The 227,307-nt window shown below is 70.7% G+C and carries 210 protein-coding genes, 4 tRNA genes, 2 pseudogenes and 1 riboswitch (2 of these 217 running past the window's edge); of the genes and pseudogenes, 62 read left to right on the top strand and 154 right to left on the bottom strand.

Translation table 11 applies throughout. The features are described 5' to 3' along the window. From ACFY3I_RS28610 to ACFY3I_RS28575, 8 genes are all read right to left on the bottom strand, one after another. On the bottom strand, positions 1-859 hold the 5' portion of the coding sequence (locus ACFY3I_RS28610) for a glycine betaine/L-proline ABC transporter ATP-binding protein (RefSeq protein WP_390863781.1). Its footprint begins 440 nt before the window's first position; the window shows 859 of its 1,299 coding nt (coding positions 1-859); the start codon lies at positions 857-859; its stop codon lies off the left edge, out of view. Next, on the bottom strand, positions 859-2,385 hold the full coding sequence (locus ACFY3I_RS28605) for a GMC family oxidoreductase (RefSeq protein ID WP_390863779.1): 1,527 nt from the start codon (positions 2,383-2,385) through the stop codon (positions 859-861). Before ACFY3I_RS28605 ends, ACFY3I_RS28610 begins: the two co-directional genes overlap by 1 nt. A 67-nt stretch (positions 2,386-2,452) precedes the next feature. After that, positions 2,453-3,964, bottom strand: a complete 1,512-nt coding sequence (locus ACFY3I_RS28600; protein ID WP_390863777.1) for an aldehyde dehydrogenase family protein — start codon at positions 3,962-3,964, stop codon at positions 2,453-2,455. A 164-nt stretch (positions 3,965-4,128) separates the two neighbouring features. Next, complete coding sequence (locus ACFY3I_RS28595) at positions 4,129-4,893, bottom strand: DUF2637 domain-containing protein (protein WP_365283930.1); 765 nt, start codon at positions 4,891-4,893, stop codon at positions 4,129-4,131. A gap of 23 nt (positions 4,894-4,916) precedes the next feature. After that, complete coding sequence (locus ACFY3I_RS28590) at positions 4,917-5,081, bottom strand: hypothetical protein (RefSeq protein WP_365283928.1); 165 nt, start codon at positions 5,079-5,081, stop codon at positions 4,917-4,919. Positions 5,082-5,243: 162 nt separating this feature from the next. Then, positions 5,244-6,104 (bottom strand): hypothetical protein, encoded by an 861-nt coding sequence (locus tag ACFY3I_RS28585; RefSeq protein WP_390863775.1) that lies wholly within the window; start codon positions 6,102-6,104, stop codon positions 5,244-5,246. A 533-nt stretch (positions 6,105-6,637) separates the two neighbouring features. Continuing rightward, positions 6,638-6,988, bottom strand: a complete 351-nt coding sequence (locus tag ACFY3I_RS28580; RefSeq protein ID WP_390863773.1) for a hypothetical protein — start codon at positions 6,986-6,988, stop codon at positions 6,638-6,640. Then, positions 6,978-8,735: a hypothetical protein gene (locus tag ACFY3I_RS28575; protein ID WP_390863848.1), complete on the bottom strand. Its 1,758-nt coding sequence runs from the start codon at positions 8,733-8,735 to the stop codon at positions 6,978-6,980. The genes ACFY3I_RS28580 and ACFY3I_RS28575 overlap by 11 nt, the downstream gene beginning before the upstream one ends. Before the next feature lie 299 nt (positions 8,736-9,034). On the opposite strand from ACFY3I_RS28575, the gene ACFY3I_RS28570 reads away from it, so the two are divergent. Continuing rightward, complete coding sequence (locus ACFY3I_RS28570; RefSeq protein ID WP_390863772.1) at positions 9,035-9,721, top strand: siderophore-interacting protein; 687 nt, start codon at positions 9,035-9,037, stop codon at positions 9,719-9,721. 9 nt (positions 9,722-9,730) lie between these two features. Here the strand turns inward: ACFY3I_RS28570 and ACFY3I_RS28565 are convergent, their stop codons facing one another. The 6 genes from ACFY3I_RS28565 to ACFY3I_RS28540 all read right to left on the bottom strand — a co-directional run bounded on the left by ACFY3I_RS28565 (position 9,731) and on the right by ACFY3I_RS28540 (position 15,656). Further along, the gene (locus tag ACFY3I_RS28565; RefSeq protein ID WP_390863770.1) at positions 9,731-10,570 is read right to left on the bottom strand and encodes a hypothetical protein; all 840 of its coding nucleotides are present in this window, start codon (positions 10,568-10,570) and stop codon (positions 9,731-9,733) included. Positions 10,571-11,030: 460 nt separating this feature from the next. After that, on the bottom strand, positions 11,031-12,020 hold the full coding sequence (locus ACFY3I_RS28560; RefSeq protein ID WP_365283916.1) for a malate dehydrogenase: 990 nt from the start codon (positions 12,018-12,020) through the stop codon (positions 11,031-11,033). A 344-nt stretch (positions 12,021-12,364) separates the two neighbouring features. After that, positions 12,365-13,417, bottom strand: coding sequence for a helix-turn-helix domain-containing protein (locus tag ACFY3I_RS28555; RefSeq protein WP_390863768.1), 1,053 nt, complete (start codon positions 13,415-13,417; stop codon positions 12,365-12,367). A 216-nt stretch (positions 13,418-13,633) separates the two neighbouring features. Continuing rightward, positions 13,634-14,095, bottom strand: coding sequence for a helix-turn-helix domain-containing protein (locus ACFY3I_RS28550; RefSeq protein ID WP_390863766.1), 462 nt, complete (start codon positions 14,093-14,095; stop codon positions 13,634-13,636). Positions 14,096-14,383: 288 nt separating this feature from the next. Then, positions 14,384-14,812 carry a DUF3017 domain-containing protein gene (locus tag ACFY3I_RS28545; RefSeq protein ID WP_365283910.1) on the bottom strand — a complete coding sequence of 143 codons (429 nt, stop codon included), beginning with the start codon at positions 14,810-14,812 and terminating at the stop codon, positions 14,384-14,386. Next, the gene (locus ACFY3I_RS28540; RefSeq protein WP_390863765.1) at positions 14,802-15,656 is read right to left on the bottom strand and encodes a bifunctional methylenetetrahydrofolate dehydrogenase/methenyltetrahydrofolate cyclohydrolase; all 855 of its coding nucleotides are present in this window, start codon (positions 15,654-15,656) and stop codon (positions 14,802-14,804) included. The genes ACFY3I_RS28545 and ACFY3I_RS28540 overlap by 11 nt, the downstream gene beginning before the upstream one ends. A 230-nt stretch (positions 15,657-15,886) precedes the next feature. Here ACFY3I_RS28540 and ACFY3I_RS28535 point away from each other — a divergent pair, with 230 nt between their 5' ends. Continuing rightward, the gene (locus ACFY3I_RS28535) at positions 15,887-16,489 is read left to right on the top strand and encodes an RDD family protein (RefSeq protein ID WP_390863763.1); all 603 of its coding nucleotides are present in this window, start codon (positions 15,887-15,889) and stop codon (positions 16,487-16,489) included. A gap of 103 nt (positions 16,490-16,592) precedes the next feature. On the opposite strand, the gene purH is transcribed toward ACFY3I_RS28535, so the two are convergent. Continuing rightward, positions 16,593-18,158, bottom strand: coding sequence for a bifunctional phosphoribosylaminoimidazolecarboxamide formyltransferase/IMP cyclohydrolase (purH, locus tag ACFY3I_RS28530; RefSeq protein WP_390863761.1), 1,566 nt, complete (start codon positions 18,156-18,158; stop codon positions 16,593-16,595). Further along, the gene (gene purN / locus ACFY3I_RS28525) at positions 18,155-18,784 is read right to left on the bottom strand and encodes a phosphoribosylglycinamide formyltransferase (protein ID WP_365283901.1); all 630 of its coding nucleotides are present in this window, start codon (positions 18,782-18,784) and stop codon (positions 18,155-18,157) included. Before purN ends, purH begins: the two co-directional genes overlap by 4 nt. A gap of 359 nt (positions 18,785-19,143) precedes the next feature. Here purN and ACFY3I_RS28520 point away from each other — a divergent pair, with 359 nt between their 5' ends. Then, positions 19,144-19,953 carry a hypothetical protein gene (locus ACFY3I_RS28520; protein ID WP_390863759.1) on the top strand — a complete coding sequence of 270 codons (810 nt, stop codon included), beginning with the start codon at positions 19,144-19,146 and terminating at the stop codon, positions 19,951-19,953. Positions 19,954-19,968: 15 nt separating this feature from the next. On the opposite strand, the gene ACFY3I_RS28515 is transcribed toward ACFY3I_RS28520, so the two are convergent. After that, on the bottom strand, positions 19,969-21,753 hold the full coding sequence (locus tag ACFY3I_RS28515) for a DUF6350 family protein (RefSeq protein ID WP_390863757.1): 1,785 nt from the start codon (positions 21,751-21,753) through the stop codon (positions 19,969-19,971). On the opposite strand from ACFY3I_RS28515, the gene ACFY3I_RS28510 reads away from it, so the two are divergent. Further along, the gene (locus ACFY3I_RS28510; protein ID WP_390863755.1) at positions 21,724-22,692 is read left to right on the top strand and encodes an RNA polymerase sigma factor; all 969 of its coding nucleotides are present in this window, start codon (positions 21,724-21,726) and stop codon (positions 22,690-22,692) included. The two genes, ACFY3I_RS28515 and ACFY3I_RS28510, sit on opposite strands and share 30 nt — an antisense overlap. A 209-nt stretch (positions 22,693-22,901) precedes the next feature. On the opposite strand, the gene sucD is transcribed toward ACFY3I_RS28510, so the two are convergent. The 7 genes from sucD to ACFY3I_RS28475 form a co-directional block, all read right to left on the bottom strand. Continuing rightward, complete coding sequence (sucD, locus tag ACFY3I_RS28505) at positions 22,902-23,786, bottom strand: succinate--CoA ligase subunit alpha (protein WP_365283893.1); 885 nt, start codon at positions 23,784-23,786, stop codon at positions 22,902-22,904. A 27-nt stretch (positions 23,787-23,813) separates the two neighbouring features. Continuing rightward, a complete protein-coding gene (gene sucC, locus ACFY3I_RS28500) occupies positions 23,814-24,992 on the bottom strand; it encodes an ADP-forming succinate--CoA ligase subunit beta (protein WP_351693433.1) in 1,179 nt (392 codons plus the stop codon). Between the two features lie 623 nt (positions 24,993-25,615). Further along, positions 25,616-25,900: a hypothetical protein gene (locus ACFY3I_RS28495; protein ID WP_390863753.1), complete on the bottom strand. Its 285-nt coding sequence runs from the start codon at positions 25,898-25,900 to the stop codon at positions 25,616-25,618. 184 nt (positions 25,901-26,084) lie between these two features. Beyond that, on the bottom strand, positions 26,085-27,353 hold the full coding sequence (locus ACFY3I_RS28490) for a hypothetical protein (protein WP_390863752.1): 1,269 nt from the start codon (positions 27,351-27,353) through the stop codon (positions 26,085-26,087). 188 nt (positions 27,354-27,541) lie between these two features. After that, the gene (locus ACFY3I_RS28485; RefSeq protein WP_390863751.1) at positions 27,542-28,726 is read right to left on the bottom strand and encodes a VWA domain-containing protein; all 1,185 of its coding nucleotides are present in this window, start codon (positions 28,724-28,726) and stop codon (positions 27,542-27,544) included. Beyond that, complete coding sequence (locus ACFY3I_RS28480; RefSeq protein ID WP_390863750.1) at positions 28,723-31,140, bottom strand: DUF5682 family protein; 2,418 nt, start codon at positions 31,138-31,140, stop codon at positions 28,723-28,725. Before ACFY3I_RS28480 ends, ACFY3I_RS28485 begins: the two co-directional genes overlap by 4 nt. Beyond that, positions 31,137-32,255, bottom strand: a complete 1,119-nt coding sequence (locus ACFY3I_RS28475; RefSeq protein ID WP_390863748.1) for an AAA family ATPase — start codon at positions 32,253-32,255, stop codon at positions 31,137-31,139. The genes ACFY3I_RS28480 and ACFY3I_RS28475 overlap by 4 nt, the downstream gene beginning before the upstream one ends. A 132-nt stretch (positions 32,256-32,387) precedes the next feature. On the opposite strand from ACFY3I_RS28475, the gene ACFY3I_RS28470 reads away from it, so the two are divergent. Together ACFY3I_RS28470 and ACFY3I_RS28465 are read left to right on the top strand one after the other, a co-directional pair. Then, positions 32,388-33,743 (top strand): SWIM zinc finger family protein, encoded by a 1,356-nt coding sequence (locus tag ACFY3I_RS28470; protein WP_390863746.1) that lies wholly within the window; start codon positions 32,388-32,390, stop codon positions 33,741-33,743. Positions 33,744-34,098: 355 nt separating this feature from the next. Beyond that, positions 34,099-35,691: a DUF5691 domain-containing protein gene (locus ACFY3I_RS28465; protein WP_390863744.1), complete on the top strand. Its 1,593-nt coding sequence runs from the start codon at positions 34,099-34,101 to the stop codon at positions 35,689-35,691. A gap of 186 nt (positions 35,692-35,877) precedes the next feature. Here ACFY3I_RS28465 and ACFY3I_RS28460 read toward each other — a convergent pair whose 3' ends face one another. Further along, the gene (locus ACFY3I_RS28460) at positions 35,878-36,294 is read right to left on the bottom strand and encodes a cobalamin B12-binding domain-containing protein (protein WP_362722276.1); all 417 of its coding nucleotides are present in this window, start codon (positions 36,292-36,294) and stop codon (positions 35,878-35,880) included. A 316-nt stretch (positions 36,295-36,610) separates the two neighbouring features. Here ACFY3I_RS28460 and ACFY3I_RS28455 point away from each other — a divergent pair, with 316 nt between their 5' ends. Beyond that, positions 36,611-37,465 (top strand): esterase/lipase family protein, encoded by an 855-nt coding sequence (locus ACFY3I_RS28455; protein ID WP_390863742.1) that lies wholly within the window; start codon positions 36,611-36,613, stop codon positions 37,463-37,465. A 359-nt stretch (positions 37,466-37,824) separates the two neighbouring features. Next, positions 37,825-39,396 (top strand): M23 family metallopeptidase, encoded by a 1,572-nt coding sequence (locus tag ACFY3I_RS28450; protein ID WP_390863740.1) that lies wholly within the window; start codon positions 37,825-37,827, stop codon positions 39,394-39,396. A gap of 66 nt (positions 39,397-39,462) precedes the next feature. Here the strand turns inward: ACFY3I_RS28450 and pcrA are convergent, their stop codons facing one another. Next, a complete protein-coding gene (pcrA, locus tag ACFY3I_RS28445) occupies positions 39,463-41,949 on the bottom strand; it encodes a DNA helicase PcrA (protein ID WP_365283871.1) in 2,487 nt (828 codons plus the stop codon). Positions 41,950-42,270: 321 nt separating this feature from the next. Continuing rightward, positions 42,271-42,440: riboswitch (cyclic di-AMP (ydaO/yuaA leader) on the top strand. Between the two features lie 8 nt (positions 42,441-42,448). On the opposite strand from pcrA, the gene ACFY3I_RS28440 reads away from it, so the two are divergent. Next, a complete protein-coding gene (locus ACFY3I_RS28440; protein ID WP_390863738.1) occupies positions 42,449-43,594 on the top strand; it encodes an NlpC/P60 family protein in 1,146 nt (381 codons plus the stop codon). A 230-nt stretch (positions 43,595-43,824) separates the two neighbouring features. Here ACFY3I_RS28440 and ACFY3I_RS28435 read toward each other — a convergent pair whose 3' ends face one another. Beyond that, on the bottom strand, positions 43,825-44,178 hold the full coding sequence (locus ACFY3I_RS28435; RefSeq protein ID WP_390863736.1) for a hypothetical protein: 354 nt from the start codon (positions 44,176-44,178) through the stop codon (positions 43,825-43,827). 447 nt (positions 44,179-44,625) lie between these two features. Here ACFY3I_RS28435 and ACFY3I_RS28430 point away from each other — a divergent pair, with 447 nt between their 5' ends. Next, entirely contained in the window at positions 44,626-45,684 is a 1,059-nt protein-coding gene (locus ACFY3I_RS28430) for an NlpC/P60 family protein (protein ID WP_390863734.1), read from the top strand. 105 nt (positions 45,685-45,789) lie between these two features. On the opposite strand, the gene ACFY3I_RS28425 is transcribed toward ACFY3I_RS28430, so the two are convergent. Together ACFY3I_RS28425 and ACFY3I_RS28420 are read right to left on the bottom strand one after the other, a co-directional pair. Then, positions 45,790-46,503 carry a response regulator transcription factor gene (locus ACFY3I_RS28425; RefSeq protein ID WP_351318292.1) on the bottom strand — a complete coding sequence of 238 codons (714 nt, stop codon included), beginning with the start codon at positions 46,501-46,503 and terminating at the stop codon, positions 45,790-45,792. Beyond that, complete coding sequence (locus tag ACFY3I_RS28420) at positions 46,500-47,792, bottom strand: PspC domain-containing protein (protein ID WP_365283861.1); 1,293 nt, start codon at positions 47,790-47,792, stop codon at positions 46,500-46,502. Before ACFY3I_RS28420 ends, ACFY3I_RS28425 begins: the two co-directional genes overlap by 4 nt. Positions 47,793-47,995: 203 nt before the next feature. On the opposite strand from ACFY3I_RS28420, the gene ACFY3I_RS28415 reads away from it, so the two are divergent. Further along, entirely contained in the window at positions 47,996-49,390 is a 1,395-nt protein-coding gene (locus ACFY3I_RS28415) for a PspC domain-containing protein (RefSeq protein WP_390863732.1), read from the top strand. Next, positions 49,377-49,586, top strand: a complete 210-nt coding sequence (locus ACFY3I_RS28410) for a hypothetical protein (protein WP_365283857.1) — start codon at positions 49,377-49,379, stop codon at positions 49,584-49,586. The genes ACFY3I_RS28415 and ACFY3I_RS28410 overlap by 14 nt, the downstream gene beginning before the upstream one ends. A gap of 90 nt (positions 49,587-49,676) precedes the next feature. Here the strand turns inward: ACFY3I_RS28410 and ACFY3I_RS28405 are convergent, their stop codons facing one another. Both ACFY3I_RS28405 and ACFY3I_RS28400 read right to left on the bottom strand, forming a co-directional pair. Next, positions 49,677-50,207 (bottom strand): DoxX family protein, encoded by a 531-nt coding sequence (locus ACFY3I_RS28405; RefSeq protein WP_365283855.1) that lies wholly within the window; start codon positions 50,205-50,207, stop codon positions 49,677-49,679. Positions 50,208-50,377: 170 nt separating this feature from the next. Next, on the bottom strand, positions 50,378-51,655 hold the full coding sequence (locus ACFY3I_RS28400; protein WP_390863730.1) for a hypothetical protein: 1,278 nt from the start codon (positions 51,653-51,655) through the stop codon (positions 50,378-50,380). Between the two features lie 188 nt (positions 51,656-51,843). Here ACFY3I_RS28400 and ACFY3I_RS28395 point away from each other — a divergent pair, with 188 nt between their 5' ends. After that, positions 51,844-52,731 (top strand): DUF4429 domain-containing protein, encoded by an 888-nt coding sequence (locus tag ACFY3I_RS28395; RefSeq protein WP_390863729.1) that lies wholly within the window; start codon positions 51,844-51,846, stop codon positions 52,729-52,731. Between the two features lie 180 nt (positions 52,732-52,911). Here ACFY3I_RS28395 and ACFY3I_RS28390 read toward each other — a convergent pair whose 3' ends face one another. Continuing rightward, positions 52,912-53,706, bottom strand: coding sequence for a class II aldolase/adducin family protein (locus ACFY3I_RS28390; RefSeq protein WP_365283849.1), 795 nt, complete (start codon positions 53,704-53,706; stop codon positions 52,912-52,914). Positions 53,707-53,845: 139 nt separating this feature from the next. On the opposite strand from ACFY3I_RS28390, the gene ACFY3I_RS28385 reads away from it, so the two are divergent. After that, positions 53,846-54,352: a pyridoxamine 5'-phosphate oxidase family protein gene (locus ACFY3I_RS28385; RefSeq protein WP_365283847.1), complete on the top strand. Its 507-nt coding sequence runs from the start codon at positions 53,846-53,848 to the stop codon at positions 54,350-54,352. Positions 54,353-54,358: 6 nt separating this feature from the next. Here ACFY3I_RS28385 and guaA read toward each other — a convergent pair whose 3' ends face one another. Continuing rightward, entirely contained in the window at positions 54,359-55,939 is a 1,581-nt protein-coding gene (gene guaA / locus ACFY3I_RS28380; protein WP_365283845.1) for a glutamine-hydrolyzing GMP synthase, read from the bottom strand. A 320-nt stretch (positions 55,940-56,259) separates the two neighbouring features. On the opposite strand from guaA, the gene ACFY3I_RS28375 reads away from it, so the two are divergent. Further along, on the top strand, positions 56,260-56,592 hold the full coding sequence (locus tag ACFY3I_RS28375; RefSeq protein WP_390863726.1) for a chorismate mutase: 333 nt from the start codon (positions 56,260-56,262) through the stop codon (positions 56,590-56,592). A 633-nt stretch (positions 56,593-57,225) separates the two neighbouring features. Here ACFY3I_RS28375 and ACFY3I_RS28370 read toward each other — a convergent pair. Next, positions 57,226-58,374 (bottom strand): hypothetical protein, encoded by a 1,149-nt coding sequence (locus tag ACFY3I_RS28370; RefSeq protein ID WP_390863724.1) that lies wholly within the window; start codon positions 58,372-58,374, stop codon positions 57,226-57,228. 229 nt (positions 58,375-58,603) lie between these two features. Here ACFY3I_RS28370 and ACFY3I_RS28365 point away from each other — a divergent pair, with 229 nt between their 5' ends. Next, a complete protein-coding gene (locus tag ACFY3I_RS28365; protein ID WP_390863722.1) occupies positions 58,604-59,629 on the top strand; it encodes an LAETG motif-containing sortase-dependent surface protein in 1,026 nt (341 codons plus the stop codon). A 239-nt stretch (positions 59,630-59,868) separates the two neighbouring features. Here ACFY3I_RS28365 and ACFY3I_RS28360 read toward each other — a convergent pair whose 3' ends face one another. The 4 genes from ACFY3I_RS28360 to ACFY3I_RS28345 form a co-directional block, all read right to left on the bottom strand. Next, positions 59,869-61,644 (bottom strand): GMC family oxidoreductase N-terminal domain-containing protein, encoded by a 1,776-nt coding sequence (locus ACFY3I_RS28360; protein WP_390863720.1) that lies wholly within the window; start codon positions 61,642-61,644, stop codon positions 59,869-59,871. An 85-nt stretch (positions 61,645-61,729) separates the two neighbouring features. Then, positions 61,730-63,355: a succinic semialdehyde dehydrogenase gene (locus ACFY3I_RS28355; RefSeq protein WP_365283835.1), complete on the bottom strand. Its 1,626-nt coding sequence runs from the start codon at positions 63,353-63,355 to the stop codon at positions 61,730-61,732. Positions 63,356-63,490: 135 nt separating this feature from the next. Then, positions 63,491-64,453: a serine/threonine-protein kinase gene (locus tag ACFY3I_RS28350; protein WP_390863718.1), complete on the bottom strand. Its 963-nt coding sequence runs from the start codon at positions 64,451-64,453 to the stop codon at positions 63,491-63,493. A gap of 211 nt (positions 64,454-64,664) precedes the next feature. Further along, the gene (locus ACFY3I_RS28345) at positions 64,665-66,269 is read right to left on the bottom strand and encodes a serine/threonine-protein kinase (protein ID WP_390863716.1); all 1,605 of its coding nucleotides are present in this window, start codon (positions 66,267-66,269) and stop codon (positions 64,665-64,667) included. A gap of 159 nt (positions 66,270-66,428) precedes the next feature. Here ACFY3I_RS28345 and ACFY3I_RS28340 point away from each other — a divergent pair, with 159 nt between their 5' ends. Continuing rightward, positions 66,429-66,905: a hypothetical protein gene (locus ACFY3I_RS28340; protein ID WP_390863714.1), complete on the top strand. Its 477-nt coding sequence runs from the start codon at positions 66,429-66,431 to the stop codon at positions 66,903-66,905. 16 nt (positions 66,906-66,921) lie between these two features. On the opposite strand, the gene ACFY3I_RS28335 is transcribed toward ACFY3I_RS28340, so the two are convergent. The 3 genes from ACFY3I_RS28335 to ACFY3I_RS28325 form a co-directional block, all read right to left on the bottom strand. Further along, positions 66,922-68,631 carry a serine/threonine-protein kinase gene (locus tag ACFY3I_RS28335; RefSeq protein ID WP_390863712.1) on the bottom strand — a complete coding sequence of 570 codons (1,710 nt, stop codon included), beginning with the start codon at positions 68,629-68,631 and terminating at the stop codon, positions 66,922-66,924. 178 nt (positions 68,632-68,809) lie between these two features. Then, complete coding sequence (locus ACFY3I_RS28330) at positions 68,810-71,521, bottom strand: protein kinase (protein WP_390863710.1); 2,712 nt, start codon at positions 71,519-71,521, stop codon at positions 68,810-68,812. A gap of 136 nt (positions 71,522-71,657) precedes the next feature. Beyond that, on the bottom strand, positions 71,658-73,769 hold the full coding sequence (locus ACFY3I_RS28325; protein ID WP_390863846.1) for a serine/threonine-protein kinase: 2,112 nt from the start codon (positions 73,767-73,769) through the stop codon (positions 71,658-71,660). Between the two features lie 170 nt (positions 73,770-73,939). On the opposite strand from ACFY3I_RS28325, the gene ACFY3I_RS28320 reads away from it, so the two are divergent. After that, on the top strand, positions 73,940-74,983 hold the full coding sequence (locus ACFY3I_RS28320; RefSeq protein ID WP_390863708.1) for a serine hydrolase domain-containing protein: 1,044 nt from the start codon (positions 73,940-73,942) through the stop codon (positions 74,981-74,983). 37 nt (positions 74,984-75,020) lie between these two features. On the opposite strand, the gene ACFY3I_RS28315 is transcribed toward ACFY3I_RS28320, so the two are convergent. Continuing rightward, a complete protein-coding gene (locus ACFY3I_RS28315) occupies positions 75,021-76,727 on the bottom strand; it encodes a glycerol-3-phosphate dehydrogenase/oxidase (RefSeq protein WP_390863706.1) in 1,707 nt (568 codons plus the stop codon). Positions 76,728-77,019: 292 nt separating this feature from the next. On the opposite strand from ACFY3I_RS28315, the gene ACFY3I_RS28310 reads away from it, so the two are divergent. Further along, entirely contained in the window at positions 77,020-78,228 is a 1,209-nt protein-coding gene (locus ACFY3I_RS28310) for a nucleotide sugar dehydrogenase (protein ID WP_365283819.1), read from the top strand. A gap of 87 nt (positions 78,229-78,315) precedes the next feature. On the opposite strand, the gene ACFY3I_RS28305 is transcribed toward ACFY3I_RS28310, so the two are convergent. From ACFY3I_RS28305 to ACFY3I_RS28285, 5 genes are all read right to left on the bottom strand, one after another. Continuing rightward, entirely contained in the window at positions 78,316-78,756 is a 441-nt protein-coding gene (locus ACFY3I_RS28305) for a hypothetical protein (RefSeq protein ID WP_390863704.1), read from the bottom strand. 259 nt (positions 78,757-79,015) lie between these two features. Next, positions 79,016-80,140, bottom strand: coding sequence for a GuaB3 family IMP dehydrogenase-related protein (locus ACFY3I_RS28300; RefSeq protein WP_365283815.1), 1,125 nt, complete (start codon positions 80,138-80,140; stop codon positions 79,016-79,018). 106 nt (positions 80,141-80,246) lie between these two features. After that, positions 80,247-81,749 carry an IMP dehydrogenase gene (guaB, locus tag ACFY3I_RS28295; protein WP_365283813.1) on the bottom strand — a complete coding sequence of 501 codons (1,503 nt, stop codon included), beginning with the start codon at positions 81,747-81,749 and terminating at the stop codon, positions 80,247-80,249. 222 nt (positions 81,750-81,971) lie between these two features. Beyond that, complete coding sequence (locus ACFY3I_RS28290; RefSeq protein WP_384029419.1) at positions 81,972-82,559, bottom strand: sigma-70 family RNA polymerase sigma factor; 588 nt, start codon at positions 82,557-82,559, stop codon at positions 81,972-81,974. A 277-nt stretch (positions 82,560-82,836) separates the two neighbouring features. After that, positions 82,837-83,448 (bottom strand): response regulator transcription factor, encoded by a 612-nt coding sequence (locus ACFY3I_RS28285; protein ID WP_003948568.1) that lies wholly within the window; start codon positions 83,446-83,448, stop codon positions 82,837-82,839. 381 nt (positions 83,449-83,829) lie between these two features. Here ACFY3I_RS28285 and ACFY3I_RS28280 point away from each other — a divergent pair, with 381 nt between their 5' ends. After that, complete coding sequence (locus ACFY3I_RS28280) at positions 83,830-84,159, top strand: WhiB family transcriptional regulator (RefSeq protein WP_351693561.1); 330 nt, start codon at positions 83,830-83,832, stop codon at positions 84,157-84,159. A gap of 86 nt (positions 84,160-84,245) precedes the next feature. On the opposite strand, the gene ACFY3I_RS28275 is transcribed toward ACFY3I_RS28280, so the two are convergent. Continuing rightward, positions 84,246-85,145, bottom strand: a complete 900-nt coding sequence (locus ACFY3I_RS28275) for a LysR substrate-binding domain-containing protein (protein WP_365283810.1) — start codon at positions 85,143-85,145, stop codon at positions 84,246-84,248. Between the two features lie 79 nt (positions 85,146-85,224). Between ACFY3I_RS28275 and ACFY3I_RS28270 the strand changes: the two genes are divergently transcribed. The 3 genes from ACFY3I_RS28270 (at position 85,225) to ACFY3I_RS28260 (ending at position 87,559) form a co-directional block, all read left to right on the top strand. Then, positions 85,225-85,893: an MOSC domain-containing protein gene (locus ACFY3I_RS28270; protein ID WP_365283808.1), complete on the top strand. Its 669-nt coding sequence runs from the start codon at positions 85,225-85,227 to the stop codon at positions 85,891-85,893. Positions 85,894-85,990: 97 nt separating this feature from the next. Further along, positions 85,991-86,764 (top strand): SDR family NAD(P)-dependent oxidoreductase, encoded by a 774-nt coding sequence (locus ACFY3I_RS28265; RefSeq protein ID WP_390863701.1) that lies wholly within the window; start codon positions 85,991-85,993, stop codon positions 86,762-86,764. A gap of 87 nt (positions 86,765-86,851) precedes the next feature. Beyond that, entirely contained in the window at positions 86,852-87,559 is a 708-nt protein-coding gene (locus ACFY3I_RS28260; RefSeq protein ID WP_390863699.1) for an ester cyclase, read from the top strand. 291 nt (positions 87,560-87,850) lie between these two features. Here ACFY3I_RS28260 and ACFY3I_RS28255 read toward each other — a convergent pair whose 3' ends face one another. From ACFY3I_RS28255 to ACFY3I_RS28230, 6 genes are all read right to left on the bottom strand, one after another. Further along, positions 87,851-88,108, bottom strand: a complete 258-nt coding sequence (locus ACFY3I_RS28255) for a Txe/YoeB family addiction module toxin (RefSeq protein WP_390863697.1) — start codon at positions 88,106-88,108, stop codon at positions 87,851-87,853. Then, complete coding sequence (locus ACFY3I_RS28250; protein WP_390863695.1) at positions 88,105-88,383, bottom strand: type II toxin-antitoxin system Phd/YefM family antitoxin; 279 nt, start codon at positions 88,381-88,383, stop codon at positions 88,105-88,107. Before ACFY3I_RS28250 ends, ACFY3I_RS28255 begins: the two co-directional genes overlap by 4 nt. A gap of 194 nt (positions 88,384-88,577) precedes the next feature. Beyond that, positions 88,578-90,203 (bottom strand): chaperonin GroEL, encoded by a 1,626-nt coding sequence (gene groL, locus ACFY3I_RS28245; RefSeq protein WP_365283798.1) that lies wholly within the window; start codon positions 90,201-90,203, stop codon positions 88,578-88,580. Positions 90,204-90,321: 118 nt separating this feature from the next. After that, on the bottom strand, positions 90,322-90,630 hold the full coding sequence (gene groES, locus ACFY3I_RS28240) for a co-chaperone GroES (protein ID WP_066995800.1): 309 nt from the start codon (positions 90,628-90,630) through the stop codon (positions 90,322-90,324). 210 nt (positions 90,631-90,840) lie between these two features. Continuing rightward, positions 90,841-91,644, bottom strand: a complete 804-nt coding sequence (locus ACFY3I_RS28235; protein ID WP_390863693.1) for a polysaccharide deacetylase family protein — start codon at positions 91,642-91,644, stop codon at positions 90,841-90,843. Beyond that, complete coding sequence (locus ACFY3I_RS28230) at positions 91,641-92,531, bottom strand: polysaccharide deacetylase family protein (protein WP_390863691.1); 891 nt, start codon at positions 92,529-92,531, stop codon at positions 91,641-91,643. The genes ACFY3I_RS28235 and ACFY3I_RS28230 overlap by 4 nt, the downstream gene beginning before the upstream one ends. 90 nt (positions 92,532-92,621) lie before the next feature. Between ACFY3I_RS28230 and ACFY3I_RS28225 the strand changes: the two genes are divergently transcribed. Further along, positions 92,622-93,812: a methyltransferase domain-containing protein gene (locus tag ACFY3I_RS28225; protein ID WP_390863689.1), complete on the top strand. Its 1,191-nt coding sequence runs from the start codon at positions 92,622-92,624 to the stop codon at positions 93,810-93,812. On the opposite strand, the gene ACFY3I_RS28220 is transcribed toward ACFY3I_RS28225, so the two are convergent. The 9 genes from ACFY3I_RS28220 to tsaB all read right to left on the bottom strand — a co-directional run bounded on the left by ACFY3I_RS28220 (position 93,790) and on the right by tsaB (position 102,722). Beyond that, the gene (locus ACFY3I_RS28220; RefSeq protein ID WP_390863687.1) at positions 93,790-95,832 is read right to left on the bottom strand and encodes a cell wall-binding repeat-containing protein; all 2,043 of its coding nucleotides are present in this window, start codon (positions 95,830-95,832) and stop codon (positions 93,790-93,792) included. The genes ACFY3I_RS28225 and ACFY3I_RS28220 overlap by 23 nt on opposite strands. 119 nt (positions 95,833-95,951) lie before the next feature. Continuing rightward, the gene (locus tag ACFY3I_RS28215) at positions 95,952-97,220 is read right to left on the bottom strand and encodes an RNA polymerase sigma factor (protein WP_390863685.1); all 1,269 of its coding nucleotides are present in this window, start codon (positions 97,218-97,220) and stop codon (positions 95,952-95,954) included. A gap of 43 nt (positions 97,221-97,263) precedes the next feature. Further along, positions 97,264-97,620: a YciI family protein gene (locus ACFY3I_RS28210; protein ID WP_365283786.1), complete on the bottom strand. Its 357-nt coding sequence runs from the start codon at positions 97,618-97,620 to the stop codon at positions 97,264-97,266. 184 nt (positions 97,621-97,804) lie between these two features. Beyond that, positions 97,805-98,860, bottom strand: coding sequence for an LCP family protein (locus tag ACFY3I_RS28205; protein ID WP_365283784.1), 1,056 nt, complete (start codon positions 98,858-98,860; stop codon positions 97,805-97,807). A gap of 144 nt (positions 98,861-99,004) precedes the next feature. Next, entirely contained in the window at positions 99,005-100,057 is a 1,053-nt protein-coding gene (locus ACFY3I_RS28200; protein ID WP_390863683.1) for a LacI family DNA-binding transcriptional regulator, read from the bottom strand. A 146-nt stretch (positions 100,058-100,203) separates the two neighbouring features. Continuing rightward, positions 100,204-100,470, bottom strand: coding sequence for a hypothetical protein (locus tag ACFY3I_RS28195; RefSeq protein ID WP_390863682.1), 267 nt, complete (start codon positions 100,468-100,470; stop codon positions 100,204-100,206). After that, complete coding sequence (gene tsaD, locus ACFY3I_RS28190) at positions 100,467-101,558, bottom strand: tRNA (adenosine(37)-N6)-threonylcarbamoyltransferase complex transferase subunit TsaD (protein WP_390863680.1); 1,092 nt, start codon at positions 101,556-101,558, stop codon at positions 100,467-100,469. Before tsaD ends, ACFY3I_RS28195 begins: the two co-directional genes overlap by 4 nt. After that, positions 101,551-102,057: a ribosomal protein S18-alanine N-acetyltransferase gene (gene rimI, locus ACFY3I_RS28185; RefSeq protein ID WP_390863844.1), complete on the bottom strand. Its 507-nt coding sequence runs from the start codon at positions 102,055-102,057 to the stop codon at positions 101,551-101,553. The genes tsaD and rimI overlap by 8 nt, the downstream gene beginning before the upstream one ends. Before the next feature lie 8 nt (positions 102,058-102,065). Beyond that, on the bottom strand, positions 102,066-102,722 hold the full coding sequence (gene tsaB / locus ACFY3I_RS28180; protein WP_365283776.1) for a tRNA (adenosine(37)-N6)-threonylcarbamoyltransferase complex dimerization subunit type 1 TsaB: 657 nt from the start codon (positions 102,720-102,722) through the stop codon (positions 102,066-102,068). Positions 102,723-102,834: 112 nt separating this feature from the next. On the opposite strand from tsaB, the gene ACFY3I_RS28175 reads away from it, so the two are divergent. Then, complete coding sequence (locus tag ACFY3I_RS28175; RefSeq protein WP_390863678.1) at positions 102,835-103,398, top strand: hypothetical protein; 564 nt, start codon at positions 102,835-102,837, stop codon at positions 103,396-103,398. 70 nt (positions 103,399-103,468) lie between these two features. Beyond that, the gene (locus ACFY3I_RS28170) at positions 103,469-103,711 is read left to right on the top strand and encodes a hypothetical protein (protein WP_390863676.1); all 243 of its coding nucleotides are present in this window, start codon (positions 103,469-103,471) and stop codon (positions 103,709-103,711) included. Between the two features lie 128 nt (positions 103,712-103,839). On the opposite strand, the gene tsaE is transcribed toward ACFY3I_RS28170, so the two are convergent. The 7 genes from tsaE to glmS form a co-directional block, all read right to left on the bottom strand. Continuing rightward, positions 103,840-104,352, bottom strand: coding sequence for a tRNA (adenosine(37)-N6)-threonylcarbamoyltransferase complex ATPase subunit type 1 TsaE (gene tsaE / locus ACFY3I_RS28165; protein WP_390863674.1), 513 nt, complete (start codon positions 104,350-104,352; stop codon positions 103,840-103,842). Further along, entirely contained in the window at positions 104,318-105,571 is a 1,254-nt protein-coding gene (locus ACFY3I_RS28160) for an alpha/beta fold hydrolase (RefSeq protein ID WP_390863672.1), read from the bottom strand. The genes tsaE and ACFY3I_RS28160 overlap by 35 nt, the downstream gene beginning before the upstream one ends. 129 nt (positions 105,572-105,700) lie before the next feature. Further along, positions 105,701-106,906, bottom strand: a complete 1,206-nt coding sequence (gene alr, locus ACFY3I_RS28155; protein WP_390863670.1) for an alanine racemase — start codon at positions 106,904-106,906, stop codon at positions 105,701-105,703. Between the two features lie 104 nt (positions 106,907-107,010). Continuing rightward, entirely contained in the window at positions 107,011-107,934 is a 924-nt protein-coding gene (locus ACFY3I_RS28150) for a L,D-transpeptidase family protein (RefSeq protein ID WP_390863668.1), read from the bottom strand. Between the two features lie 365 nt (positions 107,935-108,299). Then, complete coding sequence (locus tag ACFY3I_RS28145; protein ID WP_390863666.1) at positions 108,300-109,751, bottom strand: NAD(P)H-hydrate dehydratase; 1,452 nt, start codon at positions 109,749-109,751, stop codon at positions 108,300-108,302. Positions 109,752-109,812: 61 nt separating this feature from the next. After that, the gene (locus ACFY3I_RS28140; protein WP_365283762.1) at positions 109,813-110,184 is read right to left on the bottom strand and encodes a holo-ACP synthase; all 372 of its coding nucleotides are present in this window, start codon (positions 110,182-110,184) and stop codon (positions 109,813-109,815) included. 53 nt (positions 110,185-110,237) lie between these two features. Next, positions 110,238-112,085, bottom strand: coding sequence for a glutamine--fructose-6-phosphate transaminase (isomerizing) (gene glmS, locus ACFY3I_RS28135; RefSeq protein ID WP_390863664.1), 1,848 nt, complete (start codon positions 112,083-112,085; stop codon positions 110,238-110,240). A gap of 198 nt (positions 112,086-112,283) precedes the next feature. Here glmS and coaA point away from each other — a divergent pair, with 198 nt between their 5' ends. Together coaA and ACFY3I_RS28125 are read left to right on the top strand one after the other, a co-directional pair. Further along, positions 112,284-113,252, top strand: a complete 969-nt coding sequence (gene coaA / locus ACFY3I_RS28130) for a type I pantothenate kinase (protein WP_365283758.1) — start codon at positions 112,284-112,286, stop codon at positions 113,250-113,252. A gap of 36 nt (positions 113,253-113,288) precedes the next feature. Then, positions 113,289-114,227 carry a DUF389 domain-containing protein gene (locus ACFY3I_RS28125; protein ID WP_390863662.1) on the top strand — a complete coding sequence of 313 codons (939 nt, stop codon included), beginning with the start codon at positions 113,289-113,291 and terminating at the stop codon, positions 114,225-114,227. 83 nt (positions 114,228-114,310) lie between these two features. Here the strand turns inward: ACFY3I_RS28125 and glmM are convergent, their stop codons facing one another. The 3 genes from glmM to rplM all read right to left on the bottom strand — a co-directional run bounded on the left by glmM (position 114,311) and on the right by rplM (position 116,850). Next, the gene (gene glmM, locus ACFY3I_RS28120; RefSeq protein WP_390863660.1) at positions 114,311-115,669 is read right to left on the bottom strand and encodes a phosphoglucosamine mutase; all 1,359 of its coding nucleotides are present in this window, start codon (positions 115,667-115,669) and stop codon (positions 114,311-114,313) included. A 182-nt stretch (positions 115,670-115,851) separates the two neighbouring features. Next, a complete protein-coding gene (gene rpsI, locus ACFY3I_RS28115) occupies positions 115,852-116,364 on the bottom strand; it encodes a 30S ribosomal protein S9 (RefSeq protein WP_365283752.1) in 513 nt (170 codons plus the stop codon). Positions 116,365-116,406: 42 nt separating this feature from the next. After that, entirely contained in the window at positions 116,407-116,850 is a 444-nt protein-coding gene (gene rplM / locus ACFY3I_RS28110) for a 50S ribosomal protein L13 (protein WP_351933140.1), read from the bottom strand. Positions 116,851-117,219: 369 nt separating this feature from the next. Between rplM and ACFY3I_RS28105 the strand changes: the two genes are divergently transcribed. Continuing rightward, positions 117,220-118,098 carry a hypothetical protein gene (locus tag ACFY3I_RS28105; RefSeq protein WP_365283750.1) on the top strand — a complete coding sequence of 293 codons (879 nt, stop codon included), beginning with the start codon at positions 117,220-117,222 and terminating at the stop codon, positions 118,096-118,098. 80 nt (positions 118,099-118,178) lie between these two features. On the opposite strand, the gene ACFY3I_RS28100 is transcribed toward ACFY3I_RS28105, so the two are convergent. After that, positions 118,179-119,603: a cellulose binding domain-containing protein gene (locus ACFY3I_RS28100; protein WP_390863659.1), complete on the bottom strand. Its 1,425-nt coding sequence runs from the start codon at positions 119,601-119,603 to the stop codon at positions 118,179-118,181. 214 nt (positions 119,604-119,817) lie between these two features. On the opposite strand from ACFY3I_RS28100, the gene ACFY3I_RS28095 reads away from it, so the two are divergent. After that, positions 119,818-121,089, top strand: coding sequence for a nucleotide sugar dehydrogenase (locus ACFY3I_RS28095; protein ID WP_390863658.1), 1,272 nt, complete (start codon positions 119,818-119,820; stop codon positions 121,087-121,089). Continuing rightward, the gene (locus tag ACFY3I_RS28090; protein WP_390863656.1) at positions 121,086-123,002 is read left to right on the top strand and encodes a glycosyltransferase; all 1,917 of its coding nucleotides are present in this window, start codon (positions 121,086-121,088) and stop codon (positions 123,000-123,002) included. Before ACFY3I_RS28095 ends, ACFY3I_RS28090 begins: the two co-directional genes overlap by 4 nt. 3 nt (positions 123,003-123,005) lie before the next feature. On the opposite strand, the gene ACFY3I_RS28085 is transcribed toward ACFY3I_RS28090, so the two are convergent. The 35 genes from ACFY3I_RS28085 to ACFY3I_RS27915 form a co-directional block, all read right to left on the bottom strand. Then, positions 123,006-124,376 carry a polysaccharide deacetylase family protein gene (locus ACFY3I_RS28085; protein ID WP_390863654.1) on the bottom strand — a complete coding sequence of 457 codons (1,371 nt, stop codon included), beginning with the start codon at positions 124,374-124,376 and terminating at the stop codon, positions 123,006-123,008. A gap of 232 nt (positions 124,377-124,608) precedes the next feature. Continuing rightward, positions 124,609-125,454, bottom strand: coding sequence for a tRNA pseudouridine(38-40) synthase TruA (gene truA, locus ACFY3I_RS28080; protein ID WP_390863652.1), 846 nt, complete (start codon positions 125,452-125,454; stop codon positions 124,609-124,611). Between the two features lie 127 nt (positions 125,455-125,581). Continuing rightward, on the bottom strand, positions 125,582-126,088 hold the full coding sequence (rplQ, locus tag ACFY3I_RS28075; protein ID WP_365283738.1) for a 50S ribosomal protein L17: 507 nt from the start codon (positions 126,086-126,088) through the stop codon (positions 125,582-125,584). Between the two features lie 86 nt (positions 126,089-126,174). Continuing rightward, entirely contained in the window at positions 126,175-127,197 is a 1,023-nt protein-coding gene (locus tag ACFY3I_RS28070) for a DNA-directed RNA polymerase subunit alpha (protein ID WP_003966937.1), read from the bottom strand. 124 nt (positions 127,198-127,321) lie between these two features. Continuing rightward, positions 127,322-127,726, bottom strand: coding sequence for a 30S ribosomal protein S11 (gene rpsK / locus ACFY3I_RS28065; protein WP_003956432.1), 405 nt, complete (start codon positions 127,724-127,726; stop codon positions 127,322-127,324). Positions 127,727-127,796: 70 nt separating this feature from the next. Next, complete coding sequence (gene rpsM / locus ACFY3I_RS28060; RefSeq protein WP_360487433.1) at positions 127,797-128,177, bottom strand: 30S ribosomal protein S13; 381 nt, start codon at positions 128,175-128,177, stop codon at positions 127,797-127,799. A 191-nt stretch (positions 128,178-128,368) separates the two neighbouring features. Then, on the bottom strand, positions 128,369-128,482 hold the full coding sequence (gene rpmJ, locus ACFY3I_RS28055; protein WP_003998809.1) for a 50S ribosomal protein L36: 114 nt from the start codon (positions 128,480-128,482) through the stop codon (positions 128,369-128,371). A 61-nt stretch (positions 128,483-128,543) separates the two neighbouring features. Further along, complete coding sequence (gene infA, locus ACFY3I_RS28050; protein WP_003948620.1) at positions 128,544-128,765, bottom strand: translation initiation factor IF-1; 222 nt, start codon at positions 128,763-128,765, stop codon at positions 128,544-128,546. A gap of 235 nt (positions 128,766-129,000) precedes the next feature. Then, a complete protein-coding gene (map, locus tag ACFY3I_RS28045) occupies positions 129,001-129,837 on the bottom strand; it encodes a type I methionyl aminopeptidase (RefSeq protein ID WP_365283735.1) in 837 nt (278 codons plus the stop codon). A 104-nt stretch (positions 129,838-129,941) separates the two neighbouring features. Next, complete coding sequence (locus tag ACFY3I_RS28040; RefSeq protein WP_365283733.1) at positions 129,942-130,607, bottom strand: adenylate kinase; 666 nt, start codon at positions 130,605-130,607, stop codon at positions 129,942-129,944. After that, positions 130,607-131,920, bottom strand: coding sequence for a preprotein translocase subunit SecY (gene secY, locus ACFY3I_RS28035; RefSeq protein ID WP_365283731.1), 1,314 nt, complete (start codon positions 131,918-131,920; stop codon positions 130,607-130,609). Before secY ends, ACFY3I_RS28040 begins: the two co-directional genes overlap by 1 nt. A gap of 350 nt (positions 131,921-132,270) precedes the next feature. Continuing rightward, positions 132,271-132,726 carry a 50S ribosomal protein L15 gene (rplO, locus tag ACFY3I_RS28030; protein ID WP_365283730.1) on the bottom strand — a complete coding sequence of 152 codons (456 nt, stop codon included), beginning with the start codon at positions 132,724-132,726 and terminating at the stop codon, positions 132,271-132,273. Between the two features lie 2 nt (positions 132,727-132,728). Beyond that, positions 132,729-132,911 carry a 50S ribosomal protein L30 gene (gene rpmD, locus ACFY3I_RS28025; RefSeq protein WP_003974250.1) on the bottom strand — a complete coding sequence of 61 codons (183 nt, stop codon included), beginning with the start codon at positions 132,909-132,911 and terminating at the stop codon, positions 132,729-132,731. A 2-nt stretch (positions 132,912-132,913) separates the two neighbouring features. Next, entirely contained in the window at positions 132,914-133,519 is a 606-nt protein-coding gene (gene rpsE / locus ACFY3I_RS28020) for a 30S ribosomal protein S5 (RefSeq protein WP_009190144.1), read from the bottom strand. A gap of 36 nt (positions 133,520-133,555) precedes the next feature. Further along, positions 133,556-133,939: a 50S ribosomal protein L18 gene (gene rplR, locus ACFY3I_RS28015; protein WP_089099426.1), complete on the bottom strand. Its 384-nt coding sequence runs from the start codon at positions 133,937-133,939 to the stop codon at positions 133,556-133,558. A 3-nt stretch (positions 133,940-133,942) separates the two neighbouring features. Next, positions 133,943-134,482 carry a 50S ribosomal protein L6 gene (gene rplF, locus ACFY3I_RS28010; RefSeq protein WP_365283727.1) on the bottom strand — a complete coding sequence of 180 codons (540 nt, stop codon included), beginning with the start codon at positions 134,480-134,482 and terminating at the stop codon, positions 133,943-133,945. A 24-nt stretch (positions 134,483-134,506) separates the two neighbouring features. Continuing rightward, entirely contained in the window at positions 134,507-134,905 is a 399-nt protein-coding gene (gene rpsH / locus ACFY3I_RS28005) for a 30S ribosomal protein S8 (RefSeq protein ID WP_089099428.1), read from the bottom strand. 210 nt (positions 134,906-135,115) lie between these two features. Further along, on the bottom strand, positions 135,116-135,301 hold the full coding sequence (locus ACFY3I_RS28000; protein ID WP_003948630.1) for a type Z 30S ribosomal protein S14: 186 nt from the start codon (positions 135,299-135,301) through the stop codon (positions 135,116-135,118). A gap of 5 nt (positions 135,302-135,306) precedes the next feature. After that, positions 135,307-135,864 (bottom strand): 50S ribosomal protein L5, encoded by a 558-nt coding sequence (gene rplE, locus ACFY3I_RS27995; RefSeq protein ID WP_365283725.1) that lies wholly within the window; start codon positions 135,862-135,864, stop codon positions 135,307-135,309. After that, positions 135,864-136,187 (bottom strand): 50S ribosomal protein L24, encoded by a 324-nt coding sequence (gene rplX / locus ACFY3I_RS27990; protein ID WP_052839850.1) that lies wholly within the window; start codon positions 136,185-136,187, stop codon positions 135,864-135,866. The genes rplE and rplX overlap by 1 nt, the downstream gene beginning before the upstream one ends. A 2-nt stretch (positions 136,188-136,189) precedes the next feature. After that, positions 136,190-136,558 (bottom strand): 50S ribosomal protein L14, encoded by a 369-nt coding sequence (gene rplN / locus ACFY3I_RS27985; RefSeq protein WP_003992364.1) that lies wholly within the window; start codon positions 136,556-136,558, stop codon positions 136,190-136,192. 129 nt (positions 136,559-136,687) lie between these two features. Beyond that, on the bottom strand, positions 136,688-136,975 hold the full coding sequence (gene rpsQ / locus ACFY3I_RS27980; RefSeq protein ID WP_390863649.1) for a 30S ribosomal protein S17: 288 nt from the start codon (positions 136,973-136,975) through the stop codon (positions 136,688-136,690). Continuing rightward, a complete protein-coding gene (rpmC, locus tag ACFY3I_RS27975) occupies positions 136,975-137,199 on the bottom strand; it encodes a 50S ribosomal protein L29 (protein ID WP_010036720.1) in 225 nt (74 codons plus the stop codon). The genes rpsQ and rpmC overlap by 1 nt, the downstream gene beginning before the upstream one ends. Further along, on the bottom strand, positions 137,199-137,618 hold the full coding sequence (rplP, locus tag ACFY3I_RS27970; RefSeq protein ID WP_030788270.1) for a 50S ribosomal protein L16: 420 nt from the start codon (positions 137,616-137,618) through the stop codon (positions 137,199-137,201). The genes rpmC and rplP overlap by 1 nt, the downstream gene beginning before the upstream one ends. A 5-nt stretch (positions 137,619-137,623) precedes the next feature. Then, positions 137,624-138,451, bottom strand: a complete 828-nt coding sequence (gene rpsC, locus ACFY3I_RS27965) for a 30S ribosomal protein S3 (protein WP_093499641.1) — start codon at positions 138,449-138,451, stop codon at positions 137,624-137,626. Beyond that, on the bottom strand, positions 138,451-138,798 hold the full coding sequence (rplV, locus tag ACFY3I_RS27960; protein ID WP_003974262.1) for a 50S ribosomal protein L22: 348 nt from the start codon (positions 138,796-138,798) through the stop codon (positions 138,451-138,453). The genes rpsC and rplV overlap by 1 nt, the downstream gene beginning before the upstream one ends. 44 nt (positions 138,799-138,842) lie before the next feature. Next, complete coding sequence (rpsS, locus tag ACFY3I_RS27955) at positions 138,843-139,124, bottom strand: 30S ribosomal protein S19 (protein WP_003992359.1); 282 nt, start codon at positions 139,122-139,124, stop codon at positions 138,843-138,845. A 12-nt stretch (positions 139,125-139,136) separates the two neighbouring features. Next, complete coding sequence (gene rplB / locus ACFY3I_RS27950) at positions 139,137-139,973, bottom strand: 50S ribosomal protein L2 (RefSeq protein WP_041665436.1); 837 nt, start codon at positions 139,971-139,973, stop codon at positions 139,137-139,139. A gap of 38 nt (positions 139,974-140,011) precedes the next feature. Continuing rightward, on the bottom strand, positions 140,012-140,431 hold the full coding sequence (rplW, locus tag ACFY3I_RS27945) for a 50S ribosomal protein L23 (protein ID WP_365283722.1): 420 nt from the start codon (positions 140,429-140,431) through the stop codon (positions 140,012-140,014). Beyond that, entirely contained in the window at positions 140,431-141,087 is a 657-nt protein-coding gene (rplD, locus tag ACFY3I_RS27940) for a 50S ribosomal protein L4 (protein ID WP_123974799.1), read from the bottom strand. The genes rplW and rplD overlap by 1 nt, the downstream gene beginning before the upstream one ends. 8 nt (positions 141,088-141,095) lie before the next feature. Then, positions 141,096-141,740: a 50S ribosomal protein L3 gene (gene rplC / locus ACFY3I_RS27935; RefSeq protein ID WP_046732368.1), complete on the bottom strand. Its 645-nt coding sequence runs from the start codon at positions 141,738-141,740 to the stop codon at positions 141,096-141,098. Between the two features lie 17 nt (positions 141,741-141,757). After that, positions 141,758-142,066 carry a 30S ribosomal protein S10 gene (gene rpsJ / locus ACFY3I_RS27930; protein WP_003948644.1) on the bottom strand — a complete coding sequence of 103 codons (309 nt, stop codon included), beginning with the start codon at positions 142,064-142,066 and terminating at the stop codon, positions 141,758-141,760. Between the two features lie 479 nt (positions 142,067-142,545). Next, entirely contained in the window at positions 142,546-143,151 is a 606-nt protein-coding gene (locus ACFY3I_RS27925; RefSeq protein ID WP_390863646.1) for a hypothetical protein, read from the bottom strand. A gap of 10 nt (positions 143,152-143,161) precedes the next feature. Further along, complete coding sequence (locus tag ACFY3I_RS27920) at positions 143,162-147,700, bottom strand: DUF6531 domain-containing protein (RefSeq protein WP_390863644.1); 4,539 nt, start codon at positions 147,698-147,700, stop codon at positions 143,162-143,164. A gap of 159 nt (positions 147,701-147,859) precedes the next feature. Then, a complete protein-coding gene (locus tag ACFY3I_RS27915; protein ID WP_390863642.1) occupies positions 147,860-148,507 on the bottom strand; it encodes a hypothetical protein in 648 nt (215 codons plus the stop codon). A 78-nt stretch (positions 148,508-148,585) separates the two neighbouring features. On the opposite strand from ACFY3I_RS27915, the gene ACFY3I_RS27910 reads away from it, so the two are divergent. Continuing rightward, positions 148,586-148,933: a hypothetical protein gene (locus ACFY3I_RS27910; protein ID WP_362640463.1), complete on the top strand. Its 348-nt coding sequence runs from the start codon at positions 148,586-148,588 to the stop codon at positions 148,931-148,933. Here ACFY3I_RS27910 and ACFY3I_RS27905 read toward each other — a convergent pair. Then, positions 148,899-149,312, bottom strand: a pseudogene (locus tag ACFY3I_RS27905) (helix-turn-helix domain-containing protein); the annotation flags it as partial. The gene ACFY3I_RS27910 and the pseudogene ACFY3I_RS27905 overlap by 35 nt on opposite strands. 263 nt (positions 149,313-149,575) lie before the next feature. Between ACFY3I_RS27905 and ACFY3I_RS27900 the strand changes: the two are divergent. Beyond that, the gene (locus ACFY3I_RS27900; protein ID WP_390863640.1) at positions 149,576-150,418 is read left to right on the top strand and encodes an FkbM family methyltransferase; all 843 of its coding nucleotides are present in this window, start codon (positions 149,576-149,578) and stop codon (positions 150,416-150,418) included. A gap of 98 nt (positions 150,419-150,516) precedes the next feature. Here ACFY3I_RS27900 and tuf read toward each other — a convergent pair whose 3' ends face one another. The 14 genes from tuf to ACFY3I_RS27830 all read right to left on the bottom strand — a co-directional run bounded on the left by tuf (position 150,517) and on the right by ACFY3I_RS27830 (position 168,856). Next, a complete protein-coding gene (tuf, locus tag ACFY3I_RS27895) occupies positions 150,517-151,710 on the bottom strand; it encodes an elongation factor Tu (protein WP_351693772.1) in 1,194 nt (397 codons plus the stop codon). A 154-nt stretch (positions 151,711-151,864) separates the two neighbouring features. Then, complete coding sequence (gene fusA / locus ACFY3I_RS27890; protein WP_390863638.1) at positions 151,865-153,994, bottom strand: elongation factor G; 2,130 nt, start codon at positions 153,992-153,994, stop codon at positions 151,865-151,867. A gap of 39 nt (positions 153,995-154,033) precedes the next feature. Then, entirely contained in the window at positions 154,034-154,504 is a 471-nt protein-coding gene (gene rpsG, locus ACFY3I_RS27885; RefSeq protein WP_007384059.1) for a 30S ribosomal protein S7, read from the bottom strand. A 2-nt stretch (positions 154,505-154,506) separates the two neighbouring features. Continuing rightward, the gene (rpsL, locus tag ACFY3I_RS27880; protein WP_003948652.1) at positions 154,507-154,878 is read right to left on the bottom strand and encodes a 30S ribosomal protein S12; all 372 of its coding nucleotides are present in this window, start codon (positions 154,876-154,878) and stop codon (positions 154,507-154,509) included. Positions 154,879-155,520: 642 nt separating this feature from the next. Further along, entirely contained in the window at positions 155,521-159,420 is a 3,900-nt protein-coding gene (locus tag ACFY3I_RS27875) for a DNA-directed RNA polymerase subunit beta' (protein ID WP_365296354.1), read from the bottom strand. A 96-nt stretch (positions 159,421-159,516) separates the two neighbouring features. Further along, positions 159,517-163,002, bottom strand: a complete 3,486-nt coding sequence (gene rpoB, locus ACFY3I_RS27870; RefSeq protein ID WP_365296352.1) for a DNA-directed RNA polymerase subunit beta — start codon at positions 163,000-163,002, stop codon at positions 159,517-159,519. A gap of 557 nt (positions 163,003-163,559) precedes the next feature. Then, entirely contained in the window at positions 163,560-163,943 is a 384-nt protein-coding gene (gene rplL, locus ACFY3I_RS27865) for a 50S ribosomal protein L7/L12 (protein ID WP_365296366.1), read from the bottom strand. Between the two features lie 136 nt (positions 163,944-164,079). After that, positions 164,080-164,610 carry a 50S ribosomal protein L10 gene (rplJ, locus tag ACFY3I_RS27860; protein ID WP_351318133.1) on the bottom strand — a complete coding sequence of 177 codons (531 nt, stop codon included), beginning with the start codon at positions 164,608-164,610 and terminating at the stop codon, positions 164,080-164,082. Between the two features lie 298 nt (positions 164,611-164,908). After that, positions 164,909-165,778, bottom strand: coding sequence for a hypothetical protein (locus ACFY3I_RS27855; RefSeq protein ID WP_390863636.1), 870 nt, complete (start codon positions 165,776-165,778; stop codon positions 164,909-164,911). 208 nt (positions 165,779-165,986) lie between these two features. Beyond that, positions 165,987-166,712, bottom strand: a complete 726-nt coding sequence (rplA, locus tag ACFY3I_RS27850; RefSeq protein ID WP_365296349.1) for a 50S ribosomal protein L1 — start codon at positions 166,710-166,712, stop codon at positions 165,987-165,989. A gap of 81 nt (positions 166,713-166,793) precedes the next feature. Next, positions 166,794-167,228 (bottom strand): 50S ribosomal protein L11, encoded by a 435-nt coding sequence (gene rplK / locus ACFY3I_RS27845; protein WP_005481290.1) that lies wholly within the window; start codon positions 167,226-167,228, stop codon positions 166,794-166,796. 185 nt (positions 167,229-167,413) lie between these two features. After that, positions 167,414-168,313, bottom strand: coding sequence for a transcription termination/antitermination protein NusG (gene nusG, locus ACFY3I_RS27840; protein ID WP_390863634.1), 900 nt, complete (start codon positions 168,311-168,313; stop codon positions 167,414-167,416). An 80-nt stretch (positions 168,314-168,393) separates the two neighbouring features. Continuing rightward, on the bottom strand, positions 168,394-168,675 hold the full coding sequence (gene secE / locus ACFY3I_RS27835; protein WP_365296345.1) for a preprotein translocase subunit SecE: 282 nt from the start codon (positions 168,673-168,675) through the stop codon (positions 168,394-168,396). A 108-nt stretch (positions 168,676-168,783) separates the two neighbouring features. Continuing rightward, positions 168,784-168,856 (bottom strand) — tRNA-Trp (locus tag ACFY3I_RS27830). Between the two features lie 262 nt (positions 168,857-169,118). Between ACFY3I_RS27830 and ACFY3I_RS27825 the strand changes: the two genes are divergently transcribed. After that, positions 169,119-170,345: a pyridoxal phosphate-dependent aminotransferase gene (locus tag ACFY3I_RS27825; RefSeq protein ID WP_390863632.1), complete on the top strand. Its 1,227-nt coding sequence runs from the start codon at positions 169,119-169,121 to the stop codon at positions 170,343-170,345. A 143-nt stretch (positions 170,346-170,488) separates the two neighbouring features. Beyond that, positions 170,489-171,529, top strand: coding sequence for an adenosine deaminase (locus ACFY3I_RS27820; RefSeq protein ID WP_390863630.1), 1,041 nt, complete (start codon positions 170,489-170,491; stop codon positions 171,527-171,529). A 170-nt stretch (positions 171,530-171,699) separates the two neighbouring features. Here ACFY3I_RS27820 and ACFY3I_RS27815 read toward each other — a convergent pair whose 3' ends face one another. From ACFY3I_RS27815 to ACFY3I_RS27780, 8 genes are all read right to left on the bottom strand, one after another. Continuing rightward, positions 171,700-172,755, bottom strand: a complete 1,056-nt coding sequence (locus ACFY3I_RS27815) for a UDP-N-acetylmuramate dehydrogenase (protein ID WP_390863628.1) — start codon at positions 172,753-172,755, stop codon at positions 171,700-171,702. Positions 172,756-172,858: 103 nt separating this feature from the next. Further along, positions 172,859-174,304 (bottom strand): DHA2 family efflux MFS transporter permease subunit, encoded by a 1,446-nt coding sequence (locus ACFY3I_RS27810; RefSeq protein WP_390863626.1) that lies wholly within the window; start codon positions 174,302-174,304, stop codon positions 172,859-172,861. 151 nt (positions 174,305-174,455) lie between these two features. Beyond that, positions 174,456-175,037 (bottom strand): TetR/AcrR family transcriptional regulator, encoded by a 582-nt coding sequence (locus tag ACFY3I_RS27805; RefSeq protein WP_390863625.1) that lies wholly within the window; start codon positions 175,035-175,037, stop codon positions 174,456-174,458. A 590-nt stretch (positions 175,038-175,627) separates the two neighbouring features. Next, positions 175,628-176,056: a MaoC family dehydratase gene (locus tag ACFY3I_RS27800; protein WP_390863623.1), complete on the bottom strand. Its 429-nt coding sequence runs from the start codon at positions 176,054-176,056 to the stop codon at positions 175,628-175,630. An 8-nt stretch (positions 176,057-176,064) separates the two neighbouring features. After that, the gene (locus ACFY3I_RS27795) at positions 176,065-176,529 is read right to left on the bottom strand and encodes a MaoC family dehydratase N-terminal domain-containing protein (RefSeq protein WP_390863621.1); all 465 of its coding nucleotides are present in this window, start codon (positions 176,527-176,529) and stop codon (positions 176,065-176,067) included. 117 nt (positions 176,530-176,646) lie between these two features. Then, a complete protein-coding gene (rpmG, locus tag ACFY3I_RS27790; RefSeq protein WP_003948671.1) occupies positions 176,647-176,811 on the bottom strand; it encodes a 50S ribosomal protein L33 in 165 nt (54 codons plus the stop codon). Between the two features lie 89 nt (positions 176,812-176,900). Beyond that, positions 176,901-176,973, bottom strand: a tRNA-Met gene (locus ACFY3I_RS27785). A gap of 44 nt (positions 176,974-177,017) precedes the next feature. Further along, positions 177,018-177,090: transfer RNA gene (locus ACFY3I_RS27780), tRNA-Thr, on the bottom strand. A 278-nt stretch (positions 177,091-177,368) separates the two neighbouring features. Between ACFY3I_RS27780 and ACFY3I_RS27775 the strand changes: the two genes are divergently transcribed. Beyond that, positions 177,369-178,637 carry an amidohydrolase family protein gene (locus ACFY3I_RS27775; RefSeq protein WP_390863619.1) on the top strand — a complete coding sequence of 423 codons (1,269 nt, stop codon included), beginning with the start codon at positions 177,369-177,371 and terminating at the stop codon, positions 178,635-178,637. 237 nt (positions 178,638-178,874) lie between these two features. Continuing rightward, a complete protein-coding gene (locus ACFY3I_RS27770; RefSeq protein WP_365296331.1) occupies positions 178,875-179,531 on the top strand; it encodes an SDR family oxidoreductase in 657 nt (218 codons plus the stop codon). Positions 179,532-179,559: 28 nt separating this feature from the next. Here the strand turns inward: ACFY3I_RS27770 and ACFY3I_RS27765 are convergent. Beyond that, positions 179,560-179,771, bottom strand: a pseudogene (locus ACFY3I_RS27765) (hypothetical protein). A gap of 678 nt (positions 179,772-180,449) precedes the next feature. Here ACFY3I_RS27765 and ACFY3I_RS27760 point away from each other — a divergent pair. Next, a complete protein-coding gene (locus tag ACFY3I_RS27760) occupies positions 180,450-180,779 on the top strand; it encodes a trypco2 family protein (protein WP_390863617.1) in 330 nt (109 codons plus the stop codon). A gap of 45 nt (positions 180,780-180,824) precedes the next feature. Further along, complete coding sequence (locus ACFY3I_RS27755) at positions 180,825-184,679, top strand: tetratricopeptide repeat protein (RefSeq protein ID WP_390863616.1); 3,855 nt, start codon at positions 180,825-180,827, stop codon at positions 184,677-184,679. Positions 184,680-186,376: 1,697 nt separating this feature from the next. On the opposite strand, the gene ACFY3I_RS27750 is transcribed toward ACFY3I_RS27755, so the two are convergent. From ACFY3I_RS27750 to ACFY3I_RS27730, 5 genes are all read right to left on the bottom strand, one after another. Continuing rightward, a complete protein-coding gene (locus ACFY3I_RS27750; protein WP_390863614.1) occupies positions 186,377-187,300 on the bottom strand; it encodes a hypothetical protein in 924 nt (307 codons plus the stop codon). A gap of 298 nt (positions 187,301-187,598) precedes the next feature. Continuing rightward, positions 187,599-188,789, bottom strand: coding sequence for an XRE family transcriptional regulator (locus ACFY3I_RS27745; RefSeq protein ID WP_351934295.1), 1,191 nt, complete (start codon positions 188,787-188,789; stop codon positions 187,599-187,601). Then, a complete protein-coding gene (locus ACFY3I_RS27740) occupies positions 188,752-189,393 on the bottom strand; it encodes a hypothetical protein (RefSeq protein WP_390863612.1) in 642 nt (213 codons plus the stop codon). The genes ACFY3I_RS27745 and ACFY3I_RS27740 overlap by 38 nt, the downstream gene beginning before the upstream one ends. A gap of 153 nt (positions 189,394-189,546) precedes the next feature. After that, positions 189,547-190,059: a GNAT family N-acetyltransferase gene (locus tag ACFY3I_RS27735; RefSeq protein WP_390863610.1), complete on the bottom strand. Its 513-nt coding sequence runs from the start codon at positions 190,057-190,059 to the stop codon at positions 189,547-189,549. Then, the gene (locus ACFY3I_RS27730) at positions 190,056-190,838 is read right to left on the bottom strand and encodes a GntR family transcriptional regulator (RefSeq protein ID WP_390863609.1); all 783 of its coding nucleotides are present in this window, start codon (positions 190,836-190,838) and stop codon (positions 190,056-190,058) included. Before ACFY3I_RS27730 ends, ACFY3I_RS27735 begins: the two co-directional genes overlap by 4 nt. A 458-nt stretch (positions 190,839-191,296) precedes the next feature. Here ACFY3I_RS27730 and ACFY3I_RS27725 point away from each other — a divergent pair, with 458 nt between their 5' ends. From ACFY3I_RS27725 to ACFY3I_RS27660, 14 genes are all read left to right on the top strand, one after another. After that, complete coding sequence (locus ACFY3I_RS27725) at positions 191,297-191,566, top strand: DUF6284 family protein (protein ID WP_390863607.1); 270 nt, start codon at positions 191,297-191,299, stop codon at positions 191,564-191,566. Positions 191,567-191,574: 8 nt separating this feature from the next. Further along, entirely contained in the window at positions 191,575-192,228 is a 654-nt protein-coding gene (locus ACFY3I_RS27720; protein ID WP_390863605.1) for a GGDEF domain-containing protein, read from the top strand. Beyond that, positions 192,225-193,130, top strand: a complete 906-nt coding sequence (locus ACFY3I_RS27715; RefSeq protein WP_390863603.1) for a protein spdB — start codon at positions 192,225-192,227, stop codon at positions 193,128-193,130. The genes ACFY3I_RS27720 and ACFY3I_RS27715 overlap by 4 nt, the downstream gene beginning before the upstream one ends. Beyond that, complete coding sequence (locus tag ACFY3I_RS27710) at positions 193,130-193,462, top strand: RRQRL motif-containing zinc-binding protein (RefSeq protein WP_390863602.1); 333 nt, start codon at positions 193,130-193,132, stop codon at positions 193,460-193,462. The genes ACFY3I_RS27715 and ACFY3I_RS27710 overlap by 1 nt, the downstream gene beginning before the upstream one ends. A gap of 1 nt (position 193,463) precedes the next feature. Continuing rightward, complete coding sequence (locus tag ACFY3I_RS27705) at positions 193,464-193,781, top strand: hypothetical protein (protein WP_390863600.1); 318 nt, start codon at positions 193,464-193,466, stop codon at positions 193,779-193,781. Positions 193,782-193,885: 104 nt separating this feature from the next. Beyond that, the gene (locus tag ACFY3I_RS27700; protein WP_390863598.1) at positions 193,886-196,012 is read left to right on the top strand and encodes an ATP-binding protein; all 2,127 of its coding nucleotides are present in this window, start codon (positions 193,886-193,888) and stop codon (positions 196,010-196,012) included. A 203-nt stretch (positions 196,013-196,215) separates the two neighbouring features. Then, positions 196,216-196,719 carry a hypothetical protein gene (locus tag ACFY3I_RS27695; RefSeq protein ID WP_390863596.1) on the top strand — a complete coding sequence of 168 codons (504 nt, stop codon included), beginning with the start codon at positions 196,216-196,218 and terminating at the stop codon, positions 196,717-196,719. A gap of 12 nt (positions 196,720-196,731) precedes the next feature. Next, positions 196,732-197,052, top strand: a complete 321-nt coding sequence (locus ACFY3I_RS27690; protein WP_390863594.1) for a MazG-like family protein — start codon at positions 196,732-196,734, stop codon at positions 197,050-197,052. Positions 197,053-197,141: 89 nt separating this feature from the next. Then, positions 197,142-197,876 (top strand): SAM-dependent methyltransferase, encoded by a 735-nt coding sequence (locus ACFY3I_RS27685; protein ID WP_390863592.1) that lies wholly within the window; start codon positions 197,142-197,144, stop codon positions 197,874-197,876. Next, a complete protein-coding gene (locus ACFY3I_RS27680; protein ID WP_390863591.1) occupies positions 197,873-198,523 on the top strand; it encodes a DNA cytosine methyltransferase in 651 nt (216 codons plus the stop codon). Before ACFY3I_RS27685 ends, ACFY3I_RS27680 begins: the two co-directional genes overlap by 4 nt. After that, complete coding sequence (locus ACFY3I_RS27675) at positions 198,520-199,359, top strand: bifunctional DNA primase/polymerase (protein ID WP_390863589.1); 840 nt, start codon at positions 198,520-198,522, stop codon at positions 199,357-199,359. The genes ACFY3I_RS27680 and ACFY3I_RS27675 overlap by 4 nt, the downstream gene beginning before the upstream one ends. 2 nt (positions 199,360-199,361) lie before the next feature. Beyond that, positions 199,362-200,837 (top strand): ATP-binding protein, encoded by a 1,476-nt coding sequence (locus ACFY3I_RS27670; RefSeq protein ID WP_390863842.1) that lies wholly within the window; start codon positions 199,362-199,364, stop codon positions 200,835-200,837. A 457-nt stretch (positions 200,838-201,294) separates the two neighbouring features. After that, a complete protein-coding gene (locus ACFY3I_RS27665) occupies positions 201,295-201,483 on the top strand; it encodes a helix-turn-helix transcriptional regulator (protein WP_390863588.1) in 189 nt (62 codons plus the stop codon). A 61-nt stretch (positions 201,484-201,544) separates the two neighbouring features. Then, positions 201,545-202,924 carry a tyrosine-type recombinase/integrase gene (locus ACFY3I_RS27660; protein ID WP_390863586.1) on the top strand — a complete coding sequence of 460 codons (1,380 nt, stop codon included), beginning with the start codon at positions 201,545-201,547 and terminating at the stop codon, positions 202,922-202,924. A gap of 174 nt (positions 202,925-203,098) precedes the next feature. Here the strand turns inward: ACFY3I_RS27660 and ACFY3I_RS27655 are convergent. Beyond that, positions 203,099-203,180: transfer RNA gene (locus ACFY3I_RS27655), tRNA-Tyr, on the bottom strand. Between the two features lie 223 nt (positions 203,181-203,403). Here ACFY3I_RS27655 and ACFY3I_RS27650 point away from each other — a divergent pair. Further along, positions 203,404-203,892 carry a YajQ family cyclic di-GMP-binding protein gene (locus tag ACFY3I_RS27650; RefSeq protein WP_390863584.1) on the top strand — a complete coding sequence of 163 codons (489 nt, stop codon included), beginning with the start codon at positions 203,404-203,406 and terminating at the stop codon, positions 203,890-203,892. Between the two features lie 80 nt (positions 203,893-203,972). Here ACFY3I_RS27650 and ACFY3I_RS27645 read toward each other — a convergent pair whose 3' ends face one another. Continuing rightward, on the bottom strand, positions 203,973-204,239 hold the full coding sequence (locus ACFY3I_RS27645) for a GlsB/YeaQ/YmgE family stress response membrane protein (RefSeq protein ID WP_365289135.1): 267 nt from the start codon (positions 204,237-204,239) through the stop codon (positions 203,973-203,975). Between the two features lie 188 nt (positions 204,240-204,427). Between ACFY3I_RS27645 and ACFY3I_RS27640 the strand changes: the two genes are divergently transcribed. Then, a complete protein-coding gene (locus ACFY3I_RS27640; protein ID WP_390863581.1) occupies positions 204,428-205,675 on the top strand; it encodes an APC family permease in 1,248 nt (415 codons plus the stop codon). A gap of 31 nt (positions 205,676-205,706) precedes the next feature. Here the strand turns inward: ACFY3I_RS27640 and ACFY3I_RS27635 are convergent, their stop codons facing one another. From ACFY3I_RS27635 to ACFY3I_RS27575, 13 genes are all read right to left on the bottom strand, one after another. Then, positions 205,707-206,294 carry an SMI1/KNR4 family protein gene (locus ACFY3I_RS27635; protein WP_390863579.1) on the bottom strand — a complete coding sequence of 196 codons (588 nt, stop codon included), beginning with the start codon at positions 206,292-206,294 and terminating at the stop codon, positions 205,707-205,709. A 111-nt stretch (positions 206,295-206,405) separates the two neighbouring features. Further along, positions 206,406-206,798, bottom strand: coding sequence for a YccF domain-containing protein (locus ACFY3I_RS27630; protein ID WP_365289132.1), 393 nt, complete (start codon positions 206,796-206,798; stop codon positions 206,406-206,408). After that, positions 206,795-207,658, bottom strand: coding sequence for a zinc metalloprotease HtpX (gene htpX / locus ACFY3I_RS27625; protein WP_365289131.1), 864 nt, complete (start codon positions 207,656-207,658; stop codon positions 206,795-206,797). The genes ACFY3I_RS27630 and htpX overlap by 4 nt, the downstream gene beginning before the upstream one ends. Before the next feature lie 226 nt (positions 207,659-207,884). Beyond that, positions 207,885-209,408: an NADH-quinone oxidoreductase subunit N gene (locus ACFY3I_RS27620; RefSeq protein WP_390863577.1), complete on the bottom strand. Its 1,524-nt coding sequence runs from the start codon at positions 209,406-209,408 to the stop codon at positions 207,885-207,887. Continuing rightward, complete coding sequence (locus tag ACFY3I_RS27615) at positions 209,405-210,979, bottom strand: NADH-quinone oxidoreductase subunit M (protein WP_390863575.1); 1,575 nt, start codon at positions 210,977-210,979, stop codon at positions 209,405-209,407. The genes ACFY3I_RS27620 and ACFY3I_RS27615 overlap by 4 nt, the downstream gene beginning before the upstream one ends. Positions 210,980-210,985: 6 nt before the next feature. Next, entirely contained in the window at positions 210,986-212,980 is a 1,995-nt protein-coding gene (locus tag ACFY3I_RS27610) for an NADH-quinone oxidoreductase subunit L (protein WP_390863573.1), read from the bottom strand. Next, positions 212,977-213,354 (bottom strand): NADH-quinone oxidoreductase subunit NuoK, encoded by a 378-nt coding sequence (gene nuoK, locus ACFY3I_RS27605; RefSeq protein WP_390863571.1) that lies wholly within the window; start codon positions 213,352-213,354, stop codon positions 212,977-212,979. The genes ACFY3I_RS27610 and nuoK overlap by 4 nt, the downstream gene beginning before the upstream one ends. Continuing rightward, positions 213,354-214,115 carry an NADH-quinone oxidoreductase subunit J gene (locus tag ACFY3I_RS27600; protein ID WP_390863569.1) on the bottom strand — a complete coding sequence of 254 codons (762 nt, stop codon included), beginning with the start codon at positions 214,113-214,115 and terminating at the stop codon, positions 213,354-213,356. The genes nuoK and ACFY3I_RS27600 overlap by 1 nt, the downstream gene beginning before the upstream one ends. Beyond that, a complete protein-coding gene (locus tag ACFY3I_RS27595; RefSeq protein WP_365289125.1) occupies positions 214,112-214,663 on the bottom strand; it encodes an NADH-quinone oxidoreductase subunit I in 552 nt (183 codons plus the stop codon). The genes ACFY3I_RS27600 and ACFY3I_RS27595 overlap by 4 nt, the downstream gene beginning before the upstream one ends. A gap of 2 nt (positions 214,664-214,665) precedes the next feature. Continuing rightward, positions 214,666-215,634, bottom strand: coding sequence for an NADH-quinone oxidoreductase subunit H (locus tag ACFY3I_RS27590; RefSeq protein WP_390863567.1), 969 nt, complete (start codon positions 215,632-215,634; stop codon positions 214,666-214,668). Beyond that, positions 215,631-217,235: an NADH-quinone oxidoreductase subunit C gene (locus ACFY3I_RS27585; protein ID WP_390863565.1), complete on the bottom strand. Its 1,605-nt coding sequence runs from the start codon at positions 217,233-217,235 to the stop codon at positions 215,631-215,633. The genes ACFY3I_RS27590 and ACFY3I_RS27585 overlap by 4 nt, the downstream gene beginning before the upstream one ends. Beyond that, positions 217,232-217,879 (bottom strand): NADH-quinone oxidoreductase subunit B family protein, encoded by a 648-nt coding sequence (locus tag ACFY3I_RS27580; protein ID WP_365289122.1) that lies wholly within the window; start codon positions 217,877-217,879, stop codon positions 217,232-217,234. Before ACFY3I_RS27580 ends, ACFY3I_RS27585 begins: the two co-directional genes overlap by 4 nt. After that, a complete protein-coding gene (locus tag ACFY3I_RS27575) occupies positions 217,870-218,280 on the bottom strand; it encodes an NADH-quinone oxidoreductase subunit A (protein WP_390863563.1) in 411 nt (136 codons plus the stop codon). Before ACFY3I_RS27575 ends, ACFY3I_RS27580 begins: the two co-directional genes overlap by 10 nt. Positions 218,281-218,518: 238 nt before the next feature. Between ACFY3I_RS27575 and ACFY3I_RS27570 the strand changes: the two genes are divergently transcribed. The 5 genes from ACFY3I_RS27570 to ACFY3I_RS27550 all read left to right on the top strand — a co-directional run bounded on the left by ACFY3I_RS27570 (position 218,519) and on the right by ACFY3I_RS27550 (position 225,562). Continuing rightward, entirely contained in the window at positions 218,519-219,721 is a 1,203-nt protein-coding gene (locus tag ACFY3I_RS27570; RefSeq protein WP_390863561.1) for a sensor histidine kinase, read from the top strand. Positions 219,722-219,853: 132 nt separating this feature from the next. Beyond that, positions 219,854-221,239 carry a sensor histidine kinase gene (locus ACFY3I_RS27565; protein WP_390863559.1) on the top strand — a complete coding sequence of 462 codons (1,386 nt, stop codon included), beginning with the start codon at positions 219,854-219,856 and terminating at the stop codon, positions 221,237-221,239. 429 nt (positions 221,240-221,668) lie between these two features. Continuing rightward, positions 221,669-222,376 (top strand): LuxR C-terminal-related transcriptional regulator, encoded by a 708-nt coding sequence (locus tag ACFY3I_RS27560; RefSeq protein WP_390863557.1) that lies wholly within the window; start codon positions 221,669-221,671, stop codon positions 222,374-222,376. Between the two features lie 200 nt (positions 222,377-222,576). Beyond that, complete coding sequence (locus ACFY3I_RS27555) at positions 222,577-224,505, top strand: 2-oxoacid:acceptor oxidoreductase subunit alpha (RefSeq protein WP_390863555.1); 1,929 nt, start codon at positions 222,577-222,579, stop codon at positions 224,503-224,505. Beyond that, on the top strand, positions 224,498-225,562 hold the full coding sequence (locus tag ACFY3I_RS27550; protein WP_365289116.1) for a 2-oxoacid:ferredoxin oxidoreductase subunit beta: 1,065 nt from the start codon (positions 224,498-224,500) through the stop codon (positions 225,560-225,562). Before ACFY3I_RS27555 ends, ACFY3I_RS27550 begins: the two co-directional genes overlap by 8 nt. A 58-nt stretch (positions 225,563-225,620) precedes the next feature. Here the strand turns inward: ACFY3I_RS27550 and ACFY3I_RS27545 are convergent, their stop codons facing one another. Continuing rightward, a complete protein-coding gene (locus ACFY3I_RS27545; protein WP_390863553.1) occupies positions 225,621-226,040 on the bottom strand; it encodes a winged helix-turn-helix transcriptional regulator in 420 nt (139 codons plus the stop codon). A 92-nt stretch (positions 226,041-226,132) separates the two neighbouring features. Here ACFY3I_RS27545 and ACFY3I_RS27540 point away from each other — a divergent pair, with 92 nt between their 5' ends. After that, complete coding sequence (locus ACFY3I_RS27540; protein ID WP_390863552.1) at positions 226,133-226,984, top strand: NAD(P)H-binding protein; 852 nt, start codon at positions 226,133-226,135, stop codon at positions 226,982-226,984. Positions 226,985-227,153: 169 nt separating this feature from the next. Further along, positions 227,154-227,307: the 5' portion of an EamA family transporter RarD gene (rarD, locus tag ACFY3I_RS27535; protein WP_390863550.1), read on the top strand. The gene runs 812 nt beyond the window's last position; 154 of the gene's 966 nt are visible here — the first part of the coding sequence; its start codon is at positions 227,154-227,156; the stop codon falls past the right edge of the window.

Below are 227,307 nucleotides of genomic sequence, written 5' to 3'. Positions count from 1 at the left end.
CCTGCTCGCGCGGTACGTCCCGGACGAACTCGCGGACGTAGTCGTCGGCCGGGGAGCCGACTATCTCCTCCGGGGTACCCAGCTGCACCACCCGTCCGTCGCGCATCAGGGCGATGCGGTCGCCGAGCTTCAGGGCCTCCGAGAGGTCGTGGGTGATGAAGACCATCGTGCGGCCCTCCTCATGGTGCAGGCGGACCACCTCCTCCTGCATGTCCCGCCGGATCAGCGGATCGAGCGCGCTGAACGGCTCGTCGAAGAGGAGGACCTCCGGGTCCACGGCCAGCGCGCGGGCCAGCCCGACGCGTTGGCGCTGCCCGCCGGAGAGCTGGCTGGGCCGGCGCTGCTCCATGCCGTCGAGGCCGACCTTGGCCACGACCTCCGCGGCCCGCTCGCGGCGCTCGGACCGGCGCACGCCCTGGATCTCCAGGCCGTAGGCGACGTTGTCGAGGACGGAGCGGTGCGGCAGGAGCCCGAAGTGCTGGAAGACCATCGCGGCGCGGTGCCGGCGCAGTTCGCGCAGCCGGCCCTTGTCCATCGCGCGGACGTCCTCGCCGTCGATGGCGATCGTGCCGGCGGTCGGCTCGATGAGCCGGGTCAGGCAGCGCACCAGGGTCGACTTGCCGGAGCCGGACAGGCCCATCACCACGAAGACCTCGCCCTTGCGCACGTCGAAGGAGACGTCGCGGACGGCGGCCGTACAGCCGGTGCGCTCGCGGAGTTCGGCGGGCGGCAGGGCCGCCAGTGCGGGGTCGCCCGGGACGCGGTCGGCCTTGGGGCCGAACACCTTCCACAGACCGTCGACGGAGAAGACAGGGGTCGTACCACTACTGCTACTGCTACTGCTACTGCTACTGCTCATCACGCACCGCCCTTCAGCAGGTCCACGGCCCTCTCGCCGACCATCAGCACTCCGATCATCGGGTTCACGGCCGGCATGGTCGGGAAGACGGAGGCGTCGGCGATCCGGATGCCGTCCAGGCCGCGGATCCGCAGCTCCGGGTCGACGACGGCCTGTCCGTCGTCCGCCGCGCCCATCCGGCAGGTGCCCGCCGGGTGGTACACGGTGTGCGCCACCTTGCGGGCGTACTCGCCGAGTTCGGCGTCGCCGAGGATCTCCGGCCCCGGGCACACCTCGCGCTTGAGCCAGCCGGCCAGCGGCTCGGTCTTCGCGATCTCGCGCGCGATGCGGATGCCGTCGACGAGGGTGCGGCCGTCGTAGTCGTCCTCGTCGGTGAAGTAACGGAAGTCCAGCGCGGGCTTCACCGAAGGGTCGGCGCTGGTGAGGTACAGCCGGCCGCGGCTGCGCGGCTTGGGGATGTTCGGGGTCATCGAGACGCCGAACTCCGGCCGCTCGTAGCCCAGTCGCTCCGGGTTGTCGGTGAACGGGATCTGGTAGAAGTGGAACATCAGGTCCGGGCCCGCGTGTTCGGGGTCGCGGCGCACGAACAGACCCGCGTCGGAGTCCATCGCGGAGTTCTCGGGGATCGGTCCGTCCGTCTCCCAGACGATCACCGACTCCGGGTGGTCGAGGAGGTTCTCGCCGACGCCCGGCAGGTCGAGCACGGCCGGTATGCCGAGGGCTTGAAGGTCCTCGGCCGGGCCGATGCCCGAGTGCAGGAGCAGCCGCGGGCTGTCGACGGCGCCCGCGCACAGCACGACCTCGTTGCGGGCCCGTATCAGCAGTTCCTCGCCGTCCTTGGTGCGTACGTGCACGCCCTCGGCGCGGGTGCCGTCCAGCTGGAGCCGGTACGCCCAGGTCTCCAGCAGGATCGTCAGGTTGGGCCGCTCGTCCATCACGGGGTGGAGGTAGGCCACCGAGGCGCTGGAGCGCTTGTTGTCCTCGGGGTGGTAGGCGAGGTCGAAGAAGCCGACGCCCTCGGTGAACGGCTTCTGGTTGAAGCCCTCCACGCGCGGGACGCCCAGCGCCTCCTGTGCCGCGTCGACGAAGTCGCGGGCGATGGCGTTCCGGTCCTTCTCGTCGACCGGGACGATGTTGTTGAGGAGGCGGGCGTAGTACGCCTCCATCGGGACCGCGCCCCAGCCCTCGGCGCCGGCCTCCTCCCACTCGTCCCAGTCGGAGGGCAGCGGCTTGAAGGCGATGAGCGTGTTGTGCGACGAGCAGCCGCCGAGGACGCGGGCCCGGCTGTGCCGGATGTGCGAGTTGCCGCGCGGCTGCTCGGTGGTCGGGTAGTCGTAGTCCAGCTCGCCGCCGAGCAGGCCCATCCAGCGGCGCAGGGTGAGGACGTCGTCGCGGCCGACGTCGCTGGGGCCGCCCTCGATCACGGCGACCGTGACGTCGGGGTTCTCGGTGAGGCGGGAGGCTATGACGGAACCTGCGGTTCCGCCGCCTATGACGACGTAGTCGTAGGTGTGGGACTGGGACATCGGGGGTGCTCCAAGGGCTTCGGGGGACCTCGGTGAGGCTTTTCGCGTACGGCGGCGGGGTGGGGGGTCAGCCGGCGAACCAGCGCACCGGGCGCGGCGCGAGGTTCTGGTAGACGTGCTTGGTCTCGCGGTACTCGGCGAGTCCGGCGGGCCCCAGCTCGCGGCCGGTGCCGCTCTTTCCGAAGCCGCCCCACTCCGCCTGCGGGAGGTAGGGGTGGAAGTCGTTGATCCAGACGGTGCCGTGCCGCAGCCGCCCCGCGACCCGGCGGGCACGGCCGGCGTCGGCGGTCCAGACGGCGCCGGCCAGGCCGTACTCGGTGTCGTTGGCGAGGGCGACGGCCTCGTCCTCGGTGCGGAAGGTCTCCACGGTGAGGACCGGTCCGAAGACCTCCTCGCGTACGACCCGCATCTCCCGGTGGCACTGGTCGAGGACCGTCGGCTCGTAGAAGTACCCCGTCTCGGGGCGGTCGGCGGACGGTTCGGGGCGCTTGCCGCCGGAGCGCAGCACCGCGCCCTCCGCCAGTGCCGACGCCACGTACTCCTCGGTCCTGGCGCGCTGCCGCTCGGAGACGAGCGGGCCGCACTCGACGCCGTCGGCCGTGCCGCGGCCGAGGCGGATCCGGGCGGCCCGGCGGGCGAGTTCGGCGACGAACCGTTCCCTGACCGGCTCCTCGACGATCAGCCGTGCGCCGGCCGAGCAGACCTGGCCGCTGTGGATGAAGGCGGCGTTGAGGGCCTGGTCGACCGCGGTGTCGAAGCCTTCCTCGGTCGCGCAGGCGTCGGCGAAGACCACGTTGGGGTTCTTGCCGCCGAGTTCGAGGGCGACCTTCTTGACCGACACGGCGGCCGCCTGGGCGACCTTGACCCCGCTGACCAGCCCACCGGTGAAGGAGACCAGGTCGACGTCGGGGTGCTCGGCGAGGCGGGCGCCCACGCTGTGCCCGGGGCCGGTGACGAGGTTGGCGACTCCGGCCGGCAGCCCGGCCTCCGTGAGCAGCTCGATCAGCGCGACGGTGGTCAGCGGGGTGATCTCGCTCGGCTTGATCACGAAGGTGTTGCCCGCCGCCAGTGCCGGAGCGACCTTCCAGCTCGCCTGGAGCAGGGGGTAGTTCCACGGCGTGATCAGGGCGCAGACACCGACGGGCTCGTGGACGACGACGCTGTGGACGTCGGGCGAGCCCGCGTCGACCACCCGGCCCGCGCCCTCGGCCGCCACCAGGTCGGCGAAGTACCGGAAGGCGTCGGCGACGCAGTCGATGTCGACCCGGCCCTCCTCGACGGTCTTGCCCGCGTCCCGGCTCTCCAGGAGCCCGAGCTCCTCGCGGTCGCGCACGAGCAGGTCGGCGACCCGGCGCAGCAGCGCGGCGCGCTCGGCGACCGGGGTGCGGGGCCAGTCGCCGGTGTCGAAGGCGCGCCGGGCGGCGGCCACCGCCGCCTCCGCGTCCTTCTCGTCACCCTCGGCGACCACGGCGAAGGGCCGGCCGTCCGCGGGGTCGATGATCTCGCGGGTCGCGCCGGAGACGGCTTCGAGCCACTCGCCTCCGACCTGGATGGTCGCTTGTGCCGTTCGGTCCGCCATGATCGGTGTTGCCTTCCGTTCCTGTTCGATGCCCTTGCGTGAACGAGGAGTCACACTCGGGGACCGTCAGCGCATGCCCTCGGACCCGGATTGCATGCGCAATCGGCGGTCGAAAGTGCGCTGCTTCACGGAACAGTCGGACGGAACAGGACAAAAAGGCACACTCAGGGTGCGGAACTCGCCGGCTCGTCGTTCGTGGCGTGCCGGGGCCTGCTCTTGACCGAGATCTGGCCGACGAGTTCCCAGAAGCACACCAGGGCAGTCACCGGCGGAATCCCGAAAATGACTAACGACAACAACGCGTGTGACGAGTGGCTGACACAGAGCACCACGGCCACCACGGAGGCCGCCAGCACCACGCACCAGGACCGCCGGGCGCTCCGCCGCTGCGCGGTGGCCCGCAGGACGGAGAGCGCCGCCACGAACCACGGGCCGTACACCGTCAGCGGCCAGTACTGGGCCAGTCCCGCGGGCAGCATCGACGAGGCGATGCCGCGCAGCTGTCCGTAGGAGTAGCAGACGGACCAGGTCAGCATGCACACCGCGCACAGCGAGACCGCCGCGATCAGGAACGTGATGTGGGTGACGCTGCGGCCGCCGTCGAGCAGGTGCGAGTCCTGGCGGACCCGCCGGCGGCTGCTCCTGCGCTGCCTCGGCACGTCCAGCAGGGTCGGGGCCGTGCTCGAGCTCACGCCGGTCGGCGTGGACAGCATCTGCGCGAGTTCCTCGACCGGATCCCAGTCGTTCGCCGCGACGGTCGGCTCCTGGGCGTTCCAGGCGTGGTCCTGGGTGCCCCAGGCGTGGTCGTAGAGGCCCGGATGGTCGTAGAGGCCAGGGTGCTCGTAGCGGCCGGGATGGTCGTGAAGACCTGGATGGTCATAGAGACCGGGGTGGTCGTAGAGACCCGTATCGCGCTGAATCCCGTCCATCGATAAAACCTCCGCACCCTGCTTCAGAACGCCGCGTACAGATCGGCCAACGTCCGCCGATAATCATTTTCCAGCACTTTGATTCTCGTCAGGAAATCATCGAGGAGGTCCGAGCATGAGGTGATATCCATACTGCCGGGCCAGCGGAGCGCGGTGGTCGGGTGGTCTTCGGCGGTGATCCAGTCCAATCGCGTCACAGTCACCTTAACGACCGTCACACGGGGCGGGGCTTGAGGCGTTCGGGGGAATTGGGTCACCCGGAAGAGGATCTATGAATTACAGGCAGGCAATTACATTCCGCGAATACTGGAATGAGATGAACGAGGATCCCGACCGGGCGCGGCGGGCCCTCAGTCCACGGCGGGGTCCGCGTCGCACACCGTGTTCGGCGGGCAGAACCAGTCCACCGCCGTCGTGAGGTGGGCCAGTTCGTCGGCTCGGCCGTCGGAGTCGGGACCGTAGGAGGCGACGGCGTAGATGTTGCCGTCCGGCGCGACGAACCGCTCGTCGACGGCGTGCCAGGTGCCGACGTCCGGCTCGCCCCTGATCGTGGCGGCCAGGTACTCCAGGCGGGAACCGGTGAACCGGCCGTCGTCGAGGTCGGTCAGGCCGAGTTCCTCGAAGCCGTCCGGCTTGGGGGTCTGGTCGGAGAGGTAGAGCTCGAAGGACGCCTTCGGGGACTCCTCGGCCACCTGGTACACCTGCAGCCGGTGCTCGCGGTCGGGACTGCGGTAGCTGACGACCGCGATGCCGTACGAGGAGTCGACGGTGGACCGCGACCAGCCCTCGGGTACGGCGATCCGGAAGCCCTCGCTGTCGTCGCGCAGTTCGTATCCGGCGGGCGGGGCCGAGGCGGACGGCGACGGGGAGGACGACGGGGAGCCGGTGTCCGTGGGGGACTCGGACGCCTTCGTGGGCGAGGGCGAGTGGGTCGGGCCGGCCGAGGCGGCGGACCTGCGGTGGCCGTCGTCCTTGCCGACCACCAGGGTGAACACCAGGCTCACGGCCACACCGACGACGGCGGCTCCCACGACCACGGACCAGACGAGCCTGCGCCCGGGCCGCCGGGCCGGCTCCGGTGCCGGGAACTGCCCGGTGGAATCCCAGCCGGGGGCGGACGGCCAGGCGGGACTCCCGCCCAGCGGCGGCACCGGCACCGTGGGCGCCGCCGCGGTCGAGGACGCACGTGGCGGCCACACCGACTCCGGCACTCCGGGATCCCGGACCGGCACCGGCCCCTCGGGCGACGGCGTCGGCGCGAGCGGCTCGGGCGAACGGGGCGGGGGCGGTGCGGACGCCTCGGGCGGCGCGGGAGCCCCGGGGTGCGTCGCGGGCGCGCCGGACGGCTGTGCCGGCGCAGGCAGGCCGGGCGAACGGGTCGGGGTCGGTGCGGGCGCTTCGGGCAGGCCTGTCGATGCCGGCGCCGGACCCTCGGGCGACCTTGCCGGTGCGGGCCGTTCGGGCGGACGGGCCGGGGTCGGTGTTCCGGGCGGCCAGGCCGTGGGCGGGGTGCTCGGCGGCTGCGGCGGCGTCGGGGGGCTCGGCGGCCGCCGCGGCGTCGGCGGCTTCGGGGACGGTTCCGTCGTCGGGGACGGTTCCGTCGTCAGAGGCGGTTCGAGGTGGGTGGCCGCCGTCCAGCCGTGGCCGCCGTCCGACCACCACTCCACCTCGGCGCCGTCCTCCCACCGCTGCGTCTCCTCGTTCCAGTACCGTGCTCCGCCGCCCCCGTCGGTCATCGGCTCGTTCACCTACCCAGCAGGCCGGCCAGGGCGCCCGCCGAGGCCACCAGATTGACGAGGCTCTGGGAGTCGGTGAGGAGGTCACGCAGGCGTTCGCGGCGGGTGGGGCCCGCCTGGCCGGTGCGGGTGATCTCCTCCTCGGTGTCCGCGAGCGCGGTGTCCAGCGCCGTGGTCTGCTCGGTGGCCGTCAGCCGCCCGAGGTCCTTGCGCAACTCCTGGACCGCGGCCAGGAGTTCCTGGTCGACCGAGGAGGCGGCGGCGCCGTGGTGGTGGCTCTCGGCGTGCGCGTGGCTGCCGATGGCGAACGTGCTCCCGGAGATGTTGCCCAGGTTGACCTGCGGCTCGTCACTGGCCATTGCTGTCGGGCCCCTTCTGCGTCGTGTTGCTGACGGCGGTGGCGTGGCTGCCGAGGGCGAAGGTGGAACCCTCGACCCGGTCGATGCTCACGTTGGTGCTGTTGTTGACGATCTTCTGGACGAACTCGCCGGTCTCGTAACCGGCTTCGGCGAGCGCGGCCCGTACGCCGTTCGTCACCCGGTCCTGGATGCTGCGCAGGTACCGGACGACGTCCATCTCCTGGAAGTGGGAGCCGACCTCCACCGCGCCCAGTTCGCGCACCGACAGCGCGGGCCCCTCCGGCAGCGCGCCGGCGTGGCCGCCGGTCAGCAGTCGCCAGAGGTACAGCCCGCCCCGGCCCAGCTGACCGAGCGAGCGGCCCACCGAGCCCGGGATCAGGGCGGCCGCGGCGGCCGCCTTGCCGGCCCAGTTGTTGTTGCGGAACCGGTGCGCGGTGCGGTCGGCGCCCTTGAAGTCCGCGCGGACCGGGGTCAGGACGTGCGGGGCGATCTCCAGCACGAGCATCCGGCCCTGGGTGTGGATGCGCACGAACACCGTGACGACGACCTCCTCCTCCCATCCGCCGACGCGGATCCGCAGGAAGTGCCGGCGCTTCTCGGCGCCCTCCTCGACCGCCCGCGCCCGGTGTTCCTCGAAGGCCTGCGGGAGGTAGGGCGCCTGGTCCCGGGTGAGCAGCCCCTCGGTGGGCAGGAACACGCACTCGTCGATCTCCAGCTGGCGCAGCCGGTCCCGGTTGCCGGGGCCCGCGAACTCGGCGGGCAGCCGGAGCTGTTCGAGCAGCGGGCGGATCCGCTCCAGGATCGCCCGGTTGCTGAGCGGCTGCCGCTCCTTCTTGAGCTCGTCCGGCCGGAGTTCGACGGCGAGCACCCAGGTGTCGTAGGCGGAGCCCGCCCCGCAGAACGGGTCGGCCTCGTTGTACATGATCAGCGGCGCGTGCTGTTCGATCCTGATGCGCTGCTTGAGCCGCTGGAACCGCGGGTTCTCGGCCTTCTCGGCGGGGTCGCTCGCCGCGTCCGGGAAGCGCTGCGCGGAGAGTTCACCGGCCAGCGCCCGGGTGAACTGGGTGCGCTGGGCGTGCGCGCACACCGCGATGCCGGCGAACACGGCGAGCGTGAGCCAGGCGTGCCAGGCCGCCGTCAGACCGCCGATGTCGCCGAGGCCCGGGGTGAGCAGGTCGCCGAAGCTCGTGGAGTCGGAGTAGCTGGAGCCGTAGTACCCGTCGGAGCCGTACGAGTCGTACGAGGAACTGCTGTCGGAGCCGCCGCCGAACGCGACGACGAGGGTCACGATCAGGGCCGCCGCGTAGAAGAACCGGCCCCACCAGCGGACCAGGAAGGCGGCGACCAGCCGGTACAGCGGGGGCTGGGCGGCGCGGCCCCTGATCCAGGGCGCGACGGCGAGCGCGATGCCCGGCACCAGGAAGAACACGAGCAGGCCGCCGCTGAGCGGCAGCCCCACCACCCACAGGCCGAGGATCGCCGCGGCCCACAGCAGTTCGTGGCGGCGGGCGCGCAGGGCGTGGGCCAGGACCCGGGCGGCGTCGAAGCCGAGCGAGGGCGCCGCGATCCGCTGTTCGTTGAGGTGGAGTTCCTCGATGACCCGGTCCCGGTATCCGGAATCCAGGTAGGTGCCCGCGCACAGCAGCCGGGTGGCCTCGCTGGCGTAGGGCGGTGTGGGCGGCAGCGCCTGCGGGGCTCCCGCGGGCGCTCCCGGCTGTGGCTGTTGCGGCACGTAGGCAGTGCTCACGACCATCCCCCGAAGCGTGTGACGTGCGATGCCGGATGTGCTTTGCCGGACGTTGAGTTGACAGGGCAGCAGCATAGAGCGGCGGCCGTGACCGGTGGCACGGAATTGCCCGAAGTCGCCGCAGGTCAGAAGTCGGCCGGCAGCCGGTCCTCGCGGTGACGGTGCCGGTGCGGTGGCGGTCGGACACCGGGAGAGCCACCCGACACGTACTATCGCGTCCACCCGGGAACGCGTACTATCGCGTTCATCCGGTGCCTGAGCAACTCCCCTCACCATACGGCCCGTTGAGGAGCCCCTCCATGCCCGCTCTGCTGAACCCCGTCCTCGACCTGCTGACCCTGCGCGGCACCGTCACCGAGGCCGAACAGATCACCGCGCGCATCCGCCGGCTGCGCGTCGACGGCGACCAGCTCGCCGGTCTCGACGTCCGGCCCGGTCAGCAGGTGCGGGTCCTGGTCTCCGGCCTGACCCTGCGTACGTATTCCGTGTGGCACTACGACCCGTCCGGCGTGGTCGAGTTGTGCGTGCTGGACCACCCCGAGGGCGGCCCGGGTGCCCGGTGGGGGCGCACGGCCGGCGTCGGCGACCAGGTGCGGCTGCGCGGGCCGGAGGGGACGTTCACGCTGCGCCCCGAGGCCCCCCACCACGTCTTCGTCGGGGACGAGACGGCCTCGGTCGCGTTCGGCCCGATGCTCGCGGCGCTGCCCGAGGAGGCCGCCGTCTCCGGCTGCGTGGAGACGGCGACCGAGGCCGACCGGCTGCCCGTCGCGCACGCGGACAGCCTCGACTGGGTGCTCCGCGGCGAGACGACGCTGCCGGAGGCGGTCCGCCGGCTCGCCCCCGAACCCGGCGGCATCGCGTACGTCGCCGGCGAGGCGCGGGACGTGCAGGCGGTGCGCAAGGTGCTGGTCCAGGAGGCGGGTTGGGACCGGCGGGCGGTGCTCACCAAGCCGTTCTGGACGCCGGGCAGGAAGGGGATGGAGTGAGCCCGGCGCTCAGGAGCACGGGGCGCCGGCCGGGCAGAAGGAGTCGAGCGCCGTGGTGAGCGGCTCCCGCACCAGGCCGGCGGGCAGATCTCCGGGACCGCTGGAACGGATCGCGTACAGGGTGCCGTCGGCGGCCCGGAAGCGGTGGTCGACGACCTGGCGGGCACCCTTGTCCCGGTCGTCGTAGCGGTACGAGAGCTCCGCCCAGGTGTCGCCGGAGGCGCGGGTGCCGGGCCGGTAGCCGGGTTGCCCGGCGAATCCGTAACCCGGGTCGTGCTCGGCGAGGTCCAGGGACTCGGCCGGGGTGGCCTCGGAGAGCGCGAAGATCTGCAACTGGCGTCCGTCGGACGGGGAGTCGTAGTACACCACCGGCGCCTTCTCCCCCTGCTGCTGCCGCCGGGTCCACCCCTGCGGCACGTCGAGGGTGTACCCGACGGGATCGTGCGCGACGCGGTACCCGGTGACGACGGAGGAGGTGGGGCTGGGAGTGTGGCCGTGGCTGCGAGTGGGACCGTGGCTGGGGGTGGTCGCCGTGTCGGTGGACCGGGCTCCCGACGACGACGTGGTCCTGTCGCTCACCCGCACGGACGGGCCCGGGCCGGCGCCGGTGTGCTCGTCGCCGGCCCGGCCGAAGTACCAGACGCCCAGCCCGGAGAGGCCGGCGACGAGAACCAGCCCCAGGACGGCGGCGAGCGCACGGCCGGCCCGCCGGCGTGGGACGTACCCGGCCGGCGGAGGCGTCGCCGCGAGCGGCTGCCCGGGCGAGGTCGGAGCGGCCGACCAGGGGGGCGGCACCGAGCCCCACGGCGCCTGCTCCGGCGGCACGGCGGGATGACGGCCACCGTCCACCGTCGGTTCCGCCGCCGCGGAACCCGGCACGGTCGGGGACGGCCCCCGGAACGCTGGCGGGACCGGGGGCAGACCCGGGGGCGGTGTCGGGGGCCAGGCCGGTCGCCATGGCTCTCCGGGTGCCGCCGGACCGCGGGGTCGTGGCGGATCCTGCCCGGGCGGTGGCGGGGCGGGCTCGCCGGTGCGCTCCGTCTGCCACGGGCTCTCCGGGACGCCCGTGTGCCACGGGTTCACCGTCGGCCACCTCTGTGTGCTCGGTTCCTCCGACTCCGGTGGATCCGGCTGCCGTCGCCCCTCCGGCCGCTCGCTCCCCCGGCCGTTCCCGGACCGGCCGTCTCCGTCGCTCATCGCGAACCCCCCGATTCACCGCGCCGCCCGCCTCTCTCGACGGTAGCGGCGAAAACGGGAACGGGCCCCGTTCCGGACGAAACCGGAGCGGGGCCCGTTGGGCGCGGGGGGCTCAGATGAGGCCGAGGGCGCGGACCGCGTCGCGCTCCTCCGCCAGCTCCTGCACCGAGGCGTCGATGCGGGCGCGGGAGAACTCGCTGATCTCCAGGCCCTGCACGATCTCGTACACGCCGTCCTTGGTGGTGACCGGGAAGGAGGAGATCAGGCCCTCCGGGACGCCGTAGGAGCCGTCGGACGGGATGCCCATCGAGGTCCAGTTGCCGTCGGCCGTGCCGTTGACCCAGGTGTGGACGTGGTCGATGGCGGCGTTCGCGGCGGAGGCCGCCGAGGACGCGCCACGGGCCTCGATGATGGCCGCGCCGCGCTTGGCGACGGTCGGGATGAACTCCTCGGCCAGCCACTTCTCGTCGTTCACGACCTCCGCGGCGTTCTTGCCGGCGACCGTGGCGTGGAAGATGTCCGGGTACTGGGTGGCGGAGTGGTTGCCCCAGATGGTCAGGCGCTTGATGTCGGCGACCGTGGAGCCGGTCTTCTTCGCCAGCTGGGTCAGCGCGCGGTTGTGGTCGAGGCGGGTCATCGCGGTGAACCGCTCGGCCGGTACGTCCGGCGCGGCGGCCTGCGCGATCAGCGCGTTCGTGTTGGCCGGGTTGCCGACGACCAGGACCTTGATGTCGTCCGCCGCGTGGTCGTTGATGGCCTTGCCCTGCGGCTTGAAGATGCCGCCGTTGGCCTCGAGGAGGTCACCGCGCTCCATGCCCTTGGTGCGCGGGCGGGCGCCGACCAGGAGGGCGACGTTGGCGCCGTCGAAGGCCACGTTCGGGTCGTCGGTGATGTCGATGCCCGACAGGAGCGGGAAGGCGCAGTCGTCGAGCTCCATGGCGGTGCCCTCGGCGGCCTTGAGCGCGGGCGTGATCTCCAGGAGGCGGAGGCGGACCGGCACGTCCGCGCCGAGCAGCTGGCCGGAGGCGATGCGGAAGAGCAGGGCGTAACCGATCTGGCCGGCCGCGCCGGTGACGGTGACGTTCACGGGAGTGCGGGTCATGGCGTTCTCCGTATGACAGCTGGCGGTGGGCGTCCTTGCCCTGGGTGCCCTGGGGTGCGGACGTACAAATGATCGATCTCTCGGCATCAAGAGATCCACCGGTCAGGCTATCGCGCATTCCGGATGCCGGACGTGGAGGGGTGGGTGTGGCCCACCCCACAGAGACGGTCCGTGAACCGCCGGCGGCCGCCGGCCCGGCGGACCCGGAAAGAGGCGGCCGGCCCGTCCGGGAGAGGGAGAGACGGGACGGCCGCCATCCGGGGGTACCGGAATCCGGACTCCCGTGGGGGGTACGGTTTCGCGTGCCCAGGAATCACCGCGGCATGCCCGGACGTACGGATTTTCTACGAGGTGCACCCCGTCCGCCCCGACGCCAGCGTCGCGCAGGCCTTCGCCTGCTCCGCGTCCCGCACCGCGACCATCGGCGTGTACGCGATGGTGTCACCGGCGGCCGTGATGTCGCCGCGCTTCGTGACGGCGCCCGCCGTGACCCGCACCGAGTCGCCCCGGGCGGCGCCGGTGATCCGGCCCCAGGCGGCCCCGCAGGTGCGGCTGTAGCGCACCTCCAGGGTGGTCGCGCCGAGCGTGACCGTACCGGCGGTGGTCACGAGGTCGCCGCTGCACCCCATGGCCTCCGCGTCCTTGCCGGTGCAGCCGGCGCCCGCGCACCGCACGCCGGCGGGCAGGGCGGCCCCGGTGCCGGCGGACGGGGCGGACGAGACGGCGACGCTGCGCTTCTTCTTCCCGTGGCCGCCGTGGTGCCCGGCGAGGGAGAGGACGGCGGCGATCACCACGGCGACGCCGACGACCCCCGCGAGGAACATGGTCAGCCGGCGGCGACCGCCGCCGGCCGGGGCCGCGGGCCGCTCGGGCGCGGCGGGCCCCCGTGACCCCGTACCCTCCCGGCGGTTCGCGTCGGGTGCCGTCGGCTGCGGCGGGATGGTGGGCGAGACGCCCGCCGGACCGGCCACCCCCGGCGTCGCGACCGCGCCGCCGGTCCGTCGCGGCGCCCCGGACCCGGCGGTGGCGGTGGACGCGGAGGGGACCGGCGGCTCCCCGAACTCCCCCAGCGCGGCGCGCGCCTGGGAGATCCGGATCGCCTCCATCGTCCTGTCGTGCCGCTGCTCCGACCGGCTCCAGGCCCGTTCGGCCAGTTCCCACATGGTGGTGAGATGGACCGGATCGGTGCCGGTGACCTCGGCGAGCGCGACGACGGCACCCTTGGGTGCCAGCAGGCGTCCGCCCAGGTACCGCTCCCAGGACGTCCTGCTGTAGCCGGTGCGGTCGGACAGGGCCGCGACACCCAGCCCGGCGCGGTCCACGAGCCGTCGCAGCTGTGTCGCGAACTCCTTCACCTGCGGATCGAGTTCATCCGGCAGGGCCTTCCAACGAGGCATGGTTCCCCCTCTTCCCCCCGCGTTCCCCTGGCGCGTGGCGCCGCCCGCGCGCACGGTCGCACGCCGACCGCGAAGCGGTCCAACGGGCCTTCGAATCGCCCCGGTTGGACACGTTAGCCCGCTTGCGAGTCGGCTTCGTCACCTATCCGTGAACTTGTCGGCACATCGGCACACCGGTCGTCCGGCCGCCGCCTCCCGGGTCACGGCGGACCCGGTTCACCCGAGGACCACGGCGCCGACGACCGCCATGAGCAGCAGGACGAGCAGGATCAGGAGGGCGGCGGGCAGCAGCCGGCCGTGGAAGCGGGGCGCCCGCTCCGGTTCCGGGCGGTCCCACCAGGGGAGCGTGGGGTCGTCCTCGTAGCCGCCGGCGCCGGGCGGCGGTTCCGGCTCGTTCGCCGGACGCGGCCAGGCCTGGACGGCCAGTTCCCAGCGCACGGTGTGCCGTTCGGCGTCGGCGCCGGTGAGGCCGGCCACCCGGCACAGGGCGGCGACCGCCTGCCGCGGCGGCGGCTGCACGGCGTTGAGGTACCGCTGCCAGGACGACTTGCTGTACGCGGTACGGGCGCCGAGGGCGACCAGGCTGAGTCCGGTGTCGTCCTTGAGGAGCCGTAACTGCTCCACGAAGTGCCGCACCTCCGCCGGAAGCCCTTCCGGCAGCGGCTGCCAGCCGCCCATCACGCACCTCCACGGCGTCCCGCGTTGCCAGTTCGTTGCCAGTTCAGACCGGGTGACGACGGGCGGCCGCCGGACGGTTCCCGCAGGCTGTGGCAGTGCGGACGGTCCGTAGCGGAACTGTCACCTCTGTGCCACAGCCCGCGGACAGCCGTTGAACAGCCGCCGTGCGATGGGAAGGCTGAAACCCGACGGCGGTCCGTCCTCCTCGGGGGAGGGGACGGGCCGCCTCTCGCCCGCCCGGAGGCGGACGGCGGGTCCTTCGGCTCTTCATCGTGAAGTGCGGGTCCTTCAGCTCTTCATCGTGAAGTGCAGCGTGTCCTTCAGGTAGGGGATCACCAGCCAGGGCTTCGGCTGCGCCATCAACGCCAGCAGCACGATCGCCAGGCCCAGCACCCCGTACGTGACGATGTCCGTGAACCGGGAGCGCACCGCCAGCATCCCCACGCCGGGCAGGACCCACCGCATCACCGCCCCGGCGAGCAGCGCCGCGCCGATCAGCAGCGCGCCCACCCGGAACTGGTCGAGCGAGGTCAGCAGCAGCCCCACCGCGGCGGTCGCCAGCACCACCAGCAGCGGCCACTGACGGGCCGGCGCCGGCAGGTCTCCGGACGCGGCCCTGCCGCCCCCCTCGGGGCGCGCGGTGTCGCGCGTGAACAGCGGGAACCGCCGGGTCGTCCGGCGTCCCGCATCCTGTCCGTGCCCGCGGTCAGCCGACACTGCGCTCCGCCGCCTCGACCACGTTGACGAGCAGCTGGGCCCGGGTCATCGGACCGACACCGCCGGGGTTCGGGGAGAGCCAGCCGGCGACCCCGGCGACGTCGGGGTGCACATCGCCGACGATCTTGCCGTCCGCGTTGCGGGAGACGCCGATGTCGAGGACGGCCGCGCCCGGCTTGACGTCCTCGGCGCGGATAAGGTGCGGCGAGCCGGCCGCGGCGACGATGATGTCGGCGCGCCGGAGGTGGGCGGAGAGGTCACGGGTGCCGGTGTGGCACTGGGTGACCGTCGCGTTCTCGCTGCGCCGGGTGAGCAGCAGCGGCATCGGGCGGCCGATGGTCACGCCACGGCCGACGACCACGACCTCCGCGCCCTTGATCTCGACGCCGTGGCGGCGCAGCAGGGTCAGCACGCCGTTGGGGGTGCAGGGCAGCGGGGCGGGCTCGCCGAGCACCAGGCGGCCCAGGTTCATCGGGTGCAGGCCGTCCGCGTCCTTGTGCGGGTCCATCAGCTCCAGGATGCGGTTCTCGTCGATGCCCCTGGGCAGCGGAAGCTGGACAATGTAGCCGGTGCACGCGGGGTCGTCGTTCAGTTCGCGGACGACGGCCTCGATCTCCTCCTGGGTGGCGGTGGCGGGCAGCTCACGCTGGATGGAGGCGATGCCGACCTGGGCGCAGTCGCGGTGCTTGCCGGCGACGTACTTTTGACTGCCGGGGTCGTCCCCGACCAGGATCGTGCCGAGGCCGGGCGTGACGCCCTTCTCCTTCAGCACCGCCACGCGGGCGGTCAGATCGGACTTGATCGCGGCTGCGGTGGCCTTGCCATCGAGAATCTGGGCGGTCATGGCTCCATCCTCGCGGATGCCGGTCTCCCGTTGCCAATCGGGTGTGCGGTCATGATCAATGATGTTGCACTTGCACAACACCTCGCGAATCGGGCTGGACAACAACTCGCCATTACTAAACGATGAGCGGCGCAGTAGCGCGGTCCGGTTGGGGGGCAAACCGCTCAGAACATGACGTACCTCCGTGCCTTTCCGCGACGTCCCCGCAGGTCCAACGGAGGAAAACGGCCATGAGTTTCGGCGCGCCCAACAACCCCTACGGTCAGCCGCAGAACCCGCAGCAGGGCCAGCCCGGTTACGGCTACCCGCAGCAGGGGCAGCCGGGCTACCAGCAGGCCCCGCAGGGCGTGCCGCCGCAGCAGGGTTACGGCTACCCGCAGCAGCCCGGTTACCCGCAGCAGGGCGGCTACGGCTACCCGCAGCAGGGTTACGGCGCGATGCCGCCGTACGCGAACTGGGGCTGGCGCTTCCTGAGCAGGCTGATCGACACGATCGTGTTGGGCATTCCGTACATCCTCGTGGTCGTGGGCGGCGCCAAGAGCGTCCCGGCACTGATGATCGTCGGCCTCCTCGTCCTGATCGGTCTGTTCATCTACCAGATCGTCCAGGAGGGGCGTACCGGTCAGACCATCGGCAAGAAGGTGGTCGGTACCCGCACGCTCAAGGAGGACACCGGCCAGCCGATCGGTGCGGGCATGGCCTTCGTGCGCCAGCTGGCCCACTTCCTGGACAGCCTGCCCTGCTACCTCGGCTACCTGTGGCCGGCGTGGGACGCCAAGCGCCAGACGTTCGCCGACAAGGTGTGCGGCACGATCGTGATCCGCAGCAACTGATCGTCCGCCGTCACGTACCCCAAGGGCCGTGCCCCCCGGTGGGGGGCACGGCCCTGGCGTTCCCGGTCCCGGCGCGGCCGCTCCGCGGAGCCGGTACGGCCGCTCAGTGGAAGAAGTGCCGCGTCCCCGTGAAGTACATCGTCACGCCCGCCTTCTTCGCGGCCTCCACGACCAGTTCGTCACGCATCGAACCGCCCGGCTGGGCCACCGCCCGCACGCCGGCCGCGGTGAGGATCTCCAGGCCGTCGGGGAACGGGAAGAAGGCGTCGGAGGCGGCGTAGGAGCCGCGTGCCCGCTCCTCCCCCGCCCGCTCGACGGCGAGCTTCGCGGAGTCGACGCGGTTGACCTGGCCCATGCCGACGCCGACCGAGGCACCGTCCTTGGCGAGCAGGATGGCGTTGGACTTCACGGCCCGGCAGGCCTTCCAGGCGAAGGCGAGCTCGCGCAGCTCCTCCGGGCTCAGCGCCTCGCCGGTGGCCAGGGTCCAGTTGGCCGGGTCGTCGCCGTCGGCCTGCAGCCGGTCGGTGACCTGGAGCAGCACCCCGCCGTCGACGGGCTTGACCTCGACCGGGTTGGCGGGGGCGCCCGCCGCCTTCAGCACCCGGATGTTCTTCTTCTTGGCGAGGGCCTCCAGGGCCCCCTCCTCGTAGTCGGGCGCCACGATGACCTCGGTGAAGATCTCCGCGACCTGCTCGGCCATCTCCTTGCTGACCGGCCGGTTCACGGCGATGACCCCGCCGAACGCCGACAGCGGGTCGCAGGCGTGCGCCTTGCGGTGCGCCTCGGCGACGTCCGACCCGATCGCGATGCCGCACGGGTTGGCGTGCTTGATGATCGCGACGCACGGCTCGTCGTGGTCGTACGCGGCACGGCGGGCGGCGTCCGTGTCCGTGTAGTTGTTGTACGACATCTCCTTGCCGTGCAGCTGCTCGGCCCTGGCGAGGCCGCCGCCGCTCCCGTCGACGTAGAGCGCGGCCGGCTGGTGCGGGTTCTCGCCGTAGCGGAGGGTGTTCTCGCGCTCCCAGGTGGCGCCGAGGAAGTCGGGGAACCGCGACTCGTCGACCGGGGCGTACTCGGAGGCGAACCAGGAGGCGACCGCCACGTCGTAGGACGCCGTGTGCTGGAAGGCCTCGGCGGCCAGCCGCTTGCGGGTGGCGAGGTCGAAGCCGCCCGCGGCGACGGCGGCGAGCACGTCGGCGTACCGCTCGGGGCTGGTGACCACGGCGACCGAGGGGTGGTTCTTGGCGGCGGCGCGGACCATCGAGGGGCCGCCGATGTCGATCTGCTCGACGCACTCGTCCGGCGAGGCACCCGAGGCGACCGTCTCGCGGAACGGGTAGAGGTTGACGACGACGAGGTCGAAGGGGGCCACGCCGAGCTCGTCGAGCTGCTTGCGGTGGCTCTCCAGACGCAGGTCGGCGAGGATGCCGGCGTGCACCTTGGGGTGCAGGGTCTTGACCCGGCCGTCCAGGCACTCCGGGAAGCCGGTGAGCTCCTCCACCTTGGTCACGGGGACCCCGGCGGCGGCGATGCGGGAGGCGGTGGAGCCGGTGGAGACGAGTTCGACGCCCGCCTCGTGCAGCCCGCGCGCGAGGTCTTCGAGCCCCGTCTTGTCGTAGACGCTGACGAGCGCCCGTCGGATGGGCCGCTTGTTGCTCTCGGCGGTCACTGGATAAACACCTTTCGTCCCTCGATGCGATGGCCGTTGCGGGCGATCCGCCCCACGACCTCGACGAGCAGGCTTCGCTCGACTTCCTTGATGCGCTCGTGCAGAGCGCCCTCGTCGTCCCCGTCCCTGACCTCCACCACCCCCTGGGCGATGATCGGCCCGGTGTCGACGCCGTCGTCGACGAAGTGGACGGTGCAGCCGGTCACCTTCGCCCCGTACGCGAGCGCGTCCCGCACACCGTGGGCCCCGGGGAAACTGGGCAGCAGGGCGGGGTGCGTGTTCACGGTCCGCCCGCCGAACCGCGCCAGGAACTCCTTCCCGAGGATCTTCATGAACCCGGCGGAGACGACGAGGTCGGGCCGGTGGGCGGCGACGGCCTCGGCCAGCGCCCGGTCCCACTCCTGCCGCGTCCCGAAGTCCTTCACCCTGGTCACGAAGGTCGCGATCCCGGCGCGCTCGGCGCGCGCGAGCCCCTCGATGCCGTCGCGGTCGGCCCCTACGGCGACGACCTCGGCGCCGTAGGCCTCGGCGCCGGTCGCCGCGATCGCGTCGAGGAGCGCCTGGAGGTTGGTGCCGGATCCGGAGACCAGCACGACGAGGCGCTTGGCCACGGGCTTGGCGGCCACGGCGGGGCCCTTTCTCGGGGGAGCGTCGGTACGGCGGCCGGCCCCGCACCCGCTTTGTACATTCATACGAGTGCTTCGCGCCCCGGGATACGGGGAAGTCTACGAAGCGGCCGACCGTCAGCAACGATACCGGCACACCGGACGGCCCCCACGGGACGGGGGCGTGGCCGGAAGGTAGCGTCTGGGAGGTACCCGAGGCGGGAACGCGCGCGGGATACGACGCGTTCAGGAAGTAACCAGCCGTTTCGTCCGCGGTAGCGATCAGCCGGAGCCATCGGCTGGAGCCGCGCAGTCGTATCCGCAAGCCAGCCTCAGCCATCAGCTCTGTTCATCTTGATCTAGGGGAAGACGCTCACTTGATGCCGGACCGCAGCCTGGGACTTCGTACCCTGCCCCCGCAGTCGGTGCAGGGAGGGACGCGTTTCGCCGTGCTGTTGCGGGAGCGGCCGACCTCGCCGCCGCAGGCGCCCTCGGACCGGCCGAAGGGCGACCAGCAGGCCGACAACCCCTTCGCCCCGCCGCCGGAGGGCACACCGGACCAGCCCTGGCAGCCGCGCCGCCCGGCCGGTGACCGGGACCGCGACGGCGGCGATGGCGGTGGCGGTGGCGGTGGCGGTGGCGAGTCACCGTGGGGCAGCCGGTGGAGCGACCGCCAGCCCGGCCGGCAGTCCGGCGGCTTCGGCAGGCGTCCCGACGAGAGCGGTCCCGGGGGCGGCGGCCAGGGCGGCCCCGGTGTCCCCGGGATGCGCTGGGACCCGACGGATCCGGCCCAGCGCCGGGCCCGGTACGCGCTGCTGAGCGGTATGTGGGCCTTCCTCTTCGCCCTCTTCGGCTGGCCCTACGTGGCCCTGCTGCTGGGTGCCCTGGGGATCTACTGGGGCGTCAGCGCGCTCCGCGCCAAGCCGCGCAGCCCCGAGGAGGCGGCGGCCGAGGCGAACGCCGCCAACACCGCGACCACCGTCGGCCGGCCGCAGACGACGGCCGCGATCAGCGGTCTGGTCACGGCCTCGCTGGCGCTGGCCCTGGTGGCGGCCACCTTCACGGCCCAGATGGTCTACCGGGACTACTACACCTGCGTCTCCGACTCCCTGACCAACCAGGCCAAGCAGTCCTGCGACCACCTGCTCCCGAAGGAGCTCCGCACCGTCCTGGGCACCACGAACAGCTGAGGTCCGGACCCCGGATCAGGTTCCGTCCGAACCGCCCCGGCCGTCCGAACCGTCCGAACCGCCCCGGCCGTCCGAACCGTCCGAACCGCCCCGGCCGTCCGGGCCGTCCGACGGCTCGGACGCCTCGCGCAGCGCCGCCCACCGGGCCTCGCGGGCCGTGTCGTCCTGCCGGGCTCCGGAGGCGGGCGGCGGCGGGGCGGCCCGCCGCATCTCGTACGGCTCGGCGGGCAGCGCCTCGTAAGCGTCACCGTCGCCCTGGTCGGGCAGCAGCACGATCACCGGGGGCGGGGCCGGCGTCCCCTCCTTCTTCTCCGGCGTCGGCTCCTGTCCCGCCTGCCGCCCCTGCTGCCGCACCGACCGCTCCACCGGCTGCTGCACCGACTGCTGCTTGCCGAAGCCCAGCCAGGCCGCGAGCGAGACCGGGCCCAGTCCCCGCCAGGCCCGCAGCACCAGGGCCACCGGTACGCCGACCCCGAGCAGCCAGGCTCCGGTCGCCGCGCCCGTCTGCCACCAGACCGGACCGAAGCGGGCCAGCGCGGCGACGCCCAGGGGGCCGCCGGACAGCTCGGCCAGGGCCGCGAGCAGCAGTGCGCACAGCAGGGCCGCCAGCACCGTCACCCCGGCCGTGCGCCCGGCCGCCCAGCGCCGTCGGACCGCCCGGCTCACCACGAACCAGGCCGTCGTCACGGCCGCCGCCGCCGGCACCACCCCGGCCAGCCAGTTCAGCGGCATGCCGGGCCCGTGCGCCGGGACGGCCGCGAGCAGCGGAAACGGCGGCAGCAGCGGTGCCGGGTCGGCGGCCAGGGGGTTGACGACGTGGCCGGCACCGAGCACGAAACCGGGGCCGACGGCGTACGACGCCGCCCACACCGCCGCGTTCGGGATCAGCGAGACACAGAGCAGCAGAACCGCGAACCGGCCCGTCCACCCCTCCGTCAGCTGCAGGAACGACGTCCGGGCCGGGACACCGTGCAGCACCAGCGAGACCGCGAGCAGCAGCGTCCCGCCGCCGAAGAACACGGCGACCCCGGCCAGGGCGGCGCGGACCGCGGTGCCCCACCGCACCCGGGTGTCGCGGCCCAGCAGCAGCCGCCGTACCGGGGCCGGGAGCTCCGCGACCAGGCTCAGCAGCGGCTCACGCGGACGGCCGTACGCCGTCCACACCCCGGCGCCCGCCGCCACCGCCGCGAGCAGCGGCAGACACACCGCCACCCATCCCCACACGGGCCGCAGTTCGCCGCCGGAGGCGTACAACGCGGCGCAGCCGCCGACACCGAGGTAGCCGGCCACCACTCCGGTCCACGCCGTGCGCGCCCGGATCGGCGGCGGTGCGTCGAGGCGGTCCCCGTCGCCGTACCCGTCGTCGTACCCGTCGCCGCGCCCGTCGCCGCCGTCACCCGAGGCGTCCACCGCCTCCCGTGCCCCCCGGTAGACCAGCAGCAGCGGCAGCAACGGCAGCAACAGCGGTGTCACCCCGACCGGGGCCGGCATCCCGGACAGGGTGTCGGTGCGCACCAGTTCGGTCCCGTGGGCGAGCAGCCACAGGGCCGCCGCGAGATGCAGTGCGCCGCCCGGTCCGCTGTCGGGATAGGGCGAGCTGACCCACAGCGCCATCACCAGCACGGCGGAGCAGGCGAGTCCGAGCCCGGCCGCGATCGCTCCGCCCAGGAGGCTCGCGCCCAGTCCGGGGGAACGGTCGAGCAACCGGCTGAGCAGGAGCGACAGGAACGGCGGGCGCGACGGGCGCGGCGGAGGTGCCGACGGCGGTCGGTGGGCGGGCATCCGGATCACGACGGCCATGCTCCCAACGACACGCGCTTTTCCGGCGTAACGGGCGAACCACCGAAGTGTCGCCCAATATATGTTTATGTGTTTTTTCGAAGGAAGGTGCGCCCGGTGACGCAGAGCCCTGTCCCCGCCGACGAGGCCGTACCGTCCACTGCCCTGACGCCCACTCAGGCCTTCGACGCCCTCTACGCGTTCTGCGCCCCGGCCCTGGTACGGCAGACCTATCTGCTCACCGGGCGCCGCGAGCTGGCACGTGAGGCCGTCGAGCGGGCCTTCCAACTCGCCTGGCAGAACTGGCCCCAGGTGGCCCGCGACCGGGACCCGGCCGGCTGGGTGCGGGCGGTGGCGCACGAGTGCGCGCTCTCGCCCTGGCACCGGTTCCGGCTGCGCTACCGGCAGCCCGAGGCCCCGCCGGCCGGCGCCGCGGACCGCGCGCTGCTGGAGACGCTCCTGCAGCTCCCGCCGTCGTACCGCCGCACCCTCCTGCTGTACGACGGTGTCGGCCTCGACCTGCCGGAGACCGCGGCGGAGACGGAGGCGAGCACTCCGGCGGCGGCGCGGCGGCTCACCCACGCCCGGCAGGCGGTCGCCGACCAGCTCCCCGAGCTGGCGGACCCGGCCGCGCTGAACCGCCGGATGGCCGAACTGGCCTCGGCCGAGACCCTGCGGTCGGCCCAGCCGCCCGCCGTGCGGACCTGCGCCGAACGGCAGACCCGCTTCTGGACCCGGTCCGCGCTCGCCTTCACGGCGACGATCATCGCGGCGACGACGCTCACGCTACGGACGGCGCCGACGCACTACGAGGCGCCGATCGGCCCGGCGCAGGCGATCAGCGGGGTACCGGCGGAGGTGGGGCTGGGGCCGCTGTCGGCGGGTGAGCGGGCGCTGCAGGCGAAACTGCGGAAGGCGGCCGAGAACGGGCCGGAGAGATTGGCGCCGGTGGCGCGGTAGCGAGGGGGCCGGGCGCGGTCGCGAGCGGTGGACGCGGGCGGGGGCGCGAGTGCGGGCGCGGGCGGGGGCGCGAGTGCGGGCGCGGGCGCGCTGGGGGGCTCGCGCAGTTCCCCGCGCCCCTGACGGGGCGTCGGCCCGGGTGGGTGAAACGCCGGTAGGCCCGTCCCCGATGCGGGGACGGGCCTACCGGCGTTCAGTCACGCAGCTGGTCAGCCGGCGAGGAGCTCGCGGGCCAGCTTCGCCGTCTCGGTCGGGGTCTTGCCGACCTTGACGCCCGCGGCCTCCAGGGCCTCCTTCTTCGCCTGGGCGGTGCCCGACGAACCGGAGACGATGGCGCCGGCGTGGCCCATGGTCTTGCCCTCGGGCGCGGTGAAGCCCGCGACGTAGCCGACGACCGGCTTGGTCACGTTCTCCTTGATGAACGCGGCCGCCCGCTCCTCGGCGTCGCCGCCGATCTCACCGATCATGACGATCAGGTCGGTGTCGGGGTCGTCCTGGAACGCGGCGAGCGCGTCGATGTGCGTGGTGCCGATGATCGGGTCGCCACCGATGCCGACGGCGGTGGAGAAGCCGATGTCACGGAGCTCGTACATCATCTGGTACGTCAGCGTGCCGGACTTCGAGACCAGGCCGATACGGCCCGGCTTGGTGATGTCGCCCGGGATGATGCCGACGTTGGACTGGCCCGGGGTGATGATGCCGGGGCAGTTCGGGCCGATGATCCGGGTCTTGTTGCCCTTCTTGCCGGCGTACGCCCAGAAGGCCGCCGAGTCGTGCACGGCGATGCCCTCGGTGATCACGACGGCCAGCGGGATCTCGGCGTCGATGGCCTCGTCGACCGCGGCCTTCGTGAACTTCTCCGGCACGAAGATGACGGAGACGTTGGCGCCGGTGGCCTCGATGGCCTCCTTGACGGTGCCGAAGACCGGTACCTCGGTGCCGTCGAAGTCGACCTTCTGACCGGCCTTGCGCGGGTTGACGCCGCCCACGACGTTGGTGCCGTCACTCAGCATGAGCTTGGTGTGCTTCATGCCCGTGGCGCCGGTCATGCCCTGGACGATGACCTTGCTGTCCTTGTTGAGCCAGATAGCCATGGTGTGTTCTGTCCTCGTCCTGAGTGCTTACTTGGCGGCGTGGGCCAGCTCGGCGGCCTTGTCGGCCGCGCCGTCCATGGTGTCGACGCGCTGCACCAGCGGGTGGTTGGCGTCGGTGAGGATCTTGCGACCCAGTTCGGCGTTGTTGCCGTCGAGACGGACGACCAGCGGCTTGGAGACGTTCTCGCCGCGGTCCTCCAGGAGCTTCAGGGCCTGCACGATGCCGTTGGCGACCTCGTCGCAGGCGGTGATGCCACCGAAGACGTTCACGAACACGGAGCGGACGTCCGGGTCGCCGAGGATGATCTCCAGGCCGTTCGCCATCACCTGGGCGGAGGCGCCGCCGCCGATGTCGAGGAAGTTGGCGGGCTTGACGCCACCGTGCTTCTCACCGGCGTACGCGACGACGTCGAGGGTGCTCATGACGAGACCCGCGCCGTTGCCGATGATGCCGACCTCGCCGTCGAGCTTGACGTAGTTGAGGTTCTTCTCCTTGGCGGCGGCCTCCAGCGGGTTGGCCGCGGCCTTGTCGTGCAGCTCGTCCCAGTCGTGCCGGAACTCGGCGTTGTCGTCGAGCGACACCTTGCCGTCCAGGGCCAGGACCTCGCCGGAGACGACCTTCGCGAGCGGGTTGACCTCGACGAGCAGGGCGTCCGACTTGATGAAGGTGTCCCACAGCTTGACCAGGATGTCGGCGACCTGGTCGGCGACGTCGGCCGGGAACTTCGCCGCGGCGACGATCTCCTTGGCCTTGGCCAGGTCCACACCGTCGATCGCGTTGATCGGGGTCTGGGCCACGGCCTCCGGACGGGTGGCCGCCACCTCCTCGATCTCCATGCCGCCCTCGACGGAGGCGATGGAGAGGAAGGTGCGGTTCGCACGGTCGAGGAGGAAGGAGACGTAGTACTCCTCGACGATCTCCGGGGCGGTCTCGGCGATCATCACCTTGTGGACCGTGTGGCCCTTGATGTCCATACCGAGAATGTCCGTCGCACGGGCGACGGCCTCGTCCGCGGAGGCGGCCAGCTTGACGCCACCGGCCTTGCCACGACCACCGACCTTCACCTGCGCCTTGACGACGGACTTGCCGCCCAGACGCTCGGTGATCTCGCGCGCCGCCTCAGGCGTGTCGATGACTTCACCGGCCAGCACCGGTACATCGTGCTTGGCGAAGAGGTCCCTCGCCTGGTACTCGAACAGGTCCACGCGCTTCCGTCCCTATCAGTGATCTCGCGGTTCGTTGGATGCGTGGGCGTGCCGCGAAGGGCAACGTGACGTCCGCAATGTGTCACAAGGGGGGCGCACACGGTGTCCGAGCGCGCGGCATGTCCGTCTCGCAGATTATCGCCGCTCGCGGAGGGTCTCTAAATCAGGGGTCACACCTGAGCGGTGATACCTGTCACATGATGCCGGGTATCCGGGGTTTCGGTGGCACGGCGTGCCGTCCCGGGAACGATGCGCGAGGTGTGCGGGAGGCCGGTGCGGGGGCCCTTGCGGGACCCGCGCGAGGCCTTGCGGGGCTTGTGCGAGGCCCTTGCGAAGCCCTTGCGGGGTCTGCGCGAGGCAGGTGCCGGGACCCGTGCGGGACCCGTGCGAGGCCCTTGCGGGGCCTGTGCGAGACCTTGCGAGGCCCCTGGGGGTCTGTGCGAGGCCTGTGCGAGGCCTCACCGGGCTGGGGTTGGCCCGGTGAGGCCTCCGCCCGGAGGCTGTGCGCCTCCGGGGCGGACCGCCGTTCCCCGCCCCACGGGGCTCGGCCGGTCCGGACCGCGGGGGCCCGGCGGGAGCGGACCGACGGAATTCGGCCGCCCGCCCCGGGTCACCCCGCGGAGTCAGTGGGAGTGGGACCCGGTCCGCCGGGCGGCGCCGGTGAAGAGCCGGGTGGGCGCGTCCCCGGCCACCTCGGAGCCGATCATGACGGCCGCCCGCCTCTGCAGGGCCTGGGCGTGGGTCCGGGCGGTGGCCTGCGCCTTGGCGGTGGCCCGGGCGGCCCGCGCGGCCCGGGCCCCCTGGATGGCCTGCGCGGCACGCGTCCCGGCGACGGCGTCCGGCCGGCGGACGGCCTCGTCGGCGGCCACGGCTACTGCGGCGGGGGAAGCGCTGATGTTCTTGTTCATGCGTACGTCAGTCCTTCGGGGCTCCGGCGCGGGTGTCACGCACCCGGGGAGGAGCCGGGAGTGCCTCCGGTGTGCCGGAAGCGCGGCTTGGCTGGGGACATCGCCGTCCGGAGGGCAGGGCGTCCGGAGGGGCAGGCCTGTTCCGCTCCCCGCGCGAGCGATCGGCGGCGGGCAGCGGGGCGTCCTAGCCGGGGAAGACGGGGATGTCCCGGTACCTGTCCTGCGTCCCGGTCGCGGCGGTGTGCGCGGCGGCACCGGGCACGAGCCGCAGCGGTGCCCGCTCCGCGAAGGTCACGGCACAGGCGTCGGCGTGCCGGGAGGAACCGCCGTCGACCGCCGCCTTGCCGAGCGCGCCGTCCGGGTCGCCGGCCGGCGCGGGACGGCCCGGGCCGTCGGGGGCGTGGGCGGCACGGTGGGCGCCGGTGTGCCCGGCCGCCGCCCCGGAAACGGGGGCGAGGGCGGAGCCGAGGCCGAAGCCGGTGCCGAGGCCGTACGGCCGGTGGGACACGACGGTCGCCGCCTGCCTGCCCGGGCCGGCACCGTGCCCCGGGCCGCCCTCCGCCACCGCGGGCCGCGTCGCGGTGGTGCCGGGCGCGGAGGCGGTCGGCGCCGGGACGGAGCCGGCGGGCGGCTCCGACACGGGCGGGGTGCTGGAGGAACCCGGCGGTTCCGGAAGCGCGGGGAGCTGTCCGGGCAGTTGTCCGGGCAGCGTGGTCAGCTCGGTCGGCAGCGCCGACACCTGCTGCAGCACGCCGCCGAGCCCCTCGGTCACGACCGCGCTCACGGTCGCGGTCACGGTGCCGGTCACCGAACCGGTCACCGAACCGGTCACCGAGCGAATCGTTTCCCCGACGACCGGCAGGACCGGCACGACCGGGGCCTCCGGTGCGGCGGGCGGGGCAGGGGGTGCGGGAGCCGTGGGAGTCCCGGGTGCCGGGGACACCGAGAACCGCCCGGGAGCCGAGGAGGATCCGGCGTCCCGCTGCGGGACGAGGCTGTGGGCCGTCGCCCGGTGAGGTGCCGAACGGCGGGAGGTGATCGTGCCGGGCGTGGCAGGGCTGGGCAGTGCCCGGTGGGACGTGACCGTGCCCGGCGTAACCGAGCGGTGGGGTGTGACCGTGCCGGGCTTAACCGGGCTGGGCAGTCCCCGGTTGGACGTGATCGTGCGAGGTGTCTCCCCGGGCCGCTTCGCCCCGACCGGTGTCGGCGTCGCGCCGCGCGCCGTCCCGCCCGTCCGCAGAAGGCCGTCCACGCCCAACCGGCTCATCAGCGACGCCACCGTGGGCGTCGACGGCACCGGGGGCGACGCCTCCGCCGCCTGCGCCCGCCCTCCGCACAGGAGGCCGAGCGCGAGCAGTCCACCGGCCAGCAGCACCAGTTGCAGCGCGCGCCGCCCCGCCGCCCCGCGCGACACACGCGCGGCGGTACCGGGCAGAACGGCTGGCGAGGTCAAGGCGGGGAGGATCCTCCGGTACGGCGGAACGCGGACGCGAAGCGGGGTGCGGCACGAGGGGCCGGCGAACACGGACCGCCACGCGGGCGTCGATCCTCGCACGCCCGGCCCGCCGTTGCGCAAGCCCCCCTCACCTACAGATCACCATGTCCGGTTCACAGGACCTCTTTGACTTGATGCGATCTCCTTCACACTGTGTCCAATACGGGAATCGGCCGCTTCTCGATCGCCGCGGCCATCACCTCGGGGAAGAGATCGGGCGTGCAGGCGAACGCCGGTGCCCCCAGCGCGGCGAGCGCGGCCGCGTGCTCCCGGTCGTAGGCCGGCGCCCCCTCGTCCGACAGCGCGAGCAGCGCCACGAACTGCACCCCCGAGGCCTTCATCGCCGCGACCCGCTTCAGCATCTCGTCGCGTATCCCGCCCTCGTAGAGGTCGCTGATGAGCACCACCACGGTCTCGGCCGGGCGGGTGATCTGCGACTGGCAGTACGCGAGCGCCCGGTTGATGTCCGTACCGCCGCCCAGCTGGGTGCCGAACAGGACGTCCACCGGGTCGTCGAGCTGGTCGGTGAGGTCGACCACCGCCGTGTCGAAGACCACGAGCCGGGTGTCTATGGACCGCATGGACGCCAGCACCGCGCCGAACACCGAGGCGTACACCACCGAGGCCGCCATCGACCCGGACTGGTCGATGCAGAGCACCACTTCCTTCTTCACCGACTGCGACGCCCGCCCGTACCCGATGAGCCGCTCCGGCACGACCGTCCGGTACTCGGGCAGGTAGTGCTTGAGATTGGCCGCGATCGTGCGGTTCCAGTCGATGTCGTGATGGCGCGGGCGGCTGATCCGGGCGCTGCGGTCCAGGGCACCGGTGAGGGTGGCCCGGGTACGGGTGGCGAGCCGCTTCTCCAGGTCCTCGACGACCTTGCGCACGACCGCCCGTGCCGTCTCCTTCGTCGTCTCCGGCATCGCCTTGTTCAACGAAAGCAGGGTGCCGACCAGGTGCACGTCGGCCTCCACCGCTTCGAGCATCTCGGGCTCCAGCAGCAGCGCGGCCAGCCCCAGCCGGTCGATGGCGTCGCGCTGCATGACCTGGACGACGGAGGACGGGAAGTACGTCCGGATGTCGCCGAGCCAGCGCGCCACCGACGGTGCCGACGCCCCCAGTCCGGCCGAACGCTCCCGCCCCGGCTGCGGCCCGTCGCCCTTCCCGTAGAGCGCGGCCAGCGTCCCGTCCATCGCCGCGTCCCGCCCGGACAGCGTGCACCCGGTCCCGTCGGCGGCCTCACCGCCGAGCACCAGCCGCCAGCGCCGCAGCCGTTCCCGTGCCGTGTCGTCGAGGCCGGTTCCGCCGGCCGCCGGGTCCGCCGTCATCTCCCCACCCCCGCCAAGTCGTTGTCCGGTGCCTTCTCGTCCGTACCGTCGAGGCCGAGCAGCAGCCGCAGCACCGGCAGTACGGCGACGGCGCGCTCCTCGTCGGCGTCGGCACCGAAGCCCGGTGTCGGGCCGGCCTGCCCGGGCGCGTCCGTCCGCTCCCCCGGGCCCCGGCGCACCAGCTCGCCGATCGTCCTGCGCACACCCGGTTCGTACGCCGAGAACGTCCGCCGCAGCAGCGGCAGTACGTCCGTGAACGCCTCCGCCGGTACCCCGGTCAGCCACGTGTCGACCAGGCCGAGCAGCCGCTCGTCGTGGACCAGCAGCATTCCGCCCCCGCCGCCCCCGACGAACCCCTCGACCCAGGCGGCGGCCGCCGCGGGCGGTGTCCCCGGCGAGAGCACCAGCCCCATCAGCCGGGCCGCCTCCGCCGCCGCCAGCTCCCCCTCGTCCAGCAGGATCCGCACGGCCCGCCCCCGCAGCACCCCGGGCACGGTGTCCCGCCCGGACAGCGTGCGCAGCACCGCCCGCCAGCGGCCCCGCAGCCCGCCGCCACCGCCTGGGGCGAGGGGCTCGTCGGCCTCGGCGTCGGCACCCGTCCCGGGCTCCCCGAGCAGTCCCACCGCCGTGTGCACCGCGTCCACATGCCCCCGCATCTCCTGCGCCGCGTCCGGGTCGAGGGCCGCGCAGGCCGGCGGGAGTCCGACGAAGATCCGCTCGGCGAGGCCCGCGGCCACCTCGGCGAGGGCCCGGGTGTCGGTGCCCCGCACGTCCCCGTAGCGCAGGGAACGGACCAGGGCCGGCAGTGCCTGGGCGAGCTGACCGACGTCCGTGTCCAGGGCGGCCCGGTCGGCGAGCGCCCGCATCACCACCGGCAGCGCGTCCGGCACTCCGGCGAGCAGACACTGTTCGGCGAGCGCGGTCACGTCGGCGAGCGCGGTCGCCTGCTCCGCGTCTGCCTCGGCCCTGGCCGTCGCCGCGCTCTCGACGGTCGTCCCCCACACTCCGGCCTCGGCGACCCGTACCGACAGCTCGGGCTCCCAGCTCAGCCGCCAGGTCTCCCGGAACGTGCCCGTGCTCCCCCGCGACCGGGTCTGCTCACCCCACCCGATGCCGAGCAGCCGCAGCCGGTGCAGCAACCGGCTTCGCCCGGCGTCGGCCTCCTTGCGCAGGTCGAGCTCCACCTCCCGCTCCAGAGCCTCCGGCTTGAGCCTGAGCCGGCGCTGTTCCCGGGCCAGGTCGCGCTGCAACGGCACCGCGGGCGCCGCCTCCGGCACCTCCCCGAGCACGTCCCCGACCACGAGCCGGTCGTGCACCAGAGCCAGCGGGACGTCCGAGCCCTCGCAGAGCACCGCCCGCACCGCGTCGGTGGTCTCGCCGAGGCCGGGCAGCGGCCGGCCGCGCATCACGGCGAGCGTGTCGGCCAGCCGTACCGCCTCGATGACGTGGGCGGAGGAGACGATCCGGTCCTCCTCCCGCAGCAGGCCTGCGACCTTGGTGAGCCAGCGCTCCACCGGACGGTCCGGGGCCTGGAAAAGATGCCCGTACCAGCCCGGTGAGTCGATGCCCGCGCCGTATCCGCTCGACCGTGCCAGCCGGCGGTTGGTCCACGGCACCCAGGTCATGTCCGTCCTGACCTTGGGCAGACCCTTCAGCAGCTCCCGGTCGGCGGCGACGGTGCTCCGCGCGCGCAGTGCCGGCACGTGCCACGCCCCGCACACCACCGCGACGTCCGCGCCGAACTCCTTCTGCGCCGCCCGCAACTGGAGCCGCATATGGGCCTCGCGCACCAGGTCCCGGTCCCGCCCGCCGCCCCCGTACGTCTCCCGCACCGCCGTCATCGCCTCCGCCACGGCGGTGAACGCGGCGAGCGCGTCCCGCCCTTGTTCCCCGCTTCCGCCACGGTGTTCGACGACGTCCTCCCACCAGCGCTCGGGGTCGTCGTGACCGGCGGCCTCGGCGAGGGCCGCGAGCGGGTCCAGGCGCATCCTCCGGTCGGTGTCCGGGACACCGCTCCCGTCCCCGGATCCGTCGGCGTCGACGGGTGTCACCGTCTCCTCGTCCGCCGTCTCCCACGCCAGGGTGTGCGTGGCCGGCAGGTCGATGAAGCGGGCCGGGACCCCGTGGTCCAACGCCCAGCGGACGGCCACCCATTCGGGGCTGAAGTCGGCGAGCGGCCAGAAGGCGGAGCGGCCGGGTTCGTCCACGGCGTGGGCCAGGAGGGCGACCGGTGGCCGCATCCGCGGGTCGGCGGCCAGCGGGATCAGTGCGTCGGCCTCGGGCGGCCCCTCGATCAGCACGGCCTTCGGCCGGACGGCCCGCAGGGCGGCCCGCACCGCCCGCGCGGAGCCGGGGCCGTGGTGCCGCACCCCCAGCAACAGCGGCCCGCTCCGCCGCCCCTCGGTCTCGTTCACGCGCTCACCTCCCGGCAGGCGCGGTAGAAGTCCTTCCAGCCGTCGCGCTCGCGGACGACCGTCTCCAGGTACTCCTGCCAGATGACCCGGTCGGCGGCCGGGTCGCGGACCACCGCGCCGAGGATGCCGGCCGCGACGTCACCGGCCCTCAGCACTCCGTCGCCGAAGTGCGCGGACAGGGCGAGTCCGCTGGTGACCACGGAGATCGCCTCGGCCGTGGAGAGCGTGCCGCTCGGTGACTTCAGCTTGGTCCGCCCGTCGGCGGTGAGGCCGTCGCGCAGCTCCCGGAAGACGGTGACGACCCGCCGGATCTCCTCGATGCCGTCGGGCACCGCGGGCAGGTCGAGGGACCGGCCGATCTGGTCGACACGGCGCGCGACGATGTCGACCTCGGCGTCGGGGCTCTCCGGCAGCGGCAGGACGACGGTGTTGAAGCGGCGGCGCAGGGCGCTGGAGAGGTCGTTGACGCCCCGGTCGCGGTCGTTGGCGGTGGCGATCAGGTTGAAGCCGCGGACCGCCTGGACCTCCTGGCCCAGCTCGGGGATCGGCAGGGTCTTCTCCGACAGGATCGTGATCAGGGTGTCCTGCACGTCGGCCGGGATCCGGGTCAGCTCCTCGACCCTGGCCGTCATGCCCTCCGCCATGGCCCGCATGACCGGACTCGGCACGAGCGCCTGCCGGCTCGGGCCGTTGGCCAGCAGCTGGGCGTAGTTCCAGCCGTAGCGGATCGCCTCCTCCGGGGTGCCGGCGGTGCCCTGCACCAGCAGCGTCGAGTCACCGCTGACGGCGGCGGCCAGGTGCTCGGAGACCCAGGTCTTCGCGGTGCCGGGCACGCCGAGCAGGAGCAGCGCGCGATCGGTGGCGAGGGTGGTGACGGCGACCTCGACGATGCGGCGCGGGCCGACGTACTTCGGCGTGATCACCGTGCCGTCCGGCAGCATGCCGCCGAGGAGATACGTGGCCACCGCCCAGGGCGACATCCTCCAGCGGGCCGGACGGGGCCGGTCGTCCTGCGCCGCGAGCGCGGCGAGTTCGTCGGCGAAAGCGTGCTCGGCGTGTGGTCGCAGCGCGTTCTCGGTGGTCTTCGGGTCGGTCGGTTCCACGGACACAGTCATGGCTGAGGCCCCCTCCAGCTCGGCCGGTTCGGATCTGGTGTCCACCGTGCACCACGCCACTGACAATCGCTCTGACCTGCACAAACGCCTCCGCCGGGGCGATTGTCAGTGGGGGGATCTACCTTCGACGACATGACTCAGCAGGGGGTGCGCTGGAGCGCGGACCAGGTGCTGGCACTGGCTCCTGACGCCGCGTCACGCAAGGCGGGAAGCAAGCTCGGAGCGGCGGGGCCGTGGTCCGGGGCGGGGAGTTGCGAGGAGGGGAGCGTATGGGGACTGTGCAAGGGCAGCGGCAGCAAGCCGTACCAGACGATCGTGGACATCGCGGACCCGGCCGGGCTCGCGTACAAGTGCAGTTGTCCCAGCCGGAAGTTCCCCTGCAAGCACGCCCTCGGGCTGCTCCTGCTGTGGGCGGGCGGGGACGACACGGTGCCGGCGGTGGCGGAGCCGCCGGACTGGGCTGAGCAGTGGCTCGCGGGCCGGCGCAGGCGCGCGGAGGACAAACGGTCGGCGGGCGAGGGGAGTTCCCCGGCCGCCGCTGATCCGGAGGCGGCCCGGCGGCGGGCCGAGAAGCGGGCCGAGCGGGTCACCGCCGGCGCCACGGAGCTGGAGCAGCGCCTGACCGACCTGCTGCGCGGGGGCCTGGCCGCGGCCGAGCAGGCGGGGTACGGCCTGTGGGAGGAGACCGCGGCCCGCATGGTCGACGCCCAGGCACCCGGTCTGGCGGCCCGGGTACGGGAGTTGGGTGCGATACCGGGCTCCGGGCCCGGCTGGCCGGTGCGGCTGCTGGAGGAGTGCGCGCTGCTGCACCTCCTCGACCAGGGCTGGCTGCGCCGCGACCGGCTCCCGGAGGACCTCGCCGCGACGGTCCGCTCCCGCGTCGGCCTGCCCGCGGCGGCGGACGGCCCGCCGGTGCGCGACCGGTGGCTGATCCTCGCCCAGTACGACTCGGCGGACGCGAAGCTGACGACCCGCCGGATCTGGCTGCACGGCGCCGACTCGGGCCGTACGGCACTGCTCCTCTCCTACGGTGCGGCCGGCCGTGCCCCGGAGCTGGCGCTGCCCGTCGGTCTCGCCCTGGAGGCGGAGCTGTCCGCCTTTCCCGGCACGGGCGGACACCGGGCGGCCCTGGGCGAGCGGTTCGGCGCGCCCGTGCCCCTTCCGGTACGGCCGCCGGGCATGACGACCGGTCAGGCGGTCGCCCGGTACGGGGAGGCGCTGCGGGCGGACCCGTGGCTGGAGTCGGTGCCGGTGACGCTGGGCCGGGTGGTGCCCGTCAAGGACGGCGACTCCTGGCAGCTCGCCGACGCGGAGGGCGAGCGGGCGCTCCCGCTCTCGTCCGCCGCCCGCTCCCGGCCCGGTCTGTGGCGGCTGGTCGCACTCTCCGGCGGCGCCCCGGTCACGGTCTTCGGCGAGTGCGGCCACCGCGGCTTCACACCGCTGACGGCCTGGCCGGAACACACGGGCGAGGCGGTACCACTGTGCTGACCCGGACGCCGGACGCCGACCGTGCGCCTCACATCCGCCGGGCGCCTCAGACCGATCAGGCACCAGACGCCGACCGCGCGCCTCAGACCGACCGGGCGCCAGACTCCGTCCGCGCGCCTCACACCGACCGAGCACGACACGACTCCGTCCGGGCACCTCACATCGACCGAACACCAGAAACCGTCCGACCACCACACGCCGTCCGACCACCACACCCGGTCGGGCCACCACACCCGGTCGGCCCGCCCCGCACCGGCAGGCCGCACCGTGCCCTCGGCCCGCCCGAAGCGACCCGAACGCCTGGGGGCGTCGGTCCGATTCGCAGTACCCCGCCGACTCGCAGAGAGGAAACCCCGTGACGGCTTGGGAAGATCTCGTCACCACCGCCCTGCTGGGCACGGACCGGCGTCCGCCCGCGACCGGCGGGGCCGGACGGGAGGCTCCGGTGGCCCTGCTGGACGACGCGGCCGTGGCCACCGTGCGCCGACGGGCCGGACTGCGTCCCGCGCGCGCCGCTAACCGCCCCGAACCGGCTCCCGAGGACCCGCGCCCCGCGCTGCCGGCCGCGGCGGCCCGCAGACTGGCCATGCTGCTTTCCGACCGCCCGGGCACCGGAGGCGGCGGTCGCCGCGGCACCTCGCCCGACCTCATGGAACTGCTGCCCCAGTGGCTGGCGGCGGCCAACGCGCGCGGGTTCGCCGCACCTCCGCAGACGCTGCCCGCGCTGCTGGACGCGGCCCGTGGCCGTACCGACCTGCGGCCCGCGGCGCTGGTCTTCGCGGGCCCACGCGCACTGTGGCTGGCCCGGTTCAACCAGGACTGGCGGTTCGCGCTGCGTGCGGCGCCGGGCGGCGGCGCGAGCCTGCCCGACCCCGAGGACACCGACGCGGTACGGCAGCTGTGGCAGGAGGGACTGTTCGCCGAGCGGGTCGCGCTGCTCGGGGCGCTGCGGGCCCGCTCGCCCGAGGCGGCGCGCGAGCTGCTGGCCGGCACCTGGGCCACCGAGCGGGCGGAGGACCGGCTGATGTTCCTCGACTCGCTGCGTACCGGCCTGTCCGCCGGGGACGAGCCGTTCCTGGAACTGGCCCTGTCGGACCGCAGCCGTAACGTGCGAACGACGGCGGCGGAGCTGTTGTCGACGCTGCCCGGGTCGGCGCTGGCGGGACGGATGGCGGTGCGGGCCGGCGCCTGTGTCGGCATCGACCGTACGGGCGAGGGCCCGGTGATCGTGGTGGAGGCGCCGCCCGAGTGCGACCCGGGCATGGAGCGGGACGGCGTGGTGGCCAAGCCGCCGACCGGACGCGGTGAACGGTCCTGGTGGCTGGGCCAGTTGGTGGAGGCGGCTCCGCTCTCCACCTGGTCGGCGCGGCTCGGCGGCCGCCCGCCCGGGGAGATCGTGGCGCTGCCGGTCGCGGACGACTGGCAGGGCGAGCTGCACGCGGCCTGGTGCCGGGCCGCCGTTCGGCAGGGGGACGCGGCGTGGGCGAGAGCGCTGCTGGGCGTCCCGGCGGCACCGGAGGCGGGCGGCCCGGGCGCGGTGTCCCTGGCCGAGCGGGCCAAGCTGCTGGGCACGTTGGACGGTACGGAGCAGGCCGGGTGGGTGGCCGGGTTCATCGCGGCGCACGGCCTGTCGGAGGCGTTCCAGTTGCTCGGTGTCTGCGACGTACCGTGGTCGGCGGGGCTCGGCCGGGCCGTGGTGGACGCCCTGAACATCGCGCGGGACGCCGGGAGTTATCCGTGGAGCTTCAGCGGGGTGATGGGCCTGGCGGAGCGTTGCCTGGATCCCGCGGAAGCGGGCCGGCTGGACGCGCTGCTGGCGGTGCCGGACGAGCGGGAGGACGCGTCACCGGGTGCCGGCGGGTACTGGGCGGAGGCGTTCCAGCGTCTCGCGACGACTCTGCGGCTACGGGCGGTGATGCTGGCGGAACTGGGCCCGGCCGACGGCTGAGCCCTCGGTGCCGGGTCGCCCCCGGGGGGACGGGCCCAGGGGGTCGCGCCGGGGAACCCGCGTCGGCGGGAGCGGTCGCGGGCCCTCGGGCGTCCGGAGCGACCCGGTCGCCTCGGCCCTCCGTTCCGCCCTTCGGTGCGTCCCCGTCGGCCCGCCCTCGCCGGTGTGCCGTGGCGCGAACGCCGGTCACGCCTGCGAAGGCTGGCGGACGTTCTCCCGTACCCACTCCACGATCGACGTCGTCGTCGCCCCCGGCGTGAAGATCGCGGCGACTCCCTTGTCCTTGAGGGGGGCGATGTCGTCCTCGGGGATGATGCCGCCGCCGAAGACGAGGATGTCCTCGGCGTCGCGCTGCCTGAGAAGGTCGATGACCGCGGCGAACAGGGTGTTGTGGGCGCCGGAGAGAATGGAGAGGCCGATCGCGTCGGCGTCCTCCTGGATGGCGGTGTCGACGATCTGCTCCGGCGTCTGGTGGAGTCCGGTGTAGATGACCTCCATGCCCGCGTCGCGCAACGCGCGCGCGATGACCTTGGCCCCGCGGTCGTGACCGTCGAGCCCCGGTTTGGCCACCACCACGCGAATCGGACCGGCTGCCACACCCATCACTGCCTCCATGACCATGAAGCGAACACGCCAGCATGCGTGCGTACCGACAAGTACCGCACATTCGGCGCGTTCCGCCACCCGTCTCAAGTGAACGAACGTTATCTCCAGCATCCCGCAACCGGCAGTTTCGCGGAGGTTACCGAGGGGGAAATCACACACAGTGGGACACGTCAGGGAGCCGCAGCGTGGTCCGCGGGGACAACAGGGGTACGCCATGCGGCCCGTCATCGTACCCTCGCGGCCTCCGTCCGGCATCCCATAAGGGCACACGGGGGACAGAGCGGTCCTCCGCGCGCCGACAGGAGGTCGGCCGATGAAGGTCACCGGGATACTCGAACCCTTTCTCCCGCTCTGCCGTCGTTTTCTGCCCGACAGGCTCGCCGGCCTGTCGATGGCCCTCCTCCGGTCGACCGCACTGGAAGCAGCGATCCTGGCCGGGCATCTGCTGCTCTACCCGACCGGCCTCACCCCGGAACGCCGCTCCCCCGCACCGCCCGCACCGCGTGACGGCACGGCCCTGCTGCCGGTGCGCACGGCCCCGCCGGTCGTCCTGCTGCACGGATTCATCGACAACCGCTCGGTCTTCGTCCTGCTGCGCCGCGCCCTCGCCCAGCACGGCGGCCAGCGCGTCGAGTCACTCAACTACTCGCCGCTCACCTGCGACATCCGCACCGCCGCCGGTCTGCTGGGCCGGCACGTCGAGGAGATCTGCCAGCGCACCGGCAGCCGCCGGGTCGACATAGTCGGGCACAGCCTGGGCGGCCTGATCGCCCGGTACTACGTCCAGCGGCTCGGTGGCGACTACCGCGTCCGCACCCTGGTGACGCTGGGCACCCCGCACTCCGGCACCCGGGTCGTGCCGCTCGCGGACGCGCACCCGATCGTGCGGCAGATGCGCCCCGGCTCAGTGGTCATGGAGGAGCTGTCCCAGCCAGCGCCCGGCTGCCGTACCCGGTTCGTCGGCTTCTGGAGCGACCTCGACTCGATGATGGACCCGGTCGAGGCGGCCCGGATCGAGCACCCGGACCTCATGGCGACGAACGTGCAGGTGACCGGGATCGGCCACCTCGCCCTGCCGGTCCACCCGGCGGTCGCGACCGGCATACGGCAGGCCCTGGACGAGGCGTACCCGGAGGAGCGGGTCGCGGGCGGCCTGACAGTGGCCTGACGATGACCTGACGATGGCCTGAGGGCGACCGGGCGACGACCGACGGCCGAACGGCGTCTCAGCGGGGCTTCGGGATCACGCGGCTACGGCGAAACGTGGCCGCGGCGAAACGGGCGAGTCGGTCATCGGGGGCCGTTCGGGCGCGCAATGAGCGCCCGCCGTCACCGAATTGGACCCCACAAAACTCGAACGCTCATCGAACACAAAGCCAAACCCGCGCCCGCCGTCCCCCGAAACACGGGCGAATGCCCGTTTCCCGAAACCACGAAACCTGCGGAAGATTGTCGCGCCCGTATACCGCCGGGTACAGTCGCCGCACTGCTCTGGCAGCCCCTGTTGTCGAGGCGAAAGAGAAGTTGGTGAACGACCGTCACCCGTCGGGGACCATGACCACCCCGGCCCCGGCTTCCGACGCCGGCCAGGCGCACTACGCGCCGTACGGCACGCAGGAAGCCCAGTACGGCGACTTCACCACGTACGGCGACCACACCGCTACCGGCTCTTTCCACAGCGACCCGCTCTTCGGGCACCTCCCGGGCCAGGCCCAGGCGACCGGCGCGTACGACGCCACCCAGTGGCAGACGGCCGGCGACCACACGCCGAACTACGACCCGTACGCGGCCCAGCACCACGCGGCCTACGACTCGGGCGCCTACGACAGCACCACGTGGACCGTCCCGCCGCAGGCGGCGCAGGGGACGACCGGCGACGGCAGCGGCCATTGGGACGCGAACGGCTGGCTCCAGACCGACCAGCCGGCCATGACGGGCGCCACCCAGCAGTGGGAGTGGGGCACCCAGGCCTTCGACACCGGCGCGTACGACGCCACGCAGTGGAACTCCGACGGCACTCCGGCGCACCCCGGGGAGCCGGACCACCAGCACGCGTACGAGCACGAGCCGCAACCGGCCGAGTCGCTCGACCACTCGTCGACCCGCATGTTCGACCAGGTTCCCTACGACGAGCCTGGTGAGAGCGGGGAGTTCACCGAATTCACCGAATACACCGAGTTCGGCGAGTTCGGCGAGTTCGCCGGGCACTCCGCGGAGCATGTGGAGCCCACGGAGTTCGACGGCTCCGGGGAGCCGGCCGCGACCGGCGAGCTGCCCGTCGTACCGGCGCTCCTGGAGGACCAGGAGGAGGTCACTCCGGCCGCCCCCGCCGCGACACGCGCCGGCGCTCGCGCGGGGTCTCGTTCCCGCCGCCGTACGCCCCCCAAGCGCTCCGCCCTGCTGACCGTCGCCGTGCCCTCGGTCTGCGTGATGGGGGTCGCCGGCATCGCGGCCGCCTCCGTCAACACCCTGACCGGCGGGGACGGCCAGGACACCACGGCCTCCGCCTCGGACGCGCAGTCGGTGAAGCCGTCCGCCGCCAACAGCAAGCTGGACGCCCAGCTGAGGACCCTCTCGGCCGGCGCCGACGACTTCGCGGACCGGGCCAGCCGGACCCAGGAGCGCATCGACCTCAAGACCCAGCAGGAGGCCGAGAAGAAGAAGGCGGCCGCGGAGGCGGCCCGCAAGGAGCGGCTGCGTCCCAAGTACGTCCTTCCGGTCACGCAGCGGGGCCTGAGCGCCTACTTCGGCCAGGCCGGCGTGAACTGGATGTCCGTCCACACGGGCATCGACTTCCCCGTCTCCTACGGCACGACCGTCATGGCCGCGACCGACGGCGTCGTCTCCACCAAGTGGAACAGCGCCTACGGCAACATGCTGATCCTGACGGCGAAGGACGGCACGGAGACCTGGTACTGCCACCTCTCGTCGTACCGTGTCGCCTCGGGTACGGCCGTGAAGGCCGGGGATCCGATCGCGTACTCCGGGAACTCCGGGAACTCGACCGGCCCGCATCTGCACTTCGAGGTCAGGCCGGCCGGGGGCGCCGCCATAGACCCGCTTCCGTGGCTGCGCAGCCACGGACTCGACCCGACCTGATCCCGGTCGCCGCACCCCGCTGCCGACAGCGGGGCCCGGCCTTCCGTCTCCGGGGCGGCTCCGCCGCTACAGCTTCTCCACCGGCGCGTACCGCAGCAGCAGCCGCTTCGGCTTGGTGTCGCCGAAGTCGATCGTCGCCTCCGCGTTGCCGCCCGTGCCCTTCACTCCGACGACCGTGCCGAGGCCGAACTGGTCGTGGGTGACCCGGTCGCCGACGGCCAGCGAGACCACCGGCTTCTCCGAGGTCCGCCGGGTGGCGAAGCCGGAGGCTCCGGACGCCGAGGAACGCGAGCGGGACGAGGAGAGCGAAGCCGCCACGCCCGAAGCGGGCCCGGAGGACACCGGCGCCATCGCACCGGTCCGCTTCCACTCCAGATACCCGGCCGGGATCTCCTCCAGGAAGCGCGAGGGCGGGTTGTACGAGGGCTGTCCCCAGGCGCTGCGCATCGCCGACCGGGTGAGGTAGAGCCGCTCCCGCGCGCGCGTGATGCCGACGTACGCCAGGCGCCGCTCCTCCTCCAGCTCCTTGGTCTGGCCGAGGGCGCGCATGTGCGGGAAGACGCCGTCCTCCATGCCGGTCAGGAAGACCACCGGGAATTCGAGGCCCTTGGCGGTGTGCAGGGTCATCAGGGTGATGACACCGGAGCCGTCCTCGTCCTCGTCGGGGATCTGGTCGGAGTCGGCGACCAGGGCCACCCGCTCCAGGAAGTCAGACAGCCCGACCGACGCCTCGTCCGTCCCGGACTCCTGCTCGAACTCCAGCGCCACGGAGGCGAGTTCCTGGAGGTTCTCGATCCGGGTCTCGTCCTGCGGGTCCGTGGAGGCCTGCAACTCGGCGAGGTATCCGGTGCGCTCCAGGATCGCCTCCAGGACGGTGGCCGGTCCGGCACCGGACTCCACGACCGTACGGAGGTCCTCCATCAGCGTGTTGAACCGCTTGACCGCGTTGGTCGACCGGGCGGCCATGCCGTACGCCTCGTCGACGCGCCTGAGCGCCTGCGGGAAGCTGATCTTCTCGCGCTGGGCGAGGGCGTCGATCATCGCCTCCGCGCGGTCGCCGATGCCGCGCTTGGGGACGTTGAGGATCCGGCGCAGTGGGACGGAGTCCTCCGGGTTGGCCAGCACCCGCAGGTAGGCCAGGACGTCCCGGACCTCCTTGCGCTCGTAGAAGCGGACACCGCCGACGACCTTGTAGGGCAGGCCGACGCGGATGAAGATCTCCTCGAAGACACGGGACTGCGCGTTGGTGCGGTAGAAGACGGCGACATCGCCGGCCTTGGCCTCGCCCGCGTCCGTCAGACGGTCTATCTCGTCGGCGACGAACTGCGCCTCGTCGTGCTCGGTGTCGGCGACGTAACCGGTGATCCGCGCGCCCGCGCCCGCGTTGGTCCACAGGTTCTTCGGGCGGCGGGACTCGTTGCGCTCGATGACCGCGTTGGCGGCGGAGAGGATCGTCTGCGTGGAGCGGTAGTTCTGCTCCAGGAGGATCGTCGTCGCGTTCGGATAGTCCTCCTCGAACTGGAGGATGTTGCGGATCGTCGCGCCCCGGAAGGCGTAGATCGACTGGTCGGCGTCGCCGACCACGCACAGTTCGGCGGGCGGGAGGTCCTGCTCGCCCGGCGGTACGTCCTCCTCGTGCGCGCCGGTGCCGACCAGCTCGCGCACCAGGGCGTACTGGGCGTGGTTGGTGTCCTGGTACTCGTCGACCAGGACGTGCCGGAAGCGGCGCCGGTAGTGCTCGGCGACGTCCGGGAAGGCGCGCAGCAGGTTGACCGTCGTCATGATCAGGTCGTCGAAGTCGAGGGCGTTCGCCTCGCGCAGCCTCGACTGGTACATGGCGTAGGCCTGGGCGAGGGTCTTCTCGAAGCCGTCGCTCGCCCGGGCGGCGAAGTCCTCCTCGTCGACCAGCTCGTTCTTGAGGTTGCTGACCTGGGCGCTGAACGACTTCGGCGGGAAGCGCTTGGGGTCGAGGTCCAGGTCGCGGCAGACCAGCGCCATCAGCCGCTTGGAGTCGGCGGCGTCGTAGATGGAGAAGGAGGACGTGAAGCCGAGCTTCTTGCTCTCCCTGCGCAGGATCCGTACGCAGGCGCTGTGGAAGGTCATCACCCACATCGCGTTCGCGCGCGGGCCGACGAGCTGTTCGACGCGCTCCTTCATCTCGCCGGCGGCCTTGTTGGTGAAGGTGATCGCGAGGATCTGGCCCGGGTGCACCTGGCGCGCGCCCAGCAGGTGCGCGATGCGATGGGTGAGCACACGCGTCTTGCCGGAACCGGCGCCGGCCACGATCAGCAGCGGGGAGCCGGCGTGCACGACGGCAGCGCGCTGGTTCTCGTTCAGCCCCTCCAGGAGCGCGGCCGGGTCCAGGGCCGGGCGGGCGGCGCCGTCGCGGTAGTAGGCGTCGCGGTCCGGGGGCACGTCGAACCGCCCGCCGAACAGATCGTCCGGAACCGGCTCCGGCACGTGCTCGTCCTCGGGCGGCGGCGGGGGTTCCTCCTCGTGGCCCCGCGGGGGCTGGAGGCTCGCCAGGAAGCTGTCGTCAAAGAGGCTGCTCATCGCTCTCCGAGTCTAGGGCGCCCCACCGACAACCGGCCCCCACCCCGGAAACTCACCCCGGTCACCCACCAGAACCGCCCCCTCACGGGGAGCGATCACTCATCGTGAGCACGGACGCGCCCACCGACCGGGGTCCGGACCGCCCGAACCTCACTGGCATATCGGCGCGAACCTGCGCAAATCATCCCGCCCCGTCGATCCGCAACACCGAGGTCACGAAAATGTATCGGGCATATCGCACATCAAACTTCACATAGAGCACACGAGTTGGCTACCGTGCCGAGCAGGCCGTACGACCCCCACCGGCGAACCCGCCGGGCCGTACGTCCTCCGCCGAATCCAGGGTGCCACCGCGCATCCGGAACCGGGGACCCACCGACCCCGGGGTGAATCGGTCCCGACTCCCCTCCGGGGAACGGACCGTAGGGCAACCCTTCCGAACAACCGCCCGAACCCGACAGCTAACCCGGTAGGCGGAGCATGGAAGGAGTCGCCTCCGTTGGCGTCGCACCGCAAGTCGCGTCCGTCCGCAACGCGCGTAGCAGGCATACGCACCCCCGCCCTGGCCACCGCGGCCCTCACCTCCGTGGCGCTGCTCTCGCAGACGGCCAACGCCGCCCCCTCCGAGGACGGCAAGCCGAGCCTGGAGGAGGTCGAGAAGAAGGTCGACGCCCTCTACCGGCAGGCGGAGTCGGCGACCGAGAAGTACAACGCGGCCAAGGAGCGGACCGGCAAGCAGCGCAAGCAGGTCGACACCCTGCTCGACGACGTCGCCCGGCGCACGGACCGGCTCAACAGGGCACGTGAGGAACTGGGTTCCTTCGCCGCGGCCCAGTACCGGACCGGGGCCGCCGCACCGGACACCTCGACCTTCCTGCTCGCGGACAGCCCGCAGGACTACTTCGACCAGACGCAGCTGATGAACCGGCTGACCTCACGTCAGAAGGACGCGGTCGACGACTACACCACCCAGCAGACCGCGACGATGGCGAAGCGGCAGGAGGCCGCCAGGAGCCTGGAGACCCTCACCGACACCCAGGACGACCTCAAGACGGCCAAGACCACCGTCCAGAACAAGCTGGCGTCCGCGCGGAGGATGCTCTCCGACCTGACGGCCCAGGAGAAGGCGCGGCTGGCGGAGATCGAGAGGAAGAAGCAGGCGGAGGCGGCCCGCGAGGCGGCGGAGCTCGCGAAGCGGCAGGCGGCGGCCGAGCGGCAGGAGAGCTCGTCGTCCTCGGGATCGGCTTCCGGCGACTCCTCGTCGTCCTCGTCGTCTTCCTCGTACGGTACGAAGGCAGCCAAGGCGATCGCATTCGCCCGCGCGCAGATCGGCAAGCCGTACGTGTGGGGTGCCACCGGCCCCGGCTCCTACGACTGCTCCGGCCTCTCCCAGGCCGCCTGGAAGGCCGCGGGCGTCTCGCTGCCGCGCACCACCTACGACCAGGTGAACGCCGGCACCACCGTCTCCCTCGCCGACGCCCACCCCGGCGACCTGGTCTTCTTCTACGACGACGTCACCCACGTCGGCATCTACATCGGCGACGGCATGATGATCCACGCCCCCAAGCCCGGCGCCTACGTCCGGGAGGAGTCGATCTACTACGGCGGCGAGTCGATCATCCACAGCGTGGTGCGGCCGGCCTGAGAGAGCGGGCCGAGCGAGCGGGCTGGCTGGAGGCGCGGACCCGTGCGTGTTTCGTGCCGCACGCGCGTGTGCCCGGTTCGTTCGGCGGTCGCCGGTCCCCGGCATCGGCGTCACGTCCCGCATCCCACCTCTTCGCGCCTGGCGGGTGCGGTGTCCGCCGGCAGCCGGGGCCGCCGCGACGGCCACCGGCATCGCCGGGTCGCGCACCCGGAGCCCGTGCCGTCAGAGGGTCACGTCCACAGCACGGCGATGAAGATGTTCGCCATGGTCAGCGCACCGACCAGACCGAAGGCGCCCTTCTCCACCTTCTCGTCGTCCCGTTTCACGTAGACCAGTCCGAGGATCACGATCAGCAGCGCGAGCTTCACGCCGATCTTCACGGTGTTGACGTGGTGGTCGTCGGCCTCGTTGAGACCGACCAGGATCACGCCGGTCGCGAGCATGGTGAACGCGCCGTGCAGCATCCCGGGGACGAACCGGGCGGTGCCCTGGCCCATCGCCTTCATCTGGGTGAGGAAACCGCCGAGGAGCGCGGCGATGCCGATGATGTGCAGGCCGACGAAGAGATGGATGAGTACGCCCATGGCCCCGGAGCCTAATCAGCGTCCCCCGGGGCGCCGGGCACCGGCCCCTCCCTCGGCCACCCGCCGGGTGCCGGGCACGGCGTCGCGGAGGCGCACGGCTTCGCATATATGCACCCCATAGCACTCGGCGCATCCCGCACACCCCGGAACCGCCGCTTCGGTCATCCCGCCCCGAGAAGCCGACGGCTCCGGACCGGAATCCCGGTCACATACCGCCAGGTAACGATCCGGTCACACCAATTCCGAGCATCTCGTCACCGAGCCGACACGCCGCGGCCTAGCGTCCTCCCCCAGGTGACCGACTCCCCATCGCCGCCCGGGCCAGGGGCGGCCGTCGGACACCACCGCCGAGAAGGTCCGGCGGCGGTCCGCTCCCCCTGTACGGGCCGCCGCCGGACGCGTAAGCCGCATCGTGGCGGTCGTACGGAAGGGACGTGACCAGTCCAGGTGGCAGAGCACCGCAAGCCCCGGCAGCGCCCGCTCAGCGGAGGTACGGCCCGCACGGCCGTCACCCTCGCCTTGGCGGGCGCGGCCACCGCGACGGGCTTCGAAGGGACCGGACACGCCGAGCCGCAACTGACCCCGGCGCAGGTCAAGGCCAGGGTGGACCGGCTGTACCAGGACGCGGAGGCCGCCACCGAGAAGTACGACGGCGCCAAGGAGAAGGCCGAGACGGCCCAGCGGCGGGTCAGGGCGCTCCAGGACGAGACCGCCCGCAAGCAGGACAGGCTCAACTCCGCGCGGGACGCGCTCGGGCTGGCCGCGGCCGCGCAGTACCGTGCCGGCGGAATCGACCCGGCGTGGCAGCTGGCCCTCTCCAGCGATCCCGACCGGTACCTGGACGACGCCGCCTTCGCCGAACGGGCCGGCGCCGCGCAGGCCGGCGCGGTGGCGCGAGTACGCCGGCAGCTCCGCGAGATCGAGCAGTTGCGCGGCGCGGCACACGTCGAGCTGACCTCGCTGCGGTCCCGGCAGGCCGAGCTGAAGCGGCAGAAGACCGTCGTCACCGGCAAGCTCGACGAGGCCCGGCGGCTGCTCGACCGGCTCTCACCTCGGCAGCGGGCGGCGGTCACCGCGGACGGCGCTCCCGAGCGCGCCTCCCGTTCGGCCTCCGGCACCCGCGCCACCCTGGCCCCGGGCAGCGTCGCCGCCCCCGACTCCCGGGCCGCGGCCGCCGTGGCGTACGCCTACTCCAAGCTCGGCAGCCCGTACGTCTGGGGTGCGACCGGTCCCAACGCCTTCGACTGCTCCGGGCTCGCCCAGGCCGCCTACCGGTCCGCCGGCGTCTCCCTCCCCCGCACCACCTACGCCCAGATCAACGCCGGCCGCCGCGTCTCCCGCTCCGAACTCCAGCCCGGCGACCTGGTGTTCTTCTACTCGGGCATCAGCCACGTCGGCATCTACATCGGCAACGGCCAGATGATCCACGCCCCCAACCCGTCGGCGCCGGTGCGGATCGCCCCCGTCGACGAGATGCCGTTCGCGGGGGCGACACGGGTGGTGTGAGCCCCGACGGCCCCCGTGCGGACGGGTCGCCGCCGGCCATGGCGGACCCCGACGGACCCCCCACGGACCCCGACGGACCCCGGACCCCGGACCCCCGGATCCGACTCAGACCAGGCGGCGAGCGGTCGCCCAGCGGGTCAGCTCGTGCCGGTTGGACAGTTGCAGCTTCCGCAGCACCGCCGACACGTGGGACTCGACCGTCTTGACGGAGATGAACAGCTGCTTGGCGATCTCCTTGTAGGCGTAGCCGCGCGCGATCAGACGCAGGACCTCGCGCTCCCGCTGGGTGAGGCGGTCGAGGTCCTCGTCGACCGGCGGGGCGTCGGTGGAGGCGAAGGCGTCCAGGACGAACCCGGCCAGCCGGGGGGAGAAGACGGCGTCCCCCTCCTGCACACGGAAGATCGAGTCGACCAGGTCGGTGCCGGTGATCGTCTTGGTGACATAGCCGCGGGCACCGCCGCGGATCACCCCGATCACGTCCTCGGCCGCGTCCGACACCGACAGCGCGAGGAACCGCACCGGCCGTTCGGCATCCGCGGCCAAGGGAGCGCACCGGCGCAGCACTTCGACTCCGCCGCCGCCGGGCAGGTGCACGTCGAGGAGCACCACCTCGGGCCGGGTCGCGGTGATCACCGAGACCGCCTGGTCGACGTCGGCCGCCTCCCCGACCACCTCGACCCCGGTCTGCTCGGTCTGGCCGATCTCGGCCTGTACTCCGGTACGGAACATCCGGTGGTCGTCGACGAGGACCACGCGCACCCGACGCCCGGCCTTCTCCGTGCCCTCCGCCGGGCCGTTCGCCTCGGTCGCGTCGCTCATGACGTGTTCTCCGCCCTCTCCATCTCCAGCTCGACCTCCGTGCCGCCGCCCGGCACGGACCGCAGCCGTGCGGTGCCGCCGTGGCGCTCCATGCGGCCGATGATCGATTCTCTGACACCCATGCGGTCGTCGGGTATCGATTCGAGGTCGAAGCCCGGACCGCGGTCGCGCACGGACACGAAGACCGTCCTGCCCTCGGCCTCGGCGTAGACCTGGACGGCGCCGCCCTCGCCACCGTACTTGGCGGCGTTCACCATGGCCTCACGCGCGGCCTGCATCTGCGCGCCCGTCCGCTCGTCGAGCGGGCAGTCGCCGACCACCACCACCTCGATGGGCACGCCGTGCTTGTCCTCGACCTCCGCGGCATTGCGCCGGACCGCCTCGGCGAGCGTCGCTGGCTCGTCGGCCTCCTCCTTGCCGGTGCCCTCGGGCTTGTAGAGCCAGGTGCGCAGGTCGCGCTCCTGGGCACGGGCGAGGCGGCGCACCTCGTTCGCGTTCTCCGCGTTGCGCTGGATCAGGGTCAGGGTGTGCAGCACGGAGTCGTGGACGTGGGCGGCGACCTCGGCGCGCTCCTGGGCGCGGATCCGCATCAGCCGCTCCTCGGAGAGGTCCTGGGTCATGCGCACGAGATACGGGCCGGCGAGCAGTGTGATGCCGACGAGCACGGCGAGGGAGGCCTGGAGCACCGCCCCGATGTGCGCGGCGGAGCCCTGCATGACGAAGACGCCCGAGACACCCGCGGTGACGAGCAGGACGCCGACGCCCGCGCGCAGCAGCGAGAGCGTGCGGCGCCGGCTGCCGACCTCGACCCAGCGGGCCCGGCGGGCGTTGTCCGCCTGACGCCAGACGAGTGCCACACCGGCGGCGACGAGGACCGCCGGGAGGAGATAGGCCTTGGCGCCGCTCGTGAGGTTGACGCTGCCCACGAAGACCATGGACACGACGACCATGAGGAGCAACGCGACGATCTGGCCCCTGTCGGGTCTGCGGGCGACGAGTCTGCGGCGGCCGTCTGCCGAGGTCTCGGCGGTGACCAGGGAGGGCGGTTTCTGACCGCCGACCCCGCCGAGGCCGAGGGGCACGAAGAACCAGAACGCGGCGTACAGCAGCGCGCCGAGGCCGTTGGCCATGAACAGGCCGACGAACACGAGCCGCACCCATACGACGGGCAGGCCGAGGTGCCCGGCGAGGCCCCGCGCCACCCCACCGAGCCAACGGCCGTCGCTGCTGCGGTAGAGCTTGCGCGGCGGCCGCGGGTCGTCGAGGGGCACTGCTGCGGCTTCCGGCATGCCATCGATGTTCACACGCCACCGGTCCCCGGGGCATCAGGGTCGGCCCCGGATACTCCCCTGATCTTCGGCCTCGCGGTGGCCGGAGTCCGTCGCCGCGGCGCCGTTCGAACGCTTCCCGGCGCGGCCTCGGGGCCGATTTCAGGGTTGGGCCAGGGTCATCCCGACTGCCGTTGCGGCGGCTCGCCCGTCACCATTGACTCATGACTGATCACGAGCACGCCGCGACGGGTCCGGGACCCGGCCCCGGCCCGCGGCCCGCACCGGGCCCCGGGCCGTCGGATGCCGCGCCCGCCGCGGCGGAGACGGCCGGGACGGAGGAACTCCCCCGGTTCCGGCGCGACCGCCGCCACAAGATGATCGCGGGCGTGTGCGCGGGTCTCGGGCGTCACACCGACCTGGACCCGGTGATCTTCCGCATCACCCTGGCCGTGCTGGCGGCGACCGGCGGTATCGGTCTTCTCTTCTACGGCTTCGCCTGGCTCTTCGTTCCCTACGAGGACGACGAGGAGAACGAGGTGCGCAAGCTGCTGACCGGCCGGGTCGACGGGCAGGCCCTGGCGGCCGTGCTGTTCGCGCTGGTCGGCTGCGGTGTCCTGCTGACGATGATCAGGAACGGCGGGGTGCTGGCGTTCGCCGTCGTCCTCTCCGTCCTGCTGGCGGGCGCCGGGTACTGGTCGCGGCGCCGGGGCGCCCCGGATCCCGATCCGCTGGCCGCCCAGACGGTCGCCGACGCCCCTCCGGAGGCCCAGGCGCCGCCGATCTCGATCACCTACCCCTCGTGGTGGCGCGACCCGATCGTCAAGGACGGCACGCACGTCGGGGGCACCGGCTACCTCTGGGGTCCCGCCGAGGCCCGTGGGCGGGCGGCCCCGGGCCTCGACTTCCGGCTGAGCACCCCGTGGGTGCACGGCCAGGACACCAGCGGCCGGCAGGGCACTCCCCCGAGACCGCGTGGTCCGCGCGGACCTCGCTGGATCGGCGGCTGGATCTTCCTGTTCGCCCTGCTGGCAGGCGGCCTGGGCACCGGTCTGGCCTGGGACACGCACCCGCTGGGCACCAGCCTCCAGGCCGGTCTGGCCGCCGCGCTGATCGTGTTCGGGCTGGGCACGGCGCTCAGTTCGTTCCTGGGGCGCACGGGGGCGGGCTCGCTGTTCCTGGCGCTCGTCACGGCGGCCCTGCTGGCGGCGTCGACGGCCCTGCCGTCGGACATCAGCACCCACTGGACGCGCGAGTCCTGGACTCCGGCGACGGCGGCCCAGGTGAGCGGCAAGTACGACCTGGGTACCGGTGTCGCCACCCTGGACCTGAGGCACATACGCATCGCCGCAGGGCACACGGTGACGACGTCCGCCCAGGTGGGCGCGGGCCGGCTGAAGATCGTCGTGCCGGCGGGGGTGACGGTGCGGATGAGCATCGACGTGGGGGTGGGCGACATCCAGTTGCCCGGTGACGACAAGAAGGACGTGGACGTGGCGCCGGGCAAGCACCAGGACGTGACGCTGCGACCGGCCGGCGCCGCGCAGAAGACGGGCACGCTGGACCTGGATCTCCAGGTCGGCGCGGGACAGGTGGAGGTGAGCCGTGCTGCGGCATGAGTTCCAGCCCGGACGGCTGGTGGTGGGCGTCTTCCTGACGGCGACGGGCGTCGCCTACGCCGGTGACGCGGGGGGCCTGTGGACGACCGAGTGGTTCGCGGCCATCCCCCTGACGGTGGTCGGCCTCTTCCTGGCAGGCGTGACCGCCGCCCTGACCCGGGCGATACGCAGGCGCCGCCGCGCACCGGACAGCTGACGGGGAACCCGGGAGCGGGCGCTGCGACCGGAAAGGTTCACCGGCTCGCGACGCCCGGTGGCTCTCCGGCAGACCTTTCCGGTCACAGCACTAGCGCAGGCCGCCGGACCTCTGCCGGCGTCTGGCGTGCAGCATCGCGTCCAGGGAGAGGTACGGGGCGCCGGCCAGCACCAGGGGCAGCCAGGCCATCAGGTAGGCGAGGTCGTTGCCGTAGTAGTACGGAGAGTTGGCCCAGCTGATGGTCAGCCAGAGGCTGAGCGAGATCAGCGCACCGCCGAGGGCGGCCACGCGGGCCAGCAGCCCGAAGAGCGTGCCGAGGCCGACCGCGACCTCGCCGATGGCGATCGCGGTGCCGAAACCGACCGGGTTCTTCAGGGCCAGGTCGACCAGGGCCGGGATCGCGGCGGAGTCACGGACGGCACGCATGGTGTCGCCGATCGAGCCGGAGCCGCCGGACTTCAGGAACTCACTGCTGGTCAGCTTGTCCAGGCCCGCGTAGATGAATGTGACACCCAGGAAGATCCGCAAAGGAAGGAGGGCGTATCGGGTGGCGGTTTCCCGCAGACCGCGATCGCCGTCGAGATACGGGGGGTGCGTGTCCGTACGAATACCGTGAGTCATCGTCACTGTCCGCCTCTCGCCGCTGTACCCAAGGCCCCTCAACAGACCATACGTACGACAACGGCGACCGGCTCAATCCTTCTCCGTACGATTTTCCGAATTTCGGCCGTCCTCGTCACCCGCTCGGACACCCGTCCGGGGCCGCTCCCCCACCCGCGCGCCTGCCGGGTCTACTCGGTCACCTCGACCACGTACCGGTTGGTGGCGGCCCCGGCCGCCGTCACCACCTGCACCTCCACCGAGCCGGGCTCCACCTCGGCGGGTACCGGGACGGTGAGGACGCTGTCGGTGGGGTTGCTGAAGCCGCCGGTGACCGGGACCAGGGGGACGTGGACGTTGACCGGTCCGACACGGACGACCATGCGGGCGAGGCGGTCGGCGGTCTGCGCGCCGGGCGGGACGAAGCCGGAGCCGCGGATCTCGATGTCGTCGCCGGTCCGGACGGGCGCGTCCAGGTCGCCGGCCTCGCGGGCGCGGACCACGGAGAGGATGACGGGGCGGCCGCCCTCGGCGTACTTGCCGGCCAGGTAGGTCGCGGCGGAGATCAGGACGACCGTCGCGAGCCCCCAGGGCAGGTCGGGAAGTTGGTCGGGGCGGCGCGCCAGGCGCACGGCGGCGAAGACCAGGGCGACGGCGCTGATCACGGCGTACTGGATGTCGGCGAAGGTGCCCCGGCCGGAGTCGTCGGTGAGCAGGTCGGCGGCGCGGGGGCGGTGGGCGGGCACCTTCTGCAGCCGCTGGCCGAGGATGCGCAGGCCGACCACCCGGCGCACCAGGACGGCGATGCCGCAGACCACGGCGAGGACGGTGACCACTCCGGCGCCGCGGGCGAGGTCGAGACCGGAGATCAGGGCGTCCCGGTCGGCGGGAGAGGAGGCGACGGCCAGGCGGCCGGCCAGGACGAGCACGGCGTAGGCGACGAAGAGGACCCAGGAGGCGGCCACGGTGCGGGAGGTGGACATGCGGTTGTCCTCGCCGATCACGGGGGCGAGCACCCCGCCGCGCGAGCGGTGGAACCAGGAACCGGCGGTCAGCGCGAGGGCCACGGCCACGGCGGCGACCAGTCCGGCGGTCCGGGCGCTGGTCCAGCCGGCCCCGATCGCGGTGAGGGACTGGACGAGCAGCATGACGACGACGACCGCCCAGACCGTGACCACGGTGCGCAGCCAGAGCCGGGCCAGCCAGGCCTCGCCCTCGGCGCGGCCGCGTTCGGCCACCAACTCGGCGGACTGGGAGAGTTCCTCGGAGACCCACTGGCGAGAGGCGGAGGCGGAGTGGGCCACCGCCGCGGGCAGCCCCTGGCCGGCCGCGAACTCCTCGCGTTTGAGGAGGAATTCGGCCACCGCCCGCCGGTGCCCCTCGCGCGCCCCGTGCGGGCAGTCCCCGCAGGCGCACCCGCCCCCGTGGACGCCGGAACCGGCCCCCTGCCTCGCCTCCTGCACCGCCACGCCCGACGCCTGCCTTCCCCACGCCCGGGGCACGACGCGCAGGGCCCTCCGCGGGGCCGGACTACGCCGTGCAACTCCCTTGTGTCGACAGCGAATTGTGCCCTACGCCACGCTGTTCGCGTTCAGCAGGGCGGTCACGGCGGGTGAAGATACGGCCGACAGGTTGACCTGGCTGCGAGAATTCCCCCATGGCCGAGATCATCCAGCGGGACGGGACCTGGGCCTTCGACGGCAGTACGGTCCGGATCACGCCGGGACGCCACCGCTCCGTCCCGCTGTTCCGGCAGACCTACGGCGAGATCGCCGTACCGCTGGAGGCGGTGTCGGGGGTGGAGTACGAGCCGGAGCGCAGGCGTGGGCGGCTGCGGCTGCGGCTGCGCGAGGGCGCGGATCCGTTGCTGCAGGCCACGGGCGGGCGGCTGCCGGACGCGGCGGATCCGTACCGGCTCACGGTGGACGCGGACCGGTCCGGGGTGGCGGAGTACGTCGTGGCGGAGATCCGGCAGTCGCTGCTGCTGGACCAGGTTCCGACCGGGCCGACGACGGCGTACCTGCTGCCGGGGCCGCCGGTGCCGGTGTCGGTGCGGTCGTCGGACGGCACGGTGTCGTTCGACGGCGCGCAGGTGCGGATCGACTGGGCGGACACCTCCGACCGGGTCAAGCGGGCGACCGGGCCGCGGATGATCGGCGTCGGCGACCTGGTGCGGGTGGAGTGGCTGCCCAACTCGGGCCGCGGGGAGGGATTCCTGCGGTTCGTGACCCGGGAGACGGTGTTCTCGAAGCTGCCGGCCGAGCGCGACCCCTACACCCTGGACCTGTGGGGAAGCGTCCGCCGCGATCTGCTGACGGCGCTGGTGGCGGCCGCGGTCACGGCCAGGTTGCCGCATCCCTCGGGCCGGGCGGGCGCCGGTCGCAGCGACGGGGACCCGGTGCGGACGGCCGTGCCGCACCCGTCGGCCGGCCATCACGACATGCTGCTGAGCAGGCTCCGGGAGCTGGGCGAGCTGCACCGGGGCGGGGTGCTCACGGACGAGGAGTTCACGCTGACGAAGGCGGCCGTGCTCAGGAGCTTCTGAGCACTAGGGCGTGTTGCGAGAGTCCCGCCTGCCGCGCGACGCCATGCACGCACTCTCGCCGCACCGGGCGAAAGCCCAAGTACATCCAGTACGAGAGCTTCCGCCCGGCACGCCGAGAGCACGCACCTGACGCCGCGCGGCCCGCCCTTCGGGCGAACGACGGGACTTTCGCAACACGCCCTAGCTGAGCAGGTCCGGTTCGGCGCGGCTGATGTCCTGCCACAGGGGCTGGTAGTTGATCCAGGCCACCAGGTCGCCGCCGAGCTGTTCGCGGGTGGCGACGGCGAGTTTGTGGTCGATGAGCAGCGGCCGGCCGGCCGCCTTCGCGGTCAGCTGGACCTGTGCGGACTTCTCCATCGACATGAACCACCAGGCGGCCGCGTCCACCGAGTCGCCGACGGTCAGCAGCCCGTGGTTGCGCAGCACCAGCGCCTTGTGGGAGTCGAGGGCACCGGCGATCCGGCGGCCCTCCTCGGCGTCGACGGCGACCCCGGTGTACGTGTCGTAGAGGGCGTGGTCCTCGTAGAAGGCGCAGCTCTCCTGGCTGATCGGGTCGAGCAGGTCGCCGAGGGCGGACAGGGCGCGGCCGTGCACGGAGTGGCAGTGGGCGACGGCGACGACGTCCGGGCGGGCCGCGTGCACCTGGGCGTGGACGGTGAACGCGGCCTGGTTGACGTGGTAGCGGCCCTCGATCACCTGTCCGTCCTGGTTGGCCAGGACCAGGTCGCTGACGGTGACGTGCCGGAACGGCATGCCGAACGGGTTGACCCAGAAGCAGTTCGAGTACTCCGGGTCGCGGGCGGTGATGTGCCCGGACACCCCGTCCTCGAATCCGGCCCGGCCGAAGATCCGCAGCGCGCCCGCGAGCCGCTCCTTGCGATGCCGGCGCTCGTCGTCGAGCGAGTCGTGCATCGGCGGCATCGCGAACCGGAGCTGATCGGTGGGCAGCGGCAGGGGCGGAGTCGGCCCGTGCATAGGTCCTCCAGCACTGGGTTTGTGTTACGGGCGGAAGTTACCGTCGGTCAGCGCAGGAAAACAGAGCTGTTCTGTAAAGATGACGCCCGCGAGCAAATCACGACAGAAGATGTCGGGTATCGGCAGCAGACTGGCTCGCATGACACGCACAACCCCCGCAACCGGAACGCCCGCCGCCCGTTGGGCCGACTTCGCCGCGGCCGCGCCCGACCTGGCCAGGACCGTCGAGGCCCGCTTCGCCACCCACACCCATCACGTCCTGGCCACGCTCCGCAAGGACGGCTCCCCCCGCACCTCGGGCCTGGAGATCCGGTTCCTCGACGGCGAGCTCTGGCTCGGCATGATGCCGGACTCGGTGAAGGCCCTGGACCTGCTGCGCGATCCGAGGTTCGCCCTCCAGGCCAACCCCGGGGACGGCACCGGCATGGGCGGCGGGGACGTCCGGATCGGCGGCCGGGCGTACGAGGTGGCGGACGCGGCGGTGAAGGGGAGGTTCACGGAAGAGGTGGTGGTCCCCGAGGGGCCGTTCCACCTCTTCCGTACCGAGCTGACGGAGGTCGTGCGGACCCGCGTCGAGGACGACACCTACCTGGTCGTCGAGGCCTGGCGGCCCGGTGAGCCCGTGCGCACGGTCAAGCGCACGTAGGGCCCGCTACTCCCACTCGATGGTGCCCGGCGGCTTCGAGGTGACGTCGAGGACGACCCGGTTGACGTCACGGACCTCGTTGGTGATCCGGGTGGAGATCTTCGCGAGGACGTCGTAGGGCAGGCGCGACCAGTCGGCCGTCATGGCGTCCTCGGAGGACACCGGCCGCAGCACGATCGGGTGTCCGTAGGTGCGGCCGTCGCCCTGGACGCCGACCGAGCGGACGTCCGCGAGCAGGACCACGGGGCACTGCCAGATGTCCCGGTCCAGGCCGGCCGCCGTCAGCTCCTCGCGGGCGATGGCGTCGGCGTCCCGGAGCAGGTCGAGCCGCTCCTTGGTGACCTCGCCGACGATCCGGATGCCGAGGCCGGGGCCGGGGAACGGCTGGCGCTGGACGATCTCCTCCGGCAGGCCGAGCTCCTGGCCGACCATCCGGACCTCGTCCTTGAACAGCTTGCGCAGCGGCTCGACGAGCTGGAACTCCAGGTCCTCGGGGAGACCGCCGACGTTGTGGTGGGACTTGATGTTCGCGGTGCCGGTGCCGCCGCCGGACTCGACCACGTCCGGGTACAGGGTGCCCTGGACCAGGAACTCGACCGCCGGGCCGGCGTCGGCGATGATCTCGGCCTGCGCCTGCTCGAAGACGCGGATGAACTCGCGGCCGATGATCTTCCGCTTCTCCTCGGGGTCGCTGACCCCCTTGAGCGCGGTCAGGAACCGCTCCTCGGCGTCGACGACCACCAGCTTGACGCCGGTCGCGGCCACGAAGTCCTTCTCGACCTGCTCGGTCTCGCCCTTGCGCATCAGGCCGTGGTCGACGTACACGCAGGTCAGCTGGTCACCGATGGCGCGCGCGACGAGCGCGGCGGCCACCGCGGAGTCCACACCGCCGGACAGGCCGCAGATGGCGCGCTTGTCGCCGACCTGCTCGCGGATGAGGGCGACCTGCTCCTCGATCACGTTGCCGGTGGTCCAGGACGGGGTGAGGCCCGCGCCCCGGTACAGGAAGTGCTCCAGGACCTGCTGGCCGTGCGTGGAGTGCATGACCTCGGGGTGGTACTGGACGCCGTAGAGCTTCTTCTCGTCGTTCTCGAAGGCGGCGACCGGGACGACGTCCGTGGCCGCGGTGACGGTGAAGCCCTCGGGGGCGGCGGAGCAGGCGTCGCCGTGCGACATCCACACGTGCTGCTCGCCCGGGGTGCCCTCGAAGAGGGTGGACGACGTCCTGGAGACGCGCAGGTCGGTGCGGCCGTACTCGCGGGCGCCGGTGTTGTCGACCGTGCCGCCGAGGACCTGGGCCATCAGCTGGAAGCCGTAGCACATGCCGAAGACCGGGACGCCGGCCTCGAAGAGCGCGCGGTCCAGGCGGGGGGCGCCCTCCTCGTACACGGACGAGGGGCCGCCGGAGAGGATGATCGCCGCCGGGTTCTTCGCGAGCATCTCGGCGACCGGCATGGTGCTGGGCACGATCTCGCTGTAGACCCGGGCCTCGCGGACGCGGCGGGCGATGAGCTGGGCGTACTGCGCGCCGAAGTCGACGACCAGGACGGTGTCGGGGGTGGCGGCAGCGGGAGTCGCTGATGACACGGGGTGCCTTCCGGCGGTGGGGCGGGGGTCTGTGGTTACCGATTCTAACGGGGCGGGCGGGCGGCACCCCGACGAGGTGCTGTGGCATACTCGCCCGCATGCTCACGCAGACGACCTACACGTTTACCTATGGCAACCGGCCCGCCGGCTGCCGTGGTCGTGCCGCTTGAGCAACTGACGAGCGACTTCCCCAGGCGCCCCGGGCCGACAAGGTCCGGGGCGCCTGCTGTTTCTCCGGACCGTGCCCGCCCGGGGCCTCCCCTCCACGGACGACGCCGACGACGCCGACGACGCGGACGACGAGAACCAGGAGCCCCGACATGACCGTCAGCCCCACCGAGAAGACCGGTACCGACCGGACCACCGCCGACCGGACCACCGCCGAGAGGACCGGCGCGCGTACCCCCGAGGCCGCCGGTGTGATCACCGGCGCGCGGGAGCGCATCGACGCGCTCGACGACCGGATCATCGGTCTGATCCAGGAACGGACGGCGGTCTCCGCCGTCGTCCAGGAGGCCCGGATCTCCTCCGGCGGCCGCCGGGTGAACCTGTCCCGGGAGATGGAGGTCCTCGCCCACTACAACGAGGCGCTGGGCAGGCCGGGCACCGCGCTGGCCATGACCCTCCTCGAACTGTGCCGCGGGCGGATCTGAGTTCGGGTGGATCTGAGTTCGGGGCCTTCTCACCCGTACGGCGCGTGACCGGGACACGAACCGCTTCGTTGGTGGGGTGTCCGTGCCAGCCAGGGGCGGGCCCGAAGGAACCACGCGTGGCTCACTGGAGCGATGAGGCGTGCGGATCGTGCCGTGCGCCGTGGGACCTCGCTCCAGTCACGTGACCGGACGGCAGGGGACAGCAGCCCGGTCACACCTGAGACGGCCGGCTCCGGGGACGCCCGGGGCCGACCGGCGGAAAATTGCAAAAATGCATAAGGGCTGGGTCAAACGGTTGCGGAGGCCCCGTGCATCCAGCACGATGCCTGGAGGGCCCCCACAGCCTTCACGAGCTCCCAAGTCCCAGTTCAGGCAACGGAATTACCGTGTGCCGACCGTCCGTCGAAGGCCGGGACCCGCCCGTACGCCCCGAGTGCGCCGGGGCGCCCGACCGGAAGCATGGACGGTGGCACAGGGCACAGAGACCAGCGGCGCAACCCCCCGGCGCCGCTCCCAGGCACCGACGCTGCCCTGACGTCGGTGCTGACGAAAGAAGGGCCCCGCGGCTCCGTCCCGCGGGGCCCTTCGCCTGTCCCCGGGAGCGGGCGTGCGGGCGAGTGAGTGAGTGAGTGACTAGGTGCGGCTCACCCTGCCGCACCCCTCCGGCCCGTCGCCGATCTTGCGGCTGCGGTCGTATGGGTCGACCGACGGACCGCTCGGTGCGGCGCTGCCGGTGGGCGCCTGGGACGGGAACTGCGGGTGCAGGAAACCGTCGTCGATGTCGCAGGCCGAGTTGCCGGCGTCCTCGTTGTAGCTCACGAGGGTCAGGCGGCCGGGGGTGACCTGGTAGCGCGCGGGATCGGGGAGTTCGGTGTCGATGACCCGGCGCACGATGGTGCGGGTGACCTCGCCGGAGCCGTCGACGGGGACGACCGGGTAGACGAAGGTGTAGTCCGCGTGCACGGCCACGCCCTCGAACTTGCCCCTGGCGAAGGTGATCCGGCCACGGGTCTTGACGACCTTGCCGGCCGGCATCACGTCCTCCGGGTCGAAGCGGCTGAAGAGGGACAGCGGGTCGTGGGCCTTGCTGGGGTGGCGCAGCGCGGTGTCGAGCTCCTCCAGCATGCGGGGCTGCTTGGGGTCGAGCACGGCGAGGGCGGCGTCGGGGTGGGCGCCGGCCACGACCTCGGGGTTGAGGTTGGCGTCGACCAGCAGCTTCTTGGTCTGCTGGAGGGCCAGTTCGACACGGTCCTTGGGGATCGAGCCGAGCGCGGTGGCCTTCGGCAGGACGATGCCGGCCTCGCCGTCGGCCCAGCGCAGGGCCGGGGAGCCCGCGAACGGGTGGGCCAGGGTGGGGGTCCGGGCGGCGACCGCGGACGGCGGCGCGGTCGGGGCGGCGGTCTCGTCGGGAAGCCGCGAGGCGGCGGAGTCCGTGTGGGCGGCCGCCGAGCCGAACGGGTCGCCGGGGATCAGCGAGGGCCGCATCGCCACGACGGCTACGGCGACCGCCACCGGCAGACCGATCACGGCCCACACCTTGCGGCGCCGGGCGGCCCGCCCGTTCATCTCCTGCCACGCCGGTCCGGTCCGCCAGCCCGCGGGCTCCGGCTGCCCCTTGAGCCGCTCGGCCACCTGCCGGGCGCGGGCGGAGGGCTCCTTCGGAGCGGACTTGCGGATGTCGCGCTCGGAGTCGCGGATGAACCGCTCCCACACCTCGTCGGGTATGGAGGAGGACGACGACGGCTCGTCCCCCGACGAATTCTCGGACCGTCTGTCAGACATGACACTCTCTCGCTCGGCCGTTCGACGGGGCGACAATAGCCCGGAACCGGCCGTGGACGTGCCGGTCAGCGCGACCGGCCTCCCCCGCCGACGACACCGCCCGCCTGGCGTGACGACCGTCACATAAGAATTTGGTGAATGTGGAGGCAACCATTCATCGGATTCACCGGTCACATCAGCGGAACCAGCGGTTACATCCATCTGCCGCGTCTGAATCACGGGGGTCCTCATGAAGCTTCGCCGCGCCATGGCCGCAGCAGCCGCCACGGCTGTCATCGCGCCCATCGCCCTGCTGTCCGCACCGGCCGCCTTCGCGGACGACGATCCTGCCGCGTCCGCGTCCGAGAGCGCGCCGAGCGAGATACCGAGCGACTCCCCCTCGGCCTCCGCGTCGGACTCCGCCGCGCCGAGCGACAGCGCCTCCGCGTCCGAGTCCGCGCCGGCGTCCGCCTCGCCCAGTGACAGCGCGAGCGCCAGTGCCAGCGCCAGCGCGTCCGCCTCGGCCGAGCCGTCCGAGTCGGCGGAGCCCAGCGAGGACCCGTCCGACCCGGACGTCCCCTACTGCGACGACCTCGACGAGGACTTCGGCAACGCCAAGGTCTCCGCCGACATCAAGGGCCTGCCCGGCAAGATCGTCGCGGGTGACGGCTTCCACGGCTTCAAGCTGGTCGTGACCAACGAGTCCAAGACCGACGTCGACGGTGTCGCCTTCTACGCCGAGATCGAGAACTACGAGCTCAGCGAGGAGAAGTTCCTCAGCCCGTACGTCGACCTGGAGTTCAAGAACCCCGACAGCGGCTCCTGGGACCGGATCGGCAGCGACGACTGGGCCGGCGACTACTTCTTCTACGTCGAGAAGCTCAAGTCCGGCGCGAGCAAGTCGGTCGACCTGCGGGTCTCCATCGACGCCAAGGCGCCCGCGGGTGACGCCTACTCCTTCGGCTCCGGCGCCTACCTCGACAAGGTCGACGGCCAGGACTGCATCGCCGAGGGCTGGGCCCAGTACGACTTCACCGTCCTCAAGGCGGGCTCCTCGAACCCGGACCCGGGTACGGCCAAGCCGAGCGACGACGGCGGCAAGGACTCCGTGAAGCGGCCGCAGGGCGAGGTCTCCGACCTGCCGACCGGCAACCTCGCCGAGACCGGCTCCAGCTCGGCCCTCCCGGTCATCGGCCTGGTCGGCGGGGTCGCCGTCGTGGCCGGTGCCGGTGCGGTGTTCGTGGTGCGGCGCCGCAGGTCCGGGGCGGCCGCGTAGCCATGTGAACGAGGTCGCGCGGACCGTCGCCCTGCGGCGGCCGCGCGCACCGGACGAAGAGGGACCTGGGCTCGGAGGGGGGCACAGGTCCCTCTTCGGCATCCGGGCCACTCCGGGACGCGCGCCGCCTGGATCACTCCAGGACACCCGCCGCCCGGATCACCGCGGCCGGACGCGCGCCCCCAGGATCACCGCGGACGCGCCCCGCCAGGATCACTCCGGGACACGCGCCGCCCGGGTCACTTCTTCGGGGGGACGGCCGGGATGCCGAGGAGCGGCAGGCGCAGCGCGCCGAAGGCGTCCGCGGGGACCGCGGGACGGTGCGGCTCGACCGGCCGCAGCCGCTCGTACGCCTCGCCCTGCCGGGGCCGCGGATCCGCCTCGCCCTTGTTGGGCCAGTAGGACATCGCACGCTCCGCCTGCGCCGTGATGGTCAGGGACGGGTTCACGCCCAGGTTCGCGGAGACGGCCGCGCCGTCCACGACCGAGATGCCCGGGTGGCCGTAGAGCCGGTGGTACGGGTCGATGACCCCGGTCTCGCGCGAGTCGCCGATCGGACAGCCGCCGAGGAAGTGCGCGGTGAGCGGCGTGCCCATCAGCTCGCCGACGTTGCTGCCGGCGAAGCCGTTGATCTCGGCGGCCAGCACGGTGGCCGCCTCCGAAGCGGCCTTGATCTGCTTGGGGTTGGGCGCGCCGTGCCCCTGCCGGGCGGTGAGCAGGCCCTTGCCGACGCCGTCCGGTTTCAGGTACGTCGTCAGGGAGTTGTCCAGCGACTGCATCACCAGGCCGATGATGGTCCGCTCCGACCACCGCCGGTTGGAGAGCGAGCGCAGCACCAGCACCGGGTGGCGGGCCGCGTTCGCCAGCCAGCCGAGGACACGGGAGGAGCCTTCCGCGTACGGCACCTGGAGGATGGACATGCCGCCCATCGCGTTGGAGCCCTTGCCGTAGCGGACGGGTTCGATGTGCGTGTTCTCGTCCGGGTGGATGGACGAGGTGATCGCGACGCCCTTGGTGAAGTCGGCCTTCGGGGCGCCGTGCGCCCTGCGGTAGCGGCGGTCGTCGGTCTGCGCGCCGACCAGGGCCTCGGAGTTGGTACGGGTGAGATCGCCCAGCCGGTCGGAGAGGTAGGGCAGTTGGCCGCCCGCCTTCATCCGGTGCAGGAGGGTCTGGGTGCCGTAGGTGCCGGCCGCGACGACGACCCGGCGGGCCTTGAAGGTCCGGCCCTGCGCCTTCCTGTCGTCGGTGGGCAGGGTCGCGATCGCGTAGCCGCCCCGGGAGTCGTCGGTGACGGAGACGACGGTGGTCATGGGGTGCACGACCGCGCCCGCCCGCTCGGCGAGGTGCAGGTAGTTCTCGTTGAGGGTGTTCTTCGCACCGTGCCGGCAGCCGGTCATGCACTCGCCGCACTCGGTGCAGGCGTTGCGGGCGGGGCCCGCGCCGCCGAAGTAGGGGTCGGCGACCTGGTCACCGGGGGCGGCCTTGGCCTCCCCGCCGGCGTCCCGGCCGTCGCCGAAGAAGACGCCGACGGGGGCCAGGTGGAAGGTGTCGCCGACGCCGAGTTTCTCCGCCGCCGCCTTCAGGTGGACGTCGGAGGGGGTCATCGTCGGGTTGAGCCGCACGCCGAGCATGCGCTCCGCCTGGTCGTAGTACGGCTTCAGCTCCTCCTGCCAGTCCGTGATGTCCCGCCACTGGGGGTCGTCGAAGAAGGCCTTCGGCGGGACGTAGAGGGTGTTGGCGTAGTTGAGCGAGCCGCCGCCGACGCCCGCGCCGGCCAGCACCATGACGTTGCCGAGGAGATGGATGCGCTGGATGCCGTAGCAGCCGAGCTGCGGGGCCCAGAGGTAGTTCCTGATGTCCCAGGAGTTCTTGGGGAGGGAGTCGCGGGTGAAGCGGCGGCCGGCTTCCAGGACGCCGACTTTGTAGCCCTTCTCGCTGAGGCGAAGGGCGCTTACGGAGCCGCCGAAGCCGGAGCCGACGACCAGGACGTCGTAGTCATAGGTGTCCTGAGACAACGTGCCATCTCCCCTTTGAGTGTGCACTGCGGGTGGTCGGTGGCTGGTCGCGCAGTTCCCCGCGCCCCCAAAAAAGACGGGTCGGCTATCGCAGCCTCAGTGCCTTCATCACCTTCAGGCTGGTGCTCATGAACTGGGCGTACTTCTCGTCGTCCATGCCGAGGGAGGGGGCCATGGGGAGCAGGCGCTGCTGGGCGACCGTCTGCGCCTCCGTGTACTTGAGGATGCCCTCCGAGCCGTGCCGGCGGCCGAGGCCCGAGTCCTTCATGCCGCCCATCGGGGACTGGACACTGCCGTAGGCCGGGGCGTAGCCCTCGTTGACGTTGACCGTGCCGGTGCGCAGACGGGCGGCGACCTCGCGGCCGTGGCCGCCGTTCTTCGTCCAGACCGAGGAGTTCAGGCCGTACGGCGTGCCGTTGGCGTGCTCGATGGCCTCCTCCTCGGTCTTGAACCGGTAGAGGGAGACGACCGGGCCGAAGGTCTCCTCCGTGCAGACGGCCATCGCGTCCTCGACGCCGTCGAGGATGGTCGGCTCGTAGAAGTAGGGGCCGATGTCGGGGCGCGCGGTGCCGCCGGCGACGACGGTCGCGCCCTTCTCGACGGCCTCGTCGACGTGGCGGGTGACCGTCTCCAGCTGGCGTTCGCCGACCAGGGACCCCATGTCGGCGCCGTAGGCGAGCGACCTGCCGAGGCGCATGGCCCTGGTGCGGGCCGCGAACCGTTCGACGAAGGCGTCGGCGATCGACTCGTGCACGTACAGCCGCTCGATGGAGATGCAGAGCTGGCCGGCCGAGGAGAAGCAGGCGCGGACCGCGCCGGCGGCCGCCTTCTCGATGTCGGCGTCGGCGAGCACCAGCATGGCGTTCTTGCCGCCGAGTTCGAGGGAGACGCCGACCAGCCGGGCCGCCGCGCCCTGCGCGACCTGGCGTCCGGTGCGGGTGGAGCCGGTGAAGGAGACGTAGTCGGCGTGCCGTACGACCTCGGGGCCGACGACCGGACCCTCGCCGAGCACGACCTGGAAGACACCGGCGGGCAGCCCGGCCTCGATGAGGATGTCGCGGGCCCACAGGGCGGTCAGGCAGGTCTCGGTGTCCGGCTTCATGACGACCGCGTTGCCCGCGGCGAAGGCGGGCAGCGCGTCGCCGACGGAGAGTTCCAGCGGGTAGTTCCAGGGGGCGATCTGGCCGACCACGCCCCGCGGGTGGCGCAGTTCGGTGACCTTGGTGAGGGTCGGCATGGCGCCGGCGTGCCGCTTCGGCCGCAGGTAGGAGGGGGCCTTGCGGCCGTAGTGGCGGGCGGCGACGGCGACGGCCTGCACCTCCTCGTGCGCGTGCAGCCGGGCCTTGCCGGTCTCCAGCTGGATGAGGTCGAGGACCTCCGCCTGCCGGGCCAGCACCAGGTCGTGGAAGCGGAGCAGGACGGCGGCGCGCTCCCGTACCGGTACCTTCGCCCACACGGCCTGGGCGGCACGCGCCGCGTCGAATGCCTTCGCCACGTCGTCGGGGGTGGACTCGGGCAGGTCGGCCAGCTTCTCGCCGGTGAAGGGCGTGTGGTTGGCCGTACGGCCGGAGCCGACGACGCCCTTGGTGAGCTGCGCGACCAGCTCTGGCGTGACCACGTCGGCGGCGGTTCGGGCCCCTGCGGGGGCGGGGGCGAGCGGGTTCGTGCCGGTGGTGGCCGGTGCGGGGGCCGGGGCCTGCGAGTCCGTCATGAGCCGCAGGGTATTCGGGAGCGGAGCCTTTGGGTACCCGTGGGTAACCGGGATTCACCGAGTGCACACATGACGCCAGTGATCACTGGCAGGGAATGTGCTGATCAGCGCGTTGAACGAGGCGGTCAGGGTCCGTCAGCCGCGTTCCGGTTTTTTGGCGAGCAGCAGGCCGAGGGCGGCGAGCGGGGTGAGCCGCCGGGGTTCGGGAGCCGTGTCGGACGGCGCGGGCGGCGGCGGTGGGGGCGCCGCGGCCGGCGTCGGCGCCTGGGGATGCGTGACCCATGTCGGCAGCGGGACTCCGGCGGCCTCGGCGAGGGTCGCCGCCACCTCCGGAGCGGCCGGCCGGGCCTCGGGCTCGGCGGCCAGGAGCCGCTCCAGGAGCGGGCCGAGGGGACCGGGCCGCCCCGCGGTGGCCGCCCGCAGCAGGGCGCCCAGCGACCACAGGTCGGAGGCCGGACCGGCACCGCGCCCCGCGGCGCACTCGGGCGCCACGAAACCACCGGAGGCCTCGTACCCCTCGTACCCCTCGCGCCCCTCGCGTCCGTCGCGTCCCGTGTCGCCCTCGCCCTGCCCCTGCTGCCCCTGCTGCCCCGCGCCGATGCCGAAGTCGGTGAGCACGACCCGCTCGCCCCCGGTCTCCAGCAGGACGTTGGACGGCTTGAGGTCACGGTGCACGATGCCGACGCCGTGGGCGGCGTGCAGGGCGCCGAGTACCGCGAGGCCGATCCGGGCGGCCTCCGCCGGGGCCAGCGGCCCCCCGGTGGCGAGGGCGTCCCGGAGTGACGGCCCTTCCACCAACTCCATCACGACCCAGGGGAGTTCGTTCTCCTCGAGCACGTCGAGAATGGTGACGGCGGCCGGGTGGTCGACGCGCGCGGCGGCCCGCGCCTCGTGCAGCAGGCGGTGTGCGGCGCGCTGCCGCTCCTCGGCGTCCGGCTCGTCGGCCGGACGCGGCTCCTTGACGGCGACCTGCCGCCCGTCCTGCTCGTCGCGGGCGCGCCACACGGTGCCGGCCGGGCCCGAGCCGATGCGGTCGGCGAGCCGGTAGCGCCCGCCGATCAGACGTTCCCCGACCGGCCGTTCGCCGTCTTCACTCATGGCACATGAGTACCTTGCGCACCATGCCCTTGTCGAAGTGCCACGGTCAGCGGACCGCACGGCACGGGCACCTTCCAGCGGGAGGGCCCGGAGGGGACCTTCCACCGCCCGATGTCCGGTCCGTGACGGCGAGTTGGGCGATCCGGGTCCGGTGCCAGGACGCCGGCGACGGTGCGTGCCCCGCGGGTCGCGGCGGAGGCGAACGCCCGGGTCACCGGCGCGCCGCGAACGTGTCGACCGCGACGTCGAAGTACTCCCGCGCCTCCCGCACCTTCCCGACCGGGGCCGACACCCACACGTCGTACATCCGGCCGCCCTCCTCCCAGCACAGGTCGAAGGTGTGCCGGGGCCCCTCCGACGCGCTGAAGCCGTTCCAGGTGAACTCCCAGAAGGCGGCGGGGTGTCCGGAGTGCGTGGTGTCGGAGACGCGGCCGTCGTGGTACCCGGGGTTGGTGCTCGGCCCTGCCGCCGCCGCCCGCCGCATCGCCGACCCCGGACCGCCGGTCTGCGGCTCGGAGACCTTGATGCCGAGCCGGAACGCCTGCCCGGACGACAGGTAGAAGACGCGCTGGCCCTGCGGGTCGCGGGTGAAGTCCTCCGGTACGGCCAGGGAGAAGCCGCCGGGGTCCCGCGCGAGACGGTAACCCGACGGCACAGAGCGTGAGTTGGCGGCCGATGGCGACGGCGAGGGGGACGACGGTGGCGACGGGGACGGGGTGGTGGCCGTCGGGCGTGCCGTGGCGGCGGTCGCCGTGCTCCCGGGGGCCGGGGTGCCGCCGCCTCCGCCACCGTGGAACAGCAGCGCGGCCGCCGACACTCCGGCCCCGGCCATCGCCGCGACCAGCAGCGCGGCGACCAGCAGCCCGCGGGGCGAGGACCGGGGCGGGCCGGCCGGCGCCGGGGCCGGTGGCCGGGGCACGTCCCGCTGGGTCGGCGTGTAGGCGGAGACGCCGACGCCCTCCGCCGCGCGGGCGGCCGCCACGGTCCCCGTCTCCAGGAACGCGCGCAGCATCCGCTCGGCCTCCGCCGCGCCCAGCCGCCGCTCGGGGTCCCGCTCCAGCAGCCCGCGTACGACCGGCAGCAGCGGCTCCGCCTGAGCGGGCGGCCGGATCTCGTCGGAGACCACGGCGTGCAGGATTCCGCCGAGCGAGTCGCGCCGGAACGGCGACTCGCCGCTGAGGGCCGCGCACAGCAGCACGCCCAGCGACCACAGGTCGGAGGCGGGGCCGGACCGGGAGCCGGACATCCGCTCGGGCGCGGTGTACTCGGGCGATCCGACGAAGGAGCCGGTCTCGGTGAGCGTGGTGGCGCCCGCGACCTGGGCGATCCCGAAGTCGGTGAGGACGACACGCCCGGTGGCCGTCTCGACGAGTACGTTCGCCGGCTTGATGTCCCGGTGCAGCACCCCGGCCGTGTGCGCCGTCCGCAACGCGCTCAGCAGGGCGATCCCGATCCGTGCCGCCTCCCCGGCGTCCACCGGGCCGTTCCGCGAGATCAGGTCGGCGAGCGAACCCCCGACGACCAGTTCCATGACGATGTAGGGCCGTTCACCCTCCTCGACCACGTCGTGCACCACGATGATGTGCGGGTGGTGCAGCTGCGCGACGGCCTGCGCCTCTCGCAGGGTGCGGTCGCGGCGCAGCCGGGCGTCGTCGTCCGGGAGGGAGTCGTCGACGGTGAGTTCCTTCACGGCGACCCGCCGGCCGAGCAACTGATCGGTGGCGCGCCACACGACACCCATTCCGCCCCGCCCGAGCCGCGCTTCCAGGCGATAACGCCCCGCGACCAGACGAACGGCTTCCCCGTCGGTCCCCATGACCCCCATCATGCCCCGCCGGACGGATCCGTTCCGGACGGTGACCGGCCAAGTGTGCCGCCGCCGCCTCAACCATCAGAGGCGATCATTTTCGGCCACATCAGGTTTTGAAATGAACACAAGACATGGCAAGCCGCCCGGACATAAGCCCCGAGCAAGATGAAGCGGGCGACCGGAAAAGCGCTACCAAGTGAATCATGGAAGCTTTATTTTGCCTTTATGGTAAATACATGGAAGCGCCTTTCCGTCACGGCTGTCGCGGCGGCCGCCATATTCGCCACGGCCACGGTGACCGATGCCAGCGCGGCGAGTGGCGGCGCGTCGTGCTCCACGTCCGGCGCCTCGGGGAGCCTCACGTTCACCAACTGGTCGGACAATTACGTGGACATCAGCGGTTGGGTCAAGGACACCGCGGCCGACGGTCACCACGTGGCCATCGAACTCATCTCCTCCAACGGCGGCGAGAACCTGAAGGATTGGACCTGGCACCACGAATACGACGGAAACGGATCGACTCTCACCTTCAGCACTCACGCGTCGAGCACCGACAATTGGCTCCGCTATGTCGGCGTGCACGTGGCGGTCTGGGAAGGGGACAAGATAGTCGGCGGCCACACCTGCGCGGACTGGGCCTGAGCGCCGCCTGGCGCCCTCACGGCCTGACTTCGCCCTCTCGCCAGCCCTGGAGGACGGAGGTGAACTGCTTGCTGGTGGAGGCCCAGTCGGCGGCCGGTGAGGCCGTGTAGATCGCGTACTCGACTCCGTCGCCGGTGAAATAGCCGACGTCGACGGCCCGGTACGACCCCGGCACCTTCGCGTCCTTCGCCAGCGCGGTCCACGTGTACTCCCAGCGGGAGCTCGGCAGATCGCGGTACGCGTCCTTCTTCAGGCTCACCGTCGTGTAGTCCACCAGCCTCTCCTTGAGCCGCTTCTCGAGGTTGCGCATGTGGTCGTACGCGTTGGTGTAGTCGGGTGAGGTGTCGACAGCGACGCGTACGAGGTGCGTGCCTCCGTCGGGCGAGTAGTCGATCTGCTCCAGTCCGTCCGTCTTCTTGATGGACACCGTGCGCTCCCAGCCCGCCGGCAGGTACAGCGTGAAGCCCGCGGGGTCGTCGTACTTCTTCCAGCCCTCGGGAATCGTGCCCTCCGGGCCCGTGGTCGCGCCCTGGGAGGAGGAGCTGGACGTGACCGGGGGAACCACCCTCCCGCCGTCGTCCTGCTGCTGCCCGAAGTCCCACTTCTGCAGGGCGACCGCCGCGCCGCCGCCGAGCAGTGCGGCCGTCGCGACGACCAGCGCGAGCGTCCGCAGCCGGCGCCGGCCCGGTCGGCCGGGGGCGGAGGGGGGTGCGATGGCCGTCGGCGGGTTCGCGGAGCCGACCTCGTACGGGCCGCCGTAGGACCCGCCCCGCGAGCCGCCGTACGGGGTGCCGTACGACGCCGAGTCCCGCGAGCTGTCGTACGAGCCCTGGTACGGCAGGCCGGGGTCCGGCCGGGACACCTCGGTGACCTGTGACCGCGTCGGCACGTACGCCTGTGCCCCGCTCGGCCGTCGGCCCTCCGCCGCCTCGGCGAGCATCTGCTCGGTCTCCTCGGGGCCGGGCCGCTGGTCGGGTTCCTTGCGCAGCAGCGCGGTGATGACCGGCTCCAGCGGGCCCGCGTTGCGCGGTTCGGTGGCCTCGTCCTCGACGACCGCCTGCATGGTGGTCAGCGGTGAGGTGCGGCGGAACGGCGAACGGCCCTCCACCGCGGTGTACAGCGTCGCGCCCAGCGCCCACAGGTCGGAGGACGGTCCGGGATCGTGCCCGCGCACGCGCTCCGGCGCGAGGTAGTCGACGGATCCGACGACCTCCCCGGTACGGGTGATCGTGGTGTCGCCCTCGATCTGCGCGATGCCGAAGTCGGTCAGGAGGACCCGGCCGTCCCGGCCGAGCAGCACGTTGCCGGGCTTGATGTCCCGGTGCAGCACGCCGGCGCCGTGCGCGGCGCGCAGCGCGCGCAGGACCCACAGCCCGATCCGCGCGGCCTCCCGCGGCTCGATGCGCCCCTGCTCCTTGACCGCGTCCGCCAGTGAGTGGCCCTCGACCAGCTCCATGACGATCCACGGCCGGCCGTCGTGTTCGAGGACGTCGTGGACGGTGACGACGGCGGAGTGGTTGATACGCGCCGCGGCCCGTGCCTCGGCCCGGGTGCGGGCCAGAAGAACGGCCTGGTCGCTCTCGGAGACGTAGAGCGCGGCCGTCAGCTCCTTGATGGCGACGGCTCGGTGCAGCACTTCGTCATGGGCTCGCCACACCCGGCCCATGCCGCCGCTGCCGATGATCTCGGCCAGCCGGTAGCGGCCCGCGATGAGCAGGCCCTGCATCTGATTCACGTTGCCCCGCAATGGTCTTGTCAGGGTCAGACTAAGGACCCCCCGACGGTCATGGAACCGCCGGGGTCCCACGGAGACAGCACTGTGACGGTTTTCGCCTTCCGCACGGAAAGTGAACAGAATCCGCCCATCGGATCGGGAACCGTCGGGCCCGCGACGACGTTGACGCTCAGCGCGTGTACTCGTACGTCGACGACGCCTGCTCGTACAGCCGCGTGACCTCGTCCCGTTCCGACTCCGGGCCGCGGACCTGCACGATGTGGTATCGCCCGTCGATCAGGAAGACCATGTTCCGCACGAACAGGTCGCCCTGCCCGCTGTCCGTCCAGGTGAACTGCCCCTCGGCCGACACCCGCTGCCCCACCGTGATGGTCCGCAGCCCACCCGCCGTGGCCCAGCTGGAGTCCCGATACGGCTGCAACTCCCGTTCCTTGTCCCGCTGGTACGCCATCGGGTCGGAGCCGTAGGTCGCGGAGGTGTCCCGTCCGGCGACCACGATCAGCTCGAACCTCCCGTGCGAGTAGACAACCTGGCCGCTGCCGTTGCGAGGCGTACGGCTCCAGCCCTGGGCGACGGCGACCTGGAAGCCGTCCGGGTCGTCGCGCAGGGTGAAGCCGTGCGCGGTCGTGGCGCCGCCCGTCGAACCGGCGGTGGTCTGCGTCTCGGTGGACGGGGGCGCCGTCCGCGACGGGGTCTGCCTGGGGGTCGGGCTCGGACTCGGCGCACCGCTGACCTCTCCGGCCGTGCCCGTCCGGTCGCCGTTCGACGCGGCGCCGTTGTCCGCGTCCCCCTTCTTCGGCAGGAACAGCATCGCGTACGCGATGACGGCGGCCAGCAGGAGCAGCACCAGCAGAAGCAGTGTCCGGCCCAGCCGGCGTGGCGACCCGGCCTCCTGGCGGGCCCGCTTGTGCCGGCCGTGCGGGCTGGTCGCCGGGAGCCCGGCCCGGCGCCAGCGCACCAGTTGCCCGCGACGGCGGACGATCGGCAGCCGGGCCGGGTCGGCGGCGGGCGGGGCGGAGACGACGTGTGCGCCGGCGTCCGGTTCGGGCGCGGAACGCACCAGCGAACGAAGCCAGCCGCGCAGTTCCTCGAAGTCCAGCCGCTCGGTGGGGTCCTGGCGCAGCAACGACTCCACGACGGGCCGCAGCGAACCGCACTCCTCGGCGAAGGCGGGCGGCTCCGAGCACACCAGCTGCACCAGCTCGGCCGTCGACTCCTCCGGATACGGCGCGTGTCCCTGCACCGCCCGGAACAGCAGCGCGCCGAGCGCCCAGAGGTCGGTGGCCGGGCCGATGGGGGCCGCCAGCTGCCAGTTCTCGTGCACGGGCCCGGCCTGTTCCGGCGCCCAGCGCTCGGTCACCGGCCCGACCACGGTCATCCGCACCTGCCGGGCCCGCTCGGCGGCCAGTGCGGTGGCCGGTCCGCGCCGTGCCGTCACGGCCGCACCCGGCTCGCCCCAACGAGGTGTCTGCGCGGGCACCACCGGCCGCGGCAGGCCGGTGCCGGGGCCGACCGCCGGAAGCGCGGTGCGCTCCGCGGCGGGCGCCCCGGGGCGGGGCACCGCCCCGTGCCAGGGCGAGGGCGCGCCGCTCACCCCGTACGGGTCGGCGATCTGTCCGGGCGGCACACTGCCGGCGCCCCGCCGCCCGCCCCCGGAGGACTCCACCTCCAGCTGCCCCTGCCCGTGCGGGTACGGCGGCTGCTGGGCGGCCCCGTTGGCGTGTCCGGGAGCGTGCGGCGCCTGCGCGGCGCCGTTGGCCTGTGCCGGGCCGTACGACGACGGTGCCGGCGGCGGTACGGGCGTGCCGGTGTCCCCGTCGGCCGGGGGGCGGGCGCCGGGGAGCGCGGCGCGGCCGGTCTGCTGCCCCTCCTGGACCCGGGCCGCGGCCCTGGCCCCCGCCCGGTACGCGGCGATCGCCCCGGCCCTCGCGGCCCGGACGTCCGCTCCGGTCTCCAGCGCCCGTCGCTCCACGGCGCCCGTGCCGGCACCGCCCGGGCCCTCCTCCGGTCCGGCCGCCGGCAACCCGCCCGCGGCTCGGGCCTGGATGGCGGCACGCCGGGCGGCTTCGGGGTCCGTCTCCGGTACGCCGGGCGCGCGCTGCGCGCCGGTCGTACCACCCGCCGCACCACCGATGCTTCCGATGCCCCCGCCGGCCGGCGCGGCGGCGCCTCCGGGGCCGGCCGGACCGCCGGGCGCGGCGGAACCTTCCGTCTCAGCGACGCGCCGACGGCCGTCGGCCTCCGGGACGCCGTCCCCCTCCGGCGCCGGCACCGGGTCGTACCCGCACAGCGCCTCCTCCGCCGCCCCGACCGCGAGACCGGTCAGCATCACCCGGCCGTCGTCGCAGACCAGGACCGTGCGGGCGGTGATGTTGCGGTGCACCCAGCCGTGCGCGTGCAGCACCCGGAGCGCCATCAGCACGTCGGAGGCGACCTCGGCCGCCCGGTACGGCGTCAGCGGCCGCTCGGCGAGCATGGCCGCCAGCGACCGCGCGGCCACGAACTCGCTGACGATCCAGAGCGAACCGCCCTCCGCGAACACGTCGAAGACCTGGTCGAGCCGGGGGTGGTCGGGTATCCGGGCGGCCGCCTGCGCGGCCTCCACGGCGCGGCGCACCGCGGGGTCGCTCGGCCGGCGTGTCGCACTGCGGGCCGACGGGACCCGACGCGCGCCGCGGTCACGGGCGGTGAACCCGTCGGGCAGCCCCTCCGCGTCGAGCACCTCCGCCTCGACGACCTCGGGCAGCGGCACCTGCCGGACGTACACCTCCTGCCCGCTGTAGGTGTCGAAGGCGCGGGTCTCGGTGTGTTCGTACTCGTCGGAGGGGGGCAGGGGCAGGCGGTAGCGGTCGGCGAGTACCCGACCCGCGTAGTCGTCCACGTTGCCTCCCCCGGCCGGCCGGTGGTCAAATCCGCTCGTTTCGCGGGCCGTTCCGCATACCTATCCAGATGCGTACGGTCTGCAACCACTCACGATACGTGCCGGAGGCACATCACATTGAGGCGATGCGAATTTGTCACTTCGGCTCGAAGCTCGCCGCCAGCGTCTTCCAGGTGCCCTCGCGCGACGCGCCGTCCCAGTCGGCGGCCCGCGCGGTGTACATCAGCGCGTACCCCTGCTTCGGGCTGACGACGAACCCGCGGTCGACGGTCCGGTACCTGGTACCGCCGTCCACGTAGGTGAACTCCCAGTCGGCCGTGTTCCAGCCGCGGTAGTCCACCTTCGCTATCCGGATCTTCTGGTACTGGGAGCGCACCATGCCGCGCTCCTGGTTCTGCCAGTCCGCAACCGGGTCACCCTTGGGCGTGCTCGTCCAGGCGACCAGCAGCTTCTGCCCGTCGGGCCCGGTGAACCGGTCCCCGGCGTCGCTGGCGGTCTGGAACTTCCAGCCCTCGGGCAGCCCGATCGAGTAACCCTGGTCCCCGTGGTACGTCTGCGCCACCGAGGCCTTGTCGTCGTCACTGCCACTGGAGTTCGACGCCGAGGAATCCTTGTCGTCCGAATCGCCGCTGTTCCCGGAGTTCCCGGAGTCCGTGCCCGGCTCGGAGTCACCGTCCGTCTTCGTGCCGCCGCTCGTGTCCCCCTTGGGTGAGGACCCGCCGCCGGACCCCGAACCGGAGCCCGAACCGGAATCGGCCCCGGCGCTCGCGCCCGCGGTGGCCACCGGCTTGGAACCGCCGCTCCTGCCGCTCCCCTTGTCGTCCCCGCCGCCGCCGAGCGTGAGGGCGAGCACGGTGCCGAGGACCACGAGGGCGACCACCACGGCGATGATCACCAGGGTCCGCCTCGGCACCACGTCCGTGAGCGGGGCCCGGGGCACCGGCCTGGGTGCCAGGTCCAGGTCCGGCGGCGGCATGACCGGCCAACCGGAACTCGCCTTGTCCGCGCCGCGCCTGGCCTCCGCGGACCCGCCGTGCGCACCGGCACCGCCGGCCGCCGCACCGGCGACGGGACCACCGGCGGAACGCGCGCCGCCGGCGGCACCGGAGACCGGCGCCGAACCGGAAGCGGCGGAACCGGAGGCAGCCGAGCCGGAGGCACTCGGACCCTGGACGGCGGCCGCGTCGGCGGCGGCGCTCTTCGTGCGGCCCGCGGACGCGGCGGTCGCCGCTCCCGCGGCCTTGCGCACGGACCGCAGCGCCCCGCGCAGCTTCTCGCCGGCCTCCTCGCCCCGCCTGGCCGCCGTGCCCTTCTCCTCCTGCGGCGCGTCCGGCTGCGCGGGCAGCGGCACGACCCGGGTGGCGTCGACGGGCAGTTCCTCCGGCGCGTTGATCACCGCGTTGAGCATCGCCCGCGCCCCGGCGTCGTCCAGCCGCTTCGCCGGGTCCTTGGTGAGCAGGCCGTAGATGACGTCCCGGAGCGGGCCCGCGTTCTTGGGCTCCTCCAGTTGCTCGGTCATCACCGCGGTCAGCGTGGCGATCGCCGACCCCTTGTCGTACGGCGGGGCGCCCTCGACCGCCGCGTACAGCAGGCCGCCGAGCGACCACAGGTCGGCCGCCGGGCCGGGCTTGTGACCGCGGGCCCGTTCCGGGGAGATGTAGGAGGGCGCGCCGACGAGCATGCCCGTGGAGGTGATCGACGGGTCGCCCTCGACCTGGGCGATGCCGAAGTCGGTGAGCACGACCCGGCCGTCGCCCTCGGCGATCAGCACGTTGGACGGCTTCACGTCCCGGTGCAGGATGCCCTCGCGGTGCGCGGAGCGCAGCACGTCCAGGATCGCGAGCCCGACCTCGGCGGCGCGCCGGGGCTTGAGCAGGCCGTCCTCCCGGATGGCCTCGGCCAGCGACTTGCCCTCGACCAGCTCCATCACGATCCAGGGCCGGTCGTCCTCCTCGACCACGTCGAAGACCGTCACCGCGCTGTTGTTGCGGATCCGGGCGATCGCCTTGGCCTCGCGCAGCGTGCGCGTGATCAGGCGCCGCTTCTCCTCCTCGTCGATGTTCGACGGGAACCGCAGCTCCTTCACGGCGACCGTCCGGCCCAGGGTCTCGTCCTCGGCGCGCCACACCGTGCCCATGCCGCCGCGGCCGAGCACTCGTCCCAGCCGGTACCGCCCGGCGAGAAGACGCTCACTGTTGCCCTGACGAGTCTCCTGACGAGAAATACCCGCCCGCTCCGCCTCCGACATGCGTCCCCTCATGCAACCCGCCCTGACAGAGCCTTCATTGTCCCTCACCCGACAAGTGCCCGACGCCCAGGGGGCCCCTGATCGCGCGCCGGGGCCGGACGACCGGAACCCCCGGTGACGGGGGAGTCACGCGAGCCGGGATGATGAGCCCCGACAAGAGAGGAATCCGGATGCCCTCGCTTCGGACACTGGCGGCCATACCGGCCTCTCTCACCCTGCTGCTGACCCCGGTCGCGGCCGGATCCGTGGCCTCGGCGCGGGCCGTGAACCCGCTCCTGTCACAGTTCCTCACCAAAGGACGGGTGCCCGCCGTCGCCGTCCTGGAACACAACGGCGACGACGTGCGCTACGCGGAGGCCGGACGCGGCATCTCCCGCGCCGACCACTTCCGCGCCGGCAGCGTCACCAAGACCTTCATCGCCACCGTCGTCCTGCAACTGGCCGCGGAACACCGGCTCTCCCTGTCCGACCCGGTGGAGCGCCACCTGCCGGGGCTGCTGCGCGGGCGGGGCGTCGACGGGCGGCGGATCACCCTGCGCGCCCTGCTGTCCCACACCAGCGGGCTGGCCGACTTCACCGAGGCCACCCGGGGTTCCGTCCCCCTGACTCCGCTCCAGGCGGTACGCGTCTCGCTCGCCCTCCCCTCCACCGGCCTGGGCCGCTACGCGTACTCCAGCACCGACTACGTCGTGCTCGGCATGGTCGTCCGCCAGGTCACCGGTCACTCGTACGCGACCGAGGTCCGGCGCCGCGTCATCGCTCCCCTCGGGCTGACCGGCACGTCCTTCCCGGGCACCCGCACCTCGCTGCCCGCGCCGCACGGCACCGCCTACGCGGCCGACGGTTCCGACGTCACCGACCTCGACCCGCGGGTGGCCGGCGCCGCGGGCGAGCTGGTGACCACCCTCGCCGACCTGGACCGCTTCTACGCGGCCCTGCTGGGCGGCGAACTGCTGTCCCCGCGCCTGCTGGGCGAGATGCTCGACACCCGTGCCACGCGGGGGGCGTACGGCCTGGGCGTCTTTCCCCTGAGGCTGCCGTGCGGGACCACGGTGTGGGGGCACAACGGCCGGATAGCGGGCAGCTACGTGCTCAGTGCCGGCCAGGTCGGCGGCCGGCACGTCCTGACGTTCCGTGTGAACACGACGACGGTGGCGGACCCGGAGCTCGAACCCGCGCTGCTCGCCGCCGAGTTCTGTCCGAGCGGCGGCTAGACCGGCCGCGGGGGCCCGCCGCCGCTGGGACGCGGGCCTACAGCGGCACGATGTCCGGGGCTCCCAGGCGGGCCGCGTCGGCCGTCAGGTCGTCCGGCTGGAGCTGGGACTCCCGTTCCGCCTCCACCCGCTTCTCGTAGTGCTCGACCTCCCGCTCGATCTGGTCCTTGTCCCAGCCGAGGACCGGCGCCATCAGTTCGGCGGCCTCACGGGCGCTGCGGGTGCCCCGGTCGAAGGTCTCGATCGAGATGCGGGTGCGGCGGGTGAGGACGTCGTCGAGATGGCGGGCTCCCTCGTGGGAGGCGGCGTAGACGACCTCGGCGCGCAGGTAGTCGTCGGCGGCCGCGAGCGGCTCTCCGAGGGCGGGGTCGGCCGCGATGAGGTCGAGGAGTTCGTCCGCCATCGAGCCGTACCTGTTGAGGAGGTGCTCGACCCGGGCGACGTGGATGCCGGTGCGGGCGGCGATCCGGGCCCGTGCGTTCCACATCGCCCGGTAGCCCTCCGCGCCGAGCAGCGGGATGTCCTCGGTGACGCACTCCGCGACCCGCATGTCCAGCCCGTGGACCGCCTCGTCGACGGCGTCCTTGGCCATCACGCGGTACGTCGTGTACTTGCCGCCCGCGACCACCACGAGCCCAGGTGCCGGATGCGCGACCGTGTGCTCGCGCGACAGCTTGCTGGTGGCGTCGGACTCGCCGGCCAGCAGCGGGCGCAGGCCCGCGTACACGCCCTGGACGTCGTCACGCGAGAGCGGCACCGCGAGCACCGAGTTGACGTGGTTGAGCAGGTAGTCGATGTCAGCGCTGGAGGCGGCCGGGTGGGCCTTGTCGAGGTCCCAGTCGGTGTCGGTGGTGCCGATGATCCAGTGCCGGCCCCAGGGGATGACGAACAGGACCGACTTCTCGGTACGCAGGATCAGGCCGGTGGTGGAGTGGATGCGGTCCTTGGGGACCACCAGGTGGATGCCCTTGGAGGCGCGGACGTGGAACTGGCCGCGCTCGCCGACCATCGCCTGGGTGTCGTCGGTCCACACCCCGGTGGCGTTGACCACCTGCTGGGCGTGGATCTCGTACTCCCCGCCGCCCTCGACGTCCAGTACCCGGGCCCCGACGACCCGTTCGCCCTCGCGCAGGAACCCGGTCACGCGGGCGCGGTTGGCGGCCTTCGCGCCGTAGGACACCGCCGTGCGCACCAGGGTGGCCACGTAGCGGGCGTCGTCCATCTGCGCGTCGTAGTACTGAATGGCGCCGACCAGGGCGTCCTTGCGCAGGGCGGGTGCCACGCGCAGGGCCTGACGGCGGCTCAGGTGGCGGTGGGCGGGCAGGCCCCGGCCGTGTCCGCGGGCCATCGACATCACGTCGTAGAGCGCGACGCCCGAGCCCGCGTACAGCCGCTCCCACCCCTGGTGCTGGAGGGGATAGAGGAACGGCACCGGCTTGACGAGGTGCGGGGCGAGCCGCTCCAGGAGCAGGCCGCGTTCCTTGAGGGCTTCGCGGACCAGGGCGAAGTCGAGCATCTCCAGATAGCGCAGACCGCCGTGGACCAGCTTGCTGGACCTGCTGGAGGTGCCCGAGGCCCAGTCCCGGGCCTCGACTATGCCGGTGTTCAGGCCCCGGGTGGCCGCGTCCAGCGCGGTCCCCGCGCCGACCACCCCGCCGCCCACGACCAGCACGTCCAGCTCGCGCTCGGCCATGGCCGCCAAGGACTCCGCCCGCTGCTTCGGCCCCAGTGTCGCTGTCCTCACCGCTGCCTCCCGCTCTGCCGCCATCGGTCATGGCTCGTCGTCGGTCGTCGCTCGCACACGGGCCGCACCCGGCAGGCGGGGCCCCTGCCCAAAGTCTGACCGCGATGGCCGACTTCAGCCACCACGCGCCCACAGCCTGTGGACAACGCTCACCGAACCCCCGGAAGACACACGTACACAATCCCACATAACGTTCATATTTACTCCTAGTCTGACATTGCGCTTCGCTCATCCTGTCCACAGGGCTTGCGCACCTGTCCCGCTTCGGTTACTGGGAAGGACGGCCCACGCCATGCCCGCAGACCTCGCCGTCATGGGACTCGGTCCCTACGGCCTGCCCCTCGCCCAGGCCGCCGTGTCCGCCGGCCTCTCCACGGTCGGGTACGCCACCGGACCCGAGGCGGGCTCGCTCAGCCCCGCCGAACTGCGCCGGATGCTCGCGAAGGGCTTCCGGGTCGCCAAGGACCCGGTCGAGCTCGGCCGGGTACGTACGGCCGTCATCTGCGCGCCGACCCCGCGCGGCGCCGACGGCGGACTCGACCTCGGGCAGATGGAGGCGGCGGCCCGCACCCTCGCCGGACGGCTGCGCCCGCACACCACGGTGATCCTGGAGTCTCCGGTCCACCCGGGCACCACGGAGGACTTCCTGCGGCCCCTGCTGGAGGAGGGCTCGGGCCTGCGGGCGGGGCGCGACTTCCACCTCGCCTACTCGCCCAGCCGGGTGGATCCCGGCAACCGCGACTTCACCCCGGCCACCACCCCGAAGGTCATCGGCGGTCTCACGCCGGCCTGTACGGAGTCGGCCGCCGCGTTCTACGGCCGGCTCACCGACAAGGTGGTACGCGCGCGGGGCCTGCGGGAGGCGGAGACCGTGCACCTGCTGGAGACCAACTTCCGGCACGTCAACATCGCCCTCGTCAACGAGATGGCCGTCCTCTGCAACGACCTGGGCGTCGACCTGTGGGACGTCATCCGCTGCGCGGAGACCAAGCCGTTCGGCTTCCAGGCCTTCCGCCCCGGCCCCGGCGTCGGCGGCCACGGGGTCGCCCAGGACCTGTCCGGCGTCGCGGGGCGCGGTCTGCGCATGGTGGAACTGGCCCAGCAGGTCAACAACCGGATGCCCGGCTACGTCGTCCAGCGCGCCGCCGCCCTGCTCAACGAGCACGGCAAGTCGGCCCGCGGCGCGCGCGTGCTGCTGCTCGGCGTCACGTACAAGGCCGATCTCGCCGACCAGCAGGCCACGCCCGCCCGCGAGATCGCGATCCGGCTGATGGAACTGGGCGCCTCGGTCAGCTACCACGACCCGCACATCGCGTCCTGGAACGTCCTGGACCGTCCGGTGCCGCGCGCGGACTCGCTCTACGAGGCGGCCGCCGACGCCGATCTGACGATCCTGGTCCAGCAGCACCGGACGTACGACCTCCAGGGCCTGTCGGTGAAGGCCCAGTTGCTGCTGGACACCCGCGGGGCGACGCCGACGGGGGCGGCGCACCGGCTCTGAGGGCGCGGCGCGAGGCCCCGCGCCGGGAGCCTCACCCCGAAACGGCCCACCGGCCGGACGGGCAGGCCGTTCGGTCGAACGGTGAAACTACCTGGCAGAGTGCTCGTAGCGGTAGCCGACCGCCTTGCGGGCCGTCCCCTTGCCCACGACCTTGCCGGTGATCTTGCTGTACACGTTGAAGGAGTATTCCCGGTAGAGCGGATACGCGTTCAGGGTTCCAAACTTGCCCCGGGGAACGTTCCAGCTGCCCGCCATACTCTTCGTGCGCGATTTCGTGACGTCGAAGCCGACGGCGCCGGACACCGCCTCGGCGGTGATCGTGATCGTCGCACTCTTCGTATTGCTCACGGTCTCCATGGCGGTGAGGGTGAGTGTCATGGGACCTCGCCCCTGCACTACCGCAATGGAGCTCTTGCCCCGCACCAGCCCCTGATATTTGACGTTCTTGAAGCCGCAGTAGGCCGGGTTGAATTGGAGCCTGACGCTCCGGCACGGCGCCTGCGAGGCAGCTCCGGCCTCGCCAGTCATCCCCAGAGTGCCGGCGAGTACAGCAAGACCGACGGCCCCAGCCCGTGTGCCACGGAATACGGCAAAGCGAATTGTTCGCAACGGATTTCCCCTCGTTCTGCTGCTGGTCACGCAGCAGGAAGAAGGCTACCGATGTCAGGGGCACAACAGAGAACTGAACGAGCGCATCTGATCAACATTTGAGCCTTCTCTGCGCTGCCTCCGGTAGGGCTCGGATCGACCCGATGCGGTCCGAGCCCCCGGCTGAAATCGGCCGGACCTACCGCTTGTGCTGGCTGTCCGCGACCGTCACCTCGACGCGCTGGAACTCCTTCAGCTCGCTGTAGCCGGTCGTGGCCATCGCCCGCCGCAGGGCTCCGAAGAGGTTCATCGAACCGTCGGGGGTGTGCGACGGGCCGGTGAGGATCTCCTCCAGGGTGCCGACCGTGCCGAGGTCGACCTTCTTGCCGCGCGGCAGTTCCCCGTTGACCGCCTCCATGCCCCAGTGGTGGCCCTTGCCGGGGCCGTCCGTCGCACGGGCGAGCGGGGAGCCCATCATCACCGCGTCCGCGCCGCAGGCGATCGCCTTGGGGATGTCGCCGGACCAGCCGACGCCGCCGTCGGCGATCACGTGCACGTACCGGCCGCCGGACTCGTCCATGTAGTCGCGGCGGGCCGCGGCCACGTCCGCGACCGCGGTGGCCATCGGGACCTGGATGCCGAGCACGTTGCGCGTGGTGTGGGCCGCGCCGCCGCCGAAGCCGACGAGGACGCCCGCGGCGCCCGTGCGCATCAGGTGCAGGGCCGCCGTGTAGGTGGCGCAGCCACCGACGATCACCGGGACGTCGAGCTCGTAGATGAACTGCTTGAGGTTGAGCGGCTCGTGCGAGGAGGAGACGTGCTCCGCCGAGACCGTCGTCCCGCGGATCACGAAGATGTCCACGCCCGCGTCCACGACCGCCTTGGAGAACTGGGCGGTGCGCTGCGGGGAGAGCGCGGCGGCCGTGACCACACCGGAGTCGCGCACCTCCTTGATGCGCGCGCCGATCAGCTCCTCCTTGATGGGAGCCGCGTAGATCTCCTGCAGACGGCGGGTGGCCTGCTCGGCGGGGAGCCCGGTGATCTCGTCGAGCAGCGGCTGCGGGTCCTCGTGCCGGGTCCAGAGGCCTTCGAGGTTGAGCACGCCGAGACCGCCGAGCTCACCGATCCGGATGGCGGTGGCCGGGGAGACGACCGAGTCCATGGGGGCGGCCAGGAACGGCAGCTCGAACCGGTAGGCGTCGATCTGCCAGGTGATCGAGACCTCCTTCGGGTCCCGCGTGCGGCGGCTGGGGACGACGGCGATGTCGTCGAAGGCGTACGCCCGGCGGCCGCGCTTGCCGCGCCCGATCTCGATCTCAGTCACGTCTGTGGCCTTTCCCTCTTCGTTTCAGCGTCTTCCAGTATCGCCGACGGGTACGGCGAAGGCGGCCCCGGTGTGTCCCGGAGCCGCCCTGGAAATGCCGTGGAGACTACTTGCGGCTGTAGTTCGGCGCCTCGACCGTCATCTGGATGTCGTGCGGGTGGCTCTCCTTGAGGCCCGCGGAGGTGATGCGGACGAACCTGCCCTTGGACTCCATCTCGTCGATGGTGACGGCGCCCACGTAACCCATCGTCTGGCGCAGGCCGCCGACGAGCTGGTGCAGCACGTTGGAGAGCGGGCCGCGGTAGGGGACCTGGCCCTCGACACCCTCGGGCACGAGCTTGTCGTCCGAGGCGACCTCGGCCTGGAAGTAGCGGTCCTTCGAGTACGACCTGCCCTGGCCGCGGGACTGCATCGCGCCGAGCGAGCCCATGCCGCGGTAGGACTTGAACTGCTTGCCGTTGATGAAGAGCAGCTCGCCGGGCGACTCCTCGCAGCCGGCCAGCAGGCTGCCGAGCATCACGGTGTCGGCGCCGGCGGCGAGCGCCTTGCCGATGTCGCCGGAGTACTGCAGGCCGCCGTCGCCGATCAGCGGGATGCCGGCCGGACGGGCCGCGAGGGAGGCCTCGTAGATCGCGGTGACCTGGGGGACGCCGATGCCGGCGACCACGCGCGTGGTGCAGATGGAGCCGGGGCCGACCCCCACCTTGATGCCGTCCACGCCGGCGTCGATGAGGGCCTGGGCGCCGTCGCGGGTGGCGACGTTGCCGCCGATCACGTCGACGTCCACGCTCGACTTGATCTTCGACATCCAGCTGAGGGCGTTGCTGTTGTGGCCGTGCGAGGTGTCGACGACCAGGAAGTCCGCACCGGCCTCGGCGAGCGCCTGGGCCCGCTCCAGGGCCTCGGGGCTGGCACCGACGGCGGCGCCGACGAGCAGCCGGCCCTCCGCGTCCTTGGCGGCGTTCGGGTACTTCTCGGCCTTGACGAAGTCCTTGACGGTGATCAGGCCCTTGAGGACGCCCTGGTCGTCGACGAGCGGCAGCTTCTCGATCTTGTGCTTGCGCAGCAGCTGGATCGCCTCGCTGCCGGTGATCCCGACCTTGCCGGTGACCAGCGGCATCGGGGTCATGACCTCGTGCACGCGGCGGGAGCGGTCGGACTCGAAGGCCATGTCACGGTTGGTGACGATGCCGAGCAGCCGGCCGTCCGGGTCGGTGACGGGCACGCCGCTGATCCGGAACTTGGCGCACAGGGCGTCGGCCTCGGCGAGGGTCGCCTCCGGGTGCACCGTGATGGGGTCGGTGACCATGCCGGACTCGGACCGCTTGACCAGGTCGACCTGGTTGACCTGGTCCTCGACCGACAGGTTGCGGTGCAGCACGCCGACGCCGCCGAGGCGGGCCATCGCGATGGCCATCCGGGACTCGGTCACCTTGTCCATGGCGGCGGACAGCAGCGGGATGTTGACCCGGACGTTGCGGGAGATGCGGGACGAGGTGTCGACCGCGTTCGGGAGCACCTCGGATGCGCCCGGCAGCAGCAGCACGTCGTCGTAGGTAAGCCCGAGTGTCGCGAATTTTCCGGGCACTCCGTCGACGTTGGCAGTCATGACACCTTCCCCAAATGGCCTTGAACGGTGCGGATGTCCATGCTAACGGGAAGCACAGGCCCCAAATTCCACGGTACGACTCAGCTTCAGGCTTCGTATGTTCGTACGGAAATGAGCGCGAGCCCGTTCATCGGGGACGGCGGACCGTGCGGCGTCCGGGGCGACGGCCGTGCGGCGTCCGGGGTCGCGGACCGTGCGGCGTCCGGGCCGGCGGCCGTGCGGCTACTGCTCGGCCAGTGCGCGCAGCCGGCTCAGGGCCCGGTGCTGGGCGACCCGGACCGCACCCGGTGACATTCCCAACATCTGGCCGGTCTCCTCGGCGGTGAGGCCCACCGCGATGCGCAGGAGCAGCAGCTCGCGCTGGTTCTCGGGCAGGTTGGCGAGGAGTTTCTTGGCCCATTCGGCGTCGCTGCTGAGCAGCGCCCGCTCCTCCGGGCCGAGGGAGTCGTCGGGGCGTTCCGGCATCTCGTCCGAGGGAACGACCGTGGAGCCCGGATGGCGCATCGCGGCCCGTTGGAGGTCGGCGACCTTGTGGGAGGCGATGGCGAAGACGAAGGCCTCGAAGGGGCGGCCGGTGTCGCGGTAGCGGGGCAGCGCGAGGAGGACCGCCACGCAGACCTCCTGGGCCAGGTCCTCCACGAAGTGCCGGGCGTCGCCCGGAAGGCGGGACAGACGGGTACGGCAGTAACGCAGCGCGAGCGGATGGACATGGGCGAGCAGGTCGTGCGTCGCCTGCTCGTCCCCGTCGACGGCACGGTGGACGAGAGCGCCGATCGTCCCTACGGCGGTGACCGCCTCGTCGTCGCGCATCGGACCATCGTGCCCTGCGGCGGTCGGCGGTGTGGCACCACGTCCGTCGTTGTGCACCGAAGCGTTATGAGCAGGTGCGCCGGAACTCATCCCTTGCGCCCTCCCCTTCCGCTCGAACGACTCGTCCCCGAGAGACTCCACACCTCAAGGATGCGGCATCGGCGCCGAAACGAGCAGCGGGCCTGAGGCGCTCCGCCTTGCGTTCCCCGCCCACCGTGGGGTAGGCGGGGGCGTCCGGTCGGTCCGCAAACCCGCTGCGGTGCAGCTCACCGCCCTGCTACCGGACCAGTCCCCAGCGGAAGCCGAGGGCAACCGCGTGGGCACGGTCGGAGGCGCCGAGCTTCTTGAACAGGCGCCGGGCATGGGTCTTCACGGTGTCCTCGGAGAGGAACAGCTCGCGGCCGATCTCGGCGTTGGAGCGGCCGTGGCTCATGCCTTCGAGGACCTGGATCTCGCGCGCGGTGAGGGTGGGCGCGGCGCCCATCTCGGCCGAGCGGAGCCGGCGGGGCGCCAGCCGCCAGGTGGGGTCCGCGAGCGCCTGGGTGACGGTCGCGCGCAGCTCGGCGCGCGAGGCGTCCTTGTGCAGATAACCGCGGGCGCCGGCCGCGACGGCCAGGGCCACCCCGTCCAGGTCCTCGGCGACCGTGAGCATGATGATGCGTGCGCCGGGGTCCGCCGACAGCAGCCGGCGCACGGTCTCGACACCGCCCAGTCCGGGCATGCGCACGTCCATCAGGATCAGGTCGGAGCGGTCGGCGCCCCAGCGGCGGAGGACTTCCTCGCCGTTGGCCGCCGTCGTCACGCGCTCGACGCCGGGCACGGTCGCCACCGCGCGGCGCAGCGCCTCTCGGGCAAGCGGGGAGTCGTCGCAGACGAGGACGGATGTCATGACCGCCCTCCGCAGCTGATGCGCGTCACCTTGAGCCTCCAGGCTGGTACGGAATCGTCACCTGTGCGGTCGACCGTCTCGGACGCCTGCCCGAGCGCTTGTTGTTTCAACCGCCTCCGCACTCTCAACGACGGTCACTCGAAAGAGTTACGGGGCTGCGTGCCCACTTCGGCACTCTACGTGAGGGCGCGGACACGGTGCAGACATGGACGTCAGACCCTCAACTTTTCATCACATCCAATGCCCCATTTAGACCTTTTTCTTCCCGTTTCACGGTGTCTGGGGCTAGATTCGCAATGAGTCATATTTTCATCTCTCTAGACCGGAGATGTACGGTCGTTGGCACCGTATCCGCCCAGAACGGCTACAAGGGGTCACGTAATGGCAGATTTCTCCCGCCTTCCCGGACCGAACGCGGACCTGTGGGACTGGCAGCTCCTTGCTGCCTGCCGTGGGGTCGACAGCTCGCTCTTCTTCCATCCCGAGGGCGAGCGCGGGGCGGCTCGGAGTGCCCGTGAGAACTCGGCCAAGGAGGTCTGTATGAGGTGCCCGGTCCGCGCGGAGTGCGCGGCGCACGCGCTGGCGGTCCGCGAACCGTACGGCGTGTGGGGCGGCCTGACCGAGGACGAGCGCGAAGAGCTCATGGGGCGGGCGCGCAACAGGCTGGTGTCGGCGTCGACGACCAGCGGCGACCCCCTCCCCCACACCTGAAGGAACCGACTCCCCGCTCACACCTGAAATAACGTTTCTTCACACCACCGCAGCACCGACTGACGCCGACCGGGCCGTTCGTCGCCTCAGGCCCGCCGGGCCGCCCGGCCCAGTTGTTCCAGCGTCGCCGCCACGGCCGGCACCTGCGCCAGGTCCGGCAGCGTGAGGGCGACGATCTCCCGCACCACCGCGGGTTCCAGAGCCACCGTGCGCGCGCCCTTGGGGCGCACCGACTCGATCGCCAGCCGAGGCAGCATCGCGACGCCCAGACCGGCGCCGACCAGGCCGATCACGGCCGGGTAGTCGTCGGTGGCGAAGTCGATACGGGGCGTGAAGCCCGCGCTCTCGCACGCCTGGACGAGCTGTCCCCGGCAGCGCGGACAGCCCGCGATCCACGGCTCGCCCGCGAGATCCCCGAGAGCGACCGACTCGGCGCGGGCCAGCCGGTGCCGTTCGGGCAGCAGGCCGATCAGCCGGTCCGTCAGCAGCGGCCGCACCACCAGGTCGTCCCACTCCTCGGCACCCGCCGCGCCCTCGTAGCGGAAGGCCAGCGCGATGTCGCAGTCGCCCGCGCGCAGCAGCTCCACCGAGTTCGGCGGCTCGGCCTCCTCCAGCGAGACCCGGGTGCCGGGGTGGGCCGCGCGCAGGGCGGCCAGCGCCGTCGGGACCAGGGTGGAGCTGCCGCTCGGGAAGGAGACCAGACGGACCCGGCCCGCGCGCAGGCCGGCGATGGCCGCGACCTCCTCCTCGGCGGCCGTGAGCCCGGCGAGGATCCCGGAGGCGTGCCGCACCAGGGCCTCGCCCGCCTGGGTCAGGCGCATCTCACGGCCGTTGCGCACCAGCAGCGGGGTGCCCACGGAGGTCTCCAGGGCCTTCATCTGCTGGCTGACGGCGGGCTGGGTGCAGCCCAGCTCACGCCCCGCCGCCGAGAAGGAACCGGTGGTGGCGACGGCGCGCAGGACACGGAGATGACGGGCCTCGATCACCCCTCGATCATAAGGCGGACTTGGGCCGCGTACCCGATAGTGCGTCGACGCTTTGAGCACGATCCCGTACCGTCGGGCCATGGAGCTTCTCTCGCTGAACCTCGGAACCGCGACGCCCTCGCCCCACACGGACCAGAAGGACGGTGTGACCGGCATCGACAAGCGGCCCGTGACCGGGCCGGTCCGGGTGCAGGCACCGGGACCGAAGGGGGTCGCGGGCAGCGGCCTGGCCGGTGACGCGGTGTGCGAGCTGCGCCATCACGGCGGCGACGACCAGGCGGTGTACGCCTACGCGCGCGAGGACCTCGACGACTGGGAGAAGGAACTCGGCCGGCCGCTGCCCAACGGCTCCTTCGGCGAGAACCTCACGACAAACGGGCTGAACGTGTCGGAGGCGCTGATCGGCGAGCGCTGGCGGATCGGGCCGGTGGTCGTACTCGAGGTCACCTCGGGGCGCATCCCGTGCCGCACTTTCCAGGGCCATCTGGGCGAGCGGGGATGGGTGAAGAGGTTCACCCGCAAGGGTGCGACAGGCGCCTACCTCCGGGTGATCGAACCCGGTGACATCAGGGCCGGCGACCCGATCGAGATCGTGCACCGGCCGGCGCACGGGGTGACGGCGGCGATGGAGTTCCGCGCGACCACCACCGAGCGGGAGCTGCTGCCCCGGCTCCTCGCGGCGGGCGACGCCCTGCACCCGCAGGCGCTCGCGCTGGCCCGGAAGTACACGGCCGCGCAGCAGGACTGAACGGCTGTCCCTCCTTCCTCGTTCACCGGCGCTTCACCCATCGGGAGAGCTGGTGCGGGCAGCGGACGCGGCCGGTCCGGGTAACTACCCTTGGGCCATGACAACGGCTCTGATTACGGGATCGACCGCGGGGATCGGTGCCGCGTTCGCGCGGCGGCTGGCGGCGGACGGGCACAACCTCGTCCTGGTGGCGCGGGACACCAAACGGCTGCGCGAGCAGGCCACCGAGCTGCACGACCGGCACGGCATCGAGGCCGAGGTCCTCACCGCCGACCTCGCCGAGGACACCGGCATCGAATCGGTCGCCGACCGACTCGGCGACCGCAGGAGCCCGGTCGACCTGCTGATCAACAACGCCGGCTTCGGCAACAAGGGCCGCTATCTGGACGTCTCGATGGCCGACGAACTGAGGATGCTCAAGGTGCACTGCGAGGCGGTGCTGCGGCTGACCTCGGCGGCGGCCGACGCGATGCGCGAACGCGGGCGCGGCGGTGTCGTCAACGTCGCCTCGGTGGCGGCGTTCGTGCCCCGGGGCACCTACGGCGCGTCGAAGGCGTGGGTCGTGCAGTTCACCCAGGGCGCGGCGCGCGATCTGGCGGGGACCGGGGTCCGCCTCATGGCGCTGGCGCCGGGTTTCGTGCGCACCGAGTTCCACCAGCGGGCCGGGATGGGCACGGACAACATCCCGGACTGGATGTGGCTGGACGCCGACAAGCTGGTCGAGGCCGCGCTCAACGACCTGGCCCGCGGCAAGACCCTGTCGGTCCCGGACCCCCGGTACAAGGTGCTGACCGGCCTGGCGAAGGTGGCCCCGCACGGACTGCTGGGCGGGATCACCTCGAAGACGGGGCGCAAGTACGGGCCGCAGTGACGCCGCGGTGACGGCTGCGGTGCCGACCGCCAGGGTGGGAAAATAGGGCGTGACGGTACCGGACCCAGGGGGGCCGGAGGCGGTGGCATGACGTTCGTACAGCTCATCGAGTGCAGGACCAACCGGCCGGCCGAGATGAACCGGCTGATGGACAGGTGGGTCACGCAGACCAAGGGGAAGCGGACGGCGACGCACTCGGTGGTCGCCAAGGACCGCTCCGACGCGTCGCACGTCGTGGAGATCGTGGAGTTCCCCTCGTACGAGGAGGCGATGCGGAACTCCAACCGGCCGGAGACCGACGAGGTGCTCCGCGAGATGCTGGCGCTCTGCGAGGGGATGCCGACGTTCACGGACCTGGACGTGGTGCGGGACGAGCGGGTGTACGCCGACACCGCGCGGCGGTACCTCGAGACGATCGCGGCGCCCGGCCCGCTGGTCCCGCTGGACGGCCTGATCACCGAGGACTACCACGACCACGACCCGGTCGAGGGCCGGGACACCATCGGCATGGACGCGATGCGGCGCAAGCTGGAGATGTGGCGGGGGGCCTTCGACTTCTCGTTCCTCGTCGAGGACCAGATCACCCAGGACGACAGGGTGTGCACCAGATGGCTCTGGACGGGGGTGCAGAAGGCGGCGTTCATGGGGGTGGCGAACACCGGCCGGCAGGTCACCATGACCGGAACCACGATCCACCGCTTCGGCGCCGACGGGAAGATGGCGGAGGGCTGGCTGCAGTACGACCGGATCGGCCTCCTGGCACAGCTCGACGCGCTGGACGCGCTGGCGCACTAGCTCGATGCGGTGGACGGGCCGGCGCACCAGGCGGACCATCGAAGTACCCGCGAGGGGCGAAGCCCCCGCCTCCGGCGAACGACCGGGGACGGGGGCTTCAGCTGTCTTCGGTCTCCCGAGCGGGAGCGACATCGCATCTGCGCCGAGCCGGCGCGGCCGGACCTCTGTGCCGCCCCGCTGCCGCACCTGCATCCGCGAGGCCGGTCCGTCCAGGTCGTCGCCGGAGGAGGCGGAGTCCTCGTACTCCCGAGCCGGGCCGGTGACATGGGCCTCGCCGCGTCGCGCGGACCCTCAGTAGTCGTACCGGGCCTTGATGATCACGACTTCCTTCTCGGTGGCCCGGTAGACCAGCCGGTGCTCGTCGTCGATCCGGCGTGACCAGTAGCCCGACAGGTCGCCCTTCAGCGGCTCGGGCTTGCCGATCCCCGTGAAGGGGTCTCGCTGGATCTCCCCGATCAGACGGACCAGTTTGCCGAACAGCTTCTTGTCGGCGGACTGCCAGTAGAGGAGGTCCTCCCAACCGGTGGGACGGAACCGGACGTCCCTCACTCCCCGTCCTCCGCCATGGCCCTCAGCTCGTCCATGGGCCTCGTGATCAACGGGGTGTCGGCGGCTTTGTCCTCTGCGACGGCCGCCATGAGGCGGGCGGCGTTGGCGGGGCTGCGGAGCAGGTAGACGGTCTCCTGCCAGGACCGGAAGTCGTCGGCCGACATCAATATGGCGTCGCCGCCCTTGGAGGTGATCTCCACCGGTTCGTGATCGTCGTTGACCTGCTGGATGAGGGGGAACAGTCTGGCTCGGGCCTCGCTGGCGGTGATGGCCATGAACTCGTCCTCTCCAAGAGTGGTACCAACTTACGGTACCACTCCACTGGTACCACGGTCTGGTACCAGTCCGTGTGGGGTCCTGGCGGCGGGCGGTGAGCCGGACGCGCGTGGGCGGTCCGGCACAGCACTGTGCCCCGCCGCAAAGCGGCGGGGCACAGTCACCTACTGCTCACCGGCTGGGCCGGCGTGCCTCAGTGGGAGTGGCCGTGGGAGTGACCGGCGGCGGCCGGCTCCTCCTCTTCCTTCTTCTCGACGACCAGGGTCTCGGTCGTCAGCAGCAGGGAGGCGATGGAGGCCGCGTTCTCCAGGGCGGAGCGGGTGACCTTGACCGGGTCGATGACGCCGGCCTTGACCAGGTCGCCGTACTCGCCGGTGGCGGCGTTGAAGCCCTGGCCCTTGTCGAGCTCGGCGACCTTGGAGGTGATGACGTAGCCCTCCAGGCCGGCGTTCTCGGCGATCCAGCGCAGCGGCTCGACGACGGCGCGGCGGACCACGGCGACACCGGTGGCCTCGTCGCCGGTCTTGCCCAGGCCGCCCTCCAGCACCTTCGCGGCGTGGACGAGCGCGGAGCCACCACCGGAGACGATGCCCTCCTCGACCGCGGCGCGGGTCGCGGAGATGGCGTCCTCCAGACGGTGCTTCTTCTCCTTCAGCTCCACCTCGGTGGCGGCGCCGACCTTGATCACGCACACGCCGCCGGCCAGCTTCGCGAGGCGCTCCTGGAGCTTCTCGCGGTCCCAGTCGGAGTCGGTGTTCTCGATCTCGGCCTTGATCTGGGCGACGCGGCCGGTGACCGCACCGGACTCACCGGCACCGTCGACGACCGTGGTGTCGTCCTTGGTGACCGTGACACGGCGGGCGGAGCCCAGCACGTCCAGGCCGACCTGGTCGAGCTTGAGGCCGACCTCCTCGGAGATGACCGTGGCGCCGGTGAGGATCGCCAGGTCCTCCAGCATCGCCTTGCGGCGGTCGCCGAAGCCGGGGGCCTTGACCGCGACCGCGTTGAAGGTGCCGCGGATCTTGTTGACGACGAGGGTGGAGAGCGCCTCGCCGTCCACGTCCTCGGCGATGATCAGCAGCGGCTTCGAGGCGTTGCCCTGGATGATCTTCTCGAGCAGCGGGAGCAGGTCCGCGATGGAGGAGACCTTGCCCTGGTTGATGAGGATGTAGGGGTCCTCGAGGACGGCCTCCATGCGCTCCTGGTCCGTCACGAAGTACGGGGACAGGTAGCCCTTGTCGAAGGCCATGCCCTCGGTGAAGTCCAGCTCCAGACCGAAGGTGTTGGACTCCTCGACGGTGATGACACCGTCCTTGCCGACCTTGTCCATCGCCTCGGCGATGAGCTCGCCGACCTGCTGGTCCTGGGCGGACAGCGCGGCGACGGCGGCGATGTCGGACTTCTCGTCGATCGGGCGGGCCGTCGCGAGCAGGTCCTCGGAGATGGCGGCGACGGCGGCGTCGATGCCCTTCTTCAGGGCGGCCGGGGAGGCACCCGCGGCAACGTTCTTGAGGCCCTCACGGACGAGCGCCTGGGCCAGCACGGTGGCGGTGGTCGTACCGTCACCCGCGATGTCGTTGGTCTTGGTCGCCACCTCCTTCACCAGCTGGGCGCCGAGGTTCTCGTACGGGTCCTCGATCTCGACCTCGCGGGCGATGGTGACACCGTCGTTGGTGATGGTCGGGGCACCGAACTTCTTGTCGATGACGACGTTGCGGCCCTTGGGGCCGATCGTCACCTTGACGGTGTCGGCAAGCTTGTTGACGCCGCGCTCAAGGGCGCGACGGGCGTCCTCGTCGAACTTCAGGATCTTCGCCATGGGAGCGGTTCAGCCCTCTCGGAAAACGTGAGTGAAACGAACCGCGCCCCCGACGCCCGGCTTCATGAGATCGCGGGGGCCAGGGGCGCAGTTCAAAGCAGAATGTGCTTGGGGTGAACTACTTCTCGATGATCGCGAGCACGTCGCGAGCCGAGAGGACGAGGTACTCGTCGCCGTTGTACTTCACCTCGGTGCCGCCGTACTTGCTGTAGAGCACGACGTCGCCGACCTTGACGTCGAGCGGCAGGCGCTCGCCGTTCTCGAAGCGGCCCGGGCCCACGGCGAGGACGGCGCCCTCCTGGGGCTTCTCCTTCGCGGTGTCCGGGATGACCAGGCCGGAGGCCGTGGTCTGCTCGGCGTCGAGCGGCTGGACCACGATACGGTCCTCAAGCGGCTTGATGGCAACCTTGGAGCTGGTGGTCGTCACGATCCGACCTCCCCCTTCGGAGATCTCACGGGGTTAACTGTCTGAGGTGGCGACCAGGTGGATCCGTCGTCGCGGGTGCCGGACCTGCCCGTCGCGTTGTTGGCACTCTCATCTGCCGAGTGCCAGAGCCGAGACTATGACCGGGATTAGCACTCGGTCAAGCGGAGTGCCAATCGGCCGCGGCGCGGCGCCGAAAAACACCGACCCGACCTAGAGGTAGTCCTCCAGCCGTCCCACCGTCAGACCGCCTTCCTGGACCCGGCGGAGCAGTCGGGTGGTGCGTTCGCGCAGGGTCAGGCCGGTGGCCTCGTCCGGGCCGACCAGCACGATGTCGCCGGGGCGCAGCCGCTTCTCGCCGTGGCGGTAGCCGATGCCGTCGCCCGTGACGGCCGCGCGCCACAGGACCACCGCCGACACCCCGCAGTCGGCCGCCGCGCGCAGGGTGGTGGCGTCGTACGTGCCGTACGGCGGCCGGAAGAGCCGGGGACGGATGCCGAAGCGGGACTTCAGCTTGTCCTGCTGACCGCAGATCTCGGCGCGCTGGCCGGCGTAGGGCAGGCCGGACATGGCCGGGTGGTCGAGGGTGTGGTTCTGGACGCTGGCGCCGACCTCCTGGAGGCGGGCGAAGTGGCCGTAGCCGGGGCCGACCACGCTGTCCGTGAGGAACATGCTCACCGGGAGCCGCAGTTCACGGACCATGTCCACGAACCGGGGGTCCTTCTCGGCGCCGTCGTCGTAGGTGAGGAAGACGACCTTGTCGGTGGTGGTGACGTGGTCGACGACCGGGGGCAGGGCGGTGTGCAGGGCGAGCGGGTGCAGCGGGGGGTGCGGGGCCGGGAGCAGGGGCGCGGCCAGGCCCCAGTGGCGGTAGGGCGGTTCGCCCGAGGGGCCGTGCGGGCGCACCCGGTCGGCCGCCTTCTTGCCGAGCCGTTCGATCGGGTCGACGGACTGGGCACAGCCCGCCAGGAGGAGGGCGGCGGTCAGCAGCGCGGCCGTCGCCCTCGGCCGGCTCACAGGTAGTCCTCCAGGCGCGCCACCGCATAGCCCTCGCGGGTGACCTTGTTCAGGAAGCGGCGCATGTCGTCGACCATCGTGCCGTCCCAGTCGTCGGTGCCCCGGAAGTGCGTGAGCACGATGTCGCCGGGGTGCAGGCCGCGGTCCCACTCGCGGTACTCCCAGTGGTCGACGAACACCTCCTCGTCCCAGATCGGCGCGTACTTGATGCCGCAGGACTTGGCGGCGCGCAGGGTGTCGCCGTTGTAGTTGCCGTAGGGCGGCCGGAAGACCGTCGGCGCCTTGCCGAACTGCTTCTTCATGATCGCCTGCATGCCGCAGATCTCGTCCCGCTGCTCCTCGTAGGACAGACCCGGCAGGTAGGGGTGGGTCAGGGTGTGGTTGTTGAGGGTGTGGCCCTCGGACTGCATCGTGCGGAAGTAGCCGTAGTCGTCCTTGACCAGGTAGTTGCTGAGGAACGCGGTGTAGGGGATCCGCAGGTCGTTCATCATGCGGAGGAACCGCGGGTCCTTGTTCGAGCCGTCGTCGATGGTGAGGAAGACGACCTTCCGCCGGGTCGGGATCGTGGTGAAGACGGGCGGGAGGTCGTCCTCCACCTGCCCGTCCACCTCGAAGCCGTCGCGGGCGGTGATCCTCGGCTTCACCTTCGGCGGGGCCGGGGCCCGCAGCGGGACCGCGTCCAGGCCCCAGCGCCTGGCGGCGGCGACCAGGGCGGCGTGGGAGTCGGGGGCGGCGGCGGGCCTGTGCGGCCGCGGCTGGCCGGCGGCGGGGCGGGCGGTGGAGCCGTTGTCGGGCCCCGCGCAGCCGGACAACAGGGCGGCCACGGCCAGCAGGCCCGCCGCACCCACCTTCAACCCTTTTTTGTCATTTTGTACGACTACTCGCATGGTGTCGGATCCTCCCAGGACCTCCCCCGGAACCGGGTCCGACACCGCCGCCGGAGGCGGACCATCCACCGACTGGCCGACAATGACCCGGTGAACGACGCCCTCGCCCCCCTCCTGACCCCCGAGGGCCGCGCCCTCCTCGCCGAGGTGCGCGGCACCGCGCCCGCCGACGAACTCGCCGTCGCCACCCGGCTGCGCCGAGAGCATCCGGCCCAGCTGGTGTCGGCGGCGCTCTCCCAGGCCCGGCTGCGGCAGCGCGCGGCGGTGAAGTTCGGGGAGGCGGACGCGGACCGCATGTTCTTCACGCCGAACGGGGTCGAGCAGTCGACGCGGGCGAGTGTCGCCGCGTACCGGGCCGAGCGGCTCAAGGCACTCGGGGTGACCTCGGTCGCCGATCTGTGCTGCGGGATCGGCGGCGACGCGATCGCGCTCGCGCGGGCCGGGATCCGGGTGCTCTGCGTGGACCGGGACCCGGTGACGGCGGCCGCGGCCCGGGCGAACGCCGACGCGCTGGGCCTCGCGGACCTGATCGAGGTCCGGGAGGCGGACGTCACCGAGGTGGACACGGCCGGCCACGACGCCGTGTTCGTCGACCCGGCCCGGCGCGGCGGGCGCGGCCGCATCTTCGACCCGGAGGCCTACTCGCCGCCGCTGTCCTGGGCGGTCGAGGCGGCCCGCCGGGCCCCGGTGACCGCCGCGCTGAAGATCGCCCCCGGTGTCCCGCACGAGGCGGTGCCGGCGGACGCCGAGGCGGAGTGGATCTCGGACGCGGGCGACGTGAAGGAGGCGGTGTTCTGGTTCGGGACGGCGCCCGGGGCGGTCCGCGCCACGCTGCTGCCCGGCCCGCGCACGCTGCTCGGCCGGGGCCTGCCCGATCCCGCGGCCCGGCCGGTCGGCCGCTACCTGTACGAGCCCGACGGCGCCGTCATCCGCGCCCACCTGGTCGCCGAGGTGGCCGAGGAGCTCGACGGCGGGCTGATCGACCCCACCATCGCCTACATCACCGCGGACGAGCGGCACACCACCCCGTACGCGAGCGTGTACGAGATCACCGACCTACTCCCCTTCAACGTCAAGAAGCTGAAGGCGCTGCTGCGTGAGCGCGGGGTCGGCACACTGACCGTGAAGAAGCGCGGCTCGGCCGTGGAGCCGGAGGAACTGCGCAGGAAGGTCAGGCCGCAGGGACCGAACGCGGCGACCGTCTTCCTGACCCGGGTGGCGGGGGCGCCGACCATGCTGGTCGGAGCCCCCGCACCGGCTACTGGTGCTGAGCGGTCCTGACCGAGGCCAGGTTCGGCTCGGCGGCGGGCCGCACGGACCTGGTGCCGGCCGAGACGGGCTCACCGGCGTCCGTGCGCAGCGCGAGGGTGCGCGCGGCCGGGGCGACGCCGTTGTAGTACGGCCGGTACACGAAGTCGTTCCCGCTCGCGCTGATCGACGAGCCGGCCGTGTTGAGCGCGCCCAGCGTGACCGAGCCGGTGTCGCCGAAGGCGATCACGGCCTGGGTGCCGGCGGACTCGCGCAGCAGGTAGCTCTTGACCTCGTCGGACAGCGCGGGCCGGGAGGTCCACAGCACAGGGCCGTAGATGTTCATCGCCGAGCCGGCGGAGACCCCGTCGCGCCAGGAGCCGGCGTAGGCGACGGCCGTCTGGCTCGGCGTGGTCCACCAGAACTTGGCGACGGCCACCGACAGCGCCTCGCTGTTGGCACCCGTGATCGGGTAGTAGTAGTACGACGACGGCCACTTGGAGAACGACGTGTGGGTCAGCGCGTACTTGGCGTCCGCCCCGACCGTGATCACCATCGTCTTGGCCGGGTTCAGGCTGTTGAGGTAGGTCTTCACCGCCGACGTGAGCGACTTGCCGCTGGTCAGGACCACGCTGCCGGTGCTGTCCGTGCCCTCCGCGCCGGCCGCGGCGGCCGCCGGGAGCGCCGCCTGGTAGTCGGTGCCGCTGGCCAGGAAGACGTACGACGGGCTGGTGGTGACCGTCTTGGCGGCCTTGACCGAGGTGTCGTAGCGGTCCGTGCCGGAGACCCGCTTCGGGACGTAGCCGAGGGACTTCAGCTGGGTGGAGACGTTGGTGGTGAGGACCGAGGTCCCGCCGACCATCCAGACGTTCGAGCCCTTCTTCAGGGACCGCTTCAGCTCGTTCTGCACCGCCGTCGACAGCCCGGTCTTCGCGGTCGTCAGCACCGGGCCCTGGCGCTTGCCGGCGAGTGCGGTGGCGGTGGGCGCGTCGGCCGAGTCGTCCTGGTTGAGCAGCACCGCGGACTTGGCGTCCAGCAGTCCCGGCTCGCTGTGGCCGACGGTGTTCCAGCTCCAGCGCGAGGCGGCGACGACCGTGCCGTTCGCGTCGGCACCCCAGACGCGGGCGGTACTGTTCTTGCGCACCGGCTGCCAGCTGGGGTTGTCCTGGAAGTTCCGGCCGTCGGTGTCCGCGACCTTGGTCAGCTCGCCGGTGGCCACGTCCGCGTACTCGACGGTGTGCACGTCGCCGCTGTCGGGCGAGGTGTGCGCGTCGAAGACGATCCGGGTGCCGGTCGGCGACCAGGACGGGTTGGCGTACCAGCGCGGACCCGTGGTGAGCTGCTTGACGCCGGTGCCGTCGGCGTTCGCCGTGAACACCTGGTAGTTGCCGTCGGTGTCCTTGCGGACGAACGCCAGCTTCGTGCCGTCGGGCGACCAGTCGGGCTGCTCGGCGTCGGTCAGGACGCGCTTGACCGTCTTCGCGTCCGAGTCGTAGACGTACACCCCGGCGTTGTCGTAGCAGCCGTAGTTGACGTTCCGCTGGAAGGCCACCAGACCCGACGCCGGGTTCACCGTCGGGTGGGTGTCGCAGACGGTGGACGGCTCCAGGGTGTCGCTGAGCAGCGGCTCGGGGGCCCATGACCCGTCCGAGGGGCCGTAGGCGAGCTGGCCCCCGGTGGAGAAGACGACGTAACGGCCGCTCCAGCCGTAGGCGAGGTCCTCGTAGACCGCGCTGGAGCGCACGCCCGTCGCCCAGGGCAGGGTGATCCTGGTGGAGCCGCTGGGACGGTAGCTGGAGATCTGGCCCGCGCTGGTGACCAGTCGGCTGCCGTCCGGCGCCCAGGCGGCCCAGTCGCCGCCGACGCCCGGAATCTGTGTGGTGACGCCCGTCGCCGGGTCGATCAGCATGCCCTCGTCGACGAGGATCCTGCCCTCGGTGCCGGGCCAGCTGCCGGCGTCGTCGGCGACGGCGCCCGGCGCGAGCGCCAGGGTGCCCGTCGCGGCCAGTACGGCCGCGGTCGCGAGCGCCGCCGTGCGGCGGCGCGTGAACATTCTCAAGTTGTCGACCCCCCATGGTCTGTACCGCCCCTGTTGCAGGGGCCGGGTCACTGTAGTGACCAACTAGTTGCCATGGGAACAGAGTTGCGGATGAACACCTGTGTGCTTCCAGGTTACGAACCGCACGCGCGCGCCCTGGCCAGCAGCAGTTCCCGCTCCCGCTCGTTGCGGGCCAGCCCCGCCGCCCGTTCGAACTCCGCGCGGGCCTGCGCCGTACGCCCGAGGCGGACCAGCAGGTCACCGCGCACGCTGGGCAGCAGGTGGTAGCCGCGCAGGGCCGGTTCGGACGTCAGCCGGTCCACGATCGCCAGGGCCGCCGCCGGGCCCTCCGCCATCGACACGGCCACCGCCCGGTTCAGCTCGACGACCGGGGACGGGGACCTGGCCGACAGCAGGCCGTACAGAATGGCGATGGACCGCCAGTCGGTCTCCGCGTAGGTGTACGCGTGCGCGTGACAGGCCGCGATGGCCGCCTGGAGGGCGTACGGTCCCGGGGGGCCGGCCGCGGTGGCGTCCGCGCGGGCCAGCGCCCTGATCCCGCGCGCGATGAGCATGCGGTTCCAGCGGCCGCGGTTCTGGTCCCGGAGCAGCACCGGTTCGCCGTCGGCGCCGGTGCGGGCGGCCGTCCGGGAGGACTGGAACTCCAGGAGCGCGGTGAGGGCGTGCACCTCCGGTTCCTTCGGCATCAGCGCGGACAGCACCCGGGCCAGCCGCAGCGCGTCCTCGCACAGCGAGGGGCGCAGCCAGTCGTCGCCGGCCGTGGCCGCGTACCCCTCGTTGTGGATCAGGTAGATGACGTCGAGCACCGAGCCGAGCCGGGCCTCGCGGTCGGGTCCGTACGGCACCTCGAAGGCGATGTTCCGGGTGGCGAGGGTGCGCTTGGCGCGGACGATGCGCTGGGCGATCGTCGGTTCGGGGACCAGGAAGGCCCGGGCGATCTCGGCGGTGCTCAGACCGCCGAGGAGGCGCAGCGTGAGCGCGGTGCGGGCCTCGGGCGACAGCACCGGATGGCAGGTGGTGAAGACCAGGCGGAGCAGGTCGTCGTCGATGTCGTCCGGGTCCGCGGGCTCCTCCGCAGGGGCGGCCGTCTCCATGCCCCGGCCGATCTCGGCGAGCTTGCGGGCGTAGTTCTCCCGGCGCCGGACCAGGTCGACGGCGCGATGACGGGCGGTGGCCATGAGCCAGGCGCCCGGGTTGTCCGGCACACCGTCCCGGGGCCACTGCTCCAGGGCGGCGACGAGGGCGTCCTGGGCCAGTTCCTCCGCGATGCCGACGTCCCGGACGATCCGGGCGACGCCCGCGACCACCCGGGGCGACTCCAGCCGGAAGACGGTCTCGATGGTGCGGCGGGACTCGGCCTCGGCGGGGGGCTGTGTGCTCACAGCCCCCCATGCAACACCCACCGCGGGAGGTGCGCCAGGAGGATCAGCCCTCGGCGATCTCCCGGACCTCGCAGGTCACCGTCCAGAACTCCTCGTGCACCTTCAGGAACCGCTTGGTCCACTCCAGGGCCTCGGCCATGTCCTTGCACTGCATGATCGCGTAGCCGCCGACGACCTCCTTGGACTCGGTGAAGGGGCCGTCGGTGACGGAGATCTTCCCGCCCTGCCAGTGCACCCGGGTGCCCTGGGCGGTCGGCGTGAGCCCGGCGGTGTCCAGCATGACGCCGGCCTTGGTGATCTCCTCGATCAGCTCGCCCATCCGCTGCATCAGCTCCTCGCTGGGGCCTTCGGCGGGGGCGGTGTTCTCGTCGATCTTCACGAGCGACAGGTAACGGGGCACGGTGACTCCTGGGGTCGTGGTGCGGTGCGAGGTCTTCTCCCCGCACGGCGCGGGGTCTCTCCCCGCATCTCACCCCTGCGTCGAACGGGCCGCACCCGGATCGACACGCGCGCCGGGACTTCTCGGATTTTTTTCCGCACCGGTCGTGGGCGGACACGACCGGGTGCCGTGTCCGGTCGCGGCACTAGCGCAGCGACTTCCACAGGTCGCTCGCCTCGGGTTCGTCCGCGATCACCCGGTTGGGGTCGGACGGGGCCGTCACCACCGGCATCATCACCGTCTTGACGTGTCCCGAGGTCAGGCCCTTGAGGCTCTGTCCGAAGCGCATCAGCTCGCTGAGCGAGTCCAGGCCGGTGTCGGTGGTGAGGCCTGCGGTGACCGCGTCGGCGACCTCGTAGAGCCTGGCCGGATCGGTCAGCAGGCTGGTGGAGGCCATCTGGTCCAGCAGGGCCTTGACCAGCTTCTGCTGGAGGCCTATCCGGCCGAGGTCGCTGCCGTCGCCTATGCCGTGCCGGGTGCGGGCCAGCGCCAGGGCCGTGGTGCCGTCGAGGTGGTGGGTGCCCTTCGCGAGGTGCAGGTGGCTGTCGCCGTCGTCGATGTCCTGGTCGGTGGTGACGGTGACCCCGCCGAGCGCGTCCACCAGTTTCGCGAAGCCCGAGAAGTCGATCTCCAGGTAGTGGTCCATGCGGACGCCGGTGACCGACTCGGCCGTCTTGACCGCGCACACCGCCCCGCCCACCGAGTAGGCGCTGTTGAACATCGCGCCGTAGGAGACGGATGTGGAGCCGCCGGAGGGCAGCGGGCAGGAGGGGCGCGTGACCAGGGTGTCGCGCGGGATGCTCACGATCGTGGCCCCGGTGCGGCCCGCGTCGATGTGGACGACCATCGCCGTGTCGGAGCGGGCGCCGCCGCTGTGGCCGCCGCCGAGTCTCTGGTTCGCCTTGCCGCTGCGCGAGTCCGAGCCCAGCACCAGGATGTTGACGGACCCGGTGGGCAGCGGCGGTGCGGTGGCGGACGCGGTGGCCGTCGGCGTGGTCACCGCCCTGGCCGGGCGGTCGTCGCCGAGCGCGCTGTTGATGTCGACGCTGTTGATGTTGTCGTCGAGGTGCCAGTAGACCCACCCCGCGCCCGCGATGCCCAGCGTGATGACCCCCGCCAGGGTGAGGCCGACGATCTTCAGCCCTCTGGACCGCCGGCCCGCCCGTCCGCCCCCGCCGCCCTGCTCCTCGTGTCCCGTCACGGGACAGGAACGTAAGTCCGAATTATTAGGGGACTGTTAGCGAGAGTGCCGCAAGGGCGTTTTCTTCGGAAAATCTCACCCTTCTCAGGCGCGGTTCAGTCCGGGACCGGGTGGAGCGGCACCACGGCACCACCCGTCGGCACGTCACTTCCCGGCCGACCGGTCCCGGCCGGTCGCGGGCGCCGCCGTGCTCGACCGCACCACGAGGCTGGTCGCCAGCTCCACCCGGGTCGCCGTCGTCGCCTCCGCCGCCCGTCCCATCTCCAGCACCAGCCGTGCCGCCGCCTCGGCCATCTCGGTGAGCGGCTGCCGTACGGTCGTCAGCGGCGGCCCGACCCAGCGGGCCACCGGCAGGTCGTCGAACCCGACGACGCTGACGTCCTCCGGGATCCGCAGCCCCAGCTCACGTGCGGCCTCGTACAGTCCCAGCGCCTGGAGGTCGTTGCCGGTGAAGACGGCGGTGGGCCGGTCGGGCATCCGCAGCAGCTCCAGGCCGAGCCGGTAGCCGGCGTCGTGGTGGAAGTCCCCGGCCTTGACCAGCCGCTGGTCGACGGGGAGTCCGGCGGTCTCCAGCGCGGCCCGGTAGCCGTCCACCCGGGCCCGGCTGCACATCATCCGGGCGGGCCCGCTGATCGCGCCGATACGCCGGTGGCCCATCTCGACCAGGTGCCGGGTGGCGGCCAGACCGCCCTGCCAGTTGGTCGCGCCGACAGAGGGGACGTCGGGCCCCGGGTCGCCGGCCGGGTCCATCACCACGAAGGGGATCGACCGGCTGGTCAGCAGTGCCCGCTGCGACTCGTCCAGCTCCGAGAGCACCAGCACCACGCCGTGCGGCCGGCGCGCCGCCACCTGGTCGGCCCAGGTCCGCCCGGGGCTGAGCCGTCCGGCGCTCTCACTGAGCACCACGCTCAGCCCGGCGTCCCTGGCCACGTTCTCCACGCCCCGGATGACCTCCATCGCCCAGGCGCTCTCCAGCTCGTGGAAGACCAGGTCGATCAGGGGCGACCGGGAGGCCTCGGCGCGCCGTCGCCGGTAGCCGTAGGAGCGCAGCAGTTCCTCCACCCGGGTGCGGGTCGCCGGAGCGACGTCCGCGCGCCCGTTCAGGACCTTCGAAACAGTCGGAGCGGACACGCCGGCCTCGCGGGCGATTTCGGCGAGCGTCGCCGTCTGCGTGTCTGCTGGCTTCGGAGGCGTCATGTCCGCGATCGTATCCCCGCGCTCCCTCCTGACGAAGACCTGCGCACACCAGGGATTCCCTGAACATTCGACATCGCGAACGAAACATTCGGGACGGTCGGCCGACACCGCCCGTGGCTCGGCGCCGAACCGCGCGTCCCCGCGCCCTACGGGGTGTCCACCCCGGCCGACTCGAAGCGCCAGCGGTGCACCGGACGGGTCACCAGATCCGCCGGCGGGTCGGGGAGTTCGGGTCGGCCCGGATCGTCGTACGACCCCTCCCACCACGTGATGACCAGCACCCGGTCCTGCGGTGCCCGGAAGGACTCCCGGCGCAGCGGGGTCCGCGCCAGGTCCTGGCGGCGCGCCCAGGCCAGCAGCTCCGGCCCCCGGTCCGGCACCGCCCGCGCCTCCCACATCAACGCGACCGTCACGTGTAGAGGTTCTCCTTGCTGACCTCGTGCACGTGGTCGTGGTGGTGGCCCGGCACGTGCGGGTCCGTCACGGGCAGCGAGCTGTCCGCCGACAGGTCCCAGCTCGACGCGGCCCGGCCCCGCGCGACCATCTCGGCGCCGAGGGCCGCCACCATCGCGCCGTTGTCCGTGCACAGCTTCGGGCGCGGCACGCGCAGCCGGATGCCGGCCGCCTCGCAGCGCTCCTGCGCGAGGGCGCGCAGCCGGGAGTTGGCCGCCACCCCGCCGCCGATCATCAGGTGGTCGACGCCCTCGTCCCGGCAGGCCCGGACGGCCTTGCGGGTCAGGACGTCCACGACCGCCTCCTGGAAGGACGCGGACACGTCACGGACCGGGACGTCCTCGCCGGCCGCCCGCCTGGCCTCGATCCAGCGGGCCACCGCCGTCTTGAGACCGGAGAAGGAGAAGTCGTACGCCGGGTCGCGCGGACCGGTGAGGCCGCGCGGGAAGGCGATGGCCGCCGGGTCCCCCTCCTTCGCGTACCGGTCGATGACCGGCCCGCCGGGGAAGCCCAGGTTCAGCACGCGGGCGATCTTGTCGAACGCCTCGCCGGCCGCGTCGTCGATGGTCGCGCCGAGCGGCCGCACGTCGGAGGTGATGTCCGAGGAGAGCAGGAGGGAGGAGTGCCCGCCGGAGACCAGCAGGGCCATCGTCGGCTCCGGCAGCGGACCGTGCTCCAGCTGGTCCACGCAGATGTGGGAGGCGAGGTGGTTCACGCCGTACAGCGGCTTGCCCAGCGCGTAGGCGTACGCCTTCGCCGCCGAGACGCCGACCAGCAGCGCGCCGGCCAGGCCGGGTCCGGCCGTGACCGCGATGCCGTCCAGGTCCCTCGGGCTCACGCCCGCGTCCTTCAGCGCGCGCTCGATGGTCGGGACCATCGCCTCCAGGTGCGCCCGGGACGCCACCTCGGGCACCACACCGCCGAAGCGGGCGTGCTCGTCGACGGACGAGGCGACGGCGTCGGCGAGCAGGGTGGTCCCCCGGACGATGCCGACGCCGGTCTCGTCGCAGGAGGTCTCGATCCCCAGTACCAGGGGTTCGTCAGCCATTGATCTCGGTTCCTTGTCCGGAAGTGGTTCCGTCGGCGGGGCCGTTGCCCGGTTTCGTCGTCAGGCGCATCACCAGGGCGTCCACGTTGCCCGGCTGGTAGTAGCCGCGTCTGAATCCGATGGCCTCGAAGCCGTACCGCTCGTAGAGCTTCTGCGCGCGGGTGTTGTCGACCCGGCACTCCAGCATGACCTCGGCGCACTCGAAGGCGGTCGCGGCCCGCAGCAGCTCGGTCAGGAGCTGCCCGCCCAGACCCGTGCCCCAGTGCTCGCGGGCGACGGCGATGGTCTGGACGTCGCCCAGTTCGCCCTGGGCGGCCAGCCCGGCGTACCCGACGATCTGGCCGTCCGTCAGGGCGACCACGTACCGCCGGGTCGCCTCCGGGCCTCTCGCGTGGGCCAGTTCGGACCAGAACATCCCCCGCGACCAGGCGTCCTCGGGGAACAGGCCCTTCTCCAGCTCCAGGACCCGGTCGATGTCCCACCAGCGCATCTCGCGCATCTGTGCGGTCACTTCGGGGTGACCACCTTGTAGTTCTTGGGCACCTGCGCGTCCGGCCGGCGCAGGTACAGCGGCCGGGGCGCGGGCAGTTCCTCGCCCGCCGCCAGCCGCTCGACGGCGAGCGAGGCGAGCGCGGCCGCGGAGACGTGCTCGGGCTCGTGGACGACCGGGAAGGTGTCGGGGTAGAGCATCGCCCCGGCTCCGACGGCGGGCAGACCGGCGACCCGCTCGGCGATGTCGGCGGGCCGGTCGACGGCCGGATCCGTGAGGCGGGTGCGCGAGTCCGCGTACGTCGCCCAGTAGACCTCTTTGCGGCGGGCGTCGGTGGCCACGACGAACGGGCCCTTCTCGACGTCGGCCGCGTAGGCGAGCGCGTCGAGCGTGCACAGGCCGTGCACGGGCACGCCCAGCGCGAGCCCGAAGGTGTCCGCGGTCATCAGACCGACCCGCAGGCCGGTGTACGGACCGGGACCGATGCCGGTGACGATCGCGGTGACGGCGTCCAGCTTGACCCCGGCCTCGGCGAGGACGCGGTCGACGGCCGGCAGCAGCAGCTCGCCGTGCCGGCGCGCGTCCACCTGGCTCGACGAGGCGATGACGGCCGCACCGTCGTGCAGCGCGACGGTGACGGCGGGGGTGGCGGTATCCAGAGCGAGCAAGAGCACGCGAACAGCCTACGGGTCCGACGCCGCGAGCACGGCCGTCAGGGCCAGACGGTCACTGGCTGCTACGGTCTGTACGAAGTACGACATATACGGCAACCCGGAGGCGGCGCGCGTGGCAGGGACCAGCTCGGGAATCGTGGCCGGCCTCACCGCGGCGGCCGTCGGGGCGGTCGGTCTCCTCGCCTACCAGGCCTCGGCCACCGTGCCGCCGGATCTCGGCGGCAGGCCCGCGTCGAGCCCCGCCCCGGGCGCGGCGGCGGCCAAGGCGCCCCGGGACCAGCACCACCCCACCGCCCTGCCGAACAGTTCCGGGACGGGTGAACGGGTGGTGTACTCGGTGGACGACGACCGGGTCTGGCTCGTCGACGAGCGCGAGCGCGTCGAGCGCACGTTCCCGGTGCGGCCCGGCAACATCGATCCGCCCGTGGGCGCCTACTGGGTGACGTCCCGGTCCAAGGCGGTCACGGGCACCGACGGACTCCCCATCGAACACGTGGTCCGCTTCGCCACCACGAAGGACGGTTCGGCGATCGGCTTCAGCGCGGCCACCGGCACCGGCACCGGGGAACCTCCGGACCCGCTGGTCAGGACGGGCGGCATCCGCGAGACGCGGGCCGACGGAAACGCGATGTGGATGTTCGCGACGATCGGCGTCAAGGTCATGGTCATCCGCTAGCCGACGTGCCCCGCGGGGGCGCGGGGCCGCGCCGGTGTGCGGGGCCGCGCCGGTCTGCGGGACCGCGCCGGTGTGCGGGACCGCGTGGGCGCGGCCGGCCGCGCGGCGCCGCGGCGCTCCGCCGACCGGCTCCGGCCCCGGTTACGCGGCCCGGCGCCTCTCGGCCGGCCTCGGGGGCAGGTCCGGCACCCTCGGCGGCCGCGACACCGCGTCGGCGGCCGCGCAGGACGCCAACAGCTCTCGCATGGACACTCCGGCGGCCGCGGACGGCCGCCGCGGCGGGGACTGGGACGCGGGCATGGACGCCTCCTGAGCTGCGGGGGCGGGCGAAGTTAGGCACGCCTAACTTCGGGCTGGGTACCATGTGACCACGCCCGAGTCGGGAAACGCAACATCTTGCCGACACCTCGTCGGAACGCTCCCGCGGCCCTCACCCGGCCCTCAGACCGACAGCGCGCCCAGATCCGCCCCGGCCCACCGCGCCCCGAGCCCCGTCAGGGTCACGTGCCGCACCTCGTCGGTGGTGTCCCCGACCGCCCGGTGGATCCGCACCGCGAGCCGGTCCTCGGTCAGCTCCTCGACCTTGCCCTCGCCCCACTCCACGACGACCACCGACTCGGGCAGCGAGACGTCGAGGTCCAGGTCCTCCATCTCGTCGAGCCCGCCGCCCAGGCGGTACGCGTCGACGTGGACGAGCGGCGGGCCGTCCCCGAGGGAGGGATGGACCCGGGCGATCACGAAGGTCGGGGAGGTGACGGCCCCGCGCACGCCGAGCCCCTCGCCCAGCCCGCGGGTCAGCGTCGTCTTGCCCGCGCCGAGTTCCCCGCTGAGCATCACGAGGTCGCCGGCGCGCAGCAACGTGGCCAGACGGCGGCCCAGCTCCCCCATCTGCCGGGGGGAGGTGACGGTCAACTCGGTCTCAGCCTGGCTGTGCCGTGCTGCTGGTGCTTCCATAGCCACTTACCGTAGCCCCTGCCGGCACGGCACCCGCGCGGGTGAGCAGGTCGGCGAGGCGGTCGGTGACCACTTCCGGGTGTTCCAGCATGACCAGGTGCCCGGCGTCCGGGACCAGCACCAGTTCCGCGTCGGGCAGCAGGTCGGCGATGACCTCGCTGTGCTCGCTGGGGGTGACCAGGTCCTGCACCCCGGCCAGGACCAGCACCGGCAGGTTCTGGAAGTAGGCGAGGGCCGCGGTCTTGTCGTGGTCGGTGAACGCCGGATAGAACTCGGCGACCACGTCGATCGGGGTGGACTCGATCATCCGCTCGGCGAACCGCTCGATGGCCGGGTCGACGTCCCGGGAGGCGAACGAGTACCGCTTGATGATCCCGGCGAACAGCTCGGCGGTGGCCCGCCGCCCCTTCTCCACCAGGGCCGCCTGGGTGCCCAGCGCCTTCAGCACTCCGGGCAGCACCCGGCGCACCGCGTTGACGCCGGCCAGCGGCAGCCCGAAGTTGACCTCGCCGAGCCGCCCGGACGACGTGCCGACGAACGCGGTGGCGACGACCCGCTCGCGGATCAGTTCGGGGTACTGGGCGGCGAGCGCCATCATCGTCATGCCGCCCATCGAGTGCCCGACCAGCACGATCGGCCCCTCGGGGACGGCCGTGTCGAGGACCGCCTTCAGGTCCCGGCCCAGTTGGTCGATGGTGAGCGGGGTGTGGCTGTCGTGCTGGGCGACGCCCCGACCGGAGCGGCCGTGGCTGCGCTGGTCCCAGTGCACGGTCCGGACGACCCCGCGCAGGGCCGCCCGCTGGAAGTGCCAGGAGTCCTGGCTGAGGCAGTAGCCGTGGCTGAAGACGACGGTCACCGGGGCGGGGGCCTTGCGGCCGAAGAGCCGGCGGCGGCGCGGGGAGACGGCCGGGCCGAGGTCGGGCTCCACCTCGTCCACCTCGTAGTACAGCTCGGTGCCGTCGTCGGAGGTCGCCTTGCCCGGCGTGCCGCGCAGGGTGCCGTACGGTCCCGCCGAGTCCAGGGCCAGCCGGGCCTTGCGGCGCATGCCGCGGCCGACGGTCATCCGCTCCACGGCGACACCCGCCGCCGCACCGGCGGCGAGCACCCCTATGGCGGCCCCGGCGATACCGGTGACCTTGAGCCAGGTCCCGTCCGCCCCCGTGGCGGAAGCGACGGCCGCCGCGGCGTCCGCTACGGCCTCCGCACTGCTCTCGCTCACGTACTGCTCCTCTTCGCCGTACTGCAGTTCGCTCGTTGGGTGATACGGGTGACACCGACGAGATGACTGTTGCGTCTGTTGCTGCTGGTACAGGTGTAACCGGGTTCCGGTGCTGCCGAACCCCTGAGGTCAGTTCCCGTCCCCTGGTTCTTGCCCACTCGGTTCCCCGTTCACATAGACGCGGGGAACCCGGCTTCCGATGCGGGTGACGATTTCGTAGGCGATCGTGCCCGCGGCCTGGGCCCAGTCCTCGGCGGTGGGCTCGCCGCGGTCGCCCGGGCCGAACAGCACGGCCTCGGAGCCGACTTCGGGCTCGTCGCCGCCGAGATCGACGACGAACTGGTCCATGGCCACGCGCCCGGCGACCGTGCGCCACTTGTCGCCGATCAGCACCGGTCCGGTGCCGGAGGCGTGGCGCGGGATGCCGTCCGCGTAGCCGACCGGAACGAGCCCGAGGGTGGTCTCGCCGGGGGTGACGTACCGGTGTCCGTAGCTCACGCCGTGGCCGCCCGGCACGTGCTTGACCAGGGCGAGGGAGGCGGAGAGCGTCATCACCGGACGCAGGCCGAAGTCCGCCGGGCTGCCCAGCTCGGGGCTGGGCGAGATGCCGTAGAGGGCGATACCGGTGCGGACCAGGTCGAAGTGGGACTCGGGCAGGGTGAGGGTGGCCGGCGAGTTGGCGATGTGCCGCACCTCGGGGCGCACGCCCTGCTCCTCGGCGTGGGCGAGCATCTCGCGGAAGAGCGCGAGCTGCGCGGCGACGGAGGGGTGGCCGGGTTCGTCGGCGCAGGCGAAGTGCGACCAGAGCCCGGTGATCCGGACCAGCCCCGCCGTCTGCGCGTCCAGGGCCTCGGCGACCAGCGCGGGCCAGTCCTCGGGCCCGCAGCCGTTGCGCCCGAGGCCGGTGTCGGCCTTGAGCTGCACGCGCGCGGGACGGCCGGCCGCGCGGGCGGCCTCGACGACCTCCCGCAGCGCCCACAGCCCGCTCACCGACACGTCGAGGTCGGCCTCGACGGCCTCCCGCCACGGCCCGCCAGGGGTCCACAGCCAGCACATGATCCGCACGTCGGCGGGCAGCTCCGGGTCCGCCCGCAGCGCCAGGGCCTCCTCGGGGGTGGCGGTGCCGAGCCAGCCCGCACCCGCCCGGACGGCCTCGCGGGCACACCGGACGGCCCCGTGGCCGTACGCGTCGGACTTCACCACGGCCATCAGGGCGGCGCCCGGCGCGAGGGCGCGCAGGGTCCGCACGTTGGCCCGCAGGGCGGCCAGATCGATCTCGGCGCGGGCGCGCAGGGGCGCGGTCGGTGCAGTCGGTGCAGTCGGTGTATCACTCATCGCGCCCCCAGTGTCTCAGAGGCCCCGGACGGCCCTCCGGCACAGGCCCTGGTACGGACTGCGCCACGGCCCCGGTCGTCCCTCGGATATCCGCCGGGCACCGGTCAGGTGCCCGTCCGGTGCCCCCACACGTACACCTTGTCGCCCTTCTTGAGCACGTCCCACAGCTTCTTCGCGTCGCCGAGCCTGAGGTTCACGCAGCCCCAGGAGCCGAGGGTGGTGTAGATGGAGCCGTAGACGGCGTGGAAGGCCTCGCCGCCGTCGAAGAACTGCGCATAGGGCATGGGCGAGTTGTAGAGGGTCGACCAGTGGTTCTTGTGCCGCCAGTAGACGCTGTGCCAGCCGGCGCGGGTCGCGTGGCCCTTGCGTCCGCTGCGCATCTGCACCGGCCCGAAGACCACCTTGCCGGCCTTCTGCACCCAGGTGACCTGGCGGTTGAGGTCGACACAGGCCACCCGGTAGGACTTCACGGGGCAGTTCCTGTCGGCGTTCGGGTTCTTCTTCGCCGAGAGGAGCATCATCTGGTACCAGGTCACCGGTCCCGCGAACCCGATCGCCGGCTTGATCCTGTACGACTTCTGGAACCTCTGGACGGCCTTGCAGTCGGAGGCGGACTGCCTGCCGTCCACCTTCAGCTTCAGCCACCGCTCGATCTGCCGCTGGTACGGCCCGGTCAGCTTGGAGCAGCTCACCTTGGCGACGGCGTCCTCCAGCGGCACGTACTCGACCAGGTCGTAGGTCCCGGGCGCGGCCGCCTTGGGTTCGACGGCGTCCTCCCTGGCGCTCGGCGTGTACACCTTCGGCGCCAGCATCTGGTCGGGTGTGTCGACCTGCCAGGGCTGCCCGGGCCCGGGCGGAACCCCCGGCACCAGGTCCGACTCGGCGACGGCGGTGACGGGTCGGGGTGCCGCGTCCGCGGCTGCGCCCCCGGCGCCGGCCCCGAGGCAGACCACGACCACGGTGGCGGCCAGGGCCGCGGCGATCCCGCGCAGCGAGCGGCCCCGATATCGCGCGATTCGTCCACTCATCATGCGATCAGACAAACCCGGACGTCCGGGAATCCGGGGAAGCCGCGCGGCCCGGGTCACCCGAGCGAGGGAGCGGGCCGGACAGGAAGGAGCACACAAAACCAACGACGCCCGCCCAGCCCCCGTCAGCGGCCGGGTCCCTCGCGACCGACGTCTGCGGAACGGACCCCGTCAGCGGCCCGACCCTCCACAACCGACGCCCGCGGAACAGCCCCCGTCAGCGGCCAGGGCCCTCGCGACCGACGCCGACAGGACGAGCCCCGTAAGGGGCGCTGGGGGTACCCCCGGCCGAAGGCTGGGGGAGGAACTGCGCGAACAAGCCCCACTCGGCCGCACCCGGAACACGACCCCCGCGGCCCACCGGCCTACCGCCCCCGGAACCCCGTCGGGAACACCCCGCGCCACGCCGCGCCCAACTCGTCCGCCACCGCGTGCGCGACCGTCGGCGCTCCCCGCGCGGCGAACCGCCCCGCGAGCCCGTGCAGATAGGCCGCCACGCTCCCCGCGTCCCGCCCGTCCAGCCCCGACGCCAGCAACGACCCCGCCAGCCCCGACAGCACGTCCCCGCTCCCCGCCGTGGCGAGCCACGACGTCCCCGTCGCGTTCACCCGTACCGCCGCGCCGCCACCGGGCGCCGCCACCAGCGTCGTCGCCCCCTTCAGCAGCACCGTCGCCCGGTAGGCCGCCGCCAGCTCCCGCACCGCCGCCAGCCGGCCGGCCTCGACCTCCTGGCGCCGGACCCCGAGCAGTGCCGCGGCCTCCCCGGCGTGCGGGGTCATCAGCGTGGGCGCCGTGCGAGCGCGTACCGCGTCCCGGTCGGCGAGCCGCAGCCCGTCCGCGTCCACCAGCACCGGCACGTCCGCGTCCAGCACCTCGGCCACCGCCCCGGCGTCCTCCCCGATCCCCGGCCCGGCCACCCACGCCTGCACCCGCCCCGCCTTGCGCGGACCCCCGTCCGACACCAGCGTCTCGGGAAACCGCGCCAGCACCTCGTCCCCGGCGGGCCCCGCGTACCGTACGGCGCCCGCCCCGCCCCGCAGCGCACCCGCGACGGCGAGCACGGCGGCCCCGGGATAGCGGGCCGACCCGGCCGCGATGCCCACCACCCCCCGCCGGTACTTGTCGCTCTCCGCCCCCGGCTCCGGCAGCAGCCGTGCCACGTCCGCGTCCTGCAACGCCTCCAGCTCGGCCTCCTCGGGCAGTTCGAGCCCGATGTCGACCAGCCGCACCGAACCGGCGTACTCCCGCGCCGGATCGACCAGCAGCGCCGGCTTGTGCGTCCCGAAGGTGACGGTCAGGTCGGCCCGTAGGGCCGCTCCGCGCACCTCACCGGTGTCCGCCTCCACCCCGCTCGGCAGGTCCACGGCGACCACGGCGGCCCGCGACCGTGCCACCACGTCGACCAGCGCGGCCGCCTCCGGCCGCAGGCCGCCCGTCCCGCCGATCCCCACGATGCCGTCCACGACGAGATCGGACCGCAGGATCAACTCCTCGGCGGATCCGGCGAGTACGGTCGTGCCACCGGCCCGGCGCAGCGCCGCGAGGCCCTCCGGGTGGGTGCGTTCCGGCGCGAGCAGCACGGCCGCGACCCCGGCGCCTCTGCGTGCCAGCCGTGCCCCCGCGTACAGCGCGTCGCCGCCGTTGTCACCGCTGCCGACCAACAGCACCACCCGGCTGCCGTACACCCGGCCGAGCAGGTCGGCGCAGGCGGCGGCCAGCCCGGCGGCGGCCCGCTGCATCAGCGCCCCCTCCGGCAGCCGTGCCATCAACTCCCGCTCGGCCGCCCGTACCGTCTCCACGCTGTAAGCAGTGCGCATGCCCCGAGTCTCCCCCGGAACCCCCGGGGCGCGCATCCGGCCGCCCCGGTCACCCCTCCGCTCACCCCTCCGCGATCACCACGGCGGAGGCCACCCCGGCGTCGTGGCTGAGCGACACGTGCCAGGACCGCACACCGAGCTCGGCGGCGCACGCGGCCACGCTCCCCTTCACCCGCAACCGCGGCCGCCCGCTGTCCTCCACGCACACCTCCGCGTCCGTCCAGAGCAGTCCCGGCGGCGCGCCCAGCGCCTTGGCCAGCGCCTCCTTGGCCGCGAACCGGGCCGCGAGCGAGGCGATTCCGCGCCGTTCCCCGCTCGGCAGCAGCAACTCCCGCTCCACGAACAGCCGGGCGGCCAGTCCGGGAGTCCGCTCCAGCGACTCTCGGAACCGGTCGATCTCGGCGACATCGATCCCTACCCCGATGATGCTCATCCGGGCACTCTACGATCCGCCCCGCCGTCGACGGCCCGCCCGGCCGCGCCGCCTCACTCCACCGTCACCGACTTGGCCAGGTTGCGGGGCTGGTCGACCTCGTTGCCGCGGGCCGTGGCCAGTTCGCAGGCGAAGACCTGGAGCGGCACCGTGGCCACCAGGGGCTGCAGCAGGGTGGGGGTGGCCGGGATGCGGATCAGGTGGTCGGCGTAGGGGACCACCTGCTCGTCGCCCTCCTCCGCGATGACGATCGTGCGCGCGCCCCGGGCCCTGATCTCCTGGATGTTGGAGACGATCTTGTCGTACAGGACGGACCGGCCGCGCGGCGACGGCACGACCACCACCACCGGCAGGTCCTCCTCGATCAGCGCGATCGGACCGTGCTTCAGCTCGCCGGCCGCGAAGCCCTCGGCGTGCATGTAGGCCAGTTCCTTGAGCTTCAGGGCGCCTTCGAGGGCGACCGGGTAGCCGACGTGCCGGCCCAGGAACAGCACCGTCCGCTTGTCGGCGAGGGAACGGGCGAGGGAACGGACCGGCTCCATGGTCTCCAGGACCCGCTCGACCTCGCCGGAGATGTGCGAGAGGTCCCGGATCACGGCGCTGACCTCGTCGCCCCACTTGGTGCCCCGCACCTGGGCCAGGTAGAGGGCGACCAGGTAGCAGGCCACCAGCTGGGTGAGGAACGCCTTGGTCGAGGCGACCGCGACCTCCGGCCCCGCGTGCGTGTACAGCACGGCGTCCGACTCCCGCGGGATCGTGGAGCCGTTGGTGTTGCAGATGGCGAGGACCTTCGAGCCCTGTTCCCGCGCGTGCCGCAGCGCCATCAGGGTGTCCATGGTCTCGCCGGACTGCGAGATGGCGATCACCAGGCTCCGGGAGTCCAGGATCGGGTCCCGGTAGCGGAACTCGCTGGCCAGCTCGACCTCGCAGGGGATGCGCGTCCAGTGTTCGATGGCGTACTTGGCGATCAGGCCGGCGTGGAAGGCCGTACCGCAGGCGACGATGACGACCTTGTCCACCTCGCGCAGTTCGGCGGCGCCGATGCGGACCTCGTCCAGGGTCAGCGAGCCGTTCGCGTCGATGCGGCCGAGGAGCGTGTCGGCGACCGCCTTGGGCTGCTCGGCGATCTCCTTGAGCATGAAGTAGTCGTAGCCGCCCTTCTCCGCCGCCGACGCGTCCCAGTCGACGTGGTAGGAGCGGACGTCCGCCGGGTCGCCGTCGAAGCCCGTCACCGTCACACCGTCCCGGCGCAGCTCCACCACCTGGTCCTGGCCCAGCTCGATGGCCGACCGGGTGTGGGCGATGAACGCGGCGACGTCCGAGGCGAGAAAGGCCTCGCCCTCGCCGACGCCCACCACCAGCGGGGAGTTGCGGCGCGCGCCCACGACCACGTCCGGGTCGTCGGCGTGCACGGCGACCAGCGTGAAGGCGCCCTCCAGGCGGCGGCACACCAGCCGCATCGCCGCCGCGAGATCGGCCGTCGCGGAGAACTCCTCCGCCAGCAGGTGCGCGACCACCTCGGTGTCCGTCTCGGAGCCCAGGTCGTGCCCGCGCTCCGCCAACTCGGCGCGCAGCGCGGCGAAGTTCTCGATGATCCCGTTGTGGACGACGGCGACCCGGCCCGCGTTGTCGAGGTGGGGATGCGCGTTGGCGTCCGTCGGTCCGCCGTGCGTGGCCCAGCGGGTGTGCCCGATCCCCGTCCCACCGCCGGGCAGCGGCCGCTCCGTCAGTTCCTTCTCCAGGTTGACCAGTTTCCCGGCCTTCTTCGCCGAGGCCAGGCCGCCGTCGGCGAGCACCGCGACGCCCGCGGAGTCGTACCCGCGGTACTCCAGCCGCTTCAGTCCGGCGACCACGACATCGAGCGCCGACTGCGCCCCCACGTATCCCACGATTCCACACATGCCCGGCAGCCTAGGCGCCGCCTCCCGCCCGAACACGGCTCAGCGTGCCCGAAATCGGAAATGATTCCGCCGTTTCCCACCCGGGATCCCCCTCCCGGGCGGCTCCGGCGGGCACCCGCCCCGGCCACGTGACCGACCCCACCCGCCATCCCGTTCAAACTCCGTTAACAATGGAATGTGATCTCTCCGGTCTCCCCGATGCCCCGGAGCGCCCACCGGCACAGGCCGGAGGCGACTCCCTACGTCGACCTCACCCGCTCCGAGTGGAGCGCGCTGCGGGACAAGACGCCGTTGCCGCTGACCGCCGAGGAGGTCGAGAAGCTGCGTGGCCTCGGCGACGTCATCGACCTCGACGAGGTGCGGGACATCTACCTCCCGCTGTCGCGGCTGCTGAATCTGTACGTCGGCGCCACCGACGGGCTCAGAGGCGCCCTGAACACCTTCCTCGGCGAGCAGGGCTCCCAGTCCGGCACCCCGTTCGTCATAGGGGTGGCCGGCTCGGTCGCCGTCGGGAAGTCGACCGTCGCCCGGCTCCTGCAGGCCCTGCTCTCCCGCTGGCCCGAGCACCCGCGCGTCGAGCTGGTGACGACGGACGGCTTCCTGCTGCCCACCGGCGAACTCGAGGCCCGCGGCCTGATGGCCCGCAAGGGCTTCCCGGAGTCGTACGACCGCCGGGCCCTGACCCGTTTCGTCGCCGACATCAAGGCCGGCAAGGACGAGGTCACCGCCCCCGTCTACTCGCACCTCATCTACGACATCGTGCCGGACCGCGAGCTGACCGTCCGGCGCCCGGACATCCTGATCGTCGAGGGGCTGAACGTCCTCCAGCCGGCCCTGCCCGGCAAGGACGGCCGCACCCGGGTCGGCCTCGCCGACTACTTCGACTTCAGCGTGTACGTCGACGCGAGCGCCGAGGACATCGAGCGCTGGTACCTGAACCGCTTCCGCAAGCTGCGCGCGACCGCCTTCCAGAACCCGGACTCGTACTTCCGCAAGTACACCCAGGTCTCCGAGGAGGAGGCGGTCGACTACGCCCGCGGTCTGTGGCGCACCATCAACCAGCCCAACCTGGTCGAGAACATCGCCCCCACCCGCGGCCGCGCCACCCTGGTCGTCCGCAAGGGCCCCGACCACAAGGTGCAACGCCTGAGGCTGCGCAAGCTCTGAGGACCCGTCCGCCGGGAGAGCCGGTAGAAAGGCGTCATGCTGCATCTGCGCCTCATCACCCCGACGGACCGCACGGACGAAGTGGTCCGGCTGATCGAGCGGACGGTGGGCACCGCCCACCTCGTCGTCCTGGCGGGCGCCGCCCGCGATCCCGCCGGAGACGTCGTGATGTGCGACGTGGCCCGCGAGGCGGGCGACGAACTCATCGGCGCGCTCCGGGCGCTGGGCCTCGACCGTACCGGCTCGATCGCGGTCGAGGACATCGGCCTGAGCCTGTCGCGCCGGGCCGACGAGGCCGAGGCGGAGGCGCCGGGCGAGGGCGCGGACGCCGTGCTGTGGGAGGGACTGACGGAGGCGACCCACGAGGAGTCGACCCTCTCGGTCACCTACGTCGCCTTCATCACCCTGGCGACGATGATCGCGGCCTGCGGTGTGGTCCTGGACAACGCGATCCTGATCGTCGGGGCGATGGCGGTGGGCCCCGAGTTCGGTCCACTGGCCGGCATGTGCACGGCGCTGGTGCGGCGCCGCCCCCGCCTGGCCGTGCGCTCCGTCACCGCGCTGCTCGTCGGCTTCGCGGCGGCGATGCTGGTGACGGTCGCCTTCACCTACCTCATGGACGGCCTGGGCCTGTTCTCCAAGGTGCAGCTGGAGGCCGAACGCCCGAACACCAACTTCATCTACCGGCCCGACGCGTTCTCGTTCGTGGTGGCGGTGCTGGCCGGCATCGCCGGCATACTCTCGCTGACCTCGGCGAAGTCGGGAGCCCTCGTGGGCGTCGCCATCTCCGTCACCACGGTGCCGGCGGCGGCGAACGCGGCGGTCGCCTTCGCGTTCACCGAGTACCGCCAGGCCTGGGGCTCGACCGAACAGCTCCTGCTGAACCTGCTGGGCATCGTGCTGGCCGGGACGCTGACACTCGTCGCCCAGAAACTGCTCTGGAAGAGGCCGACCCGAGGGGCTGCACCCCTGTAGGGGCGCGGGGAACCGCGCGACAGGCCGTCGCGGGCCGGCGGGGCCCGCGACGCGCGGGCCCCGCCGGCCCGTACGGAGGCCGGCTATCCCAGGGCGGACTTGACGGCGTCCGCCAGGCGGCCCGCCACCGAGCGGGCCTGCTCGATGTCGGCGGCCTCGACCATCACCCGGACCAGCGGCTCGGTGCCGGAGGGCCGGAGCAGCACCCGGCCGGTCTCGCCGAGCTCCCGCTCGGCCTCGGCCACGGCGGCCGCGAGGTCCCCCGACGTCTTCACCCGGGACTTGTCCACGTCCGGCACGTTGATCAGCACCTGCGGCAGCCGCTCCATCACGCCGGCCAGCTCCCGCAGCGACCGGCCGGTCTGCGCGACCCGCGCCGCCAGCAGCAGCCCGGTGAGCGTGCCGTCACCGGTGGTGGCGTGGTCGAGGACGATGACGTGCCCGGACTGCTCGCCGCCGAGCGCGTACCCGTGCTCCTTCATCTCCTCGAGGACGTACCGGTCGCCGACCGCGGTCTGGACGAGGTGCACGCCCTCCCGTTCCAGCGCCAGTTTGAAGCCGAGGTTGGACATGACGGTGGCGACGACGGTGTCGGCGCGCAGCGCACCGCGCTCCCGCATGTCCAGCGCCAGCACCGCCAGGATCTGGTCGCCGTCGACCTCCTCGCCGGTGTGGTCGACGGCCAGGCACCGGTCGGCGTCGCCGTCGTGGGCGATGCCGAACGCGGCCCCGTGCTCGACGACCGCGGCCTTCAGCTTGCCGAGGTGCGTAGAGCCGCAGCCGTCGTTGATGTTCAGCCCGTCCGGCTCGGCGCCGATCGTGACGATCTCCGCGCCGGCCCGGCGGAACGCCTCCGGCGAGACCCCCGCGGCCGCGCCGTGCGCCTCGTCCAGGACGACCTTCAGCCCGTCGAGCCGGTTCGGGAGGACCGACAGCAGGTGGGCGACGTACTGCTCGGATCCCTCGTCGTACGAGCGCACCCGGCCGACGCCGGAGCCGGTGGGCCGCTCCCAGGGCTCGCCGTGCCGGTGGGACTCGTAGACCGCCTCGATCCGGTCCTCCAGCTCGTCGGCGAGCTTGTGGCCGCCGCGGGCGAAGAACTTGATGCCGTTGTCGGGCATGGCGTTGTGGCTGGCGGAGAGCATGACACCGAGGTCGGCGCCGAGCGCGCCGGTCAGGTGGGCCACGGCGGGGGTCGGGAGGACACCGACCTTCAGCACGTCCACGCCGGCGCTGGCCAGGCCCGCGACCACGGCTGCCTCCAGGAACTCCCCGGACGCGCGCGGATCCCGTCCGACGACCGCCTTCGGCCGGTGGCCCTCGAACGTGCCCGACTCGGCCAGCACGTGTGCCGCCGCGACCGACAGCCCGAGCGCCATCTCGGCGGTCAGGTCCGCGTTGGCGACGCCGCGCACGCCGTCCGTGCCGAAGAGTCGTCCCACTTGTCCTCCTGAAGAAGCGTCCTTGCTGCCAGGAAATGATGGCAGGCGCTTAGTCATGCCATCACACCAGCCTTAGAGCGTCTTGTGTCGTTATACGCCCTTGACCGGGATAAACGAACGCCCCGACGGCACATGTGGCGTGCCGCCGGGGCGTTCGGAGTACGTGCAGAGGCAGCTGGTGACTAGCGCTTGCTGTACTGCGGGGCCTTGCGGGCCTTCTTCAGACCGGCCTTCTTGCGCTCGACCGCACGGTCGTCGCGCTTGAGGAAGCCGGCCTTCTTCAGCGGGCCGCGGTTGTTGTCGACGTCGGCCTCGTTCAGCGCGCGGGCGACACCGAGACGGAGCGCACCGGCCTGACCGGAGACACCGCCACCGGCGATGCGGGCGATGACGTCGTAGCGGCCCTCGAGCTCCAGCACCTTGAAGGGCTCGTTGACTTCCTGCTGGTGCACCTTGTTGGGGAAGTAGTCCTCAAGGGTGCGACCGTTGATCTTCCACTTGCCGGTGCCCGGGACGATCCGGACGCGGGCGATGGCGTTCTTGCGACGGCCCAGGCCGGCGGCCGGCTGCGGGTCGCCGAAACGGGAGGCGAGGGACTCGGAGGTGTACTCGCCCTCGACGGGGACGTCCGTCTCCGTGGTGTAGCTGTCGATGTCGATCTCTTCGAGCGGCTGCTCGGCAGTGGTCTCGGCCACGATGCTCCTCAGATTCTCTTCAGTCTTAGGGGGTGGCCGGACTTACTGCGCGACCTGGGTGATCTCGAACGGAACCGGCTGCTGGGCAGCGTGCGGGTGGTTCTCGCCTCGGTAGACCTTCAGCTTGGAGAGCATCTGACGGCCCAGGGTGTTCTTGGGGAGCATGCCCTTGACGGCCTTCTCGATGGCCTTCTCGGGGTTCTTGTCCAGCAGCTCGTCGTAGCGGACGGAGCGCAGACCACCCGGGTAGCCGGAGTGGCGGTAGGCCATCTTCTGGGTCCGCTTGTTGCCGGACAGGTGCACCTTGTCGGCGTTGATGATGACGACGAAGTCACCGGTGTCGACGTGAGGGGCGTAGATCGGCTTGTGCTTGCCCCGCAGAAGGGACGCGGCGGTGGTGGCGAGACGACCCAGGACGATGTCCTGAGCGTCGATGACGTGCCACTGGCGAGTCACATCGCCGGGCTTCGGGCTGTACGTACGCACTTCGCAGCCTTCTTCTTCAGTGGATGGGTGCTGACACATGGCATCACTGAAGCGATCGTGCAGCTGGGGACGACAGTGCCGGGGACGCTGCCCGTATGCCGCCCACTGGTAACTGCTCCAGGGAACCTAGGTAGAGGCCGCTCCCGTGAGAACGAGCGAGCCAATACACAACGAAGAGGAAGCTTACAAGGACGTCCCCTGACGGGTCAAAACGAGCTCCCGCCGACATCCGGGCGAGCCGTCGCCGACATTGGCGCGAACCCGGGGCACCCGGCGCGGCCGGGATACGCCGTCCTGCCCCCAAAGGTCCACTATCACCCTTCGTACTGTCGCACCGGCACCCCCCGACCCCCGTCTAAGATGCGCCCCATGAGCTATGGGCAGGGGGGACCCCAGTCCCAGTGGGATCCCTGGAAACCGCAGTCGCAGCAGCCCTGGAACGGCGGTGCCGACCAGACTCCGGACTGGGCCGCGCTCGCCGAGGCCTCGGAGACGCGCAACAAGCGGCGCAGAGTGCTGTTCATCGGCGGCGGCGTGGTCGCCACCCTGGCGATCGGCACCGCCGTCGCCATGGCCGTGGTGTCCGCGAACGGCGACAACAACGCCTCCGGCACGCCCAGCAACCTGCCCGCGACCGTCTCCCTGCCGAGCGAGTCGGCGGACACGGCGCCGTCCTTCGCGCCGACCAGTGCGCCGCCGCCGCTGGATCCCGAGGACTTCATATCCAGCGCGAAGAAGGACACGGCGCCGCTCAGCGTCGAGACCTTCTTCCCGGGCACCCAGCTGACCATGGGCGAGACGGTGTACAAGAAGGGCGCCACGGCCGACACCAAGAAGTGCGCCACGGCCGCCAAGGGCACCCTCCCGAACGTCCTCACCAAGAACCGCTGCACCCAGGTGATGCGCGTCACCTACTTCAAGGACGGCATCGCGGTCACCGTCGGCGTGGCGGTCTTCGACACCGAGGCGCAGGCGGCCAAGGCCAAGACCGAGGCCGACAAGAAGGGCTTCGTCAGCGCGCTGGCCGGCAAGGGCGCCAAGGCGTTCTGCGCCTCCGGCGTCTGCCGTACGACGACGAACTCCGTCGGCCGGTACGCCTACTTCACCACCACCGGCTTCCTCAACGGCAAGGACGTCACCACCAAGGACACCAAGGTCTTCCGGACCGGTGACGACCTCGCCGAGTTCACCTTCCGGCAGATCCGCAGGCGGGGCGAGGCACAGGCCTCGGCGGCCGCGAACCGGTGACCCGGCCACGGGGCGCGTGAGCCCCGCGGCGGGAGTCCGGCCGGCGCCGTCCGAGGACGCCGGCGGCCGGACTCCGCCGGTCAGGAACGCCCGGGCAGCGTGTCGAACCAGCCCACGCCGTCGCCCTGGAACCCGGCGGCGGCCTGCTCGGCCTGCTTCGTGCTGAGCTTCCGGCCGGACTGGTAGTAGAGCCAGTCGACCTTCATGTCCCAGGCGCGGTCTCCGGTGAACGGAAGATCCACGAACCAGGTGTTGAAGTTGATCGCCATGTCGGCACGCGGGGAGTACTCCGGGCCGCTGCGGTAGAGCACCTTGCCGTCGGCGCTGTAGGTGACGGAGTCCTTGTCTACCGTCATCACCATGGTGTGCCAGCCGGCCAGGCTCCTCTCCGTCTTGTCGGTGACCCGGTCGCCTTCCTTGGCGTTGCGCCAGGTGGTGGTGTCCAGCTTGGGTCCGAGCGCGCCCCACCCGCCGTTCGGCATGTACTCGTTGTCCAGTTCGGAGTACTTGTCGCCCGAGCCGCCGATGGTGAAGAACGTCTGGTTGACGTGGTCGCCGTTCTCGCCGGTCGTCGGGGCGTCCGTGAAGTGGATGCGGGCCGCGTAGGTGCCGGTGCGGACCTTCGCCTCCTTCATGCCGAGGGCGGCCTGTTCGGTACCGGCCCTGGTGCCGTCGGTGGCGGCGCGCAGGTTCAGGACCTGGCCGCCGAGCGCCCCCTTGTCGGCGGGGAAGGTGACACCCTTCGCCGTCCAGGTGTCGTCGATACCGGGGCCGCCCTCACTGGTCCGCACCAGCCAGCCGTGCCGGAACAGCGCGGGGTCCTTCGCGTCGCGGTAGTCGAAGTCGTCGAAGAGCCCGCCGTCGGGCAGCTCGGGCGCGGACCTGGTCTCCGGTGCGGCGCTCGCTCCGGCCCCGGTGCCCCCGGGCTGATCGCCCCACACCAGGACGCCGCTCCGGTAGGCGGGGATCCGCCCCGACTTCTGGTACGTCCGCTTCGAGGCGTCGTAGGACCAGTCGCCGGTCTGCCGGACCGGCCGGTGGTCGGTGCGGTAGAGCTGGATCTCCAGTCCCTCGCTGTTCGCGCCGGGCCTCAGCACGCCCGCACCGCCGGTGAAGCCGAGCTCCAGATAGTGGTCGGCCCCCTCCTGCGGCGTGTCCATGGCGACCACGGTGCCCGTGAGGTTGGAGCAGCCGACCGCCGCCTGCACGCAGTTGTAGCCGTACGCCCCGGCCCCGTCGGCCGTGAAGTAGTACCGCAGGGTGACCTCGCTGAGCGGCACGGCCCGGTCGGAGGTGTTGAAGACCTCCAGCCACGGCTGGGCGCTGTCGGCGTCGGCCGCGGTCTGCGTCCGGTAGCGGACGGTGAGATCCGGCTGCTCCGGGTGGAAGTGGTCCCACACCGGCCTGGCGGCGAAGGTGCCGCCGGCCAGGACGGCCAGCACGAGCAGGACCTTGAGAGCACGCGCTGTGCCACTGCGACTACGGGGCTGACGGCGGGACGCCACGGGAGGACTCCTTCAGATTGCGGACCGGATCCGACGACAAACGGGCCGACTCCCGACCGGCGTGAAGGGTTGTACGTGGTTTCACGTGACAATTACAACTGTGTTTGAAACGTGAACGAATGTGTGGACGCTGTTAGCCTCCTGACCTCGACATATACCGAATGACTGTGCGCTTGAGCTGGGGGGCTTTGTAGCGCCGGGGGGTAGTAGTGCTGTGAACCGAATCTCCACAGTCGATCTCGTGATCATCGGGCTCGGCTACGTAGGGCTGCCCCTCGCGCGGGCGGCAAGCGCTTCCGGTCTGACGGTCGTCGGCCTGGACCGCAGCGAGGCGGTGGTGCGGGGGCTGTCCGCCGGCTCCTCGCACGTCGACGACATCAGCGACGCCGACGTACGCACCATGCTCGACCAGGGCTTCCGCGCGGTGAACTCGCCCGAGGTCATCGCGGACGCGGCGGCCGTCGTGATCTGTGTGCCCACCCCGCTGACCGAGCACGGCGCGCCCAACCTCGGCGCGGTCAACGCGGCCGTCGAGGACATCGCCGCCCATCTCCGCCCGGGCACCCTGGTGGTCCTGGAGTCCACGACGTACCCGGGCACCACCGACGAGGTCGTCCGGCCCCGCCTGGAGGCCGGCGGCCTGAAGGCCGGCACCGACTTCTACCTCGCCTTCTCCCCCGAGCGCATCGACCCGGGGAACCCGACCTACGGCCTGGAGAACACGCCCAAGGTCGTCGGCGGCACCACACCGGACTGCGCCAAGGCGGCCCGCGCCCTGTACGAGCGCTTCGTGGGCAGCGTGGTCGAGGCCAAGGGCACCCGCGAGGCCGAGATGGCCAAGCTGCTGGAGAACACCTACCGGCACGTGAACATCGCGCTGGTCAACGAGATGGCGATGTTCTGCCGGGAGATCGGCGTCGACCTCTGGGACGCCATCGGCTGCGCCTCCAGCAAGCCGTTCGGCTTCGCGCCCTTCTACCCCGGCCCCGGCGTCGGCGGCCACTGCATCCCGATCGACCCGAACTACCTCTCCTACAAGGTGCGGTCCCTCGGCATCCCGTTCCGCTTCGTGGAGCTGGCCCAGGAGATCAACCAGCGGATGCCCGCCCACGTCGTCTCCCGCGCCGCCGACCTGCTCAACCAGCAGGGCCGGCCGATCCGCGGCTCCCGCGTCCTGCTGCTCGGTGTCACCTACAAGCCCGACATCTCCGACCAGCGGGAGAGCCCCGCCGTGGACGTTGCCGAACTCCTGCTGGCACGCGGCGCCGACCTCGCCTACTACGACCCGCGCGTCACGGAGTGGACCGTCGGGGGCACCGGGGTGCCCCGCGTCGAGGACTACCTCGCCGGCGCGTCCGAGGCCGATCTGACCATCCTGCTCCAGCAGCACAGCGAACTCGACCTGGGCACGCTGGCCGACCACGCCCGGCTGCTCTTCGACACCCGCGGCAAGTCGGCCGACCACCCCCAGGTGGTCAAGCTGTGACCGACATCTACGTCCAGGGGGCCGTCGACTCCGACGGCTCCCGCCGGCACCGGCGACGACGGCACCTGAAGGTCTCGTACCTGTTCTTCCTCGCCATCGCCGCCGTGATCGTCACCAAGCTCGACCCGAACACCCTCCACCCGTACTCCTACGGCGCGCTGGCCCTGCTCGCGCTGAAGATGTTCGGCGCGCTCTTCTACCGGCCCGCCAAGGCGGACCGCGAGGAACTCCTGCTCCTCGACAACTCCTGGGTCACCGCGGTCATCCCGATCTACAACGAGGACCCGGTGATGTTCGAGCAGGGCATGCGCAGCCTCCTCGCGCAGAGCCGGCTGCCCAACGAGATCCACATCATCGACGACGCCAGCGCCGACTCCTCCGGCATCAGGGCGGCGAAGAAGCTGCGCCGCGAGTTCGAGGCGCAGGGCGTGAAGTACACGGTCAGCGTGCAGCCGGAGAACAAGGGCAAGCGCGAGGCGCTCGCCCTCGGCTTCGAGGCGGCGCCCTACTCGGACCTGTTCCTGTGCGTGGACTCCGACACGATCCTGTCCCGGGACACGGTCCGTGAGCTGCTGCTGCCGATGGCCGACCCGAAGACCATGGCCTCCACCGGCATGGTCCTCGCGCTCAACCACGACAGCAACATCTTCACGCGCCTGCAGGACCTGCGGTACGGCAACTCGTTCCTGTTCGAGCGGGCCGCGTACTCCCGGCTGAAGTCGGTCCTGTGCTGCTGCGGCGCCCTGTCGGTGTACCGCGGCACACTGGTGCGCAAGTACCTGCCGGACTTCCTGAACCAGCAGTTCCTCGGCAAGCCCGCCGTCTTCGGCGACGACCGGCGCATGACCAACTACTGCCTGATGGAGGGCCAGGTCGTCTTCCAGGAGACGGCCGTCGGCTACACCGCGGTCCCCGAGAAGCTCCCGCACTTCCTGCGCCAGCAGGTCCGCTGGAACAAGTCCTTCTTCCGTGAGTCCCTGTGGGCCTTCACCCACCAGAAGAAGTACCGGCCCGCCTTCTGGCTGACCTGCATGGAACTCGCCCTGTGGCTGATCTTCGGCTCGGCGATGTTCTACTCCATGGTCATCCTGCCGATCATGCAGCCCGCGCGGTTCGTCAACCACCTCGGCGACTACCTGGTCTTCATGGTCCTCATGGGCTACCTGCGCAACGTCCGGTACCTGGACTTCCCGCGCCGCGGCATGGGCTTCGTCAGACGCTTCGGCATGTTCCTGCTGGCCCCGCTGTACGGCGTCATCCAGTTGGTGCTGCTGACCCCGCTGCGCTTCTACGCGCTGCTCACCCTGCACAAGGGAAGCTGGGGCACCCGTCAGGGCGGCGTCGAGGTGTCCGTGGCCGGCGACCACGAGCAGGACGTCTCGGCGGTCTACGAGGAGGAGGACGAGTACTCCTCCCAGCAGGTCTCCTCGACCATCGAGATGATGCGCCTGGAGGGCATCGCCCTGGCCCGCACGGCCCCGCACGCCGCGCCGCGCCACCCGGGCGGCCCGGCGCAGGCCTACCCCGGGCACACCCAGGGCGAGTTGCGGGACATGGGCCGCAACGCGCCTCAGCAGCAGGTCGCGTGGAGCGGCGCGGGGCACCAGGGGCACGCGCCGCAGCCCGCCCAGCCCGTCCAGCAGCCCGGCCACGGCGTACCGCAGTACCAGCAGCCCTACGCCGACCAGGTGTCCTACGCCTACCCCCAGCAGGGGTACGACCAGGGACAGGGCCCGCGGCCGTACGTCCAGCAGCAGCCCCACCCCGAGCAGCAGCAGCCGCAGCCGCAGCCCTGGAACCCGCCGCACGAGCAGTACGGCGGGCACGGCGAGCACGGCGACCAGCACGGCGGGCACGGCCGGCACGGTCACCCCGCTCAGCACGACGACGGCTGGTTCGGCGGCCACCGCTGACGGTCAGCCGTAGTACGCCATCGCCTCCTGGACGGTGAGCACCGTGATCCCCCGGTCCTGGATCCCCGTCATCAGCTGACGGAGACCGGCCAGGCTGATCTCGGTGCTCGCCACCGGCGTTCCCGTCACCACCTTGTGGAGGCACAGGACGAGCCAGCTGCCGCTGCGGGCACAGCGGTCCAGGGCACCCCCCGTGCCGGTCACGCCGGCCAGGGCCGTGCCTCCGACACCCGTCCCGTCGGTGATGCCGGTCACCGCCTTGAGGCGATAGGGCATGGCCGGCGCGTAACTCTCGACCGTCTCGGAAATGATCGAACGGGCCGTGGTGAAGTGGCGCGCGGCCAGCAGGTCCACGGGAACCCCGTCGGTGGTCTTCTGGAATTCGCCGTGCGGATAGGCGAAATGCTCGCTGGTGAATCCATTCCCGACGAGCCATTCCCGGAGCTTGCGGAAATCGTCGTCGGCCTGTTGTGCGGTCAGCGCGGGATATCCCGCCGTGTGCACCGCGTCGGCGTAGGCGTGCCCGGCCATTTCCCAGCCGGAGAAATCCTGCAGGGACCGCATCTGCGCGATGTTCACGAAGCCGCCGGTGCCGACCGCCTCGGCGATGTTGTAGAGCGTGCCCGGCATGCCGAGGGAGTCCATGACCGGGCGGGCGAGATCGTGGACCGACACCTGCGAGTCGTCGAAGGTCACGGAGACCACACCCTTGGGGAACACCGACGTGGTGTCCGGCACCAGCTCGACGGCCTGCAGGTTGTACGTCACCGGGGCCCCGGCGTCGTCGTAGACGGCGAACGACATGTCGGTGAAACCCGACCGCACCGACGGGTCGCCGGACGCGGAGAGCGTGTAGGCACCGGACGCGGCGGACACGTCGGCCCACTGCAGGTGCACCGTCACCCACTCCCCGGACTGCACGTATTCGGCCGGGTTCGCGGTACGGGTGTGGACCCGCCAGCTGTAGAAGTCCTTGAGGCCGCCGCGCCCGAGGTAGAAGACGACCTTGCCGAGGTGGGTGACGTCGGTGACCCGGAAGACCAGCCGGATCATCCTGCCGGTCAGGTCCATGGGGGCCATGCCCGTCCTGCGGACGGACGACTGGACGCCGGTGCCCGTCGTCGTCACCCGCACCGAGGAACTTCCCCGGGTGAACACGGCGGTGTCCACCGGGTTCGACGAGGCGGTGCCCGCACCCTGGGCCGACCAGCCGTGACCGGCCTGGAACTGCTGGCTCCAGGTCGCCCGGCGAAAGCGCGGCCGCCGGCCGGTGGGGGCGAACGGCGGCACCGCCAGACCGTCCGAGGGGGCCGCGCCCGCCGTGGCGGGCGGCATGCCCAGCGCCCCGGCCGTGGCCAGACCCCCCAGCCCCATGACCCGCAGTGCGGAACGCCGTCCGAACGACCCGGAATTCCTGCCGCCGTCACTCAAAGCCTTTTCCCCTCCCACCCCATGCACAACACCAGCCCCCGCATTGATGAAACGTAATTCGGGTGCCCGATACAAGTGGTACGAGGGTAAAAAGAGAGACAACGGAAGGGGCCGGCGCCAACGGCCCTGAGCGGTTTTCAGCAGTACGGACGGGACCGGGAATTCCCACCCGGTCTCAGTGCACCTGCCCCCGCACCCGCCGCGCCTGCCGCTGCCGTTCGAGCAGTTGGTCGGCCGCCGGGTACGCGACCTCCTCCAGAGTCAGCCCGTGCGGTCGTACGACGTGCACGGCGCTGTCCCGCACGCCCGCGTCCAGCACCTTCCGCGGCCACTCCACACCCCGGTGCCCGTCGCCGACGAACAGCAGCGCGCCGACCATGGACCGCACCTGGTTGTGGCAGAAGGCGTCCGCCCGCACCTCGATCTCGACGACCCCGTCCCCGCGCCGGCTCACCCCGAAGCCGAGGATCTCCCGGATCGTCGTCGCGCCCTCGCGCTTCTTCGCGTACGCCGCGAAGTCGTGCTCCCCCACCAGCGACTTGGCGGCCGTGTCCATCACGGCCACGTCCAACTCCCAGTCGTGCCACAGCACATGGCCGCGCAGCAGCGGATCGACGCCGCCCGGCCGGTCGCCGACCCGGTAGACGTACCGCCGCCACAGCGCCGCGAACCGCGCGTTGAACCCGGCCGGCGCCTCCTGGAGCGTCCACACCCGAACGTCCTTCGGCAGCCGCCCGGCGAGCCGCTTCAGCAGCTTCTCCCGCTGCTCCTCCCACACCCCGGCCGGCAGATCGACGTGCGCCACCTGGCCCCGCGCGTGCACCCCGGCGTCCGTCCGCCCGGCGACGGTCAGCTCGTACGTCGTCTCCTGCGACCGGGTGACGACCCGCAGCGCGTCCTCGATCTCCCCCTGGACGGTCCGCTTCCCACCGGCCTGCTTGGCCCAGCCGTGGAACCCGCTCCCGTCGTACGACAGGTCGAGACGGACGCGGACGTAACCGGGCTGCACTTCGTCACTCACGGAAGATTCCTCTCAGGCACCAAAAAAGTGGGCCCGCTCCTCGAAGGGAACGGGCCCACCAGCACGCCCCAGAGAGGCGCGGGGAACTGCGCGACCAGCCACGCGGACCGGCAGCCGAAGGGCGGCCTTACGCCTCCTTCGACTCCTCGGTCTCGTCGGCCTTGGCGTCCTCGACGACCTCGTCGGCCTTGGTCTCCTCGACCTTGGCCTCCTCGGACTCCTTGACCGCACGCTTGGTGGCGGCCTCGGCCTCACCCGTAGCCTGCTGCGCGACCGTCAGCGCCTCGACCAGCTCGATGACCGCCATGGGCGCGTTGTCGCCGCGACGGTTACCGATCTTGGTGATGCGGGTGTAGCCACCCGGACGGTTCTCGTACCGCGGGCCGATCTCGGTGAAGAGCGTGTGCACGATGCCCTTGTCCGTGATGACCTGGAGCACCTGGCGGCGGTTGTGAAGGTCGCCCTTCTTCGCCTTGGTGACCAGACGCTCGGCGTACGGCCGCAGCTTGCGGGCCTTCGCCTCGGTGGTGGTGATGCGGCCGTGCTCGAAGAGCGCCTTCGCGAGGTTCGCGAGGAGCAGCTTCTCGTGCGCGGCGCTGCCGCCCATACGGGCACCCTTGGTGGGCTTCGGCATGGTTCTTCTCCTGTGTGTCTGCCCCGGCCGTGTCAGGTACCGGGGTCAGGAACCCGGTGGGCGGATGCCCACCGGCATACGACCGATCAGTACTGCTCGGTCTCCACGAAACCCGCGTCCGCGTCGTCGTCGGCGCCGAAGGCGTCGGCAGCGGCCGTGGGGTCGAATCCGGGCGGGCTGTCCTTGAGGGCCAGGCCCATGCCGGCCAGCTTCGCCTTGACCTCGTCGATGGACTTCGCACCGAAGTTGCGGATGTCCAGGAGGTCGGCCTCGGAGCGCGCGACGAGCTCACCCACGGAGTGGATGCCCTCACGCTTGAGGCAGTTGTAGGAGCGGACCGTGAGCTCCAGCTCCTCGATCGGCAGCGCCAGGTCGGCGGCCAGGGCGGCGTCCGTCGGGGACGGGCCCATGTCGATGCCCTCGGCGTCGATGTTCAGCTCGCGGGCGAGACCGAACAGCTCCACCAGGGTCTTGCCGGCCGACGCCATGGCGTCACGCGGCCGCATGGCCTGCTTCGTCTCGACGTCGACGATCAGCTTGTCGAAGTCGGTGCGCTGCTCGACACGGGTCGCCTCGACCTTGTACGTGACCTTGAGCACCGGCGAGTAGATGGAGTCGACCGGGATACGGCCGATCTCCTGGCCCACCTGCTTGTTCTGCACGGCGGAGACGTAACCGCGGCCGCGCTCGACCGTCAGCTCCATCTCCAGCTTGCCCTTGCCGTTGAGCGTGGCGAGGACCAGGTCGGGGTTGTGCACCTCGACACCGGCCGGGGGCGCGATGTCGGCGGCGGTGACCAGACCCGGGCCCTGCTTGCGCAGGTACATCACGACCGGCTCGTCGTGCTCCGAGGAGACGACCAGCTGCTTGATGTTGAGGATCAGGTCGGTCACGTCCTCCTTGACGCCCGGCACGGTGGTGAACTCGTGCAGGACACCGTCGATGCGGATGCTGGTGACAGCAGCGCCGGGGATCGACGACAGGAGGGTGCGGCGCAGGGAGTTGCCGAGGGTGTAGCCGAAGCCCGGCTCCAGCGGCTCGATCACGAACCGGGAGCGGAATTCGTCGACGACCTCTTCGGTCAACGAGGGACGCTGAGCGATCAGCATGGTGTGGATCCTTCAGTTGCGGGCGCCCGCTATTTGACGCCCTGCTGGTACTGCAAGGGTACGGGCGATACGGCCCATTCACTGAGCCGTACCGCCCGGAAACCTCAGGCCCGAAGGCGTCGCGTCAGACGCGGCGGCGCTTCGGCGGACGGCAGCCGTTGTGCGGGGTCGGGGTGACGTCCTGGATGGAGCCGACCTCGAGGCCCGTGGCCTGCAGGGAGCGGATCGCGGTCTCGCGACCGGAACCCGGGCCCTTCACGAACACGTCGACCTTGCGCATGCCGTGCTCCTGCGCGCGACGGGCGGCCGACTCGGCGGCCATCTGCGCGGCGAACGGCGTGGACTTCCGGGAGCCCTTGAAGCCGACGTGGCCGGCGGAGGCCCAGGAGATCACGTTGCCCGACGGGTCCGTGATGGAGACGATCGTGTTGTTGAACGTGCTCTTGATGTGCGCGTGGCCGTGAGCGACGTTCTTCTTTTCCTTGCGGCGCACCTTCTTGGCAGCGCCCTGACGACCCTTGGGGGGCATCTAGTAACTCCTACGGGGAGGTGGTCGGTCCTACAGCGAAGACCGCTGATGAAGCGTTGTCCGCTGAGGACTACTTCTTGCCCGGCTTCTTCTTGCCGGCGATGGCGCGACGCGGGCCCTTGCGGGTGCGGGCGTTGGTGCTGGTGCGCTGACCGCGGACGGGCAGACCGCGGCGGTGACGCAGACCCTGGTAGCAGCCGATCTCGACCTTGCGGCGGATGTCGGCCTGGATCTCGCGACGGAGGTCACCCTCGGTCTTGATGTTGCTGTCGACGTACTCACGAATCGCGACCAGCTGCTCTTCAGTCAGGTCACGGACGCGGGTGTTCGGGTCGATGCCGGTCTCGGCCAGCGTCAGCTGGGAGAGCGTGCGGCCGATGCCGAACACGTAGGTGAGGGCGACTTCCACACGCTTTTCGCGCGGGATGTCAACACCGGAAACGCGTGCCACTTCAATGGCTCCTGGTGATCTTCGGAGGTCTTCCGCAGGACCGGATCCCAGCCGCCGTACCAGGTACGAACTGGGTCCCCGGCCTCCGAACCGGGGGTGTCGAGCCTTCTCGGACTCGGGCCCTGCGTATGAACAAATTCAGCTTGCGTCGCGCGAATCTCTGCGATGGGTGCAGAGGGATCGGTCGTGCGTCAGCCCTGGCGCTGCTTGTGGCGCGGGTTCTCGCAAATGACCATGACCCGACCGTGACGGCGGATCACCCTGCACTTGTCGCAGATCTTCTTGACGCTCGGCTTGACCTTCATGGGATTGAGGTTCTCCGGGTCAGTTGCCGGCAGCCCCGCTCGCACGGGACCTGGGCAAGATCTACTTGTATCGGTAGACGATCCGGCCACGCGTCAGGTCGTACGGAGACAACTCCACCACGACCCGGTCGTCAGGGAGGATGCGGATGTAGTGCATACGCATCTTGCCGCTGATGTGTGCCAGGACCTGGTGGCCGTTCTGGAGCTCGACCTTGAACATCGCGTTCGGAAGAGACTCGACGACAGTGCCCTCGATCTCGATGGCACCTTGCTTCTTGGCCACGCTTCGCCCTTCGAATCGACTACCTTGATCGACTCCCGCGTATTCCCTCTCGGGCGCATGCGGACATGCGGGTGCACGAGAGCCGACGAGTCAGTCTACGTCAGCGCACCCGGAAAGACGAATCGAGAAAGACTGCCCCGCGGGGCAGATCATTAAGCACGCTCACGTAAAGCGCCCCTCGGGGGCGCGGGGAACTGCGCGCTCGGCCCCCACCGGGCCGCAGATTCCGGAACGCTCAGCCCAGCGGATCCGGCGCAGCCGTGATCCCGTGCTCGGCCAGCTTGGCCTTACCCCCGTCGGGCGCCGTCAGCACCAAGGGACCCTCTTCGGTCAGTGCAACGCTGTGCTCCCAGTGCGAGGACCACGTCCCGTCGGTCGTGATGACCGTCCAGTCGTCCTCCAGCACCTCGGTCCGCGGCGTACCCAGCGACACCATCGGCTCGATGGCCAGGCAGAACCCGGGGACCAGCTTCGGGCCCTTGCCCCGCCGCCGGTCGACGTAGTTCAGCAGGTGCGGGTCCATGTGCATCTCGGTGCCGATGCCGTGGCCGCCGTAGTCCTCGATGATCCCGTACCGGCCGCCGCCCGGCTTCGGCTGGCGGCGGATGTACGTCTCGACGGCCCGGGACACGTCCACCAGCCGGTTGCCCTGCTTCATCGCGGCGATGCCGGCCCACATCGACTCCTCGGTCACCCGGGAGAGCTCGACGAGTTCCGGAGCGTGACCGGAGCCCACGAACGCCGTGTAGGCCGCGTCGCCGTGCCAGCCGTCGACGACCGCGCCGCAGTCGATGGAGATGATGTCGCCGTCCTTGAGGACGACGTCCTCTGCGGGGATGCCGTGCACGACCACGTCGTTGACGGACGTGCAGATGGTCGCCGGGAAGCCGCCGTATCCGAGGAAGTTCGACTTGGCGCCGTGCTCGGCGAGGACCTTCCGGGCCACCTCGTCGAGGTCCTTGGTGCTGGCGCCGGGGACGGCGACCTCGCGGGTGGCCGCGTGGATGGCGGCTACGACCAGGCCCGCCGCCCGCATCTTGGCGATCTGCTCGGGGGTCTTGATCTGCACCATGGGGGGCCTGCGCTCTCCGTCACTCACGTCAACGTCAACCGGATACCTGACAACAGTACGGCCGCGGCACCCGAGGGGGCACCGCGGCCGCAACCGCCGTAGAACTACTTCTTCTCGTCCTCGTCCCGCCGGAGCGCGTCCAGCGCCCGCCGGGTGATCTCGTCCACCGGGCCCAGCGAGGAGATCGTGCGGACCAGGCCCTGCGACTTGTAGTAGTCGATGATGGGCTCGGTCTGCGTGTGGTAGACCTCCAGCCGCGTACGGACGGTGTCCTCGGAGTCGTCGTCGCGCTGGTAGAGCTCGCCGCCGCAGATGTCGCAGACGCCCTCGGCCTTCGGCGGGCTGTAGGTCACGTGGAAGACGTGGCCGTTGTCCTTGCGGCAGATGCGGCGACCCGCGATCCGCTTGACGACCTCTTCCTCCGGGACCTCCAGGTCCAGTACCGCGTCGAGCTTGATGCTCTCGGCCTGCAGCAGCTCGTCGAGCGCCTCGGCCTGTGAGACGTTGCGCGGGAATCCGTCCAGCAGGAAACCACCGGTCGCGTCCGGCTGCTCCATGCGGTCCTTGGCCATGGCGATGGTGACCTCGTCCGGGACGAGGTTGCCGGCGTCCATGTAGGACTTCGCGAGCTTCCCGAGATCCGTCTGCTGGCTGATGTTGGCCCGGAACAGGTCGCCCGTGGAGATGTGCGGAATCTTCAGCTTCTCGGCGAGGCGAACGGCTTGCGTTCCCTTACCGGCACCAGGCGGCCCGACGAGGACGATTCGCATCAGCGGAGGAACCCTTCGTAATTGCGCTGCTGAAGCTGGCTCTCGATCTGCTTCACCGTCTCGAGGCCGACACCCACGATGATCAGGATGCTGGTACCACCGAACGGGAAGTTCTGGCTTGCCCCAAAGCCAACCAACGCCATCGTCGGTACGAGAGCGATCAGGCCCAGATACAGCGAACCCGGCCAGGTGATCCGGTTGAGCACGTACGAGAGGTACTCAGCGGTCGGTCGGCCAGCCCGGATGCCCGGGATGAAGCCACCATACTTCTTCATGTTGTCGGCTACTTCTTCGGGGTTGAAGGAGATGGCGACGTAGAAGAACGCGAAGAAAACGATCAGCAAGAAGTACGCGGTGATGTAGATCGGGTGGTCACCCTTGGTGAGGTTCTGGGTGACCCACGTCTTCCAGCCCGAGTTGCCGCCGGCGAACTGCGCCACGAGGGCCGGGATGTACAGCAGCGACGAGGCGAAGATGACCGGGATGACACCGGCCTGGTTCACCTTGAGCGGGATGTAGGTCGACGTACCGCCGTAGGACCGGCGGCCGATCATGCGCTTCGCGTACTGGACCGGAACCCGGCGCTGGGCCTGCTCGACGAAGACCACCAGGGCGACCATGACCAGGCCGACCGCGATGACCGTGCCGAACTCGATCCAGCCGCCGGCCAGGGTGCCCTGCTTCTTGATGGCCCACAGCGCGGACGGGAAGGTGGCGGCGATCGAGATGAACATCAGGATCGACATGCCGTTGCCGATGCCGCGGTCGGTGATGAGCTCACCGAGCCACATGACGACGGCGGTACCGGCGGTCATGCAGATGACCATCGTGATGGTCGTGAAGATCGCCTGGTCCGGCACGATGCTGGAGGCGACCGTGCAGCCGTTGAAGAGCGCGCCGCTGCGGGCGGTGGCGACGAGGCCGGTGCCCTGCAGGATGGCGAGGGCCACCGTCAGGTAACGCGTGTACTGCGTGATCTTCGTCGTGCCCGCCTGGCCCTCCTTCTTCAGGGCTTCCAGGCGCGGGATGACCACGGTGAGCAGCTGAAGAATGATGCTGGCGGTGATGTACGGCATGATGCCGAGCGCGAAGATCGTGATCTGGAGCAGCGCACCACCGCTGAACATGTTGACGAGACCGAACAGGCCCTGGTTGCCGGAGGCCTCGGTCACGCACGTCTGAACGGCTTTGTAGTTGACGCCGGGGATCGGGATGTGCGTGCCGACCCGGTAGACCACGATGATGGCCAGCGTGAAGAGCAGTTTCTTGCGCAGGTCGGGCGTCCTGAACGCCCGGGCGAACGCGGTGAGCACGGTGCCTCCTGCGACCCCCGCGTGTGCGCGCGTGAGGTGGATGACTAAGGGTTAGATGGCCTGTGGAACGAGATTACGGCATGCCGAGACGGCGCTGGATACCAGCGGCCCAGCCTACCCATATCGAGGTCCCCGCGGGACACCGATCCGTATGGCTCTTAGAGGGCAATATCTCGAACACCTGCGTACAAAAACCGCTTACCACTCGCACGAGCGAGCGACGGCCGCCCGTACCGAACGGCTGATCGAGGACTGACGCCTCACGCCGGAGACGAGAACGGCCGGGGACGAACCTCGTGAGAGGACGTCCCCGGCCGAAATCACTGACCTGGGTCAGGCGTCAACCGGGCTCAGACGAGCTCGGTGACGGTGCCGCCGGCGGCGGTGATCTTCTCCTTGGCGGAGCCGGAGACGGCGTCGACCGTCACCTGCAGCGCCACGGAGACCTCACCCTGGCCGAGCACCTTGACGAGGCTGTTCTTGCGAACGGCACCCTTGGCGACGAGACCCTCGACGGTGACCTCGCCACCCTCCGGGTACAGCGCGGCCAGCTTCTCGAGGTTCACGACCTGGAACTCGGTCTTGAACGGGTTCTTGAAGCCCTTCAGCTTCGGAAGACGCATGTGGAGGGGCATCTGGCCACCCTCGAAGCGCTCCGGCACCTGGTAACGGGCCTTCGTACCCTTGGTACCACGACCAGCCGTCTTACCCTTCGACGCCTCACCACGACCCACACGGGTCTTGGCGGTCTTGGCGCCCGGGGCAGGACGGAGGTTGTGGATCTTGAGCGGGTTGTTCTCCGCCATGATCAGTCGACCTCCTCGACCGTCACGAGGTGGCGGACGGTGTGCACCATGCCGCGGAACTCGGGGCGGTCCTCCTTGACGACCTGCGTGTTGATGCCCTTGAGACCAAGGGAACGCAGGGTGTCACGGTGGTTCTGCTTGCTGCCGATGTAGGACTTGACCTGCGTAATCTTGAGCTGCGCCATGATTACGCACCCGCCCCGGCACGCGCACGCAGCAGAGCCGCGGGAGCGACGTCCTCCAGGGGCAGACCGCGGCGGGCCGCGATCTCCTCGGGACGCTGCAGACCCTTCAGGGCCTCCACCGTCGCGTGCACGATGTTGATCGCGTTGTCGGAGCCGAGCGACTTCGACAGCACGTCGTGGATACCGGCGCACTCGAGCACGGCACGCACCGGGCCACCGGCGATAACACCGGTACCGGGGGACGCGGGCTTGAGCAGGACGACGCCGGCAGCCTTCTCACCCTGGATGGGGTGCGGGATGGTGCCCTGGATACGGGGGACCTTGAAGAAGTGCTTCTTGGCCTCCTCAACACCCTTGGCGATGGCGGCCGGCACCTCCTTGGCCTTGCCGTAACCGACACCCACGGTGCCGTCACCGTCGCCCACCACGACCAGCGCGGTGAAGCTGAAGCGACGACCACCCTTCACAACCTTGGCGACGCGGTTGATCGCGACAACGCGCTCAACGTACGCGGTCTTCTCGGCGGCAGCAGCGCCGCCGTCACGGCCCTTCCGGTCCCGCCGCTCGCCGCCACCGGCACCGCCACCGCGGCGCTGGGGTCCAGCCATTGGATTACCTCTCTCTTTCCGCTAGCTACAAGCGGCTCAGAACTTGAGCCCGGCCTCGCGGGCGGCGTCCGCCAGAGCCGCGATGCGGCCGGCGTACTGGTTACCGCCACGGTCGAACACCACGGCCTCGACACCGGCGGCCTTGGCACGCTCGGCGACCAGGGCGCCGACCTGCTTGGCCTGCGCGGACTTGTCACCCTCGCCACCACGGACCGAGGTGTCCAGCGTGGACGCCGACGCCAGGGTGTGACCCTTGATGTCGTCGATCACCTGGGCCACGATGTGGCGGTTGGAGCGGGTAACGACCAGACGGGGACGCTCCGCCGTACCGGAAATGTTCTTACGGATCCGGATGTGACGGCGCTTGATCGCGGCGCGCTTGTAGGCGTCGCCCTTGAGGATCTTCTGTCCGTATGCCATGGCTTACTTACCCGCCTTTCCGACCTTGCGGCGGATGACTTCGCCCTCGTACTTGACGCCCTTGGCCTTGTACGGGTCGGGCTTGCGCAGCTTGCGGATGTTGGCCGCGACCTCGCCGACCTTCTGCTTGTCGATGCCCTCGACCGAGAAACGGGTCGGGGCCTCGACCTTGAAGGTGATGCCCTCGGGGGCCTCGACCACGATCGGGTGGCTGTAACCGAGCGCGAACTCGAGGTTCGAGCCCTTGGCGGTCACGCGGTAACCGACACCGCTGATCTCGAGCTTCTTCACGTAACCCTGGGTCACGCCGGTGATCATGTTCGCCACCAGCGTGCGGGACAGGCCGTGCAGGGCCTTGCTCTGACGCTCGTCGTTGGGGCGGGTCACCGCGAGAGTGCCGTCCTCGCCCTTGGCGATGTCGATCGGTGCCACGACGGTGTGGGTCAGCTCGCCCTTGGGGCCCTTGACCTTCACCGTGCGGCCGTCGATGGTGACGTCCACGCCGGCGGGAACCGCGATGGGGAGCTTGCCGATGCGCGACATAGCTGTTTCCTCCGTTCCCTTCTGCTACCAGACGTAGGCGAGGACTTCCCCACCCACGCCCTTCTTGCCGGCCTGCTTGTCGGTGAGGAGCCCGTGCGACGTGGAGATGATCGCCACGCCGAGGCCGCCCAGCACCTTCGGCAGGGAGGTGGACTTCGCGTAAACCCGGAGACCGGGCTTGGAGATGCGCTTGATGCCCGCGATGGAGCGCTCACGGTTGGGACCGAACTTCAGGTCCAGGACGAGGTTCTTGCCGACCTCGGCGTCCTCGACCTTCCAGCCCGTGATGAAGCCCTCCTGCTGGAGGATCTCCGCGATGTGAGACTTGATCTTCGACGCCGGCATCGTCACGGAGTCGTGGTATGCCGAGTTCGCGTTCCGCAGACGCGTAAGCATGTCTGCGATCGGATCAGTCATGGTCATGAATTGGCCTTCGGCCTCTCTCGCCGGGGTTTCCAGGTGCCCATCCCTCTCCTCGATCCGAGACGAGGCGGGTGCGGTGCGGTGGACCTACGGCGTAGTAAGTCGTACGGGGCGTCAGGCGCCCAACCCTCCAAGCCTAAGCCATGGAAGGGCGGGCGCCTGACACGCCCATTGCTTACCGAGAGCTTCGGGAATCCCTAAATGCGGGGATTACCAGGAGCTCTTGGTCACGCCCGGCAGCTCGCCACGGTGAGCCATCTCACGAAGGCACACGCGGCACAGGCCGAACTTGCGGTACACGGAGTGCGGACGGCCGCAGCGCTGGCAGCGCGTGTAGCCACGCACACCGAACTTGGGCTTGCGAGCAGCCTTGGCAATCAGAGCCTTCTTCGCCATCTCGCTCACGCCTCCTTGAACGGGAAGCCGAGGTGACGAAGGAGCGCGCGGCCCTCAGCGTCGTTGGTCGCCGTGGTGACCACGGTGATGTCCATACCCCGGGTACGGTCGATCTTGTCCTGGTCGATCTCGTGGAACATGACCTGCTCCGTGAGACCGAAGGTGTAGTTGCCACGGCCGTCGAACTGCTTGGGGGACAGACCACGGAAGTCGCGGATGCGCGGAAGCGCGAGCGACAGGGTGCGGTCCAGGAACTCCCACATGCGGTCGCCACGGAGCGTGACGTGGGCACCGATCGGCTGACCCTCACGCAGCTTGAACTGCGCGATGGACTTGCGGGCCTTGGTGACCTGCGGCTTCTGACCGGTGATGGTGGTCAGGTCGCGGATCGCGCCCTCGATCAGCTTCGAGTCACGGGCGGCGTCGCCGACACCCATGTTGACCACGATCTTGATGAGGCCGGGGATCTGCATGACGTTCTCGTACTTGAACTCGTCACGCATCTTGCCCGCGATCTCCTCGCGGTACTTCAGCTTCAGACGCGGAGCAGTGGTGGTAGCCATCAGATGTCCTCACCCGTCCGCTTGGCAACGCGGATCTTGTTGCCTTCGTCGTCGAAGCGGTAACCGACACGCGTGACGACCTTGTTGCCGTCCTTCTCAACGACCAGCTGGACGTTGGAGACGTGGACGGGCGCCTCGGTCGTGACGATGCCGCCGGCCTGCGAACCGCGAGCGGTCGGGCCGGCCTTGGTGTGCTTCTTGACCCGGTTGACACCCTCGACCAGGACACGGTCCTCGCGGGGGAAGGCCGCGATGACCTTGCCCTGCTTGCCCTTGTCCTTACCGGTGATGACCTGGACCAGGTCGCCCTTCTTGATCTTCATGCTTACAGCACCTCCGGAGCCAGCGAGATGATCTTCATGAACTTCTTCTCGCGCAGCTCACGGCCGACCGGGCCGAAGATACGGGTGCCACGAGGGTCGCCGTCGTTCTTCAGAATGACAGCGGCGTTCTCGTCGAAGCGGATGTACGAGCCGTCCGGACGGCGGCGCTCCTTGACGGTGCGAACGATGACCGCCTTGATGACGTCACCCTTCTTCACGTTGCCGCCGGGGATCGCGTCCTTGACGGTGGCGACGATGACGTCACCGATGCCCGCGTAGCGGCGACCGGAGCCACCGAGCACACGGATGCAAAGGATCTCCTTCGCACCAGTGTTGTCGGCGACACGCAGTCGCGACTCCTGCTGGATCACGTCTATCTCCTGTTTGTCTGCCGGTTCCCGGCAGGGGTCCGGTCAACGGACCCCTGCCGAGCCTGGCGGAACTGTCCTGCGGGGTTTGCCCCGCAGGCGTTTCCTACGGAATTCGCTTGCGCGAATTACCTACTTGGCCTTCTCGAGGATCTCGACGATGCGCCACCGCTTCGTGGCGGACAGCGGCCGGGTCTCCATGAGGAGGACACGGTCGCCGACGCCTGCGGCGTTCTGCTCGTCGTGCGCCTTGAGCTTGTTCGTACGGCGGATGACCTTGCCGTACAGGGCGTGCTTGACGCGGTCCTCGACGGCGACGACGACGGTCTTGTCCATCTTGTCGCTGACGACGAGACCCTCACGGGTCTTGCGGAAGGTGCCGCGCGCCTCGGTGTTCTCAGTCACGTTGCTCTCGCTCATCAGGCGCTCTCCACCGTCTCGATGCCCAGCTCGCGCTCACGCATCAGGGTGTAGATCCGCGCGATGTCCTTGCGGACGGCCTTGAGCCGACCGTGGTTCTCGAGCTGACCAGTCGCCGCCTGGAAGCGGAGGTTGAACAGCTCTTCCTTGGCCTCGCGGAGCTTGTTCAGCAGCTCCTCGTTGCCCAGCTCGCGCAGCTCGGACGCCTTGGTACCGGCCGACATCACGCTTCACCTGCCTCGCGCTTGACGATCCGGCACTTCATCGGCAGCTTGTGGGCTGCGCGAGTCAGGGCCTCACGGGCGATCTTCTCGTTGGGGTAGGACAGCTCGAACATGACCCGGCCCGGGTGCACGTTCGCGATCCACCACTCCGGAGAACCCTTACCGGAACCCATGCGGGTCTCGGCAGGCTTCTTCGTGAGCGGACGGTCCGGGTAGATGTTGATCCAGACCTTGCCGCCACGCTTGATGTGGCGGGTCATCGCGATACGAGCGGCCTCGATCTGGCGGTTGGTCACGTACGCCGGCGTGAGGGCCTGGATGCCGTACTCGCCGAACGCGACCGTGGTACCGCCCTTGGCCTCACCACGACGCTTCGGGTGGTGCTGCTTGCGGTGCTTGACCCTACGGGGGATCAGCATGTCGGTCAGGCCTCCGTTCCGGTGCTCTCAGCAGCCGGAGCGGCGGCGGCCTCGGCCTGGGGGGCCTCGGCAGCGGGAGCCTGCTGCGGCTTGCGACCGCGCCGCTCGCCACCACGGCCACCACGGGCCGGGCGGTCACCAGCGCCACCGCCACGGGCCGGGCGGTTGCCGGCGCGGGCTGCGGCGTTCTCGGCGCGGACCTCGGCGATGTTCTTGACGTCGCCCTTGTAGATCCAGACCTTCACACCGATGCGGCCGAAGGTCGTCTTGGCCTCGAAGAAGCCGTAGTCCACGTTCGCGCGGAGCGTGTGCAGGGGCACACGGCCCTCGCGGTAGAACTCCGAGCGGGACATCTCGGCGCCGCCGAGGCGGCCACCGCACTGGATCTTGATGCCCTTGGCGCCGGCCTTCATCGCCGACTGCATGCTCTTACGCATGGCGCGGCGGAAGGAGACGCGGGAGGAGAGCTGCTCGGCGACGGCCTGAGCAACCAGCTGAGCGTCCGTCTCGGGGTTCTTGACCTCGAGGATGTTCAGCTGGACCTGCTTGCCCGTGAGCTTCTCGAGGTCACCGCGGATGCGGTCGGCCTCGGCGCCACGGCGGCCGATGACGATGCCCGGACGCGCGGTGTGGATGTCCACACGCACACGGTCACGGGTGCGCTCGATCTCCACCTTCGAGATGCCGGCGCGCTCCATGCCGGACGTCATCATCCGACGGATGGCGACGTCTTCCTTGACGTAGTCCTTGTACAGCTTGTCGGCGTACCACCGGGACTTGAAGTCCGTGGTGACACCGAGCCGGAACCCATGCGGGTTAACCTTCTGGCCCATTACCGGGTTCCTTCCTTGCTGCTGACGACCACGGTGATGTGGCTGGTCCGCTTGCGGATCCGGTAGGCACGGCCCTGGGCACGCGGCCGGAACCGCTTCAGGGTCGGGCCCTCGTCGACGTACGCCTCGGAGATGAAGAGGCTGTCGGCGTCGGTGTGGTCGTAGTTGTGCGCGGCGTTGGCGATGGCGCTGTCGAGCACCTTGCCGACCGGCACGGAGGCTGCCTGCGGAGCGAATCGCAGAACAGCCTGAGCCTCCGTGGCATCCATGCCACGGATAAGGTCCACCACGCGGCGGGCCTTCATGGGCGTAACGCGGATGTACCGCGCCTGGGCCCTGGCTTCCATGGTTGTCCCTCTCAGTTACTTACGTGTCTGAATGCGATCCGCTACTAGCGGCGCTTCGACTTCCGGTCGTCCTTGACGTGGCCCCGGAAGGTGCGGGTCGGCGAGAACTCGCCGAGCTTGTGACCGACCATCGACTCGGTGACGAACACCGGGATGTGGGTCTTGCCGTTGTGCACCGCGAGCGTGTGGCCCAGCATGGCCGGGACGATCATGGAGCGACGGGACCAGGTCTTGATGACGTTCTTGGTGCCGGCTTCGTTCTGGGCGTCCACCTTCTTGATCAGGTGGTCGTCTACGAAGGGCCCCTTCTTCAAGCTACGAGGCATCTCAACCAGTCCTTAACGCTTCTTGTTCGTCTTGCGGCGGCGGACGATGTACTTGTTCGACGCCTTCTTGGGCGAACGAGTACGACCTTCCTTCTTGCCCCACGGGGAGACGGGGTGACGACCACCGGACGTCCGGCCCTCACCACCACCGTGCGGGTGGTCGACCGGGTTCATGACGACACCACGGACGGTCGGGCGAACGCCCAGCCACCGCTTGCGGCCGGCCTTGCCCCAGTTGATGTTCGACTGCTCGGCGTTGCCGACCTCACCGACGGTGGCGCGGCAGCGCGCGTCCACCATGCGGATCTCGCCGGACGGCATACGGAGGGTCGCCATGGCACCCTCACGCGCCAGCAGCTGCACCGAGGCACCCGCGGAGCGGGCGAACTTGGCGCCGCCACCGGGACGGAGCTCGATCGCGTGGATCGTGGTACCGACCGGGATGTTGCGGAGGGCCAGGTTGTTGCCCGGCTTGATGTCGGCCCCGGGACCGTTCTCCACGGTGTCGCCCTGCTGCAGGTTGCGCGGGGCGAGGATGTAGCGCTTCTCGCCGTCCGCGTAGTGCAGCAGCGCGATGCGCGCGGTGCGGTTGGGGTCGTACTCGATGTGCGCGACCTTCGCCGGCACGCCGTCCTTGTCGTGACGACGGAAGTCGATCACTCGGTAGGCGCGCTTGTGTCCGCCACCCTGGTGGCGAACGGTCACACGACCGGCGTTGTTACGGCCGCCCTTGCTGTGCAGCGGGCGGACCAGCGACTTCTCCGGCGTGGACCGCGTGACCTCGACGAAGTCGGCGACGCTGGCGCCACGACGGCCCGGCGTAGTCGGCTTGTACTTGCGGATTCCCATTTCTCAGTCCTCGTCCGATATCGGACGATCCGACCCGCTTACGCGGACGGACCGCCGAAGATGTCGATACGGTCGCCCTCGGCGAGGGTCACGATCGCGCGCTTGGAGCCCGCGCGCTGACCGAAACCGGTCTTGGTGCGCTTGCGCTTGCCCTGGCGGTTGAGGGTGTTGACCCCGGTGACCTTGACGTCGAAGACCGCCTGGACGGCCTGCTTGATCTGGGTCTTGTTGGCGCCCGGGGCGACGACGAAGGTGTACTTGCCCTCGTCGAGCAGCGCGTAGCTCTTCTCCGAGACGACCGGCTTGAGCAGCACGTCACGGTGGTCCGTGAAGGACTTGCTCAGCGGGGTCTCGACGGTGTTCTTGCCCTCGGCGGCGTGGCGACGCGCCTTGGCGACGCGCGCGGCCTTGGCGGCCTTGGCGGCCTTCGAGGCAATGCTCGGGTGACGGATGGCCATCAGACCTCGGTCCCTTCGGTGTCGTTGGCCTTCGGGCCGGCGACGAAGGACTCGAGAGCGGCCTGGGTGAAGACCACGTCGTCCGAGACGATCACGTCGTACGTGTTCAGCTGGCCCGGCTCCAGGATGTGGACCTGGGGCAGGTTGCGGGCGGACAGCCACGCGGCCTCGTCGGCGCGGTCGACGACCAGGAGCAGGTTCTTGCGCTCCGAGATCTTGCCGAACAGCGTGCGAGCGGCCTTGGTGCTGGGGGTCTCGCCCTCGATCACGCCGGTGACGACGTGGATGCGGTTGTGACGCGCCCGGTCGGTGAGGGCGTGACGCAGAGCGGCAGCCTTCATCTTCTTCGGGGTGCGCTGCGAGTAGTCACGCGGCTGCGGGCCGTGGACGACGCCACCGCCGGCGAACTGCGGCGCACGGGTCGAGCCCTGACGGGCGCGGCCGGTGCCCTTCTGGCGGTAAGGCTTCTTGCCACCACCACGGACCTCGCCACGGGTCTTCGTCTTGTGCGTGCCCTGACGGGCAGCGGCGTTCTGCGCGACGACGACCTGGTGGATCAGCGGGATGCTGACCTTCTCCACGCCGAAGATCTCCGCGGGGAGCTCGACGCTACCGGTCTTCTCGCCGGCAGGCGAAAGGATGTCAACAGTGCTCATCGGTTACCTCAGGCCCCCTTGGCCGCGGTGCGGACCAGGACGAGGCCGCCGTTCGGACCGGGAACCGCGCCCTTGATGAGCAGCAGACCCTTCTCCGCGTCAACGGCGTGGACGGTCAGGTTCTGGGTGGTGACCCGCTCGTTGCCCATGCGACCCGCCATGCGGAGGCCCTTGAACACGCGGCCCGGGGTGGCGCAGCCACCGATGGAACCGGGCGAGCGGTGCTTGCGCTGGGTGCCGTGACCGGCGCCGAGGCCCTTGAAGTTGTGACGCTTCATGACACCGGCGAAGCCCTTGCCCTTGCTCTTGCCGGTGACGTCGACCTTCACGCCGGCCTCGAAGACCTCGGCGGTGACTTCCTGACCGAGCGTGTACTCGGCGGCGTCGGCCGTCCGGATCTCGACGAGGTGACGACGGGGGGTGACGTCGGCCTTCGCGAAGTGGCCCTTGAGGGGCTTGTTCACCTTGCGCGGGTCGATCTCGCCGAAGGCGATCTGGACCGACTCGTAGCCGTCGACGTCGTTGGTACGGACCTGGGTGACGACATTGGGGCCGGCCTTGACGACGGTGACCGGAACAACACGGTTGTTCTCGTCCCACACCTGCGTCATGCCGAGCTTCTCGCCCAGGATGCCCTTGATCTGCTTAGCCATTCTCAGATCACCGGCCCTCAGAGCTTGATCTCGATGTCGACACCGGCCGGGAGGTCGAGTCGCATCAGGGAGTCAACGGTCTTGGGGGTCGGGTCGAGGATGTCGATCAGGCGCTTGTGCGTGCGCATCTCGAAGTGCTCGCGCGAGTCCTTGTACTTGTGCGGCGACTTGATGACGCAGTACACGTTCTTCTCAGTGGGCAGCGGCACCGGGCCCGCGACCGACGCACCAGTGCGGGTCACCGTCTCGACGATCTTCTTCGCCGAGGAGTCGATGACCTCGTGGTCGTAGGCCTTGAGCCGGATGCGGATCTTCTGTCCCGCCATGGCTACTCAGTAGTCCTGTCTCTGTCAACGCTCTGGAACCCGGCGGATTCCTTCTGCTGCCTTCGTTCCTCCGACCCACGCGGTCGGGCGTGTCGCGCTCCCGCTGACACAGATGCCCCTTGTTCGAACATCCCTGCGGGGAATGCACACGGCCCTTCCGGAACCGCAAGCCGGGGGCGGAAGGCCCACCGGGCGCCTGGCCGGTGCCGCACCTTGCTTCCCGAAAGATTCCCGTACGTCCGTCCCAGTGCTGCCGTAACGGCAGTTAGGACGACGAGTACTGTGGGACTCGCTTTCGGTCCTCCCGGCGGGAGGCGCGCAGCATCAACACTCGACCGAGCAACCCCGCTAGTCTGCCATACGGGACAGGGGGCTGGCCAATCGAGCCGGAGAGAATACCCCCAGGGTGACGTAGGTCAAACACAGGCCCGAGCATCGACGGGGCGACTGGTTGCGCTGCTGTCCCGTCCTGTTGCGGCTCAGAGTCCCCACGGATCGGGATGCGCGGCGGACGCCGGGTCCGGGGACCACAGCAGGCGGGCCTCCAGGTCGTCGCCGAGGATCTCACCGAGCAGCTCGCGCATCCACCCGGTCCAGCACACCGCGACGGGAAACTGCGGGACCCGGAACGCCGGCAACTCGGCGGGCACCGCCTCCGGACGGAAGACCATCCGCTTCATCTCTCCGGTGGCCTTCTTCGGCTGAGCCGATCTGCGGGTGTCCACGCAGTCCACGACGGGCTCCACCACGTACAGCACGTAGTCGTCCGGCCCGGGGCCCGGTGTGCGCACGGGGACCATACGGCCGGCCCGCTCCAGACGCGCCTGCCCGACCCGCTCCACGAGGCCTCGGCTCAGCATCGGGGCGCCCGGATAGTCGGAGGCGAAGTCGGCCTTGCGCGCCTTGGGGTCGCCGGTCCACTCGGCCTCGAACACCTCCGGCAGCTCGACCTTCGGTCCCTGGAACTGCCGGCGCTTGAGATCGATCAACGAGTCGCCCAGGCGCAGCGTCCTCAGGTTCCGCGTGCCGGCGAGGAGGCGGTACACGGCGGAGGGCGCCGGCGCGGAGGCCGGTTCAGACGTCATGGAGTCATCCTTACGCGGTCCAGTAGGCGGTACTCGGCACGGTGTGCGTGACACCGGCCAGTTCGCCCTCGATCTGCCGCCCCACGCTCCGCAGTTCGCGGCGCAGAACGGTACGGATGGCCCGGTCCCCGAATCCGCGCGCGACACGGTCGGCGACCACGTTGTGGAGATGGGCGTCGAGACGGCCCAGGAACCGGTCGGTGTGGGTGAAGTTGTGCGGCCGGGGATGGCCGAGCGCGATGCCGTTGGCCGCGTCGTTCACGTCGACCTTGTACTTCGACAGGAGGGCTCTCATCCCGGGGCCGCCCGAGCGGTTGAAGCCCGAGGGGACGATGTGGGCCGCCGCCTGGCCCGGGTTGACGAGCCGGCCCTCCCGGACCATGTTCTCCCGCAGGATCTGGGAGCAGGATTTCAGGCCCAGGTAGTCCACCCGGACCAGCGGGTTGATCACGTACCCGTGCGGCCGCGGGCCTGCCTCCGTGCCCAGCGGGTCGGGGCTGACGTACACACCGGCCGCCGGGTCGTAGTGCCGGAAGCAGTTGTAGTGAAGGCCGGTCTCGGGGTCCTCGTACTGGCCGGGGAAGCGCAAGGGGGTGCCGGTCCCGGCGGCGGCATCGGTACGCGTGAGTCCCCAGAGCGTGGCCTGTGCCCGCCAGACGGTTTCCCCGTCCGGGTCCACCAACTCGGTCGGGGTGCCCACCAGGTCCGTGACGACGGCGTAGAAGCGCCGGTCGACCTCGTCCTGGGAGAGCGCGTCCGCCCTGCGGTGCTCCGACTGCGTCAGAGGCCTCATGTCGTCGCGTTCCCAGGTGAGCGTGATGTCGTCGTCCGCCGTCCGGGTGGTCTGCTCCACGAGATGCGGACCGTCCCACACGAAGCGGGTCTCCTCCACCGGGGTCTCTCCGTCCGGTCCCAGCCGGATTTTCGCGACCCGCCGGCCGAGCGCGTCGTACAGATAGCGCCAGCGGGTGCCGTCGGGGGTGGTGCAGGCGACGAGCCGGTCCTCGGCGTCCCAGCCGTAACGCCACAGGTCGGGTTTTCGGGACAGCCGGGTCCTGCGCCGCAGTACGACCCTGCCCGCGGCGTCGTACTCGTAGTGCAGGGCGCCGGCCCGGACCACTCGTCCGCCCGTATGGACCCGGTCGCCACGGGCCTCCGGTTCGGGCCGGCCGTCCGGCCAGTCGGCTCGGGTGATGCCGCCGGCCGCGTCGTAGGCGTACGCCTCGGCCCAGGTCTCGGCCCGGACGTCGGTGACCCGGCCCGACGGGTCCAGGCCGAAGGAACTCCGGCCGAGAAACCGGTCCTGCACCGCGGTGAGGTTGCCGTCGGCCGCGTACACGTAGGAACGCCGCAGTGCCGGCTCGGCGGAGCCGCGGAGTGTCAGGCTCTGCTCCGCGAGACGGTCGCCCGTGTTCCAGCCGAAGGAGAGCGCCCAGTCGCTGTCGAGCCGACGCGTGATCTCCCGGCCGGTCGGGTCGTACGCACAGGTCAGGACATGGCCCTCGGTGCTCAGGGCGACCCGGTTCCCGGCCGGGTCGTAGGAGTACGTCGTCACGACCCCGGCCGGTGTGGTGCGCCGTACGGGACGGTGGAGCACGTCGTACGCCGTGGTGAGTTCACGTCCGTCCACGGCCTCGCCGACGATGTCGCCCGCGCGGTCGTAGCGCAGTGTGAGGCTGCTGACCGGCCCGGTGGCCTCGGTGAGCCGCCCGGCACCGTCGTGGCGGTAGACGGTGACCAGGCCGTCCACCGTCTTCTCGGTCTGGTTGCCCACCGCGTCGTAGCCGAACCGGACGGTCTGGCCCACGGCGTTGGTGCGGCCGACGAGCTGCCCCGCCGCGTCGTACGCGTAGCCGACGGTACGACCGGCGAAGTCGGACTCGCGCACCAGGTTGCCGGCCGCGTCGAAGGCGTAGTCCCAGGTGCGGCCGTCCGGGTCGACGACCTGGGTGAGGCGCAGTTCGCTGTCGTAGCGGAAGGCGTATCGCGCGCCGTCCGGCGTGATGCGCGCGGAGAGCATGTCGAACCCGCCGTACTCGAACCGGGTGGTCCGGCCCAGTGCGTCGCTGTGGGCGATGCGATTGCCCTCCGCGTCGTGGGTCCAGGTCTCGCGGGCTCCGTCCGCGGTGGTCCGTGAGGTGAGAAGGCCTTCGACGGTCCAGGTCTGGCGGGTCGTCCTGCCCAGCGGGTCGACGATCTCCGTGTTGTGCCCGAGGGCGTCGTAGCGCAGCAGGGTCTGCGCGCCGAGCGGGTCGGTCACGCGTACCGGTTGGCCCGCCGCGTTGTTCTCGAACCGGGTCACCGCTCCCAGGGCGTCCTCCACCGAGACCACGGCCCCCGTCCGGTCGCGCGTGAAGCGGGTGGTCCCTCCGCCGGGCTCCGTGAGGGTCAGGCAGTTGCCCCGCGCATCCCATTCCTGCCGGCTCGCCGTACCGTCGTAGTCCGTGATCTCGACGGGCCGGCCCTGGTCGTCGTACCGGGCGGTGGAGGCACGCCCGTCGGGCAGCCGGACGGCGAGGAGGCGTCCTGCGTCGTCCCAGTCCATGGTCATGGTGCGGCCCAGGGCGTCCGTTCGGGACAGCATCTGGTCGCGAGCGCTCCACTCGTGGCGGACGGTGTGGCCGAGAGGGTTGGTCTCGGAGATCATCTGGTACACGTCGTTGAACTGGTAGCGCGTGGCGTTCCCGAGCGAATCGACGGCGACCGTGCGCCGCGCCTCCTCGTCGTACTCGAAGGTGTAGTCGAGGATGCCGTCGATGCCGCGCACGGCGACACACCGTCCGGCCCCGTCGTACGTGTACCGGTACCACGCGCCGTTGCGGTCCTCCCAGCCCGTGACCCTGTGGTCGGCGTCGTATTCGAGTCTCAGGGGAAGCCGGTTGGAGTCCGAGGCCTCGACGAGGTCCCCGTGCCGGTCGTAGACGTAACGGGCGAGGCTCGGCCGGTCGGGGTGACCGGCGAGCGTCAGGTCGGTGACGCGTCCTTCCGTGCAGGTCACGTCGATGCGGTAACCACCGTGATGAACGATCTCGGCGGGCAGCCCCCGCGCGTACCGCAGCGTGATCGTGTTCTCGTTGCGGTCGCTGATGACGGCCAGCGGCACCTCGTCCGCGGCGGTACCGGGCTGGGGGCGGAAGCAGAGGGTACGACCGCTGTCGCGCTGCTCCAGCGTGAACGCGCCCGCGTCCGCCTCGTCCACGCTCAGCGGCCACTGCGGGCCCGCGACCGGAAGGACGGGGACGTCGGGATCGGGCATCGGGTAGTGCAGGATCATGCCGTCGGCGCAGACGAACCGCACACCGGAGGAGTCGAGCAGCAGCCGCTGATCGAGCGTGCTGGTCCAGGCGGAGCCGAAGAGCTTCCCGGTCACCATGCCCGTGCGATGGCTGCGCTCCAGGAGCAGCGGGAGGGCTCCGTCGAGGGAGACGTCCGTCTCGTGCATGACCATCTGTCCCGTGGCCATGTCGATCGGGTCACCGCAGGTGAAGAGCTTCTTCATCGGCCGGCCGAGCTCGCGGGCGCTCCTGCCGAACCCCTTCACGCCCAGCGCCATGCCCTTGAGCCCGGTCTTGCCGAAAGTCCGCAGTCCCTTGAGGCCCTTGGCGAGTTTGCCGAGGCTGGTGATGCCCTTGCCGCCGGGTATGCAGTCCAGGGCCGCGAACGCGACATCCCATAGCGAGGCCTGGCCTTTGGAGTATTTGTAGAGGGTGTCCGCGAGCACCACGAGCGCGGCCACCAGCACGATCGCGCCGAGGATCGGCCCGCCGATGATCATCGCGATGATCCCGACGACCGCGACGACGACCTTGCAGACCGTGACGATCGTGTCCCAGTTGTCCTCGAACCAGTGACCCACGTCCTGCCACCAGTGCCGGTTCGGTATCCCCGCGTCGGACGCCTCGTCGATCTTCCGCTTCGCCTCACCCGCCGCGTCGTCGCGCATCCTCCGCGCGTCCTCGGCCATCTTCTTCGCCGCGTCGAGAGCACTCTGCGCGCTCGTGACGTCCGACTGCGCCGCGGTATGCGCCGACTTCGCGTTCTGCACGTCCCGGGTCGCCGCCCGCACCTTGCCCTCGTCCGGCTTCTCGGCGCTCTTGCTGCCGGTGGGGTCGTCCTTGTACTTGTCGGCTTCCTTCCCGGCCCGCGTCACCCACGAATCGGCCGAGGAGAGCCGCGACTTCGCCGACGACAGGTCGGACTGCGCGTCCTTCGCCTTGACGAGCGCCCGGTCCGCCAGCGCCTGCGCCCGCTCCAGCTTCGGCCAGTAGTCCGCCAGCGCGTCCCCGCACAGCTCGTAGGACTTCTTCAGCTTCTTCAGGTTCTTCGGGACGTCCTTGAACTGCTCCTTGAACACCTCGGCGGACTTGCCCGCCCATTGCAGGAGAGTGTCCTCGCCGGCCATGCCCTTGACCAGGCGCAGGGCGTCGGAGACATCGTCGGCGAAACCGTGCAGCTGGGAGGCGAGGGTACGGACCCGCTGCGGATCCCCCGGCGTCGGGTCCCGGTCGAGATCGAGTGGATGCCAGTCCGCCGGCCGATAACCCGCCATGTCCCGCAACCCCCGTCGCGTACGCCCCGTCAACAAGCCTGTGCGCAAGCGAACTTACAAGGAACGTGCGTTCGGGGTGAAGCCCGGCGGCGGTGCTCAGGTGCCGAGCGTCCGCCGGCCGGCGCGAGCAACCCCTGTCCGGTCGCCCACCGCGAGGGTTCAGTCCGCGAAGCGGAACGTCGACGTGATCGCGTCGAAGATGTCGAAGAAGGAGTCCGCCAGGTCCAGGACCTGGCTGCTGCCGGCGACCAGGGCGACCTTGCCCTCCTGGCCGGGGGCCGGGATGAACGTCTGCATCAGGACCGCGCGGATCGTGCGGCCCAGGCTGTCCTCGGGGACCGGGATGTCCTCGATGCCGTAGGTGCGCGCGGCGGGGCCGACGCCGGGTATGTCGACGGTGGTCACCTTGCGCCAGGAGTCGCCCTCGCGGTGCGCCTCCTTCGGCGCGAGCTGGGCGGCGATGGCGGCCGGGTCGTTGGAGAGCGGCGCGCCCTCGCGGGTGCGGCCGCCGACCAGCGAGACGGTGACCGAGCCGGTGATCGGGGTGTCGCCGCCGAAGCTCTCCGCCATGCAGCCGCAGTACAGCGCGCCCGACTTCCAGGCGTCGGCCGCGGACTTGCGCAGGAAGCCGACGTAGGTGTCCCGGTAGGGGGCCAGCTCCGGGTGCTGGGCGACGCGTTCGCCGACCATCCGCCGGATGGAGTCGTCGCGGGACTCCGGCCGTACGTCGAACTCCCACCACGACTCGGGCACCTTGATCCGGAATCCGCCGCGCTCGATCGTGAGCGTCTCCATGTAGCGGGCCATGGTGTACGTCGTCCCCGTTCCGCTGATCTGATATACGGTGCGGCCAGACTACGAGATGCGCGGACGGGGGACGGTCACGTGGGCACGGGCAAGAGCGACCTGGCGATACCGCTGAGCGAGCTGGAGGACTACGGCCGCAAGCTGCGTTCCATCAAGGAGCGTCTCGACCACACCAAGAAGATGTTCGAGTCCTACCGGGACGACGTCGGCAGCGGCACGGTCTACGACGCGCTCGACGACTTCGAGTCCAACTGGCACGACGGCCGCGAGGACATCACCAAGCAGATCGACTCGCTCGCCGACATGTCCGACACCGTGGTCCGCGAGTTCAAGAAGCTGGACGACGACCTCGCGAAGAAGGCGAAGGACGCGGTACGGCCGGAGGGGCAGCAGCAGGGCGGCGGCGGGCAGCCGAAGGCGGAGTAACGCCGAGCGGGCCGTAAAACCGGAGTTCCACCGCCCTGCCCTCCGGCTGTGCCAGGTCGCGCACTTTCTTCGGATACCGAACGCGGTCCACGTCCTCTTTCATCGGGGAAAGCGGTCCGTCCGCGCGCGGTACTTCGTCGGCGCGGTCCGGATATTCCGGCCGGGGAATGCGTTTCCCGCCCTCGGTCCTGTAGACCATGTCCCCGCCGTAGCCGACCGTCTACCCGAACCCGGCGGCCCGCAGCCCCGCCGCCTCCCGCCTCAGCTTCAACCGACGCCCGGCCGTGGCGATCACCGCGACGCCCCACTCGCCGTCGGGACCCACCTCCCAGCCGGGCGCGCCCGCCCCGCTCCCCGGACGGCCCGTCGCGCTGTCCACACTCGTCCCGCACCCTCCGGCCGCGCGGCCACACTCCACCGCACGTCGCGCGTCGGACACGCGCGAGCACATCGAGTGACGGGAATCGGGAGATCTCCACCCTCCGCGGAATGCCGTCCCACACCAGGAAAAAGGAAAGGTTAATTCCAGGTGTTTCGTAATGACCGGCGACCGGATAGCAGTTCGAATCGCTCTCCGGGCAGGCCTTACGGAACATTTCCGGACCCTGTGACAATTTCTGGCCATGGCTTTACCATCGCCCAATGCGTATTTCCGAGGTCGAAGCAGCCAATGCCCGCATGCTGGCCCACGCACCATCGGTCCGGCCCGCCGCCACCGGCGACATCATTCGCGTCCACCGCAAGAAGTTCCCCTACCGCGGCTACGTCGAGATCGACTCGCCGCACTGTCCGCCGTTCATGATGTTCTGCGTGAACGACGACGCGGTCGCCATGGACACCCTGTGGAACGGGGCGTTCGGTTACGAGCCCGGCACCCTCGCCACCTGGGCCCGGCTGGCGGCGCGGAGCACCACGATCGCGGATGTCGGCGCCCACGTCGGCTACTTCTCGATGATCGCGGCGCACGCCAACCCGAAGGCGAAGGTTCACTCCTTCGAGCCGGTCGACCAGATCCACTCCCGGCTCTCGGTGAACGTCCGCTCGAACGGCGTCCAGAACGTCAAGCTCTACCAGGCCGGCGTCTCCAGCGAGCCGGGCTGGGCCGACATCAGCGTCCGGTTCTCCGGGAACCTGCTGTCCACCGGTTCGACCCTGGAGGGCGCGGCCCCCGACGCCCAGCTCAAGCGCATCCAACTCGTCACGCTCGACGAGGTGTTCGCCGACACCAAGCTGGACCTCGTGAAGATCGACGTGGAGGGCCACGAGATGTCGGTGCTGCGCGGGGCCCGCCAGGTGCTCAAGCGCGACCGCCCGTTCCTGGTCATCGAGGCTCTGGTCGACGCTTCCCTGGACGAGCTCGTCGCCGAGTTCGAGCCGCTCGGCTACGACGCGCACTGGATCACGGAGGCCGACGGCACGCCGGTGCACTGGCGCGAGCCCCGGCCGTTCCACACCCGGAACCTGCTCTTCGCCCCGCGGGGCTGAAGGCCGGCCGGGGGGGCCGGCCTTACGGCGAAGGGGCCCGTACGACCGAAGTCGTACGGGCCCCTTCAGACAACCGGGTCAGCCCTCGCGGGCCGAGATCACTTGTTGATCTTGGTGACCTGGCCGGCGCCCACCGTGCGACCACCCTCACGGATGGCGAACTTCAGGCCCTCCTCCATGGCGATGGGCTGGATCAGCTCCACCTTCATGTCGGTGTTGTCGCCCGGCATGACCATCTCGGTGCCCTCGGGGAGGGTCACGACGCCGGTCACGTCCGTGGTACGGAAGTAGAACTGCGGGCGGTAGTTGTTGAAGAACGGCGTGTGACGGCCACCCTCGTCCTTGGACAGGATGTACGCGGTCGCCTCGAACTCGGTGTGCGGCGTGACCGAACCGGGCTTGATGATGACCTGGCCGCGCTCGACGTCCTCGCGCTTGATGCCACGGAGGAGCAGACCGACGTTCTCACCGGCCTGGCCCTCGTCGAGCAGCTTGCGGAACATCTCGATGCCGGTGACCGTGGTGGTGGTCTTCTCGGTCTTGATGCCGATGATGTCGACGGTCTCGTTGACCTTGAGGACACCACGCTCGATACGACCGGTGACGACGGTGCCACGACCGGTGATCGTGAAGACGTCCTCGATCGGCATCAGGAACGGCTTGTCGACGTCACGCTCGGGCTCCGGGATGGACTCGTCGACGGCCTTCATCAGGTCGAGGACGGACTGGGTCCACTCGGCGTCGCCCTCGAGGGCCTTGAGCGCGGAGACCTTGACGACCGGCAGGTCGTCGCCCGGGAACTCGTACTCGGAGAGCAGCTCGCGGACCTCGAGCTCGACGAGCTCCAGGATCTCCTCGTCGTCCACCATGTCGGCCTTGTTCAGGGCGACGACGATGTACGGAACGCCGACCTGGCGGGCCAGGAGGACGTGCTCCTTGGTCTGCGGCATCGGGCCGTCGGTGGCGGCCACGACCAGGATCGCGCCATCCATCTGCGCGGCACCCGTGATCATGTTCTTGATGTAGTCCGCGTGACCGGGGCAGTCGACGTGCGCGTAGTGACGCGTCTCCGTCTGGTACTCGACGTGCGCGATGGAGATCGTGATACCGCGCTGACGCTCCTCGGGCGCCTTGTCGATGTTGTCGAACGCGGTCGCCTCGTTCAGGTCCGGGTACGCGTCGTGCAGCACCTTGGTAATGGCGGCCGTGAGGGTCGTCTTACCGTGGTCGATGTGACCGATGGTGCCGATGTTGACGTGCGGCTTAGTCCGCTCGAACTTCGCCTTCGCCACTGGGGTCCTCCTGTGGAGTGGTTCTGTACGCCTTGCGTTCGGCGCCAGGTGATCTTTGCTGTTGGGTCCCGGGCCCCGGGTCGTACCACCGCGAATGCGGAGGAACGACCCGAGAGGCTCCGGGGTCAAGCCTAAAGCGTCGTAGCGCGGTGCGTTACTCGCCCTTGGCCTTCGCGATGATCTCCTCGGCGACGTTCCGCGGAACCTCGGCGTAGGAGTCGAACTGCATCGAGTAGCTTGCGCGACCCGACGTCTTGCTGCGGAGGTCTCCGACGTAACCGAACATCTCCGAGAGGGGCACGAGGCCCTTCACGACACGGGCACCGGACCGCTCCTCCATGGCCTGGATCTGGCCACGGCGGGAGTTGAGGTCGCCGATGACATCGCCCATCGACTCCTCGGGCGTGGTGACCTCGACGGCCATCATCGGCTCGAGCAGCACGGGGCTGGCCTTGCGCGCGGCCTCCTTGAACGCCTGCGAACCGGCGATCTTGAACGCGAGCTCGGAGGAGTCGACCTCGTGGTAGCCACCGTCGAGAAGAATGACGCGGACGCCCGTCATCTCGTAGCCGGCCAGGATGCCGAACTGCATGGCCTCCTGCGCACCGGCGTCCACCGACGGGATGTACTCCCGCGGGATACGGCCACCGGTCACCTTGTTCACGAACTCGTACGCCGGACCGTCGGTCTCGGTGATGGGCTCGATCGCGATCTGCACCTTGGCGAACTGACCGGTACCACCGGTCTGCTTCTTGTGGGTGTAGTCGTGACGCTCGACGGCCTTGCGGATCGTCTCACGGTAGGCGACCTGCGGCTTGCCGACGTTGGCCTCGACCTTGAACTCACGGCGCATACGGTCGACCAGCACCTCGAGGTGCAGTTCGCCCATACCGCCGATGATGGTCTGGCCGGTCTCCTCGTCCGAGTGAACCTGGAAGGAGGGGTCCTCCTCCGCGAGGCGCTGGATGGCGACACCCAGCTTCTCCTGGTCACCCTTGGACTTGGGCTCGATGGCGACCTGGATGACCGGCGCCGGGAAGTCCATGGACTCCAGGATGACCGGGTTCTTGTCGTCGGACAGCGTCTCACCGGTGGTGGTCTGCTTCAGGCCCATGACGGCGACGATGTCGCCGGCACCCACCGACTCGATCTCCTCACGCTTGTTCGCGTGCATGCGGTAGATCTTGCCGATGCGCTCCTTCTTGCCCTTGACGGAGTTCAGCACGGCGGTGCCGGACTCCAGGCGGCCCGAGTAGACCCGGACGAAGGTGAGCTTGCCGAGGTGCGGGTCGCTCATGATCTTGAACGCCAGCGCGGACAGCGGCTCGTCGTCGGACGGCTTGCGCTTGACGACCTCCTCCGGGTTGTTGACGGCGTGGCCCTCGATGGCCTCGACGTCAAGCGGGGAGGGGAGGTAGCGCACGACCGCGTCGAGCAGGGGCTGGACGCCCTTGTTCTTGAACGCGGTGCCACAGAACACCGGGGTGACCGTGACGTCCTTGGACTTGCCGGACGCGATGGTGATACGACGGATCGCGGCGTACAGCTGCTCCTCGGAGGGCTCCTCGCCCTCCAGGTACAGCTCCATGATCTCTTCGTCGTTCTCGGCGACGGCCTCGAGCAGCTTGCCGCGGTACTCCTCGGCAGCCTCGGTGTGCGTGGCCGGGATGTCGACGGTGTCGTACATCTCGCCCTTGGTGGCCTCGGCGGACCACACGAGCGCCTTCATGCGGACGAGGTCCACGACGCCCTGGAAGTCGGCCTCGGCACCGATCGGGAGCTGCATGACGATCGGCTGCGCGCCCAGACGGTCCTTGATCATGTCCACGCAGCGGTGGAACTCGGCACCGGTCCGGTCGAGCTTGTTGACGAAGCAGATACGCGGCACGCCGTAGCGGTCCGCCTGACGCCAGACGGTCTCGGACTGGGGCTCGACACCCGCGACGCCGTCGAACACGGTCACGGCACCGTCGAGCACGCGGAGCGAACGCTCCACCTCGACGGTGAAGTCGACGTGGCCCGGGGTGTCGATGATGTTGATCGTGTGGTCGACGTCTTCCAGCGGCCAGTGACAGGTGGTGGCAGCAGAGGTGATCGTGATGCCACGCTCCTGCTCCTGCTCCATCCAGTCCATGGTGGCGGCGCCGTCGTGAACCTCGCCGATCTTGTACGACACACCGGTGTAGAACAGGATCCGCTCGGTAGTGGTCGTCTTGCCCGCGTCGATGTGGGCCATGATCCCGATGTTGCGGACCTTGGCCAGGTCAAGTGAAGTGGTAGCCATAAGGCTTCGGTCTTCTCTCGGTCTCGATGTGGGTAGCGACTACCAGCGGTAGTGCGCGAAGGCCTTGTTGGACTCGGCCATCTTGTGGGTGTCCTCGCGCTTCTTGACGGCCGCACCGAGGCCGTTCGAAGCGTCGAGAAGCTCGTTGAGCAGTCGCTCGGTCATGGTCTTCTCACGACGGGCGCGGGAGTAGCCGACCAGCCAGCGCAGCGCGAGGGTGTTGGCGCGGCCCGGCTTGACCTCGACCGGCACCTGGTAGGTGGCGCCACCGACACGGCGGGACTTGACCTCAAGCGTGGGCTTGATGTTCTCCAGCGCGCGCTTGAGCGTGATGACCGGGTCGTTGCTGGTCTTCTCGCGCAGGCCCTCCATGGCGCCGTACACGATGCGCTCGGCGGTGGAGCGCTTGCCGTTCAGCAGCACCTTGTTGATGAGCGAGGTGACAAGAGGAGAACCGTAGACCGGGTCGATGATGACCGGGCGCTTCGGGGCAGGGCCCTTACGAGGCATTCTTACTTCTCCTTCTTGGCGCCGTAGCGGCTGCGGGCCTGCTTGCGGTTCTTGACACCCTGGGTGTCAAGGGAACCGCGGATGATCTTGTAGCGAACACCGGGCAGGTCCTTCACACGGCCGCCGCGCACGAGCACGATGGAGTGCTCCTGCAGGTTGTGTCCCTCACCCGGAATGTAAGCGGTGACCTCGATCCCGCTGGTCAGACGCACACGCGCGACCTTACGCAGGGCCGAGTTCGGCTTCTTCGGGGTGGTCGTGAACACACGCGTGCAGACGCCACGACGCTGAGGGGAACCCTCGAGTGCGGGCGTCTTGTTCTTCTCGACCTTGTCCTGCCGGCCCTTACGGACCAGCTGCTGGATCGTAGGCACTACTTCTCCGGTTTCTGTGTGCCGAATGGTGAAGCTAACCTGGAACATCGCCGACCCACGCGGTCGGGTGTGTCGGATTCCGCGGACTCCTGCCGAACGGCAGAAGGGGCTGCGGATCGCGGTGGCCGCTTCGTCACTCCGGTGCGGTTTGAAGGCACGCACGAGGATCAGGGCACACCCCAGGCACAAGGTCTGAGCGTACCCAGCGCAATCACTTCGGTCAAAACAAAAGAACCGGGCCCGAAGCCGAAGGCTCTGAGCTGCGGTTTTGTCGACGGCCTCCGGCGTATCACGAAAGCCGGCGACACGCGAACGGCAGCCGTCGCGGAGCCCTGTACGGCATCACGTCTCCGGATCGACGCCCATCGGACGCCCACAGCGCCCACCGGGAGCGCGGGCCACCGCCGCGCGCCCCGGTACGCTCCCGGCCGCGCGCGGAGCCGAGACACCGGCCGGGTCGGGGTCCGGCCGGCGTTCCCGCCGCTCCGTGGGCCGCGGAGGGCCGCCGCCGGGCCGCACACGGCACCGACGGGCCCCGTCCGCCCTTCCGGCAGCCGTACGACCGCACCGCCGTCTTCTTCGACCGCACACGCCGAAGGGCGGCCACCCCGTAACGGGATGGCCGCCCCTCAGAACCCACTACTACTGGTTGTACGGACCGTAGTCGTAGTCCTCCAGCGGAACGGCCTGGCCGGAGCCCGTGCCGAACGGCGAGTAGTCGATGTCGTCGTAGCCGACGGCCGAGTACATCGCGGCCTTCGCCTCCTCGGTCGGCTCCACCCGGATGTTGCGGTAACGGGACAGACCCGTACCGGCCGGGATGAGCTTACCGATGATGACGTTCTCCTTGAGGCCGATGAGCGAGTCGGACTTGGCGTTGATCGCCGCGTCGGTGAGGACTCGCGTCGTCTCCTGGAAGGACGCCGCCGACAGCCAGGACTCCGTGGCCAGCGAGGCCTTGGTGATACCCATGAGCTGCGGACGACCGGAGGCCGGGTGACCGCCCTCCTGCACCACACGACGGTTCTCGTGCTCGAACTTCGAGCGCTCGACCAGCTCACCGGGCAGCAGCTCGGCGTCGCCGGACTCGATGATCGTCACGCGGCGCAGCATCTGCCGGATGATGATCTCGATGTGCTTGTCGTGGATCGACACACCCTGCGAGTTGTAGACCTTCTGGACCTCGCCGACCAGGTGGACCTGGACGGCACGCTGGCCCAGAATGCGCAGCACGTCGTGCGGGTTGGTGGCACCCACGGTGAGCTTCTGGCCCACCGAGACGTGCTCGCCCTCGCTGACCAGGAGACGGGCGCGCTTCGAGATCGGGAACGCCGTCTCGTCGCTGCCGTCGTCCGGGGTGATGACGATCTTCTTGGTCTTCTCGGTCTCCTCGATGCGGACACGACCGTCCGACTCGGAGATCGGGGCGACACCCTTCGGGGTACGGGCCTCGAAGAGCTCGACGACACGCGGCAGACCCTGGGTGATGTCGTCACCGGCCACACCACCGGTGTGGAAGGTACGCATCGTCAGCTGGGTACCGGGCTCACCGATGGACTGGGCGGCGATGATGCCGACCGCCTCACCGATGTCGACCAGCTTGCCGGTGGCCAGCGAGCGGCCGTAGCACATGGCGCAGGTGCCGACGGCGGACTCACAGGTCAGGACCGAGCGGGTCTTGACCTCGGAGACGCCACGGGCGACCAGTTCGTCGATGAGGACGTCACCGAGGTCGGTGTTGGCCGGGGCCAGCACCACGCCGTCGACGACGATGTCCTCGGCCAGCGCACGTGCGTACACGCTGGTCTCGACGTTGTCCGCCTTGCGCAGCACGCCGTCCGCGCCGACCTCCGCGATGTGCAGCTTGAGGCCGCGCTCGGTGCCGCAGTCCTCCTCGCGGATGATGACGTCCTGGGAGACGTCGACCAGACGACGGGTGAGGTAACCCGAGTCGGCGGTACGCAGAGCGGTGTCCGCCAGACCCTTACGGGCACCGTGGGTGGAGATGAAGTACTCCAGCACGGACAGGCCCTCACGGAACGAGGCCTTGATCGGACGCGGGATGGTCTCGTTCTTCGCGTTCGACACCAGACCACGCATACCGGCGATCTGCCGCATCTGCATCATGTTTCCTCGGGCACCCGAGTCAACCATCATGAAGATGGGGTTCGTCTTGGGGAAGTTCTCGTTCATCGCCTCGGCGACCTCGTTGGTCGCCTTGGTCCAGATCGCGATGAGCTCCTGAGTGCGCTCTTCCTTGGTGATCAGACCGCGCTCGTACTGCTTCTGGACCTTCTCGTCCTGGGCCTCGTAGCCCGCGACGATGGCCTTCTTCGCCTCGGGGACGACGACGTCGGAGATGGCCACGGTGACACCGGAGCGGGTGCCCCAGTAGAAGCCGGCCGCCTTCAGGTTGTCGAGCGTCGCCGCCACGATGACCTTGGGGTAGCGCTCCGCCAGGTCGTTGACGATCTCGCCGAGCTGCTTCTTGCCCACCGAGTAGTCGACGAACGGGTAGTCCTCGGGCAGCAGCTCGTTGAAGAGCGCGCGGCCCAGGGTGGTGCGCAGCCGGAAGGTGTCACCGGTCTGGTACTCCGGCTCGCCCTCCTCCACGGCCGGCGGGGTCCAGCCGCGCGGCGGGATGGTGCCCACCGGGAAGCGGATGTCGATCGCCGACTGGAGCGCGAGCTCGCCGGCGTCGAACGCCATGATCGCCTCGGCCGTGGAGCCGAACGCGCGGCCCTCGCCCTTGGTGTCACGCAGTTCACCGTCGGTGGTGAGGAAGAACAGACCGAGGACCATGTCCTGGGTCGGCATCGTCACCGGACGGCCGTCGGCGGGCTTGAGGATGTTGTTCGAGGACAGCATCAGGATGCGGGCCTCGGCCTGCGCCTCCGCGGACAGCGGCAGGTGCACGGCCATCTGGTCACCGTCGAAGTCCGCGTTGAACGCGGTGCAGACGAGCGGGTGGATCTGGATGGCCTTGCCCTCGACCAGCTGCGGCTCGAAGGCCTGGATGCCCAGGCGGTGCAGGGTGGGCGCACGGTTCAGCAGCACCGGGTGCTCGGCGATGACCTCTTCGAGGACGTCGTACACGACGGTGCGGCCGCGCTCCACCATGCGCTTGGCGGACTTGATGTTCTGCGCGTGGTTCAGGTCGACCAGGCGCTTCATCACGAACGGCTTGAACAGCTCCAGCGCCATCGCCTTCGGCAGACCGCACTGGTGCAGCTTGAGCTGCGGGCCGACGACGATGACGGAACGCGCCGAGTAGTCGACTCGCTTGCCGAGCAGGTTCTGACGGAAACGACCCTGCTTGCCCTTGAGCATGTCGCTCAGGGACTTCAGCGGGCGGTTGCCGGGACCGGTGACCGGGCGACCACGACGACCGTTGTCGAAGAGGGCGTCCACGGCCTCCTGGAGCATGCGCTTCTCGTTGTTCACGATGATCTCGGGCGCACCGAGGTCGAGAAGGCGCTTCAGGCGGTTGTTGCGGTTGATCACACGGCGGTACAGGTCGTTCAGGTCGGAGGTCGCGAAGCGGCCACCGTCCAGCTGCACCATCGGGCGGAGGTCCGGCGGGATGACCGGCACGCAGTCCAGCACCATGCCCTTGGGGCTGTTGCTGGTCTGCAGGAACGCGGAGACGACCTTCAGGCGCTTGAGCGCACGGGTCTTCTTCTGGCCCTTGCCGGTGCGGATGATCTCGCGGAGCTTCTCGGCCTCCTCGTCGAGGTCGAAGGACTCCAGGCGCTTCTGCAGCGCCGCGGCACCCATCGAGCCGTCGAAGTAGGTGCCGAAGCGGTCCCGCAGCTCGCGGTAGAGCAGCTCGTCGCCCTCGAGGTCCTGGACCTTGAGGTTCTTGAAGCGGGTCCACACCTCGTCGAGGCGGTCGATCTCGCGCTGCGAACGGTCGCGCAGCTGCTTCATCTCACGCTCGGCACCCTCGCGCACCTTGCGGCGCACGTCGGCCTTGGCGCCCTCGGCCTCCAGCTCGGCGAGGTCGCTCTCCAGCTTCTTGGCACGGGCCTCGAGGTCGGAGTCGCGGCGGTTCTCGACCTGCTGGCGCTCCACGGAGACGTGCGCCTCCAGGGAGGGCAGGTCGCGGGTGCGGCGCTCCTCGTCGACGAACGTGATCATGTACGCCGCGAAGTAGATGACCTTCTCGAGGTCCTTGGGAGCCAGGTCGAGCAGGTAGCCCAGCCGGCTCGGGACGCCCTTGAAGTACCAGATGTGCGTGACGGGCGCGGCCAGTTCGATGTGGCCCATCCGCTCACGGCGCACCTTGGCGCGGGTCACCTCGACGCCGCAGCGCTCACAGATGATGCCCTTGAAGCGGACGCGCTTGTACTTGCCGCAGTAGCACTCCCAGTCCCGGGTGGGGCCGAAGATCTTCTCGCAGAAGAGCCCGTCCTTTTCCGGCTTGAGGGTGCGGTAGTTGATCGTCTCGGGCTTCTTGACCTCGCCGTGGCTCCACTGACGGATGTCGTCCGCGGTGGCCAGGCCGATCCGGAGCTCGTCGAAGAAGTTGACGTCGAGCACTATGCGTCAATCCCTCTCAGGGTTGTGAGTCTTTGGTCTGAAACGGGGGCCTGGGGGTCGGCGGGCCCTGATGGGTCAGGGCCCGCCGGACTCCCGTCAGACCTCTTCGACGCTGCTCGGCTCGCGCCGGGACAGGTCGATGCCGAGCTCCTCCGCCGCGCGGAAGACGTCCTCGTCGGTGTCACGCATCTCGATGGACATACCGTCGCTGGACAGCACCTCCACGTTCAGGCAGAGCGACTGCATCTCCTTGATGAGGACCTTGAAGGACTCGGGGATGCCGGGCTCGGGGATGTTCTCGCCCTTGACGATGGCCTCGTAGACCTTCACGCGGCCGGTGACGTCGTCGGACTTGATGGTCAGCAGCTCCTGGAGGGCGTACGCGGCGCCGTAAGCCTCCAGCGCCCACACCTCCATCTCGCCGAACCGCTGGCCACCGAACTGGGCCTTACCACCCAGCGGCTGCTGGGTGATCATCGAGTAGGGGCCGGTCGAACGGGCGTGCAGCTTGTCGTCGACCAGGTGGTGCAGCTTGAGGATGTACATGTAGCCGATGGAGATCGGGTCCGGGAACGGCTCACCCGAACGGCCGTCGAACAGCCGCGCCTTGCCGGTCGGCTGCACCAGGCGGTCGCCGTCGCGGTTCGGGATGGTGTGCTGCAGCAGACCCGCCAGCTCGTCCTCACGGGCACCGTCGAAGACCGGGGTGGCGACGTTGGTGCGCGGGGCGACCTGGTCGGCACCGATGGCCTGCAGGCGCTGGGCCCAGTCGTCGGCGAGGCCGGAGACGTCCCAGCCGCGGCTGGCGAGCCAGCCGAGGTGGATCTCCAGGACCTGTCCCGGGTTCATTCGGGACGGGACACCCAGCGGGTTGAGGATGATGTCGACCGGGGTGCCGTCCTCCAGGAACGGCATGTCCTCGATCGGCAGGATCTTCGAGATGACACCCTTGTTGCCGTGCCGGCCGGCGAGCTTGTCACCGTCGGTGATCTTGCGCTTCTGGGCGACGTAGACGCGGACCAGCTGGTTCACGCCCGGGGGAAGCTCGTCGCCCTCCTCGCGGTCGAAGACGCGGACGCCGATGACCTTGCCGATCTCGCCGTGCGGGACCTTCAGCGAGGTGTCACGGACCTCACGGGCCTTCTCACCGAAGATGGCGCGCAGCAGGCGCTCCTCCGGCGTCAGCTCGGTCTCGCCCTTGGGCGTGACCTTGCCGACGAGGATGTCGCCGGCGACGACCTCGGCACCGATCCGGATGATGCCGCGCTCGTCGAGGTCGGCGAGGACCTCCTCGGAGACGTTCGGGATGTCCCGGGTGATCTCCTCGGGGCCGAGCTTGGTGTCACGGGCGTCGACCTCGTGCTCCTCGATGTGGATCGAGGAGAGGACGTCGTCCTGCACGAGGCGCTGCGACAGGATGATCGCGTCCTCGTAGTTGTGACCCTCCCACGGCATGAAGGCCACGAGCAGGTTCTTGCCGAGGGCCATCTCGCCGTTCTCGGTGGCCGGACCGTCGGCGAGCACCTGGCCCGTGATGATCCGGTCGCCCTCGTTGACGATGACCTTCTGGTTGACCGAGGTGCCCTGGTTGGACCGGGAGAACTTGGCCAGGCGGTACGTGATGTACGTGCCGTCGTCGTTGGTGGTGGTGATGTAGTCCGCGGAGACCTCCTGGACCACACCGTCCTTCTCGGCCTTGACCACGTCGCCGGCGTCGACGGCGGAGCGGTACTCCATGCCGGTGCCGACGAGCGGGGACTCGCTCTTGATGAGCGGCACGGCCTGGCGCATCATGTTCGCGCCCATGAGGGCACGGTTGGCGTCGTCGTGCTCGAGGAACGGGATCATGGCGGTCGCGACCGACACCATCTGGCGCGGCGAGACGTCCATGTAGTCCACGTCTTCACCGGCGACGTAGTCGACCTCGCCGCCGCGGCGGCGGACCAGGACGCGGTTCTCGGAGAAGCGCATGTCGTCGTTGAGGCCGGCGTTGGCCTGCGCGATGACGAATCGGTCCTCTTCGTCGGCGGTCAGGTAGTCCACCTCGTCGGTGACCTGGCCGTCGACGACCTTGCGGTACGGGGTCTCGACGAAACCGAACGCGTTGACGCGGCCGTAGGAGGCGAGCGAGCCGATCAGACCGATGTTCGGGCCTTCGGGGGTCTCGATCGGGCACATGCGGCCGTAGTGCGAGGGGTGCACGTCACGGACCTCGAAGCCGGCCCGCTCACGGGAGAGACCACCCGGGCCGAGAGCCGACAGACGGCGCTTGTGGGTGAGACCCGACAGCGGGTTGTTCTGGTCCATGAACTGCGACAGCTGGCTGGTGCCGAAGAACTCCTTGATGGAGGCGACGACCGGCCGGATGTTGATCAGGGTCTGCGGCGTGATCGCCTCGACGTCCTGGGTGGTCATGCGCTCGCGCACGACGCGCTCCATACGCGCCAGACCCGTGCGGACCTGGTTCTGGATGAGCTCGCCGACGCTGCGCAGACGACGGTTGCCGAAGTGGTCGATGTCGTCGGTCTCGACGACGATCGAGCCGCCGCTGTCGCCGACCGTCTCGGTCTCGCCGGCGTGCAGCTTCACCAGGTACTTGATCGTCGAGATGATGTCCTCGACGGTCAGGATGCCGGCGTCCAGCGGGGCGTCCGCGCCGAGCTTCTTGTTGACCTTGTAGCGGCCGACCTTGGCGAGGTCGTAGCGCTTCGGGTTGAAGTACAGGTTCTCGAGCAGCGTCTGCGCGGCCTCACGCGTGGGGGGCTCGCCCGGACGCAGCTTGCGGTAGATGTCGAGCAGCGCGTCGTCCTGGCCCTGGGTGTGGTCCTTCTCCAGGGTGGCGCGCATGGACTCGTACTCGCCGAACTCCTCGAGGATCTGCTCGGTGGTCCAGCCGAGCGCCTTGAGCAGCACGGTGACCGACTGCTTGCGCTTGCGGTCGATGCGGACACCGACCATGTCGCGCTTGTCGATCTCCATCTCCAGCCAGGCACCCCGGGACGGGATGATCTTGGCCGAGAAGATGTCCTTGTCGGACGTCTTGTCGATCGAGGAGTCGAAGTAGACACCGGGCGATCGGACCAGCTGCGACACCACGACACGCTCGGTGCCGTTGATGACGAAGGTGCCCTTGTTCGTCATGAGCGGGAAGTCGCCCATGAAGACCGTCTGGGACTTGATCTCACCGGTCTCGTTGTTGGTGAACTCAGCGGTGACGAAGAGCGGGGCCGCGTACGTGAAGTCGCGCTCCTTGCACTCGTCGATGCTGTTCTTCGGCGGTTCGAAACGGTGGTCGCGGAACGTCAGCGACATCGACCCGGAGAAGTCCTCGATCGGGGAGATCTCCTCGAAGATCTCCTCCAGACCGGACTTGGTGGGGACGTCCTGACCGGACTCCAGAGCCTCCTCGACCCGACTCTGCCAGGCGGTGTTGCCGAGCAGCCAGTCGAAGCTCTCGGTCTGCAGCGCGAGCAGGTTGGGAACCTCGAGAGGCTCCTTGATCTTTGCAAAGGAGATGCGCAGCGGGGCGGTGCTGGCGCCGTTGTTCATATTCGCGTTCGAGGCAGTGCGCGAGGCGGCCAAGAGGGGGTCCTTCCGAGGGCTCGGACTCACTACGCGCTCCCCGGTCCCTTCCCGGACACAGAGACGGAAACCCCAGTTCAGAGGAGGTTCGGTCGCGGCGTTCGGGTGAGGGTAGACCCCTGGTGACGGGCAGGGGACAGCTAACAGGCAGCGCAAAGGGTCAGTGTAGCCACATGGCACACTGATGTCCAGTCCCCATTTTCTGAGACCCTCGTCATCGTCAACACGCCTGCGTCATGCCTGCCCTCAACGCACGTTGATACTGCCCTCTTCGTCGCCGATCCATGCCTCGGATTCGGACCGTTCTGGCGACGCGTCCTGAGAATTGCGCGCTGCGTGCGGTTCGTCAAGGCCCCCCTGCGCAAACCCGGTGCGCCAGGGACACGACGAAGATCACCATACCCCCCGCCGGAGCGGGTGCAAGGCAACCGTGGTCGGCCTCCCGGGAACGCCGAAGAGCGACCACCCGGATGGATGATCGCTCTTCGCTGCTCGAGCGTTACAGCCCTCTGTACGACGGCTGCGGCCCGTGCGGGTCCCTGCGGACCCGCGGGGTGTTACTTGACCTCGACGGAGGCGCCGGCGCCCTTGAGGGACTCGGCGGCCTTCTCGGCGGCGTCCTTGGCGACCTTCTCGAGGACGGGCTTCGGGGCGCCGTCCACCAGGTCCTTGGCCTCCTTCAGGCCGAGGGAGGTCAGCTCACGCACGACCTTGATGACCTGGATCTTCTTGTCGCCGGCACCGGTGAGGATGACGTCGAACTCGTCCTTCTCCTCGACGGCCTCGACCGGGGCGCCCGGACCGGCCGGACCCGCGACGGCAACCGCGGCGGCGGCGGTGACGTCGAACTTCTCCTCGAACGCCTTCACGAACTCGGAGAGCTGGATGAGGGTCATGCCCTCGAACTCGGCGAGCAGTTCGTCCTGGGTGAGAGCCACGATGGCTTTCCTTCCACTAATTTCGGCAGGTGCCGGATGTACATGTCTGGCGGGCGTACGTTCGGCCCGCTACGACCTCTGCCTCAGGCGCGTCGCTTGCGACGGCGAGCCTCAGGCGGCGGTCATTTCGGGAGCCGAATTACTCGGCACCGCCCTGCTCGTCCTGCTTGGCACGGAGCGCGTCCACGGTGCGGACGAGCTTCGAGGGAAGCGCCTGGAAGAGCTGAGCAGTCTGCGTCTGCTTGCCCTTCATGGCGCCCGCCAGCTTGGCGAGCAGAACCTCGCGGGACTCGAGGTCCGCAAGCTTCTTGATCTCGTCGGCGGACAGCGCCTTGCCGTCAAGGACACCGCCCTTGATGACGAGGTTCGGGTTGTCCTTGGCGAAGTCACGAAGACCCTTCGCCGACACCACCGGGTCACCGGTGACGAAGGCGACCGCCGTCGGACCGTTGAACAGGTCGTCGAGCGTGGAGATCCCGGCCTCGTTGGCCGCAATCTTGGTCAGCGTGTTCTTCACCACGGCGTACTGGGCGTTCTCACCGAGCGAACGACGCAGCGTCTTGAGCTGCGCCACGGTGAGACCCCGGTACTCGGTCAGCACGGCGGCGGTCGAGCTGCGGAACTGCTCCGTCAGCTCGGCTACCGCGGCAGCCTTGTCGGGCCTTGCCATAGAGCGTCGGCCTCCTTCCGGGTGATGAGGACCGCTCAGAAGGGGCTGGGTAAAACGAAACGCCCCGGCGCAGGCGCACGGGGCGTAGCTCGACCGATCACACACACCTGAGTGCGGGTCCCGGGAGCACTTCCACAGTCACCTGCGCGGGTCGTCCGCGGTTCAGCGGATCCTTCGGCCACCGCGCCCTCTCACGAGCACACGGCAACGACCAGCGGTCTTTGGCTTCTCGAGGAGAGTACGGGACCGGTGCGCTGTCAAGCAAATCGGTTCCGGACGGGCGCTGCCACCACCGCGCTCACGAGGCCGGCCCGGTGCCGTCCCGCTGCTTCAGCAGCGTCCCGAAGTCCCGGTTGTCGCCGGCCGGGGGCCGCTCGGCGGTGACCCGCACGCCGTAGCCGCTGTAGTAGGTGGTCTGGGTCATCGCGCCGTTCGCCGTGACGGCCTTCTCGACCTTCTTCACCAGCAGGTCGTGGTCGTCGACCCAGATGTCGACGGTCTCGGTACCGGCGCCGGCCTGGGTGAGCTGCTCACGCAGCTCGCGCTCGCCGTCCAGGTCCGAGACGCCCACCGTGCCCGAGTAGTGGGCCGTGCGCACGCCGAGGACCCGCTCCTGGCCCGTCCTGCGCACGTCCCCGGAGGCGAGCAGCAGCCGTACCGGGCGGCCCGGCGTGGTGTTGCGCATGAGGTCGGTCATCATCGCGCCCGTGCCGCCGCCCAGGGTCGCGAGGTAGTCGTACGGGTACCTGATCCAGTGCCTGCCGCCGAGCCGCCGGGCGAAGGCGGGGCCGACCCTGGCGTAGTACGCGTCGTGCAGGTAGCGGGTCTCCAGGGACGTGGAGTCGAGCCTGCGCATCAGGTCGGCGGTGCTGCCGCCGGTGTAGGTGATGGTGAGCGTGCCGGTGAGGCCGTCCGACCAGCCGAGGGCGCCCTCGGCGCTGGTGGACATCAGGGAGCCGAGGGCCGTGGTGGAGCGGACCCGCACCGACCGGGCCCGCTGTGTGGACCGCTCGGCCGAGCGCAGGGCGGCCAGGACGGCACGGGCCGGACGCGCGGTGCCGCCTCCCCCGGGGGCCGGCTCGGCCGCCGAGGTGCAGGCGGACAACCCCGTCAGCACGGTCGCCGTCGATATCGCCAGGACCACCCGGCGCACCCTCGACCTCGTCATCTCGGCCCACCCCCTCGCGTCTTGCGCATCCCCGACGCTAACCCAGCCCTCCGACACCCGTGGCCGAAGTCCCGAACACCGGGTCTGCGCCGCGCGCGGAGCCGGGACGGGCCCGGAGAACGGGACGGGCCCCGCAACCCTTCCGGATTGCGGGGCCCGTCCTGGTGACTGCGCGTCCCTGACGCGGCTGCCGGACCGAGCGCGGAGCTCAGACGGCGGCCGGGTCCTCCTCGGTGAGGAGGTTGCGGGTGCGGTTGGAGTCGACCGGAATGCCGGGGCCCATCGTGGTGCTGATGGCGGCCTTCTTGATGTAGCGGCCCTTCGCGGCGGACGGCTTCAGACGGAGGATCTCCTCCAGCGCGGCGCCGTAGTTCTCCACCAGCTTGTCGTCCTCGAAGGACGTCTTGCCGATGATGAAGTGCAGGTTCGAGTGCTTGTCGACGCGGAACTCGATCTTGCCGCCCTTAATCTCGGTCACGGCCTTGGCGGTGTCCGGGGTCACGGTGCCGGTCTTCGGGTTCGGCATCAGACCACGCGGGCCGAGGACGCGGCCGAGGCGGCCGACCTTGCCCATGAGGTCCGGGGTGGCGACGACGGCGTCGAAGTCCAGACGGCCCTTCGCCACCTCGTCGATCAGTTCGTCGGCGCCGACGATGTCGGCGCCCGCGGCACGCGCGGCCTCGGCACGGTCACCGGTCGCGAAGACCAGGACCCGGGCGGTCTTGCCGGTGCCGTGCGGGAGGTTCACGGTGCCACGGACCATCTGGTCGGCCTTGCGCGGGTCGACACCCAGGCGGAAGGCGACCTCGACGGTGCCGTCGAACTTGGTCGTGGAGGTCTCCTTGGCGAGACGGACGGCCTCGAGCGGGGCGTACAGCTTGTCCCGGTCGATCTTCTCGTCCGCAGCGCGAAGGGCCTTGCTGCGCTTGCTCACAACTTGCTCCTGTGGGTTCTGAAGGAGTCGTGGTGTACGGGCCGAGCAGGCCCTGCCACGGTGGTTCTACGAAGGTGGGGTTCAGCCCTCGACCGTGATGCCCATGGAACGGGCGGTGCCGGCGATGATCTTCGACGCGGCGTCCAGGTCGTTGGCGTTCAGGTCGGGAAGCTTGGTCGTGGCGATCTCACGGACCTGCGCCTCGGTGATCTTGGCGACCTTGGTCTTGTGCGGCTCGCCAGAGCCCTTCTCGACACCGGCGGCCTTGAGGATCATCTTCGCGGCCGGCGGGGTCTTGGTCACGAAGGTGAAGGAGCGGTCCTCGTAGACCGTGATCTCCACCGGGATGACCCAGCCACGCTGCGACTCGGTCGCGGCGTTGTAGGCCTTGCAGAACTCCATGATGTTGACGCCGTGCTGACCCAGCGCCGGGCCGACCGGCGGGGCCGGGTTCGCCGCACCGGCGTTGATCTGGAGCTTGATGAGCCCCGTGACCTTCTTCTTCTTGGGAGGCATAGCTCTCCGGGTCCTTTCCATTCGGGTCCTGCCCGCGCCCGGGGACCACCCGGACACAGGCATACCGCACAACGATAACGGGTATAGATGCGCGGCCAAAAACCGAGCAGGTCAGGCGCTCGCCTGACCTGCTCGGAAGCGTGACGTCCAGAAGGGAATGGTTCTCCTGGATCTTCCAGAAGGAACTAGTTCTTCTGGATCTGGTCGAACGAGAGCTCGACGGGCGTCTCGCGCCCGAAGATCTCGACGAGGCCCTTGACCTTCTTCGAGTCCGGGTTGATCTCGTTGATCGTGGCCTGGAGCGTGGCGAACGGACCGTCGGTCACGGTCACCGAGTCGCCGACCTCGAAGTCCAGCACCTGGACCTCGACCTTGCGCTGCGGAGCCGGCTTGCCCTCGGCCTCCGCCGCCTCGCGCGCCGCCTTCTCCTCGGCCTCCGGCGCGAGCATCTTGACGATCTCGTCCAGGGTCAGCGGGTAGGGGTCGTAGGCGTTGCCGACGAAGCCGGTGACACCTGGGGTGTTGCGGACGACACCCCAGGACTCGTTGGTCAGGTCCATGCGGACGAGCACGTAACCGGGCAGCTTGTTCTGCTTGATGGTCTTGCGGTCGCCGTTCTTGATCTGGACGACCTCTTCCTGCGGCACCTCGGCCTGGAAGATGTAGTCCTCGACGTTCAGCGAGACGGCGCGCTGCTCCAGGTTGGTCTTCACGCGGTTCTCGTAGCCGGCGTAGGTGTGGATGACGTACCACTCGCCCGGCAGCAGGCGCAGCTCGTCGCGAAGGGCCTGGACGGGGTCGACCGGCTCGGCCGGCTCTTCCTCGACGGCCTCGTCGCCCTCTTCGGCTTCGTCCCCGGCGGCCTCGTCGGTCGCCGCCGACTCCTCCGCGTCGTCCTCCCCGTCCTCGTCCTCTTCCTCGACGTGGACCGCGGTCTCCTCGGCCGGCTCCCCCAGTTCGGCCTCTGCAGCCTCGAACTCGTCCTGCTCGTCCGCGCCCTCGACGATGTCGAGCTCGTCGTCGACCGTCTCGGCCGCCTGCCCACGGGGCTCGATGGCGTCGTCGTTCAGGTTCGGGTCAGACACGATGGCTGCTTCTTCCTGGATACATAGGGGTGGAACATGCGAAAAGGGGCGCCGGTACCACGGCGCCCTTCGCTCTGTGCTCAGCCGAAGACGTACTTGGCGGCGTGGTTGAGTCCATAGTCAATCACGGTCACCAGGGCGATCATGATGGCTACGAAGAAGATCACCACGGTGGTGTACGACGTCAGCTGGTTGCGAGTCGGCCAGACGACCTTGCGGAGTTCCGCGATGATCTGGCGGTAGAAGGTGGCGAGGCGCTTCAGCGGGCCCTTCTTGGCGCGCTTACCGCCCTTGCGGGCCTTCTTGGACTCAGGCACCTCATCGGCGTCAGGCGTGTCGATGGAGCCCACGGCGTCCGTCATTCGTCCTCACCTGATCCCGGGTCGTGGCCGTGCCGCGCCCGGTTCCTGAGCCGCACGGCGGTGCAATGCTTGTACGTACATGCGCACACATCCTGGCGGTGTGTGTAGCAGGGCCGGAGGGACTTGAACCCCCAACCGCCGGTTTTGGAGACCGGTGCTCTACCAATTGAGCTACGACCCTTTGCTGTGTCCCCCAACGTACCGCATCCGGCCGAGTGCTCGGAGTGCACCCGCTCGGTCGCGCCTGCTGAAGGCCAACGAGGAGTGAGTGTACGTGGTCCGCGGCGCCGCGTCGAACAGAAAGCGGCAGTCCGGGGCGACCGTACGGAAGATCGTCCTGGCCGGGGCCCGGATTCGGACGCCCGTTCACGGTCCGGCCCGTGGTTGTTCAGTCTGTGAAACCGGCGTGCCACGCAGGTTTCCGGTCTGAAACGATGGGCCTCATGAGCGCTGCAACCCCTCCCACCGAGCGCCGGGTCTCCGCCCGAGTCGGCGCGATCTCCGAGTCCGCCACCCTCGCCGTGGACGCCAAGGCCAAGGCCCTCAAGGCCGCCGGGCGTCCGGTGATCGGCTTCGGCGCCGGTGAGCCCGACTTCCCGACCCCGGACTACATCGTCGACGCCGCGATCGAGGCCTGCAAGAACCCGAAGTACCACCGGTACACGCCGGCCGGCGGTCTGCCCGAGCTGAAGGCCGCGATCGCCGCGAAGACGCTGCGCGACTCCGGCTACGAGGTGGACGCGAGCCAGGTCCTCGTCACCAACGGCGGCAAGCAGGCGATCTACGAGGCCTTCGCCGCGATCCTCGACCCGGGCGACGAGGTCATCGTCCCCGCCCCCTACTGGACGACGTACCCGGAGTCGATCCGTCTCGCGGGCGGTGTCCCGGTGGACGTGGTCGCCGACGAGACGACCGGCTACCGCGTCTCCGTGGAGCAGCTGGAGGCGGCGCGCACGGAGAAGACCAAGGTCCTGCTCTTCGTCTCCCCGTCGAACCCGACCGGCGCCGTCTACAGCGAGGCCGAGACCGAGGCGATCGGCCGCTGGGCCGCCGAGCACGGCCTGTGGGTGCTGACCGACGAGATCTACGAGCACCTCGTCTACGGCGACGCGAAGTTCACCTCGCTGCCGGCGATCCTGCCCGAGCTGCGCGACAAGTGCATCGTCGTCAACGGTGTCGCCAAGACCTACGCGATGACGGGCTGGCGGGTGGGCTGGGTCATCGGCCCCAAGGACGTCGTCAAGGCCGCCACGAACCTCCAGTCGCACGCCACCTCGAACGTCTCCAACGTGGCGCAGGCCGCGGCCCTGGCCGCCGTCTCCGGCGACCTGGCGGCCGTGGCGAAGATGCGCGAGGCCTTCGACCGGCGCCGCAGGACCATCGTGCGGATGCTCAACGAGATCGACGGCGTGGTCTGCCCGGAGCCCGAGGGCGCCTTCTACGCGTACCCGTCGGTCAAGGCCCTGCTCGGCAAGGAGATCCGCGGCAGGCGCCCGGCCTCCTCGGTGGAGCTTGCCGAACTGATCCTGGAGGAGGCCGAGGTCGCGGTCGTTCCCGGCGAGGCCTTCGGCACTCCCGGCTACCTGCGGCTGTCGTACGCGCTCGGCGACGAGGACCTCGCCGAGGGCGTGAGCCGCCTGCAGAAGCTGCTGGCCGAGGCGCAGGACTGACGCGGGACCCTTGTCCTCTGCGTGCCGCACGCGCGCGGGCGGGCCGTTTCCCTGCGGGGAGACGGCCCGTTCGCGTGTGCGAGCAAGGCCACCAAAGGTGAATCCGCTTCCGGTACGGCCGCCACGTGCGGCAGGATCCTGGGATGGAGCACGTACGTGATGTCACTGAGCTGCCGAAGGCTCATCTGCATCTGCACTTCACCGGTTCGATGCGGCCGGCGACCGTCCTGGAACTCGCCGACAAGTACGGTGTACGCCTCCCCGAGGCGCTGACCGACGCCCTGACCAGCGGCGAACCGCCCAGACTCCGGGCCACCGACGAACGCGGCTGGTTCCGCTTCCAGCGGCTCTACGACGCCGCGCGCTCCTGCCTGAGAGAGCCCGAGGACATCCGGCGACTGGTCAGGGAGGCCGCCGAGGAGGACGTCAGGGACGGCTCGGGCTGGCTGGAGATCCAGGTGGACCCGACGTCGTACGCCCCGCGTCTGGGCGGGCTGATCCCGGCGCTGGAGATCATCCTGGACGCGGTGGAGACGACGTCCCGGGAGACGGGCCTCGGGATGCGTGTCCTGGTGGCGGCGAACCGCATGAAGCACCCGTTGGACGCGCGCACGCTCGCGCGGCTGGCGGTGCGGTACGCCGACCGGGGCGTGGTCGGCTTCGGGCTCTCCAACGACGAGCGTCGGGGCATGGCGCGGGACTTCGACCGGGCCTTCCACATCGCGCGCGAGGGCGGGCTGCTGGCGGCCCCGCACGGCGGCGAGCTGACCGGGCCGGCGTCGGTGCGGGACTGCCTGGACGACCTGCACGCCTCCCGGATCGGGCACGGCGTAAGGGCGGCGGAGGATCCGAGGCTGCTCAAACGCCTGGCGGACCGGGGCATCACCTGCGAGGTGTGCCCGGCCTCCAACGTGGCTCTCGGCGTCTACGAGAAGCCCGAGGACGTCCCGCTGCGCACCCTCTTCGAGGCCGGCGTCCCGATGGCGCTGGGCGCCGACGACCCCCTCCTGTTCGGCTCCCGCCTGGCCGCCCAGTACGACATCGCGCGCGTGCACCACGGCTTCTCGGACGCCGAACTGGCGGAGCTGGCCCGGCAGTCGGTACGGGGTTCGGCCGCGCCGCATGACCTACAGGCGAGGCTCCTGACGGGCATCGACGACTGGCTCACGGCACCGGCGGCCTGATCCGGGAGCCGGTCACCTGCCCAGGCCCCGATCGGATCCCGCGCCCCCGGTCGGAGCCCTCGTGAGGGTCTTCGTCAGGGCTCTCGTCGGGGCCTTGGGCAGTCGGGCGTGCGGGGCACCTTCGGCGGGCGCCCGGCGGCAGCGCCGGGTGGCGTGCCGCGCGGGTGGACCTACAGGGTCACGCCCACGGTCACCGGCTCGTTGACGAGCGTCACGCCGAACGCCTTGTGGACGCCGGCGACGACCTCCCGGGCCAGCTCCAGCAGGTCCTCGGTCGTGGCCCCGCCCCGGTTGGTCAGCGCCAGCGTGTGCTTGGTGGAGATCCGGGCCGGCCCGGTCCCGTACCCCTTGCCGAACCCGGCCTTGTCGATCAGCCAGGCCGCCGAGGTCTTGGTGCGCCCCTGCCCCGCCGGGTAGGCGGGCGGCTCGGCACCGTCCCCGAGCCGTTCGCGCACGCGCGCGTGGAAGTCGGCGAGCTGCTCGTCCGTGAGGATCGGGTTGGTGAAGAAGGACCCCGCCGACCAGGTGTCGTGGTCCTCGGGGTCGAGCACCATGCCCTTGCCGGCGCGCAGGGCGAGCACCGCCTCGCGCGCGTGGGCCAGCGGCGCCCGGTCCCCCTGCTGCACTCCGAGCGCCCGCGCGGCCTCGGCGTACCGCACCGGCGCGGACAGCCCGCCCGCGTCCTCCAGCCCGAAGCGCACGCGCAGCACCACGTACCGCACGGGGTCGGCCTTGAACCGGCTGTGCCGGTACGAGAACGCGCACTCGTCGTTCGTCAGCGTCACCGTCCGGCCGGCCCGCCGGTCGTAGGCGACGACCTCGGTGATGGTGGAGGAGACCTCCTGGCCGTAGGCCCCGACGTTCTGGATCGGGGTGGCGCCCGCCGACCCGGGGATCCCGGCGAGGCACTCGATGCCCGCGAGACCGGCCTCGACGGTGCGGGCGACCGCGTCGCTCCACACCTCGCCTGCGGCCAGCTCCAGCGCCGTACCGCGCGCTTCGAAGCCGGTGGTGGCGATGCGCAGGGCCGTGCCGTCGAAGCCCTTGTCGCCGATGACCAGGTTCGAGCCGCCGCCGATGACCAGCAGCGGGGTCCCGCTGTCGTCGGCCTCGCGGACGGCGTCGATCACCTCGGCGTCGGTGGTCGCGGTGACCAGCCGGGTGGCGGGGCCGCCGAGCCGGAAGGTGGTGAGGGGGGCGAGGGGAGCGTCGTGGAGTTCCTGCACGCGCCCAAGACTACGAGACGTCACCGGCACCCCCTCCGTCCCGACGGCGCACGCGCGCGTGGGGCCCCGCCCCGGGCGGACGGGGCCCCACGCGCGCGTGCCGTCAGCCGCCGACGCTCTCCAGGGCCGGGACCGGCTCCCCCGCGGTCACCGTGCGCGCGGCACGCCGGCCGGGGATGGCCAGGGCGGCCAGCCCGGCGAGGGCGACCACGGCCGAGCCGGTGACCAGGGCGGGCCGCAGCCCGTCCACGAAGCTCTGGGCGCTCTCGTAGCCGCCCTGGGCGGCGAAGATGGACGACATGACGGCGATGCCGAGCGCGCCGCCGACCTCGCGCAGCGCGTTGTTGGCGCCGGAGGCGATGCCCTGTTCCTGCGGGCGCACAGCGGACATCACGAGGTTGGCGGCGGGTGCGAAGTACAGCGCCATGCCGATGCCGCTGATGATGAGACCGGGCAGCTGGACACCGTAGGAGGCGTGCGCGGTGACCACGGAGGCCATGTAGCCGAGCCCGGCGGCCTGCAGGAAGAGTCCGGCGGCGGCGACCGGGCGCCCGCCTATGCGGTCGGAGAGGATCCCGGCGATCGGTGCGACGAGCATCGGCATGCCGGTCCAGGGCAGCATCCTGAGGCCCGCCTCGGTGGGCGAGTAGCCGAGGACGCCCTGCATGTACTGGCTCAGCAGGAAGATCGAGCCGAACATCCCGAGGAACATCAGCAGGCTGGCCGCGTTGATCCCGGAGAAGGCGCGGGAGCGGAAGAGCCGCATCGGCAGCATGGGGTTCCTGGCCCGGCTGCCGTGGATGACGAACCCGACGAGCAGGGCGCCGCCCGCGAAGAGTCCGGTGAGCACGAGGGAGCTGGTCCAGCCGTCGGCGGGGCCGCGCACCAGGCCGTAGACGATCCCGAACAGTCCGCCGCTGGCGAGCAGGGTGCCGGGGAAGTCGAGGGGCGCGCCGGTGCCGTGGGACTCGGCGAGCCGGAGCCGGGCGAGCGGCAGCAGGGCGAGGCCCAGCGGGACGTTCAGCCAGAAGATCCAGTGCCAGGACACGTGTTCGGTGAGGCTGCCGCCGATGAGCGGCCCGGAGGCGACCGCGAGCCCGTTGACCGCGCCCCAGATGCCGTACGCCATCCCGCGCCTCGCCTCCGGTACGGCCGCGGTGAGCAGGGTGAGCGTCAGCGGCATCATCACGGCGGCGCCGACGCCCTGTACCGCGCGGGCGGCGATCAGGGAGTCGATCCCGGGTGCCATGGCCGCGGCGGCGGAGGCGGCGGTGAAGACGGTGAGGCCGGCGAGGAAGAGCCGGCGGCGGCCGAAGCGGTCACCCAGGGCGGCGCCGAACATCAGCAGGACGGCGAAGGTGAGCGTGTAGGCGCTCACGGTCCATTCGAGGTCGTCCAGCGCGCCGCCCAGGTCCTTGCGGATGGAGGGCAGTGCGGTGGTGACGACGAGGTTGTCGAGGGCCGCCATGAATCCGGCGACGCTGGTGATGACGAGCGCCCACGCGGCGCCCCCCTGACGTGCTGTCCGCTGTGCGGTCTCTTGTGACATCGCTCCCCCAGAGCGTGTTCCGTGATCGTTGATTAGTTATCGGTCACTAATTTTGCGAGGCATGAAAAGCCACTCCGGCCCCGGAACGTCCGTGCGACCGTGCGGCCGATTCGGTGGTATTGCGGTGCGGGTCCGAGCGGTGGAGCGCCTCTCATCCGCCGCCGCAGTTCTCCAGCCGCCCGGTGGTACCGGCGTCCTCGTACATCCCCTGCCAGACGCGGTGTTCGGGCGGGAAGCCCATGGCCGCGTAGGTGTTGATGAGCATCCCCTTGGCCAGGAACGTGGTGGTGCGGTCGACGTCCGCGCCCGAGAGCAGATGGACGGTGTCCCACAGCCTCCCCCAGCCGCCCCGCACGAGTTCGGCGAACTCGTGCTCACCCTCCGCCTCGGCGGCCGCCACGGTGATGTACGTCTGCATCTGCATCCGGAGCAGCTCCGGCCGCTCCTGGATGACCTGGACGTACGCGTCACCCATGGCATGCAGGGCATCCTCGCCCCGCAACCCCTCGGCCACCTTCTCGAAGAGCTCACGCATCTCGTCGATGCAGCGCTGCGCGGCGGCGGCGAAGATCGCCTTCTTGCCCGGGAAGAGCCGGAAGAGGTACGGCTGCGACACCCCGACCCGCTTGGCGATCGCCTCGGTGGAGGTGCCGTAGTAGCCCCTCTGTGAGAACTCGTCGATCGCCGCGCGGACGACGCTCTCGCGCCGCTCCTCGGCACTCATCCTGACCATGCGAGCAAGTTAGTACTCAATCACTAACCAAGTCAAGGGGCGGTCCGGAACGCAGCCCCGCCCTCTCCCGTTCCACAGGTAGGGGGCCACACGCACGTAAGGGGCGCCCCGCAGTGGAGGGCGCCCCTTACCGGGTCGTAGGGCTCATCGGGCTGGACGGCCCGGCGGGCCGGATGACCCGGCGGACCGTAAGGCTCACTCGGCTGTGATGCTCGCCTGGTCGTGATGCTCGCCTGGTCGTGATGCTCGCCTGGTCGTGATGCTCGCCTGGTCGTGAGCCTCTCCCGACCGGACGGCCGCGACCCACCGGAGTCAGACCGGTCGTCAGACAGGCCAACGAGGTCGGGCCGGCGGTCGACCGGATCCACCGGAGCCGGGCCGGTTCGCCGAACTGGCCAGCCGGAGCAGGAGCGGTCGCCGAACGGCCCGCCGGAGCCGGACCCGTGGCAGGACAGGCCTGCCGGAGCCGGACCAGTCGCCGAACGAACCCGGCGGAGCCAGAGCGCCGGAGCCGGACCAACCGCCGAACGGGCCCTCCGCCGAACGAACCCGCCGGAGCCGGACCGGTCGCGGGACCAGGCCCGTCCGCGTCAGGCCAGTCGCACGACCGCGCGTGACATGCCCAGCACCTTCTGGCCCGCGCTCGTCGCCGTCAGGTCGACCCGCACGGTGTTGTCGTCGAGCTTGGCGGCGACCTTGCCGCTGACCTCGATCAGAGCGCCCTGCTCGTCGTTCGGGACGACGACGGGCCGGGTGAAGCGGACGCCGTACTCGGCGACCGCGCCCGGGTCGCCGGTCCAGTCGGTGACCACGCGGATCGCCTCGGCCATGGTGAACATGCCGTGCGCGATGACGTCCGGCAGGCCCACCTCCTTGGCGAACTTCTCGTTCCAGTGGATGGGGTTGAAGTCCCCGGAGGCGCCCGCGTACCGCACCAGCGTGGCGCGGGTCACGGGGAAGGTCTGGGCGGGCAGTTCGGTGCCGACCTCGACGTCGTCGTACGCGATCTTCGCCGTCATCGGATTCCTCACGCCTCGCCTTCTTCTGTGTCCGCCGCCCGGGCCACCAGCTTGGTGAGGGCGCTGACCACGAGTTCGCCCGTCTCGTCGTGGACGTCGCCGCGGATGTCGATGACGTCGTTGCCCGCGAGGGACTTGATGGCCTCGATCGTCGAGACGACGGTCAGCCGGTCGCCGGCCCGCACCGGTCGCCGGTAGGCGAATTTCTGGTCGCCGTGCACCACACGGCTGTAGTCCAGGCCCAATTGCGGATCTTCGACGACCTGCCCGGCGGCCCGGAATGTGATCGAGAAGACGAAAGTCGGCGGGGCGATCACGTCGGAATGACCGAGCGCCTTGGCGGCTTCCGGGTCCGTGTACACGGGGTTGGTGTCGCCGACCGCCTCGGCGAACTCACGGATCTTCTCCCGGCCCACCTCGTAGGGCTCGGTGGGTGGGTAGGTCCGTCCCACGAAGGACTGGTCGAGCGCCATTGGCCCGGCACCTCCTGATGTCTGCTGTGATGCCCCACAAACTAGCGGGAAAGGCGACCGCAGAAACGCCGTGAGGCCGCCCCCGAACCGGGGACGGCCTCACGAACGAGCCTGTTGTTATCGCGTTTCGCGATGCGCGGTGTGCGCATTGCAACGCGGGCAGTGCTTCTTCATCTCAAGACGGTCCGGGTTGTTACGCCGGTTCTTCTTGGTGATGTAGTTCCGCTCCTTGCACTCCACGCAGGCCAGCGTGATCTTCGGGCGGACGTCGGTGGCAGCCACGTGAGTGCTCCTAAGACGAACGGATGGACTGATTCAACGCAAAAAGAGTAGCCGATCGAAGGACCGACCCCGCAATCGGCTACTGTCAGTAGCGGTGACCGGACTTGAACCGGTGACACAGCGATTATGAGCCGCTTGCTCTACCGACTGAGCTACACCGCTTTGATGAGATCAGTCCCGCCTCGCGACGGGACCTCTCACACCAGAGCCCCAAAACGGAATCGAACCGTTGACCTTCTCCTTACCATGGAGACGCTCTGCCGACTGAGCTATTGGGGCGAGCGATGAAGACATTACACGCTCGGCCGCCGTTCGCCCAAATCCGTTTCCCGCCGCTCCACCGGGCCCCTTCAACCCGGCTCACGGCAGCCCCGCAGGCCCCTTCCGGCGCCCCTCTCACGCGCGTGCCGAACCGTTCCCGACCAGCCCGACGACGCCGGTACGACTATTGCGCTCCTCCCCGCCACGCACGGTTCGCCACCCTAGGCTCGACTCACTCTGCGTGATCTTGAGTCCCCCGCCCGGACCGACGCCCGGACCGACCTACCTGGAGCGCGATGCCAGACAGTCAGCCGCAGCCGCCCTCGTCGTCGTCCAACTCCCCGGGCTCCTCAGGTCAGTCCGAGCCGGCTGGGCTCCTGCTGTGCGGGGCACGGCTCACCGACGGCCGCACCGTGGACGTACGGCTGGGCAGCGGGCGCATCGAGGCGGTCGGTACGGCCGGCAGCCTGACACCTGGTCCGGCCCGCACGGGCGGCGCGCGCGTGGACCTCAGCGGCTACCTCCTCCTCCCGGCCCCGGCCGAACCGCACGCCCACGGCGACACCGCGCTCTCCGCCGACCACGGCGGCCCCGTGCCGTACGACTCCGACGACGTCCAGCGGCGTGCCACCGAGGCCGCGCTGCTGCAACTCGGCCACGGCGCCACGGCGGTGCGCGCCCACGTGCACGTGGGCGACGTCCAGGGGCTGGCCGCCCTCGCAGCCGTCCTCCAGGCACGCCGGTCGCTGCGCGGGCTCGCCGAGCTGACGGCGGTCGCGATGCCGCGCGTGCTCACCGGAGTGGCCGGCGCCGAGGGACTGGCGCTGCTGCGGGACGCGGCGAAGATGGGTGCTTCAGTGCTGGGCGGCTGCCCCGACCTCGATCCAGACCCCACGGGGTACGCGGAGGCCGTCCTGGAGGTGGCCTCCGAGCACGGCTGTCCGGTCGATCTGCACACGGACGCCGTCGACCCGGCCCGCCTGGCACGGCTCGCGGCGATCGCGGGCGGCATGCGCCCCGGCGTGACCCTCGGCCCGTGCGCCGGGCTCGCGCGCCTGCCCGCCGAGGCGGCCACCCGGGTCGCGGACCAGCTCGCCGCGGCCGGCGTCACGGTGGTGTGCCTGCCCCAGGGCGGCTGCGGCTCCGTCGACCGCCGCGGCACGGCCCCCGTACGGCTGCTGCGCGCGGCCGGCGTGCGGGTCGCCGCCGGCAGCGGTGCCCTGCGCGACCTGTCGAACCCCGTCGGCCGCGGGGACCCCCTGGAGGCCGCCTACCTCCTGGCCTCCCGCCACGGCCTGCGCCCCGAGGACGCCTACGACACCGTGAGCACCTCCTCCCGTGCCGCCCTCGGCCTTCCCGAGGTGCGCGTCGAGGCCGGTTTCCCCGCCGAACTCCTCGCCGTACGCGGCGACCACCTGGCCGGCGCCCTCTCGCTCGCCTACAGCCGCATCGTGGTGCACAGGGGGCGCGTGGTGGCACGCACGAGTGCGGTCCGCGAGTACTGCAACTCGGCGGAGACGGCGGAACCGGGGTTGCCCCGGCAGGGACGGGGCGAGGTGTCCTGAGAAGGTACGGGGCCGGGGCGCGCCGGGCGAAAGGGCGCCGGGTGCGTCGGACGGGCTCCGCGGGATCGCCTCGAACCCGAAAGAGCGACTCTCCGGGTCGTCCTTCCCGGTACCCTCCGGGCGCTTCCCGGGCCCCTGCGTGGCCCTGCTTCGGCCCGTCACGGGTCCGCGGCGGCCGCGCGGGGGGCGCACGAAGCCGTGCGGCGGATGCGGCACCTCGGGCGTACGGTCGGAGACATGCGCATTGTCATCGCTGGTGGTCATGGTCAGATCGCGCTGCGGCTGGAGCGGTTGCTCTCCGCGCGTGGTGACGAGGTGGCGGGAATCATCCGGAACGCCGAGCAGAGCGGCGATCTTCGGGCCGCCGGTGCCGAACCGGTGCTGCTGGACCTGGAGTCGGCGTCGGCCGACGAGGTCGCGGCGCATCTGCGGGGAGCGGACGCGGTGGTGTTCGCGGCGGGCGCCGGCCCGGGCAGCGGCACGGCCCGCAAGGAAACGGTGGACAGGGGCGCGGCGGTGCTGTTCGTGGACGCGGCCGTGAGTTCGGGCGTCCGCCGGTTCGTGATGGTCTCGGCGATGCGTGCGGATCCTGCGCACCAGGGCGACGACGTCTTCGACGTGTACCTGCGGGCCAAGGGGGAGGCCGACGCGTACGTGGCCCGGCAGAGCGCCCTGGACTGGACGATCCTGCGCCCCGGCCTGCTGACGGACGAGCCGGGCACGGGCCTGGTGCGTCTGGAGGCGCACACGGGCCGGGGGCCGGTCACGCGCGACGACGTGGCCGCCGTGCTCGCGGAGTTGGTGGACACGTCGGCTACGGCCGGGCTGACCCTGGAGCTGATCGGTGGTTCGACACCGGTGACCGTGGCCGTGAAGTCGGTGGCCGGCAACTGAACGCCCTGACGCGCCGGACGCGCGCCGCTCAGAACAGCGGCAGCTGCCGGGGAAGTCCGGCACGGCGAAACCGTCGAGGGAGGGCTGGGCCGCGCCGAGTTGGGCCTGTTGACGGGAGCCGGAGCAGGAGACGAGGTCGCCGTTCTCCCGGGCGCCGGGCGGGTCGTGCCGCGCGAAGCGTCCCGCGACAACGGCGATTTCACGGCGGCACACCGGACAGGTTCTGCGTCGGGAGGACATGAGCCCAGTCTGCCCCGGGGATATGACACTCATCGGTGGACGTGCGGCGTCTCAGGAACCGGTGCCGACGGGCGAACGGCCGAGGAGGGATACGGGGTCACGGATCCCCGTCCCGGTCCCGAACCGGATGCCGGGGACCTCTCTGAGCGACGTCCGGCACGGATACCGCCGAGTGTGGGAGTGGCGCGACCCCGAGTGATCATGTTCACCCCTCGGTAGGCACCTGGAGGCAGCCGCTAAGGCCGGGGCACACACGTCCGCGTCCGGCCACACCGGAAATCGGGGCCGATCAACAAGAAACCCCCTCCGACCAGGCCAGTAACCTGTTCGGAGGGGGTTTTCCCCAGTGTGGCGGCGCCAGGATTCGAACCTGGGAAGGCGAAGCCGGCAGATTTACAGTGGGCTGGCCCTGTTCGCACTGAGCAGGTGTTCTTCTCGTTCCTGGCCGCGGTGGGGGATATCTGGGGGACCAGTGCCCCTGCCCTGAACGATGAAGGACAGCTCGTTCTGCCTCGTGCGCGGTCTGTCCGGCGTCACTCACGTCTCTACTCCGTTTGGGTGACGGGGGGAACTGATGCGGTGGGATGGTGGTCCCTCTACGTGTGCAAGCCCTGCGGGGTGTGATGCGACGGTGCGGGCCGTTGGCGCCGGGTCGCTCGGACGGGAGGACACCGGGGTATGGAGATTGAGCTGGCGGACGCGGTGGCAGCGTTGCGGGACGAGCTGCTGGAGGCCGCGGCGCGGGGCGCGGGGCAGAATTTCGCCTTCCAGGTAGGGCCGGTGGAGCTGGAGTTCGCGGTGGAGCTGCGGGCTGATGCGAAGGTGAAGGCCGGGTTCAAGGCCTGGGTGGTGTCCGCGGATGCGGAGGCCGGGGTGGCGCGGAGCCGGACACACCGGGTGAAGATCGCTCTGACTCCGAAGAAACCCGGGGGCGGGGACCTGCTCATTCATGGCAGTCCGGACCGGCAGCAGGGTCCGGGACGTGTCGAGGACAGGATCGAGGACTGACTTCGTCCTGGGCTTGGCCTTGGCACGGGGTGCATCGGGGTGGGGATGAATCGCGAACGTGTGGTGGCTGTCGACGGTGCCGGCGGTCAGGGTTCGGGCTATGTGATCAGTGACCGCCTGGTGCTGACCTCCGCTCACGTCGTCCCCGCGCCGGGTGAACGGGTGGAGTTCTTCCAGCCGGGCCGGTCGATGCGGTACGCGGCGACGGTGGTGTGGCGGGGCACGCCGGGTGGCCGGGACGATGCCGCCCTGCTCCTGGTGGACGATCCGGCCTGGCAACCGCTCCGGAACGCCGTGGTCCGGTGGGGCCGACTGGTCACCGGCCTGCCGGGGTCGGCGTGCCAGGCTGTGGGTGTACCGAACATGGTCCAGCGGTCCGGCAGGCCGGTGGAGTTGTGGCAGGCCACCGGCACGATCAATCCTGTCAGCGGCCGTGTCGACAACCGGCATGTCGTCACCCTCGGCGAGCACCCGCCCCGGTCCGCGGACGAGAGCCCGTGGGGCGGCCTGTCCGGCGCGGCCGTCTTCTGCGGGGACCTGCTCACCGGGGTGATCGCCGCCGACCTGGAAGGACTGGCCCACGCCGGCTTGCATGCCGTTCCCCTGTACGTGCTCCTTCACGACCAGAGCTTCCGCGACACACTGACCCTGCATGCCCCGGAGACGGGCACCGGGATGGAGCCGGCCGAGTGGCAGGGGCTGGCGGACCATACCGACATGCTCACCGCCGCCAATTCCCGAACGGTGTCGTCTCCCGCGGCACTGCTGAGGGCACGCCGGGCGGTCGTCCCCTTCCGCGGACGCGAGGACCTGCTCACCCGGCTGCACGCGTGGGCTGCCCTGCCGGGCTTCGGAGCGTGGCTGATCCACAGCCCCGGCGGGCAGGGCAAGACCCGCCTCGCCCACCACTTCGCCACCCTGCTCGCCGAGCAGAAGCCGTGGGCCGTCCTGTGGCTGCGCGCCGACACCACGGACGGGTCCCTGGACATGGTGGCCTCGGCGACGGTGCCCGCACTGATCGTCGTGGACTACGCCGAGACCCGCACCGGCCAGCTCACCGACCTCTGCGAAGTCCTGGCCCGGCACGGCATCGGCATGGGCGCCGGTACACCCGTGAAAGTGCTGTTGCTGGCACGCACCGCGGGTGACTGGTGGCAGACCCTGCAATCCAGGACACCGGCGGCCGAGGAACTGCTGGACGGCACCCCCGACACGCATCTGGGTGCCCTGGAGCCGGGTTCGGGGGACCGGTTGGACGGCTACCGGGAGGCGGCCGACAGCTTCGCCGCTCAACTCCCCTCCGTCCAGGGCTGGCACCACCACGACTGGCCGGCGCTGGCCCAACGGCTCACCCAGACCATCTCGGCAGCCGCGACCGAAAAGGAAGGCATGGGCACGGCGCTCACCCTGCACATGACCGCCCTGGCCGACCTACTCGACACAGCCCAACCACCTGATGCCGCAACGAATCCCACACCGGCTGCGGCTGTGGAAGACCGACTGCTGCGCCACGAACGGCGCTACTGGGAAAACTCCGCCCGCGCCCGCTCCCTGCATCCCGCGCTCACCATGGACACCCTCACGGATGCTCTGGCTGCCGCATTCCTGCTCGGAGCGCCCGACCGGCGACAAGCCGACAGACTGCTCGCCAAGGTTCCCGGACTGTCCGATCAGACCGAGGACCGCCGCAACAGCGTGCACCACTGGATCACCGCGCTCTACCCCCCGGCCGCCGAAGCCGTGTGGGACAGTCTCCGGCCGGACCGACTCGCCGAACGCTTCACCGGCCGCCACCTGCTGGCCCACCCCGACCTGCCCGACCGCCTCCTGCCCGACGCCACCGAAGCCCAGGCCCAACAGTTGCTGACCGTGGCCACACGGGCCGCAAACCACCCACCCCTGCGCAACTCACTCGCCCCCCTGCTCACCGACCTGTGCCTTCGCTACCCCGACACTCTGTTGCCGGCAGCAATCGAGGTCGCCACCCAGACCGAAACCCCCACACCCCTCCTGCACGCCCTGACCCAGATCACCGATGCCCCCGACACCACCCTCGACACCCTGCGACAACTCTCCGACCGGCTCCCGCACACGAGCCACAACCTCGCCGAGACAGCCGCCCACATCACCCAGCAACTCGCGGACCATCACCGCGCCCTGGCCGCAGCACACCCCGACGCCTTCCTCCCCCACCTCGCCATGAGCCTGAACAACCTCTCCATCCGGCTGCGAGCGCTGGGCCGACGCGAAGACGCGCTGACCGCCAGCGAGGAAGCCGCCACCACCTACCGCGAACTGGCCGCAGCCCGCCCCGACACCTTCCTCCCCCACCTCGCCACCAGCCTGAACAACCTCTCGGTCCGGCTGGGAGACCTGGGCCGACGTGAAGAGGCGCTGACCGCCATCGAGGAAGCCGCCACCATCCGCCGGGAACTGGCCGCAGCCCGCCCCGACGCCTTCCTCCCCGACCTCGCCATGAGCCTGAACAACCTCTCCGCCGATCTGGGAGACCTGGGTCAGCGTGAAGAGGCGCTGACCGCCATCGAGGAAGCCGCCACCATCCGCCGGGAACTGGCCGCAGCCCGCCCCGACGCCTTCCTCCCCGACCTCGCCTTGAGCCTGAACAACCTCTCCGTCCGGCTGGGAGACCTGGGCAGGCGTGAACAGGCGCTGACCGCCAGCGAGGAAGCCGCCACCATCCGCCGGGAACTGGCCGCAGCCCGCCCCGACGCCTTCCTCCCCGACCTCGCCATGAGCCTGAACAACCTCTCCGCCAATCTGGGAGCGCTGGGCCGACGCGAAGAGGCGCTCACCGCCAGCGAGGAAGCCGCCACCATCTACCGCAAGCTGGCCGCAGCACGCCCCGACGCCTTCCTCCCCGACCTCGCCATGAGCCTGAACAACCTCTCCGCCGATCTGGGAGACCTGGGTCAGCGTGAAGAGGCGCTCACCGCCAGCGAGGAAGCCGCCACCACCTACCGCAAGCTGGCCGCAGCACGCCCCGACACCTTCCTCCCCGACCTCGCCATGAGCCTGAACAACCTCTCCGTCCGGCTGGGAGACCTGGGCCGACGCGAAGACGCGCTGACCGCCAGCGAGGAAGCCGCCACCATCTACCGCAAGCTGGCCGCAGCCCGCCCCGACACCTTCCTCCCCCACCTCGCCGGCAGCCTGAACAACCTCTCCTCCGATCTGAGAGACCTGGGCCGACGCGAAGAGGCGCTGACCGCCATGGAGGAAGCCGCCACCATCCGCCGGGAACTGGCCGCAGCCCGCCCCGACACCTTCCTCCCCGACCTCGCCGGCAGCCTGAGCAACCTCTCCATCCAACTGGGAGAGCTGGACCGACGCGAAGACGCGCTCACCGCCAGCGAGGAAGCCGCCACCACCTACCGCGAACTAGCCGCAGCCCGCCCCGACACCTTCCTCCCCCACCTCGCCGGCAGCCTGAACAACCTCTCCATCCAACTGGGAGAGCTGGACCGACGCGAAGACGCGCTCACCGCCAGCGAGGAAGCCGCCACCACCTACCGCAAGCTGGCCGCAGCCCGCCCCGACACCTTCCTCCCCGACCTCGCCATGAGCCTGAACAACCTCTCCGCCAATCTGGGAGCGCTGGGCCGACGCGAAGAGGCGCTCACCGCCATCGAGGAAGCCGCCACCACCTACCGCAAGCTGGCCGCAGCCCGCCCCGACACCTTCCTCCCCCACCTCGCCACCAGCCTGAACAACCTCGCCGTCCGGCTGGGAGACCTGGGCCGACGCGAAGAGGCGCTCACCGCCGTCGAAGGAGCCATCACCATCCGCCGGGAACTGGCCGCAGCCCGCCCTGCTGTCCATCAGACCGCCCTCGAACAGTCCCTGCGAGTTGTGTCCTGGCTACAGGACGGCCATCAATAAGAGGTCGCCTACGAATCGGCCTCGGCTGCCCAGGCCCGCGACGCCGTACGCAGTCCCAGCGCAACAGAGCATATGTGGCCGCACTCGGATCACAACGGTTTTCAAGACCGCTCAAGGGAGCCAGAGAATCCCCTGATCAGGGCCATTCTGGTCCTACTAGCTGTTCTGTCCGGCCCACACATGGCCCATAGGCCCAGTATTGGCGGTCGCGGCCAACAGCGAATGATCACACTCCGTAGTCCCCACTCACCTGGAGCGACGGGCACCCACGAGCACCCCGACCAGCCCCAATGCAACGCTCAGAGGTGCCGCCGACGCTGGCACCATCGCAACGAAACCGCACGTGGCTGCCGCGAGAGAGGCGATGCCAACACGACACCTCACCCGAGCCCATCGAGCTCCTCTCGATTGAGGCGACGGCTCCTGTTCGCCTACGTTCTTCTGAAGCACCTTTGCCCTCCACTGGTTTGGGTGCGGCGGTCTCCCCGATGCCCCGGGGAGACCGCCATCTGCTCGCCCGGCCTTCAACCTCAAGGCCCGCGCGGCGTGGTCCACACCTTGACCTGCGGAAGCACGGTTTGCCCAACTCTGCGGACAGACCCTTTGGCCCGCATGTAGTTTCTAGTCCGTACGGCTCAGTCAGCAGGTCAGAGCGCCGTTCGCGTGCGGCCAAAGGGTCGCAATAGGTGGGGTGTTGATGGCACGCGTCCAGGATCGGTACGCAGCTCGGCTTCAGCAGATCGAAGGTCTTTCTGCGCAGATCGAGATGGCAACAAGCCACATCCGCTCCCTGCGCAGCAAACTCCGCTTCTCCGTGCGGAGTGAATTTTTTCGCTCAGGCCTAGGAAATCCGCCGATTTCTAGGTTGAGCGCGCCGCGAGGTGTCAATATTCAACTCTTTTTACTCCTGCTAATGGAGGCCCAAAGCAGAGCGCAAGGAGGCCGGCCTGCACCAAGCCCCATCCCTTTCATCGCGGGGCCTAACGACATCTCATGGACAAATATGATTGTGGCGCCAGCCAGAGAGAACCTAAACGCCGTTGTGCGAATATCCGAGCAAGGAAATCGCGCGCGCCAAGCGAGATCAGCTTTGAGGAGATTGGAACAGGAAGGGCTAGTGCTCCTCGATTCGGGTCACCGCCGCAGCACCCTGAAGGTTTCGCTACTCCATGAGTCCGGAATGAAAAATCAAGGCTCCCCCTACACCCCGTACATAATCCCCTCCCCGCTTGAAAGCGCTGTTCACCTCCCGCGAAGCTTTTACACCAGAGGCTGGGTGTATGCGCTAACACCATCAGAGATCCGCCTTTACATAGCATTGCGACACCTGAGCCAACGACTACCCGATAAGCACGCAAACGAAGGCGTATACTGTGCAGGTTTTGAGCGCGTCACTACCTATGCATTATCGCGAGATGTTTACGAGTCGCATCTCACTCTGACCAAATTTGGCTTGCTTCAAAATATGCACAACCCACTTAGGCATAAAGATGGGAAATACGTCCGCGCACAGGAGAAACTTGCGGCAGGAAAAGCGTTGCCCGCCCATAGATTCAAAGTATGCCCCGACGAGGCACTATTCGATTCTGCTTTTCATAGAGTGCGGCGAGGCCTCAAAAGTCTTCTCCCATGAGCCTTGCCCATGGCCCACCGCTTCTCAAAACAGACTGTTCGGGGCCTGGCTCTTGGCACATTTCTCAGTCGGGAAGCTCGGCCAGAAGCCGACCAGCCAAGAGGTCTGCGACGAACAACTCAAGACTGGCGGCGAGAAGCCCTACCTCCCGGTGGCCGGGACGCGGCACATGTCCGTGGGTGAGCGCACTGCGCATCTCATAGCAACGGGTAAAGAAGGCGGCCGGCGGTCTGCCGTCGTACTTACGCGGCTCCAGAGTTCGGGCGAGTCGCCGCCCGGCTTGTCCGATGGACTCATCTAGTAGCCACTGGAGACTTCCCCGTAGCGAGCTGCGCTCAGCAGGGGTCAGGTCCGGATTAGCTTCCGTAGCTTCGATCATGGCGTTCACGTGCGCTTGAGCAGAATTCGAGCGGGGTTGCGGGTCGAGCATAGTCTCGATCGCCATGGTCAACATCAAGAGCCGTGAGTCTGCTGAGACCTGGAAGAAAGAGCCGCTGTAGAGATCGAAGGCCAACCTCTCGGTATCTGCTAGCGGGTCATGGAGTTGTGCAGCCTGAGCGAGCACTCGACGATTCCAGTCCTCCGAAGGGCGCTTGCAGCCCTCGGCGGCTGGCACGCTGACGAATCGAAGACCTGGCTGATCTTCGAAGACGGTGACGCCAGGAGCAGCACCGCGCACAGGATGCCCGAAAAGTTCACCTATCCATGCCTCTCCGGCCGTGGTCAGGATGCCTGACGGCTTTCGGTCGGCGAAGTCAGCAGCGAGATGGATTCGGGCGAAAGCTCGGCTAATGACATCCCGCCAGCGCTCACCCTCCTGCGCCGCCTCATCACCGGTGCCATAGCCCTGACCTCTAACCACGAGTTCGGCGGCGTCGCACAGGCGCTGGTCCTCCTTCTGGGAGGAATTCAGCCAAACCTGTACCTCGCCTTGCTCCTGGAGCAGGAACTGAGTCTCGGTCAGTCCGAGTCGCGCCTGACTCGGCATCGCGAAGGGGAGACGAAAGCAGTACACAGGCAAACCCCCTACAGCTACGGCGAACGCAAGGCAAGCCTAGTGTTCAGGCTCTCTGTAGTGCAGGGAGTTACGGGCAGGACGAGCAAGAGAGCAGGCCTGGCCGGGAGCCAGGCCACGCACGAGGAGGGTTCTTTGTGAGCCATCCCGGTCCTGACAAGAAGCCGGGACGACCACACCTCGTGCCGAAGCGTCAAACGTTCGACGCATCTTCGGGCCTGCACCCCTCACGGGGGCTGGAACACCGTCAGTCGTTTGACGCGCTAGTGACTCACAGCTCTTGCCGTCTCGAATCAAGAGCCTGTAGGCGGGAGGATTGCCGGCGGCGGTCGCCAAGGCTGATGACATCAGCCATTGCGCGGGGTGCTGGGTCTGCCGTTACGTCTGGGGCCAGTGACCGCATGAGCACTGGGTGAAGCCCCAAACCTTCGGAAGCTTGAAGTAGAGATGGCGGCTCGCCGTACTTGCGGCCCAACATGGCTCTCATCAACGTTGGCTGCTCCGCGTGGACCATGACAGGCTCGTTCGTCCTCCATCCACGTGCGCCAAGTTGCTTGTAGAGACTCTCCCGGCGGGCCTGGTCGATATGCCCGAGATCGTAAGCTCTATTGATTAGAGCTTGAATTGAGATACCCCAACGCTTTTTGAGCGCGGCGAACTCCCTCAACATCAACGGCCCCGTGAACGCCTCATTTGCCCGCTCCCGAGGTAGCAAGAAGGCTCCAGCGAATCGGTGAGCCTCACTCTCGGCATTCTTAGCGTCCAGCCCGTTACGACGTGCGGGGTGCAGTACAAGATGTCCCAATTCGTGCGCTGTTGTGAAGCGCTGCCTGTCGCCACTGCCCGCGGAAAAGTAGCTGATCATGGATGGCTCAGTCGTGCCACGCCAGCAAGAGGCGCCGGAATGCCCCACGACGATGTCTTCGCCGTGCCCCTGCGAGTCCACTAGCAGTAGGGGGACCACAGGGAGCCCGGCACGCTCACAGGCTCGGATGACGTGCCCAATCACGCCATCCGAGCCAATACCCAACGCGGCGCGGGTCTGCGCGGCGAGGTCCTCGATGTCATCGGATGTAATATCGCCCTCCGCTCGCGGGAGTGCGGTCCGACGCACCCTGGTTTCGGCCATGAGGCGCACCGAGACCCGGTACGCCTCCCTGACCGTCGCCTCCACTCTGGCTACCTCCTTGGCTGACGCGCTGGCCTTCTTCCGGAACATCAGCGTGTCGGCAGGGAGGTCAGCAGGGTCGACCTCGAAGAACGACATCGGCGTGCCGGTCGCCTCGGCGATGCGCACAAGCACGTCGTCGGTAACGAGTTTGATGCCCTTCTGGATCTGCGAGATCAGCGGCTGTGACACACCAGCAGCTTGCGCGAGCTCACCCTGAGTGAGCCCCATCAGGAGCCTCAGGGTTCGAATGCGCTCAGCTGGATCCCGTGCCACTTCCTTCACCCTCTTCACGCTGATCTTCTTCGAACTCGAAGGGCAGGACTAGGCCCTTGTCGTCGGGGATGAACTCCCAACCGGTGAACGACTCAGTGTTCCTAGGGAGCTCGAAGTCGAGGTCGAACTTCGGAGCGCGTCCCGGCTTCCACTCACCGATTGGACGAACGATACGCACCGAGATCTCGCCGCCCTCAGCGGGAGGGGACAGCCACACAGCGAGGAGGTTGCTGGCCTCCACCCCGAATAGGTCGACTGTTCGATTGTAGTAGTAGCTGATCCGCGCCTTGTTCCGGCCAGGGGCCGGAACAAGGTCGAACGGCGTCGCATGCAGGAGCCGCAGAGTCATCATCCCGTTGCGCAGGTGCAGGCGCCCACTGGAGTTCTTGATCGGCTCCCAACCGCCGAGGTCGAGGAACTCCCCCCGCCGATGCTCGATGAAGCGACGCGCATGGTCTCGGGCCAGGTCGGTGCGCCCCTTGGTGTAGCCCTCGCCGATCATGCCGGCGTCGTCGTAGTGGGCGTGAGCGGCGGTGTAGCCGTGATCGAGCGCTTCGTAGAGAGGGTCCGCCAGACCCTCAGTGGCCGCAGTGACGAAGGCAGCATCCTCAGGTGTGAGCATGGCGGTTATTTTATAACCGCCCAGCGCACTCCATCAATGATCAGGGCATGTGCGTCTTCCTTCATCCGAACGAGTTGCAGGCCTAGTTGGGTGGAGGTCGCTGCTGCGGGCGTACCGGTCGACTCCTGGCAACCGGTACGCCAAACCGGTGCTTCAGGCAGGAACCCAGCCGGTAGCGCGCTGAAAGAGGGCGCCTGACCTGCGGTGCGGCAGGTCTACGACGCGAACCAGGGTGAAGCCGGCGTTCGTGTAGTAGTCGTGCAGCCCCTCGTTGTCCTTCCACGCGTCCAGTCGCAGCCAGCGCCTCCCCTTGGATGCGGCGTGGCCCGCAGCCCAGTCGAGGAGCCTGCCTCCGACGCCGATCCCGGAGGCGTCGCGGCTGACTGCCATGCGGTGTACGTAGAGCGCCGACGTTGGATCGTCCTCCTGCGTCCAAAACTCCGGGTCCGCGAAGGCATCCACCTGAATGGTTGCGATCGGCCGCCCCTCCTCGAACGCAAGGAAGCACACTCCCTGCTTCAGCGCCTCCGTGATGCGGTCGCGATGCGGTGGGTACTGCCATTGATCAATCCCGCGCGAGGCGAGCCAAGCGGAGGCTCCCCGCAGCAACGCTTCGACAGAGCTGAGTTCATCGAGCTGGGCGGGGCGAATGAGCAGGTCTTTCATGCATCCTCGTCCGGTGTCTCGCGCTGGCGCTCATAAGAGATCACGTGGCGGTCTCCCGGGAGTACGGTCACAGCGACTCGGACGGGGCGACCCTCGGCTGTGAACCCTGTGAGGACGTGGACGCCGACCGGTGTTCCAGGGGTGAGATCCAGGCGGTGTACTTGCTCTGGCGTGGGCATCCGGACGTACAGCTCGTCCAGTGCCCGCTCCTGGCGGTACCCGAGTTCACCGAGCACCTCATTGGCGCCTCGGGCGATGTCTTCCGGGCGCATGATCTCTGAATCCCGCACGATCGAGAGCGGGAAGTAGCTGTCGTTCACGTTAAACGGCTCGCCGTCTAGGTAGCGCACTCGCTTGCGGACTGCGACGAGTTCGCCCGGCTCCAACTGAAGCCGCTTCGCCACATCCTCCGACGGCTCCACGATGGCCACTTGGATGTCCTGTCGCGGCTCGCGCCCCTCCGCGGAGTACTCAGTCATGAAGGCGTCCATCTCGCGCGAGTGAGGCCGCTTCCGGAACTCTGCCTGCGGACGGAACACCATCGGTCGGCGGCGCCGGACGAAATGCCCCTGCGGACGGGCGGAGATGACGAGGCCCTCGTTGACGAGCTGGGCGAGCGCCTTGCGCACCGTCTCTCGTGAGACGGCGTACTGATCGCGTAGCTCTGCCTCGGTAGGAAGCTTCGCGTCGGGCGCGAGTTCCCCGGACGTGATCTGCTCACGCAGGGCATCCGCAATCTGCTGATACATCGGGTTTCGCCCGAGACGAGTCACTGCCATGCCTCCCATGGAAGCCGCTTGACGAGCCCATTGTCTAGTCAATGTGGCCAATGCCCTTGCGGTCGGGCCACCGGTCTGCCAGCATCTGCGTTGTAGCCATTGTACGGACAATGGCTACAACATCTCGGGCATCCCTGTGCTTCCTCAGGGCTGCTCGTCGCTAAAGGGGCCCGGGACAGAGCGGGCCGAGGGACCCGGACCCCTGGTCAACCGGAGGGCTTAGACCGAAAGGTCGCGTCTCCATACGCCTGCCACGGGAGCTCGCGTTCCCGAAGGAGACAACTCGCATAACCACAGCTCCGCAGATCAAAGCGCTGCGGCCGGTTGCCTCCGCTGCTCGTCTCGTACGAGTAGCGCTGAGGGGAGCCGGATTTACCGACTTCAACGGCGTGCGGCCCCGGTGCGGGAACACCGGGGCCGCTGTTCGGGCCGTTCCTGTCTGAGAGGAACAAGACCCAATGGACCACATCGTTACTGTTCAGGACGCTGTTACCGCGTTCGAGCCGTGGATGGAACCCACGGCCGCTGAGCTGGACGCGATCGAGCTGGAGATGCCGCTGATCCTGGCGGACGTCGACCTGTTGGACGCGCAGATCATCACCCTGGACCGCACCCCGACCGAGCTGGACGCTCGCCGGATCCGGCGGGCCCGCCGCCGGGTGCTCGCCGAACGGCTGGCACTCGCCAACCGCACCGCCACGGCGAGCCTGCCCGGCGGCGCGGCATGAACACCGTGGTGAGCATCGCTTCGGCGGCCGGGCCGTTAGCGGCCGCCTGGGGCGTCCACGGGCTGTGGCTACGCCGCCGTCTGTCGGTCGCGCGGCATGACCCGTTGTCCGGGCTGTGGACGCGGGACGCGTTCGAGCACCGCGCGGGCCGGCTGCTGGCCCGGCACCTGGACGTCGCCGTGGTCCTGGTCGACCTGGACGGGTTCAAGGCACTCAACGACACCCACGGCCACGCGGCTGGTGACACGGCGATCCGCGCCACCGCCGGAAGCCTGGCCGACGCGCTCGCCGGACACCGGCGGGCGGTCGCGGGCCGGCTGGGAGGCGACGAGTTCGCCGCCGCCGTGGTCCTGCCGGACCCGGTGGCGCTGCCGTGGCTGCTGCGCGGCCTGCACGGCCAGATCACCGCCCCGTTCCTGCACGACGGACGTGACCTGAGGGTCGGTGCGTCTATCGGTGGCGCGCTCTCCAGCGACGCCCCCGCCGGCACCGGCCGTGAGCTGCCGGCGCTGCTGCGGTTGGCGGATGAGGCCATGTACACGGCCAAGCGGGGCGGGGGCGGCTGGCAGAGCGCCGGGTTCGCACCCCGCTGCACCACCACTGCCGGGCGGCGCACCGGACGTCCCGGAACCCACACCACACCGCGAAGGGAGGCGTCATGACGCGCCTGAACGCAAAGAGTCTGCTGACCGTGCTGCCCGCCGTCGCGATGACGGCCGTGTCCATGGTCCTCACGCTGGCCGTGGTCGTGATGTGGCTGGGTGAGTCGATGCCCAAGGGCGTCGCGTTGGTCGTCGGGTTGGGTATCGACGGCGGTTGGCTCGCCACCCTCGCCTATGAGCGCCGGCTCGCCGCGCAAGGCGACCACAGCAACCCGGTAACCGCCGTCGGCTGGTCCTTCGGCGCCGTCGCCTCCGGTGTCCTGGTCACGCACGCTCTACTCACCGACGAGGCGTCGCGGGGTGCGTGGCTGGCCGTGGCGTGGCTGCCGATCGCTGCCAAGGCGCTGTGGTTGGTCCACGGGCTGTGGGAGCGCACGGCGCTCACGCCGGCGGCGCTGGACATGATCCGTGGCATCCAGCAGGACGCCCGCGACGACGCAGCCGTAGCCCGCGCCCGACTCCGTGCCGAAGCATCCACAGAGGAGACCCGGCTGACGGCCGTGACGGAGGCAGGGGCGCGCGTCGCACGCGTCCAGGCCAAGACTGCCAACACCCTCGCGGACGCGTGGTCGAAGCTGGAGACGGCACGCAAGGGCGAGAGCACCGGACGGGCCCTGACCAGCGTGACGGGCCGCGTCACACCCGACGTCACACCCTCATGGAACCTCCCCGTGTGGGGGCCGTTCGAGCCGATACCGGCGCTGGAGCCGGCCCCGGTGCTGACTGACACCGACCTTGAGTGGATCGTCACCGACCTCATCAACACCGAGGCCCAGAAGGGCCGGTCGGTCTCCTACCGGGAGGTGGCAACGCTGTTCCGGGCGGCCGGTCACTCCGCCTCGGAGACCCGTCTCCGGGCGTCCTGGCGGCGCGCCACCGGCCGGCCGGAGGACGCCGCGTGATGGCCGCGCTGCCGGTCTACCGGTGGCACCTGGCACCGGACGGCTACGCCACCCGCCGCCAACTCCGCACACGCGGTCTGCGCCCCGGCGGGCAGGACGTCGCAGCCCAGCTCGAACGCCCCCGCCGCCGACGCGGCCCGCTGATCGCCTATCTGTACCGGGTCGACCTGGCCAAACCGGTCCGGCCCATGACAGCCGCGCGGTGGGCGGCGCTCGCCAAGGCCAATGCTGCCCGCCGCACCTGTCCCGCCTGCCGGCGCGATGCCGGCTACGTCATCCCCGCCGCGCTCGGTGCGTGCACGCCGTGCGCCTACCCCGAAGGGACCGCCTGACATGGGCAAGCCCGACACCCGCCGCGTGGACCGCGAGATCAGCAAGGTGCAGAAGAAGTTGGAAGCGGTCCGCCGGGGTGAGTGGTGGCCGCTGACCGGCAAGGAACGCCGGGACATGTTCCGGGCGATGGCGGGCGGTGCCCGCAGCATCCACCAGGGCCGCAGCACCAACGGTGCCGAGACCCGCATGGACTCAATCGGATCGTCCGTGGAGAACCGGCTGAACGCCGAACTGACCGCCCTGTACGGCGAGCGCCAGCGCATCGTCACCGAATACGCGCAGGCCAAGGCCAAGAAGACGCCTTCCGGCTGGTGGTGACCAGCCGCAATACCGGGGCCGCCGCCTCTTTGGCCGGACACGGCGGCCCCGTGCTCTCCCACTCATCCCGCCCCAAGCCTGGGGCAGTCAGGAGAACTGCCAGCATGACCGAGAACGTCATCAACCTCCACAAGCCCACCGACCCGCCCACCGGGCCCGACGCCCCGACCGTGCTCACGGTCGTCCCCGACCCGGCACCCGCCCCCGCGGTCCCGCTGTGGATCCGGTCCGGGCGGGCGATCCGTACGGCCGTGACGCACGACGTCACGAAGACGTCGGCCCGCGCGGCGGCCCGGCACGCCCTCTACGTCTACGGCGGGACCCGGATCGTCACCCGCCGCGCGTGGGAGGCCCGCACCCCCGCCCGCTACGAGCGCCTCATGCGCGCGGCGGAGGCGGCGGGGAACCTGGAAGAGGCCCGCGAGTGGGAAGAGCGCGGCCAGCACTTCCGCGAGGCACGCCACCGCCGCCGCATGGACCTCCTCCACTCGCCCGTGGAGGCAGCCAAGGGCGCCGCCGTGTCCGCCGGCACGGGCGTCGGGTTACTGGTCGCGCTCGGGGTGTGCATGGCCATCGCCACCAAGGACGCCACCGAGGTCATCACCCCGCTCATGGCGGTCATCAAGCTCATCAACCTGATGATCACCATCGTTCAGGTCGTGTGGGGCCCGGCGGTCACGATCGGCCCGTTCCTCGCCCTGCTCGCCCTCTGGTCGGTCGGCGCCCACCAGAAGGCCGCCCCGTCGTGGTCGATGCCCGAGCAGCAGCGATCGAGCGACGGCGAGCCCATCACCCCCTCGATCGTGGTCAAGGCCCTGCGCGACCTCGGAGTACCCGCGCTGCGCAACGCCATCAAGGAGATGGGCGACGCAGGCGCCGCCATGCTCGGGCCAATCCGCATCGCCGGATGTGGTGTCGAGGTGGACGTCACGCTGCCGTCGGGGGTGTCCACGATCGAGGTGCAGAACCGGCGCCGGAAGCTGGCCGAGAACCTGACCCGGCACGAGCACGAGGTGTTCATCATGCTCCCCGTGGCCGCGCGGACGGTCCGGCTGTGGATCGCCGACTCCGGGGCGCTGGATGAGCCGATCGGCCCGTCTCCGCTGGTCACCGACGAGACAGCCACCGCCGACTACAAGAAGGGCAAGGCCCCGTGGGGTCAGGACCTGCGCGGCGACGCGGCGGCCCTGAGCCTGTTCCAGCGTCACCTGCTGGTCACCGGTCTCTCCAACCAGGGCAAGACCGCCTCCCTGCGCGCGCTCGCGCTGTGGGCAGCGCTGGACAAGACCGTTGAGTTCCGGATTGCCGACCTCAAGGGCGTCGGGGACTGGGGCATGTTCGACGGACTGGCCAGCGTGCTGATCCAGGGGCCGACCGATGACGACGTGGTCGACGCGACCTGGATGGTGGAGGACGCGCTGGAGGAGATGAACCGGCGGATCTCGGTCCGGCAGCAGGACCCCAAGGCCGTGTTCGATCCGCTGGTGGTCATCGTGGACGAAGCGCAGGTCGCGTTCATGTGCCCGGTCAAGGACGACCAGAAGAACCCCTACGGCGGCTCCAAGGCCACCAGCCGGTACTTCATGGCCGTGCGCCGGATCCACAACCAGGGCCGCGCCGTGGACGTCCTGATGTGGCAGGGCACCCAGAACCCCACCGACCAGAACCTTCCCAAGCTGGTCCGGGAAGGCGCCCACACCCGCGCCTCCCTCGCGCTGGGCACCGAGTCGCAGGCCCGTATGGCGCTGGGGGACAAGGCCGTTGACGGCGGCGCCGCCCCGCACCTGCTCAGGCAGGGACTAGACAAGGGCACGCTCGTGGTCGCCTCGGACGGGATCACGGTCCCGGCCGGCCAGGCATCCATCACGGTCCGCACCCACTACATCAACGACGACGACGCCAAGGCCATCTGCGAGCGAGCCAAGGCACTGCGCAACGGTGTCACCACCCTGCGCGCCGTCGACCGAGACGAGGAACGGGACGCGCTGGCGGACATCGCCACCGTCCTCGGCACGGACACCCGGGTGCTCACCCAGGAAGTCCTCAAGCGGCTCGCCGTGCTCGCCCCGAGCGTCTACGGCGAGTGGTCGTTCATCGACCTCAAGCGCGTCCTGGACGGCACCGGAGCCGAGCCCTACAAGTCCGACGGGCGCATGGTCGTCGCCGCCGACCGCATCTCCCGCGCGCTCGCCGACCACGACGACACGGGTTCCGCTTCCGCTTCCGAGTGACAGGGAGCGGGCCCCGCCCGGGTCAGGGAGGCAGGGAGAACTCCCTGAACCCCTCCCTGACCCGACTCCCTGCCTCTGACCTGCGTAATTGATCGCCAGGGAGGCAGGGAGGCGGCGCAGGTCGGACCCCCGAACCCCCCCTCTCAGCGCCCCCGACAGGGGGTGCCTTCTCCTCCCTGCACCGTGACCGGAAGGGATTCCGCATGTTCCCCGACACCACCCCCGAGACGTCCGTGTCGGGCGTCCGGATGAGCGACGACGTGGCCGCCGCCGAAGCGCGCCGGATCATCGCCGACGCCTACAAGCCCGCCCCCGAGACCCCGACCGCGTACCGGGACGACAGCCCGCTTCCCGCCTACGGGGACACGCCCCCGGTGCTCCAGCCGGACAAGCGGATCGTGCCCGCATGGGCCGCTGGCACCGCCGTCGCCGGCATCGGCGTCGGGGCCGCATTCGTCGGCGTCGGCTGTGGGGTCTGGCTCGCCTGCCAGGGATTCGCCGCTGTCTCCCTCACCAGCGTTCTGTTCGTCACCCTCCCGATCGCCGCTGTGGCCGGGGTGTTCGCCGCGATCGGGACCGCGCTGCGCTCCCTCAAGGGCGTCCACACCGAGACCCACCACCACTACACCGGCCCGATCAACCAGCACCACACCAGCAACAAGACCTACGGACTGTCCGCCCGCACCCACAACCAGCACACCAGCTGAGGAGACACCGACGTGAGTGCCACTCTCTTCCCCGTCGCGGCCCGCATCGCCGCCGCCCTGAACACCGCCAACGGCCACGGCGAGCACGAGACCGCCATGCGCCTGATCAAGGTCACCGAAGAGGCCGGCGAGGCATCCGCCGCCTACATCGGCATGACCGGCCAGAACCCCCGCAAGAACATCACCCACACCACCGCCGACGTCGCCGACGAACTGTGCGACGTCATCATCGCTGCCACCGTCGCCCTGCACTCCTTCACCGCGACCCCCGGCGCCGACCTCACCGCCAAGCTCGACGCCGTCGCCCGCCGGCTGAACGCCCCCCGCCCGTAGCTACGCCAAGGGCGGCCCCTCCGTCTCGCCAAAGTCGCGGGGCCGCCCTTGCCAACCAGGACCCAACCAAGGAACTGGAGACATCCAGAATGACCCAACTCACGGTCATGAGGCGAGCAGGTGAACCCGCCGGGTTAGCTGCTCTCTTCCTGCGCCTGTTCGGGCGCCCGCCCCGGCTGCTCGATCTGTTCTGCTGTCAGGGCGGCGCCGCCAAGGGCTACACCGACGCCGGCTTTGACGTGACCGGCGTCGACAAAGACCCCCAGCCCCGCTACCCGTACCGGTTCGTCCAGGCAGACGCCATCACCTACGCCTTGGAGCACGGGGCCGCCTTCGACTTCGTCCACGGTTCTCCGCCGTGCCAGCACGACAGCGACTGCCAGCGCATCCAGGGCAACACCCACCCTGACCTGATCGCCCCCACCCGCAGCGCCCTGGAGCTGACAGGGCAGCCGTGGGTGATGGAGAACGTCGGGGGCGCCGTCCCGAAGCTGCGCGGCCCGGTGATGCTGTGCGGGCAGATGGCCGGGCTGGAGAACTATCGGCACCGGTACTTCGAGCCGGGCGGCGGCTTCACCCTGGACCAGCCCGGCCATCCCGCGCACCTGGTCCCGCAGTCCAAGATGGGCCGCCCCGTCCCGCCGGGCCACTACGGGCAGTTCGTCGGCAACTTCTCCGGCGTCGCCCTCGCGCGCAAGGTGCTGGGGGTTCCGTGGATGAACCGCGACGGCATCCGCGAGTGCATCCCGCCCGCCTACACCGAGTACATCGGCCGTACCGCCCTCGCGCACCTCACCGCCAGTGCTCTGGGGGTGGCCGCGTGAACGCGCGTGTGCTGCCGCTACGCCGTTCGAACGGGCTGCGGGTGCTGGACCTGTGCTGCGGGGGCGGTGGCCTGTCGATGGGTTACTACCTGGCCGGGTTCGACGTCGTCGGCGTCGACATCCGCCCACAGCCCAACTACCCCTTCACCTTCGTCCAGGCCGACGGCCTGGACTACTGCGCCGACCACGGCAGCAGCTTCGACCTGGTCCACGGTTCCTGGCCTTGCGAGCGGTACGCGACCGTCACCAGGTGGCGCGGCAACCCCGACGACCACCCCGACCTGATCGGCCCCGGACGAGAGGTCATGCAGGCGACCGGCCGGCCGTGGGTCATGGAGAACGTCCCCGAGACCGCCAAGGCCGGTCTGCTGCGCCCCGACTACCTGCTGTGCGGCACACAGTTCGGCCTCCCGGTCCGCCGCCACCGCGGCTTCGAAACGTCGTGGGGCGGCGGCGGGGACCTGCTCCCGCCGTGCTGGCACCGCAAAGGCCTGCTCGCTTTCGAGCACAAGGGCGAGCGGGCGTACGCGGACGCCATGGGCTGCACCTGGATGACCAGCCTGGAAGCCCGCAAGGCCGTACCCCCTGCCTACACCCAGTGGATTGCCGCACAGTTCCTCGCGCTCGAAGGGAGGGCCGCCGCATGAACGGGCACCTGCGTACTGCTCTACGGCTCGCGGCCGACGGCCTGCCGGTGCTTCCGCTGCGCCGGGGGAAGCTGCCGTTCGGGAACTGCCCGACCTGCGCCCGGAACGCCTGCGGCGGCAGGCCGAACATGAAGGCGGCAGGCGCCTGCGGGTGCCCGGCGCCGTGCCACGCGTGGGCCGCCGCCACCACCGACCCCGCCGTCATCGCCTCACCCGCGTGGGCGATGGCATGGCGGCACGCGGCAACTGTGGCTTACCACCCCGGCGGCGCCGGCCTCACGGTGGTCGACCTGGACGACGCGGCGGCCATCGAGTGGGCCCGCGCCACACTGCCCGCCACGCGCACCGTGGCGACGACGCGGGGCGAGCATTGGATCTACTGGGGCACCATGCCGTCCGCCAACGCGGTCCGGCCCGGCGTCGACCTCAAGTCCTCAGCCGCGTACGCCCGTTGGTTCGCAAAGGGAGCGGGCGCCACGGCGCCGTTGCCGGACTCTGTGCGTGCTCTGGCAGTAAAGGAGCCCGCCATGCCCCGTAGGACGCAACAGAGCCTCACAGGGCCTCTGAGGGCCCACGGGGGCGCGTGCCCGCACCGCACGCCCGTCTATCTGGAGCGTGGCGTGTCCATGGCCGTGCAGCGCATCACGGAGGCGAAGAGCGCGGTCCACGCGACCGTGTACCGGGCGTTCCTCGCGGTGCTGTCGACGCACGGCCGGTGCGGCTGCCTCACCGACACGCACATCGGCCGCCTGTTCGCCGCCGCGCAGGCCAAGGGCGAGAGCCCCCGGCACTGCACGGACGCGTGGACCAACGCCCTGACCACGTTGGGACTGTGACCGTGTCAGACGACGAGAAGGACCCCGCCCGCAAGGTCATCACCGACTACGCGCAGTCCCATTTCCGGTACTTCCGCACCGTGGACGGGACCGTCTACGCACAGCGCACCGGCCACCCCGTGGCCCGCCCGATCCGCTCCCAGGGAACGACCGGCAGCCACCGGCAGGAACTCATGGTCGGTCTCTTCCGTGACGGGGTCGGCGTCTTCAACGGAACCGCCCTCAAGGAGGCGTTGGACTTGATCGAGGCACTCGCCCTCACCGAGCAGGTACAGCCCACCCACATCCGCGTGGCCCCCGGTTTCGACGGGGCCACCTGGCTCGACCTCGGCCGCGACGACGGGCAGTCCGTCCGTATCCATCCCAGCGGATGGGACATCCACGTCCCCGGCCCCGAAGAGGTGTGCTGGCGGCGCACCCAGCTCACCGGGGAACTCCCGATGCCCGCCAAGGACACCGACGGCAAGGGCATCGACCTGCTGATGCGGCTGTGCAACTTCGCCGACGCCCAGACCGAGGCCCTGGCCATCGCGTGGCTCATCGGCTGCCTGGAGCCGTCCGCACCCGTCCCCGCCCCGTTCCTCACCGGCCCGCAGGGCGCCGGCAAGTCGACCGGCGGGCGGATGCTCGTGCGGATCATCGAGGGCATGAGCGGCGACCTGCGCAGGGCGCCCAAGGACGAAGAGAACATGATCACAGCGGTCGCGGCCGGATGGATCACCGCCCTGGACAACCTCTCCCACCTGCCCCCGGACCTGTCCGACCTCATGTGCTGCATCATCACCGGAGCCGAGAGCATCAAGCGCGCGCTGTTCACCGACGGCGACGTCGTCCGCTCCCGCTACCGCCGGCCCATGCTGCTGACCGGCATCGACGTCGGCGTCATCCGCCCCGACCTCGCCGAACGCCTCCTCACCCTGCGCCTGGAACGCCCCCGCGTGCGGCGCACTGAAGCGGAGCTGTGGACGGAGTACGCCGAGATCCTGCCCGTCGTCCTCGGCTCCCTCCTCGACCTGACCGTCAAGGTCCGCGCCGTCCAGGCCGAGACCCCGACCGATCTGCGCATGGCCGACTTCGCCCACCTGTGCGCCCAGCTCGACACCGCCACCGGCTTCGGCACCCTGGAGGCATACCGGGCCAGCCTGGACGACCTCAACGACGACGTGATCGAGGGCGACCTCCTGGCCCAGACGGTCCTCAAGCACGCCGCCGAACTCACCCCCGGCGAAGAGGTCCGGATGACGTCGGCAGAGTGGCTGCACGCCCTGACCGCCCTCTACAGCGGCGAGGAATGCCGCCCCCTGCCCAAGGGCTGGCCCACCACCGGCAAAGTCCTCTCCGACCGGCTGCGCCGCATCCAGCCCACCCTCGCCGCACGCGGCGTCCTGGTCGACTGGGGCCGCACCCGCACCGCCCGCTACATCGAACTCAGCCGCCAGGCCCCGCCCCCGCCGCCCGAGCAACAGCCCGCGTTCTAACCGCCCGCCCGGACAGGCAGACAAACAAGAGGAGCACGCCACGCCGCGGGGTGCTCCTCTTGCTGTTCGGCGGCGGCCGCCGCCCTGCACAGGCCGCGTCGCGAAGCGGCCCGTTCTTCAAGCCCTGAGCGGGACGTAAGACCTACAGACACCCCCCTTCCTTTTTCCTAAGTGGGGAAGATCTGCGTCACAGCGTCACCGAGGGCCCCACAGACGGCCGCTGACCTGCGGCGAAAGAGGGTGACGCAGACGGCGAATCCTGCGTCACCCCGCGTCATCAGCGTCACCCCGTGACGTGCGCCCGTGTCATCGGTGACGCACCGCCCGCCGCGCTGCGTCACCAGAACCCACAGTTCAGAAGCCTGACTGACGCAGGTGACGCGATGACGCAGAAATCCCAGCTTCGGACAGCACAGACCACCCCACCCCAAGACCAGACCACGCGAGGAGTAGCACTGTGGCCAGCCCCAAGATGCTCAAACTCCCCGAAGTCCTCGAAGAGATCGACATGAGCCGCGCCGCCTTCTACCGCATGCGAGCACGCGGCCAGGCTCCCAAGCTCATCAAGCTCCCCAACGGGCAGATCCGATGCCGCCGCGACGACCTCGACGCGTGGTGGTCGTCCATGGAAGAAACCGCCGCCTGACCTCCGCCTACGCGCCCGAGACATGAGGGGCCCGCCTCACGCGGGCCCCTCTGGAGTTTGCATGTCACTGACCTATGACGTTCGCCTCTACTCCATCGAAATCCGCAAGGATCGCCCGAAGCCCTACCGCCTCCGTTGGCTGGTCGGAGAGCGCAAACACTCCAAGAGCTACACGCTCAAAGTGCAGGCGGAAGGGCGCCGTTCGGAACTCATGTCCGCCGTGCGGCGCGGCGACCAGTTCGACGAAGAGACGGGCCTACCCGTCTCCGAGCTGCGCGCAAAACTGGGCTCCGTCACCTGGTACGAGCACACCCGTACGTACGTCGACCGCAAGTGGACATTGGCGCCGGCCAAGTCGCGCAAGAACTACGCAGACGCGCTCGCCACCATCACCCCCGCGCTCGTGAAGACGAAGGCTGGCATGCCAGATCCTGCGCTTCTGCGACGCGCTCTCTACGGGTGGGCGTACAACCGGAACCGCTGGAACGAGACTGCACCGGACGACGTAGCCGTCGCCCTGGAGTGGATCGCCAAGCACTCCATGCCGATCTCTACTCTGGAAGACCCGGCCACCGTCCGACTGGCCTTGGACGCTCTCGCCTTGAGGCTGGACGGGAAGGAGGCTTCGCCGCGCACCGCGAAGCGAAAGCGGGCGTGCCTAAGCGACGTTCTCGGACTGGCGGTCGAAAAGCAGTACTTCACCATGCCGGTCAACCCGCTCTCAGCCGTGAAGTGGGCGGCCCCGAAGTCAGTCGAGGCGGTCGATCCCGAGAGCGTCGCCAACCCCCGCCAAGTGCGGGCACTGCTGGCGGAGGTCCGCGAGCAGGGGGCGCGCGGGCGGCACCTGGAAGCGTTCTTCGGGTGCCTGTACTACGCGGCGATGCGTCCGGCTGAGGCTGCCGGACTGCGTGCGGATCAGTGCCACCTGCCGAAGACGGGATGGGGGATGCTCACCCTCCGGCAGGGCGTCGTCCGGGCAGGACGGAGCTGGACGAACGACGGAGCGGCACACGAGACCCGCCACTTGAAGGCGCGTGCCAAGAAGGACTCCCGCCCGGTGCCGATCCCGCCGCACTTCGTCGGCATGCTGAGGGAACACATCGCCACGCACGGTACGGCACCGGACGGCCGGCTGTTCCGGACCAACCGCAACGGCTTACTCCAGGAGACCGGATACGGCGAGGTGTGGGCAAAGGCTCGCCAAAAGGCTCTGAGCGAGTCTGGGACGTCCTCCCTGCTCGCCCGGCGCCCCTACGACCTGCGACACGCGGGGGTGTCGTTCTGGCTAAGTTCTGGCGTGGACGCCATGGAGTGCGCCCGCCGGGCCGGCCACAGCATCGCGGTACTGCACAAGGTGTACGCCAAGGTGCTGGACCAGACCCGGGAGCAGGCCAACAGCCGGATCGATGCCGCACTTCGGGAGTGGAACGAACCCGGGTGATCATGCTCACCCCCGGGGGACACCTGGGGGACACGGGCTGACCCGCACTGGGATTTGGGTGGTACGGGGTGAGACACGTCCACGTCCCGTCCACATCGAATCGAACGGGGCCGATCAACGAGAAACCCCCTCTGACCAGGCTAATAACCTGTTCAGAGGGGGTCTTCCCCAATGTGGCGGCGCCAGGATTCGAACCTGGGAAGGCGAAGCCGGCAGATTTACAGTCTGCTCCCTTTGGCCGCTCGGGCACACCGCCGGGGTTTGCCGCCAAGTCGAACCGCTTTTCGGCGGTGCTCCCTGGCAACGACGTAAACAATACCCGATCCCAAGGGGTGCTCCGCCACCCGATTGATCTGCACTTGCACGACGTCGGGTGGCTAGGCTGGTGCGGATGCGGCCCGGTCCCCACACCAGGCGCGGTCGCCTTCGCGCACCGGAACGCATCCCGTTACGCCCCCCGATACAAGGAGCCACAGGACATGGCCGACTCCAGTTTCGACATCGTCTCGAAGGTCGAGCGGCAGGAGGTCGACAACGCCCTCAACCAGGCCGCCAAGGAGGTCTCGCAGCGCTACGACTTCAAGGGCGTGGACGCCTCCATCGCCTGGTCCGGCGAGAAGATCCTGATGCAGGCCAACTCCGAGGAGCGGGTCAAGGCCATCCTCGACGTCTTCCAGTCGAAGCTGATCAAGCGCGGCATCTCGCTGAAGGCGCTCGACGCGGGTGAGCCGCAGCTCTCCGGCAAGGAGTACAAGATCTTCGCGTCGATCGAGGAAGGCATCTCCCAGGAGAACGCGAAGAAGGTCGCGAAGGTCATCCGGGACGAGGGCCCCAAGGGCGTGAAGGCTCAGGTCCAGGGTGACGAACTGCGCGTCAGCTCCAAGAGCCGCGACGACCTCCAGGAAGTGATCGCGCTCCTGAAGGGCCAGGACTTCGACTTCGCGCTCCAGTTCGTGAACTACCGGTAGGCGACGCCCGGCCGAGTCGCGAAGGAGGGTGGGTGCCCGCGGGCACCCACCCTCCTCGTCTGCCGGCCGCGGCCGGCAGGTCAGTCGCGTGAGTTGCCGAAGAGGAGGCGGTAGAGGATCAGCAGGACCAGCGAGCCGCCGATCGCCGCCACCCAGGTCGCGCCGTCGTAGAAGTTCTTGGTGATGGGGTGGTCCAGCCAGCGGGCCGATATCCAGCCGCCGAGGAACGCTCCCACGATGCCGATGAGGGTCGTGCCGACGAAGCCGCCCGGGTCGCGGCCCGGCAGCAGGATTTTGGCGATGGCGCCGGCCAACAGTCCCAGGATGATCCAACCGATGATGCCCATGCCCTGAACCTGCCCTTCCGCGCTGTGTTCGCACTGTTCCGGCACTGTGATCTGCTTCTCGGCCCCCGGGTGCCGGAAGGATCGTCCGAATCGTCCGCACATGAACGTCGCGCGTCTGTTCGTGCCCTGTCGATGACCAGGACGCCACCGCGACACCGCACGGTTGCGGCGATCAGTAGGGTGCGCGCATGACCTCCCCCTCTCCTCCCGGCCTCCGGCGCACGCTGGGCGTGCCCGATGCCGTGGTCGTCGGCCTCGGCTCGATGATCGGGGCGGGCGTGTTCTCGGCGCTGGGCCCGGCGGCCCGCGCGGCCGGGTCGGGGCTGCTGCCCGGGCTGGCCGTCGCCGCCGTGGTCGCCTACTGCAACGCGATGTCCTCGGCCCGCCTCGCCGCCCGCTATCCGCAGTCGGGCGGCACCTACGTGTACGGGCGGGAGCGGCTCGGCGCCTTCTGGGGATACCTCGCGGGCTGGGCGTTCGTCGTCGGCAAGACCGCGTCCTGCGCCGCGATGGCGCTGACCGTGGGCGCCTACGCCTGGCCGGGACAGGCGCACGCGGTCGCGGTGGCGGCCGTGGTGGCACTGACCGCGGTGAACTACGGGGGTCTCCAGAAGTCGGCCCTGCTGACCCGGGTGATCGTGGCGGTGGTGCTGGCGGTCCTCGCTTCGGTGGTGGTCGTATGCCTGACGTCCGGACGGGCGGACGCGGGGCGGTTGGACGTCGGGCTGTCGTCCGGCGCCGGCGGCGTGCTTCAGGCGGCCGGTCTGCTGTTCTTCGCGTTCGCCGGATACGCGCGGATCGCGACTCTCGGTGAGGAGGTGCGGGACCCGGAGCGCACCATTCCGCGTGCGATCCCGCTGGCCCTGGGTATCGCGCTCGTGGTGTACGCGTGCGTGGCGGTGGCCGTGCTCTGCGTCCTAGGTGCCGAGGGGCTGGGACGGTCGGGGGCGCCGCTGACCGACGCGGTGCGGGCAGCGGGGGTGCCGGGACTGGCGCCCGTGGTGCGGGTGGGTGCGGCGGTCGCCGCGCTCGGTTCGCTGCTGGCACTGATCCTGGGCGTGTCCCGGACCACGCTCGCCATGGCCAGGGACGGACATCTGCCCCCGGCGCTGGCCGCGGTGCATCCGCGTTTCGGGGTTCCGCACCGCGCGGAGCTGGCCGTGGGCGCGGTGGTCGCCGTGACGGCGGCGTCCGTGGACGTCCGGGGTGCCATCGGCTTCTCCTCCTTCGGGGTGCTGGTGTACTACGCGGTGGCCAACGCCTCCGCCTGGACTCTCGATACGGCTCGGCGTGCGCGCGTGGTGCCGGTGGTGGGTCTGATCGGCTGTGCGGTGCTCGCCTTCGCGCTGCCGCTGGTGTCGGTCGCCGCGGGCGCCGCCGTGGTGACCGCGGGGGCGGTGGCCTACGCCGTGCGGCGGCGGGCGGGGGCGCCGTAGCCGGCAGCAGGGCTCGGGTTCCCCGCGCCGTTCAGGAAGAGGCCCTGGAAGATGCCCGCTCCGGGGCCGGGGCGGTGCGTATGCGGAAGTCGTCCCACTGCGCCAGGTCCGTGCCCTCGTCGGTCTCCTCGTACCAGCCCGTGCCGTTCATCCAGACGCACAGCCAGTCGGTGAGGGTGGGCGCGTCCACGAACCACGCGCCTTCTGTGCTGTCGGCGTTCGGCTCGTAGAGCAGGACCGTGGCCTGCGGGGTGCGGCAGTCCACGCACGCGTACATCCCGCATCCCCAGTGGGAGATCGGCAGGACGCCCTCCGGCCAGGGCCACTCCGGATTCCTGCGGCCGTACTCCCGGTTGGTGAGGTACTGGGTGACGGCGGCCGGTTCGCCGGAGGGTGCGGCGTCGAGAAGGGGCAGCAGGCCGTACGACGGGCCGAAGCCGCCGTCTCCGACCTGTTCGTAGAGCGCCGCGAGGAGGGGCGGCAGAGGGAAGCCCAGAGTCTTCCGGGCGCGGTCGAGGGTGGCCGCGTCGACGGGCGCGGGAAGCGAGGGCCAGCCCCACGGGCGCTCGTCCCGGGCCCGCACGGCCACCCGTGTCAGCAACTGCTCGATCTCGGTCATGGCTTCATGATGCAGGCCGCCACTGACAAGCGCGGCGGCCTGTGGACAACCATTCGGACCGGGGGCCGCCTGTGGACAACTCCTGTGCGGCAGGAACCGGATGAGGTGGGGTCAGCGGGTGGCGAAGGGCTGGTCGGTGGGGACGATCTCGCGGCCCAGGGGCAGCAGGGAGACCGGGATCAGCTTGAAGTTGGCGATGCCGAACGGAATCCCGATGATCGTCAGACACATCGCGACACCGGTGACGATGTGGGCGAGGGCCAGCCACCAGCCCGCGAGGACCAGCCACAGGACGTTGCCGACGCAGGAGGGGGCTCCGGCGTCCCGCCGCTCGACCGTCGTGTACCCGAAGGGCCACAGGGCGTAGACGCCGATCCTGAAGGCCGCCAGGCCAAATGGAATGCCGATGATCGTGATGCACAGGATCACGCCCGCGAGCAGGTAGCCGAGGAACAGCCAGAAGCCGCTCAGGACGAGCCAAATGACGTTCAGGATGGTCTTCACTGCGGGCGACCTGCCATCTTCTCCAGTCGGGCGATCCGCTCCGCCATGGGCGGATGCGTCGAGAACATCTTGGACAGTCCCTGGCCCGGACGGAAGGGGTTCGCGATCATCATGTGGCTGGCGGTCTCGATCCGTGGCTCGGGCGGCAGCGGCAGCTGTTTGGTGCCGGCCTCCAGCTTGCGCAGGGCGCTGGCGAGGGCGAGCGGATCACCGGTGAGCTGGGCGCCGGAGGCGTCCGCCTCGTACTCCCGGGAGCGGCTGATGGCGAGCTGGATGAGGGTGGCGGCGAGCGGGCCCAGGATCATGATGAGCAGCAGGCCGAGGAAGCCGGGGCCGTCGTCGTCGTCCGACCGGCCCACCGGGATCAGCCAGGCGAAGTTGACCAGGAACATGATCACCGAGGCGAGGGCGCCGGCGACGGACGAGATGAGGATGTCGCGGTTGTAGACGTGGCTGAGCTCGTGACCGATCACGCCGCGCAGTTCGCGCTCGTCCAGGATGCGCATGATGCCTTCCGTGCAGCACACGGCGGCGTTGCGCGGGTTGCGGCCGGTGGCGAAGGCGTTCGGGGCCTCCGTCGGGGAGATGTACAGGCGGGGCATGGGCTGGCGGGCCTGGGTGGAGAGGTCGCGGACCATCCGGTACAGGGCCGGGGCCTCGAATTCGCTGACCGGGCGGGCGCGCATCGCGCGTAGCGCGAGTTTGTCGCTGTTCCAGTACGCGTAGGCGTTCGTGCCGAGGGCGACGAGGACCGCGACGATCAGACCCGTCCGGCCGAAGAAGCTGCCGATGACGATGATGAGTGCCGACAGTCCTCCGAGGAGAACTGCGGTTCTGAGTCCGTTGTGCCGGCGGTGCACGGTACGCCCTCCAAGTCGTGCGGCAGGAGAACCCTTTGCGCTGCGGTGCTGCCTTCCGATCTGCGATGCCACCGGTGTCGTGGTGTCACGTCCAGTGGACCCTTACGCACTGGTCAACGCCAGGCGACGGCCACTAGTTCCCTTGTGTCCGCTGTGCGCGGCGTGGGCCGTTCGGGTGAGAGCCGGGCCCGTGCGTGCGACGGGGCGCACGCGCGCGTGGGGGGTGTCAGAACAGTCCGGTGGCGGCGAAGCGGAGCACCAGCTGGGGTGCGCCGGAGAGGGCGACGCCGAGGGCTCCGGTGAGGGCGAGTGCGGCGGTGAGGGGGGCCGGCAGGGGGTGCTTGGCGGTCTCGCCTTGCGGGGCGCGGAACAGCAGGCCCGTCCACTGGAGGTAGTAGTAGAGGGCGATGACGACGTTGACGGCCATGACGACGGCCAGCCAGCCGAGGCCGGCGTCGACGGCCGCCGAGAAGACGGTGACCTTGGCGAACAGTCCGATGATGCCGGGCGGGAGTCCGGCCAGGCAGAGCAGGAAGAACGCCAGGAGCAGCGCGGTGAGCGGGTTCTTGCCGTACAGGCCGCGGTAGTCGGAGAGCCTGTTGAGTTCCTTCGTGCGGCCGACCAGGGCGGCCACCGTGAAGGCGCCGAGGTTCACGGCCGCGTACATGAGGGCGTAGGCGACGGTGGAGCCGATGGCCTTCTGAGGGTCCCGCGCGTATCCGGCGGCGGCGATCGGTACGAGCAGGTAGCCGGCCTGGCCCACCGACGACCAGGCGAGCAGTCGTACCGCGCTGTACGCGCGCGTGGCCTGCTGGCGCAGGGCGGCGACGTTGCCGACGGTCATGGTGAGGGCGGCCAGGGCGGCGAGTGCGGGGCCCCAGACGTCGGCGTACGACGGGAAGGCTACGACGGTGACCAGAATCAGCCCGGAGAAGCCGACGGCCTTGCCGACGACCGACAGGTAGGCGGCGATGGGAAGGGGGGCGCCGACGTAGGTGTCGGGGACCCAGAAGTGGAAGGGGACGGCGGCCGTCTTGAACGCGAAACCGACCAGGGTGAGGACGACGCCCGTCTGGGCGAGGGTGTGCAGCTGGCCGTCGACGTGCTGGATGCGGTCGGCGACCTGGGTGAGGTAGAGGCTGCCGGTGGTGGCGTAGACGAAGCTGATGCCCAGGAGGCTGACGGCGGTCGCGGTGACCGAGGACAGGAAGAACTTCAGGGCGGCTTCGGAGGATTTCGCGTCGCCGTGCCGGATGCCGACGAGTGCGAAGGCGGGCAGGGAGGCGACCTCCAGGGCGACGATCAGGGTGGCGAGGTCGCGGGAGGCGGGCAGCAGGGCCGCGCCGGCGGCCGAGGAGAGCAGCAGGAACCAGAACTCGCCCTGCGGGTAGCGGCGGTTGCCGTCCTTGAGGGTGGTGACGGACAGCAGGGCCGTGACCAGGGCTCCGCCGAGCACCAGGAACTGCACGACCAGGGTGAACCGGTCGGCGGTGTAGCTGCACGCGCGCGTACTGCCCGTCAGGCAGAAGGTGCTGCGGTCGTGGTCCAGGAGGGGCAGCAGCAGTACGGCGGCCGCGGCGAGTCCGGTGACCGAGATCCAGCCGAGGACCTGCTTTCTGGCCTCGGGCAGGAACAGATCTGCGACCAGGACGGCGAGGGCGACGACCGCGGTGAGGGTGGGCGGGGCGACGGCGAGCCAGTCGACGGACTGGACGAGGTTCGCGGCCAGTGGCTGGGCCAGGGCGCTCATCGGGAGCCTCCTGCGAGGAGCTGCTGTACGGCCGGGTCGGTCAGCCCCAGCAGGGCCTTCGGCCACAGTCCGGCGATGACGGTGAGGGCGACGAGCGGGGTCCAGGCGGCGAACTCGTAGGTGCGGACGTCGGCGAGTTCGGGCATGTCCTGGGGTACGGAGCCCATGCAGACGCGGCGGACCACGGCGAGCATGTACGCGGCGGTCAGCAGGGTGCCGAGGCCGGCGATGGCCATGAAGGTGAGGAAGGCGGGGCGGCTGAGGCCGGCCGCGGGCTCGAACGCGCCGAACAGGGCGAGCATCTCGCCCCAGAAGCCGGCGAGGCCGGGGAGTCCGAGGGAGGCTACGGCGGCGAACGCGAGGAGTCCGCCGAGGCGTGGTGCCTTGCCGTACAGCGCGGCGCCCGTCTTCTTTGCGAGGGTGTCGAGGTCGGTGCTGCCGGTGCGGTCCTTGACGCCGCCGACCAGGAAGAACAGCAGGCCGGTGATGAGGCCGTGGGCGATGTTGGCGAACAGGGCGCCGTTGACGCCGGTCGGGGTCATGGTGGCGATGCCGAGCAGGACGAAGCCCATGTGGCCGACCGAGGAGTAGGCGATCAGGCGTTTCAGATCGCCCTTCGCCCCCTGTTTGACGAGGTTGAGGCAGGCCAGGGAGCCGTAGATGATCCCGGCCACGGCGAGGGCCGCGAGGTAGGGGGCGAAGGTGTGGAACCCGTGCGGCGCGGCCGGCAGCAGGATGCGGACGAACCCGTACGTGCCCATCTTCAGCAGGACACCGGCCAGCAGGACGGAGCCGACGGTGGGCGCGGCGGTGTGGGCGTCCGGCAGCCAGCTGTGCAGGGGCCACATCGGGGTCTTGACGGCCAGCCCGATCCCGATCGCCAGAACGGCGATGACCTGCACGGATGTGGTCAGCGACCGGCCGTTGTCAGTGGCGAGTGCCACCATGTCGAACGTGCCCGCCTTGATTCCGATCAGGAGCAGGCCGAGCAGCATGACGACGGACCCGAGCAGGGTGAAGAGGATGAACTTCCAGGCGGCCCGGGTGCGCCCCTCGCCGCCCCAGCGGGCGATGAGGAAGTACATCGGGATGAGGACCGTCTCGAACGCGAGGAAGAACAGCAGGAGGTCCAGGACGGCGAAGCTGGCGAGGACGCCGGACTCCAGGACCAGCAGCAGTGCGACGAATGCCTTCGGGGACGGGCCCGTGGGCATGTTGAAGTACGAGTAGAGCGCGCACAGGAAGGTCAGCAGCGCGGTCAGGACCACGAGGGGGAGGGAGATGCCGTCGATGCCGAGGTGGATGCGCACGTCGAGCGCGGGGATCCAGCTGATGTCGGTCGTGGCCTGCATCCTCGACGGATGGTCCTGGTCGAAGCCGAGCGCGAGGACGATCGCGGCGGCGAGGACGGCGCCGGTCACGGTGACACCGTGGCGGAGCACCGTCTGCTCGGGCGATTTCCCCTTCAGCCCGGGCGGGGCCGGCAGCAGGGCGGCGACGGCGCCGAGCAGCGGGCCGACGACGATCAGTGCCAGAAGGATCTGCATCACGGACGCGTTGATATCGATCACGCCTGCTCACGCTCCCGTGGCGACTAGGAGGACGGCGACCGCCAGGACGACGGTGCCGGCGAGCAGCGCGCTCACATAGGTCTGGACGTTGCCGGTCTGCGCGCGGCGTACGGCGGCGCCGAGCAGGCGGGGTGCGGCTGCGGCGGCACGGACGTAGGTGTCGACGACCTCACGGTCCAGGAACTGGACGAGGCTCGCCGCGGCCAGCACCGGGCGGACGAACAGCGCGTCGTACACGGCGTCCAGGTGGAAGCCTTCGGCGGCGTGCCGGCGCAGCGGGCCGAGCAGCAGCCGGGCGGGGTCCGCCGGGTCGGCTGCGTAGGCGATGTCACCGAAGGCCGGTTCGTGGGTGGCGATGGCCTCGGCCTCGACCTGTGCGGCGTCGCTCTCGGGGTGTGCGGCGACGGCGCCGATCGGGGCGCGGGGCGCGAGTGCCCTGGTGTGCTGCCAGGCGCCGTAGGCGAGGATCCCGCCGACGAGCGCCAGGCCGGTGCCGAGGACCGACGTGGTGAGGGCCGGGGTGAGGTCGCGGCCGTCGAACCAGCCGGGCAGTGACCGGTAGGCGAACCCGCCGAAGGCGAGGGACGGGACGGCGAGGACCCACAGCACCAGGGTCATGGTGAGCGGCTGCCGGCCGTGGTCCGGGGCGTCGGCGCCCCGGCCCCGGAAGGCGAGCAGCCACAGCCGGGTCGCGTACGCGGCGGTGAGCAGGGCGGTGACCAGGCCGGCGACGAGGACGATCCAGCCGGCGCTGCCGGGGGCGTGCGGGGTGTGGCCGGTGGCCGCGTGTTCGGCGGCGCCGAGGACGGACTCCTTGGAGAAGAAGCCACTGAAGGGCGGGATCGCGGCCAGTGCGAGGAGCGCCACGGTCATCGTCCAGTAGGCGTCCGGGACGCGGTCGCGCAGTCGGGCGGTGCGGGACATGACGGCCAGCGAGTTGGTGCCGGCGGCGTGGATGACCACGCCCGCGGCGAGGAACAGCAGCGCCTTGAAGGCGCCGTGGGACAGGAGGTGGAACACGGCGGCGCCGCGGTCGCCGACGGCGAGGGCGCCGGTCATGTAGCCGAGCTGGCCGATCGTCGAGTAGGCGAGGACGCGTTTGATGTCGTCCTGGGCGAGCGCGGCGAGGGCCGAGCCGACCATGGTGACGGCGCCCATGACGGCGAGGACGATCATCACGGCCGCGCTGGCCTCGAAGACCGAGAGGAGACGGGCGATGAAGTAGACGCCGGCGGCGACCATCGTGGCGGCGTGGATCAGTGCGGAGACGGGGGTCGGGCCCGCCATGGCGTCGGGGAGCCAGGTGTGCAGCGGGAACTGGGCCGACTTGCCCGCCACCCCGCACAGGAGCAGCAGGGCGATCAGGGTCGGGTGGCGCAGTCCGCCGTCGGCGACGGTGCCGAGGATCGTGGTGACGCGGAAGGAGCCGGCGTCGGTGGCGAGCGCGAACAGGCCGAACAGGAACGGCACGTCGCCGAGCTTGGTGACCAGGAAGGCCTTGATGGAGGCGGCGCGGGCCTCGGGGGTCTCCCAGTAGTGGCCGACCAGGAAGTAGGAGCAGATGCCCATGACTTCCCAGCCGACCAGCAGCACGATCAGGTCGCCGGAGTAGACGACCAGCAGCATCGCGGAGGTGAAGAGGGAGACGAGGGCGGCGTAGGAGGGGTAGCGCGGGTCGTCGCGCAGGTAGCCGGTCGAGTAGATCTGCACACAGGTGGCGACGAAGGCGACCAGGACGGCGACCAGGGCGGCGAAGCCGTCGATGTACAGGGCGAGTTCGATCGGGACGGAGCCGGTCGGGGTGAGCTGGGTGTGGGCCTCCACGGCCCGGCCGCCGCCCTGGTCCACGGCGACCGTGATGGCCAGCGCGAGCGCCGCGAGGGTCGGCAGGACGGCGAGCGGGCGGACGAAGCCGGGGGCCGTGCGGCCCACGAGCAGGCCGGCGGCGGCGCCCAGGAAGGGCAGGAGGGGGACGAGGACGGCGAGGTTGGTCGTGGTCACGCGGTGGCCTCAGCCTTCTCCTCGGCCGCCCCGTCGGCGGGCGTGCCGTGTTCGCGGTCCTCGGCGGTGTCGCGGAGCCGGTCGATGTCGGCGGTGCCGCGGTTGCGGTGGACGGCGAGGACGATCGCCAGGCCGATGCCGATCTCGGCGGCGGCGATGGCGATGGTGAACAGGGTCAGGGCCTGGCCGGAGTGCAGGGTGTCCCGGGCGGTCCTGCTCAGCCAGACGTCGAAGGCGACGAGGTTGAGGTTGACGGCGTTGAGCATCAGCTCGACGGACATCAGGACGAGGATCGCGTTGCGGCGGGCGAGGACGCCGTACAGGCCGGTGCAGAAGAGGAGCGCGGAAAGCACGGCGGGATACGCGAGGTGCATCAGCGGGCGCCTTCCTGCTCGGTGCCTTGCGGCTTACCGGCTTGCGGCTTACCGGCTTGCGGCTTACCGCCTTGCGGCTTACCGCCTTGCCGCTCACCGCCGGGCGGCCGCTCCGCGTCCTGCGGCTCGGTGTCTCGCCCGATCGGGTGAATCCCGGGATTCGTGACGAGAGGGGAACTCTGCGTGACGGCCCGGCCGTTCACAGGGGGCGGGGCCGGGTCCGTCGTCGCCTTCCGGGACAGGACGATCGCACCGACCAGGGCCGCGAGGAGCAGGACGGAGAGGGCCTCGAAGGGCAGGACCCAGTGCTGGAAGAGGCTCTCTCCGGTGACCTTCGTCGAACCGGCGGCGGGTCCGTCCAGGTCGACCCAGGTGGTGCGGAAGGCGTCGCAGACCACCCAGACCAGGGCGGCCGCCGCGGCCACGGCGACGGCCAGCGCGACCCAGCGGTTCTCGGAGTCGGCGTCCGGGGACCGGCCGATCGGGGCCTTGGTGAGCATCAGACCGAACAGGAGGAGGACGACTACGGAACCCACATAGATGAGGACCTGCACCCAGGCGATGAACTCCGCCGTGAGCAGCAGGTACTCGACGGCGAGACCGCCGAGCGTGACCACCAGCCACAGGGCGGCGTGCACCAGCTGGCGGGTGGTGACCGTGACAAGGGCGGCACCGAAGGTCACCAGGCCGACGAGGAGAAAGGCGATCTCCACGCCGGTCGGAGACAGAAAACCGTGCGGGGCCTGGGCGAGGGGGCTCACGAATCGCCCTCCTGCGGTTCGGCCTGTGCGGCCGCGAGCTTCTCGGCGGTCTTGCGGGCGGCGGCGATCTCCTTCGGTTCCTCCGCGCCGGGATCGAGGGCGGGCGGTGCCGGGACCGTCCACATCCACTCGCGGAGCTTGTCCCGCTCGTGGGTGAGTTCGTGGATGTCGGTCTCGGCGTACTCGAACTCCGGTGACCAGAACAGGGCGTCGAAAGGACAGACCTCGATACAGATACCGCAGTACATGCACAGGGAGAAGTCGATGGCGAAGCGGTCCAGGACGTTGCGGCTGCGTTCGCGGCCGCCCGGGGCCGCCGCCGGGACGGTCTCCTTGTGGGAGTCGATGTAGATGCACCAGTCGGGGCACTCACGGGCGCAGAGCATGCAGACCGTGCAGTTCTCCTCGAACAGGCCGATCACGCCGCGGGTGCGGGGCGGGAGTTCGGGCAGCGCGTCCGGGTACTGCTCGGTGACCGTCTTCCGGGTCATCGTGCGCAGGGTGACGGCCAGGCCCTTGGCGAGGCCGCTGCCGGGGATGGGGGCCACGGTTAGGAGATCACCACCTTGACGATGCCGGTAAGGGCGATCTGGGCGAGGGAAAGGGGGACGAGAAGGGTCCAGGAGAACTTCTGCAACTGGTCCTCGCGCAGTCGGGGGTAGGTCACGCGGAGCCAGATCACGACGAAGGCGAGGAGCGCCGTCTTCACGAGGGTCCACAGCCAGCCGAAGCCTTCGGCGCCCCAGGGGCCGTGCCATCCGCCGAGGAAGAGGACGGTGGTCAGACCGCACAGGACGACGATCCCGGCGTACTCGGCGAGCAGGAAGAGGGCGAACCGCAGGCCGGTGTACTCGGTGTAGGCGCCGAAGATGATCTCCGTGTCGGCGACCGGCATGTCGAAGGGGGGCCGCTGGAGTTCCGCGAGGCCGGCGACGAAGAAGACCAGGCCGCCGGTGATCTGCCAGGGCAGCCACCACCAGTGGAAGGCGCCGACGATGCCCGGCAGGGAGACCGTGCCGGCCGCCATCGCCACGGAGGCTGCGGCGAGCAGCATGGGCAGTTCGTAGGCGAGCAGCTGAGCGGCGGTGCGCAGACCGCCGAGGAGGGAGAACTTGTTGGCGCTGGCCCAGCCGGCCATGAGCGAGCCGAGTACGCCGACACCCATCACGGCCAGTACGAAGAACACACCGGCGTCCAGCACCTGGCCGACGGCACCCTCGCCCGGGCCGATCGGGATGGCGAGCAGCACGAGCAGATACGGGAGGAGGGCCACGGCCGGCGCCAGTTGGAAGATGCGGCGGTCCGCGCCCGCGGGGACCACGTCCTCCTTCTGCACGAACTTCACGCCGTCGGCGATCAGTTGGGCCCAGCCGTGGAAACCACCGGCGTACATCGGGCCGAGACGGCCCTGCATGTGGGCCATCACCTTGTGCTCGGTCTGACCGACGATCAGGGGGAAGGTGAGGAAGACGACGAACACGACGAGGAGTCGCAGGACGACGTCCAGGGCGTCGTTCACTGCGGGCCTCCTGGGGGGTCTTCACGCGGGGCGGGTGGTCGCCGTTCGGGAGCGGCCTCGTCCGCTTCGGCGGAGTCGGGGGGTGAGTCCTCGGACCCGGCGGAGTCGGGGGGTGACACCTCGGACCCGGCGCCCTCAGACGCCTCAGCCCCTTCGGCCTCCTCGGCGTCCGTGGCCTCCGTTGCCTCTGCGGCTCTCTCGACACCCTCAGAGACCTCGGGCGCGACAGATCCCGGCTCTGCGGAACCCGGTTCACCCGAACCGGCCGACGTGTCCCGCGGCTCTCCGCCTCGGTCCACGCCTCGATCCCCGTGTCCAGCCTCGCCTCGGTCCACGCCCCCGTCTCCGTCTCCGGCTTCGTCGAAGGCCGGGCGGGCGTGGTGCCACGGGGCGTCGGGGCTGCGCGGGGTTGCGGGGCGGGCCGGGGCGGCAGGTTCCGGTGCAGGTGGCGTCTGCTGGGCGCGCTGCGACGCGGACCCGCCTGTGGAGGTGCGTGCGCGGCGTGGCCCGCGGGGAGCGGCTGGGGTCGGCACCTCCGGCGCGGTGGTCCCGTCCGCGGCGGTGGTCCCATACGCCGCGGTGGTCCCCTCCGCCGCAGTGGCCCCCTCCGGCGCAGTGACCCCCTCCGGCGCAGTGGCCCCCTCCGCCGCGGATGCCGCCCGCTGCGACGCGGACCCCCCGCTCGCGCTCCGCCCCCGGCGTGGAGTGGCGGGCGATGCCGATGGTGTCCCGGTGGGCGACGTCTCCGGAGTCGTCGGAGTCGGGGTCGCCGAAGCCGAAGTCGGCATCGCCGGAGTCTGAGTCCGAGCCACCGGAGTCGGCGTCGCCGGAGTCTGAGTCACCGGTGTCTGAGTCGCCGGAGTCTGAGTCGCCGGCGGCGTCGGCGCAGTCGCGTCGGCTGTCTGGCTGGCCGAACCCCCCGCTGCCGTGCGGGAACGGCGTACCGGGCGTTCGGTGGCCGCGCGGGCCGGGCCCTCGGCGGTGGGGCGGCCCGCGGCGGCCCGGGCCGGGCGGGCCGGGGCGGCGGGGAGTTGGCCCTTCAGGGGACCCCAGTCGTTGGGGTCGGGGACGCCCGGGGGAAGCATCTGGCGGCGCCTGGGGCCGCCGTGGTCGGACTCGCCGGGTTCCTTGGCGCCGGGCCAGGCCTTGGCGACGCGGGCCGCCAGGACGAAGTCCTTGCGCAGGGGGTGGCCCTCGAAGGTCTCGGGGAGGAGGAGATGGTCCAGGCCGGGGTGGCCGGAGAAGCGGACGCCGAACATCTCGTGGGTCTCGCGTTCGTGCCAGCGGGCGCCCGCGTAGACGCCGACGGCGGAGGGGAGTTCGGCGGTGGTGTGCGGCACGGTGGTGCGCAGGAGCAGTCGGCGTACCGGGGCGAGGGCGACGACGTGGGCGGAGACGCGGAAGCCCGTGCCGGGTTCGTCGACCGCGCTCAACCAGTCGAAGAAGGTGCAGCCCAGGGTCGTACGGGCGGTCTCCAGGGCGGCGAGCCAGGAGGCGGGCGGGACGTCGACCGTGAGGACCCCGTAGGACTCCTCGGCCGTGGCGTCCAGGCCGAAGAGCGCGTCCGCGGGGGCGGGGAGCCAGCCGGTGGGGGCCGTCATCGCGGATCCCCTTCCGCGGCGGGGGCCGGCGGCCGCACCAGGTCGCTCTGCAGGGCGGCGGTGGACGGGCGGGACGTCTCGTACCGCTCACCGAGGGACTCCGCGGCGATCTTCTCCTGGAGTTTGAGGATGCCCTGGAGGAGGGCTTCGGGGCGCGGCGGGCAGCCGGGGACGTAGACGTCGACCGGGATGATCTGGTCGACGCCCTTGGTGACGGAGTAGGAGTCCCAGTAGGGGCCGCCGCAGTTGCTGCACGCGCCGAAGGAGATGACGTACTTCGGCTCGGGCATCTGCTCGTACAGGCGCTTGACGGCCGGGGCCATCTTGTCGGTGACCGTGCCGGAGACCACCATCAGGTCGGCCTGGCGGGGGCCGGGCGCGAAGGGGATCACGCCGAGGCGGATGAAGTCGTGGCGGGCCATCGACGCGGCGATGAACTCGATCGCGCAGCAGGCCAGGCCGAAGTTGAAGACCCAGAGCGAGTACCGGCGGCCCCAGTTCAGGACGACCTTCATCGGCTCGGGGGCGAGCCGGGCGAGCGTGCCCAGTCGTTTCGGTTCCGGGAGCAGCACGGGCTCCGACGGCGTCGGGTCCGGTGTCGCTCCCGGCGTCGCTCCCGGCGTCACATCCGGCGTCACGTCCATGTCAGGACGCCCTTCTTGTAGGCGTACAGCAGGCCGACGGCGAGGAAGCCGAGGAAGACGAACATCTCCACGAGCGTGGTGGCACCGTAGCCGGGGGCGGCGAAGACCGTCGCCCAGGGGAACAGGAAGATCGAGTCGACCGCGAAGACGACGTAGAGGAAGGCGTAGACGTAGTAGCGGACCTGGGTGTGGGCCCAGCCCTCGCCGACGGGGTCGACGCCGCACTCGTAGGTCAGGAGTTTCTCGGGCGTGGGGACCACGGGCCGCAGCAGCCGGCCGGTGGCGAAGGCGACGGCCACGAAGAGCACGCCGAGCAGGGTCAGCAGTCCCACGACCGAGTAGGACGCGAAGTAGTCCGCGGCGACGACCGCGGTCGGCTCACCGTTCACCGTCTCCCACATCGTCGGTCCCCTCGCTCCCTCGACAGACCGCGGGCCGCCCCGGCCCCGCGCGTGACCCAAGTCAACTCTTGATTCGACGATCTGTACGCACGGGAGTCTAGGCCCTGATAAAGACACGGTAAGCAGCCCGTCACACGGTGAGAGGTGGCACCGGGGGCGACTGGTGGGGTTTTCCCCAGGGTGGTCCGGGCGGCGGACTCCATGGCATCGCGCCGCGGCACACGGCACGCTGGCGCATATGACCGCACCCGTTCCCCGTTCCCGCAGCAACCTGGCCGACGGCTCCGCCGACGCCGACGACCGCGACCGGCTGCCGCCCGTCCGCTTCGCCTTCGACGGTCACACCTGGAAGGAGATCGCGCATCTCCTGCTGAACCTGCCGGTGGCGGTGTTCGGCTTCGTCTACGTCTTCACCACGGTGTGGGTGAGCGGTGTGCTGACGATCACGGTGGTCGGCGTCCCGCTGCTGGCGGCCACGCTGCTGGGTGCCCGGCAGCTGGGCAAGCTGGAGCGGGCACGCGCGCGTGCGCTGCTCGGGCTGCGGGTGGAGGAGCCGAGTCCGCTGCCGCTGGCGAAGCGGGCCGGACGCACCCAGCGGCTGTGGATGGGGCTGAAGGACCCGGTGGGGTGGCGGACCCTGCTGTACGACTTCATCAGGCTGCCCTGGGGCATCCTGACCTTCTGCATCGTGCTGCCGTCGTTGTTCGTGCTGTGGCCGGTGCTGCCGTTCATCGCGCGCGGGCTGACGAACGCGGACCGGGCGATGGTCCGCGGGCTGCTGTCGCCGTCCGACGAACTGGAGCGCCGGATCGCGGAGCTGGAGTCGGACCGGGGGGTCGTGGTGGACACGGCCGCCGCCGATCTGCGACGCATCGAGCGGGATCTGCACGACGGCGCGCAGGCGCGGCTCGTCAACCTCGCCATGGGGCTCGGTCTGGCCAAGGAGAAGCTCCTGGAGGATCCCGACGGAGCGGCGGCGATGGTCGAGGAGGCGCACGGCGAGGTGAAGCTGGCGCTTCAGGAACTCCGGGACCTCGCCCGGGGCATCCACCCGGCGGTGCTGACCGACCGGGGGCTGGACGCGGCGCTGTCCTCGGTCGCCTCGCGCTGCACGGTGCCGGTCCAGGTGACCGCCGACCTGCCGTCCAGACCGGCGCCCGCGATCGAGGGCATCGCCTACTTCACCGTCTCCGAGCTGTTGCAGAACATCAGCAAGCACAGCGGGGCACGCAGTGCCTCGGTGGACGTGTGGCGCAGTGACGACCGGCTGCTGATCCAGGTGACGGACGACGGGCGGGGCGGGGCGAGCCTGGACGGCGGCACGGGGATGCGCGGGCTCGCGGACCGGCTGGGCGCGGTGGACGGCCTGTTCGTCGTCGACTCGCCGGCGGGCGGGCCCACGACGGTCACCGCGGAGCTGCCCTGGCGGGACCGGGGGTAGGGAAAACCCCCCGTTCGAGACGGAGACGGCCTCCATGGTCCGGGGATCCGTGTCGCGGCAGGGTGGAGGTACGGCAGGGACGGCCCTGACGGGACGGGCTGGGACAGACACAGGACGGACGGGACGGCACCGATGGCCACGGAGTACCGGCAGGGGCAGGGACACGGGTACGGGCGGGACCACGCGTCCGGCCTCGGGCACGGCGACGGACCCTACGGCTACGGCTACGGGGAGCGCCGGCGTCGGATGCCGGCGGTGTTGCGGGCACCGTTCGAGGCGCGCAGCTGGCGTGAGTTCGGCTACGTGCTGCTGGGCTTTCCGATCGGCGTCACTCTGTTCGTGTGGACCGTGACGATGCTGTCCGTCGGCGTCGGTCTGCTGGTCACCTTCATCGGGGTGCCCCTGCTGGCCGCTGGTCTCGCCGGCTGCCGGGGTTTCGGGGCGCTGGAGCGGGCCCGGGCGCGCGGGTTGCTGGGCCTCGAGGTGGCCGACCCGGAGCCGTTGCGGATGCGCAAGCCCGGGGTGATGGCTTGGATCGGCGCGGTGCTGAAGAGCGGCGTGTCGTGGCGCCATCTGCTGTACGCGGTCGTGCAGTTCCCCTGGTCGACGTTCTCCTTCGTCGTCGCTCTCAACTTCTGGGCGTACGGCTGGGCCCTGCTGACGTATCCGCTGTGGTTCTGGGTCTTCCCGGTGTACGCCGGGCAGGGCGGGCTCCAGCTGTACGGCGACGCGCACCACAGCGTCTACCTCGACAATCCGTTCGAGATCACCGTGACCGCGCTGGTGGGGCTGCTCTTCACACTGGCCACGCCGTGGATCGTACGGGCGCTGACGCTGGTGGACCGGGCGATGGTGCACGGGCTGCTCGGTCCCTCGAAGCTGGCCTCGCGGGTGGTGGAGCTGGAGTCCGACCGGGGGGTGGTCGTCGACACGGCCGCGGCCGACCTGAGGCGCATCGAGCGGGACCTGCACGACGGGGCGCAGGCCCGGCTGGTGGCGCTGGCCATGGATCTGGGGCTGGCGAAGGAGAAGCTGCGGGAGGATCCGCAGGTCGCCGCGCGGATGGTGGACGAGGCGCACGGTGAGGTGAAGACCGCGCTGCAGGAGTTGCGGGACCTTGCCCGGGGCATCCACCCGGCGGTGCTGACCGACCGGGGGCTGGACGCGGCGCTGTCGGCGGTGGCCTCGCGGTGCACGGTGCCGGTGCGGGTCGAGGTGGATCTCGTGGAGCGGCCGGCGGCGGCGATCGAGGGGATCGCGTACTTCACGGTGTCCGAGCTGCTGCAGAACATCAGCAAGCACGCACGCGCGGGTTCGGCCGCGGTGGACGTGTGGCGGAGCGAGGACCGGTTGATGCTGCAGGTCGTGGACGACGGGGTGGGGGGCGCGGACACGACGCGGGGGTCCGGGCTGGCGGGACTGGCCGAGCGGTTGGACGCGGTCGACGGGATCCTGGTGGTGGACTCGCCGGCGGGCGGGCCCACCCGGGTGACGGCCGAGCTGCCCTGGCGGGGCTGAGCGTCCCGCACCGGCCGCGCCGCCCGGCGGAGCCGGGGCGCCCGCGACGGCGCCCCTGACGGAGCCGAGGGGCCCGCGCCAGCGACCCCGACGGAGCGGAGGGGCCCACGAAGACCGCGCCGCCTGACGCAGCCGAGAGTCCCGGGCCGGTGAAGCCGCCCTGGCGGAGTCGACGGGCCCACTCCGGCAAAGCCCCCCTGACAAGCCCCCTGACCGAGCCCGGAGTCCCCCGCCGACCGAACCGCCATAACCGAGCCCGGAATCCCCGCCGGCCGGACCGCCCTGACCGAGCCGAGGGTCCCCCCGCTCTCGCGTCTCCGCCCCGCACGGGCCCGGGTGGCGGGCGGGCCGAATCGGCCGGTCTCCTCGCAGGACCGCGCCGCACCGCGCCGCGAATGCTGGAATGCTGGTCTTTCGGACAGGGCAGGCATGTATGCCGAACGGGGTGTGGGGGGCCGGAAGATCGTGGAGGACAGGGTGCGGGTGGTCATCGCCGAGGATTCCGTGCTGCTCAGAGAGGGGCTGACCCGGCTGCTGACCGACCGCGGACATGACGTCGTCGCCGGCGTCGGAGACGCGGAGGCTCTGCTCAAGACCATCGCCGATCTCGACGCGCAGGGCGCGATGCCGGACGTGGTGGTGGCGGACGTGCGGATGCCGCCGACGCACACCGACGAGGGCGTGCGCGCCGCCGTACGGCTGCGGAAGGCGCATCCGCAGCTCGGGGTGCTGGTGCTGTCGCAGTACGTGGAGGAGCGCTACGCCACCGAACTGCTGGCCGGTTCCAGCCGGGGCGTGGGCTATCTGCTGAAGGACCGGGTGGCCGAGGTCCGGGAGTTCGTGGACGCGGTCGTGCGGGTCGCCGAGGGCGGTACGGCGCTGGACCCCGAGGTGGTCGCGCAGCTGCTCGGGCGCAGCCGCAAGCAGGACGTGCTGGCCCGCCTGACCCCGCGCGAGCGGGAGGTGCTGGGCCTGATGGCCGAGGGGCGGACGAACTCGGCGATCGCCCGGCAGCTGGTCGTGAGCGACGGCGCCGTCGAGAAGCACGTCAGCAACATCTTCCTCAAGCTGGGACTGTCCCAGAGCGACGGGGACCACCGGCGCGTTCTGGCCGTTCTGACCTATCTCAACTCCTGACGGCACCGGCACCGTGTCGGAGGCGGAAGGCGGCCAGGGGGAGAGAAAATCATGACAAGTCAGGGCGAAAGGTCGTCTCGGAACCCCGTCCACCATATGAGCGGGCACGGGAAGGCGACCCTAACCGACGTAGGGTTGATTGTGGGATGGGCCGTGGGACGGCCACCCCCGGGCAGCCGCCTCGAAGGAGGTCCAGTTCAGTGACCAGCCAGGTCAGCAGGACAACGGAACAGGCCGACGGAACCGTCGTGGGAGAACAGCGCAGGCCGGGCGGCGTGAAGGCCGTCCGGCGTCTGGATCGGGTGATCATCCGGTTCGCGGGGGACTCGGGTGACGGTATGCAGCTCACCGGAGACCGGTTCACCTCGGAGACCGCGTCCTTCGGCAACGATCTCTCGACCCTCCCCAACTTCCCCGCCGAGATCCGCGCCCCGGCAGGCACCCTGCCCGGGGTTTCCTCATTCCAGCTGCACTTCGCCGACCACGACATCCTCACCCCCGGGGACGCGCCGAACGTACTGGTCGCGATGAACCCGGCCGCCCTGAAGGCCAACATCGGGGACCTGCCGCGCGGCGCTGAGATCATCGTCAACACGGACGAGTTCACCAAACGGGCGATGCAGAAGGTCGGCTACGACGCCTCGCCGCTGGAGGACGGCTCACTGGACGGCTACAGCCTCCATCCGGTGCCGCTGACCACTCTGACGGTGGAAGCCCTCAAGGAATTCGACCTCACCCGTAAGGAGGCCGAGCGCAGCAAGAACATGTTCGCGCTCGGCCTCCTGTCGTGGATGTACCACCGGCCCACCGAGGGCACGGAACGCTTCCTCAAGGAGAAGTTCGCCCGTAAGCCCGAGGTGATGAAAGCCAACCTGGCGGCCTTCCGGGCGGGCTGGAACTTCGGGGAGACGACCGAGGACTTCGCGGTCTCCTACGAGATCGCCCCGGCGACCACCGCGTTCCCGGTCGGCACCTACCGCAACATCTCCGGGAACCTGGCCCTGGCCTACGGCCTGGTGACCGCCTCGCGCCAGGCCGACCTGCCGCTGTTCCTCGGCTCGTACCCGATCACCCCGGCCTCGGACATCCTGCACGAGCTGTCGAAGCACAAGAACTTCGGTGTGCGGACCTTCCAGGCCGAGGACGAGATCGCCGGGATCGGCGCGGCGCTGGGCGCGGCGTTCGGCGGCTCGCTCGCGGTGACCACCACCTCGGGCCCGGGGGTCGCCCTGAAGGCGGAGACGGTGGGGCTCGCGGTCTCGCTGGAGCTGCCGCTGCTCGTCGTCGACATCCAGCGCGGCGGCCCGTCCACCGGGCTGCCGACCAAGACCGAGCAGGCCGACCTGCTGCAGGCGATGTACGGCCGCAACGGCGAGGCGCCGGTCCCCGTGATCGCCCCGCGGACCCCGGCCGACTGCTTCGACGCCGCCCTGGAGGCCGCCCGGATCGCGCTGACGTACCGGACCCCGGTCATGCTGCTGTCCGACGGCTACCTGGCCAACGGCAGCGAGCCCTGGCGCATCCCGGAGCTGACCGAGCTTCCCGACCTGCGCGTCCAGTTCGCGACGGGTCCGAACCACACCCTGGACGACGGCACCGAGGTCTTCTGGCCGTACAAACGCGATCCGCAGACCCTGGCCCGCCCGTGGGCGGTCCCGGGTACGCCCGGGCTCGAACACCGCATCGGCGGCATCGAGAAGCAGGACGGCACGGGCAACATCTCCTACGACCCCGCCAACCACGACTTCATGGTCCGCACCCGGCAGGCCAAGATCGACGGCATCGACGTCCCGGACATCGAGGTCGACGACCCGGACGGCGCGCGCACCCTGGTCCTGGGCTGGGGTTCCACCTTCGGGCCGATCACGGCCGCGGTTCGGCGGCTGCGCCGGGCGGGCGAGCCGATCGCGCAGGCGCACCTGCGGCACCTGAACCCGTTCCCGCGCAACCTGGGCGCGGTCCTCGGGCGCTACGACAAGGTGGTGATCCCGGAGATGAACCTCGGCCAGCTCGCCACCCTCATCCGGGCGAAGTACCTCGTGGACGCGCATTCGTACAACCAGGTCAACGGCATGCCGTTCAAGGCCGAGCAACTCGCCGAGGCGCTCAAGGAGGCCATCCATGACTGACATCGCGGCCGACGGACTGCTCCAGCTGGTGCCCAAGGCCCAGGCCAGGCAGTCCATGAAGGACTTCAAGTCCGACCAGGAGGTGCGCTGGTGCCCGGGCTGCGGTGACTACGCGATCCTGGCCGCCGTGCAGGGGTTCATGCCGGAACTGGGGCTGGCGAGGGAGAACATCGTCTTCGTCTCAGGCATCGGCTGCTCCTCCCGCTTCCCGTACTACATGAACACCTACGGGATGCACTCCATCCACGGCCGTGCCCCCGCCATCGCCACCGGGCTCGCCGCCTCCCGCCGGGACCTGAGCGTCTGGGTCGTCACCGGGGACGGCGACGCCCTGTCCATCGGCGGCAACCACCTGATCCACGCGCTGCGCCGCAACGTCAACCTGAAGATCCTCCTCTTCAACAACCGCATCTACGGGTTGACGAAGGGGCAGTACTCGCCGACCTCCGAGGTCGGGAAGATCACCAAGTCGACGCCGATGGGCTCCCTGGACGCCCCCTTCAACCCGGTGTCCCTGGCGCTGGGCGCCGAGGCCTCCTTCGTGGCCCGCACCGTCGACTCCGACCGCAAGCACCTCACCGACGTGCTGCGGCAGGCCGCCGCCCACCCCGGCACGGCCCTGATCGAGATCTACCAGAACTGCAACATCTTCAACGACGGGGCCTTCGACACCCTCAAGGACAAGCAGTCCGCCGAGGAGGCGGTGATCCGCCTGGAGCACGGGCAGCCCATCCGCTTCGGCGCCGACGGCGCCCGCGGGGTCGTGCGCGACAGGCTCACCGGCGACCTGGCCGTGGTCGACGTGACCCCGGACAACGAGTCCGAGATCGTCGTCCACGACGCCCACTCCTCCTCCCCCACCACGGCCTTCGCCCTCTCCCGGCTGGCCGACCCGGACACCCTGCGGCACACGCCGATCGGTGTGTTCCGTTCGGTGGAGCGGCCCGTCTACGACGTCCAGATGTCCGGCCAGCTGGACACGGCGGTGGAGCAGCACGGTGAGGGCGACCTCGCGGCGCTGCTGGCCGGCGGGGACACCTGGACGGTGCTGGGCTGACGTCCTGACGCGTTGGAACGCGGGTGGGGCCGGACACGGTGTCCGGCCCCACCCGCGTTCAGGAGCGCTTCGCCTCGTCGTACGCCTCGCGGGCCCGGCTCACGTCCGCCATCCGCCGTTCGGTCCACAGCGCCAGGTCCCGTACCTGTTCGGCGGCCTCACGGCCGAGGCCGGTGAGGGAGTAGTCGACCCTCGGCGGGATGACGGGCTTGGCGTCCCGGTGGACGAGGCCGTCCCGTTCGAGGGTCTGGAGGGTCTGGGTGAGCATCTTCTCGCTGACCCGGCCGATGGCGCGGCGCAGTTCGCTGAAGCGGCGCGGGCCCTCCAGGAGCTCGATCAGGACCAGCACGCCCCAGCGGCTGGTGACGTGCTCAAGGACCAGGCGGTAGGGGCACATCTCCTCGCCGACGAGGTACCTGCCGGTGCGCGGCGCGGGTGCGTCGGGGCGGTTCTCGACTTCAGAGGTACTTACGGCCATGCCAGTACCTTACTTCAAAGTGGGTACTTTCCCACAGTTAGCGCTCCCCTTAGGGTTAGTGACATCCGAACCCCACAAGGAGATCGCAGACCATGAGCATCGTTGTCACCGGAGCCACCGGACACCTCGGCCGTCACGTCGTGACCCAGCTGCTGGAGAAGGTCCCGGCCGAGCAGATCACCGCCGTCGTGCGCGACGAGGCCAAGGCCGCCGACCTCGCCGCCCGGGGCGTCACCGTCGCCGTCGCCGACTACAACTCCCCCGAGACGTTCGACGGCCTCTTCGCGGCCGGCGACAAGGTGCTGCTGATCTCGGGCAACGAGTTCGACAAGGGCCGCCCGCAGCAGCACAAGGTCGTCATCGACGCGGCCGCGGCGGCCGGCGTGGCCCTTCTCGCGTACACCAGCGCCCCGGGCGGCCTGACCGCCTCGCTCGTGGACGACCACCGCGCCACCGAGGAACTGCTGCTCGCCTCCGGCCTGCCCCACACCCTGCTGCGCAACGGCTGGTACCACGAGAACTACACGGAGAACCTCGCGCCGGTGCTGGAGCACGGCGCGGTCGTCGCGGCCGCCGGTGACGGCCGGGTCTCCTCGGCCTCCCGCGCGGACTACGCGGCCGCGGCCGTCGCCGTGCTGACCGGCGAGGGCCACGAGAACCGGACGTACGAGCTGGGTGGCGACACCGCCTGGAGCTTCGCCGAGTACGCGGCCGAGATAGCCCGGCAGAGCGGCAGGGAGATCGCCTACAACCCGGTGTCCGGCGAGACGCTCCAGTCCATCCTGACGGGCACCGGCATGCCGGAGGTCCTCGCCGCCCTCTTCGCAGGCGTCGACGCGTCGATCGCCGGGGGCGAGCTGGTCGTCGACACCGGCGACCTCTCCCGCCTCGCCGGCCGGCCGACCACCCCGATCTCCGAGGCCGTCGCGGACGCTCTGAAGTAGGTCCCGCGCGGGGCAGGACCCGTGGGTCCCGCGAGGCCCGTGCCACCCGTGCGGCCCGCACCCCCGTCTGTCATGACCGTATGCCGATACGGCCATGACAGACGGGGGTGCTCGGCGCTACCTTCGTCCAGGTTGCTGGAGCTGGGCGTGAGGGCGTAAGGAGGGGCCGGTGGCCGACATATCGAGGGGTGAGCGGCGAGCGGGACTGGTGAACGGTTTCGCCGCCTACGGGATGTGGGGCCTGGTCCCGCTCTTCTGGCCGCTGCTCAAGCCCGCCGGATCGCTGGAGATCCTGGCCCACCGCATGGCGTGGTCCCTGGTCT

Source organism: Streptomyces sp. NPDC001068 (assembly GCF_042897315.1).
Lineage (GTDB): Bacteria > Actinomycetota > Actinomycetes > Streptomycetales > Streptomycetaceae > Streptomyces.
The sequence above is the reverse complement of the archived record's forward strand: the minus strand, read 5'-3'. Positions and strand labels throughout refer to the sequence as shown.

What these genes read in the sequence shown, in the direction of transcription:
- ACFY3I_RS28260 (WP_390863699.1), top strand. Translation starts at nt 86,852, where the DNA reads ATGACGTTCGTACAGCTCATCGAGTGCAGGACCAACCGGCCGGCCGAG.
- ACFY3I_RS28320 (WP_390863708.1), top strand. Translation starts at nt 73,940, where the DNA reads ATGCCCTCGCTTCGGACACTGGCGGCCATACCGGCCTCTCTCACCCTG.
- ACFY3I_RS27735 (WP_390863610.1), bottom strand. Translation starts at nt 190,059, where the DNA reads ATGAAAGACCTGCTCATTCGCCCCGCCCAGCTCGATGAACTCAGCTCT.
- ACFY3I_RS28230 (WP_390863691.1), bottom strand. Translation starts at nt 92,531, where the DNA reads ATGCGAGTAGTCGTACAAAATGACAAAAAAGGGTTGAAGGTGGGTGCG.
- ACFY3I_RS28435 (WP_390863736.1), bottom strand. Translation starts at nt 44,178, where the DNA reads ATGGGCGTACTCATCCATCTCTTCGTCGGCCTGCACATCATCGGCATC.
- ACFY3I_RS28220 (WP_390863687.1), bottom strand. Translation starts at nt 95,832, where the DNA reads ATGTTCACGCGCCGCCGCACGGCGGCGCTCGCGACCGCGGCCGTACTG.
- ACFY3I_RS28535 (WP_390863763.1), top strand. Translation starts at nt 15,887, where the DNA reads ATGAGTTTCGGCGCGCCCAACAACCCCTACGGTCAGCCGCAGAACCCG.
- ACFY3I_RS27925 (WP_390863646.1), bottom strand. Translation starts at nt 143,151, where the DNA reads ATGACGTCTGAACCGGCCTCCGCGCCGGCGCCCTCCGCCGTGTACCGC.
- rplE (WP_365283725.1), bottom strand. Translation starts at nt 135,864, where the DNA reads ATGGCTACCACCACTGCTCCGCGTCTGAAGCTGAAGTACCGCGAGGAG.
- ACFY3I_RS28460 (WP_362722276.1), bottom strand. Translation starts at nt 36,294, where the DNA reads ATGGGTGTGGCAGCCGGTCCGATTCGCGTGGTGGTGGCCAAACCGGGG.
- glmS (WP_390863664.1), bottom strand. Translation starts at nt 112,085, where the DNA reads ATGTGTGGAATCGTGGGATACGTGGGGGCGCAGTCGGCGCTCGATGTC.
- ACFY3I_RS28560 (WP_365283916.1), bottom strand. Translation starts at nt 12,020, where the DNA reads ATGACCCGCACTCCCGTGAACGTCACCGTCACCGGCGCGGCCGGCCAG.
- ACFY3I_RS28150 (WP_390863668.1), bottom strand. Translation starts at nt 107,934, where the DNA reads ATGAGTGGACGAATCGCGCGATATCGGGGCCGCTCGCTGCGCGGGATC.
- rpsH (WP_089099428.1), bottom strand. Translation starts at nt 134,905, where the DNA reads ATGACCATGACTGATCCGATCGCAGACATGCTTACGCGTCTGCGGAAC.
- rplX (WP_052839850.1), bottom strand. Translation starts at nt 136,187, where the DNA reads ATGAAGATCAAGAAGGGCGACCTGGTCCAGGTCATCACCGGTAAGGAC.
- rplF (WP_365283727.1), bottom strand. Translation starts at nt 134,482, where the DNA reads ATGTCGCGCATCGGCAAGCTCCCCATCGCGGTTCCCGCCGGCGTGGAC.
- tsaD (WP_390863680.1), bottom strand. Translation starts at nt 101,558, where the DNA reads ATGGCTGACGAACCCCTGGTACTGGGGATCGAGACCTCCTGCGACGAG.
- ACFY3I_RS28520 (WP_390863759.1), top strand. Translation starts at nt 19,144, where the DNA reads ATGCCGGACCGCAGCCTGGGACTTCGTACCCTGCCCCCGCAGTCGGTG.
- ACFY3I_RS28365 (WP_390863722.1), top strand. Translation starts at nt 58,604, where the DNA reads ATGAAGCTTCGCCGCGCCATGGCCGCAGCAGCCGCCACGGCTGTCATC.
- ACFY3I_RS27770 (WP_365296331.1), top strand. Translation starts at nt 178,875, where the DNA reads ATGCGCATTGTCATCGCTGGTGGTCATGGTCAGATCGCGCTGCGGCTG.
- ACFY3I_RS28385 (WP_365283847.1), top strand. Translation starts at nt 53,846, where the DNA reads ATGACACGCACAACCCCCGCAACCGGAACGCCCGCCGCCCGTTGGGCC.
- ACFY3I_RS28305 (WP_390863704.1), bottom strand. Translation starts at nt 78,756, where the DNA reads ATGACTGGCGAGGCCGGAGCTGCCTCGCAGGCGCCGTGCCGGAGCGTC.
- ACFY3I_RS28600 (WP_390863777.1), bottom strand. Translation starts at nt 3,964, where the DNA reads ATGGCGGACCGAACGGCACAAGCGACCATCCAGGTCGGAGGCGAGTGG.
- ACFY3I_RS28495 (WP_390863753.1), bottom strand. Translation starts at nt 25,900, where the DNA reads ATGAACAAGAACATCAGCGCTTCCCCCGCCGCAGTAGCCGTGGCCGCC.
- ACFY3I_RS28605 (WP_390863779.1), bottom strand. Translation starts at nt 2,385, where the DNA reads ATGTCCCAGTCCCACACCTACGACTACGTCGTCATAGGCGGCGGAACC.
- ACFY3I_RS27620 (WP_390863577.1), bottom strand. Translation starts at nt 209,408, where the DNA reads ATGAGCGCCCTGGCCCAGCCACTGGCCGCGAACCTCGTCCAGTCCGTC.
- rpsJ (WP_003948644.1), bottom strand. Translation starts at nt 142,066, where the DNA reads ATGGCGGGACAGAAGATCCGCATCCGGCTCAAGGCCTACGACCACGAG.
- ACFY3I_RS28310 (WP_365283819.1), top strand. Translation starts at nt 77,020, where the DNA reads ATGCCCGCAGACCTCGCCGTCATGGGACTCGGTCCCTACGGCCTGCCC.
- ACFY3I_RS27650 (WP_390863584.1), top strand. Translation starts at nt 203,404, where the DNA reads ATGGCCGACTCCAGTTTCGACATCGTCTCGAAGGTCGAGCGGCAGGAG.
- ACFY3I_RS28395 (WP_390863729.1), top strand. Translation starts at nt 51,844, where the DNA reads ATGGCCGAGATCATCCAGCGGGACGGGACCTGGGCCTTCGACGGCAGT.
- ACFY3I_RS28200 (WP_390863683.1), bottom strand. Translation starts at nt 100,057, where the DNA reads ATGACGCCTCCGAAGCCAGCAGACACGCAGACGGCGACGCTCGCCGAA.
- ACFY3I_RS28070 (WP_003966937.1), bottom strand. Translation starts at nt 127,197, where the DNA reads ATGCTGATCGCTCAGCGTCCCTCGTTGACCGAAGAGGTCGTCGACGAA.
- rpsE (WP_009190144.1), bottom strand. Translation starts at nt 133,519, where the DNA reads ATGGCTGGACCCCAGCGCCGCGGTGGCGGTGCCGGTGGCGGCGAGCGG.
- rplR (WP_089099426.1), bottom strand. Translation starts at nt 133,939, where the DNA reads ATGGCATACGGACAGAAGATCCTCAAGGGCGACGCCTACAAGCGCGCC.
- ACFY3I_RS28085 (WP_390863654.1), bottom strand. Translation starts at nt 124,376, where the DNA reads ATGGGGCTGGGGGGTCTGGCCACGGCCGGGGCGCTGGGCATGCCGCCC.
- nuoK (WP_390863571.1), bottom strand. Translation starts at nt 213,354, where the DNA reads ATGCACCTCGCGTATCCCGCCGTGCTTTCCGCGCTCCTCTTCTGCACC.
- ACFY3I_RS28250 (WP_390863695.1), bottom strand. Translation starts at nt 88,383, where the DNA reads ATGGCCATCACCGCCAGCGAGGCCCGAGCCAGACTGTTCCCCCTCATC.
- ACFY3I_RS27740 (WP_390863612.1), bottom strand. Translation starts at nt 189,393, where the DNA reads ATGCTCACACCTGAGGATGCTGCCTTCGTCACTGCGGCCACTGAGGGT.
- ACFY3I_RS27660 (WP_390863586.1), top strand. Translation starts at nt 201,545, where the DNA reads ATGTCACTGACCTATGACGTTCGCCTCTACTCCATCGAAATCCGCAAG.
- ACFY3I_RS27715 (WP_390863603.1), top strand. Translation starts at nt 192,225, where the DNA reads ATGACGCGCCTGAACGCAAAGAGTCTGCTGACCGTGCTGCCCGCCGTC.
- rplD (WP_123974799.1), bottom strand. Translation starts at nt 141,087, where the DNA reads ATGAGCACTGTTGACATCCTTTCGCCTGCCGGCGAGAAGACCGGTAGC.
- rplC (WP_046732368.1), bottom strand. Translation starts at nt 141,740, where the DNA reads ATGGCTAAGCAGATCAAGGGCATCCTGGGCGAGAAGCTCGGCATGACG.
- ACFY3I_RS28375 (WP_390863726.1), top strand. Translation starts at nt 56,260, where the DNA reads ATGACCGTCAGCCCCACCGAGAAGACCGGTACCGACCGGACCACCGCC.
- ACFY3I_RS28270 (WP_365283808.1), top strand. Translation starts at nt 85,225, where the DNA reads ATGGAGCTTCTCTCGCTGAACCTCGGAACCGCGACGCCCTCGCCCCAC.
- ACFY3I_RS27810 (WP_390863626.1), bottom strand. Translation starts at nt 174,304, where the DNA reads ATGTCACAAGAGACCGCACAGCGGACAGCACGTCAGGGGGGCGCCGCG.
- ACFY3I_RS27560 (WP_390863557.1), top strand. Translation starts at nt 221,669, where the DNA reads ATGTATGCCGAACGGGGTGTGGGGGGCCGGAAGATCGTGGAGGACAGG.
- ACFY3I_RS28285 (WP_003948568.1), bottom strand. Translation starts at nt 83,448, where the DNA reads ATGACATCCGTCCTCGTCTGCGACGACTCCCCGCTTGCCCGAGAGGCG.
- ACFY3I_RS28040 (WP_365283733.1), bottom strand. Translation starts at nt 130,607, where the DNA reads ATGCGAATCGTCCTCGTCGGGCCGCCTGGTGCCGGTAAGGGAACGCAA.
- ACFY3I_RS28370 (WP_390863724.1), bottom strand. Translation starts at nt 58,374, where the DNA reads ATGTCTGACAGACGGTCCGAGAATTCGTCGGGGGACGAGCCGTCGTCG.
- ACFY3I_RS28350 (WP_390863718.1), bottom strand. Translation starts at nt 64,453, where the DNA reads ATGAGTGAAGACGGCGAACGGCCGGTCGGGGAACGTCTGATCGGCGGG.
- rpsC (WP_093499641.1), bottom strand. Translation starts at nt 138,451, where the DNA reads ATGGGCCAGAAGGTTAACCCGCATGGGTTCCGGCTCGGTGTCACCACG.
- ACFY3I_RS27760 (WP_390863617.1), top strand. Translation starts at nt 180,450, where the DNA reads ATGGAGATTGAGCTGGCGGACGCGGTGGCAGCGTTGCGGGACGAGCTG.
- ACFY3I_RS27725 (WP_390863607.1), top strand. Translation starts at nt 191,297, where the DNA reads ATGGACCACATCGTTACTGTTCAGGACGCTGTTACCGCGTTCGAGCCG.
- rpsQ (WP_390863649.1), bottom strand. Translation starts at nt 136,975, where the DNA reads ATGAGCGAGAGCAACGTGACTGAGAACACCGAGGCGCGCGGCACCTTC.
- ACFY3I_RS28125 (WP_390863662.1), top strand. Translation starts at nt 113,289, where the DNA reads ATGCTGCATCTGCGCCTCATCACCCCGACGGACCGCACGGACGAAGTG.
- ACFY3I_RS28420 (WP_365283861.1), bottom strand. Translation starts at nt 47,792, where the DNA reads ATGCCGGAAGCCGCAGCAGTGCCCCTCGACGACCCGCGGCCGCCGCGC.
- ACFY3I_RS27705 (WP_390863600.1), top strand. Translation starts at nt 193,464, where the DNA reads ATGGGCAAGCCCGACACCCGCCGCGTGGACCGCGAGATCAGCAAGGTG.
- tsaE (WP_390863674.1), bottom strand. Translation starts at nt 104,352, where the DNA reads ATGGAAGCACCAGCAGCACGGCACAGCCAGGCTGAGACCGAGTTGACC.
- ACFY3I_RS28280 (WP_351693561.1), top strand. Translation starts at nt 83,830, where the DNA reads ATGGCAGATTTCTCCCGCCTTCCCGGACCGAACGCGGACCTGTGGGAC.
- ACFY3I_RS28340 (WP_390863714.1), top strand. Translation starts at nt 66,429, where the DNA reads ATGAAGCGGGCGACCGGAAAAGCGCTACCAAGTGAATCATGGAAGCTT.
- ACFY3I_RS27570 (WP_390863561.1), top strand. Translation starts at nt 218,519, where the DNA reads ATGACCGCACCCGTTCCCCGTTCCCGCAGCAACCTGGCCGACGGCTCC.
- ACFY3I_RS28345 (WP_390863716.1), bottom strand. Translation starts at nt 66,269, where the DNA reads ATGGGGACCGACGGGGAAGCCGTTCGTCTGGTCGCGGGGCGTTATCGC.
- ACFY3I_RS28485 (WP_390863751.1), bottom strand. Translation starts at nt 28,726, where the DNA reads ATGACGGCGGACCCGGCGGCCGGCGGAACCGGCCTCGACGACACGGCA.
- sucD (WP_365283893.1), bottom strand. Translation starts at nt 23,786, where the DNA reads ATGGCTATCTGGCTCAACAAGGACAGCAAGGTCATCGTCCAGGGCATG.
- ACFY3I_RS28265 (WP_390863701.1), top strand. Translation starts at nt 85,991, where the DNA reads ATGACAACGGCTCTGATTACGGGATCGACCGCGGGGATCGGTGCCGCG.
- ACFY3I_RS27825 (WP_390863632.1), top strand. Translation starts at nt 169,119, where the DNA reads ATGAGCGCTGCAACCCCTCCCACCGAGCGCCGGGTCTCCGCCCGAGTC.
- ACFY3I_RS27750 (WP_390863614.1), bottom strand. Translation starts at nt 187,300, where the DNA reads ATGCCGAGTCAGGCGCGACTCGGACTGACCGAGACTCAGTTCCTGCTC.
- ACFY3I_RS27805 (WP_390863625.1), bottom strand. Translation starts at nt 175,037, where the DNA reads ATGGTCAGGATGAGTGCCGAGGAGCGGCGCGAGAGCGTCGTCCGCGCG.
- ACFY3I_RS28515 (WP_390863757.1), bottom strand. Translation starts at nt 21,753, where the DNA reads ATGGCCGTCGTGATCCGGATGCCCGCCCACCGACCGCCGTCGGCACCT.
- ACFY3I_RS27920 (WP_390863644.1), bottom strand. Translation starts at nt 147,700, where the DNA reads ATGGCGGGTTATCGGCCGGCGGACTGGCATCCACTCGATCTCGACCGG.
- ACFY3I_RS27820 (WP_390863630.1), top strand. Translation starts at nt 170,489, where the DNA reads ATGGAGCACGTACGTGATGTCACTGAGCTGCCGAAGGCTCATCTGCAT.
- ACFY3I_RS27700 (WP_390863598.1), top strand. Translation starts at nt 193,886, where the DNA reads ATGACCGAGAACGTCATCAACCTCCACAAGCCCACCGACCCGCCCACC.
- ACFY3I_RS28595 (WP_365283930.1), bottom strand. Translation starts at nt 4,893, where the DNA reads ATGGACGGGATTCAGCGCGATACGGGTCTCTACGACCACCCCGGTCTC.
- ACFY3I_RS27575 (WP_390863563.1), bottom strand. Translation starts at nt 218,280, where the DNA reads ATGTGGGAGACGGTGAACGGTGAGCCGACCGCGGTCGTCGCCGCGGAC.
- ACFY3I_RS28415 (WP_390863732.1), top strand. Translation starts at nt 47,996, where the DNA reads ATGACTGATCACGAGCACGCCGCGACGGGTCCGGGACCCGGCCCCGGC.
- ACFY3I_RS27900 (WP_390863640.1), top strand. Translation starts at nt 149,576, where the DNA reads ATGCGTATTTCCGAGGTCGAAGCAGCCAATGCCCGCATGCTGGCCCAC.
- ACFY3I_RS27755 (WP_390863616.1), top strand. Translation starts at nt 180,825, where the DNA reads ATGAATCGCGAACGTGTGGTGGCTGTCGACGGTGCCGGCGGTCAGGGT.
- rplP (WP_030788270.1), bottom strand. Translation starts at nt 137,618, where the DNA reads ATGCTGATCCCCCGTAGGGTCAAGCACCGCAAGCAGCACCACCCGAAG.
- ACFY3I_RS28000 (WP_003948630.1), bottom strand. Translation starts at nt 135,301, where the DNA reads ATGGCGAAGAAGGCTCTGATTGCCAAGGCTGCTCGCAAGCCCAAGTTC.
- rplW (WP_365283722.1), bottom strand. Translation starts at nt 140,431, where the DNA reads ATGGCCATCCGTCACCCGAGCATTGCCTCGAAGGCCGCCAAGGCCGCC.
- ACFY3I_RS28105 (WP_365283750.1), top strand. Translation starts at nt 117,220, where the DNA reads ATGAGCTATGGGCAGGGGGGACCCCAGTCCCAGTGGGATCCCTGGAAA.
- rplV (WP_003974262.1), bottom strand. Translation starts at nt 138,798, where the DNA reads ATGGAAGCCAGGGCCCAGGCGCGGTACATCCGCGTTACGCCCATGAAG.
- secE (WP_365296345.1), bottom strand. Translation starts at nt 168,675, where the DNA reads ATGACGGACGCCGTGGGCTCCATCGACACGCCTGACGCCGATGAGGTG.
- ACFY3I_RS27710 (WP_390863602.1), top strand. Translation starts at nt 193,130, where the DNA reads ATGGCCGCGCTGCCGGTCTACCGGTGGCACCTGGCACCGGACGGCTAC.
- ACFY3I_RS28405 (WP_365283855.1), bottom strand. Translation starts at nt 50,207, where the DNA reads ATGACTCACGGTATTCGTACGGACACGCACCCCCCGTATCTCGACGGC.
- alr (WP_390863670.1), bottom strand. Translation starts at nt 106,906, where the DNA reads ATGAGTGATACACCGACTGCACCGACTGCACCGACCGCGCCCCTGCGC.
- rplO (WP_365283730.1), bottom strand. Translation starts at nt 132,726, where the DNA reads ATGGCGGAGAACAACCCGCTCAAGATCCACAACCTCCGTCCTGCCCCG.
- ACFY3I_RS27695 (WP_390863596.1), top strand. Translation starts at nt 196,216, where the DNA reads ATGTTCCCCGACACCACCCCCGAGACGTCCGTGTCGGGCGTCCGGATG.
- rimI (WP_390863844.1), bottom strand. Translation starts at nt 102,057, where the DNA reads ATGCGCGAGATGCGCTGGTGGGACATCGACCGGGTCCTGGAGCTGGAG.
- rpmC (WP_010036720.1), bottom strand. Translation starts at nt 137,199, where the DNA reads ATGTCGGCCGGTACCAAGGCGTCCGAGCTGCGCGAGCTGGGCAACGAG.
- rplB (WP_041665436.1), bottom strand. Translation starts at nt 139,973, where the DNA reads ATGGGAATCCGCAAGTACAAGCCGACTACGCCGGGCCGTCGTGGCGCC.
- ACFY3I_RS27675 (WP_390863589.1), top strand. Translation starts at nt 198,520, where the DNA reads ATGAACGGGCACCTGCGTACTGCTCTACGGCTCGCGGCCGACGGCCTG.
- ACFY3I_RS28570 (WP_390863772.1), top strand. Translation starts at nt 9,035, where the DNA reads ATGCCCGCTCTGCTGAACCCCGTCCTCGACCTGCTGACCCTGCGCGGC.
- ACFY3I_RS28580 (WP_390863773.1), bottom strand. Translation starts at nt 6,988, where the DNA reads ATGGCCAGTGACGAGCCGCAGGTCAACCTGGGCAACATCTCCGGGAGC.
- ACFY3I_RS28550 (WP_390863766.1), bottom strand. Translation starts at nt 14,095, where the DNA reads ATGGGCGGCTGGCAGCCGCTGCCGGAAGGGCTTCCGGCGGAGGTGCGG.
- ACFY3I_RS27565 (WP_390863559.1), top strand. Translation starts at nt 219,854, where the DNA reads ATGGCCACGGAGTACCGGCAGGGGCAGGGACACGGGTACGGGCGGGAC.
- ACFY3I_RS28325 (WP_390863846.1), bottom strand. Translation starts at nt 73,769, where the DNA reads ATGTCGGAGGCGGAGCGGGCGGGTATTTCTCGTCAGGAGACTCGTCAG.
- map (WP_365283735.1), bottom strand. Translation starts at nt 129,837, where the DNA reads ATGGTGCAGATCAAGACCCCCGAGCAGATCGCCAAGATGCGGGCGGCG.
- ACFY3I_RS28145 (WP_390863666.1), bottom strand. Translation starts at nt 109,751, where the DNA reads ATGCGCACTGCTTACAGCGTGGAGACGGTACGGGCGGCCGAGCGGGAG.
- ACFY3I_RS28390 (WP_365283849.1), bottom strand. Translation starts at nt 53,706, where the DNA reads ATGCACGGGCCGACTCCGCCCCTGCCGCTGCCCACCGATCAGCTCCGG.
- ACFY3I_RS28140 (WP_365283762.1), bottom strand. Translation starts at nt 110,184, where the DNA reads ATGAGCATCATCGGGGTAGGGATCGATGTCGCCGAGATCGACCGGTTC.
- ACFY3I_RS27855 (WP_390863636.1), bottom strand. Translation starts at nt 165,778, where the DNA reads ATGACGAGGTCGAGGGTGCGCCGGGTGGTCCTGGCGATATCGACGGCG.
- ACFY3I_RS27545 (WP_390863553.1), bottom strand. Translation starts at nt 226,040, where the DNA reads ATGGCCGTAAGTACCTCTGAAGTCGAGAACCGCCCCGACGCACCCGCG.
- ACFY3I_RS28555 (WP_390863768.1), bottom strand. Translation starts at nt 13,417, where the DNA reads ATGCCTCGTTGGAAGGCCCTGCCGGATGAACTCGATCCGCAGGTGAAG.
- ACFY3I_RS27540 (WP_390863552.1), top strand. Translation starts at nt 226,133, where the DNA reads ATGAGCATCGTTGTCACCGGAGCCACCGGACACCTCGGCCGTCACGTC.
- ACFY3I_RS28455 (WP_390863742.1), top strand. Translation starts at nt 36,611, where the DNA reads ATGAAGGTCACCGGGATACTCGAACCCTTTCTCCCGCTCTGCCGTCGT.
- ACFY3I_RS27585 (WP_390863565.1), bottom strand. Translation starts at nt 217,235, where the DNA reads ATGACGGCCCCCACCGGCTGGCTCCCCGCCCCCGCGGACGCGCTCTTC.
- ACFY3I_RS27915 (WP_390863642.1), bottom strand. Translation starts at nt 148,507, where the DNA reads ATGGCCCGCTACATGGAGACGCTCACGATCGAGCGCGGCGGATTCCGG.
- guaB (WP_365283813.1), bottom strand. Translation starts at nt 81,749, where the DNA reads ATGACTGCCAACGTCGACGGAGTGCCCGGAAAATTCGCGACACTCGGG.
- ACFY3I_RS28475 (WP_390863748.1), bottom strand. Translation starts at nt 32,255, where the DNA reads ATGACTGTGTCCGTGGAACCGACCGACCCGAAGACCACCGAGAACGCG.
- ACFY3I_RS28540 (WP_390863765.1), bottom strand. Translation starts at nt 15,656, where the DNA reads ATGACCGCCCAGATTCTCGATGGCAAGGCCACCGCAGCCGCGATCAAG.
- rpsS (WP_003992359.1), bottom strand. Translation starts at nt 139,124, where the DNA reads ATGCCTCGTAGCTTGAAGAAGGGGCCCTTCGTAGACGACCACCTGATC.
- ACFY3I_RS27800 (WP_390863623.1), bottom strand. Translation starts at nt 176,056, where the DNA reads ATGACGGCGAAGATCGCGTACGACGACGTCGAGGTCGGCACCGAACTG.
- rpmD (WP_003974250.1), bottom strand. Translation starts at nt 132,911, where the DNA reads ATGGCGCAGCTCAAGATTACGCAGGTCAAGTCCTACATCGGCAGCAAG.
- groL (WP_365283798.1), bottom strand. Translation starts at nt 90,203, where the DNA reads ATGGCGAAGATCCTGAAGTTCGACGAGGACGCCCGTCGCGCCCTTGAG.
- ACFY3I_RS27640 (WP_390863581.1), top strand. Translation starts at nt 204,428, where the DNA reads ATGACCTCCCCCTCTCCTCCCGGCCTCCGGCGCACGCTGGGCGTGCCC.
- ACFY3I_RS27730 (WP_390863609.1), bottom strand. Translation starts at nt 190,838, where the DNA reads ATGGCAGTGACTCGTCTCGGGCGAAACCCGATGTATCAGCAGATTGCG.
- rpsK (WP_003956432.1), bottom strand. Translation starts at nt 127,726, where the DNA reads ATGCCCCCCAAGGGTCGTCAGGGCGCTGCCAAGAAGGTGCGCCGCAAG.
- ACFY3I_RS27685 (WP_390863592.1), top strand. Translation starts at nt 197,142, where the DNA reads ATGACCCAACTCACGGTCATGAGGCGAGCAGGTGAACCCGCCGGGTTA.
- rplQ (WP_365283738.1), bottom strand. Translation starts at nt 126,088, where the DNA reads ATGCCGAAGCCCACCAAGGGTGCCCGTATGGGCGGCAGCGCCGCGCAC.
- rpmJ (WP_003998809.1), bottom strand. Translation starts at nt 128,482, where the DNA reads ATGAAGGTCAAGCCGAGCGTCAAGAAGATCTGCGACAAGTGCAGGGTG.
- rplJ (WP_351318133.1), bottom strand. Translation starts at nt 164,610, where the DNA reads ATGGCAAGGCCCGACAAGGCTGCCGCGGTAGCCGAGCTGACGGAGCAG.
- ACFY3I_RS27580 (WP_365289122.1), bottom strand. Translation starts at nt 217,879, where the DNA reads ATGGACGTGACGCCGGATGTGACGCCGGGAGCGACGCCGGGAGCGACA.
- ACFY3I_RS28470 (WP_390863746.1), top strand. Translation starts at nt 32,388, where the DNA reads ATGACTCAGCAGGGGGTGCGCTGGAGCGCGGACCAGGTGCTGGCACTG.
- ACFY3I_RS27795 (WP_390863621.1), bottom strand. Translation starts at nt 176,529, where the DNA reads ATGGCGCTCGACCAGTCCTTCGTGGGACGGACCTACCCACCCACCGAG.
- coaA (WP_365283758.1), top strand. Translation starts at nt 112,284, where the DNA reads ATGCCCCGGAGCGCCCACCGGCACAGGCCGGAGGCGACTCCCTACGTC.
- ACFY3I_RS27645 (WP_365289135.1), bottom strand. Translation starts at nt 204,239, where the DNA reads ATGGGCATCATCGGTTGGATCATCCTGGGACTGTTGGCCGGCGCCATC.
- ACFY3I_RS27635 (WP_390863579.1), bottom strand. Translation starts at nt 206,294, where the DNA reads ATGACCGAGATCGAGCAGTTGCTGACACGGGTGGCCGTGCGGGCCCGG.
- pcrA (WP_365283871.1), bottom strand. Translation starts at nt 41,949, where the DNA reads ATGAGCAGCCTCTTTGACGACAGCTTCCTGGCGAGCCTCCAGCCCCCG.
- ACFY3I_RS28355 (WP_365283835.1), bottom strand. Translation starts at nt 63,355, where the DNA reads ATGACGGACTCGCAGGCCCCGGCCCCCGCACCGGCCACCACCGGCACG.
- ACFY3I_RS27550 (WP_365289116.1), top strand. Translation starts at nt 224,498, where the DNA reads ATGACTGACATCGCGGCCGACGGACTGCTCCAGCTGGTGCCCAAGGCC.
- rpsG (WP_007384059.1), bottom strand. Translation starts at nt 154,504, where the DNA reads ATGCCTCGTAAGGGCCCTGCCCCGAAGCGCCCGGTCATCATCGACCCG.
- ACFY3I_RS28335 (WP_390863712.1), bottom strand. Translation starts at nt 68,631, where the DNA reads ATGCAGGGCCTGCTCATCGCGGGCCGCTACCGGCTGGCCGAGATCATC.
- ACFY3I_RS28290 (WP_384029419.1), bottom strand. Translation starts at nt 82,559, where the DNA reads ATGCGCGACGACGAGGCGGTCACCGCCGTAGGGACGATCGGCGCTCTC.
- ACFY3I_RS27775 (WP_390863619.1), top strand. Translation starts at nt 177,369, where the DNA reads ATGCCAGACAGTCAGCCGCAGCCGCCCTCGTCGTCGTCCAACTCCCCG.
- ACFY3I_RS28425 (WP_351318292.1), bottom strand. Translation starts at nt 46,503, where the DNA reads ATGAGCGACGCGACCGAGGCGAACGGCCCGGCGGAGGGCACGGAGAAG.
- rplK (WP_005481290.1), bottom strand. Translation starts at nt 167,228, where the DNA reads ATGCCTCCCAAGAAGAAGAAGGTCACGGGGCTCATCAAGCTCCAGATC.
- fusA (WP_390863638.1), bottom strand. Translation starts at nt 153,994, where the DNA reads ATGGCTACCACTTCACTTGACCTGGCCAAGGTCCGCAACATCGGGATC.